The organism is Streptomyces sp. NBC_00385 (genome assembly GCF_035917155.1).
Classification (GTDB): domain Bacteria; phylum Actinomycetota; class Actinomycetes; order Streptomycetales; family Streptomycetaceae; genus Streptomyces; species Streptomyces poriferorum.
Genome location: NZ_CP107951.1, coordinates 2,093,788 through 2,323,370, shown reverse-complemented (window position 1 = coordinate 2,323,370; position 229,583 = coordinate 2,093,788). Strand labels below are relative to the sequence as shown.

Below are 229,583 nucleotides of genomic sequence, written 5' to 3'. Positions count from 1 at the left end.
GCAACCTCGCCGTGCGTGACCTGGACGACGAACCAATCGTCATCGTGGGCATGGCGTGCCGCTACCCGGGCGGAGTGGCCTCCCCCGACGACCTGTGGGATCTGGTCGCCGACGGCCGTGACGCGGTTTCCGGGTTCCCGCTCGACCGCGGCTGGGACATCGAAGGCGTGTACGACCCCGAGCCGGGAGTGCCGGGCAAGACCTATGCCAACGAGGGCGGCTTCCTCTATGAGGCCGGTGACTTCGATCCGGCGTTCTTCGGTATCAGTCCGAACGAGGCCCTGATCATGGACCCGCAGCAGCGGCTGCTGCTGGAGGCGTCCTGGGAGGTCTTCGAACGTGCGGCCATTGATCCCCGGTCCCTGAAGGGGACCAGGACGGGAGTCTTCGCCGGCCTGATGTACCACGACTACGGCCAGGGAACGGAGGCCGCCGCGACCACGGGAGGCAGCCTGGTATCAGGTCGGATCTCCTACACGCTGGGGCTCGAAGGGCCTTCCCTGACGGTCGATACGGCGTGCTCGTCGTCGCTGGTGGCCTTGCACCTGGCGGTCCAGGCGCTGCGTTCGGGTGAGTGCTCGATGGCGCTTGCGGGCGGTGTGGCTGTCATGTCCACCCCGGACATGTTCGTGGAGTTCAGCCGGCAGCGGGGGTTGGCGAAGGACGGCCGGTGCAAGTCGTTCGCGGGGGCTGCGGATGGTGCGGCGTGGTCGGAGGGTGTCGGTGTTCTGCTGGTCGAGCGGTTGTCGGACGCCCAGCGGCTGGGGCACGAGGTGCTGGCCGTGGTGCGGGGCAGTGCGGTGAATCAGGACGGTGCGAGTAATGGGATGACGGCTCCGAACGGTCCGTCGCAGCAGCGGGTGATTCGTGCGGCGCTGGAGAGTGCCGGCCTGTCGTACTCCGATGTGGATCTGGTGGAGGCGCATGGGACGGGGACCCGGCTGGGTGATCCGATCGAGGCGCAGGCGTTGTTGGCGACGTATGGGCAGGGTCGCCCGGAGGGTGATCCGTTGTGGTTGGGCTCGTTGAAGTCGAATCTGGGGCATGCGCAGGCGGCTGCGGGTGTGGGTGGGGTGATCAAGGCGGTGCAGGCGATTCGGCATGGTGTGTTGCCGAGGACGTTGCATGTGGATGTGCCGACGCCGCAGGTGGATTGGTCGGCGGGTGCGGTGGAGTTGTTGACGGAGTCGCGGGTGTGGCCGGTGCGGGATCGTCCGCGTCGGGTGGGTGTGTCGTCGTTCGGGCTGAGTGGGACGAATGCGCATGTGATTGTGGAGCAGGCTCCGGTGGTGGAGGAGCCGGAGGTGGACTCCACGGTTGAGTTGCCGGTGGTGCCGGTGGTGTTGTCGGCGCGGAGTGAGGTGGGGTTGTCGGCGCAGGCGGGGAAGCTGCTGGAGCGGCTGGAGGTCCCCTCTTCGCTCGTGGACGTGGGTTTTTCGTCGGTGGTGTCGCGTGCGGTGCTGGAGCATCGTGCGGTGGTGGCCGCGTCGGATCGTGAGGAGTTGGTGCGGGGTCTGACTGCGCTGGCCGGTGGTGGGGTTGCGGCGTCGGTGGTGCGGGGTTCGGTGCGGCCGGTGGGCAAGGTGGCGTTCTTGTTCACGGGGCAGGGCGCGCAGCGGTTGGGGATGGGCCGGGAGTTGTATGAGGCGTTTCCGGTGTTTGCCGAAGCGTTTGATGCGGTCGTGGGGGAGTTGGATGTCCGGTTGGGGCGTTCGTTGCGTGAGGTGGTGTGGGGTGAGGACGCGGATCTGCTGAACGGGACGATGTTCGCTCAGGCCGGCCTGTTCGCGGTGGAGACTTCCCTGTTCCGGCTGGTGGAGTCGTGGGGGGTGCGTCCGGATTTCCTGGTGGGTCATTCGGTGGGTGAGATCGCGGCCGCGCATGTGTCGGGTGTGCTGTCGTTGGCGGATGCGGCTGAGTTGGTGGTGGCGCGTGGTCGGTTGATGCAGGCGTTGCCGGCGGGCGGGTCGATGGTGGCGGTGGAGGCAACGGAGGCTGAAGTGCTTCCGTTGCTGAATGACGAGGTAGCTGTGGCTGCTGTGAACGGGCCGCGCTCCGTCGTCGTTTCGGGTGCGGAGGCGGCGGTTCGCGAGCTTGTAGCGACGTTCGAAGGTCAGGACCGCAGGACGAGCACGCTGCGGGTGTCGCACGCCTTCCACTCGCCTTTGATGGAGCCGATGTTGGCAGAGTTCGGGGCGGTGGTAGCCGGACTGTCGTTCGGTACTCCGTCGATTCCTGTGGTGTCGAATGTGACGGGTGAGGTGTCGCAGGAGGTCGGGACGCCGTCGTACTGGGTGCGGCATGTGCGTGAGGCGGTGCGGTTCGCGGACGCAGTCCGCTTCCTGGAGGGCGAGGGAGTCACCTCCTACGTCGAGATCGGTCCGGATGGTGTGCTGAGTGGGATGGCGCAGCAGACGGCGGAGTCGGGTGTTTTTGTTCCGTTGGTGCGTAAGGGCCGCTCCGAGGTGGGGTCGGCTGTGTTGGCGTTGGGGCAGCTGCATGTGGCGGGTGTGCCGGTGGACTGGGCCGGGTTGTTCGAGGGCTCGGGTGCCCGTCGCGTCGATCTGCCGACGTATGCGTTTCAGCGTGAGCGGTTTTGGTTGGAGTGTGCGGGTGGTGGGGATGCGGGCGGCCTGGGGCAGGTCGTGGTGGATCATCCGGTGCTGGGCGCGGCGGTGTCGTTGCCGGATTCGGGTGGTGTGGTGTTGACGGGGCGGTTGTCGGTGGAGGGGATGGGGTGGTTGGCAGATCATGTGGTGTTGGGGTCGTTGTTGTTGCCGGGGGCGGCGTTTGTGGAGTTGGTGGTGCGGGCTGGGGATGAAGTGGGTTGTGGGGTGGTGGAGGAGTTGACGTTGCGGGCGCCGTTGGTTGTTCCGGAGCGGGGTGGGGTGGCGTTGCAGGTGGTGGTGGGTGGTCCGGATGAGGTGGGTTCTCGTTCGGTGCGGGTGCATTCGCGTCGGGAGAGTGCGGGTGCGGAGTGGGTGTTGCACGCGGATGGTGTGGTGGGTGGTGGTGCGGGTGAGTCCGTGCCGGCGTTCGACCTCACCGAATGGCCCCCGCCCGGAGCGACCCGGGTGGAGGTGGCTGACATGTACGACGTCCTGGACGAGCGTGGCTACGGCTACGGCCCCGTCTTCCAAGGGCTCAAGGCGGCCTGGACGGTTGGAGAGGACATCTTCGCCGAGGTCGAACTCGACGAGTCCGTACACGCGGATGCCAAGCGGTTCGGGCTGCACCCGGCGCTTCTCGACTCCACCATGCATGCCCTCGGCCTGCAGGCCGCCGATCTCGAATCAGGCGCGGCAGGGGACGGCCGCCCCGCACTCCCCTTCTTCTGGGAGGGCGTTCGTCTGTTCGCCTCGGGCTCGACCGCGTTGCGCGTACGTCTCACAGGATCCGGCGTCGACACCGTTTCCCTGGCCATGGCCGACGCAGCCGGAGAACCGGTGCTTTCCGTCGATGGGCTGACGCTCCGTCCGGTGTCGGTGGAGCAGTTGGCGGGGTCGGGTGTGGGTGGTGGGTTGCATGAGGTGGTGTGGCGGCCGTTGGTGTCGGCTGGGGGTGTTGCTGGTGGTGGTGGTGTGTCGGTGCCGAGGGTGTTTGAGGTGCCGGTGTCGGTGGGTGTGGATCCGGTGGTGGGTGTGCGGTCGGTGTTGGGTGGGGTGTTGGGGGCGGTTCAGGGGTGGTTGGAGGCTGATGAGGCTGGTCCGTTGGTGGTGGTGACGCGTGGTGCGGTTTGTGTGGGTGGGGATGTGGGGGTGGATGTGTGTCAGGCGCCGGTGTGGGGGTTGGTGCGGGCGGCTGAGGCGGAGAATCCGGGTCGGTTCGTGTTGGTGGATGTGGATCCGGTGGGTGGTTCGTTCGCTGATGTTGCGGGTGTGGTGTTGGGGTCGGGTGAGCCGGAGGTTGCGGTGCGTGGGGGCGGGGTTCTGGTTCCGCGTCTGGTCGAAGTGGCTGCTGCGGAGGCCGTTCCGGACACGGTGGTGGATGGGGCGGTGTTGGTGACGGGTGGTACCGGGGGTTTGGGTGGTTTGGTGGCCCGGCATCTGGTGGAGGTGCGTGGGGTGCGGCGTCTGGTGCTGGCGGGGCGTCGGGGGATGGAGGCCCCCGGTGTCGATGAACTGTGTGGCGTTCTGCGTGGGTTGGGTGCTGAGGTGTCGGTGGTGGCGTGTGACATGTCGGACCGGTCCGCGGTGGTGGGTCTGGTGGAGGGTGTGGGTGCTGGTCTGGTGGGTGTGGTGCATGCGGCGGGTGCGGGTGACAACGGTCTGGTGGGGTCGATGGATGGGGCCCGGTTGGATCGGGTGTTGGGTGCGAAGGCGGATGGTGCCTGGTATTTGCATGAGGTGACGCGTGGGCGTGAGTTGGCGTTCTTCGTGATGTTCTCGTCGGCGGGTGGTTCGGTGCTGGCGGCGGGTCAGGCGAACTATGCGGCGGCGAATGTGTTCCTGGACGCGTTGGCGGTGCATCGCCGGGCGGAGGGACTGCCGGCCACCTCCCTCGCGTACGGGCTGTGGGCGGGTGCGGGGATGGGGGAGTGGTTGGGTGAGGCGGATCTGGAGCGGATGAGGCGGCAGGGGTTGCCGGCGTTGGAGGCGGAGCAGGGTCTGGCGTTGTTCGATGCGGGTCTGGCGTCGGGGCGGGCTGCTCTGGTCCCGTTGCCGATCGACGTCACCGCACTGCGCGCCCGTACCGACACGATCCCCGCACTCCTCCGCGACCTCGTCCCCACCACCAGGCGGCGCAGTACGGTCTCCAGGACCGACGCGACGGCTCTGCGGCAGCGATTCGCGCAGGCGGATCAGGCCGGACAGGAGGCCCTCCTCAGGACGCTCGTCATGGAGCGGGCGGCCGCGCTCCTCGGTTACAGCAGCATGGACGCCCTCGACGCGGAACGGGACTTCCTGGAGGCAGGGTTCGACTCGCTGAGCGCGATGGAACTCCGTAACGCCCTGATGAAGGACACCGGACTGAAGCTGCCCCCCATGGTGGTCTTCGACAGCAAGAGCCCGGCAGGGCTCGCACGGCTGCTGCGCACGGAGCTTCTGGCGGCAGGCTCCCTCGCGCCCGGCGACACCGACGAAGTGCGGGCATCGGCGGGGTCACCCGAGGGGCTCGGCGGAACGGGGAGCGCGACCGTCACCGGTGGGGCCGAGGCCCCTTCGGCCGGCAGGCCGCCCGAGACGCTCCGCGACCTGTTCCATGCCGCAGTCGTCTCCGGCCGCGCGGACAAGGGGTTCGCGCTCCTCCAGGCGGCCGCCGACGTGCGGCCGGGCTTCGGCTCGGTGAGCGAGATCGACCGGCTCCCCGCCGCAGTCCGTCTCGCGGATGCCTCCGAGGGACCGCATCTCATCTGCCTCAGCACGCCCATGGCCACCGGCGGTGTCCACCAGCACGCGCGGCTTGTCTCCCACTTCGGAGGCAGGCGCAAGATATCCGCACTGCCTGTCCCGGGATTCCTCGCAGGCGAGAGCCTGCCCACGTCCTCCGACGCGGCCGTACAGGCACTCGCCCGGAGTGTGCTGGACACGGCCGACGGGAATCCGTTCGTGCTGCTCGGCTACTCGTCCGGAGGCACCCTCGCCTACGCAACGGCCGGACACCTGGAACGGGAACACGGGGTGCGCCCGGCAGGCGTCATCCTGCTGGACACGTTCAAGGTCCACGACGGCGGCAGCGACGGCGTCCCCCTCGACGGCCTCGCACTCGGCATGTTCGACAAGGAAGCGGTCTTCGGCCGGTTCGACAGCAGCAGGCTCTCCGCGATGGGCCGCTGGGTGGAACTGGTCCCGCAACTCCCGCTCACCCCGGTCGAGGCTCCGGTGCTCTTCGTCCAGTGCACCCAGTCCTTCGTCCCGGACGGGGACGACGCGTCCCCCGACCTGCTCAGCGGCCGCGCCGAGCCCTGGGAGGCCGCCCACACCCTGCGGACCGTCCGCGCCAACCACTTCACCCTCGTCGAGGACCGCGCCGAGCAGACCGCGCAGGTCATCGACGAATGGCTGGCATCGCACGGAACGGCGGCCGGTGGCGGAGCTACCGGATGACCGAATCGGCGCAAGACGGACCGGACCCATCGAATCGAAGCGAGGCGAAGTGACGTGACCGTGGCACCCAGTTCCAAGGGAACCCTGCCGTTCGGCGAGTACGAGACGTGGTACCGGGTGACGGGCGACCTTCGCTCCGACCGGCCCACGCTCGTCGTCGTGCACGGAGGACCGGGATCCACCCACGACTATCTGCAGAACCTCTCCGACCTGGCCGACGACGGCTGGTCCGTCGTGCACTACGACCAGATCGGCAACGGCGGTTCGACCCATCTGCCGGACCGGGGACCGGACTTCTGGACGGTGGACCTGTTCGCCGCCGAACTCGACAACCTCCTCACGGGTCTCGGCATCGCCGACAACTACGTACTGTTCGGCCAGTCCTGGGGCGGCATGCTCATCACGCACCATGCCGCGGCGCGTCCGGCCGGTCTGCGCGGTCTGGTCATCGCCAACTCGCCGGCCTCCTATCCGCTCTGGCTCCAGGAGGCCAAGGTCCTACGGGACCAGCTGCCGCCCGGTGTCAATGACACGTTGCTCAGGCACGAGGCCGCCGGAACCACCGAGTCGGACGAGTACCACGCGGCCATGCGCACGTTCTACGAGCGCCACGTGTGCCGCCTCAAGCCCTGGCCCCGCGACTACCTGGCCTCGTTCTACGAGGTGTACAACGACCCCACCGTCTACTACGCGATGAACGGCCCCAGCGAGTTCCATGTGAACGGCACGCTGCGCGACTGGTCGGTCATCGACATCTGTCCCGACGTCGACGTGCCCACCCTGCTGGTCTCCGGCCGTCACGACGAAGCCACCCCCGCGACGGTCCAGCCGTTCCAGGACCTCATTCCGGGAGCGCGCTGGGAGGTGTTCGAGGAGTCCAGCCACCTGCCGCACCTCGAGGAACCCGAGCACTTCCGCCAGGTCATGCGGACCTTCCTCGACGAGGTGGACCCGCCGACGGGACAGCCGGGGCCCTCCGCCCTGTCCGGCCGGCCATAGGCCGCATAGAGTACGGACCGCAGTGGTGCCGCTGTGGCGAACACCCCGGATGTCGCCTGGAGGGCAACAACATCTGGGACGCTGGTGGTCAGGTAGTCGCAAGGCGTGTCCGGAGTGGGTGTACGGGGTCCGGGCGGCCTGCCGCGACAGGGGTGTCCCGGACAGGGGTCCGGGACTCGTTGAGAGGGTGTTTCCCATGGTCATTGGTCGCGTGGTGCGTTTCGACAGCGCGAAGGGTTACGGGTTCATCGCCCCCGACCATGGGGGCGAGGATGTCTTCCTGCACGTGAACGACCTCCGCATGGCCGAGGAGGCTCTGCGGCCCGGCCTGATGGTCGAGTTCGAGATCGAGCAGGGCGACCGGGGCCTGAAGGCGTCCTCGGTGCGCCTGGCCGCGGGCAGCGGCATCGCGGCCGCGCCGGTTCCGGCGTCCGTCTTCACGCAGCGCTCCGAACCCCTGGGCAGGCAGGCCGCGGACGGCGACGACGTGCTGTGCGACGTGCTCAACGCGGAGGAGTACGTACGGGACGTCACCGAAGTGCTGCTGGAATCAGCCCCCGGGCTCACCGCCGCGCATATTCTCCAGGTACGCCAGGGGATGCTGCAGTTCGCCAAGAACCACGGCTGGATCGAGGGCTGAACGGGTAGGCGCACGCCGCGGCCCGGGACGACGGTCCCGGGCCCCTTCGCGCTGCTGTCCGGCTGTGACGAACCGCACCGGCCCCGGCCCGTCCGGGCCGGTGTTAGCGCCGGTTAACCTGCCTTCCATGACCGTAACCCTCGAAGTAAGCGGCGGCGTCGGCACGATCCGGCTGGACCGTCCTCCGATGAACGCCCTGGATGTCGCCACCCAGGACCGGCTGCGCGAGCTCGCCGAAGAGGCGTCCCGGCGCGACGACGTGCGTGCCGTGGTGCTCTACGGCGGTGAGAAGGTGTTCGCGGCCGGCGCGGACATCAAGGAGATGCAGGCGATGGACCACCCTGCGATGGTCGTACGGTCCAAGGCGCTGCAGGACTCCTTCACCGCGGTGGCCCGGATCCCCAAGCCCGTCGTCGCCGCCGTCACCGGCTACGCGCTGGGCGGTGGCTGCGAACTGGCCCTCTGCGCGGACTTCCGGATCGCCGGCGACAACGCCAAGCTGGGGCAGCCGGAGATCATGCTCGGGCTCATCCCGGGCGCGGGCGGTACCCAGCGCCTGGCCCGGCTGGTGGGTCCCGCCAAGGCCAAGGACCTGATCTTCACCGGCCGCCATGTGAAGGCGGAGGAGGCCCTGACCATGGGGCTGGTGGACCGGGTGGTCCCCGCAGCCGAGGTGTACGAGCAGGCGCACGCCTGGGCCGCCAGGCTGGCGAAGGGCCCGGCGCTCGCGCTGCGCGCCGCCAAGGAGGCTGTCGACGCGGGACTGGAGACGGACATCGATACCGGCCTCACGATCGAGCGGACCTGGTTCGCCGGCCTCTTCGCCACCGAGGACCGGGAGCGCGGAATGCGCAGCTTTGTGGACGAGGGTCCGGGCAAGGCCAAATTCCTCTGACCGAACGCCAGTTGGGAACGCCAGGGCATGCGTTCATCCGTGTGGGCGGATTAGCTGAGCCTTAAGGCAACCTTAAGGCTCAGCCTCCCTTCGGTCCTGGCAAACCCGTTCGGACGAGGTATCCGTGCAGGTCAACGTGGGTGTCCGGGAGTGCGTTCTGCCCGTGGCATATGCCTGGAGCCCTCTGCGGAATGTCTGATTCCGGGCCGGGGATTCCCAGGGAACGGCCACGGAGTGCCCGCTGTGCAGCCATGATGGTGTCCATGGCGGGCCTGGAGGGTGTGGAGCAGCCGCGACAGCGCAGCAGCGCGACAGCGGCACGGAGGATGCCGGCCGTCGAGGACGAACAGGCGTTCAAAGCGCTGGAGTTGTTCGGAAATCCGACGGAGGACGAAGTCCGGCTGCCCTCCCGCCCGGAGTCCGCGGCTACGGCCCGCAGGCTCACCTCCTGTGTGGTGCTGCGCCAGTGGGCGCTTTCCCCGCAGACCGCCGAGCATGCCGTTCTGCTGGTGTCCGAGCTCGTCGGGAACGCCGTGCGGCACACCGGCGCCAGGGTTTTCGGGTTACGGATGATGCGCCGGCGCGGCTGGATCAGGATCGAGGTGCGTGACCCCTCGCGCGGTCTGCCGTGTCTGATGCCCGTGCAGGAGATGGACATCAGCGGGCGCGGGCTCTTCCTGGTCGACAAGCTCTCCGACCGGTGGGGCGTCGACCTGCTGCCGCGGGGCAAGACCACCTGGTTCGAGATGCGCATCTCCGACCGCTGACGCACAGGAGCCCCCGGTCGGCCGGGGTGCGGCGCTGCGGGGGCTTCTGTGTGGGGACCGTGAAATGGGGGGTGTGTTCACGGCCGCTGATGACGACCTGGCCCGGGTCAATGGAGGGGTCGTGTCCCCGACTATGGCAGACGGGCGACATCATGGCCAAAGTCGCAATCGCTGACGCAATGGGTAAAAGTTGGGCATTTCATCGGTGAATCGTAGGTGTGCTGAGTCACTTGCCTGGTAATCAGTGCGCGCGTGGTGGATCTGGCGGGTGATTCATTGATCTTCCGAGTGTGGTCGTGGGCATCCGTGTGACCTTCGGCGGCCTGAGTGGGTCATTTGTTATTTTCCTGACACCGCAGACTTAATGTTCTGCGCATGAACGCCCCCGACCGGCCGGTGCACCGCCGCGGCGCCCTGCGCGCCGGAGCCGGCGCCGCCCTCGCGGCCGCCCTTGCCACCGGCTGTGCGGACCGGGACTCCGCCGGTCCACCGGCTCCGGCCTCCGCCCGCCCGGAACCGGAGCAGCGGGCCGCCACCACCGGCGCACACGCCCCCGCGCCCACCCCGCACCGCATCCCCGGGCAGCCCGTACAGATCGACCACGGCCCCCGCGACCGAGCCCGTGTCGCCCTCACCTTCCACGGCCAGGGTGATCCCGCCGTCGCCCGCACCGTGCTCGGCGCGGCCGAACGCGCCGGGGCGAGGGTCACCGTCCTCGCCGTGGGCAGCTGGCTGGACGAGCACCCCGAGATGGCCCGCCGGATCCTCGACGGCGGCCACGACCTCGGCAACCACACCCAGCGCCACATCGACATCTCCTCGATGGACGAGACGCGGGCGTACGCCGAGATCACCGACTGCGCCCAGCGGCTGCGCCGGCTCACCGGCTCCATCGGCACCTGGTTCCGTCCCTCGCGCACCCGCTACGCCACCCCGCTCGTCCAGCGGCTCGCCGTCCGGGCCGGATACCCGCACGTCCTCTCGTACGACGTGGACTCGCTCGACTTCACCTCGCCCGGCGCCGCGGCCGTCACCCGCAAGGTGGCCGGGGAGATCCGCAACGGATCGGTGGTGAGCATGCACTTCGGCTATGCGGACACGGTCGCCGCGCTGCCCCTCCTCCTCACCGAACTCGACCGCCGCCGACTGCGTGCGGTGACGACCACGGAGCTGCTGACCTGATGTCCCACTCCACCTCACGCACCGCGGCGCTGTGCGGCGGCCTCCTGCTCGCCGTCCTCACCGGCTGCGGCACCGCCCCCGCGGACAAGGGGGCGTCCGACGCCCCCACCGAGGCCGCCGCCCCGCCCGCCAGGGCGAAGCGCGTCACCCCGCCCGCCCCGCCGGGACTGCCCGGGATGCCGCCGGTGCTCGACGCCCGGAACGTGTACGCGGCCGACGCCCCGGGAAAGCTGTCGCCGGTCGTCAAGGACTTCCCGTCCCGCGTGTACGTGCCCAACACCAACTCCGACACCGTGTCGGTCATCGACCCCGCCACGTACAAGGTCATCGAGACGATCCCGGTCGGCCGCCAGCCGCAGCACGTCGTCCCGTCCTGGGACCTCAAGACGCTCTGGGTCAACAACGACGTCGGGGACAGCCTCACCGCGATCGACCCGGCGACCGGGAAGGCGGGGAAGACGGTCGGCGTCTCCGACCCGTACAACCTCTACTTCACGCCGAACGGCACGTACGCCGTCGTGATGGCCTCGATGGACCGCGAACTGGTCTTCCGCGACGCGCACACCATGAAGACGGCCAAGACCGTCCCGGTGAGCTGCGCGGGTGTCAACCACGCCGACTTCTCCGCCGACGGCCGGTACTTCATCGTCTCCTGCGAGTTCTCCGGCGAACTCCTCAAGGTCGACACGGCGAAGATGAAGGTCGTGGGACAGCAGAAGCTGCCGTTCAAGGGCGCGATGCCGCAGGACGTCAAACTCTCTCCCGACGGCAGCACCTTCTACATCGCGGACATGACGGCCAACGGCATGTGGGTGCTGGACGGGGAGAAGTTCACCACGCCCGAGCTGCTGCCCACCGGCAAGGGCTGCCACGGGCTCTACGTCAGCCGCGACGCGAAGGAGATGTACATCTCCAACCGCGGAGAGGGCTCGGTCTCCGTGTTCGACTTCGCACAGAAGAAGCTGGCCAAGAAGTGGCACCTGCCGAACGGCGGCAGCCCGGACATGGGCGGGGTCTCGGCGGACGGCAAGGTGCTGTGGCTGTCCGGGCGTTACGACGCCGAGGTGTACGCGATCGACACCGCCACCGGCAAGCAGCTGGCCCGCATCCCGGTGGGCAGCGGGCCGCACGGCCTCGCCGTCTACCCGCAGCCGGGCCGCTACTCGCTCGGCCACACCGGCGTCTTCCGCTGAGGCCCTCCGGCCCGTCTCTCCCGGCGGCCGGTGACTCAGCCCGCGACCAGCAGCGCCTCCGACCCCACCGGCCGGTAGCCCGCCGCCTGGAACGTCCGCACACTGCGGGCGTTCCCCGGCGACTGCTGCGCCCACACCACCGCGTCCGGCACCAGCTGCCGGGCCGCGCGTGCCAGCCGTTCGCCGAGCCGCCGCCCGCGCGCCTCCCCGGCCACCTCGACCGCCGTCTCCCAGCGCCCCGCGACCCCGCGGCCGAGGATCAGCACACCGCCCTCGGTCCCCCAGACCCGCACCTCGTCGCGGAACTTCATCGCCCGGGCGACCCGGGGGTGCTCCGGGTCGCGGATCTCCCGCAGCTCCAGGTCCGGGGCGCCCGGCAGCGCGGGTGCGACCGTGAGGAGATCGATCGTGTTCATGTGCCGGCCGGTCCGGGCCATCAGGGCTCCCAGGAACCACGGATTCATCGTCGCGGCGAGCGCGTCGCCCGGGGTGGCGGCGAGCGTCTCGCGCACCCACGCCGGGTCCTCGTCGGTGAAGACCACCGAGTGCGCGGTGCAGGCCAGCACCCCGGCATCCCGTGTGTTCGGCTGCCGCACCACGGTCGTGGACCCGTCCGGCGGCGGGAACCGTCCGTGCGCCGCGGCGTCCAGGATCCGTGCCAGTGCCTCGCTCATCGCGCCGTGTACTCCCCGCTCGGGCCACCGGCCACCGGAGGGTGGGCGGCCCACCCATGGTCGCCGACCGGCCGCCGCCCGGGCCGGCTGTCGCGCCCGTTAATCTGACCTCCGTCAGACAGTCATACGAAGGGGCGGAAAAGTGGCGGACATCGAGTCGGCGCGCAAGGCATTCGAGCGGTACGACCTGAACGGCGACGGGCTGATCTCGGCGGTCGAGTACAAGAGCGTCATGGCTCAGCTGGGTGACCCCTACGTCACCGAGACGGTCGCCCAGGCCGTGATCAACTCGCACGACGCGAACGGGGACGGGCTCCTCACGTTCGACGAGTTCTGGGCCGCGCAGAGCTGACGTCCGGAGGACCCCCGGCCGACAGGCCGGGGGCCGCGGAGCGGCACTCCGGGGCGCGCTCAGGGAACGGCCGGTGCCCCGGCCCCCGCCGTGCGGAAGACCTCGTCCGGGGTCGCCACCGGGCCGAACACATCGTGCAGTCGGCCGGCCCGCAGCAGGCGCAGGATCCGCGGACAGGCGCAGACGAGCCAGAACCGCCCCTCGCGGTCCAGCGCACGCCGGCGGGCGCGGCACAGCAGCGACAGCCCCGAGCAGTCGAGGAAGCTCACCTCCGACAGGTCGACCACCAGCCGGGGTGAGCCGTCCGCCGTCGCGTCGTCCAGGGCCGGTGCGATGAGCGCGGCGGTCGCGATGTCGATCTCGTCGCGCAGCGCCACCACCGTGCATCCGTCCCGGCGGTACACCCGGCCGCACGGCTCGGGCAGCAGGGCCGGCACGGGGGTTGCCGTGGGGGCCGGCGTCTCGGTCATCTGATGCCTCTCCTCGCAGCGCCGGGCCCCGAGGACGTACCCGGGGCCCGCGTGACAGTCGGTGGGGGACGGTCGGTGAGGTGACAGTCGGTGAACCTAACCCGAAGGTCCGCCAGGTGGCGACGCAGAAACGTTCGCGCATTCCCCAATGCCTCCTTCCGGGTGAACTTCTGCGCTTCCCATGCGTGGAGGCGGGTGAATTGTGTGGTTTTCAGTCAGGGGTAGAGGAGTGGGCGTGTTCGCGTCCTGCGCGCCTACGCCTGCCCGGCGCACAGGAACCGCCTCCGCGCCGCGCACGACCCTCCGCCACGCCGTCGTCGGTGCCGAGGGTTCCGCCGGTGCGCGGTGGCCGGTTCCGGCGGCGCGGCTTTCCGGCCGCCGCGCGGCAGCCGGAAAGCCGCGTACGGCATCGACGGCAATTGGCCAGAACTCGCCGTCGTGAACGCGTACGTACGGGGCCCGCGTCCCGTCAGGCGGCGAAGTTCCGGGACAGGGAGGCCTGTTCGTCGATCTCCATGAGATCGGGGCGGGTGTAGCGCTCCGCCCGTGCGTGGTAGTCGAAGTCGCCCCGGACGAGACCCCGGTAGTCCCGGACACAGCGCTCCAGGGCGACGCGGGCCAGCCCCTCGATTCCCGCCGCCTCCATCTCCTCGACCAGTTCCTTCTCCGCCCGCTGGACCCGGTCGGCAATGCGGGACAGCAGAATCCCGGCCTCGTCGACGGCCTCCTGGAGCGTGCCGCCGCGATCCCGCTGGATCAGGCGGACCGTGTTGTGCTCGTATCCGAGCAGGTCCTCCTTCTCGAAGGAGCAGATGTCGTTGCAGAGCCCCGAATGGTCGGCCACCGCATTGCGCAGTGCGATATAGGCGGGAAGGCTCCGGGCGGATTCCGGCAGGTCGATTCCCGCCGTTATCTCGTGCAGATCGAGAAAGGGCTGCATGGCCACCGAATCCCGACGGTGTCTGACGAAGTCGGCCGTGCTCGGGACGTGCCCGGCGGCCCGGTCGACCGCCTCCGCGTAGTACGTCCACAGCCAGGCGGCCGTGTCGCGGCGGAACTGCCGGACCCAGTGCACCGGCCTGTCCGTACAGGTGCGGACCAGCAGTTCGTCCAGGGCGTGTTCCATGGGGCCGACCGGTGCCCGTGCGCCGTCGAGCACGTCCACGAGGCGGGCGATCGCGCGGGCGCAGACCTGCGGGTCGCGGCCGGCCGGGCCGTCGTCGAACTCGTCGTCGACGAGGAAGGCCCAGAACAGCCACTGGCAGAAGAGGTCGAGGTGTTTCTGCGACGCCTCGGGAAATATCAGGGATATCCAGAGTTCGGGGCGGGTCCGGATCATCTTCTTGCGGGCCACCGGTGACAGGACGAGATCACTGGCCTCCGCCCATTCCCAGGCGGCTTGTCTGGTCTGCTCGACTCCCGGATGGCATCCCGCGCTCTCGAACGGCATGTGGAATTCTGGAAGCGCCAACTTGCTCATGGTGCACCTCGTCTGAACGGTACGAACAGGGAAGGGGGATGCGCGAAAAGGCCGCGCACGCACGGGCCGGAGCGGCAGACGTTGACCGCGAGGTTGTCGATCGGCGCTTCGACAAACCGTGTCATCGGGGGGTACCTGTCCGCACCGGCGTCGGAATCGGGCGGTACGGCCGTGAGCCGGCTGCGACGGCGATCACCGCAGGAGCTGATCAGGGCCGGCGGGGCGGACGGTCACGACGGGTCACCCATGGCGCTCTTCGTGCGCCATGGCCGGGCCGGACGGCCGGATCCCGCCGAGGAGGCGTCACGGGAGGGGCGGCTGTCATCGCTGTCCTCTTTCCTCCGCAGGGCCGGGCCGTCGAAGCGGGCTCCACGGGGCCCGGGGCAGCGCGCACCGCCTGACGTGCACGGCGATCGCGTCACCACTCGTCACGACCAGTGAACTCCCAGTCCGCGGAGGAGGGAAGTCGCACGTGACTGAAAATGTGTGCTCACCATGAACGCCTGCTCAGTTATGGGCAGTTGGTGCACTCCTGGGTTGGTGGGTGGCAGGGGGGTGAGGTGAGGGGTGTGGCCGATTCGCCTCCGGGTTGGGGCGGTTCGGCCCGCAGCACGGCCCGGTACCCGGTGACGGCATCGGCCAGCGAGGGGCCGGTGCCGAGGGGAGCGCCCCCGGGACCCGCGCTCCGGCCACCGCGGCAGGATGCCGACAGTGGCCCCGTCCCGCCACCTTGATGTATTGGGAAGCGACTTCCGCTCCCCTAGGGTCTCCTCCCACCTGGTTCCCTTCCGGAAGGTGGGTTTCGCATGTCTCGTCGCTCGATAGTCATCGCGTCCGCGTTACTGGCAGTGTCCGGCCTGGCGATAGCGCCACCTCCGACCTGGGCGTCAGGGAGCCCGCCTTCCCCGGCGCCGAAGACGGTGGGACAGGCGACGACGGAGTCGGTCACCCTGATCACCGGCGACCAGGTGACGCTGAGCGGAGTGGGCGGCCAGAAGGTCGTCCAGGTGACCGACCCCCAGGGCGGGGCGCCGGGTTTCCGTACCCATCAGCTCGGCGACGATCTCTACGTCGTGCCCGACACCGCAGCTCCGCTGATCGCCGAGGACAGAGTCGACGAACAGCTCTTCAACGTGACCAAGCTGATCGCCGATCGCTACGACGACGCCCACAGCTCGTCGATCCCCCTGATCGTGAGCTACCCCGACAGCGCCGCGGCCGCCTCGGCGCCCGCCCCCCTCGGTGCCCGTGTGAGCGACCGGCTGCCCCGCCTCCGCATGACGGCGATGCGGGCCACGAAGTCGGCGGCGCCGGCCTTCTGGGAAGACGTACAGCGCCGACAGCGGAGCCGCTCCGCCGCCCCTGCCAAGATCTGGCTCGATGCGAAGGTCTCCTCCACCGACACCGCCGCCCTCCAGCAGGTCCGCGCAGCCGAGGCGTGGGCGGCCGGCTACACCGGCAAGGGGGTGAAGGTCGCGGTCCTGGACACCGGCATCGACGCCGGGCACCCCGATGTGGCCGCGTCGATCGTGGCGAGCAAGGACTTCACCGGCAACGGCAGCACCGCCGATGGTCACGGACACGGCACCCATGCCGCGTCCTCCGTCATCGGCAACGGCTCCGCTTCCCAGGGCAAGTACCGGGAAGGAGTGGCGCCGGACGCTTCCTTGTACGTCGGCAAGGTCCTGACCGACAGCGGCTCCGGCCCGACCTCCGTGGTTCTGGCGGGGATGCAGTGGGCGGTGGAGAACGGCGTCGAGGTGGTCAGCATGAGCCTGGGCGCGCCGGTGAAACTCTGCAACGACCCGATGGCGGCCGCCGTCGATCAGCTGTCCGCCTCGTCCGACACCCTCTTCGTGATCGCCGCCGGAAACACCGGCCCCGGCCCCGGGACCGTGTCCTCGCCCGGCTGCGCTGTCTCCGCCCTCACCGTCGCGGCCGACGACAGCAATCTGAAGACAGCCTCGTTCTCCGCGCGAGGCCCCGTGGACGACGGCGCCGGACATCACTACCTGAAGCCCGACATGGCCGCACCCGGCGTCGGCGTCATCGGCGCCCGCGCGGCCGGAACTTCGCTGGGCGCTCCCGTCGACGAGAACTACACCACGCTGTCGGGCACCTCGATGGCCACACCCCACGTGGCCGGAGCCGCCGCCGTCCTCGCGCAGCGCCACCCTGACTGGACCAGCACGCAGCTGAAGCAGGGGCTGATGTCGAGCGTGCGCCCGGACGCCCTGAACCCACCGCTTGCGGAGGGCACGGGGTTCCTGGATGTAGCGCGCGCGGTGTCCGCCACCGTCACCGGACCGGGCTACGTCGACGGGGACAACCTGCCCTGGCCGCACGGCCCCGACCAGATCAGCGAGCGCGAGGTCACTTGGAAGAACACCGGTGACTCCGCCATCACCCTGAACCTGGAGACGACCGCCTTCGACGGGAACGGCCGGCCTGCACCGGAGGGGGTGGCGTCCTTGAGTACCGGGAGCGTGACCGTCCCGGCAGGCGGGAGCGCCTCTGCCACCTTGCGCATGTCCGTCCCAGGTGCCCTTCCGGACGGCGGATACGGCCAGTTCACCGGCCGGATCACCGCCTCGGCCACCGACGGCGGGCAGTACGCGGTGACCAGCTTCGGCTTCTATGCCGAGCCCAACACGGTCACGGTCACGTTCGAGGGCATCACCCGGGGCGATGGAAAGGCCGGGACCCTCAGCTACGCCAACCTGATCTCGCGCGACACCAGGACGGCGACCCGGGTGTACTTCCGCAACGGTGCGGCCACCGCCACGATCCCCGCCGGAACCTACGATCTCGACGCCGGGATCTACGGTTATGACCCGGGCATCGATGAACAGGACCTCTACCACACGGTGAAGTCGATCGGCTTCCTCTTCCGTCCCGGGCTGCAGTTCACCGAGGACACGACCGAGATCCTCGACGCACGGACGGCGCACCGGGTGAAGCTCTCCGCTTCCCGGCCGCTGGAGAGCCACACCACGAGCGTGCGTTACCAGCGGAACGTCGGTGGCGTCGTCTTCGCCGCCAGTGTGATCTACGGAGCCAACGTGACGGACGTCGCCGTCACGGACGTACCGGCCGGCCAATGGCCCGATGCCCGCGTCGACTTCGTCACCCGCGCCTACGCCCCGCTGCTGAAGATCGCCACCACCCGGGGTCACACGCTGGAGGCGATGTACGCCAAGTACAGCCCCGTCACGACCGACGGCATCGCCTACCTTCCCCAGGGCGGGTCGGCCCGCGTGGTTGACGTCGGCGCCGGCACCGCCGCGGAACTCGCCGCGGCCGACGTGGCCGACCGGTTCGTCCTGGTCGATCTCGGAAGCAAGGACTCCGAGTCGACGATCCGCCTCGAGCAGGTGACGAAGGACGCGGTCGAGCGAGGCGCCCGGGGCGTCGTCGTCGCCCACGGCTTCGCCGGGCGATGGTCTCCCTTCGCGAAGGACGACATCCCGGTCATCGCTGTCACCACCGATGACTACGCGGCCCTCAAGCAGGAACTGGCGGACGGGACCACCAGGCTGAAGTGGAGCGGAACGCCGAACAGCCCGTACGTCTACAACGTCCACATACCCTGGACCGACGGGATTCCGGCGGACCAGACCCACGCTCTCGACGAGGCCGGCCTCGCCCAGGTCGAGGAGACCTGGTCCAGCCAGGCCCGTCGGCAGCAGTACGGTGACGGCCTCGCCGTGGCGTACACCCCTGGCGCCCAGCCCGTCACCGTCAGCATCGTCCAGCCGGTCCTCGCGCCGACGAAGCGCACCGCGTACTACACCACCGGCGAGGACAGCTGGGTGCACTGGGGCACGAGCAACACGGCGGCCGGTGCCGATCAGATGGCCGGCCGCCCCACACGCTACGAGAAGCCGGTCCGTCACACGGAACACTGGTACGGCGGCCCTCTCCACCCCCAGCCGGTGACGAACATCGTGAACGGCGAGACCACACCGCTTGCCTCGCGAAACGGTGACGCCATCTCCACCGTGGTCCCCTCGACGGGGGACAGCGACGGCCATGTCTCCTTCCAGGCCATGACCGACCAGTTCGCCCTGAAGCTGACCCGCGACGGCGAAGCGGTCGGACCGACGGCCAGCGGCGGGATCGCCTCCTGGCCGGTGCCGTCCGGGTCCGGCCGCTACGAGCTTTCCTTGGACCAGAAGCGCCGTACCGACCTGCCCATCTTCCGCACCTGGGCCCTCTCGACGTCGATCAGCACACGCTGGTCGTTCGACTCCGGTTCCGTCGACAAGGAGACGTCCCTGCCCCTGCTCGTACCGGCGTACGGCATGGCCCTGAACCCGTACAACCAAGCCCCGGCGTCCAGGAGCTACCGCGTGGAGCTGGACGCCCCGGGCCAGCCCGGCTACGAAGGCCGCGCGGATACGCTGACCGCCCAGGTGTCCTACGACGGAGGTGCTTCGTGGCGAGATGTCCGAACGGTCCGCCGCGGTGGCTCCTGGGTGGCGTTGGTGGACAACCGCCCTGCGAGCGGCGGCTTCGTCTCCCTGCGTGTCAAGGCGGCCAACTCGGACGGGGCGGACGTCGAACAGACGCTCATCTCCGCCTACGCGGTGCGGTGAGGCCTCAGATTCGTCGCGTGTAGACGAGTTGGGCTCCGAGCTGGAACCGGTTCGCGACGCTGTTGCGCGTCATCAGCTGCGTGATCCGCCGCTGTACGGTCCGCTCGGAGCAGCCCAGCGCCCGGCCGATCGCGGGATCGGTCAGGCCGCTGGCGAGGAGGCGTACGAGATCCTCCTCCCAGTCCGGCACGCCGTGCGTGACGTGCTTTTCCTCGAAGGTCAGGGGCAGCGCCCGGTCCCAGGTCATCTCGAAGAGCTCCAGAAGCCCGTCGAGCAGGGCGGAGGGGGCGATCAGGACGGCCGAGTCAAGAGTTCCGGCGCTGCCCTGCAGGGGCACCATCGCGAGTCGTCGGTCGACGACCACCAGCTTCATCGGGAGGCGGTCGCTGATCCGGGCCCTCTCACCGCCGGCTATGGCCGCACGAGCCAGGTTCTGGCGCACTTCGTCGCTCAGGGCCTCCTGCGTGTAGACCGTCCGGTAGACGACTCCGCGGCCCATCGCGTCCAGTTGGGCGGGGTTGCCCGAGGGAGGCGCCACGTAGGGGGGCCGGTCGAAGATCAGGACTTCCTCTGTGGCGTTGACCTGCAGTTGCTCGAAGGCGGCCCAGCCGGCGTCGGACTCGCCCACGGTCTGGATGAGGTCCTCATGCCGGCGATTGCGCCTGCGCCACCGGTGTATCAGACCGTCGGAGGCATGCCGGGTGCGGTCGAGTTGCGACTCCCAGCGTCGCAGGGCGGGCAGGAGGGCGGAGTCGGGGGGAACGGGAAGGATCTCGTCCGAGGAGCCGGGACCGGTTTCGACGAGCCCCAGTTCCCGCAGCCGGTCGACCGCCGCTCGGACCTCGGCCAGGGACTGGCCGGTGGTCCGTGACACCTGTTCCGTGGTCGGGGGGTGGGTGAACAGCAGGCACTCGTACACCGACCAGTCGGCGGCATCGATGAACACGCGACTCCCTTGTTCGGTACGGCTCGCCGGGGCAAGGGGTCAGGTTAGCCAAGGTGGTCTCCGGCCTGAACATACCGCGACGACAGTTCACCGTCAGTGGTCTTGTGGGGATTGGTCAGTGCCGAGCACCTGGTCCGGCCAGGGCACGGCTCAGGACGGCCCGCGCACCCCTCACGGGTGCGCGGGCCGCCTTTGCGCGCCGGTCAGTTGTAGCCGAAGCCCGCCGGGAGCGGAGACGGCCGGAACAGGCGGGCGGGGACGGCGTCCGCCAGTGCCCGGTAGCCCGCGGGGTTCAGGTGGAGATGGTCGCCGACGTCCAGCGAGGGGCGCAGCGCACGGGGGTTGTGGGGATCGCGAGCGGCCCGGTCGAAGTCGATGACCGCGTCGAAGCGGCCGCCGGTACGGATCCAGGTGTTGACCGCCTGCCGGGCTCCCTCGCGGTATCCGTCCGCGTCGTCGTAGCCGGTGTTGCCGCCGAAGGGCGTCAGCGTCGCCCCGTATACCCGGATCCCCAGGGCGTGGGCCCGGGTGATGATCTGGTCGTACGCCGCGATGACGTCGTCCGCCGCCTGCTTCTGGGCGGCGGGGGTGGCGGGCGCCGTCCCGAGGTCGTTGACGCCCTCGAAGACGATCAGCCGGTCGACGCCGCTCTGGGACAGTACGTCGCGGTCCAGCCGGGCCAGTCCGTTCGGGCCCAGGCCGTCGTTGAGCAGGCGGTTCCCGCCGGCTGCCTGATTGACGACCGAGGTCCGCACCGGGCCCGCGCCGGCCGCCAGCCGCTGCTGGAGCACGTCCGGCCAGCGGTCGTTCCCGTTGGTGGTGGAACCCCGGCCGTCGGTCAGCGAGTCGCCGAGCACGGCCGTCGCGGAGGTGTCGCTCCTGGACCAGACCTCGACGCCGCTGAGGAGGTACCAGTGGTCGGTGGTGGTGGCCCCGGGCAGATCCGGATCCTGGACGTGGTCCCCGGACCGGAGGTAGGAGGTCGTACGGGAACCGGGGTGCGAGGTGAGGGCGGTGGACGCCTGACCGGTGGCCAGATAGACCGTGGCCGTCAGATTGGAGCCGGGCTCCAGCCGGAAGTCCAGCGGATCGGAGACGGCCTGCGCTCCGGCCGGGACGGCCACCGAGGAGGAGCCCCCGAAGGTCACCCTGCGCGTGGTTCCCTCCCGGACGGCGCCGGTGCCCGCCCGGCCGTCCAGCGGCAGTGCCACGGACACCTTGGTGAGGGGCAGCACGGCGCCGCCGAACGCGTTGGAGAACCGCAGCCGGATGTGGTCACCGCCCGCCGAGACGTGGACGGTCTGCCGCAGCGTCGTGTCCGTCAGGACGGCGTCGTCCTGGGTGAACGGCGCCGGCGGCATGTTGGACGGCTCCGTCAGCTGCGGCATCGACGTCCACGCGGCCACCCAGTGCGCGTTCCGCTCCCGGGGCCCGGGCGCGCGGTCCGCGCCCGCGCGCTCGCCGGCCCCGAGCGCCGGCGAGATGGCGGTCAGGGAGGCGAAGAGCGCTCCCGCGGTGATCAGGCTGATCAGTGACGATCTTCGGTTCATGGATGTGTTCCCTCTGTGCGGTGGGGAAACGGGAGTGCGGCGGGGAAGCGGGATGAAGCGCAAAGCGTCCACGTACGCGGACGGCATCCCCATCCATGCGCCCGCCGGATCACGCGGCAGGCTAGTCCTTCCGATAATTGCGGTCAATCATTCGAAATATTTCGATGATCGTGGCCCCTCCTCGGCCGGTCGCACAGAGCGGAGCCGCCCGCCCCCCTCCGCCCCCTACCGCGGTAGCACCCGCACATTGGCCCCCGGGTATGACGCCCGACGCCCGTCCGTTCCCGCACGCTCCATCCCGTCAGCACGAGCATCGCGAAGGGCAGAGCATGAGGCTACGCAGCGGCAAGCAGCAGCGGACGGACGAACGCCCGGACGCCCCGGGCACTCCAGGTCTCGCCGTCGAACTGCGCGATGTCCGGCGGCAGTACGGCCGCGGCGCCGGTGCCGTGCACGCGCTGGCGGGCGTCGACCTCGCCCTCCCGCGCGGCACGTTCACCGCGGTCATGGGCCCGTCCGGGTCCGGCAAGTCCACGTTCCTGCAGTGCGCCGCGGGACTGGACCGGCCGTCGGCGGGCTCCGTGCGCCTCGGCGGCACGGAGATCACCGGCATGGGCGAGAACGAGCTCACCGAGTTGCGCCGCAGCCGCCTGGGCTTCGTCTTCCAGGCCTTCAACCTGCTGCCCTCGCTCACAGTTGAGCAGAACGTGCTGCTGCCCATGCGCCTGGCCGGTCGGCGCCAGGACCGCCGCAGAGCAGCCGCGATGCTCACCCAGGTCGGGCTCGCCGACAAGGCCAAGCGCCGCCCCGGCGAGCTCTCCGGCGGCCAGCAGCAGCGCGTGGCCATCGCCCGCGCCCTGGTCACCGCCCCGGACGTGGTCTTCGCCGACGAGCCCACCGGGGCCCTCGACACCGGCACGGCCGCCGAGGTCCTCGGCCTGCTCCGGCACGCGGTGGACACCCTCGGCGCCACCGTCGTCATGGTCACCCACGACCCGACCGCGGCCGCCTGGGCCGACCGTGTGCTGTTCCTCGCCGACGGCGCCTTCGCCGACCGTCTCGACCGGGGTACGCCGGACCGGATCGCGGCCCGGATGGCGGCGCTCACCGCCCGTACCTCCCGCACGGGCACGACGGCGGGGGCCGCGGCATGAGGATCGTCCCCAACGGGCTCGCCCGGGCAGCCGTCCGCTTCAAGCCCGCCTCGTTCGCCGGGACCTTCGTCGCGCTGATGATGTCCGCGCTGATCGTCACGGCCTGCGGCATCCTCCTGGAGACCGGCCTGCGCGCTTCGGTCCCCGCGGAGCGGTACGCGCAGGCGCCGGTCGTCGCGGCGGCCGACCAGTACGAGTACGTCGTGACGGGCAGCGGCGAGGACCGCGAGGAGGAAGCGGTCCCGCTGCCGGACACCGCACGGGTCGACGCCGCACTGGCCGACAGGGCCGCCGCGGCGCCGGGCGTCGCCGCGGCCGTCGCGGACCACACCTTCCCGGTACGGGCCGGGGACAGCTCGCTCACCGCGCACGGCTGGGGCGCGCACGCCTTCACCGGCACCGCGCTCACCTCCGGGACCGCACCCCGGACCGGCGAGGTCGTCCTCGACACCGCCGCCGCCCGCGCCGCGAAGGCCGCCGTCGGCGACACCGTCGCACTGCGGACCGCCGCCGGGCGGCAGGACTTCCGCGTCGCAGGCCTCGCCGAGGCCGGACCCGGGGACACCGCCCGGAACACCGGCACCGCGGGCGCCCTTGCCTGGTTCGCCGACGCGCAGGCCCCCACGCTCGCCGGCCACCCCGGCAAGGCGGACGCCATCGCCGTACTGGCGCGGCACGGCACCGATGCCGACACGCTCGCCGGCTCCGTGAACAAGGCCCTGGCCGGATCCGGCGCCCAGGTGCACGTCGGCGACGACCGCGGCGCGATCGAGGACCCGGGCCTCGGCTACGCCAAGGACACGCTCTTCGGGATCGGCGCCTCCTTCGGTGGCATCGCCACCATCGTCGCCGTCTTCACCGCCGCCGGAACCGTGACCCTGTCCGTGTCCCAGCGCGCCCGTGAGTTCGCGTTGCTGCGCGCCATCGGCGCCACCCCGCGCCAGATCCGCCGCGCGGTCGCCTCCGAAGCACTGCTCGTCGCGCCGCTCGCCGGGATCATCGGCTGCCTGCCCGGCATCGCGCTCGCCCACTGGTGGTTCGGGCAACTGCAGGACCGCGGCGCGATCCCGCAGGCCGTGCAGGTACACGTGTCCGGGCTCCCGGTCCTCGCCGCCGTCGCCACCGGACTGCTCACCGCGCTCGGCGCGGGCTGGGCGGCCGGCCGCAGGCCCGCGAAGATCAAGCCGGGGCAGGCGCTGTCCGAAGCGTCCGTGGAACGGCTGCGGCCCGGTGCGGTCAGGACCGTGCTGGGTCTCGGCGCCCTCGTGGGAGGAGCGATTCTCACCGGCGTCTCCGCCAACTCCACGGGGGACGACGCGGCCGGGGCCGCCCTCGGCGTCGTCATGCTCTTCATGCTCTCCGTCGGGCTGCTCGGCCCACTGGTGGCGCGCGTGTGCGCGGGCCTCTTCGGCCTCCCGCTGCGCGGCGCCGGCCCGGCCGCCGGACTCGCGGCCGCCAACTCCCGTACCAACGCCCGCCGGCTCGCCTCCGCGATCACCCCGATCGTGCTGGCCACGGCCTTCTCCTCGACCCTCGTCTTCATGCACACGAGCGAGAACCACGCCGCCGACAAGCAGTTGCGGGCGGGCATCACCGCGGACCACGTGGTCACGGACCCCGCCGGGCTCCCGGTCGACGCGGTGGCCCTGGCCGCCCGCGCGCCGGGCGTGGACACGGCCGTCGGCCTGCTGAGCACCCAGGTGCTGGTGCCGGTCGGCTCCGGGGAGTTCAAGGCGCTGCAGGGCGCGGCCGTCCAGGGCGTCACCGGTTCCGGCGCCGAGCTCGCGAAGGTGCAGGACCTGGACGTACGAGCAGGCAGCCTCGACCGGCTCGGCAAGGACCGCATCGCCATCGACAGGACCCTGGCGGACTCGGCGGACGCCGGTGTCGGCGACCGGCTCCCGCTCTACCTCCCGGACGGCACGAAGGCCGCCCCCGAGATCGTCGCGGTCTACGGCCGCGGTCTCGGCCTGGCCACGGTGACCATGGACCGGCCGTCCCTCGCCGGGCACGTCACCTCGGGATTCGACAGCACTTTGCTGGTACGCGGCGGCTCGGCGAAGTCACTCACCGGCCTGGGCACGGTCACCGACGCCTCCGGCTACGCCACCGAGCAGAGCCTCGACGCGAAGCTGGGCGCCTGGTCCAACTACATGATGGCCGCGGTCCTCGGCGGCTTCGCCGCCGTCGCCGCCGTCAACACGCTCGTGATGACGGTCCTGGACCGCCGCCGCGAGCTGGGCACCCTGCGCCTCATCGGCTCCACCCGGCGCCAGGTGCTGCAGATGCTCCGCTGGGAGAGCCTGCTGGTCTCCACGGTGGGCGTGGCCCTCGGCACGGCGATCGCCGCGGCCACACTGATCCCGATGATGCACGGCATGACCGGCGAGGCGCCCTACGTACCGCCCCTGCTGTACGGATCCTTCGCGGCCGCCGCCGGCGGCCTGACCCTGCTCGCGGTGACGCTGCCCGCGCGGGCGGCACTCCGCCGCTGGTCGTAGTCCACGCACACGGGGCGGGAGCCGGCGCGATGCCCGGCTCCCGCCCCGAATGCGTGTCCTCGGGCCAACCCGTCTCTTCCGCCCGTCGCCGGTCATCGTCGGCCGTGGCCGGGATGGCGTTGCCGATGCCGAAACCCCTTCAACCAGGAAGTCGCCAAGGCCGCCCCGGCCGGCGCCGGTGTGGTGAAGGCGTCCAACACCGTCTGCCGCCAGGTCCTGGAGAAGGACCGGTCCGACGTCTTCATCGCGGTGGCGACGCGCGGGCCAAGGCGCGTGTGGAAGCGTTCGTCGAGAGTCTCGGGCTGCGCCCGCCGGATGTCGGCGGACTGGGAATGGCGCACTGGCTCGAAGGCGCGGGCGTGGTCGCGGTGGGCCTCGCCAACCACGGGGTGGGGAACGTGAACTTCGCCCTCGGCGTCACCGGACTTCCCGCCTGAGCGAACGCCGGGGTAGGCCCCGACCCGCGCTGAACGATGAAAACGCGCTGGTCGGGGCCCATCTGCCTAGCACTCGATGATGTTCACCGCGAGCCCGCCGCGCGCGGTCTCCTTGTACTTGACGGACATGTCCGCACCCTGTCGCACTATGCCTTTGACCTGCATGTTCGGGGGTAGATGAGCTGCCCTGCATGCCAGCAGGGACTTCTCAGGGACTTTCGACCGGGAGGGGTCCCGCAGCCAGGCGTCCATCGCGGCGATCCCTCGCTGCCCCGCACCGGGCATGAAGTGAGCGTAGTGGTCGAGGGTGACCTTCGGTGTCGAGTGCCCGAGCCACTTGGACAGGCTGACGACCGACTCGCCGGCCTCCAGCTGCACGCTCGCGTAGGTGTGGCGGAGGACGTGGAACATGTCCTCGCGTGGGGCGGCGTAGAGCAGGACCCGGCGAACCCGGTTGCCGTCGTGCCGTACCTTCTCGCCCACGGGCTTGATCAGCCCGGCGGCGGCGAGCGCACGCTTCCAGCTGCGGTCGTTCCAGGTGCGGTAGTAGATGCGGTTGCCGTGCGACGAGGTGAGGATCAGTTCGACCGTGATCGGCTTCCGCTGGCGCTCCTCGAGCGCGGTGGTCGGGGCCTCCGGGTTCCGCCAGGGCAACGTGCAGGAAGTCGACGGGAATCGGCGGAAGTGAGCTCGGGCCCGGAGGGCGAGGTTCGCCGGCAGGGGGACCTCGCGGGTCTTGCGCCCCTTGGGGAGCGAGAAGTAGGGGCGGCCTTTGATGTCCCACCTGAGCTGGCGGCGGATGTGGACGACTCCAGCCGCGAAGTCGAAGTCCTCTTCGGCGAGACCGAACGCTTCGCCTTGGCGCAGCCCGAGGCCGATGCCGAGATCGACCGCGATCTGGTAGCGGTCCTGCAACTCCGCGCGGACAGCGTCGACGACCTCACGTGACCACGCCTTGGCCTTGCTGTCGATCGCTCGTGGGGGCTTGACGCTGTTCTTCATCTTCATCGGGTTGCGCAGCAGACGCTGGTCGTCGACGGCGCTGCCGAGGATCGAGGACAGGTGTCCCCAGATCACCTCTGCCGTCGACTCTTCGACCCTCGTGAGCAGTGTTGCCTTGAAGGTCCGTAGAGCGGACGCGTCGATCTCACGCAGGGCGTAGTCGCCCACCAACGGGATGATGTGGTTCCAGATGCGGCTGCGCATCGGGTCCGCCGTCGAGGGTTCGTCGGAGCGGCCCGCCCACCAGTACTCGGCGATGTAGTCGGCGAGAAGTATCTCGCCCTTGCGGGGATCGACGAACTCACCACGGCTGGAGTCCGTCTTGGCGATGGCGAGCCATTGCTTCGCGTCCTCGCTGGTGTGGAACGACCGGTCGTGGATGCCGGGAATCCCCTTCACTCGGTAGCGCTTCCCGGTGCCGTAGATCGCGGTCCGCTCCCGCTTCCCGGTCAGCTTGTCGGGGCGCTTCTTCAGCCATCGGTCTTCTATGTAACCCGCCATGACGGGGCCCTCCAGTGGTGCGTGATCATGAGCTGGTCGGTGCTAACGCGATCTGCGGCACGATCCAATCCCCATCCGGAGAACTTCTTCACGGGGGAGACCGGACGCGTAAGCCACCGCGCTACTTCACGGCCTTTGAGCGCCGTTGCGGCTTCCGGTTCAGCGGGTCAAGGGCGTGGTTGGAGCGGGAGTCCGCTCGCTCCTGATCGCAGACCCACTTGTCGAGCGCCGTGATCCGATACATCACGCGCCGTCCCATGCGGAAGCTGGGAGGCCCCTGTCGGCGGTGTCGCCAGACGTACAAGGTGTTGGGGGAGATACCGAGATACTCGGCGGCCCTGGGGAGGGTCAAGAAGGCGGCCTGGGATGCTGCGCGCGGCTCCGGCATGGGTCGACTCCTGTCGTGTGGGGTGATGACAGGACGAGATTCCAGGGAAAGGCCGAGTTGGACGAACCGGGTTCTTGCGATAAAGAGGGCGTCGCTGAAATGGATCTTGTGATGCCGAAGCAGCTCACGGTGGTTGTCCGCTGCGCTAAGGCCGAGGCATGGGTCTGTTAACGAGAGTGGGACTGCCCACCCGTCGGACAGCCCGGTTCATGAAGCGCGAGTTCGCGGTCAAACTGTGGGTCGGCGCATAACTGACCTGGAACGGAGACGCCGTGACGGACCTCCCCACAGACGGCCAGCCCATCGAAGCCGTACCGACGGAGTACAGCGGCACCACTTTCCGTTCTCGGCTCGAAGCCGACTGGGCCTGCACCCTCGACACCCAAAGCATCCTCTGGCAGTACGAGCCTGAGCGAATCACCCTGCCGTCAGGGGCGTACTACCTGCCGGACTTCTGGCTGCCCGAGATCGGGACATGGCTTGAGGTCAAGGGACCATCCACGCCCCGTAAGGAAAAGGCCGTCGAGCTGGGCAAGGCGCGCGCCTGCCCCTGCGACGGCCCCTGCTCCTGTGCGTGGCCCGGGGGCGAGATGGTCCTCCTTGGCTGGGTCGCGGAACGCACCCATGGCGACATCAACGCGGCTCGCAGCCGTTCGGGCTATGCCAGTTGGGCCGCCGCTCACGGGCCCAGCGCGTACTTCGTGTTGTGCCCTTGGTGCGGGCTCAGACAGTGGATCACTCTGCGCCGTCCGTGGAAGTGCCGTGCCTGTTGCCGCAGTCTGGAAAGCGAGGAGCTCTACCAGCCCCACGACCGTGTGCTGCCTTTCGGGAGCGGCTCGGTGTGGTCGCCTGCGGACATGGCGGCCATCCGCGGGGAGATCGCCGAACAGATAGCTGAGGCATAGACCGCCGACTCGGAGCGCTCTCGCAGGGCGGCCCCGTAAGAAGAGTGAGGGCGCATAATGCTCGCCCATTCGCGGGTGAAGGTCCACTCTCGGCCGGCACCGATTGGGCGCCGTGCGGCTGGCGGCAATTCGACGGCTCTCCAGGGCGGTCGGCCTGGGGTGGTCTTCCACGGACTACCACCCGCTGGCCTGTGCCGAACACATGGATAGGGTCGCGGTACCCGAGCTGGAGAGGTAGCCGCATGGACCACGAGATCGTGATCGCGCAGACGACCAGTGACAACGAGGAGCAGGCGAAGACCCTCGCCAGGGGCGCTGTCGAGAGCAAACTGGCGGCGGGCGTTCACATCGATGCGCCCATCACCGCCTTCTACTGGTGGCAGGGGAAGGTCGAGGCGGCTCAGGAGTGGCGGATCTCCTACATGACGTCGTCGGATCGCCTCCCCGCGCTAGAGGCATGGCTGCACGAGAGGCACCCTTACGACGTCCCCCAGTGGGTCACGCTGCCTGTGACCGGAGGGTCGGAGGCGTACTTGTCCTGGGTCCTCGACGAGACGCGTCCGCAGTAGAGGTCACCACCGCGGCGCTCGCCCTCACCGAGCCTGTGTGCTTGGACGCTTCACAGCGTCGCGAACGTCAGCAGGTGGCTGGCCAGATCATGCTCGGTGTCGGGGAGCTCGGCAGCGATGACCTGCGCCCGCTGACGGCCCATGGTGTTGGGCTTCGACTCCGCCGCTGCAGCGAACTGGTGCGCGACGTAGGCCCCGCGGTCTACGTCGCCGCCGCGCAGAAGTGCCGACGCTAGGTCCCCGAGGACAACTACACCGGACTCGGGTAGTTCACCGCCGAGGCGCTCGACTGCGGAGTCGGCCGTGGCCGTCAGCTCCTGACGTTTGAGTTCGCCGTAGACCGAGAGGGTTAAGGAGTCCATCCGGTACGGCGTCACGAAGCGGACCCACGCTTGCTCGCTCGTATGGTCGGCGAAGTCATAGGCGAACCTGGCCTGGTCCAGCGCGCGAAGAGCGGCAGCGTCATCGCCCGACTGAGCGGCCTCCTCCGCGTACCGGCCCAGAGCCCATGCTGCGGCGGTTGCATTGCCACGTCCGCGCACGTCCTGAGCTGCCTGCGAAAGCATCTCCAGCGCCTTAGCAGGGCTGGGGGCACCGTAGCTCGCGTAGCCCAGAGCCAGGGCACGCAGAGGGGGGTGCCCAGCCTTCTTCGCGCACTCCGAGGTCACTCCGTAGTAGGAGGTGGCCTTGTCGTGCTCGCCCAGGTCCCAGGCGACCCATCCGGCAAGAGCGGCTGTCTCTCCCGCCGCGATGGTCAGCGCTCGCTCGTGGGTTCCGGCGCGGGGAAGGGCTGCGGTGATCGCGTCCAAGTGCGCCTCGACCCGAGACTGCAGGCTGAGCGCGCTCTCGTTCAGTTCGTCCACATGCAACCGGGCCGCATGATCAATAAGCACCCCCGCTGACTCGGGGTCGATCTTGGAACCCTTGCTGAGTGCATAGGCCAGCCGGCCCCACGGCTCGGCAGCCGCAGCCGCACCGATGACCGCGCCTCCCAGCAGCGTTCGGCGTTTCACGTCGTCCAGGTCCTCTGCCTCGCCCTTGTTCTTCTCTCGCCGCCTGGCGCGGGCGGCTTTCGCCTCGCGCAGCAGCGGCTCCAGCGGGACGCCACAGGCCAAAGCGATGTTCCCCAGGGTGTGGTCCGTCGGAACGTTGGCACCGTTCTCGTACCGGTTCACCTCTCGGCGGGTCATCGTTGCCCGGCCGGAAGCGGCATTGATCGCACCGGCCTGCTCGTCCTGCGTCCGATTCGCGTTACGTCGCAGGTGACGGAGCAGCTCGGCAAATGGATCCACCGCCATGAGTCTGACCCCTATCCGTGGGAGAAGGCCAATACTCCCCTCAACTCCCCTCTGATTTTCCCCCTTGACAAAGATTTCCCCCTCCGGTTTCCCCTGTTCCGGATCGCGCAGTCACGGTGCGATGTGCGCATGACCACGCACCGGACAACAACGCCACCCCGACCTGGGGGCGACGACGGTGGCGCCCACGTCGTCGGCGCCGCGACTGCTCGGTGCCCGCTGGCTTCTCACGTCTTCGAGATGGCCATGGAGCCGATGGATGAGCACGTCGCTCAAGCACGACGAACCACGGCCACCGTTCTGAAGCGGTGGTCGTTGCCAGAGGCGCCGGCAGAGGACGCCCGGCTCGTCGTCTCGGAGTTGGTATCCAACGCGATCATCCACGGCTCCGGGGACGTCCGACTGCAACTACGACACGACGACCACGAGCTTCAAATCAGAGTCACCGACGACAGCACCGCACCAGCGAGGCGACGACGTGCAAGCGCCCTCGGCCTCGGTGGTCGAGGGCTGCACCTCGTCGCTTGCCTGTCACTGCGGTGGGGCGTCGCGGACGGTGGCCGAACTACGTACGCGGTCATCCCCACTCTCACGGAGGCACCCCCATGTCGCCGCACAACGCAGTCAAGCACGGAGCCGACGTGTTGAGCCTCGTTGCCGTTGATCGGAGGCGAGAGAAGCACACGGGCGGTGGGGCGCCGGCTGCTGGCCATGACCACCCGAGATGGGCTCGCACCTCTCCCCGAGCGAAGCGCCAGTCCCGAGCTGGTCAACTCCGAGGCTTACGGGAGCACTTCTACCGACAGGTCGTCGACGCGCGGGCCGATCAGCCGCTGCGCGTGCTGGCGTACAGCTTGGTACCGAGTCCGAGGGCCCGACCTGACGAGGACTGGGGGACGCTGCAGGCTGAGGCCGACCAGCTCGGTTACGCGATCGCCGCCCGGCTCCACGATGTGGCGGTCCCGGTGACCACGACGTACTTCCCGGCATCCAGCGCGAGCCAGGGCGTCTACACGCCGCCTTGGGATCGACCTGGCTGGCTGGAAGCCGAGCGGCAGCTCCGAGAGGGCTTGGCCGACGGCGTGATCGTCCTCGACCGGCACCACATCAGCTCCGATGACGACGAGTACCACGCCGTAATCAAACATCTGGGCGAGCACTGCCAGGCGTTTCTCCACCTCGTGATCTCCGAGGAGCCCGTCGCGCCGACTTGAAGGCGTCCACTGCTCTGGATGGACAGGAAGGGCTGGGGCTGGCGGCAGATCAGCGCCCAGATCGCCCTGATCGCCGCCGTGAGCGTCGCGCTCGCCTTCACCTTCAAATACCCCTGACCGAGGGCTGACCATGACTTTCGAGGGACACACCGATCGTGCGCCGCGCCTCCTGCCGCACCGCGAGCAGGGCGAAGCGCTCCTCGCCATCCGGGCGGCTGCCCCGTCGGCGCCCAGCGAAGAGGGCATCGATCTCTTCGCCGTGCCCGCCGGTGAGGTTCAGGGGCGTGGCTTCAACCTCTCGCGCTTTCACCGGCTCTCGCGCCTGCCGGCCGCGCCGAACGGATCGGTCTCGCCTTCGACTGACGACCCGCCGGAAGCGGCCTGACTGGCCCGGCCCGGTACCCCGAGTTGGAACTCGAACCGGCCTCGGCCCTCTGAGGCGCAACAGCCACCCCTGACGAGAGGATGATCATGACCGTTCCCACTCACGAATCGCTACCGGCTCCGGCCGCGCCGAGCGACCACAGGTCGCGCGCTCTTCTCCTCGACCTCGACGGCGTCCTGCTCGACACGCGTCCGGTGATGCGGAAGGCGTGGCAGAGGGTCCAGGAGATCCATGACGTCGCGCTCCCCTTCCGTGACTACGAGCGTCACCTGGGCAGGGAGTTCGGCGACATCATGCAGCGGCTGTGTGTGGCCGATGCCGAGGCGGTCCGCCGGACGTACGAGGCTGAGTCCGTGGCCACCGCGCACCTCGCGGAGGAGTTCGCCGGCATCGTCGAGACGCTCCACGCCTTCGTGGCCGCCGACTGGCGGCTGGGCGTCGTGACGTCCAAGCACGTCGACCGGGCGGCCCCGCTCCTCGCGCGCCTCGGGTGTCCCTTCGCGACCATCCGCACGCCCGCCGGCGCGGGCCGGACGAAGCCGGCCCCGGACCCACTCCTCTTGGCGCTGGTCGACCTGGGAGTCGACCCAGCCGCCGCCGTCTACGTGGGTGACATGGCGGTCGACCAGGAGTCGGCCGCGCGCGCCGGCGTCCCCTATGTACACGCTGCATGGGGCTATGGGCAGCCGACGGCTCCCGACCCCGAGACGGCCGCGTCGCCCAAGGAACTGCTGAGCCTCCTCCCCGCCAAGCAGCTCGTCGAGGGGAGCACGGTGTGAGTCCCCGCACGACTGGTGGCCTCGGCCTGGTCCGCTCCTCCAACGCCGGGAAGCCGACGTGGGCGCTCGTCGGAACCGGCGCCCTCGCGCACGCGCGAACCGACCACATCCACACCACGGACCTGGAAGCGACGACCGTCGACAAGCAGGTACTGCGCGCCGGCGTCGCAGACGTCATGGCCGCCCTCGACCACTACAGCGCCAAACTGGCCTCCACCCCGGGCGGAGCCGACTGGCTCCACGTCCAGCACGTCCCCGTGCGACGCTTCGTCGCTGAGATCGTGCGCAAGCTCCTGGCCCTGAACTCCTGGGCACCGTTCGCCTCGGCCCCAGGGCCCCTGGCCCTGGCCCCGTACGAAGGACTTGTGGGACTGCGTTCGAGCAGCTCGCGTGAGTACCTGGCCTACACCGTGACGTGGTCCGGCGTCGCGTACGTGCTCGGTGCTGCGGCACCGCACAACCCGACCCGCTCCGCCCAGCTCCGCAACCGCGCCCGGACGAGTACGGCGAACACGGAGCCGAGTCCGCTCCCCTCGGATCTCGGACGGCAGGACGTTCTGGCGCTGTCGTGGACCTCCCGCCACGCGGCCACGCTGACCCCGGTTCTCGCCGAACTGGCGCGCGGCGGGCAAAGGAGTCTCCTGCTCGATCTCGCCACCGATGACACCGAGCGGTGCAGCGCGGGATCGGTCACGGGTATCGAGCTGCGCTCGGCTCCGAGCGACCTCTTCACCCTCTCCGGCACTGCCGAGGGCCTCGACCGTCCCGACGACGAGCACGCCGTCGAGGTGGGAGGCCACGGCGTCCAACTTGCCCGGCTCGTACGGCTCTTGTCCGTGCTCTTGGAGACCAGCGGGGGCTGCACCCAGCCCTCGTGGCGGACGGTGGTGCGGGCGGAGAGCTGGCTCGACGACATCCTGTCGACGACCCGGCCGCACACCGTCCTGCTGAGCAACGACACCAGCCCCCTGGGCGTGCTGGCCGCGCACGCCGCCGAGCGGCACGGGGCGAACTCGGTTCACGTCCAGCACGGGGCCTGGACGGCGGAATCGGTCGCCTGGCCAGCCCTGCACAGCCGCCACATCATCGTCATGGGTGAGCGGGACCTCGCCCTGGGCCGAGGGTGGGCGCGCCACCCCGAGGCCGAGGTGAACGTCCTCGGGCAGCCCCGCTTCGACGTCCTCGCCGGCCTGAGCCGTCAGGCTCAGCGCCGATACCTGGAGAAGCTGCTCGCTTCGGGGGGCCGCCGCGCGCCCGCCCGGATCGCGGTGTGGGCCTGCCAGCCCTTCAACCCCGATCACCTCAACTCCCACGCGGACCTCCTCCTGGACGGGCTCGCCGAGGCGGACGGCGACTGGGGGCTCGTCATCGCTCCACACCCGGCGCAGGGAGCCGACGCCTTCAACGCTCTGGTGAAGCGGGCCGGCGGGACGCCCGTCGCGGTGGCCGATCCCCGGGTCGGAGCACGAGGCTGCCTCGTCGGCGCTGACGCAGTAGCGAGCGCGTACTCGACGTGCGGGATCGAAGCCGCACTGTTCGGCATCCCGGTGTTCGAAATCGGCCTGCCGGGCGAACGCACGCTGGGCCTGGCCGGTCACGGACTGGCGACCCGGTGCGAGGCCACTGGTGACGTCGCCCAAGCGCTCTCCGGCGTGCGCGGGGGCCCGGCGCCGATCCCGCGGGCGGCCCTGGACGCGGTCTGCCGGTGGCGCGGCGACAGCGCTGCTCGGATCGCCCGGCTCATCACCGACCGCGCCCCCTCCAGCCCGAGGGCCGACGACTCCACCCACCACCACCCGGGCGCCGCTGCGTCGCCCAGGACGAAGGAGCATCCGTCCGATGACATCCCTCACGGCCGACAGCATCGCCGAGCTGTTCTCCGGCGCCGTCACACTGGCCAAATCCGGCGCGAAGATCAGCCCCCGGGGCATGGCCACCCACGAAGTCCGCGACGTGCACCTGCTGCTCACCCAGCCGCGTGCCCGCCTGCTCTACGCCCCGCCCGCCCGCATCGTGAATCCGGCCTTCGCCGTCGCCGAAACGGTCTGGCACCTGTCCGGATCCGACGCCTCGTGGATCTTCGACTACAACAAACGGCTGCGGCAGTTCGCCGACGACGGCGTCCTCCTGGGGGCGTACGGGCCCAGGATGCGGAGCTGGGGCGGCAAGGTCGACCAGCTGGCCCGCGTCGTCGAGATTCTCCAGGCCGACCCCGACTCCCGGCGCGCCCTGATCCAGCTCTACGACCCAGCCCAGGACGCCGCCGGGCACAAGGACGTTCCCTGCACCCTCGGATTCCGATTCCACCTGCGCGCCGGCCGCCTGCACATGGCGACCATGATGCGCGGCCAGGACGTGTGGATCGGCATGCCGTACGACGTGTTCTTCTACACCGTGTTGCACGAGCTGGTCGCCGGATGGCTCGACGTGGAACTCGGCGAGTTCCACCTGCACATCGGCTCGCTCCACATCTACGACGAGCACATCGAGCAGGCCGACGCGCTGACCTCGCTTTCGGCGAGCGAGGTCATGCCCGACCTGCGAACGCCGTGGAAGGGCTTCGGCGGCCTGCTCGACCAGGTCGAGGCCCGCGACGTGACCGGCCATCCTGGCTGGGACGCGATGGCCGAGACGCTGCGCAGTTACCGGCTGTGGAAGGACGGCAAGCGCGAGCAGGCGTGGCGGGCGGCCGACACGATCGACGGGCCCCTCGGCCAGGCTCTCACCGCCTGGTACGGAGAGCTGGAGCGGCGCTCGGCCAAGCGCGCCGTGACGGCCGGGGCAAGGTGACCGCCGCCATGAAGCGCATCCCCTTCGTCATCCTCGGTCTGTGCTCGTACACCCACGACTCCTCGGCCGCGCTTCTCGTGGACGGTGAACTCGTCGGCTTCGTCGAGGAGGAACGCCTCTCCGAGCAGAAGCACACCAAGCTCTACCCGTCCCGCGCCGCGGGATGGCTCTTCGACCAAGCCAAGCTGAGCGCCACCGACGTGGACGCCGTCGCCTACAACTTCCAGCCCGCCCGCTACCTCGCCGAGTCGCCCGCCGCCCTGCGCATGGCGCTCTCGCCGACCACGCGCGACCGGAGCCTGGCCCGCGCCCACGGGTTCGCCAAGGTCGCTCTGCGGACCCGGCGGCGGCTGCGCGTCCTCGGCAGCCAGTTCCCCTCGGCCCGCGTCACACCGGTCCTGCACCACCGAGCCCACCAGCTCACGGCCTTCTCCTCCTCCGGCTGGGAGGAAGCCGCCGTACTCGTGGTCGACAGCCTGGGCGAGCGGCAGACCACCACCATCGCCCACGGCCACGGCGTTCAGCGCCCCCGCGTCCAAACCCTGGAAGCGATCAACGACCCGTCCTCCCTCGGCTACGTGTACGGAGCCGTTACCGAGCACCTGGGCTGGCGGCGGGGCGACGAGGAGGGCACCGTCATGGCGCTGGCCGCCCTCGGTGACCCCGCCCGGTTCCGCCACCTGTTCACTACGGCCGTCCGCACGACGGCCACGGGCTTCCGTATCCACCCCGGCTACTTCCCGACGCGCACCCTCACCTCGGGATACCCGAGGACATCCAGGCGGTTCGTCGCCGAGACCTGCCCCGAGCGGCACCCGAGCGAACCGCTCACCGACGTCCACCGAGACCTGGCGGCTGCCCTCCAGGAGCGGACCGAGCAGGTGATGGTCCACCTCGCCCGCCGCGCCCGTGTGCTCACCGGCTCCCGGCGCCTGTGCATGGGTGGCGGCGTCGCCACGAACTGCGTGAGCATCGGGAAGATCATCGAGGCTGGCATCTTCGACGAGGTGTTCGTCCCGCCGGCACCGGGGGACGCCGGAACCGCGATCGGGGCCGCCCTCGCCGTGCACGTCGACGCGCGCACGCCTCGCCCGCTCGCCGGCATCGCCCGCCGCTGTTACCTCGGCCCCTCCTACGAGGACCAGCCCCTCGACCTGACCCCCTGGCCCGGCCTCCACCAGAAGACCCTCGGCATCGAGACCGCCGAATTCCTCGCCGACCAGCTCGCCCACGGCGTGATCGCCGGACTCTTCCAGGGAGGGGTCGAAGCCGGGCCGCGCGCCCTGGGCAACCGCTCGATCCTCGCCTCCCCACTGGAGACCGGCGTCGTCGAGCGGCTGAACGCCACCGTGAAGTTCCGCGAACCGTTCCGGCCCTTCGCCCCCATGGTCCCGGCCGAGCGCGCCGCCGAGTTCTTTACCCTCGGCCAGCCGGCGCCCTACATGTCCATGGCCTCCGGGGTGACAGACCTGACGCGCGAGCGGGTGCCGGCCATCGTGCACGCCAACGGCACCTCCCGCCTGCAGACCGTCACCCGGTCACAGAACCCGTTCATGCACGCGGTGCTGACCGCCTTCGGCCGCCGGACCGGCGTACCCGTGCTGATCAACACCTCCCTCAACGTCAAGGGCAAGCCGATCTGCGGGACACCCGAGATGGCCCTGGACTGCCTGGCCAACTCCGGGCTCGACGCCCTGCTCCTCGAAGGGCGGTGGATCACCAAATGAAGATCGGTTACAGCTTCTGGGGCTTCCTCGGCAACGGCGTCACCGACACCCCCGACGGAGGCCGCAGCCACCGCCGCCCCTTCATCGACGCCCTCGTTGCCCGCGGTCACGAGATCGTTTTTCTCCAGGCCGACCGCGATCGCCTTGAAGCCGGTGACGACCTCGGCGGCGCGTACACCTTCGACGACGGCCTGCCGGGCATCGACGCCCTGTTCCTGGAGTGGCGCTGGGCCATCCCCGGCCGCAACACCACCGTGTGCGGCAGTGAGGGGCACACCTGCGACCTCCACCGGCAGGCCCAGCTCATCAACCACTACACGGCCCGGTCCCAGACACCCACCGTCATCTGGGACAAGGACCGCACCCTGCGGGCCGAGAGCGTGTGGCGCCGTACGGCTCACACCCGCGTCTGCGAGGCCGCGCTCGCGCCGACCCCCGGCGCGCACTCGCTGCTCTTCCCCGTGGCCGAGGACCTCCTCGCCCAGGCCGACCCCCTCACCCTGGCGGCGCGGCCTCGGGATCTCGCGCTCGGCTACGTGGGCAACCAGTACGACCGCGACGAGCCCTTCGACCGCTTCTTCGCCCCGGCCGCCGCCCGCGTCGAGCACCTGGTCGCCGGGAAGTGGACGAAGACCAGCCGCTGGCCGCACGTCCGATTCGCGGGCCGGATCCCGTTCGAGGCCGCCGCCGGCGTCTACGGTCGGTCCCTGGTCACGGTGCTCATGCTGCCCGAGCGGTACGCCGCCGTCGGGCAGATGACCCAGCGCATCTTCGAGGCCGTGCTCGCCGGCTGCCTGCCGCTGGCCCCGGCGGACATCCGCTTCGCCGACCGGTTCGTCCCGAAGGAGCTGGTCGTGCGCTCCGGCAGCGACGTGCTCGAACGCCTCTCCTATCTGCGCGAGATCGCCGGCACCGAGCAGCACGCCGCCCTGATCGCCGCGTGCGTGGACCGCCTGCGCCTGTTCGGCCTGTGCAAGCAGGTCAACACCCTGGAGTCCGTCCTGCACGGCCTCCTCCAGTCCACCGCGACCGAGCGGGGAGCTGCCTGATGCAGACCGCTCGATCGACCACGGCACACGGATCTTCCGGGCGCGTCCCGGAGGATGGGTCCGCCGGACACCCGAACCTCTCTACGCTGGAGCACCATGAAAAAGGTCGCCATCGTCGGCTGCGGAGGCAGCGGCAAATCCCACGTGGCCCGCGAACTGGGCACGATCCTCGACGCCCCGGTGACGCACCTGGACGCCGCGTTCTACGACGACGAGTGGAACGCGTTGCCCCTGGACAAGTTCACCGACGTGCAGCGCGAGCTGGTCGGGCAGCCGCGGTGGGTGATCGACGGCAACTACAACTCGACGCTGCAGGTACGGCTCGAAGCCTGCGACACGGTGGTCCTGATGGACGTGTCGACCGTGGCGGCGCTGTACGGGATCTTCTCCCGGCAGATCCGGCACGGGGCCGGGCACAAGGGCAACGGGGTGCACAACCGCATCCACTGGGGCGTGATCAAGTACGTCGCCACGTACCGGCGCAAGATGCGGCCCCGCGTGATGGCGAAGATCGAGGAGTTCGGCTCCGGCGCCGATGTGGTGCTGCTGGCCAACCGGCGTCAGACGCGCCGCTGGCTGCGGAAGGTCGCCGCCGAGCAGTCCTGACCGGTCCGCGCCCCCTGTCAGGGGGTGCGGCATGAACGAGCCCAACCCGTTCCTGGACCCCGCCCGGCAGTCGGAGTTGTACGGACACGCCTCGCGGCTGGCCGGGCGGACCAGCGCCCTGATGCGCGCCAAGACCGCCGGACATCCGGTGCCCGAGACGATCATCAGCCTGGTGCAGACCCACCATGCCCGGCCTGACCGGCTCGGCGTGGTGCTCGACATCGGATGCGGTCGCGGCACGAGCAGCCTCGTCATCGCCGAGCAGCTCCGGCCCGAGCGCGTCGTGGGCCTGGACGCCGCCCCTTCCTTGCTCGCCAATGCGCGCGAGCGCGCCAAGGACCTGCCCGACAGCACGGTGGAGTTCGTCGAAGGCGACTTCCACGACCTCCCTCTGCCCGACGGGTCGAGCGATGTCGTCGTCGCGGCGTTCTGCCTATACCACTCGCCGCGCCCCGAGGACGTCGTCGGGCAGATCGCCAGGGTTCTCGCCCCCGGTGGTGTGGCTGTGCTCGTCACCAAGGGCCTCGACAGCTACCGGGAGATGGACCAGCTGGTCGCCTCCGCCGGTCTTGATCCGCGTGCCGCCCAGCACGAGAGCCTCTACACCGTAGCCCACAGCGGCAACCTCGCCGTGGTGGCCGCCTCCTCGCTCGACGTGATCGCCGTCCTGGACGAGGAGCACGTCTTCACCTTCGACGGCCACGACCACACGTCGCAGTACCTGGCCACCAATCCCAAGTACGACCTGGTGCCCGGCTTGTACGGCAACCCCGGGGCCTTGGCGGCGACCCTGCACGAGTTCCTTCCCGACCAGCCGCTGACCACCCGGTCCCGGATCACCTTCGTCGTCGCTCAGCCGAAGGAAGGAGGTGAGCCGGCATGAGCCCCGCCTCGTTCACCAAGCGCTACGCGGAACCGGAGCGCGCGGCGGGGGCGGTGCGCCACTACCGGTGGATCACCGCGCACGCCAAACCGCTGCGGCAGCCGGCCCTCCACACCGCCGGACCGCAGTCCCTGACGTTCGAACGGATCGAGGGCCGCTCCGTACGCCCCGATGACCTCCCGCGCGTGGCGGAACTGCTGGGCCACGCCCACGGTGCCGCCTGGGCCAGCGACCTGCACTCAGCGTCGCTGGACACCCCGCACCACTTCCAGGACGGCACGCAGTTCGACGACTACCTAGGTCCCCGGAAGGTCGCCCTACGGCGACGCCACGAGCAGGGCTACCTGCCGAACAAGACGGCACTGCACGCGATGCTCGGCCTGCTGGAAGCGACCACCGAGGGACCGTGCGCCTTCTACAAGGACAGCAACCCGCGGAATTTCATCGTCACCAGCACGCAGGACATCGTCGCCGTCGACACCGACGACCTGTCCCTCGCCCCGATGGGCTACGACCTCGCCAAGCTCGTTGCGACGCTCCACCTGACCTACGGGCCGCTCACGGACCAAGCCGTCACCACCGCCCTGCTCGCCTACAACGCGGCAGCCCGACGCCACGACGCCCGGCTGGGCACCACGGACCGAGGTCAGCTCGACAGCTTCCTCGGCCTGCACGCCGTGTTCACCGCCCCATACGTCGGCCGCAACGGCTACCACTACAGCCTGCCCCTCCGTTTCAGCCACCGAGGAGCCTCATGATCACCACTGAACTCGTCTTCGTCCGTCACGGCCAGGCCCAGTGCAACGCCGACGGCCTCGTCGGGGGCCCGCGCACCTGCACCGGCCTGACCAACCTCGGGTACGCCCAAGCCGAACAGGCCGCACGCCGCCTGGCCACCGAGCACCTGAAGAAGCCCTTCGACGTCGTCTACACCGGCCCGCGGATCCGCCTCGTCCAGACCGGCGAGATCATCGCCCAGACGCTCCAGATCCCCGTGCACCACGACGACCGACTCGACGGCCCGGTCCACGGCGACGCCGACGGCCGGCATTGGGACGCGGTCAAGACGGCCGCCGACGGCGGGCCGCACGCCCACCCCGACACGCCCTGGGCCAACGGCTCCGACACCTGGAACGGGTTCCTGGAGCGCGCCAGCAGGAACCTGAGCCAGCTCATCAAGGAGAACCGAGGCAAGCGCGTCGTCTTCGCCGCCCACGGGGAGACGGTGATCACCGCCCACACCCTGCTGCTCGGCATCCCGATCGGCTCGCCCGCCGGATTCACCCACAACCACGCCTCCATCACCCGCTGGCAGCACCACCGCAACCGCCTGGGCCAGACCCGCTGGATGCTCGACCGGCACAACGACACCGAGCACCTCAGTCTCCTCACGCCGGAGCCGACCCCGTGATCGCGACCTCGGACGACCCCCGGATACAACTGGCGCACCACCTCCTCGGCGCAGTCGACATCGCAGCGGACCCCGCGCTCCCGCCCCGCGTCGTACGCCTGGTCGCCGGCGACGGGCGTCAGTTCATCGCGAAGCAGCACGCGGAGCGAGACCGCTACGCCGGAGAACTCCACGCCTACGCGGCGTGGGGCAGCCACCTGACCGGCCATGCGCCGGAGTTGGTCGGCCGGGATGACGCCACCCGCACCCTGCTGCTCACCGCACTCGCAGGCGACCGCGCTGACACCTTCGCTCCGGGCTCGCCCGAGGAGGAGCTGGCCCACCACGAGGCCGGGCACGTGTTGGGCAAGCTGCACCGGGCCACGGCCATGCCCCAGGGCGGTGCCGTCGGCTCCTCGCTCGCCGAGCGGTTCCAGCGGTGGATCGACCGGGCCATCCACGCCGACCTGCTCGACGCGGCCGAGGAGAACCTGCTGAAGCACCACGCGGTGATCCTGGGCGCCAGCCACATGGACAGCGCGATCTGCCACCTCGACTACCAGCCGCGCAACTGGCTGCTCGGCGACACCTTCGGCATCTACGACTTCGAGCACATGCGACGCGACGCCCGGGTCCGCGACTTCGCCCGGCTCGAATTCCGACGCTGGCAGGCCGCACCCCACCTCCGCACCGCCTTCTTCGACGGATACGGACGCTCGCCCAACGACACCGAACGCCGCCTCCTGGAGTCCTTCGGCGCCATCGAGGCGACCACATCCCTGGTCAAGGGCCACCAGGAGAACGACGCCGCCCTCAGCGCGCACGGCAGAACCGTCCTGTCCCGGCTCACCTGACCAGCCCCTTAGACGACACCTTTCTGGAGATCCCGTGCCACAGCACGAGCAGCCCCCGACCAACGCTTCCCCCCGACGGGCCGTGGTGACCGGCTCCGCCGGATTCATCGGCTCCCACCTCGCACACGCCCTCGTCCACGCCGGAACCACCGTGATCGGCGTGGACCGCCGAGACCCCTCCACCGACCCAACGGCCGCCGCCAACCTCGCCCCGCTGCGAGGACGCCCGGGATACCACCACGTCACGGCCGACCTCCTCCACTGCGCCATCGACCCCCTTCTGATCGACGCCGACGCGGTCTTCCACCTCGCCGGCATCCCCGGCGTGCGGCCCTCCTGGGGACCGCAGTTCGGCGACTACCTTGCGTCCAACGTGCTGGCCACCCACCGGGTCCTCGAAGCCTCCACCCGGATCGGCGTCCCCCGACTGGTCGTCGCCTCCTCCTCCAGCGTCTACGGTCCGACCGACGGCGACGCGAGCCTCGAGACCGACCGCCCCAATCCCGCCTCCCCGTACGCCGTGACCAAGCTGGCCGAGGAGCAGCTCTGCCTCGCCTACGCCGAGCGCTCCGGCGGCCCCGGCGTCGTCGCCCTGCGGTACTTCACCGTCTACGGCCCCCGGCAGCGCGCAGACATGTTCACCCACCGCGCTCTGTACGCCGCCCTGACTGGACAGCCCCTGCGCTTGTACGGAGACGGCCACCAGCGCCGCGACTTCACCTACATCGACGACGTGGTCGCCGCCACGATCGCCGCCGGCGTCGTCCCGAACGCTCACGGCCCCATTAACGTCGGCGGCGGCTCGAACGCATCGCTGCTGGACGTGGTCAACATCGCCAACAGCTTCACCGGTCGCGAGATCCAGTTCCACCAGGACCACGTGCGCAACGGGGACGTCCTGTTCACGCGTGCCGACCCCAGCCGTGCGGGAGAGGTCCTCGGCTGGCAGCCGCGCGTCGACCTCCACGGCGGACTGCGCGCCCACATGCAGGCTCTGGCTGCCCCGGTTCCGGACTACAGCCGGGCTGCGTAGCCCTACGCCTCGGAACCCGAGAGGAGTGCCCATGGAAACCCCCGAGCGAGCACGGCTGGACGCCTTCTTTAGGAGGATCACGGCACAGTTCCCCGCCGGGCAGGCGATCACGACGCTGGTCATTACCCACCTGCTCCCGGAACGACCGGCGTTCTTGCACGCCATGACCGCGGTGTCCACGATCGGCGCCGTCCTCCCCAAGCCCCGGTCGATTCACCGGCCGACCCTCGACATCGTCCGCCGCACCCTGCCGGTCCACGATCTGACCCGGGAGCGGTTCACCGACGAGACCCAGGCCCTGCACTACCTGGAGGACACGGCCGGTGGCCAGGACGTCGTCCTGGTCGACATCGGCGGGTACTTCGCGGCCAGCCTCGACACCCTCGTGAACAAGTTCTCTGGGCGCATCCTCGGCGTCGTCGAGGACACTGAGAACGGACACCAGCGGTACGCGGCTCTCGGCTCGCTGCCGTGCCCGGTCGTGTCCGTGGCCCGCTCACCGCTCAAGGACTGCGAGGACCACCTCGTCGGCCGGTCCATCGTGTTCTCCACCGACGCCCTCGTCCGCGCCCGCGGGGACATCCTGACGAGCCGCAGCGCCTGCGTCATCGGGTTCGGCAAGATCGGCCGCTCGATTGCGCAGACGCTGCGCGCCCAGGACCTGCGCGTCACCGTGTACGACAACGACGCGGTCAAGCGGGTACAGGCGCACGCCCTCGGGTTCCGCACCAGCTCGTCCACCACCGAGGCCGTCCACGACGCGGAACTTGTCCTCTGCGCCACTGGCAATCTCGCCCTCCGTCACGAGGATTTCGCCGCCTTGCGCAACGGCGCCTACCTCGGATCGGTGACCTCTTCCGAGGACGAGCTCGAACTCAGCAGCCTTGATGACGTCTACGAACGTCAGCTCGTCGGAACGCAGTTGACCCGATACGAGGTCACTGGCCACTACTTCTACGTTCTCGCCGATGGGGGTGCCGTCAACTTCGTGCACGGCGCCACCGTCGGCACCTACATCCACCTTGTCCAGGCCGAGATACTCGCCGCCACCGCCGCACTCAGCCACGCGCGACTCCAGCCCGGACTGCACGAGGTGCCGGCGGCCGACCGCGACACCATCGCCAGAATCTGGCTCCGCCACTTCGAAAGGTGACCTCGTTGCCACCCTCCACCGAACACGTCCGCGCCGTCACGGAGGCGTACCTCGCCCGCCACCCGGACGAACGCGACTCCCTGGCGCTGCTGTTCGCCGCGCTCGCCGGCGCGGACGCTCCCACCAGCCGCAAGACCTTCCCCGCCCACGTGACCTGCAGCGTCATCCTCATCAACGGTGAACGGCACGTGCTGCACATCGCGCACAAGGCGTCCGGGAAACTGCTGGCGCCCGGCGGGCACAACGAATCGGCCGACCAGCACTTGCGCGACGCCGCCCTGCGCGAACTGCACGAGGAGGCCGGCATCCCGCCCAGCGCCGTCGTCCCGCTCGCCGGCTACGAGGACGTTCCTCTCGACATCGACGTGCACGCGATCGACGCGAACCCGTCGAAGAACGAGCCGGCCCACCACCACGTGGACTTCCGCTGGGCCTTCCACTTCGGTGCGGAACATGCGGTGACACTTCAGGAGGAGGAGGTCGACGGCTACCAGTGGCGGCCGTTCGCGACCGCCGCCTCACCCACCGTCCGCGCCAAGCTCGCCCAGCTCACCTGAAGCCCCTACTCGTACCCGCCGACCAGGAGGATGACGTGGCCGCCACCACAGCCCAACCGACCGGCGTACATCCGCGCCGGCACATCGCCGTCATACCCTGCCGCTGGGGTGCTTCTCGCTTCCCCGGCAAACCACTGGCCCTCCTCGGCGACAAGCCGCTGCTCTGGCACGTCCACCAGCGCTGCCTGGAGGCCAAACGCCTCGCCGGGGCCGTCGTCGCGACGGACGACGAGCGTATCGAAGCGGCGTGCCGCGAACTGGGCATCGACTGCGTCCGCACCAGGGAGCATCTCACCGGCACCGACCGCGTCGCGGAGGTCGCCGAACGCCTGTCGGCTGAGGGGTACATCAACGTCCAGGGCGATGAGCCGTTCATCTCACCGACTGCCATCGACGACGTCTCCGAGGCCCTGGAGTACACGCCGCCGAGCACCTTGGCAGTGAACGCCTACACCGAACTGGTCGACGTCGGCGCCGTCCTGGACCACAACGTCGTCAAGGTCGTTGTCACGGCCCGCAGCGAGGCCCTGATGTTCTCGCGCCAGCCCATCCCCTATCCCAAAGGCGACCGCCCGAAGTACCTGCGCCAACTGGGCCTCTACGGCTTCACCGGCCCGGCTCTCCAACGCTTCCGTCAGCTCCAGCAGGGGCCTCTGGAGCGTGCCGAAGGAGTGGAGATGCTGCGCTTGGTCGAACACGGTCACGCCGTACAGATGGTCCCTGTCCTGGACGACGGTGTAGCGGTGGACACTCCGGAGGATCTAACGCGAGCCGAGACCTTCCTCGATCAGTACGACGGAGCGGTCCGGACGCGTGGGACCGTACGACGTTCTGCACGGTGGGACGGAATCACCTCATCCGCGACTCGTGCCCGATCTTCGGAACGCCCCCGCTCTCACTCCTAGCGAACAGCAGCTCTGAGGCCTGCCTGATCGCCCCCAGGGGCGGGTCGCTCGCTAAGGGCCGGGGAGTGAGGTTCTCCGCGGGCGGCGCCCCGAACACACGGCTCGGCACCAACCTCCGTGTCTGCCCGATGTCCCACGAGCGCGGTGGACGGCTCCACTTCGGCCAATCCCGCCGACGCTGGGAGGTCAGCGCCGGATAGCGCGCACTCGGACCCCGCCGCTGTCACCGAAAGGCGAAACACCCCCGTGAATACCCCCGTGCTCCGCGACGCGCGCTGCGACGGCGAACTGCGCCGGTACAAACTCCTGTGCTCGCGGCTGCCGGTATGGGTTGTACGCCGCGAGCGAGCCGACTCGCCCCCGGTCACGCTGCTGTGCGGCCATCACCTTCACCAAGGACTGACCGACTTGGTCCGCGACACCGGCTCGGGCCCCTACGTGGTGGTCCGCCTTGACCCGCAGTAGCCCCTCGGTTCCGAGCCATGTGTCAAAGCTGCCGGTCCCGTGTCGTAGGAAACGGGACCGGCAGTTGGCGGGGCGCCGTGTCCGTAAACCTTGGGCGGGTCGAACAGACGGCGGTTGATGCCACGCGCGGGAAAGGGACGACAAGGCGACCGACGCCGATGTTCACCGAGACCGCTGCTGGTCAAGTCGTCCGCCACGAGTGTCAGTTCGCTTCACCAATCTTCAGACCATTGCACCCTGACTATTAGTCATGCAACGGGTGGTCGCACTACGCGATAGGGCGTACGGGCATTGAGAATGTTCCAAACTCCCCGATGGTGCGAATGATCAACTTCCTCAGAGGGGCAACATCTACCCCACCCAGAAAATCAGTTCTCCGTCACTCAAGGCGCGATGGGGAGGAGTAACACCCGCCAGTCGCTCAAGATCGGCTGCGTCCTCCTGTTCATGTCATTGAAGCCCGCGGGTACGCCACGAGAGTGACGTAACTCGAAATGGAGGAGAGTGCGACGAAATGCGCAAAAGCCGCATCGGGGTGATGGTGATCAATCCCGTGCGTGACGCGCTGGACGTCAACGACAGCAAATGCGCCCTGCGTCACACGCTATTTATTTGTGCCCATGATTACGGCATGGTTGCCCTATGAATGCAGTTGCATCGGCTGAGCCCACGCTTTCGATAGTCGCCCAGCGCCTTCTGTGCCAGCCCTCGGAGGAGGACTTCCGGACGGCGCCCGTACGCCTAGGCCGCCACGGGGCCTCCTCGACGTCGGCGAGTGATGAGTCGAAGCAGGTGCTGGCCGAGCTTTTCGAGGGCCTCGGCCTGCCATCGCAGTACGGCGGGGGAGGCGATGGCCCCGACGTTCGATGGCGCACAGAGTCACACACGGTGATTCTGGATGCGCGACGAAATGGCCGGCTGCGACTGTCGGTGCGCCGAACGGCGGCACACGAAGACTCTGAGTCCGAGAGATTCCTGAGATGCGCTGCCTCTGGACCGCAGGCCGGAGAAGGTGAGCTTCCGTACCTCTGGCGATACCAGCGAATCGGACCCTTTCAGCTCGCGCCACCTACCCCTGTCGCGAAGGACTGGGTGCAGCTGCAGAGCGCCCTGGAGGCACTCCTGCGCGCCTGGAGCCAGCACCTTGAAATGCTGGTCGGGGACAACGACGCCGGCTTCACCATCGATCACGGTGACGGTCAACTCACCCTCATGGTCAGCCCTAGAGACGATGTCGCGGTGTTCGCGGACAGACGAGACGGAACGGACAGGGATGCCGATCACCTGGCCGTCATGACCGCGCGAGGGTGGCACTCGTTCATTCCGGTGCTCTCGTGGTGGGAGGCCGCATTCGACCGTACTCCAGCGGGTGCCACTGCTGCCGCAGGACTCGTCGTCAAGGAACTCAGGGCCCGCGGGGTGCGTACTCCTGGTGACCTCCGTCTGATCCGAGCGACCCTTGGTTCCGAGGGCGGCCGCTTGGACATACCCGGTGCCGGCATTGCCGTCGGCGCGTCTGACTAACCCTGGGTTGCCGGGCAAAGTCTCCATGAGACGACTCTCGGCGAGAATGCCCAGCCCTTAGGGTCCATGGCGTACGCGGCTTTCCCGCGCGTCAAAACAGACGAAGCGGGATCTGGGTGACCCCCGTGAGTGACCCGCCTGGAAGTTCGCATTTCTTCACGTGAGCGGTGCTGGCGATCCGGCTTGCCCCTGTTGGTGTGCTGAAACTTCTTAGGTTTGAGACCGACGTGAGTGTCGGCTGAATGCGAGTGCTGAACATGAGGTTGCGAGGAGAAATGCGCGGGCTGCTGAAGCAGTGCGACCTGAAGCTTGCGGGTCTGTCGCTGCCTGATCCGTTCAGTATTCCTGCGCTGGTGGCGTCGATGGAGGAATCCCGAGGCCGCAGCATTGAGCTGGTGCCGGTAGACGATCAAGGAGACTTGCGAACGGCGTGCGGGTTGCGCGTGAAGGGGGATGCCGTCACGTACGTGCTCTACCGTCCGAGACCCACCCCGCATCAGACCGAGCACGTAATTCTTCACGAGCTGGCTCACGAATGGCTGGATCACGGCGCGGGCCTGACTCCCGTCTCGACGCCTTATGAAATGGCCGAGTCGTACCGGCAGAGCAGTGGCACCGAAAGTGCTGCGCGCCAGGCTGTACACGCACGGTCCCGGTACGACAGCGTCGAAGAGCGCGAGGCGGAGCTCTCGGCATATCTGATCAAGCACCGTGTGAAGGCGTCTGTCGCCGGCGCGGACTCGATAAGCCTGCTGGAGTCGAGCCTGTCGCGTCCGCTCGGTCCGCAGCGGCGCCGTACGCTCCGGGGCCGGTGAGCGCAGGTCATGCTGGATGTTCTGCTCTGGGCCGTACCCATTGTGATGACCGCGACCGCTTTGTGGAGGCTCCCCTCCCTGTGGAACGGCGCTGCGCTACAGAGGGCGCTGTGGATGTGCTGCGCCGGTTTCGCCGCTGCGCTCTGGTGCCGGGTTCCACCGGTGAAGTTTGCACTGGACCACTCGCCGGTTACTGATCTGTCGGCTCTGCTGAAGTACCTGATGTCCCTCGCTGCGATCTTGGCAGGGCTGAAGTACATCATCGGGGTCTACGAGGGGCCGTCGGGCAGAGGGGCATCGCCCAGGCACGTGACAGTGAGCATCTGGGTGAGCCGCATCGCTCATGGCTTCGCGTTCGCATGGCTGGCGATCTTGATCGTTCTGTTCTTCACGGCGGTGGACCGGTCGGAGCCGAGTACTGACTTCGCCGCGGACCATGCGGGGCAGTGGGGTGCCGAGCTCTTCCTGACGATTGCGTACGTCTATCTCGGTGCTGCCGCGGGCGTGGCCTGCTTCCAATGGGCGAGGGCGAGCCGGCGGGCCGAGTACCGGTCGCTGCGTATCGGCCTGGCCCTCATGTCGGCCGCGATGATGATCTACACGGTCTACCCGGCACTGCGCATCATCACGGTGTGGGCCCCCACCAGGGCGAACGCCGTCACGATGCGCGCGATCGCTGATTCCGTCACGCTCACGGTTGCCCTTCTCTGGGCTGTGGGCGCTGCCATACCTTCAACTATCGTGCTCGCTGAGCGGTGGACGGCGTGGCGGACCTATCAGAAGCTCTACCCGCTGTGGTCGGAACTCATCCTGCAGTACCCGCATCTCGCGTTCCAACCGGCTGGCTCTCGGCTCAGCGAGACCTTCCGCGTCTGGGCCCCCCTGGACATCCGCCTGGACCGGCGAACCCAGGAGATTGCTGATGCGGTGGAGCAACTACGTCACCACGCCACACCCCGACTCCTGCCGTGCGCCCAGTACCTGGCCGAGATCCACGAGGACCCCGAACCTGCCGCTGAGGCGTACTGGATCAGAGCCGCTCTGGAAAGCGCAAAAGCTGGCAGGCGCGCCTCTTCACCTGTGCGGGCGCTTCCGAACAAGCCGTTGACGAACAGCCGCGCGGAGGCGTACTGGCTGGCTCTGGTCGTTGATGTGTACGTCCGTGTCGCCCCGGAGGTCGTAGATACGCTCCATGAGCGTGCGGGCCAGCCCGGGCTCGCACAGAAGAATTTGGACAGCCGCTCGGCACCGGTGCAGGCAACCGCAACATAGACCAGCGGCGTGACGCCATTTCGCATCAGGGCTGGCCGGGCGTGCGGGCCACCAGTTCGTTGAGTACGGCGAGCATCTGTGACGACACTCCTCCGTCGCCACCACGCGCCGCCAAGGCGATGTCGTGGTGGGCCGCAAGGTATTGAAGGTCGGACAGAACGCGGATCTCGACGCCCGCTCTGTCTTGCAGAGCGAGTTGGGGAACGTCGAAGAATGCCGCAATTCCGGTGAGGGCTACCTCCGCGCTTCCCTCGGCGAAGACGTCCGCCGCAGACGCCCCGGCCAGGAGGGCTTCGACCTGCGCTGCCGTGAGCCGGGTGCCCGCCTTCGCGTTGACCGCTTCCGCGAGCATCTCAGGTGCCGGAACGCTGTCGAAGGCCTTGCGCACCAGACCGTTCAGCTTCTCGGCAAGACTCGGCGGCCTCCGCGGTGCTGCCGCAGGCGCGGCCACGCCGAAGCTCTGATCCTCGGCGGCCCCGAGAGCCTCCGGATCCACGCCGTACAAGCGGGACAGTGGCGCGATCACATCAGGATCCAGCCGCCGACGCCCGCCCTCAGCATCACCGAGGGCGAATCTACTGAGGCCCTTGACCTCCTCGGCGGCAGCGCTCTGCGTGTATCCCGCGTCGCTCCGCAGATCGACGAGGTCACATGGGCCTTCGCGAGGAAACAGCGTGTCGACGTCCACGCCCAGAATGGCGGCGATACCCACCATTTTCTCCGCCGGCGGGAAACGCTCCCCCTTCTCCCACCTGGCCACGGCCACGTGAGCCGAAAGCCCCAAGCCTTGGGCCACCTGTTTCTGCGTCAGGTCGGCGCGCCGGCGGGCGGCTCGCAGCTCTGCACCGTCGAAGCGGCGTGGTGGCAAGGTGGCCTCCCAAAGTCGCTGGTCAGCAGGGGTGGATGGTGATCGATTGCCTCTTGCCTCTCGAAGGTACATCACGTAACTTCTGGAGGGGAAGTCCGGAGGTAGCACCTCCGCATGTCCACACTATTTCTCCATGAGCGGCCGTCCAGCGCGCAGCGCATCAAGCCCAGGGGGCCGCCGCACGACGGATTGCAGCGTTGTAGAACCAAGCATGGACTTGTGGCGCCTGGTCTACGTATGTTCGGCGTCGCACGCCATCGACTCAGGGAAACGGGGGTGGGACAAGAAGTCCGAGGCGGGTACAAACCCACAAGGTCTGCTGAGCAGACACACAAACGAGAACGGCGCCCGGGAGCTACGAACTCCCAAGCGCCGGGCCGGCACCCCGAGGGGGCCGATTCACATCTCGCGGGCGGCGGGGCTTTTGCACGAGAACCGCCGCACCGCGCTCCTACGAACAACGGAGTATTGCATGCTCGCCACGCCGAGCGGTAGGTCCGCCTGCCCGCACGCAGAACGCCAGCACCGCCTCGCCGTCCAGCTCACCTACATGATCCCGGGCGCAGCCACCATCCGCGTCAGTCTCAACGACCCGACACAGAGGTGGCCTCACCCGCACACCATCGTCAAGGACGAGGCCGGGAGGACGATAGAGCTGGGCCGTGCCACCGCCACAGTGGCGGCCCGCTGGATCCTTCGGGCCTGGCCGGAGGCGGACTGGACCCATCCGTACACCTTCGACCTGGCCGAGGCGACCCTCACCCGCAGCGACATGGTCGCCGCTGCCCGGGGCCGCTGACATGGCACGGATTCGCACCATCAAGCCGGAGAGCTTCATCTCCGAGTCGCTCGCCGAAGTGAGCGTCGAAGCCGAGCGGACCTTCTTCGGCCTGCTCACCCAGGCCGACGACCACGGTCGCCACCGCGACAACGCCGCGATCGTTGCAGGGCTGCTCTGGCCCCTGCGCGCCGAGCACACCTCGGTCCATGTCGAAGACGACCTCCACCAACTCGCCACCGCCGGCCTTGTCTGCCGGTACACCGGCTGCGACGGCCGCCGCTACCTCCACATCGTCACCTGGTCCGAGCACCAGAAGATCGACAAGCCCAGCCAGTCGCGTCTGCCCTCCTGCCCGCAGCACCAAGCCGAAGCCCGGTGCGCCCCTTGCAAGGGCATCTGCAGCAAGAACATCGAGAAGCCGTCGACTCCCACCCGTGGGCTCGCCGAGCCTTCCCCGAGCCTCCCCCGAACCCTCGATCTGCCGCCACAGCCCGCCGCGATGCTGTCCGGCCGCGAGACCGAGGCCCCTGCCGCTGCGCAGGAAGGCCCTGAGCGCCCGGACGGCCCACCCGGCCACGGATACGGGGAAACAGCAGGTCAGCCCCCATTCTCCGAGGACTCTCCGAGCCCTCCCCGAAACCTCGGAGAGGGCTCGGCGCCTGGATCTAGGATCTTGGATCCTGGATCTTCTATCCCTACGGGGCGCACAGCGCCCGCAGCCGGCATCTCGGTGAACCAGCTCATCGGCGAGTACCTCGCGGCCTGCGACGAGCGTCCGCCCAGCGACGTGATCGGCCACCTCGGCCGGATCACCAAGAAGCTCCTCGGCGAGGGCATCAGCCCCGAGCACATCCGGGCCGGGCTGCAGAACTTCGCGGCCAACCCCAAGCACCCGAGCGTGCTGACCAGCATGGTCAACGAGGCCATGAACGCCCGCTCCGGCGGTTTGGCGCGGCCGGGAATCCGGCCTAACGTGCCCGCCCACCAGGCGTGGACCAACCCGGCCAACCCTGCTGCCGCCTACGCCGAGGAGCTGTGATGCGCACCCATAACCGCGAACCGCAGACCCTGGGCGAAGGCACCCTGGACCGGATGGCGCGGATCCTCGCCGCTCGCAACATCGACCGGGCCGACGTCGCCGCACTGCCCGACGAGCCCGAGCCGCTCTCCCTGCTGGACGCCCTCTCGGCCGGGATGCCCCCGCGCTACCGGGCTGCCGTCGCCGACCACCCCCAGGTCCTGGCCTGGATCCGGGAGGTCACCGAGGCGGCCGTCGCCCCCAGCCCGGGAGCGCGGCGGCAGGTCACCACCGGCCCCAGCCTCCTGATGGCCGGGGTCGTCGGCGCGGGCAAGACACACCAGGCGTATGGCGCGGTCCGGGATCTGGTCCAGGGCGGGATCGGTGTGCGCTGGCGCGCCACTACTGCTGCCGACCTGTACGCCGAACTCCGCCCCCGACAGGGCGTCGACAGCGAACGGGACCTGGCAGTCATCAGCCGCTGCCCGCTGCTGATCATCGACGACCTCGGCGCGGCCCGGGCCACGGAGTGGACCGAGGAAATCACGTACCGGCTGATCAACCGCCGGTACAACCACATGCTCCCGACCCTGATCACCACCAACCTGCGCATCAGCGATCTCCGGGCGTACCTGGGAGACCGTGTTGCCTCCCGACTGGCGCAGATGACCACCCGGGTCGAGTTCGAACCGGTCGATCGCAGACGCTCCCGCGCCGCCGCCTGACCTGCCACAGGCCGCCGTGCCCGGGCGCGCCCCAGAGCGCCGGCCATTGACCTCCCGACCCAGCACACCTCTCCGCCGACGCCCCTGCGCGCGGAGAGCGATCGGAGCAACCAGCATGACCACCACGACGATCAGCCCTGCCCGCCACCGCCTCCTCGGCGACCAGACCTGGCAGGCAGACGCCGTCTGCCAGAGCACCGAGTACAACCCGGTGGACCCCGAACTCTTCTTCCCCGAGCCCGACGAGATCGGCAAGATCAGCGCAGCCAAGTCGCTGTGCGCCCAGTGCCCGGTCCGCCGCACCTGCCTGGACGCCGCCCTGGAAGGCGGCGACTCCGACGGCACCCGAGGCGGACTGACAGAGCAGGAACGCAAGCCGCTGCACGAGAAGCTCGCCCACCGCCTCGACTACAGCCGCATCAACGCCACCATCGCCGGGCGCGACGTGCACCTCACTCAAGCCGAGCGCCGCGCGGTTGTCCACGCCGCCTACCGCCACGGCCTGACCGAGGAGCGCCTGGCCTGGCTCCTCAAGATCACCGACGAACATGCGCAGAAGCTGTACCGGGAGACCCGACAAGCGCTCGTACACCGCGAACTGGAGCCGGCCACGAAGCCCACTCCGCCCCCCGAGACCGACGGCGAGCGCCAGGGCCGCGACGACTTCGGGACGGCGGCGTGAGTACCGCGAGCGCGCCGACGACCGCGCACATCACCGGCTGGGACCGCATGGTCGTCATCGCCCTGGGCAGCGCGGGCTGCGCCCTGTCGTACGACGCCCTCCGGCAGATGGCCGTCGCCATCCACATCCGCGGCTTTCTGACCTATCTCTTCCCCCTGGTGATCGACGGGTTCATCGCCTACGGCATACGGGCACTCCTGGTCCTGCGCGACGCACCCCTGCGCGCCCGGCTCTACGTCTGGACACTCTTCGGCACAGCCACCGCCGCCAGCATCTGGGCCAACGCCTTGCACGCGGTGCGGCTCAACGAGGAAGCGGTCGCCGGCACGGGGCTCCGGCTGGGGGACACGGTGGTCGCGGTGCTGTCGACCATCGCCCCGCTCGCGCTGGCCGGAGCGGTCCACCTCTACATCCTCATCGCCCGGCGCCCGGCCAGGGGAAGTGACCGGGAGGACGTCGGTCAGGCCGGTCACCTCGGTCAGACTGACCGGACCGAGGGCATCGCAGTCACCCGGACTGACCGGGTCAGGCAGTGGCAACCGCAGGCCGATCAGGTCAGCGCCGGGCAGCCGGTCACTTCCCTGACCGACCGGCCGCGACCGACCCTGAACAAGCCGGCCCCGAGTCCTGGTTCACTGACCGGGGACAGCGTCCCGGCGGACAGCAGCCCGGTCGCCGGTGACCGCGAACAGCCGCACGAGGCCCCTGACCTGGTCGGACAGCCGGACACCGCGCCACCGGTCACTGACCGCGCGGTCGGCACCGAGCCGGCCACCGGTAGCCAGGACAGCCACGAGCCGGACACCGACCGGTCAGTCAATTTGCCGCAGGTCACTGAACGGGACACCCGGGCAGCCAGTGACCGGCGGAGTGACCCGGACACCGAGGAGCTGCTGAAGATTGCCCGGTCAGCGGTCAGGGCCGAGGACAAGCTGACCCGCAAGGTGGTCGCCCAGGCGATCCGAGGCCAGCAGATACCGCTGTCCAGCGACACCCTGACCGCCCTGATGGCCCAGCTCCGCGCCCAGCACGGACAGCCGGTCACCTCAGGCCGGAAATGAACAGGACAGCACGAGGCGGGTGACCGAGCCGGACCCCACGGCCGGTCACCCGCCCCCGGACACGCGCCCCACACCCTTCCGGAGCGAAGCGGAGAGCAAGCCATGCGTACCCACCCGGCCACACCCACCGAGGTCAACTCCTGGCTGACCGTCCTGCACGAGCGCGGCCACCTGCACCGGGCCCAATCCGGCCTCGACAACACCTGGACCGTGCAACGAACCCGGGAAAGTCGCCCCTGGACCCTCCACCACCCGGTCCTGGCCATGGACTGGATCGAGGAACTCGTCCGCGAGTTGCGACAGGAAAACCCGGAGACGATTCGGTGACGGCCAACGATCCGGTGGTTACCACCGCCGGACAGCAGCGTGCCCCCACGACGGCACCTGGCGGAGCAAGCTATCGCGTACGACGGTCCTACGACCCGTCGTACGCACTTGCCACCGCCCAGGAGGGCGGGGGAAGCCCGGCTGGTCCCCGAGCGAGGGCGCACGAGGACCAGCCGGGCAACCGGCACCAGGGGGCGCCGGCCACCAGGGGAGAAGCCGACCACAACGACCACCGCGAGCAGCCGAGCACGAGCACGCCCGCATTCCCCGGCCGCAAGCCGCGCCGGCGCCACCGCAACCCGACCGAGCGCACCCGCAAGACCACCACACGCCTCTCTGACGCCGAGAACGCCGAGATCACCGCCGCCGCCACCCAGCGCGGCGTCACGGTCGCCCGCTTCTTGGCCACCGCCGGCCTGAGCGCCGCCCGTGGGCACGCTGCCGTGCACAGCAACGACCAGCTCGACGCCGCCATCGACGAACTCGCCGCTCTACGCACCGCGCTGGCCCGGATTGGCAACAACATCAACCAGATCGCCTTCGTCCTCAACAGTGGTGGCCACCCGCGCGTCGGTGAACTCGAACGCGCGCTGGGCGCGCTGACCGTACTTCTCGCCCGCGTCGATGACGCGGCGAACGAACTGGTGACCAGGAGGCTGTGATGGTGCCCGACATCGGGCGCGGCTCCCGCACCCACGGACTCCTCGTCTACCTGTACGGCCCCGGACGGCGCGAGGAGCACACCGACGCGCACCTCGTCGGCTCCTGGGACGGCTTCGCCCCCGACCCCGGCCGCGACACCGGCCTCGACCCCGACCCGAAGGTCACCCTCGCCCGACTCACCGCTGCCCTCGACCTCCGGGTCAAGCAGGCCGGCGACCGCGCACCCGCCCAGCACGTCTGGCACTGCTCGGTCCGCACTGCCCCCGGCGACCGGCGATTCTCCGACGAGGAGTGGAACTCCATCGCCCAGCGCATCGTCCGCGCCGCCGGCATCGCCCCCGCGGGCGATCCCGACGGCTGCCGGTGGATCGCCGTCCGCCACGCGGACGACCACATCCACATAGTCGCCACCCTGGTCCGAGGGGACCTGCGCAACCCTCGCCTGAACTACGACTTCAACAAGGCTCAGGCCGAATGCCGGAACATCGAGAAAGAGATGGGGCTGCGCCGCCTGAACGCCGGCGACGGCACCGCAGCGAAGAACCCCACCAGCGCCGAGAAGTTCAAGGCCGAACGCACAGGTCGCCCCGAGACCCCCCGCGAATCGCTCCGCGACGCCGTCCGCCAAGCCCTCGCCGGAGCGGACGACGAAAAGGAGTTCTTCACCCGGCTTCGTGAGGCGGGCCTGCGCGTGAAAGTGCGTCACGCCCCGTCCGGTGACGCGCTCGGCTACAACGTTGCCCTGCCCGGCGACCGCAACCGCCATGGCGAACCGGTCTGGTACCCCGGTTCCAAGCTGGCCCCCGACCTTTCCCTTCCGAAGATCCGTCTCCGGCTGGCCGACGGCACTGCTGATCAGAACGTGGCTTCGACCGCCGGGCGGGCGGACTGGTCTCTTCCTGCCCGAGAGCGACGCGGGGCCACAGCCAGCGTTGAGCGTGCCGCTGTAGTCCTCGATGGCGAAGGCAGTGACGGGGAAGCCGCCGCCCAGCTCGTCGGCGTCGGAGAACTCCTGGACGCGGTCGCCCAGACCTCCCCGGCCGCCACCCGCGCCGAGCTGGCTGCCGCCGCCCGCGCTTTCGAACGGGCGACCCGCAGCCACGTCCGCGCGGAGCGTGCCGACACCCTGGCACTCCGTTCCGCGGCCCGGGGCATCATCCAGGCCGGCAGTGCCCTCGGCCGCGGCGAGGACGGCGGCACCACCGCCATGCTCCTCTCCACCTTGGTCCTGGTCACGCTCGCCGCCGCCCGCTGGCACTCCGCCCGCGGACATGCCCAGCAGGCCCACGCCTCCCGACAGACCGCCGAGCACCTGCGAACCGCCTACCGCCAGGCCGCTGCGACACCCATGCAGGCACTGCAAGACCAAGGTCGCGCCCTACCAGAATCCGAACGCCGCACCCACCAGGCCACCATTCGCGCAGCACTGCCCGAAGCCCCGATGCGATCAAACAGCTCGTCCACGAAGACCGACGCTCTGACCGCCACCCTTGCTCAGGCGGAGCAAGCAGGCCACGACCCCAAGACACTTCTCCAGCAAGCCATCGACATGCGCGAACTCGACACAGCCGACGACATCAACGACGTGCTCGTCTGGCGACTGCGCCGCCTCGCCCAGCTTCCCGCTCACCCGACGGAAGCCACGCGCCACCCGCAGGCCGACACCAGCCAGCCGAACGCCTCGATCAATGGCAACTGCAACCGAATGGCACCTGCGGCGTCAGCTCGCCGCCAGCCCGACCCACGCAACCGCCCGCCGCGCCGCTGACGAAGGCCGACGGGCCAGCCCGCCGACCTTCGAGAAAGCCCTGGACAGACACTTCCACCTGCTGTTACGGATGGAAACAGACCACCCTGATCGGGAGATGACGCTCGTGCTCAGACCCACCGACCGCCCCGCAGAACCGAACACCGTACTGCCCGTCCTCCCCGCCGGCACCGATCCCTTGCTGCAGCACGAGTACGAGGCGCAGCCGCCCAGCGGTCCCGGTGTGACGCGCTGCCTCAGCCACCCGCGTGAACTGGCACTCCGCGGAATCCCGGTGATGTGCACAGCCTGCCGTGCCCGGCGCGACTGGCTACTCATCAACCACGGCCGCAACGTCTGGGTCTGCTGCCGCTGCAGCAACCAATGGCTCGAACCCGAGATCAGCCGCGCCGACTTCGACGCCCTGATCGCCATCCCGGACGGAACGACCTACCCCACCCTCGGGCACGGCCTCACCGCGCTCGGCTTCGACGGTGCCTTCGCCGGCACCTACCTGGACTAAGGGCTGTAGGCGCGGGGGACCGGGGGCAGCGCCCCCGGGAACGATCACCGCGTGACTGGTATGGCACGCGATCAAGGTTCGGCGACACGGGACATTACGACCTGGTCCGCGATAGAGGGCCGGGGGCAGGACGGGCTTCTGGTGCGAACTGACAGCATGAGCTCATGGACGATGCAGTGGACCTCGGCGAGTTCGTTGTGCGCCGCGCGAGTGAGTCAGAGTGGGCCGCGCTGGTCGGGATCGACGCGGTCGCGGTCGAAGGTGACTTCGGGCGACAGGCGAGCATCCGAAAGTGGTGCCAGCAGGGCCAGGTGGTCGTAGCGGAGGACGAGTCTGGCCTGCTTGGCTACTGCGTGGTTGAGTACACGTTCTTCGAACAGGGCTTCGTCACCATGCTGATGGTGGCCCCATCGGCCCGCAGCAGAGGCGTTGGTCATCGGTTGCTGGACGCCGTGGCTGCCTCGTGCACGACCCCGAAGCTCTTCACCTCGACCAACGTCTCCAACCAGCCGATGCAGCGGCTGCTCCAACGCGCCGGTTGGAGCCCGGTCGGCCTTCTCCACGGCCTCGATGAGGGCGACCCCGAACTGTTCTACCTCTGCCGACCGTAGACGGGGCGGATGCACCCCGTTACCCGTGACCTGAAGCGGACCGCACGAGTTCATCGGATGTGTCGTCTCAATGGGCCCGTGCGGCCTTGTCGCATCCTGTCTTCTGCGGCATCTCCCGTGCGCATCTCGGCGGTTTGATTAAGGAGTTGGCAGGCCCGTGGCTTGCCCGGTGTGAGTCTGCACTGCGTGAGCGGCGTGGTACCGAGCGACAGAGGGACGCTGGTGCCGGACCGAAGCACGACCTGGTCTTCACCGACCGCGTGCTGGTCACGCTGGTGCATCTGCGCACCGGGCTCCCGCACGGCGCGCTGGCCGAGCTGCACGGCACAGCCCGCTCCACGGTCTCCCGGGCCATCGGCGAGATCCGCCCGCTGCTGGCAGCACGTGGCTTCGCCGTCCCCGACCGCCCCGGCGTCAGGCTGCGCACCCTGGCGGATGTGTTCGCCTAGCCGAGGCTGAGGGGATCCGTCTGCGGATCGACGGCGCCGAGACCCCAGGTTCGCCGCCCGAAGGCTAGCCAGCCCGGACGACGGGCCTTCGTGTCCGGCAAGAAGAAGCAGAACACCATCAAGACCACCACTGTCAGTGATGGTCAGGGCGTCTGCTGTGGTCGGGCGCGGATCGGCCCGGTCACATGCACGACCAGACCGCCGTGCGCACCGAGGGCATCGCGGAGCAGTTCCGGCTCTACCCGGAGGTAGAGGCCGAGGTCGACGAGGGCTACCGGGGCCTGGCCAACGCATTCCCCGACCAGGTCAGCGCCCCGCCGAAGAAGCCGAAGGACGACGCGCCGCTCGGCGAGCACTACGCATGGCAGGAAATGCGCCGACGGCAGTCCTCGGCCCGGATCTGCGTCGAGCACACCGTCGAGCACACCAACGCCGAACTGCGGCAGTGGCGCCCGCTCCAGCGCTACACCACCCGACGCGGGGACTACGCCGAAACCCACTGCGCGATCGCCTCGCTGGTAGCGGACCGCTCCGCTCACCGGCCAACCCGCCGCGAGCTGAGCACCGCACTGGTACTCGCCCGGCGAGACGCCTTCTAATTAACTACCAGCCAACCCGCCAGGCCAACACGTCGGGCCTCAATCGTGGACCACGCCGTTAGCGCCACCAATGCGTGCTGATTGACGACGTCGGTGACAAATAATTCGAACGTACGCTCTAATGTGGAGATGGATGCCCCCATCTTCCCCACCGACCTGATCCAGGCCCAGCACGAACTCCACGCCACGTACGACGCCCTCGCAGCACCCAGCCAGCACGGCAACACCGCACTGCGCCGCCGACTGCTCCTTCTGTCCGCCCGCATCTGGTGGCACCCTTTCTGGAACACCCGACCGGCCGGCAGGACGGCGGACCGGAGCGAGCTGCGCCGTCAGGCCCGCGGTGACCGTCGCGCAACGAGGGCGGCATGAGTGTCGACGTCCCGACCGATCGGCAGGTCCAGATTCTGCGGGTGATCAGGAACTGGATCGCGGATCACGGCGAGGGGCCCTCGATCCGTCAGATCGGAGAGCGAGTCGGCCTGTCCAGCAGCAGCTCGGTCGCCTACCAACTCGGGCGCCTGGAAACCCTGGGACTGATCAGTCGCACGGGGCGGCGCTGGCGCTCCTGCCGGCTTGGCACCTGAACTACCGTCACCGCGGTCTCGTCCGATCCGCCAGCAACTGAGGTGGGGCTGAGACCGGCAGCATCGGCAGGAGCCGCGGTACGCGTCGGCCAGGTGGAGCCCCTCGGCGTCGCGAGCCGGTCAGCCGCGGTTTCCGTTCTTCGGCAGTCCTCCTCGGAAGTCGCAGCCGGGGCACTCGTCCTCACCCTGGATGTGCCCCTCGTACCAGCCGTGGACGGCGGCGTGGAGAATCGCGTCCTCCACCGAGGCTTCGCCGTTGCGGACTGATTCGATGGCGTTGCCGACGACCACTCGGAGCGCAGCATGGTCATGCGAAGGGAATGGAGGGGAGGGCATAGGCGAGTCGGTCATGCCGTGAGCCTAGGGGCGTCCCGGAGAGTCATTCAGTGGAATCGACGTTCGAAGGAAGCTCACTGGAACCAACCGGGCCCCAACGCTGAAGCCTGGGTGGGCGGCGACCTCGGGGTATCCCTGGAGTCGTCGGCCGTCGTGTTCCCCCTGTTCGCCGGTGATGAGCGTAGGCAACGCGCGCCTGGGCGTACGGCAAGGCCGCCCCTGCCTGATCGGCGCGGGGCGGCCTTCTGCGGTTAGGTCAGACCTGGGCGAGTTGGTTCGAGAGGTCGAGGGCGGCGGTCGCGACCGCGAGGGCGGCGCACAGCCCCAACACCTCGTGGAGGGTCGGGCGGACTATGCGCGGCCAGGCGTCCGGGGCGGCAGGCCAGGATGCGAGATGTACCTCGCCGGTGGCCAGGCCTAGGTGGGCGGTGACGTCCCACCCTGCGAGCGGGGCTGGCTCCCAGCGAAGGCGGACGCGGCCGAGGGGGAGCGTCGTTTCGGCGGTGAGCCACGTGATGTCGAGCGGTCCGTCGGGCTGGGTGGAGACGCGCTGGACCAGCGCCCCGCGTGTGCCGCTCGGCATGGGGTGTATGGCCAGGCTTTGCAGGGGAAGGAACTGCGAAGGTCGGGAGTGCGGCGAGATTGAGAGCCTCCGGAGCTGTGTTGCTGGGGGTCAGGCCCAGGCGAGGGCGTCGCTGACGGTCGCCGGAAGATAGCCTTCCTGGCCGTCGTCGGCGATGAACGCTTGGCCGTCTCGGACGATGACCTCCGCCCCGAGGTAGTGGGTGAAGGGGAAGTCCGGGTTCATGGCCAGGCGGATTGGCAGGCTGGGGTCCAGGTCCTGGAGTTGCCGGAGCAGGTGGCCGACGGTCAGATTGCTGGGCACGGGATCCTCCGAGAACGGGGCAGAACGGCATGGCGCCGGTGAGTGGACGTCAGGAGGCTGCGGGACGGGGCAGGTCGCGAGGGGTACTTAGTCCTTGGTGTGGGTGGCGAGGTGTCGCCTGCGGCTCTCGTTGACGTAAACCTTGATGGACTGCTTCATGCTCCAGCCGCCGCAGGAGCAGATGGCCTGTGTGTACGCGCGACCGGGGCAGTCCGGGTGGAGCGGCTTCGCGGAGCTGGTGTGCTTGTGGTCTGCCGGGCAGAGAGTGTCGTCGGCGTGGTGGTTGGTGAGCGGGGCGCGGAAAGTCATGGTGGGAACCCTTCTGAGGGCGGGTGGCAAAGGGAGGTCGCGCTCGGCAGGGGCCGGCTGTACGCGGTCAGGCGTGGGCGACGAGGGCTGCGATGAATCCGGCGACGGTGTCTGAAGGGGTGTGGATGCCGAACTCCTGCACCCACGGCTCGTCTTCGGTGGGCTGCACTCGGACCTGCCAGACGATGCCGCGCTTCCACGCGGCGGGGTCCTCGGGGAGCCAGCCGATGCGGACGCGGCCGTCCGGGCTTGTCGCGTGGAAGTTGGCCTCCGGGGTGTCGACGATGGCCCAGCCGAGGGCGTCAAGGAGGTCGAGCGCCGGGCCGGCACAGTAGTCGGAGTAGAGCCAGCGACGGTCTTCCACGACGGGGCGGACCTTGGCGGGCAGGAGGGTCGGGGAGGTGTTCACGGTTGAACGATCCCTTCGTTGACCTGCGGTTTTCCCAACACCCGTACGTTGGCATGCAGTGTCCCGAAGTACGTAGTCCTTTCCCGGGAAGCGGCGTCTGCCGTGGGCGAACTCGCGGCCGTCGGCGCGGGATGCTGACTCCGGGAATGGATCGGTGAATGCGGTTGTCGTACCTGGGTCGCGGCAACGGGCCGCACGGAACCGATGGGGGAGCAGGGATGGCGGAGCCGAACAGACACTGGGATGACGCAGGGCTGGAGCGCAAGATCCGCGCGGCCGGGCGAGCGTGGACGGTCGGCGACATCGCGATGGTCGCCGACGGGCAGTGGGGTGTCGGTGCGCAGTCCGACGGACCATGGGACGAGGACACGCTCGTCGAGAACCGGATCGCGGATGGGCGTCGTGTCGAGTTGACCGTGGAGGAGCTGGCCCACGCGGTGGGCGCCCGTATCGAGGATGCCCACAACGACGAGAACAGCGCCTGACCGCTCAGAGATTCGGTCGCGCAGCGGGCGCCGGTCGCCCGGACGCGGGCGCACGAACAGCCGGGCCGGGCACCTGGTCCAAGGGGTGCAGCGCGTGGGCGGTGCGGGCGACAGCGGCCTGGACCAGTGAGGGTGCCGGCGTCCGGTCTTTGGGCGTGGCGGCTTTGCCGGGGTCGATTTTCGGACTGGCCGGCGTGAAGGCTCGCCGCGGAGCCGAGGATCCGCTCCAGGTCGTAGAACCCTGGCGTGTGGCCGGTCCGGGTCAAGCCATGTAGACGGTCTCGGTGTACGGCCGTCGAGGTGTCGGTCAGGACGAGAGCCGAGCGGATGCGCATGGCTACGCGGAGAAGCGGGTCCTCGCAGGGGCTTTGAGCCGCTACCGGTTCGAGATCCGCCACGGGCCGGCCCCACGCCTTCTCGATCATGGACGTGGCCTTGGCAAGTGCGGTGGTAATGGACATGAGGGCACTTCCCCTATTCGGGGACAGAAGCGGTGTCCTGAAGGGCGGGGTCGGTCTCAGTGACCGTGACGTGGCGACGGCGAGCTGGCCCGGGGCACGGCTGGAGTCGTGGGGTTGCCCGACCTGCTCGGCTGCACGCGGGCACCGCGACAAGAACGGGATGCGGTCGGGTCTCACAGCCGCCGCCACCGCCATCACCGGTCCCGGACGGGGGTCGACTGAGCAGTCACCGCTGCTGGCACCCGCGGCTGCGGCTGTGGCGCATGGCTGAACAGGGCGTTCGGCGAGGCGGGGCTCCGGCGTAGGGCCGCAGCTGTCCGAGCACCGTCCGCCCCCAGAGGGACGACGGGGTGGGTGCGGGCGACCGCTGCGACGGGGGGCGGCGGCGACGAGGTCCGACGCCCGGCGACCGGCTCGCTCCAGTGCTCGACGCTTGCGTAGACGGCTCCCAGTGCCTGACCGGCATCGGTCAGCACGTAGGGGTCGCCGTGTCGCGAGCCGGCGCGGGCGACCAGTCCGTCGGCCTGGAGGCGGAGAAGCCGATGCCGCGTGAAGCCGCTGTCCAGGCCGGCCTCCTCGGCGATGCGGGTGAACCGCATCGGGCCGCCGGCATCGAGGGCCTGGACCACGGCGGTCGAGTGCCGAAGATGAAGCCGGCGCAGGGCGTCTTCGACGCGTTCGGCTTCGGCCATTGGGCCAAGCGACAGGTGGGCACGGGACCAGTCCGACACGGTGCCGTACACCGGGGCCAGCGACTGGCCGAGCGTGCTGAGCCGGTACGGGGCCCCGCGACGGTGGTCATCGCGGGTGACCAGTCCGTCGGCGTGCATCGTAGTCAGCCGCTTGCCGACGAACTGCTCGCTGACGAAAGGGAGCCGGGCGGCGACATCGCGCACCCGCATCGGACCGCTCTGCTGGCCCAGGGTCATCGCCGACCAGGCGGTCCACTTCGGCCCTATCAAGGCAAGCGCGTCCTCGATGCGCTGAGCATCGACGGAGGCGATGGAGAAAGAGGGGCGTTGTGCGGGGATGGACATGGGGGCGTCCTCTCTCGGAGGGAATCAGCGGGAACGGGAGGGCTTGTCGATCGCCGTGTCGACGGGCCCGGCGGCCGGGTCGGCGGTGGTTCCGTGCGCAGGGGCGTTGCTGCGACTTAGGGCAGCGGACACGCGCGGCCTCGCCGCACGCGCGGCCTGAAGGGCTGATTTCCCCTGTTGCGTCAGCGAGAGAGGCTGGCCGGGCCAGTGCATGCCCACACTGGTGTCCTGGTCGAGCAGCCCATCGGCGACCATTCGCCGCACGGTTTCGGGCCAGACCTCCGGATCGGGGCGCTGACCCTGTCCGTCGGAGAGATAGGTGTCGCCGGAGACCGCGCTCTGGTGGAAGCGCAGTCCGCCGGCCTCGACAGCTTCGAGTGTGACGAGCGGGCGATCACCGGAGATGGCCCAGTCATCGTGGCGGGCAGGTTCCTGTTCCATGCCTCGGTCCTGCGTCGCCGTCTTCGGGGCACGGGCCGTGCTCTGGTCGTGGGTGAGACGACGGAAGGTGGCTATCGACCGGGTCAGCTGTTCGTGAGCGGCTGCGCGGGAGGCGGCGAGCACTTCGACTCGCGGGGCGACGGATTCCAGGACGCCGTATCGGTTGGCCGGGACGATCTCGCCCCGACAGATTGGCTCCAGCAGTTCGACAGCGGACCGCGCGGCTCGCACGAGTTGGCCCTGCAGGCTGTCGAGGTTGCGGGCATCCTCGGCGATCATCTGGCCGACCAGGTCACGGGCGTCACCGGGCGCATGGTTCTCGGTCAGCAGCCAGGGGTCATCGACTCCGAGCTTCTCGGCGACGAGGTGAGCGCCCGGCCGTTCAGCCGGGTCATAGGGGTTCACTCGGCGGCTCCCATCCGGATGAGCAGGGAACGGACGAGAGTAGGCAGGCTGTCAGGGCCTTCACTGATCCACACGCCGTCGCTCGCCTCACCCAGGACGTATTCGGCGTCCTCCATGAGGCTGCTGGAGATTTCCATGCAGGCGTCGGTGATCCGGCATGCTGCGAGCAGGGACTCGGAGAGGACCTCGACGTATTCGTCTGGTGTGAGGCCGGCGGCCTCGGCCGCGGTGCGGATCGCCGCGAACTCCAGCGCGCTGAAGCCGAAGTCAAAGGCGCTGGGATCCATGGCGTGGGGCGGGGCGAGCGCTGGATCCGGGGCCTGGGCGGGGATGCCGACACGTGTGCAGATCTGGTCGACGGAGACGGTCAGTTCAGTAAGCGACTCGGTGAGCCAACCCAGTGCGGAGGAGTAGGAGGCGAGGGTGAAAAGGCCCGCCGGTGTTGCGGGGAGCGGTTCGCCGGCCATGAAGCCTTCGAGTCGATCGTTGAGCCCGGCAGCCACCCGAGGTCCGGCCGCGAGCGCTCCGAGCACTGGGTGCAAGTAGGAACGGGCGACGGCCGTTGGGTACTCGGCGGTGAGGATCCCGGAGACACTCTGTGCGGCGTCAGTCAGAAGTGCCGCCAGTTTGGCGCGGGCGAACGGAGTGTGGTCGGCAGTCATCGCTGGGGAGCCCTTCGGGACGCGACGGGTGTGGGTGGGGCTGCTGCGGGGTGTGTTGCCGGTACAGCGGCCGGCTGGGCGACTGCTCGGGGGGAGCGGGCACGGGCGGCCTGCACGCGGGCCTCGGTGGCCGAGGGGGCTTCGGCGTCCTGCTGGGGACTGGTGCGCAGGTGTGCCGAGCGGTAGACCGCGTAGTCCTTGCGGCTGCCGGCGGCGACGAGGTAGATCTCGCGCTTGTGGGTCGAGGTCGGCGGTGCCGGGCGGAACTGGATGACCATCCGGTAGGAAACGGACGGATCGACGTAGACCTTGTGGTAGCCGGCGAGGCGGCCCTTCAGCGGCAGGCAGTCATCGCTGCCGTGGACCAGGTTCTGCAGTTCCAGCAGTGCCAAGTCCCGCATTTCAGAGGGCAGTTCTCGAAGGTCTCCGATGGCGTCGGGGTGTGCGGCGAAGGCGAAGCGGGCGCGGCTCATATCGACCGCCCAGAGTTGGGTCGCCAGCCCGTCGTTGCCGGCGATGTGCCGTGCGGATCGATGCCGGTCCTCGGCAACGCGTAGGCGCCGGCCGACCGTGTGAGGGCGGCGGCGGTCCGCAGTGCGACCTCACCGCGGTAGTCGGGCGGTGCCGGCAACGGGCCGCTGCGCTCATCCAGCCACATTCGAGCGGCATGCTCGTCGGCGAAAGCACCCTCGCGCAGGGTGTACGTGTGAGCAGCGAGGTCACCCTCGTCGAGGAAGACACGAATCGGTGCCTTGGGGGCGATGCCGTCGCGGGTCAACGTCCATGTTTCGCACGGGTCAGAGTCCGAGGTGTAGGTGTCGAGGACCTCGTATCGCGCCCCCGATGCGCGGATCTTCTGTTCGACGACTTGCGTCATGAGATCGTCGGCGGGCTGCATGAAGTCTTCGCCGATCTGGGAGATCGGCTCAGGCGGACACCCACGCTCGATCAGCCAGTTCTGAGCGAAGGAAGCGGTGGCGTGCCAGCCCGACTCGTAGGTGTAGGTCCCCTGGTTGAAGTCCCGTGCGATCTTGATCGCGCATATCTGCGGTTCACCGGGAACGCCCCAGGTGGCTGAGCTGTCGATGGCGACGACGTAGGTCTCTGCGTCGAGGGTGCCGTGCTCCGCCAGAACGACCAGGTCACCGGGCCAGAAGTGGGCCTTTGCGTCTCCGCTGTTCGCATCGACAGGCGTGAGATCGGCAAGACCCAAGTCGAAGAGATCCGAATCGAATTCGTCGTTCATGCCGCCAGCCCCATCTGCACGGGTGCAGGAGTGGCCAGCACGCGGTGGTTGGGCCGGACTGGACTGGTCGTGCAGGCGCCGAAGGGCCCGTCGGGAGCGCGGAGATGAACCAGGGTGTGGTCCAGGTGGTCGCGGTGCCACGTGGAAGGACCGGACAGGCCGGCCTCGGCGTCGGTGAACTGCTGCCACGCGAGCCAGAGGGCGTGCAGCCGGGCGACCGCTTCCGGGTGTTCGTGCCACTGCGCGCACCAGGGGCGGCTGCTGCTGACTTCTCGTCCGTACACCGGGAGGAAGAGGTGGTTCACCCAGGTGGTGAGGGCGGCCAGTTCGACGGTGTAGGCCTCGTCGTCCAGAGCGAGGATGAACACGGAGGTGGGTACATCGCTCCAAGCGGGGTCGGCTGTCTCTGCGGCCGGCTTGTCGTTACCCGGCCGAGGCTCGGCTGAGGCGGGAGTGGGCTCGGAGCCCAGTCGGTCGAGAATGACGCCGTGCTGCCTGACCTCGGACATGGTCTTGGCGAGGGTGCTGGCGAGGTCGTCGAGGTCCCCGTCGGGGACGCGGAACGGTTCCGGTTCGGGGGTGGTCGTGCTGGTGTCGGACATGGGGGCGTGCTCCATCTGTGAGACGGCGACATGGGGAAGAGGATCCGGAGGAACCGCGGTTTGGTCCGGCCGGAATGACCCGGTAGTGGGGCGCTACGCCGCCGCGCAGTGAGGGCAGCGGGGGAAGGGAGGTGCCAACAACTGCAATGCTCGGCTGGCCTGTTGGGGTACGACTCCGTTGCCGAGTGCGGTGAGTTGTGCTGGCCGGCCGAGTCCTGGCGTTGCCGTGACCCAGCCTGGGTCCAGGCCTTGCATCCACTCCACGAACTCGGGCCGGAGCCGGCCTGCCGCATCGGTGGGTGGCGGCGCGGGGCGGGTGAGCATCTCCCATCGGGTGATGGCGGCTGCGTATGCTCCCCATCGCTGGTCGGCTCCCCGGGTTCCGGAGCCGCTTCCGTCCAGAGCGGCAGAGCCACAGCCGGCAGAGGCGGGCGCCACTCCGTGCCCAGTCGGCGTTCCGGGGTGTCCGTACGGCCGGCCTGCGATGTGGGCAGCAGCGATGCAGCCGCACTGGGCAGGGTCATGTCCCCGTTGCCGTACCGCTGGTTCGGTGAGCCCTTGCTCCCGTCCGACGCCTTCGGAGTCGGCAGCAGCCACTCGACCTCGTCGGCCAGGTTCGGGCCGTGGCCCCCGCTCTTGCGCTTCGTCGGATGCTGGGAGCCGCCGTTCTTCCCGATGTTGCTCGTCGGCGTCTTGAGCAGGGTGTCCGGCGGGCCAGGCGGCGAGGAAGGTTCGCTCGCGGCGGTGCGGTGCCCCGATGTCGGAGGCGCGAAGCACGAGCCATTTCGCGTCGTACCCGAGGTCGGCCAGGGATCCGAGTACGGCACCGAGTGCCCGCAGAGGAGGCTGACCTGCGGTGTCTCCCAGACACCACGGGCAGAATTCCACGTCGCCAGGGGAACCGGCGGGTGAGGTGAGGAGGCCGCGCACATTCTCGATCACGACCAGGCAGGGGCGGAGGGCCTGGACCGCACGGGCGACGTGCAGCCACAGCCCGGAGCGGGTGTGGGAGTTGAGTCCGGCTCGTCGGCCGGCGACCGAGACGTCTTTGACAGGGGAAGCCCGCCGTGAGGACGCACACCCGGGGGACTGCGGACCAGTCGACGGCTGTGATGTCGCCGAGGTTCGGCATCGCGGGCCAGTGCCGGGACAGGATGCGTGAGGCATCGGGATTGACCTCTGCGTGCCAGGCCAGGGTGCCGCCGAGGGCCGACTGCACGCCCAGGTCGAGGCCGCCGTACCCCGAGCAGAGCGAACCGATCAGCGGGCGGGCGAGCGCGGTGTGCATGCCGCCGGCCTCGCGCGATCCGGCCCGGGGAAACTGCCGGCGGGACGGCGCCGCGCGCAAGGCACGGACGTCCGGGCGGGGGGTGTTGTTCACGGTGACTTCCAGAAGGAGAGCGGGGGAGGACAGGGAGTAGTCAGTTGTGGCCGCGCGCCGGTGACCGCCGGGTGCCAGGGGCGGGCGCCGGGTCAGAGCGAGTCCGGCTCGGTGAGACTGGATTCGGCGCGCTGCGGGCGAGGGCGGCATGCGCTCGTGAGAGGGGTGGAGGTTCTGGGGTACGAACCGGCGGCGTAGCTGGGCGCCGGCCGGTTGTGCTCTGCCAGCGGGTCCGTACCTCGTCGAGCGGGCCGAGTGCGTGCAGGGCGTGGTTGATGAGCTGACCGGGGGAGAGCGCCTCGTCCTCCGCCAAGACCCGCACGTCGCGCGCAGCTGTAGCCGCGGTGCGGATCACGGATGAGGCCAGGACCTGTTCGCCGAGCCATTCGGCGCTGCCTGCACTCACGTCGTCGCAGATGGCGCTGAGGTGTTCTGCCGTGAGGGTGCCGTCGGCCAGAAGTCCACGGCGCTGGGCTTCCCAGAGCAGGGTGATGCGGTCGACGGGTTCTCCTCGGTGGTGCAACGCTCCGAGGCAGCGGTAGAGGTGTCCGTGGATAGGGTCGGTGAAGTCGACCGGCCGCAGCCAGCCCACTACCTCCTCCATGGCCGTCGGCCGGTCAGCCAGGATGGCCAGGAGGAACCGCTCGTCCTCCCCCGCTTGATCGTCGGCCCGTACCGGCGACGGGTCGGCAGGGGCGTGGGCCGGGGGGACCGAGCGCGGTTCGGTCCCCCAGCGCTGGGCGAGTTCGCTGAGTACGCCGGACAGAACGTCCGCTTGAATCACAGATCCGTCGACCCGTCCCCGGCGGGCATCGGCACGGGCCGCTTGATGCAGGCGGATCGCGTGCCGGGTGATGGTGCGGTGGATGGCGCCCTCCAGCACCATGCGTCCGTACACCGGGGCGTGCGCGACGCGCGGGCAGGCGGAGACCAGAGAGTGCGCATGCACCGCGGTCAGTCCCCGGACATGGAGGCCGGCCTCGTTGACCGCGTCGGTCACCCAAGACAGCGGGACGGCTCCCTCGGCGGCCAGCGCCGGATGACCGTCGCCTCGGAGCTTGCGCAACGCGGCGAACAGCGCCTGGTGGACCGGCCGGTCGAAGTGCTCAGGGGCGAGCCAGTCAAGGTGCGAGAGCTGGCCCGGGTCGAGCAGGACCGCGCCGAGTACCGCCTGCTCCGCACTCAGGAGCGGGTTCATCGCCGTTCCCCTGATGCGGGGGATTCGCTCTGCCGTGTATGCAGTTCCGCGACCGCTTGATCGGCAGCGGTCACCGCTGTGGAGAAGTCGTTCAGCGCGCTGGTGAAGTCGGGGTCGGTGGCGAGCATCGAGCCGGCCCTGCTGACCAGCCACCACCGGCCGTCGTGCCGGACGACCGGGGAGAGCATGAGCCGCCTGGCCCGCGCCGGAGGGAAGGCGGGGTTCGGTGAGGACACGAAGGGACTCCTGATCAAGTGGGGGAGGGTCAGACCGCGAGGGTGTGATCGCTCTGGGCCGGGGTTCCGGAGCGGCAGGACCAGGGCGAGCAGCCGTCCGGCTCGCCGTTCTCCAGCTCGGCGTCCGCGAGCGCGTCGAAGATGTCGCCCTGGCGGCCGGACCACTCGTGGGCAGTGACCCGGTCGATCGGCGCATGGTCCAGGGGGCGGCGGCTGCGGTGGAGGTATGCCTGACCGAGCAGGGGTTTGCCCTCGGCGGTGGCGCGCGCGTTACCCGATCGGATGGCGGCGTCGAAGGCGACGACGTCCTGCCACTCGTGTGGGGACCCGTCCCGCAGAGCCCTCCACTGGGCGTTGCCGTGGTACGGACATCCCAGGCACGCACTCTTCGGCGTCTGACCGAACCCGCGTGAGCGCAGGAGCCGCAGGCAGTCGGACCGGGAGAACCCGTTCTCGATCAGCGGGTGGCGGTTCTTCATGTAGGCGACGTCCGCGTCCTTGGCCCGGTGGAACTCGTCCACCGAGATGCCGATCCACTGCTCGACGTGGACTCCGGCGGGGATGCGCTGCGGATAGGGATACCCGAGCAGCTCGCGGACCTTCTCCTTGATCGGCCGGACCTTGTACTGACCCGTGCACTGCCGCCGTGACATCCCATCGCCGCCATCGGCGTTGAGGATGTGCAAAGGCATCGACGCGAAGCGCTTTCCATGGTCGAGCGCATCGGACCGGATGTTCCCGGAGGAGACCCGCAGGATCGGGATGCCGACCGGTTCCGCAATCTCCCGCTCGATCCGGACGAGGTGCTCGTAGACGCTGCGGGGCTCCCATCCCGTGTCCGCGAAGATCGCCACATCCAGGCCGGGCAGGTGACCCTCGGCGGCCATGAGCAGAAGGCAGGTCGACTGGACGCCAGCTCCGAGCGAAAGCACCTTGAGCGCGGGGGCGTTCATGTCGACAGCTCGAAGTCGTCGGGGTCCGTGGCCTTCGCCAGAGCGCGCTCGGTGATGGCTTTCGTCGCACGGGCCGAGGCCGGGCCGACCACCCTCGCGGATGGTTCCTTGTACCAGGGCTTGAGGTCGAGCATCGCGACCCGGATGCCGGTGGCCAGGAGCAACGCCTTGCCCTTGGGCAGGGCGCGGATGGCGTCAGGCGGAAGGATGCGTTCGGTGCGCATGCTCACCGAGATGGACTTACCGCTCTCGCTGGTGGAGACCGAGGTGGTCTGGACGTCGTGGTCACCGACCTGACGGCTGAGGCGGTCGGCGAAGTCCGCGTCATCGATCCCACTACCGATGATCTTGATGGTGGCTGCGGACCACAGGGCGTCCATGCCGGCCTCGCCCCAGCACCGCTGGCCCTGGCGGTAGGACTGCAGGATCGTCATCGGGATGACGCCGCGGCTGCCCAAGTGGCTGTAGAGATCGGGGAGATCGCTGATCTTGCAGACGTTGGCGGCTTCGTCGAGGACGCACAGGGCGGGCGGGTCGAGCCGTCCGCCGGAGCGCTCGGCGACCACTACGGCTGCGCGCATCACGGCGTCGGCAGCAGCGGCGATGATCGCGGAGGCGCTGCCTCCGCCGTCCTTGCTGAGGAGGTACAAGGTGTCGCAGGAGGTGGCGAAGGCGAAGGGCTTGAACTCGTCAACGCTCTTGCTGGGGGTGACCCACGCCGCGACCTCGGGGTCGAGCAGGCAGCTCGCATACTGCCGCGCCGTCTCGTAGATCCCGTCCCGGGTCTCGGTTGCACCGGAGACGGTGCCCTGAAGCTGGGCGGCGACCGCATCGTGGCCGGCATCGGTGAGCAAGTCGACCGGCGTCCGGTCGGCGGGGGAGGCGAGCCACGCCAAGACGTCGGTGATCGGCCGGCGCTGACTGGCGGCAGCGAGGAACAGCGCACCCAACGTGTTCGACGCGGCGGTGGACCAGAAGTCGGAACCGTTCGAGTCGTCCACGCTGGCGGCGACGAAGTGCCCGGCCAGGCGTTTGGCTCCGGCCAGGTCGCGGGCGTCGGCCAGGATGTCCCACCACATCTCGCGCGGATGGTGCGCGATTTGCTGAGGATCCAGGGTCCAGATCGTGCCGACCTCGGCTCGGGCGTCCACCGTGGCGGTGAACGCGTCGTTCGCCGCCTTGTTGCTGGTGAGCAGCACCGGGCCGGGTGCCGCGAGGATCGCCGGGATCGCCAGTCCGGAGGTCTTCCCGCTGCGCGGCGCCATGATCGCGACGAGGACGTCCTCCCAGGACGCGCGGACATCGGCTCGCCCCGGGGACAGGGTGCCGAGCAGGATGCCGCGGTCAGCCGGAGCGACCTCTTTTACTCTCCCGGCCGCTCAGGGACGGCCGCAGGCTCTTCGCCTTCACGGTGATCTCCTTGTTCAGCAGCGGCGCCAGGTCGGTCTTGCGGGCGAGTCCGGTCTTGGAGCCGGAGCGCCAGCGCGTCCACAGGACTATGCCGGTGGTGATCAGGGCCAGGGTGAGCAGGCCGGGAACGATGCGGGCGCCGAGCAACAGGGCGGTCGTGCTCAGGGCCGGCCACAGCATGTCGGGGTGCAGCAGAGCATCGGTGGTGCGGAACGGGGCCCATGGGCCTTTGCCGACAGCGGCGTTGGTGAGGTTGCCGGTCAGCCAGGCCAGGGAGCCGAAGGCCAGGGCGGCGCCGAGGACGCCGAACAGGAGGTAGAGGAGCGCGTCGGTTCCGGTGGTGGTCGACGGCGCGCTGGTGCGCGGAGAGGGCACGGTGGTTCCTTGGGTGTGCGAGCGGGCGGGGCGGGGCGCGCTCGGTTCTCGTGCAGCTCACGGGCCTACTCCTGGGGGATTCAGCGGAACGTTTCAGCGCGGACCGGTGCCGGCTGCCGGCGTACACGACGGCAGATTCACGGCGCGACCGACAGCGTCAGGTCGTCGGAAAGAGCAGCGAGTCGGTGCCGGGCCGTGTCGGGGCTGTCGGCGGTGACGATGAGGAAGCCGATACGGCTGGTGTCGAGGTCGCCCGCCGGCGGCAGTACGACCCGCTCTCCGACCTCCCGGAGCCAGGTCACCTGGTACAGCCACGGGTGCTCCGGACCAGGGACCATCGCCAGGCTCCGCGCCAAGAGGACACCGCTGGCCGGGGGATAGACGATCTTGATCGCGGCGGTGGTGTGTGCCGTCGGCGTCAGGTCGGGAATCTGCCCGCAGGCGACATCAGCAGCGATCCGGGGCAGGTCCAGGCCGGTGGCGAGGCGGACGAGCGTGCCGATCAGGTCGCCGCCGATCCGCGAGTTGACCTCGATGATCCGCGGACCGGACGTGGTGAGGCGCATCTCCACGTGCTGGACACCATCGGTGACTCCCAGCGCCCGGACAGCCTGGATGGCTACGGGAGCGACCTCGGGAAGGAGCGGGTCACCGGCATCGACGGTATGGCCGACTTCCTCGAAGTACGGAGCGAAGTCGACCTCCTTGCGAGTGACGGCGAGCGCCGTGGTGACCCCGTGCTGGGTGACGCACTCCACCGAGATCTCCGGGCCCGACAGGTATTCCTCGACCAGTACGCCGCTGCCCTCCGGACCTTGCTTACCGGCTCCAGCAGCGGCGAACTGCCAGGCCCCGGGCAGCTCCTCGGGCGCATCGACGCGGACCACACCGATGCTGGCCGCGTGAGAGGAAGGCTTGAGAACGACCGGGAACCCGGTGCGAAGCGCGGCGACGGATGCCTCGGCCAGGGTGTCGACACGGGTGGACGTGGCCGAGGGCACGTTGCGTTCGGTGAACAGACGGCGGCTGGTCGCCTTGTCCCGGCAGGCGGTCATCGCCGACGTGGTGTTGCCGGGTAGGCAGAGGCGAGCGGCGAGTTCGGCGGCCGGCACGAGTGTGTACTCGTCCCAGGTGACGACACCGAGGATGGGGTGGCGGGCGGCCAAGGCCAGGCCGGCAGCGACCACGGCGTCCGGGTCGTGGGTGTCGGCGACCTCGTGGTCGACCACCAGGTGCTGCTGCCAGGAAGGCGGCTTGGTGTCGATGACGGCGATCGGGTACGCGGCGGCAGCCTGTTCGACGCAGTAGCTGCGATAGACGGGATCGGATCCGCCGACGACGATCAGCAGCGGGCGAGTGGATCGGAACATGGGAAAGACCTCCATGGGGCGTGGGCGGGAAGAGCGGAGAAGCGAACTGGGCGTGCGCGGTCGGGCAACGGCCCGTCAGCGCGCAGTCGCTGGCTGGGGGACCTGCTGGTGAGGTTCAGGACCCTGTGGACGGTCTGGTTCGCAGGCGGTCCGGTGCCGTCGCAGACCGGCGAAGCAAGCAGTCAGCGCTAGGCCCTGGAGAGCGGCGCAGGCCAGCAGGAGGTGTGAAATCCCGGCGGTGGGGACGATCGCGATCAGGGCTCCGGCCAGCGGGAGCGGCAGCAGCACCAGGATGATCGTCACCGCCAGAGTCGAGCCGAACGCCTGGACCGGGATGAGCCGGGACCGCAGCGTGCGCAGCACGACGGTCATCGCACCTTCGCCGGCCATGACCAACGCCACTGCCGCGGTGTATGCCCCGAAGTTCGGGGCCAGGGCAGTCGCCAGGCATGCCGCGGTTGAGACAGCGGCTGCCCCGGCGCCGACTGACCAGATGCCGAAGCGGTCGATCACACGACGGCTGGCCCACACAGCAACCAGCGAAGCAACGGCTGCCGCGCTCCAGACCGAGCCCACGGCGGCGGTGGAGTAGTGGAAGTGGTGGATGACCGTGATCGGGGCGGCGGCCTGCAGGACGCCAGTGGCCAGGTTGGAAGCGATGAGACCACCGACCAGCCAGACAAGTGCCGGTGTCCGGCGCAGGGTTGCCCACCCGGTCAGAAGACTGCTGGGCGCAGGGCGATGGTCCGTGGCCTCTGCAACGCCGGATGCGGTCGAGGCAGCGGTCAAGGCCAGCAACGCGACCACGCTCAGTAGCACGGTGGTGCCGCCCAGGAGCAGCAGGCCCCCCAGAAGCGGACCGACGAGCATCGCGCCCTGGTCGATCCCGGTCTGTGCGGCCTGCACGCGGTGGGCCGTGGTACCCGCCAGGCGGCACGACGCGGCGCCCAGAGTCTCCACCGCGACGAAGGAGACCTCCGCAACCAGCCCGGACACAGCGCCGAAAGCCAGGACAACAGCCGTGGGCACTGTTCCTGCACTGGGCAGGACGAACAACACCACCCCGGCCAGAACGACCACGGCGGTACGGGTCAGGTTGGACATCCGGAACACACGCCCGGCGCCCCACCGGTCAACCAGTGACCCGGCGAAGGCGAAGGCAGCCAGACGAGGCGCCCATTCGAGGAGAAACGCAAGACCGGTCAAGGCGGTGGAGCCCGTGGTGACCAGGACCAGCAGCGGTATGGCGTAGGTAGCCGTCGCACTGGCCAGAGCGTCGGCGGCCCGCATGACGTAGGTGCGCGACAGCCCGACGATCCGGGGAGGCGAAGGGATCATCACGGTCACCGCGTCCGGGGGGCGGGGGCCTGCGACGGAGGTGTGATCGCGCCGGCGTTCACTGCCCCGGTGCTGAGAGTCGAGGAGTCCTTGGCCCTGGCCGCTGCGGGCGACGTGGTCAGCGCGGCGCTCTGATGGTCGGGGACTGCCGCGGACTGTGTCTGCGTCTCGGCCTGTTCCTGGGAAGCGACGCCTACCTGGAGCAGCGCGGCTCCGGAGTCGACGAGTTCGGACTGGGCGTCCCTGACGTACTCGGAGGCGTAGTCGAACCGGCGGGCGAGGTCGTATGCCTCGCTGTCGAGGTCCTGGATCTGCTCACCCGTCACCTCCAGCGCTTCCCGGACGCGTTCCAGGGCACCGTGCTCGGGGTGAAGGAGGTGTTCGACGGCCGTCCGAAGCTCTTCACCGTTCACGACAGACCTGATCTGATCGGTGAGCCGGAGGATTTCCGCTCCGGCTGTGTAGGGCCCGAGCGGATAGGCCTGGGCTGTCTCTCGCGTGGTGTCGAGGGAGGGGTCCAGGTCGACGCCGAATCCGGCGGCGCGCAGCAGCTGGGCCGCGTAGGTAGCGGTGGCGGGGCGCAGAGCGCGCGGGACTGCGGTGGGAAGGCGATGGCGTCGGCCGTACCAGTCCTCGATCTGCTGGAAGCCAGCGTGCTTGAGAAGTGTGGCGGCATGGTCGTTGGTATCGCCCTTCGCCGACACGCTGCCGCTGGGCTCGGCGGTGATGATGATGGAGGGTGCAGGCACGTGGGTCTCCTGGGCGGGGGATTCCGGGTGGACAGAGGTGGACAGGTGGCCTAGCTCGGCCGCGATGCGGTGGCACTCGGTCTGCAGGTGAAAGGCGTCGCGGTAGGCGTTGTGGAGGATGCCGTCCTCACGAGCGAGGGTCGCCACGACGTGCACCTGCCGGGGCTGATCGCGCAGGGCGATCCACCGGCAGGCGTCCGGATCCCCGTCGGGGGCGACGCCGGTGACGGCCACCAGGCGGCGGGCGACCGCGGCCCACTGCGCGTCGGTGAGATCCGGCCGTTGCGGGTCGGAACGCACTGAGCAGAACCACGTCGGCCGTGCGGGTGCGCGGGACCCGAGACGTTCGACCGGAGCGTCGAGGGCCTGGGCCAGATAGGGCAGTGAGCCAGACTCGGCGAGAAGCTCGATGGGGGCTCCACGCCCGTCACCCGCGATCAGCCTGGGGCTGATGTGACCACCGCGCTCGGCCAGCTCGTACAGGGACGAGAACAGGCCAGCGGTGCTGCTAGCGCGCTGCAGGTGGGCAATCACGTCTTCAACCTCGAACGGGGAAAGGTGAATGGGCGCCCGGAGGTTCGGGCTGTCAGGGAGAGAGGATCCGCAGGATCCGCGATTTGGCGCGGCTGGAGATCGCTGGTAGACGTCACCGCTCACTCAGTCGGCATTGAGCCAGCACTGCTGCTTCGGCGGGGAGGGATGTCTGGCGGAACCTTCAGGCAGGTACAGCAGTTCGGTGTGCGCGTTGGCAGCCGCGCTCCGGGGCGGAAGGGTGACCTGTGGGGGTGTCGACGAGTTACTCATCCCTGTGCTCGAATACCACCATGGCGACACCGGGCCACGCCCCGAAACCGTGTGGGGCAATCTGCGCTTCGACTTCTCGACGGTCTCGGTAGAACTGGCGCCCAGTCCCTGACGCCCCGCGCTGGCCGCGATGGCGCGGACGTTGTCTTCGGTCCGAGGCCGAGGCCCCGCCAAGACCAGCGCAGATCGAGGCGGGGCATCGAACGGTCAGAAGCGCGGGTTATCCGTTGGCCGCTCGGCCGCGGTAACGGCCTTCAGGAGCTCGGCGAGTTCGTCGGTTCAGACGAGCGCTGGTCGATCCACCACCCCGCGCGAGTGATGGTGCGGGCGGACTCCTCTATCTCCCCCCATGCCGTGTCGCTGGTCCCGCCTTCAAGGACCAGATCGGTGCAGCCGGCGGCCAGAACCTGGTGGCGACAGCGCACACCCCAGGCAACTGCTCGTTCTGTCGCTTCCGCCTTCTGCGTCGTCTCAGCGTGTCCTGCGGATGGCGTCTGTGGCCGCGGCGGCGATAGCGACGGGAGCGCTGGAGGGCTGGGGAAGGTGCAGCAAGGTGGTCCCCGGCAAGTGGCGGGACTCCGCGGTGAGGGTGAGCTGGAGTACGGCGCAGCCGGCGGTCGTGAGCTGCTTGACGCGGGTGACGGCTTGAGCGGTTTCGTCGCTGCCGTACTGGGCGTCGGTGACGATCACGAGGAGGCGGCCGGCGCCGGGGCGGCTGAGTTCGAGGCCGTGGTCGAGTGCGTCGATGGCGTCGCCGAGGTTGTGGTGGCCGCCGCTGGCATCGAAGGTCGTCACGCGCTCTGGTGCTCGGTGGGTGGGTCGGGTCAATGCGGTCAGGTGCCTGTCGTAGGCGATGGTGGCGGTGAGGGAGTCGGGGTCGGTCAGGGCTGCTGCGCGTGCCACGATCCAGGCAGCGGACGCGACGGGCGCGCAGGCGGCACGCATGGAGCCGGAGACGTCGACGGCGATACCCACACGCAGCGGTGGGGTGGGGGAGTTCCGGCGGCGGGTGTGGGTGAACGGTTCCGCGGTGGGGACCGACCCGGCCGCGCGCTGAGCGTCGCGGGCGAGGGCCGCGCGCATGTTGAGGCGGCCGGGCGGGGTGGGGCTGGTGGTCCGCTCCTCGGTCCGCTCGCGGTAGGCGGCAGCACGCAGGGCGCGGCTCAGGCGCGCGGCGGCACTCTGCTCGGCGGCGGTGGGCCTGCGGGTGCCGGTGACCGGGTTGCCGTAGGGCGCCGGTGTGCCGTCGGGGGTGACGGTGGTGCCACGGGCGTTGAAGACCGACTTGGCGGTGGCCGCAGCTTTGCGCCGCTGACCGGCCCGCTGGGCGCGGTCCTGAGCCTGCGCCTTGGACTGCGTAGCCATGGCGTTGGTCGCTGCGGCCTGTGCCGCGAGGTCTGCGGCGTCAGTGGCTGCCGTGCTGTCCATGACGACCCCCACGGCGCCGGACAGAAGATCGGTGAGGTTCTCCGGCACGGGCAGGGCGGGGGCCGCGGCGTCCAGAGCGTGGCACCACTTCTGAGCGTGCGCGAGCATGGTCGTGGCGTCGTGGTCGGCGCACTGATGGGCTGCGGCCCAGATGCGGGTGAGGGTGGCCAGCAGGTCTGCGCCCAGCACCCTTTCGCACAGATCGGCGACGGCCCGGGTCTCCCCGGCATCCAGGATGCCGACGTCACGGCGGCCGAGGACCAGGGCCGCCACGCCGGCGGCCTGCTCGATGCCCTGGAGGGTGGGGTGGGCCATGTCGGGCATGACCAGGGTTCGGGCACTGGTGCGCAGGTACGTGCGGTCCGTAGGCCGTGTGATCAGGTGTGCGCCTTCGACACGGCTCTCCTCCAGCAGGAGCGCGGCCTCGATGACGCGGGGATTCGCTCCGGCAGGCTGTGTCCAGACGGAGTGGGCGGCGTGCGCGGCCTCGTGGACGAACACGCCCCAGGCGGCGGGATACCGCTCCTCGTCGCCCACGATCCGCGGATGGATCTCGTGGGGCTGGAGCGGGGCGAACAGGCCGGCGTCGAACTCGACCTCGCCCAGAGCAGGGAAATAGGCGGCCGGTGCGCCGCTGCGCGTGCCGGGGCGGCAGGTGACAAGGAGATCCTGGCGGCCGGAGAGGGCGACCAGCCGGTCGCCCAGCTCGGCTCCCACGCGCAGCCACGCGGCCGGGGAGGAACGGGGTTGCGCGGGCGGGGCGCCGTCGTCGTCCCAGCGCGCGAGGTCGGCGTCGTCGTCCCGGGTGGTGGCGGGGGACTGGACGTGGTGGTGGGCGCTCATCGCGAGCGGCCCCGGTGCGCGGAGCCGGTGCTGCCCGGGGGCTGCCGGGCAGCTGAGGCGGGGAGCTGCTTGCCGAGGGTGAGGGGCGCGATCTTCTTGACGCCGACAGCCTTGATGACGGCGTCGGCGACGATGTCGCGATCCTCCACAGGAGCGATGCCGACCAGGTTCGCCAGCGCGGCATTGGTGCCGAGGACTGCCTCGGTCTTCTGGTAGCTCAGCAGCTCTCGCAATTGGGGGGCCCAGCCCAACTCGCCGAGTTCGACCTGGCGGGCGAGGTTCCGGGCGACCCGGACCACCCGGGCATCGATCCTCAAGGCGAGGGCGAGGTCGTAGTCCGTGCCGATCTGGATTTGCACGCTGAACCGGGACGACAGCGCCTCCGTCAACACCGCTCCGTGGACGCCGGGATTGTGGCCCGCCACCACGTAGAAGCCCGGCTCGGCCTTGATGGTCTCGCCCTTGTGGGCCTTGACCTGGATCTGCCTGCGCCCGTCCATCGCGGGATACAGCGCCGCCAGGACCTTCGGTGAGATCAAGGTGGCATCGTCGATCAGCAGGGCGCGGCCCTCGGTCATCGCGGTGACCAGCGGACCGTACTGGAAGACGTAGGCTCCCGCGTCGTCCTGCGTGTACTCGCCGATCAAGTCGCCGACCGTGGTGTCGCCGTCACCGGCGACGGTGAGCAGGTCCGGGAACGCCGCCTCGACCAGACTCGTCTTGCCGGTGCCCGGAGGGCCGTAGAGCAACACCGGCACGTCGGCGTCCCGCAAGCGATTCAACGCCTCGACGTCGGGCAGATCGGCCAGCTCCCGGGGGTGGTAGACCTGGCCCCCCGCGCGGCGGATCGGGCCGGTCTGCTTCGGCGTGGCTGCTGCGGGAACGGTCGTGCGGGCCGTGGCCGCCTGGGCGCGGGGAGAGTGGGTGCCCGGTGGGCTGATCACAGCGGTCTGCGCGGCTGCGGCGGATTTCGCGTTCGCGTGGAACTTCGGTTGTCCGGTTCCTCCTTGGTCGGCCTCGCCGCGCCGCACCAGGGTGAGGGCGGCGTTGCGGACGGCGCCGTGGGAGTGGCCCAGCTGCCTGGCCATGTCCCCGATGGTGAGCATGTCCGCCGGCCGGTCGGCCAGCAGTCGGGCCACCTTGGCCCGTAGCTCGCCGCCCTTGGTGCGCGCTGGACTGGTAGGCGTTCCGGGTGTGGTCAAAACGAGGCCCCTTCAACAGGTGCGGGTGCGGGCGGGGTTGGCGATGCACTGGAGAGGCTGGCCGCTCTCGGAGCGGATCACGGACTGTGCCGACATCGGCGACCGGGCCAACCAGGGCGTACCGGCGGCGCTCACCGGCCGACCGAGGGCTCGGTCCAGGTGCACGGGATGGCCGGCGACGAGCAGCTCGCTGGCTGCCGAGCAGGCCCGTGCGTCCGCTCCGTACCGAGTTCCGTCGCTCGGCAGGCGCAGCCTGGCGTCTCTTCGAAGCCGGCCTGGAGCAGGATCCGCCGGGCGGCGGTGTTGTAGCCGGTGGTGGTGATCTCGCCGGTGATGGTGTGCCGGATCGTCATGAACGGCTCTGCTGGTGCTTCGGGCAAGGCGGATCTCCTATCGGTGGTGGCGGGAAAGCGGTGGGGTGTTGGGCGAAGGCGAGGCGAGCCCGGAACTTCCATCACATCAACGGTGCGTGGCTGGACCACGAACGATGCGCAATGACAGCCGACATGCTCCAGGGCGGGCCTCACCGCCCCGCAGCTACCTGACTCGCCTTTCCGCACGTTCTGATAGCCGGGTGTACCAACAGGTACGCGCTGTCGTCCGCGACGGCGGCGACGACGCCGAGGTCGGGGTGGATGCCGAAGGCCACGTCGGGTTCGGGCTGCGGCATGCGAGGTGTCCTGTCTTGGGGCGGATCATCGGGGGCGGGAGAAGGCGATGCGGGGGTCGACTGGCCGGACCGCTGCGGGCGTGGCGTCCTGGCGCTGGACCGGCGCCTTGCCGGGGAGGCCGGTGCGGGCCGGGCTGGCGGCGAGGGCTGCGGAGCTCATTGGGTACTTGGCTGTGGTGCTGCCCTGATTGCGCTCGCGGTGCGAGGCCCTCGCGGGCGCAGGACGGCGGCGCGTTGCCACGTCCTGGGCGAGGCAGGGCTCCACCGCGACCTGCAGATCGGATCGGTGTATCGACACTGTGGCGCTGGCGACCCTTTCCAGCGCCACGCTGCGGTCGGAGGCGACGGGCAGCGTGTAGATGTTCAGGTCCGGGTTCAGCCGCCAGCCGTGGTCTTCCAGGATGATCCGGCCGTCAGGCGAAGAGGAGTGGTCGCTGGTCGCCGCGACGATGCCGAGCTGAGGGTGCTCGGCGAACGCGACGTCGGGATCGGTGTGAGGGCGCTCACGGGCGGGAGCCGTATTGCTGGCGAGCGAGGGGTCGAACGCGGCATCCACGTCTATCTGGTAGCCGGCCCTGCGCAAGAGTGCGACAGCCCGTGTGGCGCGGCCCTGCCCGTCCTGTAGCTGGTTGGCCAGCGTGTACAGCGTCGGTTGGTCCGGGACAGGGTGGAAGTCGAGCACCTTCAGCATCCATGTGCTGGCGTCGAGTTGCTTGGGGCTCGTAGCGACGATGCCGTAGTCGGGGTGGCGGCCGACGGCGATGTCGGGGAGCGAGTCGTAGTGGGTGGGCATGGCAGATCCATCCGGTGGAGGCTCGGGGGCCGGGGCGGTCGAGGGCCGGGACGGTTCTGTTGCGGCGGGTCATGGAGGACTCCGAGACGGGAAGCGGTCAGCGACCGGGGTACGGACGAGGGGCGAGCGGGTGGCAGCGCGTGGTGCACGGCCGGCGCGGCTGGTTGCGGTGTGGGCGTCGACAACTGGGCTGTCGGAGAGCGGGCACGAGCGGCCCTCGCTCGGGGCGTGCTACAGCCCGCCCGTGGCATCACGTCGATCTGATCAAGGCGGCGAGTCGATCGCGGCGAGCAGACGTGAAACTCTGCCGCCGTGATGCGCATGCGGGCCGTCCGGCTCCGAGTCGTAGATCGCTTCGTGGACTGCGGAGTCGTCAGGATGCCCGCGGGTCACCAACCAGCTCTCCGGCTGCCCGGGTGGGTGCTCGGTCGACGGCCCCTGCGGTGGCGAGATGATCAGCGAACCACCGTCGGGGATCCCGACATGGACGATGTACTCGCTGAGGCCGTACTCGACGGTGCACCCGAGACCACGCTGCCGAAGGGGAGTGGTGACGTGTCCGTACCCGTGTTCCCGATCCGCGGCGCCAGCTGTGGACTGTGCAGGAGAGTTGCTGCTGTCCGCGGTGAGGGGCGAGCCCTCCGTTCGCAGGGACATCAGGGACTGGTCGGGGTGCATGGGCCCTTCCTTGGCCGGGTGCCCCAGCAGCCGATGACGTGCATCGCAGACCGTGGGACGGTAGAGGTTGTGGTGTTCCGCGAGGATCCGGGTATCGGCCGGTTTGGTGCCGCCGGGACTCGGTGCTAGGGGAGTCAGCGGGAACGTCGCGGGGGCGGCGGATGGGACGCGGGCGGCGCAGTAGGCGACGCAGTGGGAGTTCCGTGCTTGCCTGGTGTGGATCGGGCGAGGGCGACCTGGGCACGTGCGGCCTGCGGAGGCCGGTCTGCGTTGTTCCGGTTTGCCAGGTAGTCGCTGGCCCGAGCGAGCGCAGGGCCTTGGTCGGACAACGCGGCGGCAAATTGCCAGCCTTCGGAGTTGCGGATCTTCTCCGCCTGGCCGGCGTACAGCTCTCGCGAACCGGGTTGTGAGGCGTCCATGAGCGCCAGTACCTGATCCCATTCGTCCCGGATCTGGGCTGCTCGCTCCAGGCTGGTGTCGATGCCGCGCAGCCGCCCGAGGTCCTCACTAATCGGCCCGTTTACATAGTCGGACCCGCAGGCGGCGGCGCGGACGCCGGCCAGTACCTCGGGACCGTGGTCGAGGAAGACCTCGACGTGCTTCCACGCTTCGGCGTCCCGCTTCACCTTGCTCTCCGGGTAATTCTCCCCGTCGATAGACCATTTGCAGGCCCCATCAGAGGAGTTGGAGGCTGCGTTCCAGGAGTCGGAGGCCTGTTTGATGCCGTCGGCAGCGGCGGCCAGCACCGGGATGTGCTGCTGCCACGTCTTGTGGCTGATGGTGGGGGCAGCAGGGGCTTCGGCGGCGGAATCCATGCGCGGTCCTTGTGTCTGGCTGGCTGCCTTTGCCACGGAGGCGGCAGCGGGCTGGGTCGTCGCCGGACGGTGGGCGATGAAGGTCCAGGTTCGGGTGGCTGACAGGGTCTCCGGCAGCAGCCCTGCGGTCCGATCACGGTCGACGTGTCCTTCGCGAGGTGAAGCTTGGCTACGAGGACATGCGGGCGTCGGTGTCGAACAGTTCGCGCTCGGCCGGGTGCAGGATGTGCTGGGTGATGAAGCTTCGGCCTGCGACCTTCCACAAGCCCCGGCCCTTGGTCAGGGCGGACACGGCCTGGGTCTCGACGCCGGTCAGGCCGAGCAGCGAGGCGGCAGCAGCGAGCTGATCCGGCTCCTGTCGGTAGATGATGCGGGTGGAGCAGTCGGCCAGCAGGCCCTCGGCCAGCACCCGGCCGCGCGAGCCGGCGTCGCCCGCGCTGAGCAGGTCGCTCAGGCGGTGGATGATCATGAGGTTCGCGATACCGAGGCCGCGCGAGAGCTTCCACTGCGACTGCATGCGCTCCAGCAGGCCGACGTGCCGCATCACACGCCATGCCTCGTCGTAGATGACCCAGCGCCTGCCGCCGTCCGGGTCGGCGAGCGCGGACTCCATCCACGCTGAGGCGCAGGTCATGGCCAGCACCAAGGCGGTGTCGTCACCCGATCCGCCGAGGCGGGAGAGGTCGATGGACAGCATGGGCGTGGTCGGGTCGAAGGCCGCGGTCGAGGGGGCGTCGAACATGCCGCTCAGGTCGCCGTGCACCAGGCGGCGCAGTGCGTGGGCGAGGTCCTGTGCGGCCGGCCCCATGTGTCCGGCCTGGTCGCCGAAGGCTAGGTCGAGACGCTCGGGCGAGCCGAGGGCGTGCGCGATCTCGCCGAGCAGCGGCACCGTGCCCCTGGCGTCGGCTTCGGAGACGACCAGGTCGAGAGCGAGGTCGAGGGCGGTGTGCTCCATCGGCAGGAGATCGCGCTTCAGCACCGTGCGCGCCAGGCCCGCGAGGAGAAGGAGGCGGCGCTTGCGGACCTCGGTCGACCAGTCGCCCTCGCTCACCGAAGCGGGCCGGGCCGGGGCATCCAGCGGGTTCAGCCGGCCCGGAAGCCCCGGCCCGAGTGCGATGCTGTAGCCGCCGAGGGCCTGCGAGACGGCCGTCCACTCGCCCTTGGGATCGCAGGGGACGTAAACCCGGTAGCCGTGGGCAATCGCCCTGGTGGCGATGGACTTGGCCAGCGCGGATTTGCCCATGCCGATGATCCCGGCCAGGACGGCGTTCGGGTTCGTGAAGCCCTCGATCCGTCCGCTGCTGTACAGCGAGAACGGGTCGTAGCAGAACGCCGCCTCCGCGTGCACGTCCCTTCCGATGAAGATCCCTTCGGCGCCCAGGCCGCCCTCCGCGAGAAACGGATAGGCGCCGCTGACGGTGGCTGTGGTCATGCGGTGGGCGGGGAGGCGGAGCTTGCCTCCCCGAGCGGAGGACGAGCCGGGGCGTCCGGACGGCTGGTAGGTCGGACGCAGCTCCGGGTCGAGGTGCTCCTCGGCGTGGTCCTTCGGCGGTGCTCCGGCGAGGCGTGCCTGGCGGCGGGCCTCGGCGAACCCTGCACGGGCGGCACGCTGATCAGCGCGTGATGCCTTACGGGGGACGAACAGGTGAGAGGCGCTGGCGCGGGTGCGGGGCATGAACGTTTCTCCAGACGGAAGAAGGGTCAGCGGCGGACGAGACCCGTGAAAGGGGTGTGCAGGTCGGCCGGGGTGGTGCGGCGGCGCACCAGGTGCGCGGTGAGCTGGTGGCGCTGGCAGATCGTCAGCTCCGGGGCCCCCTCGGGCAGGCCCGCCTGGCACAACTCGCGTTCGGGCACCTCGCCGGAGTCCGGCCGTGATGCCGCGTGATAGGCGGCGTGGACGTGGTCGGCGGCCTGCCAGATCCGGGTGCGGGTGGCGCGGAGCTGGTCGCCTTCGACCGGAACGAGCTGGCCGGTGCGGGCGGCGTGGGCATCGAACAGGCCGTGCAGCGAGACGAGATGAGCGTGCAGGCTGTCCAGCTCGGCGCGGGTGGTGACGAGGGGACCGCCCGGAATGTTGAGCGCGCGGTGGAAGTCGAGCGCGGCGGTGGCGAAGGGCACGAAGTCCTGCGTGGACGGGCTGGCGGTGCGGGACATGGGGGTGCTCTTTCGGGGGAAGAAGGGCCGGCATCAGACGGCGAGGGCGAGCGGCATGGCGGCGACGGTGAACGCTTCGGCCTGCTGCCAGGTGAGCGGCCGGAGGTCGAGCTGGGCGCCGACGGCCGCGGTCTCCACGACGGCGCAGGCGGAGCGGAGTTCGTCCTCCGAATCGGCCGAGACAGTCAGCAATCCGGTCAAGGCGACATCTGCATGGCCCGCGATGAGCTGACGCTCCCGGGACTTGATGTCCTGGTACTCGATCGAGTCCGCCTCGGAGTCGACCTGGCCCCGCCGGGCTCGCTCGGCGGCATCCGCGATCACGCTGGACTTCTTGCGCTGGACGTCTCGCAGGGCGGCGTCCAGCCCCTTCGGCTCGTATGACAGTGACAGCGTGCGCCGGACGCCGGCGGTGAACAGGAGCTGGTGCAGGAAGCCCGCCGACGTTTCGGTGCGGGGCCAGTTCTCCACCCAGTACGTGGCGTGGACGGCCGAGTCAGTCATGATGTGGTCCGACTTCTCGACGACCACGACCGGGCCGGCAGCTGCGGGCTCAGCCTCGGGATGCCCCGCATCGGACCAACGGTCGAGCGAGGCAAGGGCCTTGGGGTCGTACGCGGTGCGCACGACGGCGGCGATCTCGCGGGCGGTGAGCCAGCCGGTGGGGTTGAGACCGGCGGTTCGCGCGGCCTGATCGAAGGTCGAGGTCAGCTGCGTCAGGATGCTGAAGGACCCGGTGAGGCCGCCACCGGCCTGGTTGATCAGTCGCCGTGCAGCCTTGGCGTCCAGGGACACCGCGACGTACGCCTCGTGCGGCGCCGCGGCCGGCCCGGCGCTCTGGATCAGCTCGCTGTAGATCGCACCCGCTACGGGGGCATGGGGTCGGCCGTGCTCCTCCCAGTACCGGCGCAGTGCGTCACCGGAGTCCGGCACGGTGCGCTCGATCACCTGGATCCGGGCGACCTGGCCTGTGCGTGCGAGGGCGGCCAGTGCGCGTCCCCAGCCGTTGACGTTGGCGTTCTGGGTGCCCGGGTCGAGCAGTGCGTAGGCGCGGGAGGATACCTTGACGACGGCGGTCAGGGAGCCGGTGTGGGGGTTGTGGACCGCCCCGTATCGGCGGTCGGGAGCGGTGACCACGCGCAGGCTCGCCGCTGTTCCCGGAAGGTGGAGCAGCCCGTCGTAGACCGGGCGGCGGGAAGGCCGGGTGAGCCAGATCAACTGGCCCCGCATGCGGCGCAGGGCGTACCGGGTGGCGATCGGAGCCCAGTCGGCCAGGGCGCGGCCTCGGTAGCGGACGAAGACGAGCAGGGCGATGGCGGCCCAGACCGGAATGAGTTCGAGGGCGCCGACCACGCCGCGGGTGACAATCACGGCGAGCAGGAACAGGCCGGTGAGGCTGACGACGATCAGTTGCGAGGCGGTCAGGCCGAGCAGGATGCCGCGCCGCGAGCGGTGCGGAAATTTGACGCTGGCCGTGGTGGCTTCGGCCTGGGGCTTGTCGGACATGGGGTTCCAGACGGTGGAAGCGGGCGAGGGCGGGGCGCGCGCCGTTCTTCTGGAGGTCATGGCAGGGCTCCGTTTCTGGTGATCGCTGGTGCGGGGGGCGGGCTGCGGCTGTAGCCCGCCCCCGGATGTGATGGGTCAGGAACCCGGCGGCGGCTGGCTGGGATACACCCAGTTCGTCGGCGTCGGCGAGCCGGTTGCCGACGGCCCCGTGGAGGACGGCGGCGTTGCGGCAGGGGCCGCCGGCGGCGCGGCGCCTGCCCGGGTCATGCTCCTGCCCGCAGTCGAAGGGGCAGCGAACTGGCCGCCTACGGAGTCTCCTTCGGGGCCTCCCGATGCGCCCTCGCTGGGTCGGGTGATGAGTGGCGGGATGCCGGGGCGCTGGATCAGGGCCTTGCCCTTGTCGCCGGTGGCGTTCGGGTCTTCGCCGTACCGGAAGGCGGTCCGGGGCTTGGGCGGTCCGCCGTCGATGCCTTCCTTGCTGAGGTTGCTGCCGACGGGATCGATCCCAGAGGCGACACCGTCGCTGCCCGCGCCGGGGACCTGGCTGGGACCCTGTGGTGCGGGGGAGCCTGTGCCGACTCGCATGGCGAGGGTGCCCGCGGTCTTCGCGGCTCCTGCGGCGACCGCCATGCCGGCCACGCTGGTGCGGTGCAGGTCGTCATGGCCGCCCCCGTCGCTGGCCCAGTGGACGAACTTGTAGGTTGCGTACGGGCAGAGCAGCACCAGGACCATCACGACGATGCCGGACATCGCGTCGGACAGCGCGGCCATTCCGCCGTGCGCATCCGACTTGCCCATAGCCGAGACACCGATCAGGAACACCACGGTCATCAACAGCTTCGAGACGACCAGCGTGGCGGTGGCCTCGATCCAGCCGCGCCGCCACCGTTTGGCGACCTCCCACCCGCCGCCGGCGCCGGCGAACACGGCGAGGGCGACCATGATCAGGACACCCACCTTGCGCGCGACCATCACGCCCCAGTACATGAACGCGCCGATGGCGCATCCCACGGCGACCAGGGCTGGGACACCCCAGCCCATGCCGTACATCACCCCCAGTTCGGTGACCTTGACCACGCGCCGGACGGCGTCGTCGATGGAGCTGTTGGCCGCCTTGAACAGGCCGTCGGACAGGGCATCGACGACCGTGATGGCGACGGAGGTGAAGGCGACGGCGCAGAAGCTGAACAGGACGCCGGTCATGGTGCCGATCGCGGCCTGGGCGAGGGCGCGTTCGTCACGGCGCCAGGCCGCGGACATCAATTGGATGCAGAACGTGCCGACGGTCAACGCGAGCCCGATGGGCAGCAGAAGCTCGTAGTTGTCCCTGAACCATCCGGCGTTCAGGTCGATGGCGGTGGTTCCGTTGACCGCCTTGGCGGCGAGATCCGCAGCAGCGGAGGCGAGTTCGCCCATCGACTTCGCGATCCACGCGCCGATGCCGTCGGTGACCGTCCCGGCCGGGTTGGTCGCGAACTCGATCGAGCCGCAGACCTTGTCCATCAGCGGAATGTCGCAGACTCCCATGGTGGCACCTCCTTTCAGGGTTCGGGGTCAGGGAGCGACGGACGGCATGACGCCGGCCAGCGCGCAGGGGCGGGAGGGGCGGCACTGGACCGCGAGGGTGATGACGCGGTTCTCCGCACCGCCGGCGCGCGAGCCCTTCCAGACGATCGACTGCTTGCCGGAGACGGTCACGGCGTAGACGTACGCCTGCGTGATCGTTCCGGGATCCTCCTGAAGAGCCCGCGAGAACGCTTCGGGGAAGTGCCCCTCGTTCACCGTGGCGGTGGCGAACTGGCCGTTGGCGGCCATTCCTTTCCACAGCACGGGCGAGGGGACGACCGCGTCGACCGACTCGGGGTCGGCGTACTTGTGCTCTGGCGTCAGCCATCCGTGCAGGGCCGTGAGCAGCTCGGCCTGGGAGTACGCGCGGGCGTCGTAGGACCACAGTGCTGCTGCTGCCGCCTTCCCGAACACGATCGGATTGTGGGTGCTCGGCGGGACCGCGAGAGCATGCGGGGCGGGACCCGAATCGGGCGACCCGGACGCGGATACGGACGGAGACGACGAAGGCGTCGAACTCGGGTGCGCCGCAGGGACGTCGGAGGTCACCTTGTCCTCGCGGGTGAGGTAGGCGGCCAGGCCGGCCAGGACGACGAGCGCCATCAGGACGGCGGCACCGAGCAGGGCCCGGCGGCGCACACGAGATGCGCCGCCGGGGTTCAAGGAGCGGTCAGGCATCAGTGGACCTGCGTTCCCAGGGCGCTGAAGAACGCGACCACGCCGTTCGCGGCGCCTAGCAGGAGGGCCGCGCCGGCGCTGACCATGACGCCCTTCTTGCCGTTGGCCTCGGCCTGGTGGCCGCCGGTGTGGTTGCCCCAGGCCCATACGCCCGCGCTGGCGGCGAGTGCGCCGACGGCGGCAATGATTCCGAACAGGTTGAGGGAACCCATCACCTTCCTGAGAACGGAGAGGCCGGGCAGCCCTCCGTCGCTCGGCGTAATGCCGGGGTCGAAGGCAAGCTGGATGACTGCGTCAGCGAGAAACATATAGAGCACCAGTTCGATTAAGTGCGCGCGAGAGCCCGCGAGGGCGAAGCGGCAGTACGGGAGAGAAAGAGGGGGAGGGGGAGCTGTAGGTTCCGATCTGACTTGTCAGTCGGCGGCAGGCTGACCTGCGTTTTCGTGCGGGTGTCTCGGGTTCTTGGCAGCGGTTTTGTCTCGCTGTTTTGTCACTTTCTTCAGCGTGTAGCGCTGCGTTTCGTGGGTTGCCGCTTGGGCGCCTTCGGGGGTGAGGGCGTAGTAGGTGCGGCGGCGGCCGGGGCCGCGTCCCGGAGTTGCTCGGCGGAGCCAGCTGTCGTCGTCTTCAGGGCGGCTGGTCAGCCATCCGGCTCGTCGAAGGCGCCGGAGCTGGTCTGAGATGGATCCTTGCGCCATGCCGGTTCGAGCATGGATCTGGGCTCCGTAGACCTCCTCGTCGGCATGGTGGAGGAGGTCCTCCAGCAGCGTGACGGTTTCCTGGCGGATGCGGAGGCGTTGGACGGCGATGCCGTCGAAGGGCTTCAGATGGCCGTGCTTGCGCGGGCGGCGGGCGGCAGCCTCCGCTCCGGCGATCGTTTCGGCGTCGGGCGGGCAGAGTATCTGGGCGGGGAGAAGAGCATCGTTCATCAGTTTCTGGACGTCGGGTCGCTGGATGTGCTGGAGCAGTGACTTGCCGCGTGTGGTGGGTCGTTGGGATGTGGTGTGGACGGAGCGGTGAATGAGGGTGTGGCCGATATCGGCCTCCAGGCGTTGGAACTGTGTGGTCAGGGCCGTCTGCTCGGCGCCGAGGTAGGCGCCGGCGGTTTTGAGGTTCGGGAAGGCCATGGCGATGTGGAAGCGGTGCAACCGGAGCCAGCCGTGCAGGGTGCCCTCGACAGCGGCGCAGATGTCGCGGGGGATGGCTGCGTCGAGTTGGGCGATCATGACGGTCCGGCTGTGAACGCCTTGCGGTCGCAGAGGGATGTCGAGTTGCTTGAGTCGGCGTCGAATCGTCTCGTATTCGATTCCGATCTGCTGGGCGATGTTGCCGGTGGAACGGCGCTGGGTGAGGTACTGCTCGCGCAGCCAGGTCTCGTCGATCGGCAGGGGGCGGCGGGAGCGATAGATGGTCAGCCCGACGGCTTCGGCCTGTTCGACCACGATGTGCCGGGGCAGGTCGATCTCCTGTGCGATCTGGGCGAGGGTCTTCTCCTGTTCGTTGTATTCGCGGTCAAAGAATTCGGGCGTGAGGATGGCGCGGGCTTGTTCGCGCAGTTGCCAGGAGACCAGCGGCGAGGCTCGGCCGGTCCATTGCCGCGGTTCGGGGCCGACACGTTCGAGCGCGAAGCGGACGTGGGCGAGAGTGGTGCCCAGGTGCCGGGCCGCTTCGCCGAGGGTGCGTTGTTCGGTGAAGACGATGCGCTTGAGGGCGTCGATGTCGATGTCGATCAGCGGCCGGCCGGGCAGCATCAGTCCAGCCGCACAGTCTTCGGGCGGTTCCCAGGTGAGGGGCTCGGCGATGTTCAGTTTTTCGAGGACAGCGCGGGCGTGGCCGTGAAGGGCTTGGCGTTGGGCGAGGGTGAGGGTGGGCAGGAAGACGAAGTATCGGCCGCGGTCGGCGGCTGACTTCCAGGCCAGGGGATGGGCTGGGTCAGCGAGGTCGGAGCCGGTCAGCAGATTGTGCAGGTAGCGCTGTGCCTGGACGAAGCGGGGTGTCTGGGAGGTGCTGGTGGGCGATTCGCCGGGCTGTGTACCGGTGTCGAAGCACAGCTGTTTCCATGTGTCGTAGGTGATGGGCTCATCGGGGATGAGAGCGCGGCGCTGTTGGTAGTCGATAGCGCTGCCGTGGTCATCGAGGTGATCGGCCAGGCGGCAGAGCGCGGTGAGCACGTCAGGGTGCTGGTCGATACTCCGCCGCAGGACCACTCCCATGGTGTTCGAGAGGTGAGGGTGGAGCCGGTCGGTGATTTCGCGTGTGCTCCGCCGGGGTTCTCCGGGCAGGAGTAGCAGTGCCGAGGCCATGGCCCGGAAGTAGTCCTCGTCCGTGCCTTCGCGCGGCATGAGCCGAACCGTCCAGCTGGGCCAAAGCAGTTGGGGAAGGTGCCGGATGCGGTCGGTCGAGAAGACGGAGTCGGTTGGCGGATAGCCGGCTCGGGGTGTGACTGACCGCAGACGCAGCCGGTCCATCGGTCGCATGTCCGGGTCCGCAGCCTGCAGGAACCGCCGATGGGCGGGTGCTGACAGCTGTCGCCAGGGGTGGAAGTCCATGCCTGGTGGCGTGGGAGATCCGGTGCTGTCGTGCCGCTGGCGCAACCCGCGGATGGCGGCAATGGACTCTTTGTCTGAGCCAGCCAGGATCGGCTGGGCGATGTGGACGAGGATGCCGCGGACGGGTGCGGACAGAGGCTGAAGGCGTGTCTTTCGTGTCGGGGGCGGCTGGTGGTCCCAGGCATCGACCACCATGGCACCAAGGCCGTGGAGGTCTTCGGCGCTGACCGCGCGCAGCAGCCAGGCGGTGCAGGTGTCGAGGTCGGCGAAGATCGTGTGAACCTCGGCGGGCTCCTTCTCGGCGAGCAGGCTCTCGATCCAGCGCTGAGCCGCCAGCAGCGGATGCCCGGCGGGCAGGTCGAGGGCGGGCGCGGTTCCCAGTCCGGTGCCGCAGACGGAACGGTCGGCGCCGGTGTGAAGGCAGCTGCCGGGCGGACGACGGTGGGTGGCGGGCGGCAGGAGCCGCCTCGGTGCGGTGCCGCATCGGGGGCAGACATCGTGCAGCAGCACCTGGTGTGTGGTGCAGGCGAAGCCCCAGGGCAGCCACCAGCGCAGCAGCCAGCGGCCGTTGTTCTCGTCCAGGCATTGCGGGCAGAACCGGCAGCGGGGCTGACGCTGAGGTCCCAGCGGGAAGCCGGGGTCCAGTACCGCCTGATCGAGGCGGCCGTCGGGCAGGCCGGTGACGTGCTCCAGCTGCCGAAGGAGATGCGGCTCCAGGTTGCTGACCAACAGACGCGTGGTCGGGGCCTGCGGCAACTGCAGGATATCCAGCATGGCGCGGAGGCGAAGGTGGTTGCGGCGGGCGAGGGCTTCCAGCCAGCTGTCCAGGCTCTCTCCGGGCAGCGGAGCGACGCGCAGGGGCAACACACGGGTCGGGATCATGACGCGACCTCCGTGCTTGCGGACAGGTGGCCGTGGGCGATGGCCGCGGCGAGCTGTTTGCGGGCCTGCTCGGATGCCTCGTCCAGGCGGACGTCGTCCAGCAGGTCGCAGGTGAGGGCCTCGTCTCCGGTGCGGATAGCGCGATAGCAGCCCCGCATCAGCAGCGTGAAGTACGAACCGATGTGCCCGCTGGTGCGTTCGAAGAGATAGTCGGCCAGCAAAACGAGCATGCCGGGTCGGTGTTCAGCCAGGACCAACTGGCGTTCGGTGGCCTTGATCAGGCTCCGCCAGTGCCGGCGGCCCTGATCGGTGTCGAGACGGAAGGCATCGACGCCCAGGCGGGTCCAGCGGCGGGCGGTCTGGGCCAGGACAACGTTCTTGCCGGTCAGCCCGTCGGCGAAGAAGCGCCGTTCAGCCAGCCCGACGCCGACATAGATGAAGGTCACCGGCAGTTCGTTGGCGAGCCACTTGAGGTGGTTGGAGACGGCGAGGCCGTCACGGCGGTCCAGGTCGATGAAGTGGACGTCGTCGATGATGCCCAGCTGGGTCTCGCAGGACAGCACACAGTCCAGGGCGTGACTGGCCAGCGTGGCGGCGTTCGCCCGGTCGGTGGCGGGGTGCCCGTAGAACTCGCAGATCATCCGATTGAGAGTTCGCAGCGTGGTGTTGGAGGTCAGGCCGACACGGAAGACGGAGATCCGCTGGTGCCCGGCATCGGTCTGTTCGCCCAGGCGGCGCATCTGCTGGCGGTCGAAGTCGCGGCCGTAGAGGTTGGCGGTGGTGGTCTTGCCCAGGCCGGGCAGGGCGTCGATGACGGCGGCGGAGCGGATGCGGTCACCGTCCTGGCGGTTGCTGGCCACGATCTGATCGAGCTCGTCGTGGATGGCGGCCAGCTGTGGGGTGGCGACGATGCCGAAGTTGGCGTGCCAGTCGTGCCGGGCGTCGTTGTAGTCGTCGGCGGCCTGTGTGCCGAGCGCGGCCAGCTGGGAACGGGTGAGGGCATCGGGGCGCTGGCGCGGCGGTGCGTCGACGTAGCGGCGCCAGCCTTCCTTGCGGGAGAGACTGAACTGCTGGGGCTGCCTCATTCGATCACCTCGAAGGCATCGGCGTAGAAGTCGTCGGCTTCGGGGGCGTCGAAGATCTCGTCTTCCTCGTCACAGTCACCGGCCGGTGGGTCGGGAACTACTCGTAGGTCAGGGGCGGTCAGAGCGTCTCGCTGTTCCGGGAGGGCGGGCAGGGCCAGGGCTGTGCGTTCGGCCGACAGCCGCACCGCCATGCGACGCTCGCGGCGGTCGGTGACCATGCCCGTATCCCAGCGGGCCAGCAGATCTGACAGAGCCTGGGCGGCATCAATGTGGCGGCCCTGCCGGGCAGCCAGCCGCCGGGCGTAGGTAGCGGCCTCGGCGCTGAACGCCATGTTCAGAGCTGCGGCGTGTTCCCACTCCAGCGCGTGCCACTGGTCGTCGGCCGGGTCCTGGAAGTAGACGAACCGTACGTCGTCGGGGTTGACGCGGATCGGCCACCGCCCGGCGAAGGCGCCTCCGTAGGGGCTCGGTGCGTTGCGGTAACCGTCGAGGGCCTCGCCGTTGTAACGCAGCCCGTCGACCTCGACGCCGTAGTGCTGGACCGTGCGCGGCTTGACCGCCAGAAACTCGAACGCCAGCTCCGCCGAGGGCAGCATCCGCAGCCGTCCGGCCCGCTGGAGACCCACCCGCAACATCTCAACGGGGGAAAGTTCCAGATGCGGCCACTGCGGGACGACGAGTCCGTCGTGCTGCCGGCGGTGGTAGACCTCGGCAATCCACTCGCGTACCACTTCCTCGACCTCGTGCAGGTAGAAGAACGCCTGGTCCTCGATGCCCTCGCCGCGGCTGTGGACGTCGGGGCCCTTGTAGGCCGGAAGGTGCTGGACCAGGCCCTCACGCAGAGTGCGGAAGAACCGTTCGACGGTCGGCTTGTCGGTGGGCTTCTTCGGCTGGGCCGGCTGGATGGACATCCCCAACCGCGTGCAGACACTGATCACATGGGCCGACATGAATGCCTTCCCATGGTCGATGACCAGCGTCTCCGGCGGACAGAGCCCGCCACCTGGTCGTACCTCCTCGGCGAACACCACTTCGTCCGGAACCCCGTGGTAGGGCGCCAGCTCGGACCGTGCGGCGTTCTCCAGCGGCGGGCAGACTGCCTCGAACAGCACCCCGGCGACATCCACTGCCTTCGTCGAGCAAGCCGTCACCCGCAGGCCGACGATGCAGCGCGAGAACAGGTCCTGGGCGACGGTCAACTGGACCGGAACCCACCGGCACGTCACCGACTCCATCGCGTAGATGTCCAGGTCCTGCGTGTCCAGGACCACGTACTCGCCCGGCCGCGTCGCCCGCAACCGCCCATAGGTACCCTGCGGACGGCCAGCGATCGAACGGCGGGCCTTCGCGCTGCCCGAAACCGCGTTCGTCCCCTTCGTCAGTTCCGCCAGGCGCCGGTAAGCCGTGCTCCGCGGCGGAGCCGGGACCACGTCGGCCCCATAGTCGCCCTCCAGACGTTCCTTGGCCCGGTCCAGCACTGCCGAACGACTGGGCGTGGAGGCATCGACCAGCTCTGCCAGCACTGCGCGAACTGCCATCTCCCAGCGCGGGTCGACTCGGGATCCGCGGCCCTTGAGAGCTCGGGCGTCAACCAGACCAGCCTCCCCACTCTCGCGGTAGGCCGCCAACCAGCGATCGACCGTCCGCGGCGTCACCCTCAGTTCAGCAGCCTTCGCGGCCGACCGCTGTTGCAACGTTGTTGTCCCCGGCGCGAAGCCGGGGCGGGGCTCACCGGCAAGCGCGCTGCCCGCATGGCCTGCCCGGTAGCCGCTCAACACCTCGCGGACATGCTCGGCGCGTTCGCGCAGATCCTTGCGCTGCTGTGGGGTGAGAGCCGCCATCAGCAGCCCGGCGTCTTCGGCGCCGGCGCCGCGTTCCTCTTCCAGCGCACGGGCTTGGGAGGCCAACCGCCCCAGTGCCAGAGCGCTGAAGTCACCGGTCCGTTCATTGCGCAGCGTCACCTGCAGGCCGTCGAGTTCCATCACCTCGACGACGTCACCGCAGTAGAGCAGCCGGACGCCCGGATAGACCGTGATCGCCTTGTTGTTCATGCTGTCACCGTGACTTTCGTTCCGCTGCTGAGCGGGTGATGCAGGTCTGCGGTCAGGCCCCCGGACCACAACAGGTGCAGCACCACCGGCCGGATGACCTCGACCGGCTGCTGCTGTGCCATGGCTACCTCGATCGCGCCGATGGTCGACTGGCGACGTGCCGCGGCCAGCACGTCGGAGGCCAGATGAGACTCCAGCAGGTGCGGGCGCCTGTAGGCGGCCAGGAACCGTACGTTCTCCACGAACGCAGGCTCGTCACCGGACCACGTCTCGTAGGCCCAGCCACGGCGCGAACACAGCTGGTGTGTCCAGTCGAACTGCGCGATCACCTTGGAATCCTTCATGCGTGAGGGGGCTTTGACATCCACGACGGTCACCAGACCGTCAGCGTGGAGGAGGAGCAGGTCAGGCACGTGCCGACGGATCCGGATCCCGTCCGGACCGGTCAGTTGGAAGGGCTGAGAGGCCATCGCCACCACAGTCCCGTCAAAGTCGGCCAGCAGAATGCGGGCCAGCTCCAAGCGGCTCTCGTAGGCAATCAACCGGCCGACGGTGGAGGCGAAGTACCAGCCTGAGTAGTGACGTTGGCCCTTGTGCCAGCGGAAGTCCCGTACCGGCTGCCCGGCCAGTACTTGGCTGATGTCAACCTGGTCCAAGACCGTATCGACCAGGTCTCCGTCGGCCTGCCGGTACCGGACTTGGGACGTCTCATCTTCTGTCGTGGTCTCCCGGCGGGAACGGCGTACCACATTGACCCCCTGTGTCCGTGTAAGCAGCACAAGGAGACTGTCTGTGGGCAGGGGCTTTCTGCCGGGTAAGCCTCGTAAACCAAGCGAAAGGCTGATGCTCGGCCTGAGGGAGTATCTAGTGCAGCATGATCCGCCGCTACATCATCTGGCGGAACATGCACGCAGCCGATATTCCCTTGCGCACCATCGTCACGCGGGTCAACGTTGCCTGACACCTCACGAAGGAAGAGAAGATGACCACGCAGACCCAAGACGTCGACCACGAACTCATCGAGGCCGCAGCCCACATCGCACGTACACGCTGCCGCGGCGACAACCACACCATGGCGGCCGCAGCCCGCGCCCAGGACGGCCGGATCGTCACCGCAGTGAACGTCTACCACTTCACGGGCGGCCCCTGCGCCGAGCCGGTTCTCCTCGGCGCGGCAGCCGCCCAGGGCGCCTACGAGCTGAACACGATCGTCTCCGTGGGCGACCGCGACCGAGGAGTCGTCCCCCCGTGCGGACGGTGCCGTCAGATCCTTCTCGACTACTTCCCGGCCCTGCAAGTCATCGTCGGCGCAGGCAAGCGGCTCCGGACCGTCTCCATCACCGATCTGCTTCCCGAAAGCTACATCTGGGCCGACCACCAGCTCGAAACGGAAGAAACCGAACCACTCAGCACGAGCTGACACCGCCGGACATTAACCGGGCGAACGTTGTCTGATGCGGCACTAGCTTGGGCGGCCGCGTAACAACCTGAGAGGCGCGACTTACGACAAGTCGATGACAGAACACTGGGATTACGACATCTCTAATGGGAACCTACAGGAGCGCCGGTCAGATGACTCGGCGGGCCGCGAGAATCTGTGGCTTCCACGACGCGAGGGTCGTGATGCGGACCACGTCGCCGGTGTGCGGGGCATGGACGATCAGGCCCTGGCCGATGGCCATGCCGACGTGCTCGGGAACCTTGGCCGTTCCGACGGTGAAGATGAGGTCGCCCGGCCGCAGCGCGCCGACCGACACCGCCTTGCCCCCCTTGACCTGCTCGTACGTTGTCCGCGCCAGGGTGACCCCGGCAGCCTTGTACGCCTGCTGCATCAGGGAGGAGCAGTCGCACCGGCCCATCGGGTCCATGCCGTGGGAGGCGGTGCAGCTCCCGCCCCACTGATACGGCGTGTCGAGCTGGCCGAGCGCCCAGCGGATCGCCGCCTGGACCTTCTCCGGAACATCTGCCGGGACTATGTACCCGGCCGGCACTGCACCGGGCGGGATGACACCGAAATCAGTCCCGTCCCTGTCGGCCGAGCACCCATCCGCGGCCTCCGGAGCAGTGTCGGCGGCGCCGGCCGAGCCGGACGGCGAGGGGCTCGGTGAGGCGTCACCCGACTTCGATGGAAGGGGCTCGATGGCCTGCTGCAGCGCGGTGGCCAGGGGCTCCCACTTGGCGTAGGCATCCGGAAGACCGGAGCGCTGTACGGCCTGGGCGGCCTGGGTGATGGACAGGGACTGCCAGCCCGACACCTTCTTCAGTCCCTCGTAGAACTTGGTCGAGGAGTGCACCGGGTCGAGAATCTCGCTTGCGGTGCCCCAGCCCTGCGACGGCCGCTGCTGGAACAGCCCCAAACTGTCGCGGTCGCCGTAGTTCAGGTTCCGCAGGCCGCTCTCCTGCAGGGCCGTCGCTAGGGCGACGATCTGCCCCCGGGCCGGGATGCTCATCGCGACGCCGGTGGCCTGGATTGTCTTGGCATTGGGCACCTGCTCGGCCGGATCATCCAGTCCCGGCACGGAGACCGAACCCTTGTCTTCGCCGTCCAGGATGTCCTTCACCTGAGTGGCAACGGCTGCGGCATCCACAGATGGTGCACCGTCGGTCGAGCAGGAGGCCGAAGCGGTCCCGGCACCGATGGCGAGAATCGGAACAGCCAATAGCAAGGGAGCGCAGGCGGCAAGTCCGACGACGGCTCCGGTGGTCGCCTTCATCGACGCCGCCGCTCACCGAAGCGGCGGTGCCGGCCGGGCGGCGGTGTTGGGCTGGGACGTGGGGGTGTCAGGGCATGTTGCATCGCAGCGACTCCTCGGGTGTTTGTAGGAGGCGCGGTGCTGACTTCTCGTGCAAAGCCGTCGGCACCGCGCCGTGAATTCGCCTATCAGGGCGGGCCCGGTCAGGGGAATTGGTAACTCCCAGACGTCGGTCTTGGGTTAAGCGCGGCAGCCAGCCGCGCTTGTAATCTCAGGCGGTACACCGGATCTCCTCACGGCTTATCGGACGGGGGGCTAACGGGCCCACCGTGCTGCCCATTCGGACGAGACAACACGGATAAGCACAGCTCAGCGGGGTGGAGCGCTGCTCCGTCCCGGTGGCATGGCGAGACAGTAGACCGGGATTCCGGCCGCACCTAACGGCTCTCGGACCCGCCCTCGGACGAAGGGACGGCTCGTTAGGTGCGGCCGGAATTCGCGACTAACCTCCGGCGCAACCCCGCTCGAAACGATCGCTGTTGAGCGACGTCCGGAGGGGGTCCAGTCCCGCTGTGCCCTGAAAGAGGCCCCGCACATGAGCTACACGCTGCACCGAGGCGATGCCCTCACCGTGCTCAAGACCCTCCCGGACGAGAGCGTCAACGCCGTCATCACCGACCCGCCGTACAACTCTGGCGGGCGTACCAGTTCGGACCGCACCGGTCGCACTGCGCGAGCCAAGTACGTCACCAGCAACAGTGCACACGACCTGCAGAACTTCCCCGGAGAGAACCGCGACCAGAGGAGTTATCGGAGCTGGCTGACCGAACTCCTCACCGAGGCGTACCGGGCCTCGACCGAGCACGCGGTCGCCATGGTCTTCACCGACTGGCGCCAGGAACCGACCACCTCGGACGCCCTGCAGATGGCCGGGTGGACCTGGAGCGGCACCATCCCGTGGATCAAGCCGTCCAGCCGGCCCCGCAAGGGCGGGCCGAAGCAGGACTCGGAGTTCATCATCTGGGGCGTCAAGGGATCCCTCGACAACACCCGCGACCTCTACCTGCCGGGTCATTACATCGCCTCCCAGCCCCGCAAGGGCCGGGTCCACATCACCCAGAAGCCGGTCGAGGTCATGCAGCAGCTCGTCCAGGTCTGCCCCGAGGGCGGCACCGTGCTCGACCCGTTCACCGGCAGCGGCTCCACGGGGGTTGCGGCCCTGCGCGAGGGGCGCCGCTTCGTGGGTGTCGAGCTGTCCGCGCACTACGCCGACGTCGCCGAGGAGCGGCTGCTCGCCGAACTGACAAAGGACGACTTCGAGCTGGCCGGACCGGAGGCATGAGTATGAAAGCGGAGAGCCCGGGGCCTGTTGTGACGACGCATCACGGTTGGCAAATCAGCACGCTTGTTGGCAAACGACGCCGTCGAAGCTCTGTGGTTACTCTGCGGAGCGAACAGTTGTGATCAACTGCTGCGGGGACGCTGCGTGAGCTGGTGATGTGGTGCGGTGAATCCACAGCCGGATGGCCAGGTCCGTTCCGACGGGTGTGTCCTGGACGAGCTGATGTCGCCGTACGGCAGTCTGAGTGAGGCCCGTACACGGCTGGTGATGCGGGACAACTGGGCGAGTCGCTGGACGGCCGCCTGGCAGATCAACGGGTCGGAGGTCGTCTGGCCGGTCCGGGATCTGGGTTCAGTGCCGGTGCTGTCTTCGACGCCGGTGCGCGGTTTCACGTGGAGGACGAAGCAGCAGCATCGTCCCGGGCTGGAGTTCCTGGTCTCGACAGGGCGGAAGCACGGCTTCGAATCGCTGGAGGAGAGGGCGGCCCTGCTGGCCCTGGACTTCATGACGGTGATCGAGGTGCTCCCGCAGCCCTTCGCCCTCACCTTCGAGCACGTCGACGGCCATGCCGGGCACATTCCCGACTTCCTGGCCGTGATGGGCGACGGCGGGCACTGGCTGCTGGATATCCGGCCCGCTGGACTGGTCGGCGAGCTGGACGCGGTGAAGTTTGCCGCGTCCCAGGAGGCGGCGGCCGCCTACGGCTGGCACTACTCGGTGATCACCGGCTGGCGCTCGCACGTCCTCTCGGGTCTGGACGCGCTGTCGGCTCAACGGCGGCCGATGACGGACCAGCTGGGCTGCCAGCCGGTTCTTCTTGAGGCTGCCGCCGAGGGGCCGGTCACTTTCGGGGAACTGGTACAGGCGACACGGGTTCCGGCGGTGGGTCGGACGCACGCGGTTCATCTGCTCTGGTGCTCTGGCACCGCCGGCTCGGCTTCGACAGACGCCGATGGCCCAGAAGGTGTCGCGGCTGATCGACCGCCGGCTCAGCGCCAACACCCGCAAGAAGGGGGACCCGACGCTGGCCGGCGTCATGGTCAGCGGCTGGGGCCAGCACGGGAAGACCGCCACCGTCTGCCGGGTCGTCGCCGCGTTCGAAGATCAGGCCGCTCTCCCGGGAAGACAGCAATCCGCAGAGGTCTCGCAGCCCACCTCGTCCAGGCCGTCACGGGCATGTCGTTGGACGACGCAGGAACCTATCTCGGCGTCCCCCCGCCTTGGATGGCAGCCTGGGGAAGATTCCGCCCCCTGGAGGAGCGCTTGCACGGTTGCCGAGCCGACTGTCCATGCTGTTCCAACGTCTCACCGATCACGTCGCTGACCAGCCGGCTGTGGACTACGCCGCCCGACGGAAACGCTTCGCGAACTGGACTCTCCCCGAGTCGGACCTGCAGAGGATCGTCGAGAACTACCCCAGCAGACGCCGACTCCTCGCCCGCGGCTCCCAGAGAGGCGCTCGGATACGCGTCGCGTCGGCTTCTCCGCCCTGGTCTGGTCCCGGCTCACTGGCAGTGAGTGGCGTCTGGCACCTGACCTGCAACCACTGCCCGTCGAGGGAGTCGCCATTGTCGACGCTGGAGTCATCCACCAACTCCAGGGGCGCAATCCGGACCACCAACCCTTCTACACGTATCTCCACGACCTTCTGCCGGACTACGCCAGCACGATCCTCGAAGGGGAGGATCACCACTGATCAGGCGGGGTCAATGACTGCGGGGCCGTCGTCCGGGTCGGCGGCGTACTGCGTCGGTGCCTGTCCATGGCGCGATGAGCGCGGCGGCCACGGAGACGGCGGCCAGGAGCAAGAAGAGAGGGCCGTAGCCGCCAAGGGGAACGGCCAGGGCGGCACCGGCGAACGGTGCGAGGGCTGCCGCTGTATGGGCGGGAGCAGCCAGGAGCCCGGAGAGCCGGCCGTAGTGGGCGGTGCCCCAGCGGTCGGTGATGGCGGTGGCCTGGAGCAGGGTGAGGTTGCCGCGGACCATGCCAGCCATGACCGACACGGCGATGAGCAGGGCGTACGGGCCGGGCGCGGCAGCGAAGGCGGCTGTGGCCAGAGCACCGAGCGCGACCAGAATCGTGGTGCGGGCCGTAGCGGCGGTGCGGCGGGCGAGGGCTGCGTACAGGGTGCGGCCGAGAGTTTGGCCAGCGCCGCCGATACCGAGGGCCCAGGCGGCCTGGCTGGTGGTGTACCCGCGTTCGAGGAGAAGTGGGACGAGGGCGACGACGACGGCGTACATCGTGAAGGCCGACAGGGTGAAGGCGGCGGCAAGCAGCAGGAACGGTCGGCTCCGACTGACATCGACAGCTTCTGCGGCTGTGTGGGCAGGGCTCGTTGGAGCCTCGGGCCAGGGTGCGCGCAGGGCCAGGGCGTGGGCCGGGATGGTGACGAGGGCGAGGATGATGGCGAGCACGAGGTAGGTGTGGCGCCAGGACAGATGGTCGGCGAGGGCCGCGGTCAGGGGCGCGAAGACGGTGGAGGCGAGCCCGCCAGCGAGGGTGACGATCGTCAGGGCGCGGACGTGGTCAGGGGCCCACCAGTGTGTGAGGGCGGCGAACGCCGGCTGGTAGAAGGTGGCTGCCATCGCGAGCCCGGCGAGTGCCCAACCGGCGAAGAAGACCGGAACGTTGGGGGCCGCGGCCACGATCAGGAGACTGACGACGCCGAGCACGGATCCGGTGGTCATGACAGTGCGCGGCCCGCTCCGGTCGAGGATGCGGCCGACGCGGATCCCGGCGAGGGCGGAGACGACGAGGCCCAACGAGAACGCGGCGGTGGTCGCCCCGGCCGGCCAGCCGGTCGCGGCGGTGATCTGGGGGTTGAGGACGGGGAAGGCGTAGTAGACGATGCCCCAGCTCACGATCTGCGTGGCGCAGAGGGCGGGCAGGGCGGCGCGGGGCCGCGACCGGTCCCCTGTTCCGGTCGCGACCCCGCGCGCAGGGGTGCCCAGGTCGGTCACGAGCCGCAGCAGCCGCCCGCCGGTGCCTCCTCAGCAGCGGCCCCGACCGCGGTGGGGGCGCCGAGCTGGACGAGTTGCGGTGCGGGAGCGCAGCAGCCGCCGCCGTCGGCTTCCTGGGCGCTGGGGGCGTCGAACAGGCCGGCGCCGCCGCAGACTCCGGTCTCGGGCAGGGTGAGTTCTACGCGGTCGGCGGAGGCGAGGTCGCCGGCGATCGCGGCGGCCACCGAGCGGACCTGCTCGTAGCCGGTCATCGCCAGGAAGGTCGGGGCGCGGCCGTAGGACTTCATGCCGACCAGGTAGACCCCCTGCTCGGGGTGGGACAGCTCGCGGTGGCCGTGGGGGTAGACGGTGCCGCAGGAGTGCTGGTTGGGGTCGATCAGCGGAGCGAGGGCGACGGGTGCCTGGAGGCGCTCGTCGAGGCCCAGGCGCAGCTCGTTCAGGAAGGACAGGTCGGGGCGGAAGCCGGTCAGCACGATCAGCTCGTCGACCGCGTCCAGGCGGCGTCCGTCCTCGCCGACCAGGACCAGACGGCCGTCGGTGTCGCGCTCGACCGCTTCGGTGCGGAATCCGGTGACGGCGTCCGCGTGACCGGCATCGACGGCGGCCTTCGCTGCCAGGCCCAGAGCGCCGCGCGCGGGGAGCTGGTCGGCTTCGCCGCCGCCGAAGGTGGAGCCGGAGATGCCCCGGCGCAGGATCCATACGCCCTTCGTCCCAGCGCCGTCCTGGGCTTTGGCGAGGTCGGCGAGGTAGGCGAGGGCGGTGAAGGCGGAGGCGCCGGAGCCGATGACGGCAGTGCGCTTGCCCGCGTACCGGGCGCGGACGGCGGGGTCCTTCAGGTCCGGGACACGGTAGGTGATCCGGCCCGCGGCGGCCCTCTCGCCGAGCGCGGGCAGTCCGCTGCCGCCGGACGGGGACGGGGTGGCCCAGGTGCCGGAGGCGTCGATGACGGAGCGCGCGAAGACCCGCTCCTCACGGCCGTCGGCGTGGGCGAGGTGCACGACGAACGGCTGCTGCTCACGGTCGGCGTCGACGATGCGGTCCCGGCCGGTGCGCGAGACGCCGGTGACCGTCGCACCGAGGCGGACGCGGTCGCCGAGGACGTCGGCGAGCGGCTGCAGGTACTGCTCGGCCCAGTCGCCGCCGGAGGGGTAGGTGTCCGGGTCGGGCCGTGTCCAGCCGGTGGGAGCGAGGAGCTTCTCGGCGGCCGGGTCGACTACCTCGCCCCAGGTGGAGAAAAGGCGCACGTGCGCCCACTCGCGCACCGCTGCGCCGGCCTTCTGGCCTGCTTCCAGGACCAGGGGTTCGATGCCCTGGTCGAGCAGGTGGGCGGCGGCGGCCAGGCCGGCGGGTCCGGCTCCGATCACGACGACGGGCAGCTCGGTGGTGGCGGGCGCGTTCACGGCGACTCCTTGCGTGGTTCGACATCTGTCGATGGCTTGCGTGGCCCAGCATGGCACCTGTATTGATGAGCGTCAACATAGACATTCATCGAATCCAGGGGGGATTGTTCATGGAGCACATCGATGTCGCCGTGATCGGCGGCGGCCAGTCCGGACTCGCCACCGCCCATGCGCTGCTGCGCCGCGGGCTGCGGCCCGTGGTGCTGGAGGCATCCGACCGTACGGCCGGGTCGTGGCCGCACTACTACGACAGCCTCACGCTGTTCTCGCCCGCCCGGTACAGCTCTCTGCCCGGAATGCCGTTCCCCGGCGCCGACCGTGACCGATACCCGCACCGGGACGAGGTCGTCGCCTACCTCACCGCCTACGCAGACCGCCTGAACGCCGACATCCGCACCGGCCGGCGGGTCATCTCCGTACGACGCGACGGATCCGCATTCGACGTGGTCCTCGAAGGCGGTGGCAGGCTCGGGGCGCGGGCCGTCGTCGCGGCTTCCGGCACCTTTGGCCGGCCGCACCGGCCGGAGTTGCCGGGGCTGGCGGAGTTCACTTGCCAGGTGCTGCACGCCGCCGATTACCGCAGCCCGGCCCCTTTCGCCGGCGGTCGGCTGGTGGTGGTCGGGGCCGGTAACTCCGCCGTGCAGATCGCCGCCGAACTCGCCGGAGCCGCCAGTGTCACGCTCGCCACCCGCGGCCCGGTGAAGTTCGCAGCCCAGCGCGTCCTTGGCCGCGACCTGCACTTCTGGACGGCGCGCACCGGCCTGGACACCGCACCCCTCGGCCGGCTCCTGCCGCATCCGCCGGCGCAGCCGGTCCTCGACGACGGCCGCTACCGCGCCGCCCTGGCCGCCGGGCGACCTGATCGGCGACCGCTGTTCGCTGGCGCCGACGGGAACAAGCTCATCTGGCCGGACGGAGAGCCGGAGGAGGTCGACGCGATCGTGCTCGCCACCGGCTACCGCCCCGACCTGCCCTACCTCGCCTCCCTGGATGGCGCCCTGGATGCCGACGGGAGCCCCCGGCACCGCGAGGGCCTCTCCACCAGCGTGCCGGGGCTGGCGTTCGTCGGGCTGGAGTGGCAGCGCAGCCTCTCGTCGAACTCACTGCGCGGGGTGGGCCGGGACGCGGAACGGATCGCCCGGCGCCTGGCCGCCCACCTCGCGCGCCGGTGACGAGCTTCCACACGCTGGTTCGACGTGTGTCAACATAGACGTATGTCGAATGCGAAGGTGCTGCCCCTGCTCGAACCCGCCGATGGTCAGGGCGTGGCGCCGTGCTGCCCGCCGCTGACCGAGCGCCCCATGAGTGCCGCGGAGGCCGAGACCGCCGCGCGGATGTTCAAGGCCCTCGGCGACCCGGTGCGCCTGCGGCTGTTCTCCGCCGTGGCCTCGCACGAGGGCGGGGAGGCGTGCGTGTGCGACATCTCCGACGTCGGCGTCTCCCAGCCCACCGTGTCCCACCACCTGAAGAAGCTGAAGGAGGCCGGGCTGCTCACCTCGGAGCGGCGCGGCACCTGGGTGTACTACCGCGTCGAGCCGTCCGTGCTCGCCGCGATGGGCAAGCTGCTGGCCATGCCGGCCGCGGCCTGACGACAGGACGGAATGAGGGGGGAAGCGGTGAGCGGGGCGTTGAGTGCGGTGGTAGTGCCACTGGCGGCGGAGCATGCCGAGCAGGTGCTGGCGATCTACCAGGCGGGGATCGAGGAAGGGAACGCGACCTTCGAGACCGTCGCCCCGACGTGGGAGGCGTTCGACGCGGCGAAGATGCCCGAGCACCGCTTCTCCGCTCTCGATGAGAGGGGGAAGGTGCTGGGGTGGGTCGCGGCAAGCCGCGTCTCCGACCGGTGCGCGTACGCCGGTGTGGTCGAGCACTCCGTCTACGTCCACCCCGAGGCGCGCGGGCGGGGCGTGGCCTCCGCGCTGCTCAAGGGGTTGATCAACTCCACCGAGGCAGCCGGGATCTGGACGGTCCAGTCGGGCATCTTCCCCGAGAACGCTGCCAGCCTCGCCGTGCACCGGCGGGCCGGCTTCCGTGTGCTGGGCACGCGTGAGCGCATCGGCAAGCAGCACGACCGTTGGCGCGACGTCGTTCTCGTCGAGCGACGCAGCCTGCTCATCGACTGACCGGACGACCTCGCGGGCTCAGTTGTGGCGCGCGAGCTTGACCGAGGAGATGAGCAGGATCACCGCCAGGGCGGGAACGAGCACCAGGTCGGAGAAGACGCCGACCAGCAGTACCCCCAGCAGCGCGCCGGCGATCGAGCCCGCGGCCATCACGGCGGCGAAGCGGAGGTTGGCGCCCAGGACCGCGAAGCTGCCGTCACGGCTGTAGCGGGCGAAGGCAACCAGCATGGTCGGCAGCGATACCAGCAGGGACAGGCTTCCCGCCGTCTTGATGTCAAGGCCGAAGAGCAGCACGATCGTCGGGATCAGCAGCTCGCCCCCGGCCACACCCATAATCGCGGCGCCCACTCCGATGCCGAAGCCGGCCACCACTCCGCAGGGCACCTGCGCCCGCAGCGGCAGCGGCAGCGTCCCCACGGTGGCGAGGTGGGTGGCCAGCAGAGCGGCGGCCATGAGCACCATCAGGGCCGCCAGTACCTTGTACAGGGTGGAGCTGCGCATCCGTACCGCCCAGCTCGCCCCGGCCCATGCGCCCAGCAGGCTCCCGGCCAGCAGATTGGCCGCGACGGGCCAGTGACCGGCGAGCTCGGAGGCGGGCAACGCCGAGAGCCGGGCGGGCAGCGCCACCACGACCACGACCAGGCTCATTGCCTTGTTCAGGATGACCGCGGACAGCGCCGCGAACCCGAACAGGCTGATTAGCAGGGGGAGGCGGAACTCCGCACCGCCCAGGCCGATCATCCCGCCGAGAACGCCGATGCCCGCCCCTGCGGCGAACACCACGGGCGCGGAGCGTGCCCGGCTCCCGGAGCGCAGAGGGTCAGCGGCCAACGGTGAGGTCATGGAGGGCAGTCTGCAACGATCACGCTGTCTCGCGACACTGGGGGAAGCCACCGAAACCGCTGGGCCGCCCTGTCACTTGCGCCCGCACAGCGCCCCGATCTCGCGGGCGGCGTCCCGCGCGGGACGCCCCACCCCGACCAGCGTGGCCGACGCCGGGCCGGTCCAGTCGCCGTATCCGAGCAGGTGCAGCCGAGCCTCGACCCGAGCGCGGGTACCGGAGGTGGGGATGTGCCCGCGCGGGCCGCGCAGATTCAGCGGGGCGAGGTGGGACAGCGCAGGGCGGAAGCCGGTGGACCAGATCACCGCATCCGCGCCGCTCTGACTGCCGTCCTCCCACCGGACGCCGTCGGCGGTGAGCTGGGAGAACATCGGCTTCACTGCCAGGAGTCCGGCACCCCGGGCTGTGCGGACGGGCGGCACGACGACGATGTCGCCGAGCGAAGCCACTCCGCCGGTGTCGCTGCGGCCGGAGTCGAGCGCGCGTCGGCGGGCAGTGGCCACGTCGAACAGGGCGCGGCCGTCGATGTCGTCGGCCAGGAACTGCGGCGGACGCTGGGTCACCCACCTCACCTCGACGCGGCCGTCCAGGGCGAGGTCGGCGGCGATCTGGGCGCCAGAGTTCCCACCGCCGACCACGACGACCCGCTGCCCGGCGAAGTCGGACGGGGAACGGTAGTTCACCGTGTGCAGCTGCCGACCGGTGAAGGTGCTGCGGCCGGGGATCGCGGGGAGGAAGGGGCGCGACCAGGTGCCGGTCGCGCTGATGACCGCCCGGGCCCGCCAGGTGCCGGTGTCCGCCTGACCAGGAGCCTGTCGTCGTCACGGCGTACGGCGTCCACGCGTGTGTTGTGCTGGACGGGCAGGTCGTAGCGCTTCTCGTAGTCGGCGAGGTAGTCCACCACGTGCCCGGCGTCCGGGTAGGTCTCGCCCGCCTGGGCTGGCATGAGCCGCCCAGGCAGCGAGGAGTGCTCCGCCGGGGAGAACAGGTGCAGGGAGTCCCACATGTGCCGCCAAGACCCGCCCGGCGCCGGATCGGCGTCCAGGATCACGAAGTCGAGGCCCTGGCGGCGCAGGTGGTAGCCGGCGGCGAGCCCGGCCTGGCCGCCGCCGACCACCACCACGTCGGCCCGGTTCGTCACGGGGCCGTCGTCACCGCGTCGGCGGCGAACTTCCTGCGCCAGGCGAGTGCGACGTAGACGAGGCCGATCAGGACGGGGACTTCGATGAGCGGTCCGACGACTCCGGACAGGGCCTGGCCGGAGGTGACGCCGAAGGTCGCGATGGCGACGGCGATGGCCAGCTCGAAGTTGTTGCCCGCCGCGGTGAACGCGAGCGTGGTGGTGCGGTCGTAGGCCAGGCCGAGGCCCTTGCCCAGGAGGAAGGTCCCGAAGAACATGATCGCGAAGTAGACCAGCAGCGGCAGCGCGATCCGCACGACGTCCAGCGGCTGCGAGGTGATGGTTTTTCCCTGGAGGGCGAACAGGATGACGATCGTGAACAGCAGCCCGTAGAGCGCCCACGGGCCGATCCTCGGAAGGAACTTCGCCTCGTACTTCTCGCGGCCCATCTTCTGCTCGCCGATGCGGCGGGTGAGGAAGCCGGCGAGCAGAGGGATGCCGAGGAAAATGACGACGTTCAGTGCGATGTGCCAGACGGACACGTCCAGGCCCTGGCCGTTGCCGAGGTTCATCCAGCGCGGCAGCAGGTCGAGGTAGAACCAGCCCAGCAGGCCGAACGCGAACACCTGGAACACCGAGTTCAGCGCGACGAGGACGGCGGCGGCCTCCCGGTCGCCGCAGGCGAGGTCGTTCCAGATGATGACCATGGCGATACACCGGGCGAGACCGACAATGATCAGGCCGGTGCGGTACTCGGGCAGGTCCGGCAGGAAGATCCACGCCAGGGCGAACATGACTGCGGGCCCGACGATCCAATTGATGACCAACGAGGAAACCATCAACTTCTTGTCGCCGGTCACGGTGTCGAGCTTGTCGTAGCGGACCTTCGCGAGGACCGGGTACATCATGACGAGCAGGCCGAGCGCGATCGGCAGGGAGATGCCGCCGATCTCGATCTTCGCGAGCGCGTCGTTCATCCCCGGGATCAGGCGGCCCAGGCCCAGGCCGACAGCCATGGCGAGCAGGATCCACACCGCGAGGTAGCGGTCGAGGGTGGAGAGCTTCTTGACGATCGAGTCGTCCCCACCGCCAGCCGGAGCGAGAGCGGTGGCGGGCTTTGCGGAGGTCACGGGCAGGCCCTCTTGTTCTCGGAAGCAGTACGGGCGGAGTCGGCCAGCGCGGCGAACTGCTCGGACAGCCCGGCCAGGACCTCGGGCTTGAGCTTGTAGTAGGTGAAGCGGCCGCAGGGCTCGGTCTCCACGATCCCGGCCTCGCGCAGCACCTTCATGTGGTTCGACAGGTTGGTCTGCTTGGCTCCGGTCTCCTCGACCAGGTGCGTCGTACAGAGCGTCTCGCGCGCCAGCAGGGTCACGATCTGAAGGCGGAGCGGATCGCCCAGCACCCGGATCACATCAGGATCGACTGAAGTCAGCATGCACTGATACTCTCACATCACCACTCGCTGACACCAGCGGGAGCTGAAGTCATTGGCGGCTGGGTTCCGCCATGCGACGAGAGAGAACGATCACCATGGCTGACAAGCCGTCCGTCCTGTTCGTCTGCGTCCACAACGCCGGCCGCTCCCAAATGGCCGCCGCGTGGCTGACCCACCTGGCGGGGGACCGCGTCGAGGTCCGCTCCGCCGGCTCCAACCCCGGCGACCAGGTCAACCCGGCCGCCGTCGAGGCCATGGCCGAGGTCGGCATCGACATCTCCAAGGAGACGCCGAAGATCCTCACCGTCGACGCGGTCCGCGAGTCGGACGTCTGCATCACCATGGGCTGCGGCGACACCTGCCCGGTCTTCCCCGGCAAGCGCTACCTCGACTGGAAGCTGGAGGACCCGGCCGGCCAGGGCGTCGAGGCCGTGCGCCCGATCCGCGACGAGATCAAGACCCTGATCGAGGGCCTGATCGCCGAGATCGCCCCCGCCAAGCCGGAGGCGACGGCGTGAGCGACATACGCGAGGTCGTCATCATCGGCTCCGGCCCCGCCGGATACACCGCCGCCCTCTACACCGCCCGCGCCCAGCTCAAGCCCCTGCTGTTCGGCAGCTCCATCTTCGTCGGCGGCTCGCTCACGACCACGACCGAGGTGGAGAACTTCCCCGGCTTTCCCGAGGGCGTCGACGGCCCGGTCCTGATGGAGAACATGCGGGCCCAGGCGGAGAAGTTCGGCGCCGAGATGATCGACGACGATGTCGTGTCCGTCGATCTAACCGGCGACGTCAAGCTCCTCACCGACTCCGCAGGCACCACTCACCGCGCCAGGACGGTGATCGTCGCGACCGGATCCGGCTACCGCAAGCTCGGCCTGCCCGAGGAGGACGAGCTGTCCGGCCGCGGCGTCTCGTGGTGTGCGACCTGCGACGGATTCTTCTTCCGTGACCGCGACATCGTCGTGGTCGGCGGCGGCGACACCGCCATGGAGGAAGCCACCTTCCTCACCCGCTTCGCCCGCTCCGTCACCGTCGCCCACCGACGCTCCACCCTGCGCGCCTCGAAGGTCATGCAGGACCGGGCGTTCGCCGACGACAAGATCTCCTTCGCGTTCGACAGCGAGATCGCCGAGATCAAGGAGACGAACGGCATGCTCGCCGGAGTCGTCCTGCGCGACGTCTTCACTGGTGCCACCCGCGACCTGGACGTGACAGGGCTGTTCATCGCCATCGGCCACGACCCGCGCACCGAGCTGTTCACCGGCCAGCTCGACCTCGACGGCGAGGGCTACATCAGCGTCGCCTCCCCGTCGACGCGTACCAGCCTGCCCGGCGTGTTCGCCGCCGGTGACGTCGTCGACCACGCTTACCGTCAGGCCATCACCGCCGCCAGCACCGGTGCGGCCGCGGCCCTGGACGCCGAGCGCTACCTCGCCGCCCGCAACACCACCCACATCGAGCAGGAGCCGGCCGCGGCCCCTGCCTGACCGACTGAGCCGCGGCGCGGGCCCGCCTGGAACCATGCTGGCGGGCCCGCGCCGTGGGGGCATCGGCCGCAAAGGAGCGATGCCGTCCTCCTCGCGCGCCGGGCCCTGGGCGCGGTGGGGCGAACGCTTGACCTTCGAGTCGGGTTGAAGGTTTACCTTCGGTGGCGTGACGACCTACCGCATCTCGCAGCTGGCCGAACGCTCCGGCGTACCGGCCACAACGCTGCGCTTCTACGAGGACGCCGGTCTGCTGCCCGCCGACCGCACACCGTCCGGGTACCGGGTCTACGGCGAGGATGCGGTGGAGCGCCTGGCCTTCATCTCCTCCGCCAAGATGCTGGGCCTGGCGCTGGAGGAGATCCGCGAGCTGCTGGATGTCCGGGAGGAAGGGGTGTGCGCGTCCGTACGGGCGCGGATGCTGCCCCTGGTCGCCGACCGGATCACCCAGACCGACGGCCGCATCGCCGAGCTGCGCGCGTTTTCCGCACACCTGGCCGGTGTCCACGCTGATCTGTCCGGCCCGGCGCCCGCAGGGGCGTGCGGTCCGGACTGCGGCTGCACCACATCCAGCACCACGGCGGCCGGGCCCGTGCCCATCACTCTGTCGCCGACCCGCAGCGAGCAGGCCACGGAGTCCTGGCGGGAGGCACCGGTGGCCTGCACGCTGGGCGGCGCCGAGCTGGGGATGCGCACCCAGCAGTGGCAGCGGCTGGTCGACAAGGCAGAGGGACGCGAGGAGATCGACGACGGGATCCGCCTGTCCTTCCCCGTCGGCGCCGACCTCGCCGGCGAGGTCGCGGCCCTTGCCGCGGCCGAGCAGGGCTGCTGCGCGTTCTTCGACTTCCGTCTGCACCTGACCCCGACCGCGCTCCAGCTGGAGGTGCGGGCACCCGAGTCCGCCGCCGGAATGCTGGCCGACCTTTTCGGAGTGCCCGCATGACCACCCCGCCCTCTGCTTCTCGCCCGTCCCGGCCGTGGGGTGCCGTTGGCGCCGGCTCGGCCGCGATCGCCGCCTGCGCGGTGTGCTGCGCAGGCCCGCTCCTGGCCATCCTCGGCGGCATCGGCGTCACCTCCGCCATCGGAGCCCTGTGGGTGCCCGCACTCACGGTGCTGGCCATCACTGCCGGGCTGGGCGTTCTGATCGTGGGGCGGCGCCGCCGGACAGCAGCCTGCCGGTCCGCTCCGGCACGAACCGACCTCGGCATGCCAGCCCTCCGCCCGAGCCCGGACAGCGGCAAGACCCCTCACTGACCAGGAATCGCGGTCAGACCGCGCGCAGTGGCCTGTGAGGATGGAACGCACGACCGCTACGAGGCGGCCGGCACAGCACGAAGGAGCAGTTCGGATGTCGCAGCAGGGACCGCAGGGCCTGGTCGATCGGATGGAACACCACCAGGTCGCGATCTACCTGGCGGCACTCGCCGCCGGGGGACTGCTCGGCTGGGCGGCCCCCGGCCTCGGGCCGGGGCTGGAGCACTCGATCAACCCGGTGCTCGGGGCGCTGCTGTTCGTCACCTTCCTCCAGGTCCCTGCCGCCGAACTGGTCCGCTCCCTGCGCGACGGACGGTTCCTGTCCGCCGCGGTGCTCGTGAACTTCGTGGCGGTGCCGCTGGTCGTCGCCGCGATGTTCACGTTCCTGCCCGACGACCAGGCGGTTCGCCTCGGTGTGCTGCTTGTTCTGCTGTGCCCGTGTGTGGACTACGTCATTGTCTTCTCCGGGCTGGCCGGCGGCTCCAGCCGACGCCTGCTGGCCGCCACCCCGTTCCTCCTGGTCGCGCAGATGCTGTTGCTGCCGGGCTTCCTCTACCTGTTCATGGGCTCGGAGCTCGCCGACATCGTCGAGGTCGGACCGTTCGTCGAGGCGTTCGTCGTCCTGATCGTCATCCCGCTCGCCTTCGCATGGGCCCTGCAGGCGTGGGCCGGACGCCGCCCGGCCGGGCAGAAGGTCTCCGACGGCGCGACCACCACGATGGTGCCGCTGATGGCTGCCACGCTGCTGGTCGTGGTCGCCTCCCAGGTTCCCAAGCTCGGCGACAACCTGACCGACGTCGCCGCCGTCGTCCCGTTCTATGCGGCGTTTCTCGTGGTGATGGCGTTCGCCGGGAAGGCCGTGGCGCGCCTCTTCCGGCTGGACGCCTCCGCCGGGCGGGCGATCGTCTTCACCGGGGCGACCCGCAACTCCCTCGTCGTCCTGCCCCTCGCCCTGGCTCTGCCCGACGACCTGGCCATCACCCCGGTCGTCGTGGTCACCCAGACCCTGGTCGAGGTCCTCGGCATGGTCGTCTACGTCCGACTCGTCCCGCGTCTGATGCCCGGCCGGGAGCGGCCCGCGAACGAGCCGGTTGCCCCCTGACCGTCCTCAGCGCGGCTACGCAAGCCGATCACATCCTGTGACCACGGCTTGCCAACTAACCTGCCGCGTCTTTGCCAACTACACAGCAGCACATCCATCTACTCAGCGACGTCCCGCACCGCACTTTGCCAACAAGGCTGCGTTGTCACAGATGCGCCAGCCGCCCTTCTGTTTGCGTCAAGCCGCCTCGAACGCCCGTCGGATCAGCGGCGCTGCCTTCTCCAGGTCGGCCGCGGAGGCGAGCCGTACCTCCAAGTCGCCCGTTCCGAGGTGCCCGATGCCGCGCATGTCCCGGGTGAAGCCCTCCTCCAGCTCCACCGTGTCCGGGTCAAGTCTGAGATAGACCAGGATCGCCTCGTGCTTCGGACGGAAGATCACCGATGCCACGTTCACCAGCCGCCGGTAGGCGATGTAGTGCCGCAGCAGCGCCACCTCGACCTCGCCCCACGCCGCGAGTGCGTCGTCCACCTCCGCGTACAGGTCCCGCAGGCACTCCGGGACGAGGCTGGCACCCGCCGGCGAAGAAGCCACCGGGGCCGCCGCCGCGATGTCGACCGCCGTCTCCCGCTCCCGACTTCGCCGGGACGAAGCGGCGCTCGGGAAAGCCGGAGAGGAGTCGACGAGCAGCAAGCTCAGCAGACCGCCCTCGAAGATCCGGTAGCGCACCAGGTCGATCCGCTCGGGCAGCCGCTGCACGGCCACACGGTCGTGGTGGGAGAAGCTCGCCGCGATGCAGACCATCCGCGGACGACGCCAGTCGATCGACTCGGCGGCCTCCGTGCCCAGCACCTTCCGCACGAGCGCTTCGAACTCGTGGTGCGCTGACTCCAGCCAGGACAGGTATGAGACGGCCTGTGACAGCACCCCGCTGTCAGAGCCCTTCTTGAACTCGATCACTACCGGGCTGCCGTTCTCGTCCAGCCCGAGCGTGTCGATTCTGCCCCGGTGCCATGGACCGGTCGGGTACTCCGACGCCAGGAAGCGGATGCCGAGCATCGCTACCCGGCCAGCCTCGACCCGCCGCTGGAGTTCGACCTCCAGCGCCACCGTTGAACCGGGCACCCCGACGTCCCGCCCGCCCGCGTCTCGCCGAAACAACATCAGCTCGGCCACTAGCGTCCCCCTCCTGTGCTTGCTGTACGAGAGCAATCGAAACGGGATACATATTCCAGAACGGGGGTCTGCCAAACGAGCGGTGTATCTCGGGTTGTTGAGGGTTACTGGCGGGCTGCGGAGAGGCGGCCGTCGGGCACAGCGACGGCCAGGCCGCAGTCGCGCAGGCACGCCAGCCCCCAAAAGTACATCTTGTGCTGAATTCAGAGTTTCGTGAACTGGCGGTGTGGCCGGGCGGGTAGGGACTGTCAGCCCTTGCCCTCGGTGCTGCCGTTGCTGCGCGGTGTGTTGAGCCCGAGATGGGCGACGGCCGGGTCGGTCTCCCACCAGGGGCGCATCATGCGACGTTGCGGCGCCACGGCCACTGGGTGCCGCGACGCCGGGCGGTGATCACGGCTGCGGTGTAGGCGGCGGTGAGGGCAATGCCCGCCGCCAGCAGCGCCGCATCGAGGTGCCGGTCGGTGAGCATGCGGGAGACGGTCAGTTCCGGCGGTCCGTGGTAGGCGGTTGGGCGGGTCAACCGGGACAGGTCCTTCTGTGGTCGCGGTCGCCGACCGGTGTTGGGCGGCTGGCGGGCGGTCAGTGCGAGTGAGGTCCTGGCCGGTGCACGGGGCCGTGGGTGTCCTCGTGTTCGGGGCCGGGCTGCGTCGGTGGTTCGCCGATCTGCAGCAAGGGGCCCGTGTCCCGGTCGTCTTCGCCGACGTGGTCGACCTGGAGGGTGGCATGGGTGATGTTGTAGTTCCCGGCGAGCTGCTTTTGCAGGGTGCGGCGCACAGCGTGGCAGTCGCCGCCGGGAACGACCAGGACGTGGGCGGACAGGGCGGGCTGGCCGGAGGTGATCTGCCAGATGTGCAGGTCGTGGACTTCGACGACCTGCTCGAGGCGGGCCATGGCATCACCGACCGTATCGGGGTCGACGCCTGCGGGTGCGGCTTCGAGGAAGATGCGCCCGGAGGCGCGGATCAGGCCGATGCCGGCCTTGAACATGAGGGCGACGACGACCAGGGTGGCGATCGCGTCCGCACGGGCGAAGCCCGTGGTCAGCACGATGGCGCCGGAGATCGCGGTGCCGATGAAGGCGTACAGGTCGTTGAGGATGTGCTGGAAGGCGCCCTCGACGTTCAGTGAGGTTCGGTTGGCCCTGGAGATGCACCAGGCGGCAGCAACGTTGACCACGATCCCGGCCAGTGCGGTGACGAGGACCAGACCGCCCTCCACTGCTGGCGGGTCGATGAGACGCCGCACGCCCTCGTAGCCGAGCCAGGCTCCCAGCAGCACCAGGGTGAGGCCGTTGGCCTGGGCGGAGAGGATCTCGGTGCGCTTGAAGCCGTAGGTATAGGGGCCGCGGGCCGGGCGGGCGGCCAGCCGCATCGCGATGAGCGCTAGGGCGATGGAGGCCGCGTCGGTCAGCATGTGTGCCGCGTCGGAGATGAGTGCCAGGGACTGGGCCAGGATGCCGACGACGACTTCGGCGGCCATGAATCCGGTGATCAGCGTCAGGGCGATGCCGAGCCAGCGGCGGTCCGCGTCGGCGGCCACGCCGTGCGAGTGGCCGCCGTGACCCCCGGCCCCGTGGTCGTGCGTGTGCTCGTCACTCATCGCCGTCGTCCTCCCGTCGCGCCCGCCCGGCACGGATGCTGCGGGCAGCGAAGCACACCTGTGACCATGGAGCCAAAGGCTGCATCGGTGACCGTTGTCAACACCAATAGTGACCACTGTGACCTGCGCTTTTACGGTTTCATGGCTGTGGGGCGGGCGGGCGGCATGCCCTTGGAGCCCAGGCCGAGGGTGGACGGATATGCCGGTGAGCGACGGCCTGCGAAGGGCCGCAACGATGGGAAGGCGCCGCGCCATGCGGCCAGCAGGGCGGGGCCGGGCGGCCGGTTCGCGCGTGTGGCGGCTTTCGCCTGCACCTCCGCGGCCCTGGTCGCCGCCACTCATCACGCCGCCTCAGGCCAGCCGGTGCCAGCCTCACGCGCCAGGACATCGATGGCCTGCCAGGAGCTGTCGAGCCAGCTCGATGCCCTGTACGAGGCCGACTGCGACGGGGCCCTCCCCGAGCAGATCGGCACCCGGAACAAGGTGCAGCCCGAGCCGGAGGTTGCGCTAAGGCTCCAGCAGACTCGGGTCGTCGATCGCGGCGACGGGTAAGGCGGGGACGGACGAGATGGGCGCCGACACCGTCAACCGGGAGCTGTCCATCGCGCGCCAGGTAATCGGCTGGTGGCAGCACCAGGGCTGGATGAAGGCGCTCCGACGATCGACATCGAGCGGCGTGCGGCACCGCCCGACCGCACCAGGGCCCTGGCGGAGGATCAGATCGCCACCCTGTGGAACCTGGACGTCGTCCTCCGGGAGAACACGCAGTGAAAGATGCTCTACGAGTGCGCGCACGCGCCGATGAGTGCTGTGGCAGTCCGGCACCGCCCAGTTTCCGCCCCGACTCATCGCTCGCCGCACCCGCGACCCGCCGTTCCTCACAGACCGCAAGGCCCCAGCCGGAGCACCGAGGCCCAACGCACATCCTTCTACCGGGTGACACATGGCATCCGATCGCGTGGCGCGGCTCGTGCCTGCCGTCGGCAGAGGTGACGATGCCGGGAGAGCTATGCGTAGAGGGCGGAGGAGAGCGATGCCGACGACCTCCCGCCCCCGCGCCCGGTCGGGGCTGACGCGTGTCGCGTTCATGGTCCTCGCTCTGGCCGCTCTCGCCCTGCTGCACGCCCTGCTCACCCCGGCCGGCACCCACCTGGCCGCAGAAGACCCGGGATGTTCGCACGACCGTCGCGGCTTTACGGCCGACCGCTGCCCGCCGGCCGTCGCCATGGCGCCGCCAGGCGGGCAGCAGCATCCCGAACACGACCCGGCCGCCCGGGTCTGCGAGAGTGCCGCGGCCAAGCGGCCGACGCATCCCGCGCCCCAACCGGCGATCTCCCTCGTCGCGCCAGCGCTGTCGCCGCTCGACGCGTTCGGCCCCACACGCTCCTTGGGGCTCGGCCCGATCCAGGATGGCGGAGTTCCGGCCGTTTCGCGGCAGATCCTGCGCTGCTGACCGGGCCGGGCCGCCCCGCGCACCGCTGGGGTCTGCCCCGAAGCCCGGTCACCCCCACCCACATGCAGCAGGAGAACCATGCCCAGCGACGCCTACGCCGTCATCGCCGCCCTGGTCCGCGCAACTGCACTCCGTACTGACTACGACGCCCGCGAGTACCGGCCCACCGAAGAGCCCGTCACATCGGCCCACGAGCAGCAGGCCGCGCGGGAGGAGACCCGCTGCGAACGGTGCGCACCCAGGGCCTGAGGGGCAGGTACCACCGGTTCGTGGCCGGTGCGCGCCAGGGCGGCGACGGGCAGTTCACCCACCGCCTTTGCCACGCGCAGGCGGGGATCGTCTGGTCGCAAGAGGGTGGCCGGTTTCGGTCGGCTCCTGCCACCCACCGTCCGCTCGTAACGCGCTGTTTACATCCGACTTGGAACTGTTACCGACAGCGGATCGTCGGACTGATCGACGGCTTTGCGAGGCGTCGCGCCGGAAGAGAGGGCAAGGAGTGTCAGGGAGCAGGTATGCGGTGCGCGCTGTCGCGGCCCTGCTGACCGCTGTCCTGGCGGTGCTGTTCTTCTCCCATGCCGCTGCCGCGGCGCCTGCACATGAACGTGTGTCGCAGGGTTCCGGGCCTGTGGCCGTTTACGAAGCGCACCTGTGCGACGCCGCCTTCCGGCCAGAGGAGGCTGCCGGGCACTGGGCGCGAGTCCGTGAGAACAGCCCCCCGGCAGGTCATTCCGGGCCGACTAGTCCCAGGGCCGGCTGTGCGTCGGCGGCGCCGTACGACTGCGGGCCCTTCCGGCAGGTGCCGTACGAGCCGGTCGGACAGCCACCACCCGTTTCACCTGCCCTGTTGCAGGTCTTCCGCTGCTGACAGTCAGGCCCCATTCCACGCTCCGCTCGTGCTGGAGTCGTGTCCGCTCCTGGCGTGCCGCTGAATCTCAAGCGCCTGTGAGACGTGCCCGCGTGCCCGCAGGTGAATCGTCACCCGCGAAGGCCGGCATGTCCGCCACTGACCGTCCGAGTCCGGTCAGGCCGTCCGGGGTGTGAGGAACGGGACCCGCCTCACGAGCAGACCTTCTCCTGCGAACCCTGCAAGGCGGTGCGGCGTCCTCTTCGCCCACCCGCGCCGGGCGGCTTCACGCTGCCCGCCGCTTCCCTCCAGGGCCCGCAGCCCCCAATCCATCACATCGACGCCCCCTGCCGGGGCGCAGGAGGTACCTGACATGCGAACCCTGATCGACCACGCTCGTTCCTTCCGCCATCAGGCCGCCGGGGAACTCGGCCGGCTGGCCGTCGGCCAGCAGCCGCAGGCCCTGTTCATCGCCTGCTCCGACTCACGCGTCGTTCCCTCCCTGATCACCGGCGCCGGGCCGGGCGAGCTGTTCGAGATGCGCACCGCGGGCCATATCGTTCCCCCCTACCGCCTGGAGGGCCCGTCCGGTGAGGCGGCCACCATCGAGTACGCCGTCGAGGTCCTCCAGGTTGCCGACATCGTGGTGTGCGGCCACTCCCACTGCGGCGCGGTTGGTGCTCTAGTACGCGGCGACGACCTCACGGCCGTCCCCGCCGTGAAGGGCTGGCTGGCGCACGCGGCCTCCTCGTCCCTGCAGGACGGCAGCACGGGTGGGGAGCCTGCCGCGGATCTCGCGGGCCCGGTGCAGCGCCATGTCCTGAAGCAGTTGGAGCGGCTGCGCGGCTATCCGGGCATCGCCCGCCGACTGACCGAGGGGCAGCTGCGGCTGCACGGCTGGTTCTACGAAATCCACACCGGGCTGGTGTGCGAGCACCGGCCGCAGGACGACGCATTCCTGCCGCTGTGACCCCGCGCGCGATCCGACCTCTGGCCCCCACACTTGCCAAGGACCCCCGTGAATCCGGACATCCTGCGGCGTGACGTCGCCGCCTCCCTCGTCGTCTTCCTCGTCGCCCTCCCGTTGTGCGTGGGCGTCGCCGTCGCCTCTGGCGTACCAGCCGAACTCGGCCTGGTCACCGGTATCGTCGGCGGCCTGCTCACCGGCCTGCTGCCGGGGAGCAGCCTCCAGGTCAGCGGCCCTGCCGCGGGTCTTACCGTCCTCGTCTACGAAGCGGTCCAGACCTACGGCCTGCCCGCCCTCGGCGTGATTGTCCTAGCAGCGGGCCTGCTCCAGCTGGTGCTGGGCGCCCTGAAGTGCGGGCGCTGGTTCCGCGCCATCTCCATCGCTGTGGTGGAGGGCATGCTCGCCGGAATCGGCCTGATCATCATCGCCGGTCAGCTGTACGCCATGGCAGGCGTGGCAGCACCCGCATCGGGCACCGGCAAGATCGCCGGTCTTCCCGGCTTGGCCGGTGACGTCTCTACCTCCACCACGATGTGGACCTCCTTCGCGATCGGGGCGGGCACCGTGGCGGTGATGCTGCTGTGGCAGCGCCTGCCCGCGAGAGTGCGGGTGGTGCCCGGCGCGCTGGTGGCGGTGTCCCTGGCCACCGGCGCGACCTGGCTGCTGGACCTGTCGGTGAAGACGGTCGAGGTCCGCGGCTTGCTCGACTCCATCCAGCCGCCCGGAACCGAAGTGCTCGGAAGGCTTGGCATTGGCGTACTCGGCACCGTGATCGCCTTCACCCTCATCGCCTCCGCCGAGTCGCTGTTCAGCGCGGCCGCGGTGGACCGTCTGCACGACGGCCCGCGCACCGACTACGACAAGGAACTGATGGCTCAGGGCGCGGGCAACATCGTCTGCGGAGTGCTCGGCGCCCTGCCAATGACCGCGGTCATCGTCCGGAGCGCCACCAACGTCCAGGCCGGCGCCAAGACCAAGGCGTCCCGGGTCCTACACGGGCTGTGGCTGCTGCTGTTCGCCGCCCTGCTGCCGGCCGTCCTCGCGCTCATCCCCATCGCCGCGCTCGCCGGCATCCTTGTGCACGCCGGCGTCAAACTCCTGCCCGCCAAGCAGTTCCCCGCCCTGTGGCGCGGCCACCGTGGAGAGGCCCTGATCCTCGCGGCGACCGCCTTGGCCATCGTCACCATCAACATGTTCGAGGGTGTCCTTATTGGCCTGATCCTGGCCGTGGTCAAGGCTGCCTGGCAGACCTCGCACATCAAGCTGGAGGTGATAGACCAAGGAGCCGGCTCGGTCCAGGCATATCTGTCGGGCAACGCGACCTTCCTGCGCCTGCCGAAAATACTGGACGAGCTGGGAGCACTGCCCAAGGACCGGCCCGTCGAGCTGGACCTGTCTGGGCTGCACCACCTTGACCACGCCTGCCACGCTGCCCTGATCACCTGGGCCGAACGGCACAATGCCGAAGGCTCCCAGTCGGTACGGATGTCCCCGGCCCTGACATGACACGCCCGGCCCCGGCCTCCTGCGCAACCGGTGGCGCCGCCGCACCCCATCCCAAGTGCGGCGGCGCCACCGGCGAAGCCCGGGGGCAAGCCCTGGCGGCGGAGCCGGTACTGTGCAATGGCGTACAGCGCGAGTCCGCGCCCGCCCTTTTGCCTGCTACGTCTGAACGACGGGCCTCTCGGAAAGCCACGACGTCATGCCACGTACCGGTCCGACGCCACCTGCCTCCCCGGCTATGGGGGCGCTGCGCGGGTTGCGGGCGGGCGCGCTGGCGGTGTTGTGCGTGCTGCTGCCACTGGCTGGCCATGCCCTGTCGCAGGGCCACGCGCCGCGGTGGACGATCGTGGCTGGTGTGGCCGGAGTCATCATTCCCGGATCGGTGTTTCTGACGCGGCACCGGTTGTCGGATACCCAGCTTCTGGGTGTGCTGGCCGGGGCTCAGTTGGCGTACCACATCGCTTACTCCCTGCCCGGCGCCTGCGCGGCCATGACTGACCCTGTCGGGTTGCCTGGCCTGGTCGAGCACGCTCCCGTCGTCGGCACCCCGCCCGAAGTCCTGTTGGCCGGGCATCTGGTCAGCCTGGTGATCGCGGCGCGGCTGTTGGGTGTCACCGAGCAGATCCTTTGGCAGAGCAGGCCGCTTCTGAGAGCTGTGCAGCGCCTGCTGCTGTTCGTGTGGCCGCATCTGCGATTCGCACATGATCCATTGTCGGAGTTGCGCCCCGATAGGAACGTCTCTCTGCCCGCGTCGGCGGTCCCGGCTCGCTGGCATGCGGGCAGAGCGCCACCGCATGCCCGGCGTGGCGTATCTGCGCCCGCCGCCTTCGCACTGACCGGGCCGACGCCCTTCGGTGGTCCCTGCATGCCCTGACGGGCGCAGTCGCGGGTGCCGCCAGGGCCGGCACCTCTTGCCCGGCCCTGCCGGGAACCACAGGAAGCCCCCTCCTATGCATGCCATGAACTGGCGTGCCGCCCGCGCGGCGGCACGCACTCTCGTCGTACCTCTGGCCGGTGGCCTGCTGTGGGCAGCCGCCCCGACGGCAGCTGCCCACACGGACCTCCTGTCGAGCAACCCGGCCGACGCCGTTTCCCTGGGGCGCATGCCGGACAGTATCCGGCTGACATTCAGCGATGAGATGAGCCAGCTTTACGCCAAAGTTGCTCTGACCTCCCCGGACGGGACCCAGGGGGGCGCAGGGCGGCCAGAGGTAGTGGGGAAGACCGTCACGCTCGCCGTGCAGCCCGGCCTTCCCCCAGGGCGGTACACGGTGGGTTACCGCGTCGTCTCCGCCGATGGGCACCCGGTCGCCGGTTCCTACCGCTTCAGCGTGAGGGAACAGGCAGCAACCCCCCTTGCGTCAGCCGCTCCTGCGCCGTCGTCTCCCAGCAGCAGCAGCAGCAGCAGCAGCAGCAGCAGCCCGGCAGCCCGTTCGAGCGATGTCTCGCGGAGGGCCAGCACAGCATCGTCCTCCGGGCTTCTGCCCGCTCTTGCCGTAGCCGGCGTGCTCGTCGTCGGAGTTGGCGGGGTCGCCCTGTACCGCAGGAGGTCAGGCCATGGCGGTTGAGTTCAAGCACGCGGTACGCCCGCCTCTCCTAATCATGTCGGCGCTCGGCGGCGCGATGGCCGTGACGGTGCTCGCTCTGCGGGGCGCGGGGTCGGCGGCCGAGCAGGTACCAGGAATCGCGGGCGCCGGGGAACTGACCGCGTGGGCACTGCCCGTCGCCAGGATCGTGACGGACGCCGCAGCGGTGGGAACTGTCGGCGCGCTGCTGATGGTGACGGCGCTGCTGCCCGGTGGCCGGCGGCTCACCGACGCGCAGCTGCGCTATATGACGTGGGCCGCGGTCACCGCCGCGGTGTGGGCGGCGGCATCCGCTGCCCTGCTGATATTGACCTTGTCCGATCTCTTCGCACAGCCAGTCGTTGAGATCCTTCGCCCCTCGGTGCTGGCCGACTTCGTCGTCACCGATACCCAGGGGCGCTCGTATGCCGCGATGACGGCCGCCGGGATGGTCTTGGCGACCGTATGCCTGGGCATCAGTACCGCTCGGTGGGGGCGGGCCGCGCTGGTGCTGGCGTTGGCCGGGCTGCTGCCACCCGCCTTCACCGGTCACTCCTCCGGTGCGGGCAATCATGACGCCGCGGTCACGAGTCTGGCCTTGCACCTGGTGGGTGTGGCGATGTGGGTCGGCGGCCTGATCTTTCTTCTCGTCGCCGCCCTGAAACGGGAGGATGCCGCCGCAATGGCGGCCCGCCGCTTCAGTCCACTGGCGGGCGCGGCGTTCCTCGCGGTTGCCGCCTCCGGCCTCGTCAACGCGGCCGTCCGCCTGCCATCCGTCACGGACCTGTTCAGCAGTCGGTACGGGCAGATGGTGCTCCTCAAGGCCGGCGCCCTGATCGTTCTCGGCGGCGTGGGATGGTGGCACCGCCGCCGCACTCTTGCCCGACTGCTTGAGGGTTCGCGGCGGCCGTTTCTGCGGCTGGCGTGCGGAGAACTTCTGGTCATGGCAGCCGCGATGGGACTGGCGGTGGCGCTCGCCCGCACGCCCCCGCCCCGCACGGGCGCCACCTCTCTCACGCCCGCCGAAGAGTTGCTGGGCTTTGCGATGCCGCCGCCTCTCGGTGACTTCCCTTGGACGCCGCTGTTTACGCAGTGGCACTTCGATCCGTTGTTCGCCTTCGGCACGGCCGGCGCAGCCCTGCTGTATCTGGCCGGGGTACGCAAGATGCGCGCCCGTGGTGACGTATGGCCCGTCGGGCGCACGATCGCGTGGATGCTCGGACTGGCGATCACAGTGCTGGCCACCATGAGCGGCCTGGCCGTGTACGGCAAGGTGCTCTTCAGCGTGCACATGGGCCAGCACATGGTCCTCGCGATGACCGTGCCGATCCTCCTGGTCCTGGGCGCACCTGCCACGCTTGCCCTGCGGACGCTACCCAGCGTCCCGAAGGGCGGCCCGGACGGTCTCCGCGAGTTGCTTCTGAAGCTTCTCCACAGCCGCTACGTCAAGGTCATCTCACACCCGGTGGTTGCGAGCGTCTTCTTCATCGCCAGCGCCTTCGCCGTCTACTACACCTCGCTCTTCGAAACGCTGATGCGGAGCCACCTCGGCCACACTTTGATGCTGGTGCACTTCCTCGCGGTGGGGCTGCTCTTCTTCTGGGTGATCATCGGAGTGGACCCCGGGCCCCGCCGCCCACCTCATCTGGGCCGGCTGTTCGCCCTGATGCTGACCATGCCCTTCCACTCCTGGTTCAGCATCTCCCTCATGAGTTCCACCGAGCTCATCGGCGACGGATGGTGGGCGGATCTGGGCCGGACCTGGGGCGCCACGTTGGCAAAGGACCAGTACAACGCGGGGTCCATTGCCTGGGCCACCGGTGACATTCCCGTACTCATTACCACGATCATCCTCGCCGCTCAGTGGGTCCGCTCCGATGCTCGCGAGGCACGCCGGATCGACCGCCAGATCGAACGCGGCGACGCCAACAACCCTTTGGCCGCTTACAACGCGTACCTGGCCGGCCTGCGCGCACGTGACCGCATTTCGGGTTCAACGGCGCCACCCGCTGCCCAACAGCAGCCCCCGCCCAGCGAATGAAACCGTCCGAATCCTCACGAGGAACTATGAAAAAGCACCTGTACGTCGGGGTAGTAATCCTGGCCGCGCTCGCCGCCGCCTTCGGCTCCGTTCTCGCCTTCTCACCTGACGGCCCGAGATCCGCCTCCTTCAACGCCGAACCTGCAGCGGAGGCTCAGCCCGTTCGCACATCCAGCCACCGCCTTACCCAGCCCAAGAACAGCGAACTCACAGTGGTCGAGTTCCTTGACTTTGAATGCGAGGGATGTGGGGCAATGCACCCGGTCGTCGAGCGGCTCCGCGAGGAGTACAAGGACCGGGTCACCTTCGTCGCCCGCTACTTCCCGATGCCGGGTCACCGCAACAGCCAACCGGCTGCCCAGACAGCCGAAGCGGCAGCCCAGCAAGGCCAGTTCGAAGCGATGTACGGCAAGCTCTTCGCGACGCAGAAGGAGTGGGGGGAGGCGCAGGAGTCCAAGGCTGCAGTCTTCCGTGGTTATGCGAAGGAGCTCGGCCTCGATCTGAAGAGGTACGACGCCGCAGTCAAGGATCCGAAGACCGCTGAGCGCGTCCTGGTCGATCAGGCTGACGGCCTCAGCCTGGGAGTGCAGGGCACGCCCACCTTCATCGTCGACGGGGTCCGGGTTGCCACGCCCGGCTCGTACGAGGCATTCAAGGCCCTGATCGATGAACGGCTCGCCCAGTGAGTCGGCCCGAAGACCGGTCGATGATGGCGTACTTCGTCGAGCAGACGCGCAGCTATGCGGCACGTGCCGCGGCGCACGGCGTCGACCTGGACCAGTTCGCGGGCGGGCAGGCTCCGCAGGTGCTTTTCATCTCCTGCTCGGACGCGCGACTCGCGCCTGCTTGGCTCACCGGCAGCCGGCCGGGCGAACTCCTCGAACTGCGCACCCACGGCGGGACGGTCTCCCGCTACCAGCCTGAAAACCCCTTGCCGGACGCTGTGACGATCGAGTTCGCCGTGGAACGCCTCAACGTGGCCGACATCATCGTGTGCGGACACTCTCAGTGCGAAGTCGTCAGGGCTGATGTTTTCCCAGGAACGAACAGTCACCCCGGGAGCGAAGATCCGTCGGCCGGGGCAGTGACGACCGACGTGCAAGTGCCGCAGGACATTACGACCGGTGACGTCACCGCCGCGGGACACTTGCACGTCATTCGGCAACTGGACGTGCTCAGCGACTATCCCTGCATCGCGCTCCGTATGGCCGACAACAGCCTGCGCCTGCATGCCTGGTTCCACGAAGTCGAAACGGGCGCCACCCTCCAACACCGGCCGACCGCGAACGCGTTCCTCCCGCTGTGAACCAATCCCACGAAGACCACTTCATGAAGGTGCGCACATGACAGCCACGGCACAGCCCACATACGACGAACGCCTGACAGCGCCGCGCTCTTGGTGGTTCATCGCCCTGCTCGCCGGGGTCGCACTGGGCCTGATCGTCCTGCCGTACGGACCGCTGCCCATGATGGGCGGCCTCGTCGTCGGTACCGCGATCGCCTGCACATGGGTCAGCGGGCAGGGCTCCTCGCGTATCCGTGTCATCAATGGCCTGCTCATCGCAGACGACGCCAAAATCCCGGTGCAGGCACTGGGCGCTCCGGAAATCCTGGAGGGAGAGGAATCGCGTGCCTGGCGGACGTACAAGGCCGACATGCGGGCCCACATGTTGATGCGCAGCTACATCACCACGGCGGTGCGTGCCGAGGTGGTCGACCCCGACGATCCCACCCCCTACGTGTACCTCTCGACGCGCAGTCCCCAGCGGTTGGTCGAGGCCCTTGCCGCCGCGCAGGCGGCCTGAACCCGTCATGAAGACCGTAATTGCGCAACTCTCTCCGAAGGAGGGGTGACTCGTGCTGATCGCTTCCGCAACGGATTCCGCTGTGCTGAGCGGCTCGTTGCTGCTGGCCCTGCCGCTCGCTGCCCTGGCGGGCGCGATCTCGTTCTTCTCGCCCTGTGTACTGCCCCTGGTGCCCGGATATCTGTCCTATGTGACCGGGATCAGCGGCGCGGACCTGGAAGCGGCACGCCGTGGCCGCATCGTGGGCGGAACGCTGCTGTTTCTGGCGGGATTCACTGCCGTGTTCGTCTCCTGCGGCGCTGCATTCGGCTACGTGGGCAACACATTGCTGGCGTACCAGGACCCACTGATCCGGATCCTCGGGGCGCTGACCATCGTGATAGGTCTGTCTTTCATGGGCGTGTTGCCCGGGATGAACCGGGAATGGCGCATTCACCGGCGCCCGGCAGCCGGTTGGGCCGGTGCTCCGATGCTGGGAGTGCTCTTTGGCCTGGGCTGGACTCCGTGCATCGGCCCCACGCTGGCCGCTGTGCAGGCGCTTGCCCTCAGCGAGGCCAGTGCGGGTCGGGGAGCTGTCCTCACTGTCGCTTACTGCGCGGGGCTGGGCCTGCCCTTCCTCGCTGCAGGGCTGGCTTTTCGGAAGGCGCTCGGAGTCTTCGACTGGGTGAAAGCCCACTACACATGGGTGATGCGCGCAGGCGGCGTCATGATGATTGCCACCGGCGTGCTGATGGTCACCGGTGTTTGGGGTTACCTGGTCGGCCAGATGCAGTACTGGGCGGCGGGCTTCACCGTTGGCATCTGAACCGGTGCGCCGGCCCCGTCGCCTGAGCGTCCCAACCTGGATGCCACGAGGCGCGTCAGGACGCATTGCCCCGCCCATGGAAATCGCTAGGATCTGCGCACGATGACGAGACAGTGGACCAGCGCCCCGTGGGCCGTCGGCCTTCGCCTGCGCTACGTGATGAGCTGGGCGGTCAGCCTGGCCATCGCTCTGATCGCTCTCGTGGCGTGTGCTCAACTGGAGTCCCGCGCAAACTCTATGGCCCCGTTTGCGGTGACGTCCGTCGCGGCGCTTGCCCCGTCTCCTCTGCTTCCTGACGGGTGCGCAGATCACCAGCCTGGTGGTCCAGAGCACTGCGCGAGTGCCCTGCAGCACATGGGCAAGGCATTGGCGCCTGCCCCGGACATGGGCGAACCCTGGGCGAAGAGCAGCAGTATCGCGGCACCGTCACTGTCGGCCCCCGATCTGGTTTCACCGCCGTGCACCCCCTCGCCCGTTGTTGATCTTCATGTGCTGCAGGTGCAGCGGACTTAGGCCGGATCGTCCCTTTCCGCAGAACACATCGGGCGCCTTGAACCACGCCGGTGAACGAAGTGACGACCAATCGCCATCCGCTACGCATCCGCCGCCACTCCGGCGGCACAAGGGACATCCCATGGGCACTGCCAAAGCAAAATCAGCGGCCACCGCTCGACGGGCCAAGCTGGACGAACTTCGACGCGTCGAGCGGGCACGTGAACGCCGCAACAAGATAATCACCGTCGTCATCTGCGCGGTGATCTTCGTGGTTCTGGCCGGAGGGGCGGGCTATCTGCTGTTCACGATCGAGGGCGAGGAGAAGAAGCAGGAGACAGCCCGCACCTCACCCATCAAGGGGGAGAAGACGTGGAAGAAGCTCACGCAGAACCACGTGGCCAAGCCCGTCACGTATCCCATGACACCGGCTGCCGGGGGTGACCACGCCCAGGCGTGGATGAACTGCAATGGGGACGTTTACGCCAAGGAAGTGCGCCAGGAGAACGCCGTTCACGCTCTGGAGCACGGCGCGGTCTGGGTCACCTACAACGACAAGACCCCGGCGTCCGATGTTGCGACGCTGAAGCAGAAGGTGTCCCAAACCCCGTACACGCTGATGAGCCCGCACTCCAAGCAGACAGGTCCGATCACCTTGACGGCCTGGGGCAAGCAGCTGTCTGTGGACAGTGCCTCCGACCCGCGCATCGCCACCTTCTTCGACAAGTACGTGCAGGGTGAGCAGACCCCGGAGCCGGGTGCCGCGTGCACGAACGGTCTGACGGCGTGAGTCCTCGCCGCCCGGTACCGCGCTGGTTCGTCGTGTCGGCCCTGCTGCTGGGCCTCTGTGGTGCTGCCGGGGCGATCGCTGTCGCGATCCCGGGCCGGACGCAGGCAGCCCAGCCGGTTCCGGCAGGCGAGTCAGCTGACGCCGGTTTCGCTCGCGACATGGCGGTGCACCACCAGCAGGCCGTCGAGATGTCGTTCCTCGTACGCGACAACACCCGCAACGAGGAGTTGCGGCGGCTCGCCTTCGACGTCATCAACACGCAGGCCAATCAACGGGGCATGATGCTGGGCTGGCTCGACATGTGGGGTGCCTCCAAGGTCTCCAGCGATGGTCCGATGCGCTGGATGAAGGGCCACTCTGTGCCGGGCGGTGCGGGGATGCCGGGAATGGCCACCCGTGCCCAGCTGGAGCGGCTCAGGTCGGCCAGAGGCAAGGCGGCCGAAGTCCTCTACCTGCAGTTGATGATCCCGCACCACCAGGGCGGCGTCGTCATGGCCAGAGCCGCAGCTCAACAGGTCAAGAGCAGCCCGGTTCGGGGCCTCGCCGCGGGCATCGTCCGCGCCCAGAAGTCCGAGATCAGCCTGATGCGGGACATGCTCGCCCAACGTAGCGCCTCTCGGTCTCCCACGGCTTCGCCTTCGCCCCACCACTGACGGCAGTTACGGCCAGGCCCGGTCCGGCATCGATACGCCGCACCGGGCCTGGGTTGTGACCACGGGCTCGAGCCTCAGGCATCCTGGCGCCGGCCGACTCCCGGAAGGAAGCGACCCGTGCGAGCCGAATAGAGGCCGTATGCCTGACCGTGCACGCCGGAAAGGTAGGGCTCCTCGACGACGCGGACCTGCAGCTCAATCGCGAACAGCAAAAGCCCCAGGGCGATTACAGCGATCACGTTGGGCACCATCAGCGCCAGGCCGACGGCCGTGGCGGTCATGGCGGTGAAGACGGGGTTGCGTACGTGAGTGAACAGGCCAGTGGTGACCAGGTCCGTGCGTTCTGCGGCGTCCACGCCCACGCGCCACGAGGCACCCATATTGGTCTGCGCCATCAGGGTGGCCCCGATGCCTGCCAGGGCGATCACCAGTCCCGCCCACCGCACCGCAGGCATCTCATCCCCGGAGAGTGCGGGCAGGCCGAACAGGGCGGCGACAGGAGCTGCGGCCCCACCGAGCAGCGCGAGAACGAAGAGCACCCCTGCCCACCAGGGTGGTGAGCCGGGCCTGCCGGAGATGCCGCGGAAGCCGGTATCTCCGGTACGGCGTTGCTGCATAGCACCGCGTACCCCGAAGGCGGTCATCGTCCACGCCACGTACAGAGTCAGTGCCGTTAAAGCCCAGCCGTTCATCTCCGGCCCTCGCTTCCCTCCGTGGTGCAGCAGGCGCATTCCGGGGCGCAGCCGCAGGCATCGCCTCCGTCTTCCGCACCTGTGATCGAAAGGGTCGTGGCGGGCGCCGCGCAGCAGCCCTTGCCCTGCCAGGCGTCGCGGCCTTCCTTGAGGGCGACGGCTGCGATGACCAGGGCGGCGATCGGATCCGCCCAGGTCCAGCCGAGCGTGGCGTTGACTATGAGCCCAGCTAGGAGCACGGCAGACAGGTAGGTGCACAGCAGCGTCTGCTTGGAGTCCGCGACCGCCGAGGCTGAACCCAGCTCGCGCCCGGCCCGGCGCTGGGCCGCCGACAGGAACGGCATGACCGCAAGGGACAGTGCCGCGAGCGCAATGCCGGGGATGGACCGATCGGCCTCACCGGTGCCGCCCAGGACACGTATCGCGTCGACTCCCACGTATGCGGCAAGAGCGAAGAAGGACACGGCGATGATCCGCAGGGTGGTCTTCTCGCGCGCCTGACGTACAGCGTGATCGCGGGCGGAGAACTGCCAGGCCACCGCACTGGCGGAGGAGACCTCGATGACCGAATCCAGCCCGAACCCGACCAGCGCGGTAGAGGAGGCGACGGCGCCCGCGGTGATCGCCACCACGGCCTCGATGACGTTGTAGGCAATCGTCGCGGCGAGCAGGAACCGGATGCGGCGGGCGAGAGCTTCACGGCGATCCGGGGACGGGCTCAGGGATATGACGGCCATCAGCAGCAGTCCTTCTCGTCTGCTTCGGCACAGGTACGGTCTGCTGCGACGGCCACGACGGCCGCGCGCAGATCGTCCAGGGCGTGCCCAAGACGCGGGTCGGCGAGCTCGTAGCGGGTACGCCGGCCCACCGGCACGGCGACCACTAGACCGCAGTCGCGCAAGCAGGCCAGATGGTTGGAGAGGCGCGTACGGGAGATTCCCAGGGCCTCGGCCAGATCTGACGGATGAGCCGGAGTCTCTCTCAGGGCGAGGAGGAGCCGGCAGCGGATCGGATCGGCCAGCGCGCGGCCGAAGCGGGCAAGGACGTCGATGTCGGAGGCAAGCGTCAACACCGCGTGAACGATACACGTTCCCCTGAATTCAGGGAACGATGTACTGACACATGGGTAGGCGGCGAGCATCTCGGTCCGGGTAGGGCGAGGAGTCTCGGCGCAACCAGGACAGGCGGTGAGGGTCACTTCGTCGCTGCCGGTGGACCCCGCGACGGGCTGGCCGCCGGGAACCGACAGTCACGCTCCCATGTGTGAAAGTGGCTGGATCACCCTCACTCGTACGGGGGGACGCGTGACTTCCCAGGGCTGCACACAGGGTAGCGTCATGATCACTGTGCGAGATCGAATGTGGTGGGTGCGCGAGGACCGCGGCAGCATCGTGGTCGCCTTGGTGGTGGCTGCGCTGGCCGTGCTGCTTCTCGGTGTCTGTGACAGCGGGGGCCACCATCGCCTGGTCGGGGTCAAGGTAGACGAGCAGGCGCTCCCCGTCGCGTCGGCTGCACCGTACGAGCCGCACGCACCAGAGATCCTCCCGGCTCTCACCCCGGCTTCCTCCGTCGGTTGCCAGGGCGGTGATCGTGACCACTGCTCTCCCGTGGCCGAGCAGCATGTCGCGACCCAGGCGGAGGATCGTCGCTTCCTCCAGGAGCTACCGGGGACCGCCGCCGGGAAGTGGGCAGCCGCAGCCCCGGTCTGGTGCAGCGGTATCCAGGAACGCGAGTTTCCTGTCACGGCGGGGCGTGATGTGTTGAACCGGTTGTGCGTGTCCCGAAGGTGACGAGGTCAGGCCGTGTACGAGCGGCAGTTTCTGCCGCTGTCCGGCCTACTGCCTGATTCAGCCCCCTCTCCCCTCGTGGGGCCGAGGCCGCACGTCGAGTTGTAGACGGCTATGCGCCGCCATCGTGCCCCAACGCACGAAAGACACCCTCACATGACTGGACTTTCCCTGCCCGAAAACCTGAAGGCTTCCCCACCCAGCGTCCTGGAGGCTGTCGGCGGCACTCCCGTGCTGTGGGTGGACGAGCCGTTCGCCACCTCACCCGGAGGCTTCTGGGCCAAGCTCGAAGGATTCAACCCCGGCGGTATCAAGGATCGCGCAGCCCTGCATATGGTCGCCCGGGCCCGCGAACGCGGAGACCTCCGCCCCGGATCCCCGATTGTGGAATCCACCTCCGGCACCCTGGGGCTCGGCCTGGCGTTGGCCGGTGTCCTGCACGGCCATCCGGTGCATCTGGTGACCGACCCCGGCATGGAGCCGATCATGGAGCGGATGCTCACCGCCCACGGTGCCACCCTCTACATCGTCGACCAGCCTCACCCCGAAGGCGGCTGGCAGGAGGCGCGCCGTCAGAAGGTGGCCGAACTCCTTGCTGCCTTGCCGGGGGCTTGGTCGCCCGACCAGTACAACAACCCCGACAACGTGGCCGCCTACGCGGGGCTGGCCACCGAACTCGCCGACCAGTTGGAACACATCGACATCCTCGTCTGTGCAGTCGGCACCGGAGGGCACTCGGCCGGCATCGCCCGGGGTCTGCGTCGACGGATGCCCCAGCTGCGGCTGGTCGGGGTCGACACCATCGGATCGACCATCTTCGGCCAGCCCGCACGGACCCGCCTGATGCGGGGGTTGGGCTCCTCGATCTATCCCCGCAACGTCGACTACACGGCCTTCAGTGAAGTCCACTGGGTCGCCCCGGGCGAAGCCGTCTGGTCGGCCAGGTGCCTGGCCGCACGCCAGTTCGCTACCGGCGGCTGGAGTGTGGGAGCGGTCGCCCTGGTCGCCGGCTGGGTGGCCCGCACCCAGCCGGCAGGCACCCGCATTGCCGCCGTGTTCCCCGACGGGCCGCACCGCTACTTCGACACCGTCTTCAACGACGACTACTGCCGCGCCCACGATCTCCTCAACACCCCACCGACCACCGGGCCCGACACCATCGACGCCGCCGGATTGCGTGAGGTAACCCGGTGGACACGCTGCACCACCGTCACCGACCCCACGAAACCCCCGACCTCGATCAACGCCGGAGCCCACCAGTGAAGACGACGTGGCGTCAGGCCCGCTCCTTCGACCCCACCGTGCAGCTGCTGCTGATCAACCAGCTCAGCATCAACCTCGGCTTCTACATGCTCATGCCCTACCTGGCGGCCCACCTCTCTGGCACCCTGGCTCTGGCAGCCTGGGCCGTCGGCCTCATCATGGGTATGCGTAACCTCTCCCAACAGGGCATGTTTCTCATCGGCGGGGCCTTGGCCGACCGGCTTGGCTACCGGCCGCTGATCATCGCCGGATGCGCACTTCGCACCGTCGGCTTCACCGCCCTCGCCTTCGCCGACACCCTTCCCGCACTCTTGGCCGCCTCCGCCGCTACCGGGCTGGCAGGCGCACTGTTCAACCCGGCCGTCCGCGCCTACCTGGCGGCCGAATCCGGCGAACGACGTGTCGAGGCGTTCGCCCTGTTCAACGTCTTCTACCAGGCCGGGATTCTGCTCGGGCCGCTGATCGGGCTGGCGCTGACCGCAGTGGCGTTCCCTGTCACCTGCCTGGTGGCTGCCGTCCTGTTCGCGGCCCTGACTCTGTTGCAGATGCGCCGACTGCCGGCCCGGACCGGCGCAACCGCAGGCGAGGGGACAACCCTGCGCGAGCAGGCGGCCGTAGTCATGCGCAACCGGCCGTTCTGGCTGTTCTCCGCAGCCATGACCGGTTCCTACGTCCTGTCTTTCCAGATCTATCTGGCCCTGCCCCTGGAGACCAAGCGCCTGGTCGGTGACGGCACAACAGGGACTGCAGCCACCAGTGCACTGTTCGTCATTTCTGGGTTGGTTGCGCTCGGTGGACAGATGCGCATTACCGCCTGGTGCAAAAAATCTCTGACGCCCCAGCACTGCCTGGTGGCCGGGCTCGCACTGATGGCGATCGCGTTCCTGCCCCCGATGCTCACCTCCGGCCAGCACCTCACCTCAGCCGGATGGCGCACCGCGGTCATCATGCTGCCGCTGCTCGCCTGCGCGGCCCTGCTCGCCGCAGCGACCGCGGTGCTGTACCCGTTCGAGATGGATACCATCGTGGCCCTGTCCGGCGGACGCTGGGTCGCCACCCACTACGGCCTCTACAACACCGTCTGCGGTATCGGCATCACGTTGGGGAACCTCGCCACTGGCGCGGTCTTGGACGCCGCCCGCGATGCCGGCCTCGCCGCCCTGCCCTGGGTCGTCCTGGCCTTGGTCGGCGCGTGCTGCGCAGCCGCTGTCGCAGCACTCGCACGCAGCGGCAACCTCACCACCACCCCAGTCCCAGTGCAGGTCTGACATGAGCGTGCTGGTGCGCAGCCCAGTTGCTTCTGCGCACCAGCACGCTGGGTGCCTACGCCCGGCTGCGGTTGCGGCGCGTCCACCACACAGTTGCCCCGGCGACCGCGACCAGCGCGGCCGCGATCAGCCCAACCAACAGGCCGGTATTACTGCCAGAGCTCTTCTTGCTTTCAGGCTGTGCGGAAGGCGATGACTCGGTCGCCGGAGTGGACGCTGCCGGTGACGGCGTGCTGGCACTCGGCGTCGGCGAAGGACTTGGCGCAATCGCTTTGGCTCCCGGGGCCGCCGCCTTCAGTTCCAGGACCGGGGCGGGGTTCTCCACCTTCTGACCGTTGCTGGGCACCTCGATCCAACGGGAGACCTTGCCGTCGCTGTACGTCTCAATGGTCTTGAACGCCAGCGACTTCGCGTCGGGCAGCTGCCGAACCGTGATGCTGTGCTCGGCGTCCGTCCCCGCAGTCAGTGCTGTGCCGCCCACGGTGTACCCGTCGTCTGTGGTGCTGAGCGCCCAGCCCTTGGGGGCCTCCTTCAGCGACACAGCGTCCGGAGCGATGCCTGCGGGCAGCACGACCCGCAGCTCCTTGATTCCCGCAGCGTCCGACTCCGCCTCCGAGGTAAACGTAAGCGTGACGTTCTCCGCCAGAGCGCGGGCGTCAGAAGCGCTGACTTCGGCGTGGGCAGCGGCAGTACCCGCCCCCGCCGCAAGGACAGCAGCGGTGACTGTCGCCGCAATCCCTATCCGGCAAAGGCTGCGGCAGGTACGTGATGTGTTCGCCATGAATGAAACTCTTCTCGTGCAGGTGGGGCCGGCCGTCGGTGAGCAGCCCGCTATGGATTGGCAGCGTCTACAGCCGCACCCATGGCGGGCCCCTGCGGACCACGGCGTGACACAGGACCACCTGCAATGCAGACTTCCCCGGTCTGGCCGGCAAGGGGCATTGCGCGGGCAGGGCAGCCGCTGTGCGCAGTGGCTGCGGCCCCAAAGGCCCCAGTGCGGCAGCAAGGGCAGCGATCGCGGTCCGTGTCCATCTGCTGGCAGTCTGTGGAAGCTTGCTCAGAGCCTGATCCGCGCGATACATCAGCACCGCCACCGCTACAGCAGCCAGCCAATGCACCGACGTCATCACGAACGGACTGTGATGAGCCGAGTATCCGGAGCCTGACATGGTGTGCATTTCGTGCTGCCTGCCCATGACAGGGGCTGAACTGGCCAATGCCGCGTGCAGCAACGCCTGGGCGCAACCGGTTGCCGCAGCCACCAGCCACCACGAGCGAGGCGTACCTGCCGACATTGCGGATACGGCGAACACGGCAGCCGCTGCGGCGAGCAGTTTCAACCAGGGGACAGCACTCTCGGCGACCAGGTGATGTCCCACGACCGCGAGGACGCTGCTGATCGCCGTGAACACAGCAGCCCGGATCCACCGACCCCCTCGCCACATGCTCGAAGTCTTCTTCTGGTTCGTCGTTTCTCTGAGCCTGTCCATGCCGCGCCCATCATCCCCGGAAACCTCGCTTGCGGTCTCCGCCCCCTGAGAAGTGCCGCACTCGAGTGCGCTCATTCGACCGACCGGTGGCCGCGTCGCCGTCCTTCGGTCGGTGGCGGCCCGGCTTCCCTGTCTGCGCAGTACGGCACTCGCTGCAGTTGAAACTAAGTAACTAAGTAACTTAGTCTCCGAGTGCCCTTCGTTGACCGGTCGCCCGCTCGGGGTGACGGCGAAGGCGCTGCCGCACCGTGTCTCCCGAAACGGACCGCAGGGCAACAGAACGTCCCGCGGCCCGCGACCCAGGAAGTAGGAGTCAGACTCCGTGGCGTCCCACCGTCGTCCCAAGCAGGCCAGTCACGCGTATACGACCGCGCTCACCGCGACTGCGGCTGCCGCCGTTGCCTTCTCGGCGCAGACTGCATCAGCCGATCCGCTGCCCGACCCGTCCAAGAAGGGCGTACAGGCGCAAATTGACCGCCTGTATGAAGAGGCCACGCAGGCAACAGAGAAGTACAACGGGGCTAAAGAAAGGGCCGAGCAGCTGGACAAGCAGGTCAAAGACCTGCAAAGCGCCGCAGCCCGCAAACAGAGTGGCCTCAACACACTCCGGAATCAACTGGGTGCAATTGCTTCCGCTCAGTACCGCAGTGGCGGGCTCGACCCGTCCGTGCAACTGCTGCTGTCGTCGGACCCTGATGAGTTCCTCGAAGGGGCGGCAGCGCTGGACCGTCTCGGCGCGCATCAACTCTCCGCATGGCAACGCTACGCGAAGCAACAGCGCGAGTTGCAGCAGCAACGCACGCAAGCCATGGCAAAGGTCAAGGATCTGGGCAGTACCCGTACGGAGCTGGGTGTAAAGAAGAAGGAAATCCAGGGCAAGTTGGCGAAGGCGCGGCAGCTGCTCAACAGCTTGACAGCCAAAGAGCGTGCAAAGATCGCCGAGGACGAAGAGCGAGCGAACCGGTCGAGCGAGCGCACGGAGTTGGGCAACGAGGCCAGTGGCTCGCAGCGCGCCGCTTCGGCGTTCAGCGCCGCCCAGAGCCGAGTCGGCCTGCCGTACGTGTGGGGCGCCACGGGCCCCTCTTCCTTCGACTGCAGCGGTTTGACTTCATGGGCCTTCCAGCAGGCGGGCGTCTCTATCCCGCGGACTTCGCAGGCTCAGGCCGGGGTCGGTACAAGGATCAACTCATTGAGTGCGTTGAAGCCTGGCGATCTGATCATCATGCGGACCGACCTGAGCCACGTCGGCTTCTATGCCGGCAACGGACAAATTCTGCACTCTCCCAAACCGGGCGCCCAGGTGCGCTACGAGTCCATCGCGCGGAGCGGCATGCCGTTCATGTGGGGCGTACGCATCTGACGATCGGGTCGGCGCGGACAGCAGGATTGACGCAGCCGGGCTACAGAGGCAGAAGCGCGAAGGTGGTGCTCAGGGCGAGGCTCGGAGGGCAAGCGACGAGCACGGGAAGTAGCGGCACCACCATCGCGGCCGTCGCGATGCAGCAAAGCATGGCCAGGTTTGCGCTCGGGACTGGAATGAGAATGCGCTGGAGTCTGACCGCGACGCCATGACCTCCGACCCCTAGCGCACCGTCCGGGACGCTGGCGGTGGCCATCTCGTACATGGCGGTAGCCAGCACGATACGTCCTGTCCTGCGAAGCGCCCGGTCGTCGGCAATCATCTCCAGCAGGAGCGGAATTTGCTCCCGCATCACAGAGGCGAGCGGGAGCCCGCGAAAGACGGCGGCGAAGGCTTGGGAAGCCGCTAGGAGCAAGTGGTGCCGGCCGGCGATGTGCGCCCGCTCATGCTCAAGAACCGCGCCGAGTTGCTTGCTGGAGAGGAGCTCGACAGCGCCCCTGCTGACGACGATCCTGGGTCGGTATCCGGGAAGGCAGTAAGCCGTCGGTGCGGCGTGCTCCAGCACAGTGGCTCCCAATACCGCCGACCGGCGACCTACCAGGTCCAGCACTCTTCTGTGCCGCTTGCGGATAGCCCGAGCGCGCCGTACGCAGATGGTGAAGGTGACCACCAGAGCGGCACCCACAGCTCCCGCCCCTACGTAGCCCGCGTAGTTGGCCCTGGTTGAGCTCGGCGCATCAATGCCCAGCGCGACTCGGCATGTGTAGATGATGCCGTGAAGGTGCGTATGGGGACTTGCCAGATGGAGGGCACCCAGCGCAAGGCAAAGCGAGAACGAGCAGGCGAGCGTCAGCCAGACGGTCACGGCCAGAGCCGGAGCCCTGTGCGGCCAGCTGCTGCGCGCCATGATGCGCGGAGCAAGCGTCCCGACCGCTGCGGCGTAACCCAACAGGGCAGGCGCTGCGTTCACGGGGTGAGGTCGTGTCCGGCGGCGCGAAGGGCATCGCGCAGAGCGGATACCTCGTCATCGGACATGCCGCGGACGAAGTGAGCCAAGGCCACCGACCGGTCCTCACTGGCACCCAGAGCATCTTCCATCAGTGCAGCCGAGTACGCCTCCCTGCTACGCACCGGCGTGTAGAGCCAAGCGCGCCCCTGCTTCTCGCGCGTGAGCCAACCCTTGTTGTAGAGGATTGTGGTGACCGTCATCACGGTGGTGTAAGCGGCGGGGCGTCGCGCGTTGATCGAATCAACCACCTCTCGGACCGTGGCGGGTCTGCCCCATGTCCAGAGGCAGTCCATGATCTCGGCTTCGAGATCTCCCAGCCGCCGCATACTCAAGCCTTTCCTGCTGCCACAGTCTCACCGTCCCGCAATACTAGGACGCTGTCCTAACCTTCCTGCGTGCCACGGCCAGTCCCCACCCCCAACACCAGTCATCCTGAGCCTGCAGTGTCCAGACTCGGGCAGGGGACCGCACCCGCGACGACATCCACCAGCACGGAGGCGGCTTCGCCTTGCGCCGGCGTGCGAGGAGCATTCGTCGGCGCATGCTTTGCAGGCGGTGGCCCAAGCGGTGAGCAGGGCGCGGGCGGAGTTCCCCCCCCGTTATGTTTTTCGCGGTCCTGCAATGGGGCCGCTGGCCTCCGGGCCCGGTATGACTGTGTCCCCTCTGTCGAACAGATGACCTGGGGGGTGGTGTCGCCGGGTCCGTGGGGTGCCGTCGGAGACGCTGATGAGAGACCCGGCCACCGCCCGGTCCGGCGCAATGCCGGGCAGTACGCGGGCGGCAGGTCTGCATAACGTGGATGCGCGAGCACGGTGCCATTGCCGAGGCCGGCAGGAGCAACCACCTGGGAAGGGTGCGATGTTAGACACCGATGGCGTGGGCGTCTTCCTCGGGATGGACGTCGGCAAGTCCGCCCATCATGGCCACGGCCTGACTCCGGCGGGCAAGAAGATCTTCGACAAGCCGATGCCCAACAGCGAACCGAAACTGCGGGCCGCCTTCGACAAGCTCAAGGCCAAGTTCGGCACCGTGCTGGTGATCGTCGACCAGCCCGCATCGATCGGGGCTCTGCCGCTGACCGTCGCCCGGGACGCGGGCTGCGAGGTCGCCTACCTGCCCGGACTTGCCATGCGGCGGATCGCCGATCTGTATCCGGGCGAGGCGAAAACGGATGCGAAGGACGCGGCGGTGATTGCGGACGCGGCCCGGACGATGCCGCACATCCTGCGTTCGCTGGAGCTGACCGACGAGATCACCGCCGAGCTCACGGTGCTGACCGGCTTCGACCAGGACCTCGCCGCCGAGGCCACCCGCACCAGCAACCGGATACGCGGCCTGCTCACCCAGTTCCACCCCAGCCTCGAGCGCGTGCTCGGCCCGCGGCTGGATCACCCCGCCGTCACCTGGCTCCTTGAGCGCCACGGATCCCCGGCCGCTTTGAGGAAAGCCGGCCGCCGCCGGCTCGTCGAGCTGATCCGGCCCAAGGCTCCGCGGATGGCACAGAGGCTGATCGATGACGTCTTCGACGCCCTCGACGAGCAGACCGTCATCGTTCCCGGCACGGGCACCCTCGACATCGTGATCCCGTCCCTGGCCGCCTCGCTCGCAGCCGTCCACGACCAACGCAAGGCACTCGAAGCCCAGATCAGCACCCTGCTGGAGGCCCACCCTCTTCACCAGGTCCTGACCTCGATGCCGGGCGTCGGCGTCAGGACCGCCGCCGTCCTGCTGGTCACCGTCGGCGACGGCACCGGCTTTCCAAGTGCCGCCCACCTCGCCGCCTACGCCGGCCTCGCTCCCACGACGAAATCGTCGGGAACCTCGATCCACGGCGAACACGCACCACGCGGCGGAAACCGGCAGCTCAAACGCGCGATGTTCCTCTCCGCCTTCGCCTGCATGAACGCCGACCCGGCATCACGCGCCTACTACGACCGGCAAAGAGCCCGCGGTAAAACGCACACCCAGGCACTCCTGCGACTCGCCCGCCAACGCATCAGCGTGCTTTTCGCCATGCTCCGAGACGGCACCTTCTACGAATCCAGAACCCCCACCATCACCCTCGCCGCCTGACCACCCCAACCACACGCAAACCAGGCACCACGTCCTTGACGAAGGACATAGAGACACCCCCCCCCGCGAGCCGGACAGCGGGTGCTTGCGCTGGCGGGGCGAGGTCCTGCCTGAGCAAGGCTCTCGTCTCGAGCGGGGTGACGTACCCGTAGTCGAGGGTGCAGACGGAGGCGGCTGCGGTTGTACTCGACCTCGACATAGCGGAAAACGTCGGCCCGGGCAGCCTCGCGGGTCTCCCACACGTTTGTCCCGATCTCCGCTTTCTGTATGGCGAACCAGCGCCCTTGAAGTTCTAATGCTTCATGGGTCCGTATTGCCACCCGTGCTTTTCGGCTTTATCGCGAAGAACGCTGGCGCGCCTCTGTTGGAGTTTCTTCGAATCAATCAGTTTGTAATCGACGTACGCATGGGCAGGTGGGCGGGTTTCTCCGTCATCGATTTGGGCATCGTCAATGACTCTTAGGCCCGCTTCGTTAACTTCGCCTACCTCTACACAGAAAACGCCGACCGACGCGTAACCCAGCGTCCCGGTGTGATGGTGGTGCGCTGCTTCAGGGGTGACCAATGAAGACCTTGTCACCGATACTTCACCGGTATCCTTAGGTGTGGGTCGAAAGAGTTGGCTACTGACCCGGCCGTCATGGACCCAGCTAGGATTCACTTGGCGCCAAAGTTTCTCGTCCTGGGTCGATATTTCAAGCTCGCCGGGCCGAAGATTTGGGCCGTCAGTCGCCATACTGGGTGATCCCCCCGGTCACGAATTCTGTGATGCTTTCTAGGTTCCGCCAGTGGAACGTCTTAGTGCTGTCGGTGTCGTCTTCCTTCGAAAAGGCATATACGTCCACCTTTTCTTCTGGGAGAATTACTAGCGTGACCTCGCCTCGGGTGAAAGGCCACTCTAGCTGGACCCCACCCTCCTCGGTCGGATAAATGTATGGGCGCTCGACCTGTGCATCAAGGAGTTCAAGAAGAATGGATTCGACTTGGCGCAGTAGCTTTCTGCTCACTTCCTTGCCGATGCCATCGAGCCAGCCATTTTCGAGAGTCTGCAATGTCAGGAGACGTTCTGACCACTCAGGCGGCAGAACCGGTTCGATCGACAGAATGTCCTGAATCTCGATATAGTCGCCATCTAGTGACTGAATTGCTACGGCGTTAACGGCGACAGTGGGGGCCATTGTTGATCGATCTAGGTATTGCTTAAGGTCCACGACGATGTCGTCGGAGGAGAAGCGCCCCAGTACCTGTTTCCCGCTAGATAGGCGGAAGTCGAATGTGCCCTTTTCTGCGTTTACTCCGATGACCTGCCCTGCGATGAGCGTTTCAATCTCGAATCGCTCAAGGCGCGCCTTCTCGTGAATCAATCGGCGGACTGATTGCGAGTAGATCACTTCGGATGGGCTGCCACTGTCGAAGACGATTGATTCGTCATCCTGCAAGCTGCGTCCGAAGCGTGAGAATTCGCGAAGTGCGTGCGGCGGGAAGGTCCGCGGAATGCCGGATCCGGACTGGATGGAGCGCAAAGTGTCTTGAATTAGGATTCGTGCCTCGTCGAAGATGCCTGAGTCCTCATCGAAGAGGGTGTCAGTCTCATTGGTGGCACGCTCAAGAATGGGCACCACGCTTCCGGCCTGGATGTCCGAAAGGCGGAGAGAGAAAGAGGACGCGAAACCCCTAGGAACCCTCTGTCGCGTGGCGTGTCGCTGCTTGTACAACCCGCGTGCCACGTCGACCACGAGACGCTCATACCTGGCGAACTCTGCCAAGACCTCAACGGGCAAACCCTGTTGTTCGTAGCGGCCACCTCGAAGGCGCCAAGATCCAAAAGTGCGACGATCCGTCCCCATGTCCCCCACCCTACTGAGACGGCACCTTCCCCATGACGTCCACACTTGAGTAGAGCAATTTTCCTCCCTATTGGCTCCAGAAGCAATCGGGTTGGAGCTCTCTGCCTGTAGCGATTGGGACACGGCGGTTAGAGGCCGAGACCAGCAGCACCGTGGTCTCGGTACCTGCTCCGTCCGGGAGCGTCCGCCACCGTCCGCATGGGTGCGAGTAGGCGCCTGTTCAGCCGTTGGGTGCGAGGGGCGGACGGTGGCGGATGCTCGCGGAGCGACACCGGACAACTCGTCATGCGTAGGTTTCGCTACCTGGCATGTAACCACTACCTGAGTCGGCCGTAAGAGCGCCAGATCAGCCTGGAAGTTGGTCTGCCGCAACGGCGATCAGCCAAGTCCTACGGGGACATCCCAGGGACTTTTCAGGGACTTTCACGTCTGTCCCAGGGGGTTTCCAGGGACTTTCCACCCCGTAGGCAGGGAAGGCCCTGACAGCGCTGAAAGAAGCAAACGCGCTGGTCAGGGCCTATCCGACTAGCACTCGATGATGTTCACCGCGAGCCCGCCGCGGGCGGTCTCCTTGTACTTGACGCTCATGTCGGCACCCGTCTCCTTCATGGTCTTGATGACCTTGTCGAGGGAGACCTTGTGGCTGCCGTCGCCGCGCAGCGCCATCTTCGCCGCGGTGACGGCCTTCACGGCCGCCATGCCGTTGCGTTCGATGCACGGGATCTGGACGAGGCCGCCGACCGGGTCGCAGGTCAGACCGAGATTGTGCTCCATGCCGATCTCCGCGGCGTTCTCGACCTGTTCCGGGGTGCCGCCCAGGACCTCGGCGAGGGCGCCCGCGGCCATCGAGCAGGCGGAGCCGACCTCGCCCTGGCAGCCGACCTCGGCGCCGGAGATGGAGGCGTTCTCCTTGAACAGCATGCCGATGGCGCCGGCCGCCAGGAGGAAGCGGACGATGCTGTCGTCCTTCTCCGCCTCGGTGGCGCCGCCTGCCGCGAAGTTCATGTAGTAGTGCAGTACCGCCGGGATGATGCCGGCCGCGCCGTTCGTCGGAGCGGTGACCACGCGGCCGCCCGCGGCGTTCTCCTCGTTGACCGCCATCGCGTAGAGGGTGATCCACTCCATCGCGTGGGTCTGCGGATCGCCCTCGGCGCGCAGCTGGCGGGCGGTGTTCGCGGCGCGGCGGCGGACCTTGAGGCCGCCGGGCAGGATGCCCTCGCGGGACATGCCGCGGGAGACGCACGCCTGCATGGCGCGCCAGATGTCGAGCAGCCCGGAGCGGATCTCGTCCTCGGTGCGCCAGGCGCGCTCGTTCTCCAGCATCAGGGAGGAGATCGACAGACCGGTGTCCCGCGCGAGCCGCAACAGCTCGTCGCCGGTACGGAAGGGGTGCCTGAGTGCCGTGTCGTCGGGGACGATCCGGTCCTCGCCCACCGCGTCCTCGTCCACGACGAAGCCGCCGCCGACCGAGTAGTACGTCTTCTCCAGGAGCGGGGCGCCCTCGTGGTCGTACGCGAAGACGGTCATGCCGTTGGCGTGGTACGGCAGCCTCTTGCGGCGGTGCAGGACCAGCTGCTTGTCGGCGTCGAAGGCGATCTCGTGCATGCCGAGGAGGTTGATCCGCCCGGTGGCGCGGATCGCCTCGACCCGGTCGTCGGCCGTCTCGACGTCGACGGTACGGGGGGACTCGCCCTCCAGGCCGAGCAGCACGGCCTTGGGGGTGCCGTGGCCGTGGCCGGTGGCGCCGAGCGAGCCGAAGAGTTCGGCGCGTATCGAGGCGGTGTGGGCCAGCAGGCCCTCGTTCTTCAGCCGGCGCGCGAACATACGGGCCGCGCGCATGGGGCCGACCGTATGGGAGCTGGACGGGCCGATGCCGATCGAGAACAGGTCGAAGACCGAGATGGCCACGGGGTGACTCCTAAGGGTTGGTAGACGCCGTTGTCTGCCGGGTGGTGCGGTACGGGCGGGGGTGGGCCCGAAGAGCGGGACAAGGAAGCGCGGGCAAGGGATGGGGCACCGCGCTCACTGTTCAGTGTGCGCGGTGCCCCGCCCCCATGTGCAAATGAGCCGGTCCGGCTACTTCACACCGGGGTACAGCGGGAACTTGTCGGCGAGCGCGACGACGCGGGCCTTCAGGTCGTCCGCGTCAGCCTCCCCAAGGGGAGAGGGCGCCTTCAGCGCCGACGCGATGATCTCGGCGACCTCGGTGAAGTCCGCCGTCTGGAAACCGCGGGTGGCGAGCGCCGGCGTGCCGATCCGCAGACCCGAGGTGACCATGGGCGGCCGCGGGTCGTTGGGGATGGCGTTGCGGTTGACCGTGATGCCCAGCTCGTGGAGCCGGTCCTCGGCCTGCTGGCCGTCCAGCTCGGAGTTGCGCAGGTCGACGAGGACCAGGTGCACGTCGGTGCCGCCGGACAGGACGGAGACGCCGACCTCGGTGACGTCCGGCTGCACCAGGCGCTCGGCCAGGATGCGGGCGCCGTCCAGGGTGCGCTGCTGGCGCTCCTTGAACTCCTCGGTCGCCGCGACCTTGAACGAGACCGCCTTGGCCGCGATCACGTGCTCCAGCGGACCGCCCTGCTGACCCGGGAAGACCGCCGAGTTGATCTTCTTGGCGAGCTCCTGGGTGGAGAGGATCACGCCACCGCGCGGACCGCCGAGGGTCTTGTGCGTGGTGGTGGTGACGACGTGGGCGTGCGGCACCGGGTTGGGGTGCAGGCCCGCGGCGACGAGACCGGCGAAGTGCGCCATGTCGACCATCAGGTACGCGCCGACCTCGTCCGCGATGCGGCGGAAGGCGGCGAAGTCCAGCTGGCGCGGGTAGGCGGACCAGCCGGCCACGATCAGCTTCGGCTTGGACTCCTTGGCGAGGCGCTCGACCTCGGCCATGTCCACGACGCCCGTGTCGTCGACGTGGTACGGGACCACGTTGTAGAGCTTGCCGGAGAAGTTGATCTTCATGCCGTGGGTCAGGTGACCGCCGTGGGCCAGGTTCAGGCCCATGATCGTGTCGCCCGGCTTCAGCAGCGCGAACATGGCGGCGGCGTTGGCCTGCGCGCCGGAGTGCGGCTGCACGTTCGCGGCCTCGGCGCCGAAGAGCGCCTTGATGCGGTCGATCGCGATCTGCTCGACCACGTCGACGTGCTCACAGCCGCCGTAGTAGCGGCGGCCGGGGTAGCCCTCGGCGTACTTGTTGGTCAGGACGGAGCCCTGGGCCTCCATGACCGCGACCGGAGCGAAGTTCTCCGAGGCGATCATCTCGAGGGTGGACTGCTGACGGTGGAGCTCGGCGTCGACAGCGGCGGCGACGTCCGGGTCCAGCTCGTGGAGGGAGGAGTTCAGAAGCGACATCAGGTGGTCCCTTGGGGTCTCAGTTGCCGGAGAACGCGGTGTACTCGTCCGCGGAGAGCAGATCTGCGGGCTCATCCGTGACGCGTACCTTGAACAGCCAGCCGCCTTCGAACGGAGCGGAGTTCACCAGGGACGGGTCGTCCACGACGTCCTGGTTCGCGGCCGTGACCTCGCCGGTCACCGGCGAGTACAGGTCGCTGACCGACTTGGTCGACTCCAGCTCGCCGCAGGTCTCGCCCGCGGTCACCGTGTCACCGACCTCGGGGAGCTGGGCGTAGACGACGTCACCGAGCGCGTTGGCCGCGTACTCCGTGATGCCGATCGTGGCCACACCGTCCTCGACGGCCGACAGCCACTCGTGCTCCTTGCTGTACCGCAGCTGCTGGGGGTTGCTCATGACCTGAATTCTCCTGTACGCGGGGGAGTGCTGATGAACGGTGGTCTTACGGTGTGAGACAGGACTGCGTCACGTACGCGGTGCCTGTCGCGCCCCGTGGTTCTACTTCTGGCGCTTGTAGAACGGCAGCGCCACGACCTCGTACGGCTCGTGGCTGCCCCGGATGTCCACGCCGACGCCCTCGGTGCCGGGCGTGGCGTGCGCGGCGTCGACGTACGCCATGGCGATCGGCTTGCCGAGCGTGGGGGAGGGCGCGCCCGAGGTGACCTCGCCGATGACCCGGCCGTCCGCGACGACCGAGAACCCGGCGCGCGGCACCCGGCGGCCCTCGGCCACCAGGCCGACGAGCTTGCGGGGCGGGGCGGTCTCGGCGCGCTCCGCGGCGGTCTCCAGCGCCTTGCGGCCGACGAAGTCGCCCTCCTTCTCGAACTTCACGACCCGGCCGAGACCGGCGTCGAACGGCGTCAGCGCCGTGGTCAGCTCGTGTCCGTACAGCGGCATGCCGGCCTCCAGGCGCAGCGTGTCGCGGCAGGAGAGCCCGCACGGGATCAGGCCACGCGAGGCACCGGCCTCGGTGAGGGCCGTCCACAGCTGCTCGGCGTGCCCGGGCGCGACGAACAGCTCGAAGCCGTCCTCACCGGTGTAGCCGGTACGGGCGATGAGCGCGGGAACCCCGGCGACCGTGCCCGGTAGCCCGGCGTAGTACTTCAGGCCGTCCAGGTCGGCGTCGGTGACGGCGGCCAGGATGGCGGGGGACTCGGGGCCCTGGACGGCGAGCAGCGCGTACGCGTCGCGGTCGTCGCGGACCTCGGCGTCGAAGCCCTCGGCGCGCGCGGTCAGGGCGTCCAGCACGATCTGGGCGTTGCCCGCGTTGGCGACCACCATGTACTCGGTCTCGCCCAGCCGGTAGACGATCAGGTCGTCCAGGATGCCGCCGTCCTCGGCGCAGATCATCGTGTAGCGGGCGCGGCCCACGGAGACGGTGCCGATGTTGCCGACGAGCGCGAAGTTCAGCAGCGCGACGGCCTCGGGGCCGGTGACGGTGATCTCGCCCATGTGGGAGAGGTCGAAGAGCCCGGCCTTCGTGCGGACGGCGTTGTGCTCGTCGCGCTCACTGGCGTACCGCAGGGGCATGTCCCAGCCCGCGAAGTCGGTCATGGTGGCCCCCAGCGAACGGTGCAGGGCATCGAGGGCTGTGAGGCGGGGGGCGGTGCTCATGGATAAAGGCTCCCAGGGCATGACGACGAGGACGATCCCTCCCCATCTGTCATCGGAACCTGAGAGGTTCGCCGAGAGACCCCGCAGGGGTTCGGCTTGCACCTTGGGTGGAGCCGCTGAGCGACTCGCTTTTCAGATCTGCCTCATCCACGCGGTACGGGGCCTGAGAGATTCAAGGGAGGATCTTGCTCCTTCGGCGCCCGGCACGGGGCCGGGACTCTCCCGCGCGGATTCGAGCGGCCTTTATGCAGTTGACGGGGTCATCATCGCACGCATTGCGGGAGAGTGGGGGGCCGGTACCGATGCCGGTCTCCTGCGGGATCCGGCGGGTCGGACGGTTGTGCCGCATTACCTTTTCTTTACACTTCTTGGGCAGGTGTGGGTCAGCCGACAGGGGGAGGGCGATGACGTTGCAGCGGTACGCGACGACCGCGGGGGTCGCGCACGGCGCACTGCCCGCACAGCCGGGGGTACCGGCCAGGGAGATCGTGGGCCCGCACGCGCCCGTCGTACGGGATCTGCGGCAGCGGGACGGGCGCAGCCCGCGCGGCCTGCACTTCGCGGCCGGCGACGTGGTGGTGGTCTCCGGGCTGCCCGGCAGCGGCAAGTCGACGCTCATTGACCGGGCCGTCTCGGAGCACGCCATCGACTCCCAGAACACCAGGGACCGCTGGGCGGCCCGGCTGCCCCGCTTACTTCCGTACGCCCTCTACCGCCCGCTCGTCCGCGTCGCCCACTACTGGGGGCTGTGGCGGGTGCTGCGCTCCGGCGCCTCCGTCGTCGTCCACGACTGCGGCACCCAGGCCTGGGTGCGCGGCTGGCTGGCCCGTGACGCCAGGCGCCGCGGCCGCACCCTGCACCTCGTCCTCCTCGACGTCACCCCGCGGACGGCGAGGGAAGGGCAGCGCGAGCGCGGACGCGGAGTGTCCGGGTACGCGTTCGCGCGGCACCGCAAGGCCGTGGGGCGGCTGCTGCGGGACACCGAGTCGGGTCTGCTGCCGCTCGGCTGCGCCTCGGCGGTGCTGCTGGACCGGGAAGCGGCGGGCCTGCTGACGCGGATCACATTCGCAGACGCACAGAGTGAGGCCTGAAAACGACCTGTCCGATGGCTGGACAGCCTGTGTGCGACTGGCGGGTACCGGGGGCCGCGGCGTTAACCTCTTGCTGCACGACATGGGGTGAGAGAGGGAACCAGTGGACATTCCGGCACCGGCCGGGCCCCATCCGCAGGGCGGATGGCCGGCCAACGAGCTCGAAGAAGTACTGAGCGCCTCGCTCGGCAGCCCGGAGGCGGGCGGCCGACTGGTGGAGGTGCTCGGCCGCAGCCACCTCTGGGTGCCCCTGCCCAACGGTGGCTCGCCGGACGCCACCGACCTGGATCTGCCGACGCTGGACGTCGAGGGCGCCCCGTACGTCCCCGTGTTCAGCTCCGAACACCAGTTCCTCACCTGCGTCGGCGCGCACATGTCGTTCACCGTGGCCCCCGCGCGCGAGTTCGCCCGGGGCCTGCCCCCGCAGCTCGGCATCGCGGTGAACCCGGGCGGTGCGGTCGGCATGCCGCTGCCGCCGCCCGCCGTCGCCGAGCTCTGCCGGGCCGGGCGCACCGTGCTGGACGGGCCCGCCAGTGGCGGCCGGGTCCGGCTGTACGAACCGGACTGGCAGCAGGAGCCCGTCGACTTCCTCTCCGCCGCGGCCGGTGAGTTCGAGGAGAGCGGCGTCGTGCTCAGCGCCCGCCGCGCCCTGGCCAGCATCGAGGGCGGCGACCCCGTCCTCTTCGTCGGCATCGAGTTCTCCACCTGGGACGGTGCCGGACGCAACGCCCCCATGGACGCCCTGGGGCGGGCCCTGGGGCGCGTCGAGGTGCCGTGGCCGGTCAACCTGGTGCTGCTCGACGTCGCTCAGGACCCGGTCGCCGACTGGATGCGGGCGCGGGTGCGGCCCTTCTACCAGCGCGCCGCCGAGTAGCGGTACGGCACGGGGACCGGCGGCGCGGGACGACGGCCCGGTCCCGCGGAGTCAAGTCGGTGTCAGGGCCGACGCATAAGCTGGTTTGATGGCTGGTGCCTCGGCACCGAGCCGTCCCCGAGAGCCCGGGAGCGGCAGCCGAGACGTTGGATCGAAGAGGGGCGGGACCCAGGGTGAGTGCGGCAGGCAGCGCGGCGGCCGGGCAGGTCGAGCACATGCTGCGCCAAGTGACGCCCGGGCGCTACGACGCGTACGAGGCGCTCCTCCAGGCACTGGCGGCCGACCGGATCTGGATGCTGCTCTGGCACGGCCGGGCAGGCTCGCCCGACGCCCAGTACGGGAACATGGAGATCGACGGCCTCGGCTACGCCCCCTGTGTCACCTCGGCCCAGGAGCTCTCCGCCAGCGGCTGGAACCGCGACCACGAGGTCGTCGGCGGCCGGGACATCGCCCGTGCGCTGTTCCCCGACCGCTGGGGCATCTGGCTGAATCCGCACGCCCCGGGCGGCGGAGTCGGCATCCCCTGGCTGGACCTGCGCCGGATCGCCACCGGCCTGGACCGGATGCCGGCCGGGCCGCTGCGGATCAGCGAACCCGCCATCGAGATCCCGCAGTTCTACGCGCAGCTCACGCAGCACGCCCACCGCACCCCCGCGATCCGCTCGCTGCGCCGCGCCTGGGTGCAGCCCGCGCTCGGCGTCCCGTACCTCGCCATCGGTCTCGATCTGTACGACACGAGCGGCCCGTCCGTCGACACCGTGCGGGCGATGATGCAGCAGTCCATCGGCACGGTCCCGGAGGGGCTCCCGGTGTCCACCGTCGCGATGGCCGACGAGTACGACCCGGTCGCGATGTGGCTGCGCGTCAACTCCCGTCCGTTCTACGACCGCGAGCCGCACGCCCCGGCCGGCCGGGGCGCGGTCGTCGCTCCCGGTTACGGATACCCGCAGGCGCCCGGCCCCGCCCCGCGCGCCTACTAGGCCCCGTTCAGGCCGGTCCCAGGACCGGACAAACGGCCCCTGGCTGGACAAGGTGCCCGCAGCGGTCGCCCAAATCGCCACTCAATAGAGCCTGTTGGGCGTCATGTCCGTTCTGGTGGATTAGCGGCCGAGTAGTCCGCTCACTCGATCAAGCTGTCCGGATAACGGAAGATCACTCAACGCATCACGGTTGAGCAAACATTCCCCGTCAGGGCTGGCGGGTGATCGCAAAAGGGCTGAAGACTCCACGGAGCAGGTGCTCCATGCCCTTCGCGCCCCACTCACGAGCAGGGCCCGTACGGCCGCGCACCGTCGCACGATTCAGGTTATGAAGAAGCCGCTACAGCGGCGGTCATGGGCCGGCCACCGCCGGCCGAGAGGGGTCTCCAGCGCAATGACGGCACCTATCGAGACCACCAGGGCGGATGCACAGCCCGAAGCGGTGCTGGAAGGCGCAGGCCGTAAGGAGATCGAAGGCCGCTCGCTCGGCCGTATCGCCTGGACCCGCTTCAAGCGGGACAAGGCGGCCATGGCCGGTGGCATCGTTGTCGTGCTGCTGATCCTCGCCGCCGTGCTGTCCAAGCCGCTCCAGTCGCTCCTGGGGCTCGACCCCAACGCGTTCAACCAGAGCCTGGTCGACCCCGTGATGCTGGCGCCCAAGGGCGACTTCGGCGGGATGAGCCTGGACCACCCGCTCGGTGTCGAGCCGCAGACCGGCCGCGACATCCTCGCGCGCATCCTCGAAGGCTCCTGGGTCTCCCTCGTCGTCGCCGTCGGCTCCACGCTGCTGTCCGTCGTCATCGGTGTCGTCATGGGTGTCGTGGCGGGGTTCTACGGCGGCTGGGTGGACAGCGTCATCAGCCGGCTGATGGACACCTTCCTCGCCTTCCCGCTGCTGCTCTTCGCGATCTCCATCTCCGCCTCCCTCCAGGGCAACGCCTTCGGGATGGAAGGGCTCACGCTGCGGATCGCGGTCCTGATCTTCGTGATCGGCTTCTTCAGCTGGCCCTACATCGGCCGCATCGTCCGCGCGCAGACCCTGTCGCTCCGGGAGCGCGAGTTCGTCGAGGCGGCCAGGTCGCTGGGCGCCCGCGGACCGTTCATCCTCTTCCGCGAGCTGCTGCCCAACCTGATCGCGCCGATCCTCGTGTACGCGACGCTGCTGATCCCCACGAACATCCTCTTCGAGGCGTCCCTGTCCTTCCTCGGCGTGGGTATCGCGCCGCCGCAGGCTTCCTGGGGCGGCATGCTCACCCAGGCGGTCGACCTCTACGAGGTGGACCCGATGTTCATGGTCATCCCCGGTATGGCGATCTTCATCACCGTGCTGGCCTTCAATCTGCTGGGGGACGGGCTGCGTGACGCACTCGACCCTCGTGGCAAGTAATCGCGGCAATGCCGCACTGGACTAGCGAGGGGGCTTTCCTCACCATGCAGAACAGAAAGACAGCAGCCGCCATAGCGGTGGCCGTAGCGGTGTCGCTCGGCGCCTCGGCGTGCAGCAGCGACTCGGACAGCGGCGGCAAGGGCGGTGGCGGCGGCAGCGCCAAGGCGGACGCCGGCCTGTCGAGCATCGTCAACGCGAGCGACAAGAAGGGGGGGACGGTCACGTACGAGCACTCCAGTGGCCCGGACTCCCTGGACCCCGGTAACACGTACTACGGCTGGGTGCAGAACTTCGCCCGCCTGTACGCGCGTTCGCTGGTGACCTTCAAGCCGGCCGCCGGCAAGGACAGCCTGCAGGTCGTTCCCGACCTGGCCACCGGCCTCGGCAAGGCCAGCGCGGACGCCAAGACCTGGACGTACACGCTCCGCAAGGGCGTGAAGTTCGAGGACGGCACCGAGATCACCTCGAAGGACGTCAAGTACGCCATCGAGCGCTCCAACTTCGCGCCGGAGGCCCTGTCCAACGGCCCGACGTACTTCAAGGCCTACCTCGATGGCGGCGACAAGTACAAGGGTCCGTACAAGGACAAGTCCGCCGAGGGCCTCAAGTCCATCGAGACCCCGGACGACCAGACGATCGTCTTCCACCTCAGCAAGCCGTTCGCCGACATGGACTACCTCGCCGCCTTCTCGCAGACGGCGCCGATCCAGCAGAAGGCCGACACGGGCGCCAGCTACGTGCAGAAGATGGTCTCCTCGGGCCCCTACAAGTTCTCGGCCTACGACGAGAGCAAGGGCGCGACGCTCGTCCGCAACCCGGAGTGGGACGCCAAGACGGACCCGATCCGCAAGGCGCTGCCGGACAAGATCGAGCTGAAGTTCAATGTCAACCCCACCACGGTTGACGACCACCTGCTCAACGACGTCACCACCGCGGACATCGCGGGCACGGGTCTGCAGTCCAAGACCCAGCCCAAGGTCCTGGTGAAGGCGTCGGAGAAGGCGAAGACGGACAACCCGTACGCCGGCGCCCTGCAGTACCTGGCGCTGAACGTCAACGTCAAGCCGTTCGACAACGTCGAGTGCCGCAAGGCCGTCCAGTACGCCGTCGACAAGCAGAGCATGGTCGACTCGATCGGCGGCTCGGTCAAGGGCGACCCGGCCAGCACGGTCATCCCCCCGACCGTCGCCGGTTACAAGAAGTTCGACCTGTACCCGAGCGAGGGCAGCAAGGGCGACGCGACCAAGGCCAAGGAGCACCTGGCCAAGTGCGGTCACCCGGACGGCTTCAAGACCACGCTGACGGCGCGTTCCGACCGTCCTGACGAGGTCACCGCCGCCACGCAGCTCCAGGGCAGCCTGAAGGCGATCGGTATCACCGCCGAGATCAAGCAGTTCCCGGCGGACAAGTACTTCACCGACTTCGCGGGTGTCCCGAACTGGGTCCACAAGAACAACGCGGGCATGATGATGATGGCCTGGGGTGCCGACTGGCCGACCGGCTTCGGCTTCCTCGACCAGATCGTGAACGGTACGGCCATCAAGCCGTCCGGTGGCACGAACCTGATGGAGCTCAACGACAAGGGGATCAACGAGCTCCTCGTCAAGGGCATCGGCACCGTCGACACCGCGGCGCGCAACGCGACGTGGGGCGAGGTCGACCAGAAGGTCCTGGAGAACGCCTCGGTCGTTCCGCTCTTCTACCGCAAGAACCTGCTGTACCGCCCGGACTCCGCGGCGAACGTGACCGTCACCGACGCGTACCTCGGCATGTACGACTACGTGCTCATGACGTCCACCAAGTAACACCTGTTCATCAAAAGCATCCCCTGAAAGGCAGGTGAAGGCGCCGGGCCGGCGGGCGTGACCCGTCCGCCCGCCCGGCGCCGCACGGCTGTGGCTGCGTACATCATCCGACGCGTATTCGCCGCGGTGTTGCTGCTGCTGGTGGTCAGCGCAGTCACGTTCGCGATCTTCTTCCTGGTGCCCCGCCTCGGCGGGCAGACCCTCGACTCCATGGCCGCCCAGTACGTCGGCAAGAGCCCCGACCCCGACGTCATCGCAGCGGTCAAGAAGAACCTGGGGCTCGACCAGCCCCTGTATCTCCAGTACTGGCACTTCATCAAGGGCATCGTCGTCGGCGCCGAGTACCAGTTCGGCCCCGACCCCGTCACCTGTAACGCGCCCTGCTTCGGGTACTCGTTCAAGACGCACACCGAGATCTGGCCGCAGCTCGTCGACCGCATCCCGGTCACGCTCTCGCTGGCCGTCGGTGCCGCCGTCATCTGGGTGGTGTCGGGTGTCGCGATCGGTGTCGTCTCCGCACTGAAGCGCGGTTCGTTCTTCGACCGCCTCTCCATGGGCGTCGCCCTCGCCGGTGTCTCCCTGCCGATGTTCTTCACCGGCCTGGTGGTCCTGGCGCTCTTCGGCAACGGGGAGTACGTACCGTTCACCGACGACCCGGTCGCCTGGGCGGGCAGTCTGGTCCTGCCCTGGTGCACACTCGCCCTGCTCTACTCCGCGCTCTACGCCCGGCTCACCCGGGCCGGGATGCTGGAGACGATGGGCGAGGACTACATCAGAACCGCGCGGGCCAAGGGCCTCAAGGAACGCAAGGTGGTCGTCAAACACGGGCTGCGCTCCGCGCTCACCCCGCTGGTCACGATCTTCGGTATGGACTTCGCGCTGCTGCTGGGCGGTGCGGTCATCACCGAACGGGTCTTCTCCTTCCAGGGCCTGGGCGCCTTCGCCATCCAGGGCGTGACCACCGCCGACCTTCCCAAGGTGATGGGCGTGACCCTGGTCGCCGCCTTCTTCATCGTTCTCTGCAACCTGCTGGTGGACCTCGTGTACGCCGCGATCGACCCCCGGGTGAGGCTCTCATGAGCGGCGCAACCAAGAAGGACTCCCAGGCAACGGACGCCGTACCGGCTCAGCGGTCCGGCGACGACCACGCGTTCCTCTCCGTACGCAACCTCAGCGTCCACTTCGACACCGACGACGGCCTGGTCAAGTCCGTCGACGGCGTCAGCTTCGACCTGGAGGCCGGCCAGACCCTCGGCATCGTCGGGGAGTCCGGCTCCGGCAAGTCCGTGACCTCACTGGGGATCATGGGCCTGCACACCTCGGAGCGCGCCCGGATCGGCGGCGAGATCTGGCTCGACGGCGAGGAGCTCATCGGTTCGGGCCCCGAGCGTGTACGGAAGCTGCGCGGCCAGAAGATGGCCATGATCTTCCAGGACCCGCTCTCCGCCCTGCACCCGTACTACAGCATCGGCGCGCAGATCGTGGAGGCCCACCGGGTCCACAACAAGGTCGACAAGAAGACCGCGAAGAAGCGCGCGATCGAGATGCTCGACCGCGTCGGCATCCCCGAGCCGCACCGCCGGTACGAGGACTACCCGCACCAGTTCTCCGGCGGTATGCGCCAGCGCGCGATGATCGCGATGGCCCTGGTCAACAACCCGCAGCTGCTCATCGCCGACGAGCCGACGACCGCCCTCGACGTCACCGTCCAGGCGCAGATCCTCGACCTCATCCGCGACCTGCAGAAGGAGTTCGGCTCGGCGGTCGTCATGATCACCCACGACCTCGGTGTGGTCGCCGAGATCGCGGACAGCCTGCTCGTGATGTACGCGGGACGGTGCATCGAGCGCGGCACCGCCGAGAAGGTGTTCTACGAGCCCCAGCACCCGTACACCTGGGGTCTGCTCGGCTCGATGCCCCGGATCGACCGTGAGCAGACCGAGCGGCTCATCCCGGTCAAGGGATCGCCGCCCAGTCTCATCAACGTCCCGTCGGGCTGCGCCTTCCACCCGCGCTGCCCGTACGCCGACGTGCCGCCCGACAACATCACCCGTACCGAGCGTCCGGAGCTGCAGCAGGTCAGCGACGGGCACTACTCCGCGTGCCATATGTCGCGCGAGCAGCGCGAACGGATCTGGACCGAAGAGATTGCGCCGAAGCTGTGACTGAGCTGAACAAGAAGACTCCCGCGCCCGCCGCGGCCGGGTCGGACGGGTCCGGTCCCGAGCCGCTCCTCAAGGTCGACGGCCTGGTCAAGCACTTCCCGATCACCAAGGGCGTGCTGAAGCGCAAGGTCGGCGCGGTCCAGGCCGTGGACGGGCTGTCCTTCGACGTGCGCCCCGGGGAGACCCTGGGCGTCGTCGGTGAGTCGGGCTGCGGCAAGTCGACCATGGGCCGGCTGGTGACCCGGCTCCTGGAGCCGACGGGTGGCCGGGTCGAGTTCCAGGGCCGCGACATCACCCACATGTCCGCGGGGAAGCTCCGGCCGATGCGCCGCGACATCCAGATGATCTTCCAGGACCCGTACGGCTCGCTGAACCCGCGCCACACGGTCGGCGGCATCGTCGGCACCCCCTTCCGGCTCCAGGGCGTCAAGCCCCAGGGCGGCGTGAAGGCGGAGGTCCAGCGGCTCCTGGAGCTGGTCGGGCTCAACCCCGAGCACTACAACCGCTACCCGCACGAGTTCTCCGGCGGCCAGCGCCAGCGCATCGGCATCGCCCGGGCGCTCGCGCTGAAGCCGAAGCTGGTCGTCGCGGACGAGCCGGTCTCGGCGCTGGACGTGTCGATCCAGGCGCAGGTGGTGAACCTGCTGGACGACCTCCAGGACGAGCTCGGGCTCACGTACATGATCATCGCGCACGACCTCTCGGTGATCCGTCACGTCTCGGACCGGATCGCGGTCATGTACCTGGGCAAGATCGTCGAGCTCGCGGACCGCAAGTCGCTGTACGAAGCGCCGATGCACCCGTACACGAAGGCGCTGATGTCCGCGGTGCCCGTGCCGGATCCGCGTCGGCGCGGTGCCAAGAGCGACCGGATCCTGCTCAAGGGCGATGTGCCGTCTCCGATCTCGCCGCCGACCGGCTGCCGGTTCCACACCCGGTGCTGGAAGGCCACGAAGATCTGCGGGACGACCGAGCCGCCGCTGCTCCAGCTGAAGACCGGACACCAGGTGGCCTGCCACCACCCGGAGAACGGTGAGGACTTGGCACCCGGGGACGCTCCGCTCGTCGCGGACGTCATCACGGTGAAGCCGGCCGCCACGACGGCCCCGGTCGCGGAGGCGGACGGCGCGGGCGCGGTGGCCGAGGAGGCCGCGGACCCCGGGACGCCCGCGGAGGCCTCCGCGCCGGAGGAGCCCGCCGAGACCGCCCCCGACGGGGACGGCGACGGCGAGCCCGGCGACAAGGGTTCCGCCGCGACACCCTCGGAAGCCTCCGAGGACAGCCCCAAGGAGTAGGACCGGCACAATTGCCCGGTGCTCAACGAACTGTTCACGCCCTCCGTCCAGCATGCGCTCGACATCGTCGGAATCTTCGTCTTCGCGATCTCCGGCGCTCTGCTCGCCGTACGCAAGAACTTCGATGTCTTCGGCATCGCGGTGCTCGCCGAGGTGACCGCGCTGGGCGGGGGGCTGTTCCGTGACGTGATCATCGGCGCGGTGCCGCCCGCCGCCTTCACGGACCTCGGGTACTTCACCACCCCGTTGCTCGCCGCAGGCCTGGTGTTCTTCCTGCACCCGCAGGTCGAACGGATCCAGGTCGGCGTCAACGTCTTCGACGCGGCCGGCCTCGGGCTCTTCTGCGTCACGGGGACGGTGAAGGCCTACGACTACGGCCTCGGACTGACCGCCTCTGCGGCGCTGGGCCTGACCACCGCGGTCGGCGGCGGTGTGCTGCGCGACGTGCTGGCCAACGAGGTGCCGTCGCTGCTGCGCTGGGACCGCGATCTGTACGCGGTGCCCGCCATCGTCGGAGCGGCCATGATCGTGCTCTGCATCCGCTTCGACGCGCTGAACGCCTTCACCAGCGGCTGCGCGGTGGTCACCGCGTTCGCTCTGCGGATCCTGGCGCTGCGCTACCGCTGGCGGGCCCCGCGCGCCTACAACCGGCGCTCGGCGACGCCGGACGAGGGATAGGGCGTGCCGTGAGGATCCCACGGGCTGAAGAAAAAGCTACCGCTCAGTAATGAGATCGATGTACGGTGCTCGCATGGCACAGGCAGCAACGCAGGCGGCACCGACCGCCCAGGCATCCATCGGGGACAGCGAGTTCGACCGCGACACCGCCGTCACCCCCCGCGAGGAAGGCGTCTACGACGCCGAGCTCTCCGCGGGCTGGACGATCATCCACGCCGTGAACGGCGGCTATCTGCTGGCCATGCTCGGCCGCGCCCTCGGTGAGGCCCTGCCGCACGCGGATCCCTTCTCGGTCTCGGCGCACTACCTCACCGCGTCCGTCCCCGGGCCTGCCGTGATCCGCACCCAGACCGTCCGCGGCGGGCGGACCCTCTCCACCGGCCAGGCCTCCCTCTTCCAGTACGCCGAGGACGGCACCGAGGTCGAGCGCATCCGGGTCATCGCCACCTACGGCGACCTGGACGCCCTGACCGACGACATCAGCACCTCGGCCGAGCCTCCGGCCATCCCGCCCCGCGAGCACTGCCTGGGTCCGTCGGACGGCCCCGCCCCGATCCCCGGCAGCTCCGCCATCACCGAGCGCCTCGACATCAAGCTCGACCCGGCGACCATCGGCTGGGCCATCGGGCAGCCGTCCGGCAAGGGCGAGATGCGCGGCTGGTTCGGGCTGGCGGACGGCCGCGACGCCGACGCGCTCTCGCTGCTGCTGACCGTGGACGCGCTGCCGCCGACCTCGTTCGAGCTCGGGCTCAAGGGCTGGACCCCGACCATCGAACTCACCACCCACATCCGCTGCCGCCCCGCCCCGGGCCCCCTGCGCGTCTCCATCACCACCCGCAACCTGGCGGGCGGCTTCCTGGAGGAGGACGCGGAGGTCTGGGACAGCGCGGACCGCCTGGTCGCCCAGTCCCGCCAGCTGGCCCGCGCACCGCGCAGCTGACACGTCGGGCCTCTCGTCCGGAATCGCCGGCCGGCCCGGGGGATGCTGGTCCGGTGAAATCCGACCGGCTGCTCTCGATCCTGCTGCTGCTCCAGACCCGCCGTCTGGTGCCCGCCACCGAGCTGGCCGAGCGCCTCGACGTCTCCGTGCGCACCATCTACCGGGACGTCGAGGCGCTCTCCGCGTCCGGGGTGCCCGTCTACGCCGAACGGGGCCGCCACGGGGGCATCGCCCTGCTGCCGGGGTTCCGCACCGACGTCACCGGGCTGACCGCTGACGAGTCGCGCGCCCTGTTCGTCCTGGCCGCGGACGGCGTCCACGCCGCGCTGGGCCTCGACGAGGCGATCGGCTCCGCCCTGCGCAAGGTGATGGCGGCGCTGCCCGCCCCGCACCGGCCCGCCGCCGAGCTGACCAGCCGCCGGATCCTCGTCGACCCGGTGCGCTGGACGGTCGGCCGGCGCGCCGCCGTCGACATCGGTGACCTGCACGACGCCGTGTTCGCCGACCGGCGGCTGCGGCTGCGCTACCGGCACAGCGGTACGCGGACCGCCCGCACCTACACCGTCGACCCGTACGGCCTGGTGGTGAAGGCGGGCGTCTGGTACCTGGTGGCCGACCGTGAAGGGGAGCCCCGGCTCTTCCGTGCCGACCGGGTACGGGAGGCCGTCCTCACCGAGGACGCGGTGGTCCGCAGGCCCGGCGTGGAGCTGGCGCAGGTCTGGGAGGAACTGCGCCGGCAGGTCGAGGAGCGGCAGGGTGAGGTGACCCTGCGGGTGCGGGTGCACCGTTCCCGGCTCGACCTCTTCCTGCGGCTGAACGCGGGCGTGCTCACCCGGGAGCCGATGCCCGAGGACGGGGGTGAGTGGGTGCGGGCCGAGCTCGCCGTGGAGTCGGTGGAGTGGGCGCGCTCCCTGCTCTCCTTCGGCCCGAACGTCGAGGTGCTGGCCCCGCCGGAGGCCCGCGCGGTCATGGCCGCGCACGCGGCCGCGGTCATGGCCCTGTACGGGGAGCCGGGGGCGTCCGCAGGAAGCGGGTGAGCGCGGCGGTCAGTTCCGCCGGTGCGTCCTCCTGCACGAGATGCCCGGCCCCTTCGATGATCCGCAGTTCGCCGCCGGGGACGAGCGCGGCCAGTTCATGGCCGCGTGCGACCGGGATCCAGGTGTCATCGGCGCCCCAGCAGATCAGCACCGGCACATCGATCTCCCCGTACCGGTGCTGGATCTCGTCGGTGAACCGCTGGTCGTTCTGGCTGATCTGCCGGTAGAAGGCGGGCTGCCCCGCCTCGGTGCACCAGGGCGCGACGAGCCGGTCCAGCACGGACGGAGACAGCCCGGGGCTGCTGGCGGAGCTCACGTACTCCCGCACGAGTGCCCGGTGCAGTGCGGGCGTCAACTGCTCGAAGACGTCCGGGTGTCCGCCGAGCAGCCGGTACGTGGGCGAGCCCCAGGGGGCCAGCGCCACCGGGTCGACCAGGGCCAGGCGGCGGTAGCGGGCGCCGTGCAGCAGATGGGCGCGCAGGGCTACGCAGCCGCCGAAGTCATGGGCTGCCACGGCCGGTTCGGCCAGCTGCCAGTGGTCGAGGAGCTCGGTGAGGACCCGGGCCTGGGAGCCGAGCGACACGTCCTGGCCCTCGAACTGCGCGGAGCCCCCGTACCCGGGCAGGTCCCAGACGAAGACCCGGTGCTCCTGGGCCAGCGCCCGGGCCACGCCTCGCCAGACGTACGAGGAGAAGGGCGTGCCGTGCACCAGCACGACGGGCTGTGCCCCGGCCGGGCCCAGGACGGCCCAGCGGACCTCCCCGGCGGAGCTGTGGAACGTACGGTCCAGGACCCATGTCTCATCGTTCATGCACCACAGCGTAGGAGCTCTGCTCCTTCAGGCTCCGGCGCTCGGTTCGGCCCCGTCCAGCCAGTGCAGGCGGCCGAGCGTGACCAGCCGCAGCCGGCGCCGGGCGACGTGGGCGACCTCCTCGTCCCCGTCCGGGCCGGTGTCCAGCATGGCCGAGGCGGTGATCACCATGTGGTCGACGTAGAGACCGCCCAGCATCAGCAGATCCTCCTCGCTCCAGCCCCGTGACCCGGGCTCGTCCGCGAGCGCCGCCGCCACCTCCTGCGCGAACCGCCGGAGCTGGGCCGCTATGGCCTCGCGGACCGGGCCGACGCCGCCGTGCTGCTCACGGGCGATGAAGCGGAAGTGGGCGGGCTGCTGCCGGACATGGCGGGTGATCAGCTCGACACCGCGGTCCAGCCGGACCTCGCTGTCGCCGGTCTCGGCAAGGATCGCGCCGATCATTCCGTGCAGGCTGCCCAGGGTCTGTTCGACCAGGGCCACCCCGAGCGCGGCGATGCCGTCGAAGTGCCGGTAGAAGGCCGTGGGCGTGACACCCGCGGCCCGCGTCACCTCGCGCAGGCCCAGGCTGCTCAGGCTCTGGTGCTCCAGCAGTCCGAGGGCCGCGTCCAGGAGCGCTTGCCTGGTCTTCAGCTTCTGGGTCTGGCGGATGCCGGCGGTGTGACTCATGCCATTCAGTAAACAACTGTTCTCCGGAGCGGGGAAGAGGAGTGCGGGTCTAGACTGACAAGTCAGTGCACAGTCGTACTCTCAATCATGGAAAGGCTGACCATGATCGTCCTTGTCGCCGCCCTGCTCCTGCTGGGGATCGTGCTGGGAGCAGTGGTCCAGATTCCGCTTCCGCTCTCCCTGGCGCTCGCCGCCCTGATCGGCTGCTGGCTCCTGGTCTTCGCCGTGCGTGAACGGGCGGGTGCACGCCGCCGCTCGCGCACGTGACCGGGTCGAACGCTGTCCGCCCAGGCGCATCCAGATCCGACAGATCCGAAGGAGTCCGCACGATGACACCCACCGCACTCACCCGCCGCTCCGGAGCCGACGCGACACTCACCCGCCGCTCCGGAGCCGCCGCGACACTCACCCGCCGCTCCGGAGCCGCCGCGACACTCACCCGCCGCTCCGGAGCCGCCGCGACCGGAACACCGGAGCCGGCCCGGCCCGCCGGCCACGGCACCACCCCGCCCGCATCGCCGCGGAGCTCCACCCGCGACGCGAACGGCCTCGCCGTCGCCTCGTTCGTGCTCGGCCTCGTCGGCCTGCTGGTGATGAACATCCTGCTCGGGCCGGCCGCCATCGTCATGGCGCTCGTCGCGCTGGCCCGCTCCACCGCCCGCCGCGGCCGCGCCCTGCTCGGGCTCGCGCTCGGCATCGCCGACCTGGTGGTCCTGGCCTTCCTCGTCACCGGAAACGGTGTCGTCGCCTGGAACTTCGGCGGCTGACAGGGCGCGGACCGCACCCCCCTCGCCCCACCGGATCGGGCTCCGGAACGGGGTGGCCGGGACGCCGCTCCCGGGGTGCGCGGGCACCGGGACCCCATGCGCCCGCCGTACGCCCCGCCGCGGGCTCGTAGAATCGAGCCCACCATGGCTTACCTCGACCACGCCGCGACCACGCCGATGCTGCCGGAGGCGATTGCGGCGATGACCGCGCAGCTCGCCGTCACCGGCAACGCGTCCTCACTCCACGCCGCCGGGCGCCGGGCCCGCCGTACCGTCGAGGAGTCCAGAGAGACCCTCGCCGACGCCCTCGGCGCACGCCCCAGCGAGGTGGTCCTCACCTCCGGCGGGACGGAGTCGGACAACCTCGCGGTGAAGGGCCTGTACTGGGCCCGCCGCGACGCCGACCCCCGCCGCACCAGGGTCCTGGCCAGCCCCGTCGAGCACCACGCGGTGCTGGACGCGGTCGACTGGCTCGCCGAGCACGAGGGCGCGACCGTCGAGTACCTCCCCGTCGACCGCTACGGACGCGTCCACCCCGACACGCTGCGCGAGGCGCTGGACCGTAACCCCGACGACGTCGCGATGATCACCGTGATGTGGGCGAACAACGAGATCGGCACCGTCATGCCGGTACGCGAACTGGCCGCGGTGGCGCGCGAGTTCGACGTCCCCATGCATGCCGACGCGGTACAGGCCTTCGGGCAGCTCGAAGTCGACTTCGCCCGCTCCGGGCTGGCCGCGATGACCGTGAGCGCGCACAAGGTCGGCGGCCCGTTCGGCGTCGGCGCGCTGCTGCTCGGCCGCGAGTACACCCCCGTACCCGTGCTGCACGGCGGCGGGCAGGAGCGCCATGTGCGCTCCGGCACCCTGGACGTGCCCGGCATCGCCGCGTTCGCCGTCGCGGGACGGCTGGCCGCCGACGGGCGCGAGGACTTCGCCCGGGAGATCGGCGGGCTCCGCGACGAACTCGCCGAGGCTGTCCTGGCCCAGGTCCCCGACGCCGTCCTCGGAGGCGACCCGGCGCCCGGCGGCCGGCTCCCGGCCAACGCGCACTTCACCTTCCCCGGCTGCGAGGGCGACTCCCTTCTCCTGCTCCTGGACGCCCAGGGCATCGAATGCTCCACCGGCTCCGCCTGCACGGCCGGGATCGCCCAGCCCAGCCACGTCCTGCTGGCCACCGGCACCGATCCGGACCTGGCCCGCGGCACCCTGCGCTTCTCGCTGGGCCACACCTCGACCAAGCAGGACGTCGAGGACGTGGCACGTGCGATCGGCCCGGCGGTGGAGCGCGCGAGGACGGCGGGGCTCAGCTGACGGCCTCCGGGGGACGTGCCGCTCCGCCTCAGACTCTCGCCGCGCGGACCAGTTTCATGTACCGGTCCCAGTCCCAGTGCTTCCCCGGGTCCGTGTGGTCGGTCCCCGGCACCTCCACATGGCCGATGATGTGCTCGCGGTCCACCGGGATGTCGTACCGCGCGCATATCGCCGCGGTGAGCCGGGCCGACGCCCCGTACATCGCCGCGGTGAAGCCCTGTGGGCGGTCCACGAAGCCCTCGTGCTCGATGCCCACGCTGTGCTCGTTGCAGGAGCGGTTACCGGCGTGGAACGCCACGTCCAGCTCGCGGATCATCTGCGTCACATGACCGTCCTTGCGCACCACGTAGTGCGCAGCCGCTCCGTGTGACGGGTCCTGGAAGACCCGGACCGCGCTGGTGAAGCTGCCCTGGGTGATGTGGATGACCACCCGGTCGATGTCGTAGTCGTCGGGTCGGTCCGCCCGCCGCCAGTTCTCCTCGGAGGCGGCCGTCCACGTGGCCCGTGCGTAGTCCACCTCGCCCGCCTTGCGCGGCTTCTCCACCCCGGGCAGCCGCCACCAGGCCCTCTTGAGCCGGTCCCGCGCCAGCGCCGCCGTACCCGCCGCCGTGACGACACCGCCGATCAGCACCGCGCGCCGGCTGATGCCGCTGCCGGTTCCCGATCCCGCGGGGCCCTTGGCGCCCGCCGTCCCCTTGGTCCCCATGTGATCGACAACGCTTATCCGCGAGCTTTCGGTTCCCGGGGACCCGTACCCTGGTGGAGCTATGACTCAGACTTCCCAGCGCCCCCTCCGTGTGCTCGCCGCCATGTCGGGCGGTGTCGACTCCGCCGTGGCGGCGGCCCGCGCCGCCGAGGCGGGCCACGACGTGACCGGCGTGCACCTCGCGCTCTCGGCCAACCCGCAGTCCTTCCGGACCGGAGCCCGAGGCTGTTGCACGATCGAGGACTCCCGTGACGCCCGCCGTGCCGCGGACGTCATCGGCATCCCCTTCTACGTCTGGGACCTCGCGGAACGCTTCCGCGAGGACGTCGTGGAGGACTTCGTCGCCGAGTACGAGGCGGGGCGCACCCCCAACCCCTGCCTGCGCTGCAACGAGAAGATCAAGTTCGCGGCCCTGCTCGACAAGGCCCTGGCGCTCGGCTTCGACGCGGTCTGCACCGGCCACTACGCGACCGTCGTCCTCGCCGACGACGGCAGCCGTGAGCTGCACCGTGCCTCCGACATGGCCAAGGACCAGAGCTACGTCCTCGGCGTCCTCGACGAGCGCCAGCTCGCCCACGCGATGTTCCCGCTCGGCGACACCCTCACCACCAAGGACGAGATCCGCGCCGAGGCCGAGCGCCGGGGCCTCGCGGTCGCCAAGAAGCCCGACAGCCACGACATCTGCTTCATCGCCGACGGCGACACCCAGGGCTTCCTGGCGGACCGCCTCGGCGGCAAGGCGGAGGGCGACATCCTCGACGAGTCCGGTACGAAGCTCGGCACCCACGAAGGCGCCTTCGGCTTCACCATCGGCCAGCGCAAGGGCCTGCGCATCGGCCACCCGGCCGCCGACGGCAAGCCGCGCTACGTCCTGGACATCTCCCCGGTGAACAACACGGTGACGGTCGGCCCCGTCGAGGCCCTCGACGTGACCGCCCTCACCGCGATCAGGCCCCGTTGGTGCGGCACCCCGCCGTCAGGGCCCGGCACGTACACCGCCCAGCTCCGCGCCCACGGCGGCGAGACCGAGGTGAGCGCCGAGCTGGTGGACGGGACGCTCAGCGTCGCCTTCACCGAGCCGGTACGGGGCGTGGCCCCCGGCCAGGCGATCGTGCTGTACGACGGGACGCGCGTGGTCGGGTCGGCGACGATCGCGACGACGGTACGGCGGGAGACTGCGGCGGCCGCTTCCGACTGAGTGCCCCTACCCGGTCCGTGGCGCACCGTAGGAGAACCGGTGCCCGGCGAAGTCGGCGACATGGACGTACCCGATGCGCCGGTAGAGGGCGTTGCTGGTGGGGTTGTCCGGGTCCGTGAACAGGACGACGTCCGTCGCGCCCGCGGCCAGGGCCGCCCTGCTCGCCTCGGCCGTCACGGCTCCCGCGTAGCCGTGGCCGCGGAGGCGGGCCGGGGTGTAGACGGGGTCCACACGGACCATGCCGCCGACGAGCGAGGTCGCGGCCGCCATCGAGACGGGGGTGCCGTCCGGGGTCTCCCAGAACGTGAAGTGCCGGTCGCCGAAACGCGAGTCGTCCCAGGCCCCGGCGTCGATCAGGTCGATGGAGGGCTGTTCCCCGACATCGACACAGAACTCACGGCACCAGCGCACGACCTGCTCGCGGTCCCCGGCGCCCACGACGCGGCCCCGGCCCTCCGGCGGCGGCAGCGGCGGGGGAGTGAGCGTGCCGAGACGGTAGAGATGCGTGCGCCAGAAGGGCCGGGACGCCGCCCCCGTGTGCCGCTGCCACGACACGGCGAAAGCGCCTGCGGTGTCGTGGTCCGCGATGACGTGGGCGGGGGAGACGCCGAGGCCCGCCAGATGGGCGGCGAGGGCGTCCGTCCGCTCGGGTGACAGGGGCGTGAGACCCAGGCGGCCACGCGGGGTGAGGTAGAGGATCGCGACGACGCTGCCCGATGACTCCAGCCGGCCGAACACGGTGGCTGCGGCGTCGTGGCCGGCGGCCCTTCGGGTCCGCAGCTTCTCTATGTCCGTCAGGGGCGTGTTGTGCAGGGCGGGGTGCGAGCGCAGGAAGTCTCCGGCCCGGGCGAGGAAGTCGTCAACGTCTTGGGTGAGGTGCCAGCCGTCCGGGAGCATGCTCCATGATCTCGGACGGCCCGCACCGTATGCACCCCCCGGTGCCCCGCGCGGCAACGCCCGACCCCTGTACGGGCGTGGCCGCGCGGGGTGCTCGGCCCCCGGCCCGCCCGTGTGTACTCAGGACGCCTGGCGCACGTACACGTCCCGCGTGAAGAACTCCGCCAGCACCGGGGCGACCGCCTGCGGTGCCAGTTCCCGCATCTGCCCGGTCAGGGTGCGGTGCCGGCCCCGGGGCAGGGCGTCGGCCAGCAGCCGGGTCGACGCCCTCGCGGTGGCCGGGCTGAACCCGCCGCAGACCACCAGGGTCCGCGCCGTCACCGAGGCGAACCGCTCGGCCGGAACCGCGCCGTCGCCCAGCACCGCGTCGTCGTAGGCGAGTGTGTGTGCCACGGACTCCAGGGTCCGCCACAGCGGCGCCCGCCGCATCCTGGCGATCGTGTCGGCCGCGACCCCCGTCACGGTCAGGAACAGCTCCACCGCCCCGCCCCGGTCGCCGGCGGACAACAGCCGGTGCAGCCGGGCCGTGCAGCCGGCCTTGAAGAGGAGGCCTTCGGCGCCCGGGGTGTACGGCGGCTCGTACACCGCGAGCCCGGCAGCAGGGAGCCCGGCCGCCAGCGCCTCCAGGGCCAGCGCGCCGCCGGCCCCGACGCCGAACACCGAGGGCCGTCCGCCCACCGCCTCCGCGAGCACCGCCAGATCCTCGATCTCGCGCTCCACCGCGTAGGGCGACCCGTCCCCGCTGGCGCCCCGGCCACGCCGGTCGTACGTGACGACCTCGAAACGCGGCGCGAGGAGCCGGGCCAGCGGGGCCTCGGTCTCCGCGGTGCGCAGCGCCCCGCCCACCAGGATCAACGGCGGTCCTTCGCCCCGGCGCCGGTAGGCGATCAGGGTGCCGTCGCGGGAGAGAGTCTTGTCCATGTGGAGGTGGACTGCGGGGCGTGCGGAAACTCATCGTTCTCCGCGGAAACTTTCTGAACTTTCTCTTCTCCGCAGCTCGGAAGGGGTGTTGACGCTGTCTCGGCTGTCAGGCGGTGACCGCCTCGGTGTCGTAGAAACAGAAGTGGTCCTTGATCGCGGCCACTTCGGACTTCGGCTCCGGGTACGCCCAGACGAGATCGGCCGCCCCGGGCAGCGACCAGTAGGAGGCGTCCCCCTTGAACGGACAGTGGGTCCGGGTGTCCGACGCCGTCAGCAGTTCGGTACGGACGTCCTCGGGCGGCAGGTAGTAACGGACCGGGCAGCCCGTCTCGCGCAGCACGAGCGGGTGCCGGCTCTCGGCGAGCAGCACTCCGTCCCGGACCACGCGCACATGCTCGGTGCCTGGCTCGACGGTGATGCGGTGTCCTCGGGTGGCAGTCATGTGGTGTTCAGCCCCGTGCGGCGCGGGTTTCTTCCCCGGATGCGGCGCTGTCCGTGCCGGCCTCTAACGTGGCAGTCATGAAGATCTGCGTTTTCCTCTCCGCCGCCGACCTCGACGACCGCTACACCGTGCCCGCCCGTGAGTTCGCCGAGCTGATCGGCCGCGGCGGGCACACCCTGGTCTGGGGCGGCTCGGAGAGCGGGCTGATGAAGGTCGTCGCGGACGGCGTGCAGGAGGCGGGCGGGAAGCTCGTCGGGGTGTCGGTGGACTTCCTCGCCGCGAAGGCGCGGACGAACGCCGACGAGATGGTGATCGCCCGGGACCTCGCCGAGCGCAAGGCGCTGCTCCTGGAGAAGTCCGACGCGGTCGTGATCATGGTGGGCGGCACCGGCACGCTCGACGAGGCCACCGAGATCCTGGAGCTCAAGAAGCACGGCAAGACCACCAAGCCCGTCGTGCTGCTCAACACGGCGGGGTTCTACGACGGTCTGCGCCAGCAGTTCCAGCGCATGGAGGACGAGGGCTTCCTCCCGCTCCCGCTGACCGACCTGGTGTTCTTCGCGAAGGACGGGATCGGCGCCCTGGCCTACCTGGAGGAGTGGGCCGGCCTGCAGTGACGTGCGGGCGGTGAGACACCGGGTGCGACGATGGGCGTATGTCCACTCACCTCATCACCGGTGCCGGTTCCGGCATCGGCGCAGCCGTCGCCCGCCGTCTCACGGAGCGCGGCGACGAGCTCGTCCTGCTGGCCCGTGACGCGGGCCGCGCCAAGGAACTGGCCGCGCTCCACCCCGGCGCCCGCACGCTCGTCGGCGACCTGTCCAACCCCGACCGGCTCTCCTGGGCCTTCGGCCAGCAGCCGATGCCGGAGCGGCTCGACTCGCTGCTGCACATCGCGGGCGTCGTCGAACTCGGCCGCGTCGGCGAGCTCACCCCCAAGGCCTGGCACTTCCAGCTCAACGCCAACCTGATCGCCCCGGCCGAACTGACCCGCCTCCTGCTGCCCCAGCTGCGGGTCGCCCAGGGCCATGTCCTCTTCGTCAACTCCGGAGCCGGGCTCTCCGCGAGCCCCGAGTGGAGCGCGTACGCCGCCAGCAAGCACGGACTGAAGGCCCTCGCCGACTCGCTGCGTCACGAGGAGCACGAGAACGGCGTACGGGTGACGTCCGTGTACCCGGGACGTACGGCCAGCCCCATGCAGGCCAAGGTCCACCAGCAGGAGGGCAAGGAGTACGACGCCTCGCGCTGGATCGACCCCGAGTCCGTCGCCACCACGATCCTGATGGCGCTCGACCTGCCCCGCGACGCCGAGGTCAACGACCTCACGGTGCGCCCCGGCCGCTGACGGCCCGCGTGGGGATCGGCCGCTGACGGCCGGGGCCGCGAACCGCCGTAGGCTTCCCGCGTGAGCGAGAAGAGCAAGTTCAGCGGGTGCCCGGCCACCGGAATCGGTTCGATGCCCGGAGGCGACGCACGGGAGGCGGCGAAGACCGTCACCGGCTCCTTCGGGGACGGCCAGGGCGTGCCGTATCTGGCGGAACTGCCCGCGCGCGGCCCCGGCGCGGACATGATCGGGCGGACCATCGGTCTGCTCGTCGAGATGTACGGACACGTCGAGCCCAGCGGCTGGCGCATCAGCGACCGGCCGGGGCGCGACACCCGCCGGGCCCGCTCCTGGCTCGGTGAGGACCTCGACGCCCTGGAGGAGTTCACCCAGGGGTACGAGGGCCCGCTCAAGGTGCAGGCCGTCGGGCCGTGGACGCTGGCCGCCGCACTGGAACGCCGCAGCGGCGAGGCCGTCCTCGGCGACCCCGGCGCCTGCCGCGACCTGGCCGGTTCGCTCGCGGAGGGGCTGCGCGACCACCTCGCCGAGGTGCGGCGCCGGATGCCCGGTGCGCGCGTGATCCTCCAGCTCGACGAACCGTCGCTGACCGGAGTCCTGCTCGGGCGGATCCGGACGGCGAGCGGCTACCGCACCTACCGGGCCGTGGACCGCCAGGTCGTGGAGGACACCCTGCGCGACGTGCTCGCAGTGGCCCGCGACGCCGCCACGGTCGTGCACACCTGCGCGCCCGATGTTCCGTTCGCCCTGCTGCGCCGGGCCGGGACCCACGGAATCTCGTTCGACTTCTCCCTGCTCACCGAACGTGAGGAGGAGGCGATCGGGGAAGCGGTCGAGGGCGGGACCCAGCTGTTCCTCGGGGTGGTGCCGGGCACCGACCCGGCCTCGGGCGGATTGTCGGACCCGGGCGGTAGCGTCATGGGTGTCAGGACGCTGTGGCGCAGGCTGGGGCTGAATCCGGGGACTCTGACCGAGTCCGTGGCGATCACTCCCTCGTGCGGCCTCGCGGGCGCCTCGCCCGCGTACGCCCGTGCCGCGCTCGCCCACTGCGCCCGGGCCGCGAAATCGCTCGCAGACAACCCTGAGTAACGGGGTACTGGGTAACGGGAGGACGGGACGATGGCCGGCGAACAGCAGACGTCACTGCCAGGCGAACAGGAGACGGCGGTGCCGGCCCAGGCACGGGAGCGGCACGCGCTCCTCGCCGAGCAGCTCGAGGAGCACCGCTTCCGCTACTACGTGAACGACCAGCCGGTCGTCAGCGACGCGGAGTTCGACCGGCTGATGCGTGAGCTGGAGGCACTGGAGGACGAGCACCCGCAGCTGCGCACACCCGACTCGCCGACCCAGAAGGTCGCGGGGCCGTACCGGACGGAATTCACCTCCGTCGCGCACCGCGAGCGGATGCTGTCCCTGGACAACGCCTTCGACGACGAGGAGCTGGCCGCCTGGGGCGAGCGGATCGCGCGGGACGTGGGCGCCACCGGCTACCACTTCCTGTGCGAGCTCAAGATCGACGGTCTCGCGGTCAACCTCACCTACGAGCACGGGCTGCTGACCCGGGCCACGACCCGCGGCGACGGCCGCACCGGCGAGGACATCACGCCCAACGTCCGCACCATCGCGGAGATCCCGCACCGGCTGAAGGGCGACCGGATCCCGGAGCTCGTCGAGATCCGCGGCGAGGTCTTCTTCCCCATGGAGGGATTCGAGGAGCTGAACGCCCGGCTGGTCGAGGCCGACGACAAGCCCTTCGCCAACCCGCGCAACGCGGCGGCCGGTTCGCTGCGCCAGAAGGACCCCAAGGTCACCGCCACCCGGCCGCTGCACATGGTGGTCCACGGCATCGGCGCCCGCGAGGGCTTCGACATCGACCGCCTCTCGCACGCCTACGAGCTGCTCCACGAGTGGGGTCTGCCCACCGCCAAGTACAACAAGGTGGTGGACTCCCTCGCCGGGGTGCGGGAGTTCATCGCGTACTTCGGCGAGCACCGGCACTCCGTGGAGCACGAGATCGACGGAGTCGTCGTCAAACTCGACGAGATCCCGCTCCAGGGCCGCCTCGGCTCCACCTCCCGAGCCCCGCGCTGGGCGATCGCCTGGAAGTACGCGCCGGAGGAGGTCAACACCAAACTCGTCAACATCCGCGTCGGCGTCGGCCGCACCGGCCGCGTCACCCCGTACGCCCAGGTCGAGCCGGTCGAGGTGGCGGGCTCCGAGGTCGAGTTCGCGACCCTGCACAACCAGAACGTGGTGCGCGCGAAGGGCGTCCTGATCGGCGACACCGTCGTGCTCCGCAAGGCGGGCGACGTGATCCCGGAGATCCTCGGCCCGGTCGTCGACCTCCGGGACGGCACCGAGCAGGCCTTCGTCATGCCCACGCACTGCCCCGAGTGCGGGACGGAGCTGCGGCCGATGAAGGAGGCCGACATCGACGTCCGCTGCCCCAACGCCCGCTCCTGCCCGGCGCAGCTGCGGGAGCGGGTCGCCTATCTGGCAGGCCGCAAGTGCCTGGACATCGACCACTTCGGATACGTCGCCGCAGCGGCCCTGACCCAGCCTCTGGAGCCCGCAGACCCGCCACTGCGCGACGAGGGCGACCTCTTCGGGCTGACCGTCGAGCAGCTGCTGCCCATCCGCGCGTACGTCCTCGACATGGACAGCGGGCTGCCCAAGCGGGACCCGAAGACCGGCGAGGAGAAGATCGCGACGGTCTTCGCCAACCAGCAGGGCGAACCGAAGAAGAACGCCGTCGCCATGCTGGACGCCATCGCCGCGGCGAAGGAGGCCCCGCTGGCCCGGATCCTCACCGGGCTCTCCATCCGCCATGTCGGCCCGGTCGCCGCCCAGGAGCTGGCCCGTCAGTTCCGTTCGATCGACCGGATCGAGGAGGCCACCGAGCAGGAACTGTCGGACGCCGACGGGGTCGGGCCGATCATCGCCGCCTCGGTCAAGCGGTGGTTCGCCGAGGACTGGCACCGCGAGATCCTGCGCAAGTGGCGGGAGGCCGGGGTTCGGATGGAGGACGAGGGAGCCGGTGAGGAGGAGGGTCCGAGGCCGCTCGAAGGACTCACCGTCGTCGTGACCGGCACCCTCACCGGGCACACCAGGGACGGGGCGAAGGACGCCCTGCAGAGCCGCGGGGCGAAGGTCACCGGCTCCGTCTCGAAGAAGACCTCCTTCGTCGTCGTCGGAGACAACCCCGGATCGAAGTACGACAAGGCGATGCAGCTGAAAGTGCCCGTGCTGGACGAGGACGGCTTCGCCGTGCTGCTCGACCAGGGACCCGAAGCGGCGCGCGAGGCCGCGGTTCCGGCCGAGGAGCAGTAGGGGAGTCGGCGGCGCCGGAGGGTGAAGAGGGGGTGACACACCGTCGGATTCACCCGATCGGCGCATAGCAGATGCTGACGGGTGGTCGGTTCGCATTCGGGCAAGAGCGGCAGACCGCTGCCCGTGGAGCCCTTCGGCGGCCTACTGTTGGGAGACGCGCCTGCGGTACCCGGTCACCGCATGGGACGGGGCGCGGTGGCACGGAACGGAACCATCGGGTGACATCGGCATCGCCGGCTGTGAGAGGGACGGAATGAAACCGACCGAGAACGCCGCACCGGTGTCGCGGCTGCAAGGTTTCACCGGCCTCACGCCCAAAGTGGGTGCCGTCGTCGTGGCCCTCGCCACGGTGCAGCTGGCGACCGGTTTCTACCGGACCGTGAGCAGCGGACACGCCCTCTTCCCGGACGGGAGGGCCGGCTGGTCGCTCGCCGTCCTCACCGGGATCGTCGTCGGTCATCTGGTCGCGCTCGGCCGTGACCGCTGGTGGGGCGGCACGGGCTCCGGAGCCGCCCTCACCCTCGCCGTGCTGCTCCTCTACGGCTGGGTGCCCGCGGGCCTGGTCAGTCTGGTCGTGGTCGTACTCGTCGGCGTGGCCCGCAGGCACCGCTGGTGGCAGGGGCTGCTGCACGGGGCGGTGGACATCCTGGGCGTGGGCGCCGCGGCCCTGGTCCTGGCGGCGTTCGGCGAGGTGCAGAGCGTCGAGTCGCCCTGGCAGCCACTCGACTGGGGTATCGACGCCGTCCCGGAGGTCCTGCTGGCGGCCTCCACGTATCTGCTCGTCACCCGGGTCCTGCTGTGGTACGCCCGGTCCCCGCAGGGCGGCGGACTGCCGACGGTGGCCCGCACCGCGCTGCTGCGGCAGGGTCTCGTCGCCGTCGCGCTCCTCGGCATCGCGCCGCTGATCTGCGTCGTCGCGATGGCGATGCCCGTTCTGCTGCCCCTCTTCGCGGTCCCGTTGATCGCGCTGGACTCCACGCTGTGGATCGCCCGGGCCAGGGCGGAGGAGCAGCTGCGGGACCCGCTGACCGGGCTGCCGAACCGGCAGTGGCTGCTGGAGCGGACCTGGACGGCGCTGGAGGAGGCCGAGAGCCTCGGCAGCCGGGTCGGTCTCGTCCTGATCGACCTCGACCGCTTCCGCGCGGTCAACGACACGCTCGGCCACCTCGCCGGGGACCGGCTGCTGCTGCAGATAGCGGACCGGCTGCGCCTTGCCCTGCCGAAGGGGGCGGAGGCGGCCCGGCTCGGCGGTGACGAGTTCGCCGTGCTCCTGCCGACCGCGGACTCCACCACCAGCACCCAGCGCGTCGCCCGCCATCTGGTCGCCGAGCTCTCCTCGCCGCTGGACCTCGACGGACTCACGCTGGTGCTGGAGGCCAGCGCGGGAGTCGCCGTCTACCCCGACCACGCGCTGGACGCGGAGGGTCTGCTCCGGCGGGCGGACGTGGCGATGTACCAGGCCAAGCGCGACCGGACGGGCGTGGAGGTGTACGAGTCGAAGCGCGACAGCAACACCCCGGACCGGCTCGGCCTCCTCGGTGACCTGCGGCGCGCGCTGGACGCGGGCGAGGTGGAGCTGCACTACCAGCCGAAGGTCCGCTTCGACGGCCAGGTGGCCGGTCTGGAGGCACTGGTCCGCTGGGTGCATCCGGAGCGGGGCAGAGTGCCCCCGGACGAGTTCATCGCCATAGCGGAGTCGTCCGGGCTGATGCCGCACCTCACGGAGTACGTCCTGGAGACGGCGCTGGCCCAGGTCGCCCGGTGGCGGGCGCAGGGCCTGTTCGTCCCGGTCGCGGTCAACGTGTCCCCGCGCGACGTGCACACCCCGGGGTTCGCGGGCGGGGTCGCGGCCCGGCTGGCCCGGCACGGCGTCCCGGCCGGCGCCCTGCAGCTGGAGATAACGGAACACGTGCTGCTGGAGGACCCGCAGCGGGCCGCGGACACCCTCGCGGGGCTGACCGGGCACGGCGTCAAGATGTCGCTGGACGACTTCGGTACGGGGTACTCCTCGCTGGTTCACCTGCGCAGGCTGCCGGTCAGCGAGCTCAAGATCGACCGGTCGTTCGTGGCCCGGCTCGCCATCGACCACGAGGACGCGGAGATCGTCCGCTGCACGATCGACCTGGCCCACTCACTCGGCCTGGTGGTCGTCGCCGAGGGCGTCGAGGACGACGAGACGTGGGAGCGGCTGCGGGACCTGGGCTGCGACGCGGTGCAGGGGTGGCTGGTGGCGGCCGCGATGCCGCCCCAGGAGACGACCGCGTGGCTGCGGGCGCGCGGCGAGCACGGATGGCGGCGGCCGGCGGAACTGGCGGCGGCGGCCGCTGCAGCCGCCGCGGCCGCGAGCGTGGCCGCCGCGACGGCACCGGCCGAGCTGGAGCAGCGGCCGTCCGGGCGGGCGGTCAAGTCGCGGCCGGCGACGACGTAGGGCGGGGCGCCGGCTGCGGTGAGCTGACCGGTGGCGCCCGGTGGCCGCTTTGTCCTCAATCGCCGGACGGGCTCGACGGGCGCCGGCGGTCGCTTTGCGCTCAGGCACCGGGCGGGTCTGCCCCGGGTGGCCTTAGCAGGCCCGGGCGACCCCATAGGATTGGGGCCGGTGGCACATTTCCACCTGCCGCGCGACGCCTGGCACGCACGCTCGCCGCGTTGCCGAAACGCCCACGTGGCACCGCCACGAGGGCGCTCCGGCGCCTTGCGATCGCACGCACCGGACACCGCGCGGCCCGTACTTCGGACGGACGGTGGAAATGTGCCACCGAACCGGCCAAACCACACACCAACCCCTGAGGATCGCTGCATGCCTGGCATCACGCGCGAGGAGGTCGCCCACCTCGCCCGGCTGGCACGTCTGGAGCTGAAGGGCGAAGAGCTCGATCACTTCGCCGGTCAGCTCGACGACATCATCGGCGCGGTCGCCCGCGTCTCCGAGGTCGCCGACCAAGACGTACCGCCGACCTCCCACCCGCTGCCGCTGACCAACGTCATGCGGGCGGACGAGGTCCGTCCGTCGCTCACCCCCGCGCAGGCGCTCTCCGGCGCCCCGGCCCAGGAGCAGCAGCGTTTCAAGGTGCCGCAGATCCTGGGGGAGGACTAAAAGTCATGACGGACATCAGCACCATCATCAAGCTCACCGCCGCCGAGATCGCCGCGAAGATCGCCTCGGGCGAGCTCACGGCCGTCGAGGTCACCGAGGCCCACCTGGCCCGGATCGAAGCCGTCGACGAGAAGGTCCACGCCTTCCTGCACATCGACCGCGAGGGCGCGCTCGCGCAGGCCCGCGCCGTCGACGCCAAGAAGGCGGCCGGTGAGAAGCTGGGCCCGCTGGCCGGCGTCCCGCTCGCGCTGAAGGACATCTTCACCACCGAGGACATGCCGACCACCGTCGGTTCGAAGATCCTCGAAGGCTGGGTCCCGCCGTACGACGCGACCGTCACCAAGCGGCTGAAGGCTGCCGACGTCGTCATCCTCGGCAAGACCAACATGGACGAGTTCGCCATGGGGTCCTCCACCGAGAACAGCGCCTACGGCCCGACCGGCAACCCGTGGGACCTCACCCGCATCCCGGGCGGTTCCGGAGGCGGCTCCTCGGCGGCCCTCGCGTCGTTCGAGGCCCCGCTCGCCATCGGCACGGACACCGGCGGCTCCATCCGCCAGCCCGCCGCCGTCACCGGCACCGTCGGCGTCAAGCCCACCTACGGCGGCGTCTCCCGCTACGGCATGGTGGCCTTCTCGTCCTCCCTGGACCAGGGCGGGCCCTGCGCCCGCACGGTCCTGGACGCGGCCCTGCTGCACGAGGCCATCGCCGGACACGACCCGCTCGACTCGACGTCCATCGACGCCCCGGTCCCGCCGGTCGTCGAGGCCGCGCGCAACGGCTCCGTACAGGGCATGCGCGTCGGTGTCGTGAAGCAGTTCTCCGGCGAGGGCTACCAGGCCGGTGTCGTCCAGCGCTTCAACGAGTCGGTCGAGCTGCTGAAGTCGCTCGGCGCGACGATCGTCGAGCTGGACTGCCCGTCCTTCGACCTCGGCCTTTCGGCGTACTACCTCATCGCGCCGTCCGAGTGCTCCTCGAACCTCGCCCGCTTCGACGCCATGCGCTACGGCCTGCGGGTCGGCGACGACGGCACGAAGTCCGCCGAGGACGTCACCGCGCTCACCCGCGAGGCCGGCTTCGGCGACGAGGTCAAGCGCCGCATCATCCTCGGTACGTACGCACTGAGCTCCGGCTACTACGACGCGTACTACGGCTCGGCGCAGAAGGTCCGCACGCTGATCACGCGGGACTTCGAGAAGGCCTTCGAGCAGGTGGACGTCATCGTCTCGCCGACGACGCCCACCACCGCCTTCCCGATCGGCGAGCGCGCCGACGACCCGATGGCGATGTACCTCGCGGATCTGTGCACCATTCCGACCAACCTGGCCGGCAACGCCGCCATGTCGCTGCCCTGCGGCCTGGCGCCGGAGGACGGTCTCCCGGTCGGGCTGCAGATCATCGCCCCCGCCATGAAGGACGACCGGCTGTACAAGGTCGGAGCCGCCGTCGAGGCCGCATTCGTGGAAAAGTGGGGACACCCGCTGCTTGAGGAGGCTCCGTCGCTATGAGCGCAATGGCTAAGAAGGCCAAGAACTTCAAGAAGTCCAAGACCGGCGCGTACGTATCCATGGGTACGACCGCCTTCGGCGCGCTCAGCGTGTTCAAGCAGGTCAAGATGGCCCGCCAGGACAACGACACACTGCGGCTGATCGACGCCGCCGTGTCCGCCGCCGCGATCGTGACCGGACTCGCCATCCTTTACCGCGAGCTCAAGCGTCTCGGCGACGACGACGTCCTGCTGGGCTGAGAGGGAAAGTTTCAGTGACTGTCATTGACCTGGAGTCGTACGAGGACGCCCTCGCGACGTACGACCCCGTCATGGGCCTCGAAGTCCATGTCGAGCTCGGCACCAAGACCAAGATGTTCTGCGGCTGCTCCACCGAGCTCAAGCAGGACGCCAACTCGCAGACCTGCCCGGTCTGCCTCGGGCTGCCCGGCGCGCTGCCGGTCGTGAACGAGATCGGCGTCGAGTCCGCCATCAAGATCGGTCTCGCGCTGAACTGCGAGATCGCCGAGTGGTGCCGCTTCGCCCGGAAGAACTACTTCTATCCGGACATGCCGAAGAACTTCCAGACCTCGCAGTACGACGAGCCGATCGCCTTCGACGGCTATCTGGACGTCCAGCTGGAGGACGGGGAGATCTTCCGGGTGCAGATCGAGCGCGCCCACATGGAGGAGGACACCGGCAAGTCGACGCACGTCGGCGGTGCCACCGGCCGCATCCACGGTGCGTCCCACTCCCTGCTCGACTACAACCGCGCGGGCATTCCGCTCATCGAGATCGTCACCAAGCCGATCGAGGGAGCGGGCGCCCGGGCCCCCGAGGTCGCCAAGGCGTACGTCGCCGAGCTCCGCGAGCTCATCAAGGCGCTCGGCGTCTCGGAGGCCCGCATGGAGATGGGCCAGATGCGCTGCGACGTGAACCTGTCGCTGCGCCCGCACGGCCGCGAGGCGTTCGGTACCCGCTCCGAGACGAAGAACGTGAACTCGCTGCGTTCCGTCGAGCGCGCCGCCCGCTTCGAGATCCAGCGCCACGCCGCGGTGCTGAACTCGGGCGGCACGATCGTGCAGGAGACCCGGCACTTCCACGAGGAGGACGGCTCCACCACGGCCGGCCGCATCAAGGACAACGCCGAGGACTACCGCTACTTCCCCGAGCCCGACCTGGTGCCGGTCGCCCCGGCCCGGGAGTGGGTCGAGGAGCTCCGCAAGGGCCTTCCCGAGCTGCCGCGGCTGCGCCGCGCCCGGCTCAAGGAGGAGTGGGGTGTCTCCGAGCACGACATGCAGTCCATCCTCAACGCCGGCGCGGTCGACCTGATCGTCGCCACGACCGAGGTGGGCGCCCCCGCCGACCAGGCCCGCAAGTGGTGGATGGGCGAGCTCGCCCGTAACGCCAACGAGACCGGCCGCGCCCTCGACGAGCTGGGTGTCACCCCGGCTCAGGTCGCCCGGGTCGCCGAGCTCGTCGCCTCCGGCGATCTCAACGACAAGCTGGCCCGGCAGGTCCTGGAGGGTGTCCTCGCGGGCGAGGGCGACCCGGACACCGTCGTCGAGAAGCGCGGCCTGAAGGTCGTCTCCGACGAGGGCGCGCTGTCCACGGCCGTGGACGAGGCCATCGCGGGCAACGCCGCCATCGCGGACAAGATCCGCGGCGGCAAGGTCGCGGCCGCCGGTGCGCTCGTCGGCGCCGTCATGAAGGCCACCCGTGGCCAGGCGGACGCGGCGCGCGTACGCGAGCTGATCCTGGAGAAGCTCGGCGTCGAGGGCTGAGCCCTTTCCGTACGTGAGTGAAGGGGCGGTGCTCCGGTTCCGGCCGGGTGCACCGCCCTTTCGGCTCAGCGCTTGAGCAGCGGGGCGCCCAGGGACGTGGTCGCGCCGTTCTCGTCGGTGCGGATCCGCAGCCGCAGCCCGTTCTCCACCTTCAACGACAGCTTCTGGGGCTTGCCCGGTTCCAGCGTGCCGACCCACAGCGTCTTGCTGTCGACCTTGACGGTCAGCCGTCCCGCCTCGTGGTTCGAGTCGTCATCGATACCCGCGGTCGGAACGAACGTCGTCCACGCCCGGTCTTCGGGTCCATGACCTTCACGAAGGCGGTCTCGGGGGCCCGGGCGAGCTCGATTTCCGCGCGGTGGAGGACAGCCTCGCCGCCCCGGCCGATGGAATGGAGCGGACGGTATCGGCCCGGAGTCGCAGCCGGACCGATGTGGTGCGTCGCGCTGTTCGAACTATCCCCTCAGGGCCGGTAATTGACGCGTCATGGCCAGCCGGGGCCGTGCTTTCCCGGCCAACGGAGGCAGGGGCCGGCGGCCTGTCCGGCGCTGCCCTCCCGTCGGCGGTACCGCCCGTGCGCCTCCGCCGTACGGCGGTGCTCATGTCGCTCATATGTGGACCTGAACCCTGTGAGTAAGGCCACGAAACGGACAAACGATCACAGTTGGCTGCCAGAGTGACGGTTCTCAAGGTCATGCGTTCTCACGCGGGCGGTTCTGCCGAACCTCCGGGGAGACCACGAACCCGCAGGGAGTACGTCCCTTGGCTGCCATCGCCCGCTGGTGCGTCACGCACCGCCTCCTCGCCGTACTCATCTGGCTGCTCGCCCTCGGCGGCACGGCGGCCGCAGCGGGGTTCGCGGGTTCCGCCTACTCCAACGACTACGAGGCCCCGGGCACCGAGTCAGGACGCGCGGCCGAGCTGCTCAAGGACGGCTTCACGGATCTCGGCGGTGACACCGACACCATCGTCTGGCACACCGACGGCTCCACCGTGCGGGCCGCCGACGTCACCCAGAAGATGACCGCCACCCTGCACGCCGTCGAACGGCTGCCCGGCGTCGGCGCCGTCACCGGGCCGTACACGGACACCGGATCCGGGCAGATCAGTGCCGACGGACACACCGCCTACGCCACCGTCACCTTCGACCGGCAGGCGGACGACGTACCGGCCGGGCAGGCCAGGGCCGTCGTCGACACCGCGAAGGCCGCCGCGGGCGAACGCCTCCAGGTCGAGCTGGGCGGCTCGGCCATAGCCCTCACCGAGGCACCGGGAGCCCACCTCAGCGAGGCCGTCGGGGTCGTCGTCGCCGCTGTCGTGCTCTTCCTCGCCTTCGGCTCGCTCGCCGCGAGCATGCTGCCCATCGCCACCGCCCTCGTCTCGGTCGGCACGGCGTACGCGGGCATCGCGCTCCTCGGACACGTGATGACCGTCGCCGACTTCGCCCCCATGCTGGGCATGCTCATCGGCCTCGGCGTCGGGATCGACTACGCGCTCTTCATCGTCACCCGGCACCGCCGAGGGCTGCGGCGCGGCATGTCCGTGCCCGAGGCGGCGCAGAACGCGGTCGCGACGACCGGGCGGGCCGTCGTCTTCGCCGGAGCCACCGTCTGCATCGCGCTCCTCGGAATGCTGATCCTGCGGCTGAGCTTCCTCAACGGCGTCGCCATCGCCGCCTCGCTCACCGTCGTCCTGACCGTGGTCGCCTCCGTGACCCTGCTGCCCGCTCTGCTGTCCCTCATCGGCATGCGGGCGCTGAACCGGCGCGAGCGCCGGCGGCTGGCCGAGCACGGCCCGCAGCCGGAGCCGGCCACCGGCTTCGCCGCCCGCTGGTCCGCCTTCGTGGAGCGGCACCCCAGACTGCTCGGCGCCCTCGCCGCCGTCGTGATGCTGGTCCTCGCGCTCCCGACCTTCTCGCTCCACCTGGGCAGCTCCGACCAGGGCAACAACGCGCGGTCCTCGACCACCCGGCAGGCGTACGACCTGCTCGCCGACGGCTTCGGCCCCGGGGTCAACGGCCCGCTGACCGTCGCCGCGCATCTGGACGGTGCCGACGACCGGCTCGCGATGGACACCCTTCCCGCGACGCTGCGTACCACGGAGGGGGTGGCCTGGGCCTATCCGGTGACGTACAACTCCAGCGGCGACACCGCGTACGTCACCGTCGTCCCGGACTCGGAACCGCAGTCCCGGCGGACCAGCGAGCTCGTCGAGCGGCTGCGGACGGCCGTCCTGCCGAAGGCGTCCGAGAACACCTCGCTCCAGACCCATGTGGGCGGCGTGACGGCCAGCTACGACGACTTCGCGCAGATCATCATCGGCAAGCTCCCGCTCTTCATCGGCGTCGTCGTGGGACTCGGCTGTCTGCTCCTGCTGATCGCCTTCAGGTCGGTCGGCATCCCGCTGAAGGCCGCGGCGATGAACGTGGCGGCGGTGGCCTCCTCGTTCGGTGTCGTCGTCGCGATCTTCCAGTGGGGCTGGGGGAGCGAGCTGCTGGGGCTGGGCAGCGCGGGGCCGATCGAGCCGTTCCTGCCGGTGATCATGGTGTCCGTGCTCTTCGGCCTCTCCATGGACTACCAGGTCTTCCTGGTCGGCCGGATGTACGAGGAATGGCTGGAGACCGGTGACAACCGGCGGGCGGTCAGGGTCGGCCTGGCCGAGACCAGCCGGGTGATCAACTCGGCCGCCGTGATCATGATCTCGGTCTTTCTCGCCTTCGTGCTCAGCGGCGACCGGGTCATCGCGATGTTCGGCATCGCGCTCGCCGCGGCCGTGGCGCTGGACGCCTTCGTCCTGCGGACGCTGCTGGTCCCCGCCCTCATGCACCTGCTGGGTGGAGCGAACTGGTGGCTGCCCGGCTGGCTGGACCGGCGGCTCCCGCGCATCAGCATCGAACCGCCCGACTGCGGAACCCCGCGAGCGAAGATCCCGGCGGCGTACGCGAGCGAGTCCGGGAGCGACGAGGTCACAGTGGCCGCACAGCGCGTGCACTGACCGGTACGGCGTCTGAGCCGCGGCCCGACGAGAACGGGCCGTTAAGAGGGTTCTCATCTGCTCCGCCTAGCGTGCGGCAGATGAACTCCACGACCCCCACGACCCCCACGACTCCCACCGACCCCGTCGCCGAGGGCGACGGCGAGGCGAACACCGCCGACAGGACGACCGCCGGAAAGGGCGGCGCGAAGACCGCCGGGAACACCACGGAGAAGGCCGCCACCGACGCCGCCGCGACCGAGGGAACGACGACGCGGCTCGACAAGGCGGGCCCGGAGTCCGGTGCCGACGCGGAGCAGGACATCGACCAGGAACGTCACGACGAGCTCGACGACGACCTCGACCTCGACCAGGACGACGACGAGTCGCACAAGGAGTCCTCAGGCCTCGGCACCGCCGCGGCGGCCGTCGTCTCCGTCGGGCTCGGCATCGTCTCCCTCAGCGGCGCCTGGAGCGGCCGGGTCGCCGCCGAGCGCGAGACGCTGATCGGGCAGTTCAAGACCTCGTCCGGCGCCACGGCCTCCCAGCAGATCTCCGAGATCTACGGTGACGCGTGGCACGCCACCGCACTGGTCAACGGCCTCTTCGGCCTGCTCGCACTGCTCGTCGGCGTCTACGTCCTGGTCCGCCCGGCGTTCGGTGCCCCGTCCGCACACCCGCAGCCGGGCTGGATCCGCGCGGTCGCCAAGGGAGGAATCGCCCTCGGTGTGCTGGGCGTCCTGATCGCCGTGTGCATGTACTTCGACCTCATCGTCGCCCTGCCGACGGCGCCGGCCACCGCGGGCTAAGGGCTGTCCCGGTACGCCGCCGCGCGGCGCGGTCTAAGGCATGGGTGAGCACCCCGGGCGGGCCCGTGCGGTGGCGTAAGCCCCTCCCTAAGGCCCCCGGCCGCCACAGATGCGGAACTCGCCCGATGCGGCACCACCCCCTGGGGGACGACAGTGGTGGCACGGCAGAAGCACTGCCGCCACCGAGGCCCAACGGGCCCGTACCCAGGGGGAATCACATGTACGAGCTGGAACTCCACAAGATCAGGGCAGCCGAACTCGTCCGCCGCGCCGCCGACGAGCGGCTCGTCCGGGAGGCCCGCCGCGCCCGTAAGGCGGCGGCCCGCGGTTCCGTGCGCCGGGAACGCGAGAGGACGGTGAGTGCGGGCACGGACCGGGAGCGGTTCGCGCACGCCGCGTAAGGGCCGGCGACCGTGACGGTCCGGCTTCCCGGCTCCGCGCTGTCGGACCCGTGTGCGATGCTCGGCGACGTGGAGACCAGGTCAGTCAGTCCCGTGTTCGTCGGCCGCACAGGTGAACTCACCGCGCTCACCGACGCACTCGCCCGTGCCACCGCCGCCGGCACCGCCCCGTCCGGCGGTGGCGGCGGCGAGCCGCAGGCGCTCCTCATCGGCGGCGAGGCGGGCGTCGGCAAGACCCGTCTGGTCGAGGAGTTCCTCGCGGTGGCGGTCCGCCGCGGGGCCGTCGTCGCGGTCGGCGGCTGCGTCGAGATCGGAGCCGACGGTCTGCCGTACGCCCCGTTCTCCACCGCCCTGCGCGCCCTGAACCGCATCCTGCCCGAGGAGATGGCCGAGGCCTGCGCGGGCCAGGAGGGCGAACTGGCCCGGCTCCTTCCGGAACTCGGCGAAGCCGGCCGGGAGGCGGCCGACGAACACGGCACCGCCCGCCTCTTCGAGCTCACCGCCAGGCTGCTGGAGCGCATCTCCGCGGACCGCACCGTCGTGCTCGTCCTGGAGGACCTGCACTGGGCCGACTCCTCCACCAGGCATCTGCTCGCCTATCTCTTCCGTACGCTGCGCAGCGGCCGCCTCGTCGTGATCGGCACGTACCGCGCCGACGACATCCACCGCCGCCACCCACTGCGCCCCCTGCTGGCCGAACTGGACCGGCTGCGCACCGTGCGCCGCATCGAACTCGCCCGGTTCAGCCGGGCCGAGGTCCGCCGCCAGCTCACCGGTATCCTCGCGGGCTCCCCCGAACCCGCCCTGGTGGACGAGATATTCGAGCGTTCCGACGGAAACGCGTTCTTCGTCGAGGAACTCGCCTGCAGCATGGAGTGCGGTGACGGGGCCGCCGGGCTGCCCGGCTCCCTGCGCGACCTCCTCCTCGTCCGTGTCGAGGCCCTGTCCGACGACGCGCAGAGGATCGCCCGCATCGTCGCCGAAGGCGGCTCGGCGGTCGAGTACGAACTGCTGGCCGCCGTCGCCGGCCTCGCCGAGGACGAGCTCATCGAGGCCCTCCGCGGAGCCGTCGGCGCCAATCTGCTGCTCACCACCCCGGAGGGCAACGGCTACCGCTTCCGGCACTCCCTGGTCCGCGAAGCCGTCAGCGACGACCTCCTCCCCGGCGAACGCTCCCGGCTCAACCGCCGCTACGCCCAGGCGCTGGAGGCCGACCCCGCCCTGGTCCGCGACGGCGAGCGAGCCACGCGCCTGGCCAGCTACTGGTACGGGGCGCACGATCCGGCCAAGGCCCTGCCCGCCGTACTGAAGGCCTCGGTCGAGGCCCGCCGCCGTAACGCCTACGCCGAGCAACTGCGGCTGCTGGAACGGGCGATGGAGCTGTGGGACGACGTCCCCGACGCGATACGCGACACGCTGCGGCCCATCGACTACGCCGAGGTCTACCCGGCCTGCGGCAGTAGCGACGGTTCCGCCCCGCTGAGCCATCTCGACCTTTTGGCCGAAGCCACCGTCGCCGCCCGCTTCGGCGGGGAGCGCGAACGCTCGCTCGCCCTCTGCAAGAAGGCCCTGCGGATCCTGGAGAGCGAGGACGACGCCCTGCGCGCCGCCTGGTTCTGGGTCCAGCGCTCCCGCCTGGTCCAGGACCTCACCCGGGGCGACGGCTGGGACGAACTGGCCACGGCGGAGGAGCTCGTCCGCGGCCTGCCCCCGTCGGCCGTGCACGCGGACGTCCTGACGACCGTGGCCGGCTGGGGCGCCCTGCACCGGCCCGGCGCCGAGACCCTCGCGGCAGCCGACCGGGCCGTGGAGTACGCCCGGCTGGTCGGCGACGAGTCCATCGAGCTGCACGCACGCCTGACCCGCGCCTGGCTGAACGCCGACGCGGGGGCCGTCGACGAGGGCATCGCCGAGCTGTACGCCGTCCGTGACCGGGCCGAAGAGCTGTGCCTCGTCGGCGTCATGGGCCGGGCGGCGATCAACCTCCCCTCCACCCTCGAAGCCATGGGCCGGTCGCTGGAGGCGGTGACCGCGGCCGACCACGGCATCGAGGTCTGCCACAGCCACGGTGTCGCGGACATGGAGGCCTGGGCCCGCACCAACCAGGCGATGTCGCTGTTCTCCCTCGGCCGCTGGGACGAGGCCCTGGCCACCACCGAGGCCGCCTCCCGCACGGCACTGTCCCGGAAGTCCCTGGGCCTCGTCGCCGCACGGCGCACCGAAGTGGCCCTGGCGCGCGGGGACCTTGCCGAAGCCGAACAGCAACTGGCGCTGGCCAATAGGTGCTTCGGCTCCAGTGATCCGCAGCCGCAGCACCTCATCAACGGCGTCCGCCACACCGTCACCATCGCCGTGCAACAGGGGAGGCTGCCCGAGGCGCGGGCTGCCTTCGAGGCCCAGGCGGAGCAGGGTTTCCCGCCCGGCACCCAGCGGTACGCCTTCCCGCTGCTGCACGTCGTCGCGGCGGCGGAGGCCGATGCCCGGGGCCTGCCCGCCACGGAACCGGACCGGCCGGGCATCCTCGCGCTCGTCCGCAGCCACCTGAAGCGACTGCCGGCACTCGTCCCCGTATGGGCCGCCCACGGTGCGCTGATCGACGCCGAACTGGCCCGGGCCGAAGGCCTCGACACCCCGGACCACTGGTCCCGCGCCGCCGAGGCCTTCGCCCCCCTGCACCGTCCGTACGAACTGGCGCAGATCCGCCATCGCTGGGCGGAGGCACTCCTCATCGCCTCCGGCGACCGGACCGCGGCCACCGCCGTGCTGCGCGACGCCCACAGCACCGCCCGACGGCTCGGGGCACGCCCGCTGACCGAGTCCATCGAACTGCTGGCGGGCCGCGCCCGCATCACCCTCACCGGTCCCGGCCCGGCCGCCTCTCCCGGTTCGGGCGAGGAGATTCCGTTGGCCGTCACCGTCCCCGACCACGGTGACGAGCAAGGCGGCCAGGACCGCTCGGAGGAACAGCTCAGGGCCGCTGCGGCGGCCGCCGTGCAGTCCTTCGGGCTGACCCCGCGCGAGCAGGAGGTGCACCGGCTCGTGGCCGCCGGCCACACCAACCGCAGAATCGCCGAGGAGCTCTACATCTCACCCAAGACCGCGAGCGTGCACGTCTCCAACATCCTCGCCAAGCTCGGCGTCACGGGCCGCGGCGAGGCGGCCGCACTCGCCCACCGCCTGAGGCTGTACCGGATGCCGCACTAGAGCGGCGGTCCGGCCGGCCCGGACGAGCCGTGCCGGATCAGGCCCCGTCGCCCCCGTCACCGTCACCGCCCGCACCGGCCCCGTCGCTGCCGGATCCGCCGGCCTCGTCCGGCTCGTCGCCGTCCCCGTCCGGCTCCCCGGGGTCCCCGTCGCCGTCCTCGTCACGGCGGCGGACCACGACCTTGCCCGAGGTCAGGTCGATGGGGCCGCGCGCGGGGTCGCCGACGCCGAGATCCACCCGGGTCAGCTCCAGCCGCTTCTGCTCCTCGGCGGTGTGCTTGCGACCGGGTGCGAAGAGTTCCTCGAAGAAGTTGAACACGGGCCGCGCACCCTTCCGCCAACTGTGGCCGCCAGAACCTCTCGGTCGAAAAGTCCTACCGCACCTCGACCACCAGGATCTTGTCGTCCCCCGGCTTCGGGGTGCCACGTGAGTCCGTCTCGCTCGTCACGAGCCAGAGCTTGTTGCCGCCCGCCGCGAGCACGGTGCGCAGACGGCCGTACTTTCCCTCCAGGAACGACTGGGGTGCCGCCAGAGGTTCCTTGTCCGCCGTACCGGACAGCGGGATCCGCCAGAGCCGCTCACCCCGCAGACCGGCCATCCAGATCGAGCCCTTGACGAAGGCGATGCCGCTCGGGGACGCCTCCGACGTCTTCCACTGTGCCACGGGATCAAGGAAACCGGCCTCGCCCGCCTTGCCCTCGGCCTCCGGCCAGCCGTAGTTCCCGCCCGGCACGATCCGGTTCAGCTCGTCCCAGGTGTCCTGGCCGAACTCGGCCGCCCACAGCTGCTTGTGCCCGTCCCAGGCCAGCCCCTGCACATTGCGGTGACCGTACGAATACACCACGGAGTCGGCCTGCGGATTGCCGTGCAGCGGCTCACCGTCCGGAGTCATCCGCAGGATCTTGCCGGCCAGCGACTCCTTCTCCTGCGCCCGGCCGTCGTCGCCCGTCTCGCCCGTGCCCGCGTACAGCATGCGGTCCGGGCCGAAGGCGATCCGGCCGCCGTTGTGGATGGCGCCCTTCGGGATGCCCCGCAGAATCGTGTCGGGGGCGCCCAGCAGCTGACCGGGCGTCGTACCGTCCTCGTCGTAGAGCATGCGGGCGATGCGGTTGTCCGACGCCGTGGTGAAGTACGCGTACACCAGGTGGTCCGTGCCGTAGTCGGGGGAGACGGCGAGGCCCAGCAGCCCGCCCTCGCCGGCCGGTGCCACCCCCGGCACGGTGCCCAGCAGCGTCTTCTTGCCGGTCTTCGCGTCGACCCGGGTGATCGTCCCCTTGTCGCGCGAGCCCACCAGCAGATCGCCGTCCGGCAGCTTCGCGAGACCCCACGGCGATTCCAGACCCTCCGTGAGGGTCGACACCACCTTGACCGAGCCCTTCTCGGGCGGCAGGCCGGCCGCGGGACGCGAGGCCGACGGCGACGTGGACGGCGAGGGCGCCCGGCTGGACGGGGCCGCGGGGGAGCCGGCCGGTGAACTCGCGCCCCGGCCCGCCGTGCTCTCGGCACCCTCCTGCGAGGAGCACCCCGCGGTGAGCATCAGGGCGCCGGCCGCCAGCACGGCCACCGCGCCCCGCCGCGCACCCCGGCCATTCCCGCGGGGCGTCGCGCGACGCCCCACCGGTTCCCGCACAGATCCGAACCTCGCACCGCGCACAGCACCGACCCCTTCGACGACCGCCTGTCACCTGTTCTTACACCGCGGCCGCGCCCAGGGTTCCCGAACCCCGGGTACTTTCTCGCTCGGCGATCAAACTTCACACGCAGATGCGGTGTGCGGGTGCTCAGTCCCACGACTCCCGTGCGGCCGGAAGTCGGTCGATCTCGTCGAGGTCCCGGTCCGTCAGCGTCAGTCCGGCCGCCCCCGCGTTCTCGACGGCCCACCGCTCCTGCTTGGTCCCCGGCACGGGCACGATCTGCGGACCCTGCCGCAGCACCCAGGCCAGCGCCACCTGCGCCGGTGTCGCCCCGTGCCGCTCCGCGATCCGCCGCAGCCCCACGACCACCGGCTGGTTCGCGGCCATCATCTCGGCGGTGAACCGCGGATGCCTGGCGCGCAGGTCCTCCGGCTCGAAACCCTGCCCCGGAGTGAGCGTGCCCGTCAGATAGCCGCTGCCCAGCGGCATCGCGGCCAGCACCCCGACCCCGCGCGCCGCACACCACGGCACCAACGCCTCCAGCGCCTGCGGGGACCACACGGAGAGCTCCGCCTGCACCGCGCTCACGGGAAAGACCTGCTGGACCCGCTCCAGCTGCCGGATCGTCTCGTCGTGCGTCCGCGCTCCCCGCCGTCGAGCGGCCCTGGCACCGACCGCGGACAGCCCGAGCGCCCGGACCTTGCCCGCGTTCACGAGCTCCGCCATCGCGCCCCAGGTCTCCTCGACGGGCACCTCGGGGTCGGCCCGGTGGAGCTGGTACAGATCGATCACATCCGTCTGCAGCCGCCGCAGCGAGGCGTCACAGGCCCGCCGCACGTAGCCGGGACGGCCGTTGGCCACGATGTGCTGATCACCCACCAGCAGACCGCACTTGGTGGAGAGGAAGGCCCGCTCACGGCGCCCCTTCAACGCCCGGCCCACCAGCAGCTCATTGGTGAACGGCCCGTACATGTCGGCGGTGTCGAGCAGGTCGACACCCGCGTCGAGCGCCGCGTGCACCGCGCGCAGCGCCTCGTCACCACGCTGCCGCGAGGCGCTGTACGCCCAGCTCATCGGCATACAGCCGAGACCGACGGCGCCCACGGCGAGCGCCGCCGCACCGAGACTTCTGCGCTCCAACTCCCCGAACCCTCCCTCGCACCGCACCCCCAAACTAACCTCTGCGCCCCGCCGGGCTTCGCATAGCCTCCTGACCATGACTTCCACCACGCAATCCGCCCCTGTCCCCGACGTATGGCTGCCCTTCCGGGCCGACGAGATCGAGGGACTCCCCGAGGGCCTCAACTACCGCTTCTGGGACGGCGGACAGGACTTCCCCGCCGACCCCGCACACTGCGCCTTCTACGTCGTCCCCTACATGAAGGGACCGACGGTCGCGGTCCGCCCGCTCGACGGCATGAGCGGCGTCCAGGTCGTGCAGACGCTCTCCGCGGGCATCGACCATGTCGAGCCGGGCCTCGGGCTGTTGCCCGCGGGCGTACGGCTGTGCAACGCCAAGGGGGTCCACGAGGCGTCCACCGCCGAGCTGACCCTCGCGCTGATCCTCGCCTCGCTGCGCGGGTTCCCCGGATTCGTGCGCGGCCAGGACAAGGAGGAGTGGCGGTCCGGCTTCTACCCCGCCCTCGCCGACAAGTCCGTGCTGATCGTCGGCTACGGATCGATCGGCTCCGCCATCGAGGACCGGCTCGCGCCCTTCGAATGCGCGCGGGTGGCGCGCGTCGCGCGCTCCGCACGGACAACCGCACGCGGCCCCGTACACACACTCGACGACCTGCCCGCGCTGTTGCCCGAGGCCGATGTCGTCATCCTGTCCACCCCGCTGAACCCCTCCACACAGGGGCTGGTCGGCGCGGACTTCCTCGCCGCGATGCCGGACGGGGCGCTGCTCGTGAACGTGGCCCGCGGCGGTGTCGTCGACACCAAGGCCCTGTTGTCCGAACTCGAGTCCGGCCGGCTGCGCGCCGCCCTCGATGTCACGGACCCGGAACCGCTCCCTTCCGGCCATCCCCTCTGGCATGCTCCGAACGTCCTCATCACCCCGCATGTGGGCGGCAGCACCTCGGCGTTCCTGCCGCGCGCCAAGCGACTGCTGGCCGGGCAGCTCAGCCGTTTCGCCGCGGGGGAGCCGGTGCACAACGTCGTGCGTACGACCGGCTGAACACGCTACGGGCTCGTTCCGTACCCCTGTGTGCCGACAACTCCGCAGGTCGTTACGGAGAGTAGAGGAACTATGTCCCTGCGTGACGAGTCTGGTGTATCGTCCCGAAAGGGGGGCTGCGCCGTGGCAGGGGCGGCGCAGGGCAGGAAGCCACACGCGAGGGGGGCGAGGGCGATGTGCGGCCGATGGGCGAACGATCCGACACGGCAGGGCGGCCGACGGCTGCCGGCGGTGCGTCCGGCGCGCCGGCGCCGCGGTCGTCCGGCGACATCGGGGGCACCCCGGTGAGCGCGCCGGCGAGCGCCCGCGCGGCGTTCCTGGCCCGCCGGCCCGCCGTCGGGCGGGCGCCCGCGATCATCCCGCGGCTCCTCATCGGACTCGTCTGCGCCGGATACGGGGTCGGTGCGGCCGTCGGCTGGGGATCGGCGCGACTGGCCCTGTTCATGGGGGACTTCGGCCTGAGCGCGGCCGCCCTGATCGCCGCCGTCTCCTGTTTCCTGTTCGCGCGCTCGGCGGACAACAGGTTCCGGCCTGCCTGGCTGCTGTTCTCGCTCTCCTCCCTGATGGCCGCGGCGGGCAACGCGGTCTGGGGCTGGTACGAGTGCGTGCGCGAGGTCGAGGTGCCCAGCCCCTCGCTGGCCGACCTCTTCTTCCTGTGCTTCGCGCCGCCCGCCATCGTGGGGTTGCTGGTCCTCGCCAAACGCCCCGTCACCCGGGCCGGCTGGGTCTGTCTGGTTCTCGACTCCTGGCTGATCGGCGGATCGCTGCTCACGCTCTCCTGGAGCCTCGCGCTCGCCCACACCGCGCACCTGGCGGACGTGGAGGGCGCCAGCGTGGCCCGCGCGGCTCTCTCGCTCGCCTACCCGCTGCTCGACATCGTGCTGGTCTCCATGGTGCTCGCCCTGCACTTCCGGCGCTCCAGCGTCAACCGTGCCGCGGTGAACACCGCCATCGCCGCCCTGGCCCTCACGGTTCTGTGCGACGCGCTGTTCACCTCGCCGCTGCTGCGCCAGACCTACCAGTCCGGCCAGTTGCTCGACGCCGGCTGGTTCGCCGGTTCGCTGCTCCTCGCGTACGCCCCGTGGGGAGTCGCCCGCGACGACGAGGACGCCGCCGACCGGCCCGTGTCCCGTACCACCAGCCGCCCCATCTCCGGTTCATTGGCCGCGCTCACGCCTTATCTGGCAGCCGCCGTCTGCACGCTGGGCATTCTCTACAACGTCATCGAGGGCCGCCGGGTGGACCGTGTCGTGGTCTTCACCGGGTGCGCGGTGGTGCTCGCACTGGTCGTGCGGCAGGGCATCATGCTCGTCGACAACATCGCCCTCACCCAGGAACTGGCCCAGAAGGAGAACCACTTCCGCTCCCTGGTGCAGGGCTCCAGCGACGTCATCATGATCGCCGCACCGACCGGCATACTCCGCTACGTCAGCCCCGCCGCCGCCGGTGTCTACGGGCGCGAGGCGGACGACCTCGTCGGCGCAGAGCTCTCCTCGATCATCCATCCCGAGGACCTCGGCCGGGTGGTCCACGAAGTGCGGAAGTTCCTCGCCGCCCCGCCCGGCGAGGAACCCACCACCCGCATCGAGTGCCGCTTCCGCTCCGGCACGGGCGAATGGCTGAACGTCGAGTCCACCGTCAACCGCCACCAGGGCGGCCTGATCCTCAACAGCCGCGACGTGACCGAACGGGTCCGCCTGCAGGCCCAGTTACAGCACAACGCGGAGCACGACCCGCTCACCGACCTGCCCAACCGCGCGCTGTTCACCGACCGGGTCCGTCGGGCCCTCGGTGGCCGGCGCGCGGGCGACGCGGGAACCGCCGTGCTCTTCATCGACCTGGACGGCTTCAAGGCGGCCAACGACCGGCTCGGCCACCAGGCGGGCGACGAGCTCCTGATCCAGGCCGCCCGCCGCCTCCAGGAATCCGTCCGGTCGGGGGACACCGCCGCGCGCCTCGGCGGGGACGAGTTCGCCGCCCTCATCGTCGGCGACGGTGGACGCGACCAGACGGCCCGTGAGTACCAGGTCCACGAGATCGCCGACCGGCTGCGCCTCACGCTCTCCCAGCCCTACCGCATCGGTGCCGGCGAGGTCCGCGTCACCGCGTCCATCGGCGTCGCCTTCGCCGAGCCCGGCATCACCCCCAACGACCTCATGCGCAACGCCGACCTGGCCATGTACCGGGCCAAGGCGGGCGGCAAGGACCGCGTGGAGCTGTACGCCCCGCAGATGCAGGCCGAGGTGGTGCGCCGTTCCGAGCTGGCGGCACGGCTGCGCACCGCCCTGCGGGACGGCGAGTTCGCGCTGCTGCACCAGCCCGTGGTCCATCTGGCCAGCGGCACCGTCGCCGCCGTCGCCGCCCAGGCCCGCTGGCGCTCCGCCCAGGGCATCCTCTTCACGCCCGCCGAGTTCCTCCGCGTCGCCGAGGACAGCGACCGCACCGCGGAACTGGGCCGCTGGCTCCTCGAGGAGGCCGTCGAGCAGGCCGCCGACCGGTCCAGGGCCGGCCACCAGGTCTCCGTCGCCGTCCGGCTCTCCGCCCGACGTCTGCTCGACAAGGGCATGCCGTTCGGCTCCGTCGAGGCGCTGCTGACGCGGTACGGGCTGCCGTCCGGGGCCCTGATGATCGAGGTCGCCGACAGCGACCCCCGGGTCTCCTTCGACGAACTGGAACAGCGCCTGGTCGCCCTCCGGCGTCTCGGCGTACGCATCGCGCTGGACGGCTTCGGCAGCGGCTACGCCGCGATCAACGCGCTGCGCCGGCTCCCCATCGACGTACTGAAACTGGACCGCGGCCTGGTGGAGGGTGTCGTCGAGTCCGCCCGGCTGCACAAGATCACCAGCGGGCTGCTGCGGATCGCCTGTGACCTCGGCATGCAGTCCGTGGCCGACGGTGTCGACGTTCCCGAGCAGGTTCTCGCCCTGCGCGCCATGGGCTGTACGCACGGCCAGGGAATGGCCTTCTCCGGGCCGCTGGACGAGTACCGGCTGCGCCGCGCCCTGGTCCGCGGCGAGTTCCCGGTGCCCGGCAGCCCGGCCGTTCAGCCGGTCCTCGCGGGAGGCTCCGTCCCCCTCCTGACCGGCTCACATGCTGAGACGCCCGTCCCACCCACTTGACACGCCGAGTGCGTCGGAGAGAGGGTCAATGCCATGCGCACCCGAATTCTCGTACTTGAAAAGCGCGTCGGCTGAAGCAGAGTTCCTCGATGACACTCTGCAGACCGCACCGACGCGCTCCCCTCGCTTGCCTCACGGCACGAGGGGTTTTTTGTTGCACCGGCACCACGCAAACCATCGCAAAACACTCGCAAAAACCCTCAGCTTCGAGAAGAGAATGCCGATGACCGAGCAGGCCACCGGGGCCCACCATCCCCAGCCGCGGGCCCGTAACGGCGGATCGTCGTCCGCCACCGTTGAGCACGTCACGGGCGCGCAGTCCCTCATCCGTTCTCTCGAGGAAGTCGGGGCCGACACCGTATTCGGCCTCCCTGGCGGTTGCATCCTGCCGGCGTACGACCCGCTGATGGACTCCACCCGGGTCCGCCACATCCTGGTCCGCCACGAGCAGGGCGCGGGTCACGCGGCCACCGGTTACGCGCAGGCCACCGGCAAGGTCGGCGTCTGCATGGTCACCTCCGGACCGGGCGCCACCAACCTGGTCACCCCCATCGCCGACGCGGCCATGGACTCCGTGCCCATGGTCGCCATCACCGGCCAGGTGGCCTCCGGCGCCATCGGTACGGACGCCTTCCAGGAAGCCGACATCTGCGGCATCACGATGCCGATCACCAAGCACAACTTCCTGGTCACCCGCGCCGAGGACATCGCGCACACGATCGCTGAGGCCTTCCACATCGCCTCCACCGGCCGTCCGGGCCCGGTCCTCGTCGACATCGCCAAGGACGCCCTCCAGTCGAAGACCACCTTCAGCTGGCCGCCGGTCATGGACCTGCCGGGCTACCGCCCGGTGACCAAGCCGCACGCCAAGCAGATCCGTGAGGCCGCCAAGCTCATCACCCAGGCCAAGCGCCCGGTGCTGTACGTGGGCGGCGGCGTCATGAAGTCCGGGGCCACCGCCGAACTCAAGGTGCTGGCCGAGCTCACCGGAGCGCCCGTCACCACCACACTGATGGCGCTCGGCTCCTTCCCCGACAGCCACCCGCTGCACGTGGGTATGCCCGGTATGCACGGTTCGGTCACCGCCGTCACCGCGCTGCAGAAGGCCGACCTGATCGTCGCCCTCGGCGCCCGGTTCGACGACCGGGTCACCGGCAAGCTGGACAGCTTCGCCCCGTACGCCAAGATCGTCCACGCCGACATCGACCCGGCGGAGATCGGCAAGAACCGCGCGGCCGACGTCCCGATCGTCGGTGACGCCCGCGAGGTCATCGCCGACCTCGTCCAGGCGGTCCAGGCCGAGCACACCGAGGGCCACACCGGCGACTACGCCGCATGGTGGAAGGACCTCAACCGCTGGCGCGAGACCTACCCGGTCGGCTACGACCTGCCGGAGGACGGCAGCCTCTCTCCGCAGCAGGTCATCCAGCGGATCGGTGAACTCGCACCCGAGGGCACGGTCTTCGCGGCGGGCGTCGGCCAGCACCAGATGTGGGCGTCGCACTTCATCCAGTACGAGCAGCCCGCCACCTGGCTGAACTCCGGCGGCGCCGGAACGATGGGCTACGCGGTCCCGGCCGCGATGGGCGCCAAGGCCGGCATGCCCGACCGTACGGTCTGGGCGATCGACGGCGACGGCTGCTTCCAGATGACCAACCAGGAACTCACCACCTGCGCGCTCAACAACATCCCGATCAAGGTCGCCATCATCAACAACGGCGCCCTCGGGATGGTCCGCCAGTGGCAGACCCTGTTCTACAACCAGCGGTACTCCAACACCGTGCTGCACTCCGGCGCCGACACCGACGGCAACGCGGCCAAGGGCACCCGGGTGCCCGACTTCGTCAAGCTGTCCGAGGCCATGGGCTGCTACGCGATCCGCTGTGAGGACCCGGCCGACCTGGACAAGGCCATCGCCGAGGCCAACTCGATCAACGACCGCCCGGTGGTCATCGACTTCATCGTCCACGAGGACGCCATGGTGTGGCCGATGGTCGCCGCCGGCACCTCGAACGACGAGGTCATGGCAGCCCGCGGCGTCCGCCCCGACTTCGGCGACAACGAAGACGACTGAGAGACAGAGAGAGACCGACTTCCATGTCCACCAAGCACACGCTCTCCGTCCTGGTCGAGAACAAGCCCGGTGTCCTCGCCCGGATCACCGCCCTGTTCTCCCGCCGCGGCTTCAACATCGACTCGCTCGCGGTCGGTACCACCGAACACCCCGACATCTCACGCATCACCATCGTCGTGAACGTCGAGGACCTGCCCCTGGAGCAGGTGACCAAGCAGCTCAACAAGCTGGTCAACGTCCTGAAGATCGTCGAACTCGAGCCGGCCGCTGCGATCCAGCGTGAGCTCGTCCTGGTGAAGGTCCGCGCCGACAGCGAGACCCGCTCCCAGATCGTCGAGATCGTCCAGCTGTTCCGCGCCAAGACCGTGGACGTCTCCCCGGAGGCCGTCACGATCGAGGCCACCGGCGGCGCCGACAAGCTGGAGGCGATGCTCAAGATGCTGGAGCAGTACGGCATCAAGGAGCTCGTCCAGTCCGGCACCATCGCCATAGGGCGCGGCGCGCGCTCGATCACCGACCGGTCACTGCGCGCCCTCGACCGCACGGCGTAAATCATTCCGGGTCACGCCGCGCCGCTCGTATGGCGAGACCCGAAAACGTAACTGACGCACCCCGCCGTACGGTGGGACGCAACACCTGCACACCAAGGAGAAGACCCAGTGGCCGAGCTGTTCTACGACGCCGATGCCGACCTGTCCATCATCCAGGGCCGCAAGGTCGCGGTCCTTGGTTACGGTAGCCAGGGCCACGCCCACGCGCTGTCGCTGCGCGACTCGGGTGTCGACGTCCGTGTCGGTCTGCACGAGGGCTCCAAGTCCAAGGCCAAGGCCGAGGAGCAGGGTCTGCGTGTGGTGACCCCGTCCGAGGCCGCCGCCGAGGCCGACGTCATCATGATCCTGGTTCCGGACCCGATCCAGGCCCAGGTCTACGAGGAGTCCGTCAAGGACAACCTCAAGGACGGCGACGCGCTGTTCTTCGGCCACGGCCTGAACATCCGCTTCGGCTTCATCAAGCCGCCGGCCGGCGTCGACGTCTGCATGGTCGCCCCCAAGGGCCCGGGCCACCTGGTCCGCCGCCAGTACGAGGAGGGTCGCGGCGTTCCCTGCATCGTGGCCGTCGAGCAGGACGCCACGGGCAAGGGCCTGGAGCTCGCCCTCTCGTACGCCAAGGGCATCGGCGGCACCCGCGCCGGCGTCATCAAGACGACCTTCACCGAGGAGACCGAGACCGACCTGTTCGGTGAGCAGGCCGTCCTCTGCGGTGGCACCGCCGCCCTGGTCAAGGCCGGTTTCGAGACCCTGACCGAGGCCGGCTACCAGCCGGAGATCGCGTACTTCGAGTGCCTCCACGAGCTGAAGCTCATCGTGGACCTCATGTACGAGGGCGGCCTGGAGAAGATGCGCTGGTCCATCTCGGAGACCGCCGAGTGGGGCGACTACGTCACCGGCCCGCGCATCATCACGGACGCCACCAAGGCCGAGATGAAGAAGGTCCTCACCGAGATCCAGGACGGCACCTTCGCCAACGCCTGGATGGCCGAGTACCACAACGGTCTGCCCAAGTACAACGAGTACAAGAAGGCCGACAGCGACCACCTGCTGGAGACCACCGGCCGTGAGCTCCGCAAGCTCATGAGCTGGGTCAACGACGACGACAAGTAGTACCGATACCTGAGGGGCGGGTCCCGGACCCGCCCCTCAGGCATCCGCCCTGTTTCACCCGCTGGAAGAGGCGGCGTCGTACGTGTGTACAAGTCGTCCAGCCTCTTGTGGGTGATCCTTCCAACGGGGCGCAGTATGCGTCCTCGCGCATGACTACACTTCTCCACACATACACGCGTCAGGCCCACAGTGTCGTGCGTCTTCCACGCGGCAAGCCCCTCCACCGCCTGCGGCCGTCGGGACGGCCGTCCGCACTGGATCTGTGAGGACTCACGTGAGCTCGAAACCTGTCGTACTCATCGCTGAAGAGCTGTCGCCCGCCACGGTGGACGCCCTGGGACCGGACTTCGAGATCCGGCACTGCAACGGCGCGGACCGCGCCGAGCTCCTCCCCGCGATCGCCGATGTCGACGCCATCCTGGTGCGCTCCGCCACCAAGGTCGACGCCGAGGCCATCGCCGCCGCGAAGAAGCTGAAGGTCGTCGCCCGCGCGGGCGTCGGTCTGGACAACGTCGACGTCTCCTCGGCCACCAAGGCCGGCGTGATGGTCGTGAACGCACCGACCTCCAACATCGTCACCGCCGCCGAGCTCGCCTGCGGTCTGCTGGTCGCCACGGCGCGCAACATCCCCCAGGCCAACACCGCGCTCAAGAACGGCGAGTGGAAGCGCTCCAAGTACACCGGCGTCGAGCTGAGCGAGAAGACCCTCGGTGTCGTCGGCCTCGGCCGCATCGGTGTCCTGGTCGCCCAGCGCATGTCGGCCTTCGGCATGAAGATCGTCGCGTACGACCCCTACGTCCAGCCCGCGCGTGCCGCGCAGATGGGCGTCAAGCTCCTCTCACTGGACGAGCTGCTGGAGGTCTCCGACTTCATCACCGTGCACCTCCCCAAGACCCCGGAGACGCTCGGCCTGATCGGTGACGAGGCGCTGCACAAGGTGAAGCCCTCGGTGCGCATCGTCAACGCCGCGCGCGGCGGCATCGTCGACGAGGAGGCGCTCGCCTCCGCCCTCAAGGAGGGCCGCGTCGCCGGCGCCGGTCTCGACGTGTACACCAAGGAGCCCTGCACGGACTCCCCGCTGTTCCAGTTCGACCAGGTCGTCTGCACCCCGCACCTCGGCGCGTCCACGGACGAGGCCCAGGAGAAGGCCGGTATCGCGGTCGCCAAGTCGGTGCGCCTCGCCCTCGCCGGTGAGCTCGTGCCGGACGCGGTCAACGTCCAGGGCGGCGTCATCGCCGAGGACGTCCGTCCCGGCCTGCCGCTCGCCGAGAAGCTCGGCCGGATCTTCACCGCGCTCGCGGGCGAGGTCGCGGCCCGCCTCGACGTCGAGGTGTACGGCGAGATCACCCAGCACGACGTGAAGGTGCTGGAGCTCTCCGCGCTCAAGGGTGTCTTCGAGGACGTCGTCGACGAGACCGTGTCGTACGTCAACGCCCCGCTGTTCGCGCAGGAGCGCGGTGTCGAGGTCCGCCTCACCACCAGCTCCGAGTCGCCCGACCACCGCAACGTGGTCACGGTCCGCGGCACGCTGGCCGACGGTCAGGAGGTCGCGGTGTCCGGCACGCTGGCCGGTCCCAAGCACCTCCAGAAGATCGTCGCGATCGGCGAGCACGACGTGGACCTGGCGCTGGCCGACCACATGGTCGTGCTGCGGTACCAGGACCGTCCCGGCGTCGTCGGCGCGGTCGGCAAGATCCTCGGCGAGGCCGGGCTGAACATCGCGGGCATGCAGGTGTCCCGGGCCGACGTGGGCGGCGAGGCGCTGGTCGTCCTCACCGTCGACGACGACGTCCCGGCGTCGGTGCTGACCGAGATCTCGGCCGAGATCGGCGCGGCCTCGGCCCGTTCGGTGAACCTGACCGACTGAGTCCTTCCCGCAGTCTCCGTACCCGGCATCTAGACGTGCGTCTTACACGTTCGTCTGCATGCCGGGTACGCTGCTGTCATGGGACATCGTGAGGATCTGCTCGAAGGCGCGAAGCGCTGCCTGCTGGAGAAGGGGTACGCCCGGACGACGGCACGCGACATCGTGGCCGCCTCCGGTACGAACCTGGCGTCCATCGGCTACCACTACGGCTCCAAGGAGGCTCTGCTCAACCTCGCCTTCATCAAGGTGACGGAGGAGTGGGGCGATGTGCTGACCGATGAACCCGAGAGGGCCGGCGACGGCGACGACGGCCCCCGGGCCCCACTCGACCAGTTCCGCGAAACCTGGGAGCGGGTGATCGGCAGCTACGAGCAGACCCGGTCGGTCTGGCAGCTCCAGATGGAGGTCATCTCCAGGATCGACACCGACCCCGAACTGCAGAAGGCCCTGGCCGGCCCGCAGCGCGAGGGCCGGAACGGGCTCGCGGAGAACATGCTGGGTATCGACCCGGAGACCGAACCTGAGAAGGCGCGGGTGGCCGGACTGTTCTGTCAGGCGCTGCTCGCCGGGGTCATGGTCCAGTGGATGATGGACCGCGACTCGGCGCCGTCGGCGCAGGATCTGACGGACGGACTGATCGCGGTGCTGGCGGGCCGGGAGCGCGCCACGGCCCAGGAGGATTCCCCGTAGAGCTCTCGTCCGGATCGTTCCGGGCGTGGCTGAGCCGGGCTCAGAGCCGGGCGGCCTTCAACGCCATGTGCAGCAGCAGCCGGTCCTCGCCGTCGTTCAGATCCAGGCCGGTGAGCTGCTGGACCCGGGAGAGGCGGTAGTACAGCGTCTGCCGGTGGATGCCCAGTTCGGCCGCGGTCCGGGAGGCCTGTCCCGCGCAGTCGAGGAACACCTCGGCGGTACGCGCGAGGTCCCGGTGCGGCGGGGCGAGCAGTGGGCGGACCGTGTGGTCCGCCACGGCGTCCGTGGTGAGCGCGGTCAGTAGGCGGTACGGGCCGATGGCCGACCACTCGGCGACCGGGCCGAACCGTTTCTCCGCCGCTGCCGCCCGGGCCGCGGCCGATGCCTCGTGCCAGGCGTCCGCCAGCTCCGCCAGGCCGCGGCGAGGGACCGCGATCCCCGCGGTGGCGTCGGCCCCCGCCGTGGTGCGCAGCCGGTCGGCGGCGGTGAGGGCCGGGTCCAGGACGTCGTGCGACCGCAGCCGGACCAACGCGGCCAGGGCCGGGCCTCCCGCACCGCCCGGGGAAGGCGCGCCGGACAGGGCCGCGGCCGACGGCACCGTACGCACCGACGGCGGGTCGTCCGGCCACGGGGTCACGCACACCACGGTGTGCAGCCCCTCCGCGTCCGGCCCGAGCGCCTCGGCGAGCGCGGCCACCGCCATGTCGCGCTGCCAGCCGCGCCCCGCCGTGAGGACAGCCCCGAACTCCCGGGACAGATCGGTGCCCGCCCGCGCCTCGTCGGAGAGCAGCGCACCGATCCGGGCCGCCACGTCCATCGCCGCGTCGAGCTGCTGGTCGGTCGGCCCGGGGTCGGCGTCCAGCAGCCATACGTAACCGAGCACGACACCCCGATGGCGTACGGGAAGGCAGATCCGGCCCCGGTAGACACCGGCCTCCGGGGCGGCCGGGATGCGGACGGGGCCGGTGGCGCGGGTGATGCCGAAGTTCTCGAACCAGGCGCGGACCGCCGGGGTCGAGCGGCGGGTCAGGATCGAGCGGGTACGGACCGGGTCCATCGCCGTGTCGTCGTCGCTGTCGTGGGCCCCGAAGGCGACCAGTCCGAAATCCCGGTTCTCCAGCGTCGCGGGGACGCCGAGCAGCGCGGAGATCTCGTCGACCAGCTCCTGGTAATCGCCCTTCACCCGGCCATTCTCGCACCCCTTCAGACATATGTCTGAGATCCAGGGCACGGATGCGTGACAGCTGTCGATGGCACAGGATCGGAGGGATCCTTAGATTTCACGGTGGTTCTCCGTGCTGTACCGCTTCTGTTCCCTATCGGGCACTTGCGGCGGTTCGGCCTTCGTTCGTACTTTCCGTGGAGGTGCCCCGTGCTGGGTCCCGTGATTCTCGCCGCGTCACGCAGCGACAAGATGCGCCGTTTCATCTCGGCAGCGCCGGGCACGAAGCAGGTCGTCGACCGGTTCATCGCCGGTGAGACGGTCGCGCAGGTCGTCCCGATCATCGAGGACGCCGCCGACAAGGGCCTCGAAGTCACGCTCGACGTGGTCGGCGAGGACATCACCACCCCCGAGCAGGCCGCCGCCGCGCGCGACGCCTACCTGGAGCTCATCGGCCGCCTGGAGAAGCTCGGCCTGGGCACGAAGGCGGAGATGTCCGTCAAGCTCTCCATGTTCGGCCAGGCGCTGGACGGGGGCCATGAGCTGGCCCTCGCCAACGTCCGCCCGGTCGTCGAGGCCGCCGCCGCGATCGGCACCACGGTCACCCTGGACGCCGAGGACCACACCACCCTCGACTCGATGTTCGCCATCCACGAGGAGCTGCGGAAGGACTTCCCGCAGACCGGGTGCGTCATCCAGGCCTACCTCTTCCGTACCGAGGACGACGCCCGCCGGCTGGCCGCCGCAGGCAGCCGCGTGCGCATCGTCAAGGGCGCCTACAAGGAGCCCGCCTCGGTCGCGTACCAGGACAAGGCCGAGATCGACAAGGCGTACGTCCGCATCCTCAGGACGCTGATGGAGGGCGAGGGCTACCCGATGATCGGGTCCCACGACCCCCGCCTGATCGCCATCGCCCAGGAACTGGGCCGCAAGGCCGGGCGCAAGCTCGACGAGTACGAGTTCCAGATGCTGTACGGCATCCGCAGCGACGAGCACATCCGGCTCGCGGCCGAGGGCCACCGCATGCGTGTCTACACCGCGTACGGCACCGACTGGTACGGCTACTTCATGCGCCGCCTCGCGGAGAAGCCGGCCAACCTGCTGTTCTTCGGCCGCTCCATCCTCACCAAGGGCTGAGCCCCCCACCCCCTCTCTTACTGAAGGAGCACGGACACCATGGACGCTGTCACCCAGGTCCCCGCGCCGGTCAACGAGCCGGTCCACTCCTACGCCCCGGGCTCCCCCGAGCGCGCCCGGCTGGAGGCGAAGCTCAAGGAGCTCAGCCAGAACCCGATCGACCTGCCGATGACCATCGGCGGCGAGAAGCGGATGGGTGGCGGCGAGCGCTTCGACGTCGTCCAGCCCCACAACCACAAGGCCGTCATCGGCACCTTCGCCGGCGCCACCGAGCAGGACGCGCAGGACGCGATCGACGCCGCGCTCGCCGCCGCCCCGGCCTGGCGCGCGATGGCCTTCGACGACCGCGCCGCCATCATCCTGCGCGCCGCCGAGCTGCTCTCCGGCCCCTGGCGCGAGACGCTGGCCGCCTCCACGATGCTGGGCCAGGGCAAGACCGCCCAGCAGGCCGAGATCGACTGCCCCTGTGAGCTCGTCGACTTCTGGCGCTTCAACGTGCACTACGCGCGCCAGATCCTGGCCGAGCAGCCCCCGGCGAACTCCGCCGGCGTGTGGAACCGCATGGACCACCGCCCGCTGGAGGGCTTCGTCTACGCGATCACGCCGTTCAACTTCTCGGCCATCGCGGCCAACCTGCCCACCGCCCCGGCCCTCATGGGCAACGTGGTGGTCTGGAAGCCGTCCCCGACGCAGACCCACGCCGCCGTGCTGCTGATGCAGCTCCTGGAGGAGGCCGGTCTGCCCAAGGGCGTCATCAACCTGGTGACCGGCGACGGCATCGCCGTCTCCGAGGTGGCCCTGAACCACCGTGACCTGGCCGGTATCCACTTCACCGGCTCGACCCCCACCTTCCAGCACCTGTGGAAGACGGTCGGCAACAACATCGCCAACTACCGCACCTACCCGCGGCTCGTCGGCGAGACCGGCGGCAAGGACTTCGTCGTAGCCCACCCGTCGGCCGACCACGCCGTCCTGAAGACCGCGCTGACCCGCGGCTCCTTCGAGTACCAGGGCCAGAAGTGCTCGGCGTCCTCGCGCGCCTACGTCCCGGCCTCCATCTGGAACTCCGGTTTCAAGGAGAAGTTCGCGGCCGAGGTCGACTCCATCACCATGGGCGACGTCACCGACCTGTCGCACTTCATGGGCGCCGTCATCGACGACCGCTCGTTCGCGAAGAACAAGGCCGCCATCGACCGCGCCGCGGCCGACCCGGCGTGCACGATCATCGCGGGCGGCACGTACGACGACTCGGTGGGCTACTTCGTCCGCCCGACCGTCATCGAGTGCAGCGACCCCTCGAACGAGGTCTTCACGACCGAGTACTTCGGCCCGATCCTCGCGGTCCACGTCTACGAGGACGACAAGTTCGACGAGATGCTGGAGCAGATGGAGTCGGTCTCCGACTACGCCCTGACCGGTGCCGTCATCGCGAACGACCGCGCCGCGGCCGCGTACACGATGGAGAAGCTGCGGTACGCCGCGGGCAACTTCTACATCAACGACAAGTCGACCGGCGCCGTCGTCGGCCAGCAGCCCTTCGGCGGCGGCCGTGCCTCGGGTACGAACGACAAGGCGGGCGCCCCGCAGAACCTCCAGCGCTGGACCCTGACCCGGGCCATCAAGGAGACGCTGGTCCCGCCGACCGAGTACACCTACCCCCACCAGGGCTGACATACCTGCGGGGCGCCGCCCTCCCGGCGCCCCGCCACGCACTCCGCCTCCCGACCGGTTCCCCTGCCGGCCGGGAGGCGGTTTCCATTTCCCCCGCTTCCGGTTCAGCCCCACCCGTGCACGATCAGCGACAGCCCCGCCGCGAACCCGCCGCCCAGCAGCGCCAGGTAGCGGCCGTACTGGCGGCGGTGGCGGCGCAGCAGGAGGCCGAAGCCCGCGAAGGCGAGGCCCACCGTCAGGGTGCGGGAGCCCCGGGCCGCCGCCGACGCGGCGAGCCAGTCGAGCGCGGGCACGTCGGCGCGGCCCGCCTCGGCGCCGTACACCTTGAACGGGATGCCGTTCCACGGCTGGTGACGCACCGCGGACGCGCCCTCGACCGCCAGCTCGTGCCGGACCTCGGCGCGCATCCGGTCCGTCGTCAGGGGGGCGGGCACGTGGACGCCCGCCGAAGCCAGGTGCAGTGCCAGCAGGCCGCCCGCCAGGCTGCCGGCCAGCGCGCCCAGGGACATCCTCAGGGCCGCGCGCGGCACCGCCACGCACACCGCGCCCAGCAGCAGCTCCGGCATCAGCGGCCAGCTCAGCGCCTCCGCGAACGCCCAGCAGAACGCCAGCGGCACACCCCAGCGCGAAGTGACGACCGCTGCGATCCGCCGTCGCGTCGCTGAGTCCTTCAACGGTTCGGCGACCGTACGCGCGTGCAGCGCCACCACCGCGTCGCGAGCCTCCTCCGGGGACACGGCCGACGGCAGCGGCTCACCGATGGTCACCCGGACCAGCGCCGAACGCAGCCGCCCGTGCTTGGGCAGCAGCCGGTCCGTGCCCGCGATCCCTACCGGAACCACCGGGACCCCCGCCTCCTCGGCCAGGACCAGCGCGCCCCGGTGGAAGGAGCCCAGTGCGCCGTCCTGGGCCCGGGTGCCCTCGGGGAACAGCACGACCGCGCGGCCCGCCCGCAGCTCACCGGCCATCGTGAGCAGGTCCTCCATACCGCCGCCGCCCCGCCGCACGGGGAAGCCGGACGCCAGCCTGCGGCAGATCCGCCGCCGCCAGGGGGAGGCGAACCAGTAGTCGGCCGCCGCCCCGATCGCCGGGCTGTGCCGGGCGTCGAGCGCCGCGAGGAGGGCCGCGGTGTCCGCGTGCGAGGAGTGGTTGGCGACCACCACACAGCCGCCGCGCGGCAGCCGGCCACGCCGTTCGACCCCGCCGGTGAGGCTGAGCACGCCCCACCACAGTCCGCGCCGGAGTGCGGCGCCGAGACGGGAGCGGCGCGGGAGCACGGCTCGGGCCGGGATGTTCAGGAGCGTACTCATCGCGTCATCACCGTCGCCAGGAGAAGGGCCACCAGCAGGGAGTCGATCCGGTCGAGCAGGCCGCCGAAGCCGGGCAGCCAGCTGCCCGCGTCCTTGACCCCCGACTCGCGCTTGACCATGGACTCGATCAGATCGCCGAGCACACAGCCGCCGATCACCGCCGCCCACAGGGGGAGACTGAACTCGCCGAGCACGAGCAGGAGTCCGGCCGTCGCGACGGCCGCGCCCAGCACGCCCGCCCAGGTCTTGTTGGGGGAGAGCGGCGACAGCGGCCGGGCGAGCGGGCCGCGCCGGCCCAGCGCCGTACCGCCGCACCAGGCGCCGACATCGCCCAGCGCCACCGCGAGGCCGACCGCCACGGCCGTCTCGCCGAGCGTCACCAGACCGGTGAGCGCGACGGGGATCCACAGCAGCCCGAACGCGGTCCTGGCGGTGCGGGTGAAGCCCGAGCGGTCGTCCCCGGCCAGGACGGACGGCAGCGCCGCCGCGACCAGCAGGAGCGCCGCCATCCGCAGGTCCAGGAGGTCCGGAGCCAGCCAGGCCAGCGCCGGGAGGACGACCGCGGCGGCCGCCAGCACCACATGGTCGCCGCGCTTCAGCCCCGCCATCCGGACGAACTCGCTCGCCGCGATCACCCCGAGCCCCGCGGCCAGCGCGTACGTACCGCCGCCGCCCAGGAAGTACGCCCCCAGGAAGACGGGCGCGACCAGCGCCCAGGTCCGCCAGCGCCTGCGGAGTTCGGCCCGCATCCGCACCTTCGAGGGAAGGACCGCGACCGCGACCCCGCCCGCCCCCAGCACACCCGCGACCAGCGGCACCGCCCGGGCGGCCGCCTCCTCGGCGATCAGTACGGCGCTCATGCCAGTTCCTTCCACAGCCCGGCCAGCCGGAGCGCCGCCGTGAGCAGCGAGCCGACGGCGATCACGATCAGCACCGGTACGGTCCAGCCGCTCGCCGCGGCGACCACGACCAGCAGGCAGCGCTCGGTCTTGCCGACCGGCCCGCCGTTGCGCCGGGGAGCCCCGGCCGCCGCTCCGGCCAGCGACACCCAGGACGGCAGCGTCGCCGCGAGCGCGGCGACGGCCACCAGCCACAGCGGGGCGAGCGCCAGGAAACCCGCCAGGACGACCAGGTCCGCGACACGGTCGCCGAGCTCGTTGAGCACCGCGCCGCGCCGGGTCGTGCGGCCCGTGTCCCGAGCCAGTGCCCCGTCCAGGTTGGCGAAGGCGAGCCGGGCCGCGAGCAGTACGGCGACCGGAAGCGCGGCGATTCCGGTGGGCAGCCAGGCGAGCGCGGCTGCGCCGCCGGCCGCGGCGACGACGCCGGCGGCGGTGAGGGTGTCGGGCGACACCTCACGGCGGACCAGCGAGGCGCGGAGACCGGAGAGCCGGTCCGCGTACCAGGGCTTGAGAGCGTAGAGGCCGTTCATGGGACCAACTCTTGTCCGCCGCACAGTCTTTCGACACGGTCCGGGTACTCACCTGCCGGCTGAGTACCTGGTGGGGGTGGTGCCTGGGAGGCTGGGGAGCATGACCGACCCGACCCTGCACACCGCGCACACCTGCCGGCTGGCCCCGGCCGCCCTCGACGAGATCCACGCCTTCCTGGACACGGCGTTCGCGGGCGCGTTCAGCGAGGACGACTGGGACCACACGCTCGGCGGCATCCACGTCCGCGTGCGCGATGCGAGCGGGCTGCTCGCGCACGGCAGCGTCGTGCAGCGGCGGGTGGTCCACGCGGGCCGCTCCCGCCGGGTCGGTTACGTCGAGGGCGTCGCCGTCCGCGCCGGCCGGCGGCGGGAGGGGCTCGGCGGGCAGGTCATGGCCGCGCTGGAAGAGGTCGTCGACGGGGCGTACGCCTTCGGGGCCCTGTCCGCGTCGGCCGCCGGAGCCGCCCTGTACGCCGGACGCGGCTGGACGGTGTGGCCGGGGCGGATCGCGGTGCAGGGGCCGCAGGGGGTGGAGCGGCTGGCGGAGGAGGAGGGCAGCACGTACGTCCGGGGGGTCGGAGGTGCCGCGGTTCCGTCGGGCGGGGCGCCCGCCGCCGAGGTGCTGGTCTTCGACTGGCGGGACGGGGACGTGCTGTGAGGTTCCGCGTCCTCAGCGGCCGGACGGGCTCTCCGCGCCGGTACGGATCGGCATCTTGCCGGTGTTCTCGCCGCGCAGCATTCCCAGGAAGCCGTCCACGGTCCGCTCGAAGCCGTCGACGACCGTCACGTCGGGGGTGATCCGGCCGCTCCGCGGATGCGGGACGAGGAGAGCCGCCAACTCGCCCTGCGCGTCCGCGTGGTTGCGGACCCGTACGCCTTCGAGGCGCAGGCTCTTCCCCACCACGTCGAAGAGGTTGCGCGGGGCGGCGGGCGGCCGGGTGACGGAGTGGTACTGGGCGATGGCGTCGACCCAGGTGATCCGGCCGTGGTCGCGGAGCGCCGAGATCGCGGCCTCCAGATGGTCGCCGCCCACGTGGTCGACGGCGGCGTCGATGCCGTCCGGGGCGGCCTTCGCCAGGAGTTCGCCGACGGGCCCGTCGTGGTAGTCGAAGGCCGCGTCGAAACCGAGTTCACCGGTCAGCCGGGCGACCTTGGCGGCCGAGCCCGCGCTGCCGACGATCCGTCCGGCGCAGGCGGCCGTCTCCCACGCGATCCGGACCAGCGACGGCAGGATCGGGGCGGTCCTCTTCGACCGCGGCCGGAAGGGCGCCCGGCCCACCGCCGCGGGTGCGAGCACCGTCGCGCACGCCCGGCGCGTGCTGCGGGCTGCTGGAGGTCAGGGGCTCCGAGGCGCGAGCGGCGACGGCCGGACCCGGGGGAGAAGGAGTGCCGGCCGGGCCCGCTGCGGATCGCGGCCTTCCGCGGCGCCGCGCTGCGTCTGCTGCCGCCCGCCCTGGAACGGCTCCGGGACCGCTGCCCGGGGATCGAGCCGAGGGTGCGGGTGGTCCGGGAAGTGGGACGGGGGACCGCCGTGAGGTTTCGCCGGGAAAATCCAGTCCTGGGCGGCCCACCACGCCGGGTGTCCGAGGTGCAGCTCTCCGCCCAGTCGAGCAGCGGGAGCGTCCGCGGCGCCGGATGCCCGGCCGGGTGCACCAGGGCCTACGCCTCTTCCCGCAGCACTCCCCCGACCAGTTCCTTCGGTACGGGGGAACTCCCGCCGATCGTCGCGATCCCCAGATCCGCACGGCCGTCCAGGCACGGTGGAGGCCGAGGACGACGGAGCGGTGCTCTCGATGGTGGCCCGTGGTCCGGGCATGGCGATCATGCCCGAACTGTCCCTGGAAGGAGCACCGGACACCGTGGCGATCACCGCTCTCGGGCCGGAGCGGCCGACGCGTTCAGTGGGCCACGTCACCACCCCTGAGCTGGGACGATCGCTCGCCGTCCGGGCCCTCATCGGGGAGCTGAGAGTGAGCGGGGGGTGAGGCGGCGTAAACCTCCGTCTCAGATAGTAGGAAGTCCGAGTAATTGTGGAGACAGACCGGCACGGCTGCCTTAGCTTTGTAGAAGCCGAACGTCTCGCTAGATCAAGCGACTGGCGGTCGTGAGCGCGCGCCCCGAAGCAGGCAACCCCTGCGGCGCCTGCTCCCCGCCCCTTCCGGCACCTCGAAATCCCTGATCTCGACATCACGTTCACGATTTTTCGATCTCGAAATCCTCGCGATCTCAAGGAGTCGATCCACCATGGCCGAGACCACTGTCCGCCGCCGCGTCCGTCACACCCACCGCCCGACCGAGTCGGAGCGGCAGAATGCCGCCGCCGCCCTGCAGCGCGCGCTGGACCGCAGGGACAACGGCGGCTCCACCGGTCACTGAACCGGAGCCGTTCTCCAGCCGGCGGCACTCAGCCGCGACCGGTCCCGGAACTGCCGGCCTGTCAGCCGCGGCTGATCTCGAAGTGGTCGATGCGCTCGCCCGACTCGGCGAGCGCGGTGACCTTCATCCGTGCGTCGCGCCCGGTCTCCACCTCCACCGCGAGGAACGAGAAGCCGGTGTAACGCACCCGCGACCACTCCACGGTCTCGACGGCCTTTCCGCCGCCCTTGGCCACGTGGTACGTGTCCACGCTGTCCCGGTCCGCGACATGGCCCTCATAGCTGTCGGGCACGGGGAAGTCGTACAGCGCCTTGCCCGCGCCGCCCGCGGTGACGTACACGATGCCGTCCCGCGTCGGGTCGGTGCGTTCGCCGATCGGGACCTTGCGCTGGACCGCGTTCTTCAGGATCGCGTCGGTGCGCTCGTAGACGTGGTTGTGCCCGTTGATGACCAGGTCCACCTGGTGCTTCTCGAAGAGCGGCACCCAGGCCTCGCGCACCCCTCCGTCCGAGGCGTGCGCGTTCGTCGTGGAGAAGGCGCAGTGGTGGAAGAAGACCACCAGGAAGTCGATGTCGTGGCGGGCCCGCAGTTCGCCCAGCCGCCGGTCCAGCCAGCGGGACTGCTTGCCGGCGCTGATGCCGAAGTTGGCGGGGATCTCGTACGAGACGTCGTTGGCGTCGAGCGCGATCACGCCCACGTTGCCGTGCACGAAGGAGTACGCGCCGGGCTGGTTCACCGGGTCCGGGCCGTTGTCCGGCAGGGTCCAGCGGGCGTTCTGCCCGCCGTAGCCGTCCGGCGAGTACCAGGCCTCCATGTCGTGGTTGCCGGTCGTCACCATCCACGGCACGGTCTTCGAGACCGTCTCGGTCTGGGCCAGGAACTGGTCCCAGGTGCGCGCGTCGTACGTGTCGCTCGTCTGGCCGGAGCCCGACGGGTCGGCGTAGCAGATGTCGCCCGCGTGCAGGTGGAAGGCCGGGTTCTGGCCCAGGATGAGCTGGTCGTTGCCGAGCGCGTGGTAGCTGACGCCCTGGTCGCCGAAGGCGGTGAAGGTGAACTTCGCTGCGTGCGAGGGCGCCGTGGTGAAGGTGCCGAGCGTGCCCAGGTTGCGGGGGTCGGCCGGGTCGAAGCCGTCGTGGCCGACGCCGTAGTAGTACGTCGTGCCGGGCTTGAGCCGCTCCAGGGCCGCGTGTACGTAGAACTGCTCGGCGGCCGCGATCCTGCCGTCATTCAGCAGCGGCGTGGTGAGGTGGCGCACCTCGGCGTCGATCTTCCGGCTCAGCGCCCACGGCTTGAGGCCGATCCGGATGTACGGGCGGCGCACCGCGAACGGGACCTGCCAGGAGACCGTCATCCGCGTCTTCGGGTATGCGCCGTAGGCCAGGTGCCGGCCGAACGGTGCGACCAGCGAACCGTCCACCCGGGTGGAGCTGTGCGAGGTGATCACCGACGGTGCCGCGTACGCGGGGGAGGAGGCGAGTGAGGTGCCGAGGCCCGCGCCGGCCACGGCCGCGGTCGCCACACCCGTACGCAGCACACCGCGTCGCGTCAGCCGGGTGCGGAGGTAGTCGTGCTGCTCGGCCATGCTCATGCGGTCGGCGAGCTTCTCGGGGATGCCGAAGCGGGGGATGTCCATGGGCGCCAACCTCCACCCGCCCGCTGACGGCATTCCGTCGAGTAGGTGAACGGTACACGTACAGCTGCCCATGTGTCCGTATAGTGGACGTGACATGTCATGGGGTGGGACGCGCAGTATCGTGCCGGACATGGCACCCAGCATCAATCTCGCAGTGATCCCTGGTGACGGCATCGGCCAGGAGGTCGTGGCCCAGGGACTCAAGGTCCTCAACGCTGTTCTCCCGCAGGATGTGAAGCTGGAGACCAAGCAGTACGACCTCGGCGCCCAGCGCTGGCACCGCACCGGTGAAACCCTCCCGGACGCGGAGCTGGAGGCCCTCAAGGGCCACGACGCCATCCTGCTCGGTGCGATCGGCGACCCGTCCGTGCCCTCCGGCGTGCTGGAGCGCGGGCTGCTGCTGAAGCTGCGCTTCGCCTTCGACCACTACATCAACCTGCGGCCGTCGAAGCTGTTCCCGAACACCGACACCCCGCTGGCCGGCCGTCCGGACATCGACTTCGTCGTCGTCCGCGAGGGCACCGAGGGCCCGTACACCGGCAATGGCGGTTCGCTGCGCACCGGTACGGAGCACGAGGTCGCCACCGAGGTCAGCCTCAACACCGCCTTCGGTGTCGAGCGCGTCGTCCGTGACGCCTTCGAGCGCGCAGCCGCCCGGCCGCGCAAGAAGCTGACGCTGGTCCACAAGAACAACGTCCTCGTCTACGCGGGCCACCTGTGGAAGAACACCTTCGACAAGGTGGCGGCCGAGTACCCCCAGGTCACCACCGACTACCTGCACGTCGACGCCGCGACGATCTTCTTCGTCACCCAGCCGGAGCGCTTCGACGTCATCGTCACCGACAACCTCTTCGGTGACATCCTCACCGACCTCGCCGCGGCCGTCTCCGGCGGTATCGGCCTGGCCGCCTCCGGCAACATCAACCCGACGGGTGCCTTCCCGTCGATGTTCGAGCCGGTTCACGGTTCTGCCCCCGACATCGCGGGCCAGGGCAAGGCCGACCCGACCGCCACGATCCTCTCCGTCGCCCTCCTGCTGCGCCACCTCGGCTACGAGGCCCAGGCCGTGCGCATCGAGGAAGCCGTCTCCGCCGACCTCGCGGAGCGCGACGGGACCACCCGCACGACCGACGAGATCGGCGACGCGCTCGCGGTACGCGTAGCGGGCTGATCCGACGACTCCTTTACGAAGCCGCCGGGTCGCACACGCACCCGGCGGCTTCTCCTGTGCGGCCCCGGGTGTCACCATCGAACCCTGGACCGCATTCACGTCATTTCGTGCACGGCCTCCCGCGAGAGATAATCGAACGGGACCGTGGCCTGCCGCGAAGCTCGGACGTCCTAGCACCTGTCCGGCAGGAGCTGGCGTGGGCGTGGTCCTACACACACAAACCGGTGAAGGACACGCACTCATGACGACGCCCACGATCGAGCTCAAGCCCTCCTCGAACCCGCTGTCCGACGCGGAGCGCGAGGCGATCCTGGTCAAGCCCGGATTCGGCCGCTACTTCACCGACCACATGGTGACGATCAAGTGGACCGAAGGCCGCGGCTGGCACGACGCCCAGCTCGTCCCGTACGCGCCGCTGTCGATCGACCCCGCCAACATGACGCTGCACTACGGCCAGGAGATCTTCGAGGGGCTCAAGGCCTACCGCCAGCCCGACGGTACGGTCGCCACCTTCCGCCCCGAGGCCAACGCGGAGCGCTTCCAGCGCTCCGCGAACCGGCTGGCCATGCCGGAGCTGCCCGTCGAGACGTTCGTCGCGGCCTGCGACGCGCTCGTCCGGCAGGACGCGGCCTGGGTTCCGGAGCACGGCGGCGAGGAGTCGCTGTACCTGCGGCCCTTCATGATCGCGACGGAGGTCGGGCTCGGGGTCCGCCCGTCCAACGAGTACCTCTTCCTGGTCATCGCCTCGCCGGCCGGCGCGTACTTCCCCGGCGGGGTGAAGCCCGTCTCCATCTGGCTCTCCGAGGACCGCGTGCGCGCCGTCCCCGGCGGCATGGGCGACGCCAAGACCGGCGGCAACTACGCCGCGTCCCTCCTGGCCCAGGCCGAGGCCGCCGCCAAGGGCTGCGACCAGGTCGCCTACCTCGACGCCGTCGAGCACAAGTGGGTCGAGGAGCTCGGCGGTATGAACCTGTACTTCGTGTACGGGAACAAGATCGTCACCCCCGCCCTGACCGGCTCCCTGCTCGCGGGCATCACGCGTGACTCGCTGCTCAAGCTCGCCGGGGACCTCGGCTACGAGCCCGAGGAGAGCCGCGTCTCCATCGACCAGTGGCGCGACGACACCGCGAACGGCACCCTCACCGAGGTCTTCGCCTGCGGCACCGCCGCCGTCATCACGCCCGTCGGCGTCGTGAAGAGCGCGGGCGGCGAGTGGACCCAGGGCGACGGCACGCCGGGCCCGGTCACCCTGCGGCTGCGCGAGCGCCTGCTGGACATCCAGCGCGGCACAGCCGAGGACGCCCACGGCTGGATGCACCCGCTCGGCTAGTCACACAGCCTCGGCTAAGGGCTGTCCCGCAATTCCTGGCGGGCGCACGACGACAGCTACGGCACCTCGCCGCGTTGTCGAAACACCCGAATACATCCAGTATGCGGGCGCCTCTCCGCCTTGCGATGCACCGCATCTGACGCCGCGCGCTGATCCACCAGGAATTGCGGGACAGCCCTTAGTCACACAGCGCCGCAAACAGAAGGGCCGCGTCCGCCGGGCGCGGTCCTTTTTTGCGCGTCATCTTTAGAGCGTCACTCAAACTTGACTGCGGAAAGGGGTTCCTCTCTTTTTGCTGCGTGGTTAGAGTGCTGCTCAAACACCGCTCGACCATGAGGTGCCCCGCCATGCGACTGACCCCGACCGAGCGCGACCGGCTGCTGCTGTTCGGCGCCGCCGAGCTGGCCCGCGCCCGCCGGGCCCGCGGTCTGAAGCTGAACGTCCCCGAGGCCACCGCCCTGATCGCGGACACCGTCTGCGAGGCCGCCCGCGACGGACGCCGGCTCGCCGAGGCGATCGAGGCCGCCCGCAGCGTACTGGGCCCGGACGACGTGCTGCCCGGGGTCGCCGACGTCGTCACCGAAGTCCATGTGGAGGCCGTCTTCGACGACGGATCGCGGCTCGCCGTGGTCTCCCGGCCCCTGGGTGAGGGCCTCGGGGACGAGGCGCCCGGAGCCGTGGTCCCCGGACCCGCCACGCCGGAACCGGAGCCCGCGGTGCGGCTGACCGTCCGCAACACCGCGACCGTCCCGGTCTCCGTGACCTCGCACTTCCACTTCTTCGAGGCCAACCCGCGGCTCGAATTCGACCGGGCGCAGGCGTACGGGATGCGGCTCTGCGTGCCCGCGGGCTCCTCCGTCCGCTTCGGGCCCGGTGAATCGGCGGAGGCGGGCCTGGTGCCCATCGGCGGCGACCGCGTCGCGATCGGGTTCGCCGGACTGGTCGACGGACCGCTCGACGCGCCCGGCGCGCGCGAGGAGGCGCTGCGGCGCGCGGCAGCCTGCGGATACCTGGGGGCGGCGCGATGAGCATCGACCCGTACGAGTACGCCGCCGTACACGGCCCGCGCGCCGGTGACCGGGTCAGGCTCGGCGACTCCGGGCTGACCGTCCGGGTCGAGTCGGACGCCCAGAAGCCGGGCGACGAGTTCCTCGCCGGATTCGGCAAGACCGCCCGCGACGGCCTCCACCTCAAGGCCGCCGCCGTCCGGGAGACCTGCGACGTGGTGATCAGCAACGTGCTGGTCATCGACGCCGTGCTGGGCATCCGGAAGGTGTCGGTCGGTATCCGCGAGGGCCGGATCTCCGCGATCGGCAGGGCCGGGAACCCGGACACCCTCGACGGGGTGGACGTCGTCGTCGGCACGGGCACGTCCATCGTGTCCGGCGAGGGCATGATCGCCACGGCCGGCGCCGTCGACACCCATGTCCACCTGCTCTCGCCGCGCATCATGGAGGCCTCGCTCGCCTCCGGCGTGACCACGGTCATCGGCCAGGAGTTCGGTCCGGTCTGGGGCGTCGGCGTCAACTCGCCGTGGGCCCTGCGCCACGCCTTCAACGCCTTCGACGCCTGGCCGGTCAACATCGGCTTCCTGGGCCGCGGTTCCTCCTCCCACGAGGCGCCGCTCGTCGAGGCGCTCGCCGAGGGCGGGGCCTGCGGCTTCAAGGTCCACGAGGACATGGGCGCCCACACCCGCGCCCTGGACACCGCGCTGCGCGTCGCCGAGGAGTACGACGTCCAGGTGGCCCTGCACAGTGACGGGCTGAACGAGTGCCTGTCCGTCGAGGACACCCTGCGCGTCCTGGAGGGGCGCACCATCCACGCCTTCCACATCGAGGGCTGCGGCGGCGGCCACGTCCCGAACGTCCTCAAGATGGCCGGGGTGCCGAACGTCATCGGCTCCTCCACCAACCCCACGCTCCCCTTCGGCCGGGACGCGGTCGCCGAGCACTACGGGATGATCGTCTCCGTCCACGACCTGAAGACGGACCTGCCGGGCGACGCCGCCATGGCCCGGGACCGGATCAGGGCCGGCACGATGGGTGCCGAGGACGTGCTGCACGACCTCGGGGCCATCGGGATCACCTCGTCCGACGCGCAGGGCATGGGACGGGCCGGTGAGACCGTCCGCCGCACCTTCGCCATGGCCGGGAAGATGAAGGCCGAACTCGGCCCGATGGACGGCGACGGGCCGGGCGACGACAACGCCCGGGTGCTGCGCTACATGGCCAAGCTCACCATCAACCCGGCCATCGCCCACGGCCTCGCGCACGAGATCGGCTCCATCGAGACCGGGAAGCTCGCCGACATCGTGCTGTGGCGGCCCGAGTTCTTCGGCGCGAAGCCGCAGCTCGTCCTGAAGTCGGGCTTCCCCGCCTACGGCGTCACCGGCGACCCCAACGCCGCTACCGACACCTGTGAACCCCTCGTCCTGGGACCGCAGTTCGGCGCCTACGGGGCGACCGCAGCCGATCTCTCCGTCGCCTTCGTCTCGCAGGCCGCCACCCAGCTGGGCGCGGACGCCATGCCGACCCGCAGACGACGTGTCGGCGTCCGGGGCACACGCGGAATCGGCCCCGCCGACCTGCGCCTCAACTCCCGTACCGGCACGGTCGACGTGGACGGACACAGCGGTCTCGTCACCCTGGACGGTGACCCGCTCAGCTCCGGACCCGCCGACTCGGTCTCCCTCAACCGGCTCTACTTCCTGTAAGGACCCGCGCTCCCGTGACCTTCCGCATGCCGCCCGAATGGGCCCCGCACGAACGCACCTGGATGGCCTGGCCCGGCCCCAACCCCACCTTCGCCTCCGACGCCGAACTCGACGAGGCCCGCAGCGCCTGGGCCGCCGTCGCCCACGCCGTCCGCCGCTTCGAACCCGTGACGATGGTCGTCGGCCCCGGCCAGGAGGACGGTGCCCGCGCCCTGCTCGGCCCGGACATCGAGCTCGCGGTGCGCCCGCTCGACGATGCCTGGATGCGTGACATCGGCCCCACCTTCGTCACCGACGGAAACGAACTGGCAGCCGTCGACTGGACGTTCAACGGCTGGGGCGCCCAGGGCTGGGCCCGCTGGGAGCGCGACCGGCACATCGCCCGTTCCGTCGCCGAGCTCGCCGGCGTCCCCGTGCACGGCTCACCGCTCGTCAACGAGGGCGGCGCGGTCCACGTCGACGGCGAGGGCACCGTCCTGCTCACGGAGACCGTCCAGCTCGGCAAGGAACGCAACCCCGGCTGGAGCCGCGCGGACGTCGAGGCCGAGGTCCACGCGCGCCTCGGCACCCGGAAGGCGATCTGGCTGCCCCGCGGCCTGTCCGGCGACTACGGCACGTACGGCACGCTCGGCCATGTCGACATCGTCGCCGCGTTCGCCCGCCCCGGCACCGTCGTCGCCCACGTCCAGCCGGACCCGGCCCACCCCGACCACGAGATCACCCGGGAGACCGTCCGCATCCTGCGCGCCGCCACCGACGCGAAGGGACGTCCGCTGGAGGTCGTGGAGGTCCTGGCGCCCACCGTGCTTCGGGCCGGCGGGGAGTGGGTCGACTACTCCTACATCAACCACTACCTCTGCAACGGCGGCGTCGTCCTGTGCGCCTTCGGCGACCCGCGCGACGAGCTCGCGGCCGGGATCTTCCGCCGCCTCTTCCCCACCCGTACGGTGACACTCGTCGACGCCCGCGCGATCTTCGCCGGGGGCGGCGGCATCCACTGCATCACCCAGCAACAGCCCAAGGTCTGAACCGTGCCCACCACCCCGCGCAGCCGCAACACCGCCCCGCCCCGCGAGGACGTGCTCGCCGCAGTCATGGCCACCGTCGCCGCTCGCGGCCTCGACGGCCTCACGATGGCAGGGCTCGGCCGCGAGGTCGGCATGAGCAGCGGCCACCTCCTCTACTACTTCCGCACCAAGGACGAGCTGCTGCTCCAGACGCTGGAATGGAGCGAGAACCGGCTCGGGGCCGAGCGGCGCAGCCTGCTGTCCCGGCCCGGCACGGTCCGTGAACGTCTCGACGCGTACATCGCCCTCTACCTCCCCGCCGGCCACCGCGACCCGCACTGGACGCTCTGGCTGGAGGTCTGGAACCGCTCGCGCGACGCCGACGACACCGCCCGCGCCCGGCAGGCCGCGATCGAGGGTGCCTGGCACCGCGACCTGGTGGCGCTTCTCGCCGAGGGCGGCTCGCGCGGCGAGTTCCGCCGGGTCGACGCCGAGCGCTACGCGACCCGGCTGCGCGCTCTGCTGGACGGCTTCAGCGTCCATGTGGCGGTCGGTCTTCCCGGCACCGGGCGGGACCAAGTGCTGGAGCGTGTGGGGGAGTTCATCGAGGAGTCGCTGACCGTGGCCGGCTGACGTCACCCACGCGTGAACGCAACGTACGTAAGTACGCGCGATCGTTGCGCCCTGCACCCTTGTTGGACTTCCCGCAGTTCGGGCACGGTGGCCAACCATGGGACGAGAGCAGTGGAAGAAAATCTGGGTCGGCTCGGCCGGCAACATGGTCGAGTGGTTCGACTGGTTCGTGTACGCGACCTTCGCGGTGTACTTCGCGGACTCGTTCTTCCCCGAAGGCAACGAGACCGCCAACCTCATGAACACCATGGGCATCTTCGCCGTCGGCTTCTTCATGCGGCCGGTCGGCGGCTGGTTGCTCGGCAGGATCGGTGACCGCAGGGGCCGCAAGGCCGCGCTGACCCTGACCGTCATCCTGATGTCGGCCTCCGCGGTGCTGATCGCGATCGCGCCGACCTACGACGTCGCCGGTTACGGCGGCGTCGCCGTGCTGATGGTGGCCCGGCTGCTCCAGGGACTGTCCGTCGGCGGCGAGTACGCGGCCAGCGCCACCTACCTCACCGAGGCCTCCGCACCCGAGAAGCGCGGCTTCGCCTCCAGCTTCCAGTACGTGTCCATGACCGCCGGACAGCTCGTCGGCCTCGGCCTCCAGATCCTCCTGCAGCGCAACATGTCCGAGGCCGCCCTGCACAGCTGGGGCTGGCGCATCCCGTTCGTCGTCGGCGCGCTCGGCGCGGGCATCGTCTTCTACCTGCGCCGCTCCATGCTGGAGACCGAGGTGTACGCGGAGTCCGGCGCCGCCGAGCAGCAGGACCGCGGCACGCTGAAGGTGCTGTGGCAGCACCGGCGCGAGGCCTTCCTCGTGATGGCGCTCACCATGGGCGGCACCGTCGCCTACTACACCTACACGACCTACCTCACGAAGTTCCTCTCCAAGAGCGCCGGCATGGAGAAGTCCACCGCCTCGCTCGTCAGCTTCTGCGCCCTGTTCGTGTTCATGTGCATCCAGCCGCTGGCCGGGATGCTCTCCGACCGGATCGGCCGCCGGCCGCTGCTCATCACGTTCGCGATCGGCTCGACCTTCCTGACCGTGCCGATCATGACGATGCTCAAGCACGCGGACACCTTCTGGCCCGCGCTCGGCCTCGCGCTCCTCGCGCTGCTCGTGATCACCGGCTACACCTCCATCAACGCCTGTGTGAAGGCCGAGCTCTTCCCGACCGGCATCCGCGCCCTGGGCGTCGGTCTCTCGTACGCCGTCGCCAACGCCCTCTTCGGCGGCACCGCCGAATACGTGGCGCTGTGGTTCAAGAACGCCGGCGCCGAGTCCGGCTTCTACTGGTACGTGGCGGGCTGCGCCGCGGTCTCGCTCGTCGTCTACCTGACCATGCGGGAGACCCGTGACATCGATCTGAACCGGGTCGCCGCCGTGCGGGCCGGGGAGAAGGCGTCGCCCGCCGGGGCGACGAGCGTCACGCCCGCATCCTGAGACGGGCCGGGCACGGAGGCGGTCCTGTGTCAGACTGCTTCCGTGTCCTCGTTCGTCATGATTATTGGCAACAGGCGCGCCGGTCCGCAGTGATCGTCCCGTACCACCATGTACGGCACGGCCACCGTGCCCCAGACCCGCGCGCAGACCTCTCGCACCCGCGAGGGGTTTTTTGTTTTCCGGCCCTCACCACCGGCCGGGACGAGGCACGCGGGATGATGGGGGCAAGTGGAGTCAGATCGTCCGGATCCACTCATCCGACAGGAGTCAGACCAGCATGACCACCAAGGCCAAGCCCACCGACGACAGTTTCCATGTCTTCGACACCACGCTGCGCGACGGTGCCCAGCGTGAAGGCATCAACCTGACGGTCGCGGACAAGCTGACCATCGCCCGGCACCTGGACGATTTCGGCGTCGGTTTCATCGAGGGCGGCTGGCCGGGTGCCAACCCCCGCGACACCGAGTTCTTCGCCCGCGCCCGCCAGGAGATCGAGTTCAGGAACGCCGAGCTGGTCGCCTTCGGCGCGACCCGCAGGGCCGGCGGCAAGGCCGCGGAGGACCCGCAGGTCAAGGCGTTGCTGGAGTCGGGCGCCCCGGTGATCACGCTGGTCGCCAAGTCGCACGACCGCCATGTGGAGCTCGCTCTGCGCACCACGCTGGAGGAGAACCTGGAGATGGTGCGCGACACCGTCTCCCACCTGGTCGCCCAGGGACGCAGGGTCTTCGTCGACTGCGAGCACTTCTTCGACGGCTACCGCGCCAACGCCGAGTACGCCAAGGCCGTCGTCCGGGCCGCGTCCGAGGCCGGCGCCGATGTCGTCATCCTCTGCGACACCAACGGCGGGATGCTCCCGGCCCAGATCCAGGCCGTCGTCGCCACCGTCCTGGCCGACACCGGCGCCCGCCTCGGCATCCACGCCCAGGACGACACCGGCTGCGCCGTCGCCAACACCCTGGCCGCCGTCGACGCGGGTGCCACGCACGTGCAGTGCACCGCCAACGGCTACGGCGAGCGGGTCGGCAACGCCAACCTCTTCCCCGTCGTCGCCGCGCTGGAGCTCAAGTACGGCAAGAAGGTCCTGCCCGAGGGCGCGCTCGCCGACATGACCCGCGTCTCGCACGCCATCGCCGAGGTCGTCAACCTCACGCCCTCCACCCACCAGCCCTACGTCGGCGTCTCGGCCTTCGCGCACAAGGCCGGGCTGCACGCCTCCGCGATCAAGGTCGACCCGGACCTGTACCAGCACATCGACCCCGCGCTGGTCGGCAACACCATGCGGATGCTCGTCTCCGACATGGCGGGCCGCGCCTCCATCGAGCTCAAGAGCGTGGAGCTCGGCATCGACCTCGGCGGCGACCGCGAACTCATCGGCCGCGTCGTCGAGCGGGTCAAGGAGCGTGAGCTCCGGGGCTACACCTACGAGGCGGCCGACGCCTCCTTCGAGCTGCTGCTGCGCGCCGAGGCCGAGGGCCGGGTACGCCGCTACTTCCGCATCGAGTCCTGGCGCGCGATCGTCGAGGACCGCCCCGACGGCACCCACGCCAACGAGGCGACCGTGAAGCTCTGGGCCAAGGGCGAGCGCATCGTCGCGACCGCCGAGGGCAACGGGCCGGTCAACGCGCTCGACCGGGCACTGCGCGTCGCCCTGGAGCGGATCTACCCGCAGCTCGCCAAGCTGGAGCTGATGGACTACAAGGTCCGCATCCTGGAGGGCCGTACCGGCACCGACTCCACCACCCGCGTCCTGATCACCACCGGCGACGGCACCGCCGACTGGTCGACCGTGGGCGTCGCCGAGAACATCATCGCGGCGTCCTGGCAGGCCCTGGAGGACGCGTACACCTTCGGGCTGCTGCGCGCAGGCGTCGAGCCGACGGAGTAGGGCGGGCGCACGGCGGCCGCGGACCGGGCCCGGTCCGCGGCCGCCGTGCACGCGTCCGCTACCCGAGGCGCCACTTCTGGTTGGCCGCCCCCGTGCACGTCCAGATCTGGGTACGGGCCCCGTTCGCCGTCGACTGCTCGGTCACGTCCAGGCACTTGTCCGCGGCGGTGTTGACGACGTCGCCCGTTGAAGCGTTGTACGTCCAGCGCTGCGCCGCGGAACCGTTGCAGGTGTACAGCTGGACCTTCGCCCCGTTCGCCGTCGAGCCCGAGGTCACGTCCAGGCAGGCCCCGAGCGTACGGATCGAGCCGTCGCCCTGGACGGTCCAGCGCTGGTTGGCCGCGCCCGTGCAGTCCCAGAGCTGGACGGGCGTGCCGTCGGCGCCGGTGTTGCCCGTGGCGTCGAGGCACTTGCCGCCCGGGCCGGACAGGGCACCCGACGAGGAGCTCGCACCGGACGGGGTCCCCGACCAGGTGAAGGTCGCCGATGTGCGGGCGGGCAGCGAGTAAGTGAACCTGCTTCCGCCCCAGTTGACCGTCACCTGCTGGGCCGAGCCGCCGCCGTTGTACGCGATCAGCGCCTTCGAGCCGTCCGGGTTGCGCCAGGCGACATTGGGCACGGTCGAACTGGCGGTGGAGGAGATCCGGGAGGCGCCCGGGCGGACGAACTTGGTCAGGTGGCCCATCGTGTAGTACTCGACTGTGTAGTCGACCTGTCCGCTTCTGCTGTCCCCGTTGTGCACGGTGATCAGCCCGTCGCAGGTACCGCAGCCGCCGTTGTGCGGACCGCGGTTCTGGTCCACCGCCAGCGACCACTTGGTCACCGACTTCGCCCAGTTGCGGGTGTAATCGATGATGTTCATCATGTCTTCGCGCTGCTGGTCGGCGATCCAGGTGCCGCCCGAGTGCTCCGTCTGGAACGCGTCCATCGACGGGTACTGGTTGTGCACCGTCGTCTGCTTGGCGATGTCACCGCCGTACCCGTGCCAGGCCACCCCGCCGAAGTTCGGGTGGTTGCGCACCGCCGCGTCGTCCACGGTGGCCGCCGCGTACGCGTCGTAGGTGTCCCAGTTCCAGTCGTGCGCGAGCACCTTGGTGGCCAGACCCGCCGATGCCAGCTTGGGCAGCAGCTCGCTCTTGGTGAAGTAGGCCAGGCCGGAGCCGTTCCAGCTCATCGAGGGATAGCCGCCGCAGCACGTCGGCTCGTTCTGCGCGGTGACGTAGTCGACCGGCACGCCCTGGTCCCGGTAGGCCTGGAGGTACTTCACGAAGTAGTCGGCGTACGCGCCGTAGTTCTCCGCCTTCAGCCAGCCGCCGTTGAGCTGCCCGTTGTCCTTCATCCACGCCGGAGCGGTCCACGGCGACGCCACCGTGGTCAGTGCCGGGTTGAGCTGCCTGGCCTGTTTCGTCAGCGGCAGCACGTCCTCCAGATCGTGTGCGATCGAGAAGTTGGCGAGCGACGGGTCACTCTGCCCGGCGGGCATGTCGTCGTACGTGTAGCCGTACCGCGCCAGGTCCGAGCCGCCCATGGGATTGCGTACGAACGAGAGCCCGATGCCCTCCGTGGGGGAGAACAGCTTCTTCATCGTGGCGTCGCGGGTCGCCTGGCTCAGCGCCCCGCTGCTCTTCATCAGGTACGCCGCGGTGTCGGTGAACGAGGCGCCGCCGCCGGTGAAGGTCTGGTACCGGGTGTTCTCGTCGACGGTGATGTTCGTACCGCCGCCCCCGTTCCCGGCCCCGAACGCGACCGGGGTCTGGGGTTCGAGGCCCCGGGTGACATGCCGGCCGCCTGCGTCGTCCGTGGTGGTCAGGGCGATGTTCACCGTCTCGCCCGCGGCCTGCGCGGTACCGGACGAGAGCCCCGTGAGGCCGGCGGTCGCGAGCACTGCGGCGAGCAGCGCCCTGGCCGCCCTTCCTGAACGGATCATGGCTGATGCCTTCCTCGGCGGGAGCGTGGGGGACGTGCCGTCGGACGAGACGGGAGTGAACTGCTCTTACGTGCCCACGTCAAGAGTTTGCGCGTTCAGGACTTGAACGCAAGCGCCTTCCAGGCCACCTCTGAGATGGGTCCGGACCAATCTCGACGTGAAGTATTGACGGTCGTGTTCCGGCGGGGTTAACTCACGCCACCAACGCCGGTACCGGTTCCGGAACCGGTTGCGGTACCGGTTCCGTTGCCGGTCCGGCTGCTCTGTCCTGCTGTGTCCTGGAGGTCCCCGATGCGTGTCACCATCGCTGATGTCGCCCGCGAGGCCGGCGTCAGCAAGACGACCGTGTCCCGGGTCATCAACACCAAGGGCGAAGTGGACGGTTCGACGGCCGCCCGCGTTCGTGAAGTGATCGCACAGCTCGGCTACGTACCCAGTTCGGGCGCCGTCGGTCTGGCCCGCGGCAGCAGCCGCACGGTCGGCATGCTGGTGCCCTCGCTGACCTGGCCGTGGATGGGCGAGGTGCTTCAAGGTGTCGTCGACACCGTCGAGGCCGCCGACTACGGTCTGTTGCTCTTCACCTGCAACCGCGGGGCCGAGTCCGTGGAGCGCTTCACCAGCCAGGTGTCGGCGCGCGCCTTCGACGGACTGGTCGTGGTCGAACCCGAGAACACCCTCGACCACCTCACCGCACTGCACCGCGCCGGCCTGCCGATCGTGCTGATCGACGATCGCGGCCACCACCCCGAGTTCCCCTCCGTCGTGACCACCAACCACGAAGGAGGCGCGTCGGCCGCCCGTCATCTGCGGGATGCCGGCCGCACCAGGCCCGTCGTCATCACGGGCCCCCAGGACTTCGGCTGCGTACGCGACCGGCTGGAGGGATTCGTCTCCGTCCTGCCCACCGATCTCGTCGTCCGCGGAGACTTCACCGAGCGCTGCGGCCGGCTGGCCGTGGAGGAACTCCTGGCCTCCGGCACGGAGTTCGACTCGGTCTTCGCGCACAACGACATCACCGCGGCAGGCGTGCTGCGGGCCCTGCGCGCCGCGGGGCGGACCGTGCCCGGTGATATCGCGGTGGTCGGATTCGACGACATCCCGATGGCCGAACACACCGAACCGCCCCTGACCACCGTGCGCCAGCCCACCCGGCAGATGGGTGAGACGGCCGCACGGATGCTGCTCTCCCACCTCGGCGGCACACCCGTACCCGACGCACCGCTCGTGCTGCCCACCGAACTGGTCGTGCGCCACTCGGCGCCCTAGCGAAGCGGGGCCCGGCCCCGCGCGCACCCGCAGAACCCGCACCGCACCCGCACCGCCCGTACCCGGCGCGCCGAGCGCTGCCCGTTTCCGGTCTCCCAGACCCGCCAGTCCCTCCTGGAGTCGCCATGTCCGCACGCCGTCACCACACGCTCAGAGCGGTCGCGCTCGCCACCGCGGTGGTCGCGCTCGCCGCCGGATGCTCGTCAGCCAACTCGAACCGCGACAAGAGCGGCAGCGGCGCCACGGGCGTCCTGAACATAGGCAAGCCGGACGGGCCGCAGACGAACAACAGCAACCCGTTCCTGGCCACCTCGGCGGGCGCCACCCTCGGCTACCGCTTCATGATCTACGAGCCGCTGGCGATGGTGAGCCAGATCCGGCCCACCGCCAAGGCCGACCCGTGGCTGGCGACGGACTGGAAGTGGGAGCTCAACTTCACCAAGGTCACCTTCACCCTGAACGACAAGGCCAAGTGGGCCGACGGCAAGCCGCTGACCGCCGAGGACGTGGCGTTCACCTTCAACCTGCTGAAGAAGCACCCGGCGCTCAACGCCGACGGCATCGCGTGGGGCGGGGTCGAGGTCCAGGGCAAGAAGGTCGTCCTGACCTTCGACGACTCGCAGTACGTCAACCAGAACAAGATCATCCAGCAGTACATCGTGCCCAAGCACATCTGGGAAGGCGTCAAGAACCCGGAGACCTGGCCCAACCGCACGCCCGTCGGCTCGGGTCCGTACAAGCTGAAGACGTTCACCCCGCAGACCACCACGCTGACCGCCACGCCCACCTACTGGAAGGGCACGACGAAGGTCAAGGAGCTGCGCTACAGCACCTACAACGACAACAGCGCCGCCACCACCGCGCTGGCCAGCGGCAAGCTGGAGTGGTCGTTCGTCTTCATGCCGAACTACAAGCAGCTGTTCATCTCCAAGGACCCCAAGAACCACAAGCTGTGGTTCCCCTCCGGTCTCGGCATCCACGGCCTGTGGTTCAACACCACCCGCAAGCCGTTCGACAACCCGGCGCTGCGCAAGGCCATGGCGATGGTCGTCGACCGCAGCGCGATCTACACCCAGGCCGAGGCGACGCTCTACCCGGAGATCACCAACCCGACCGGTATCCCGCTGCCCGCCGGTGAGTCCTTCATCGCGCCCGAGTACAAGAGCGCGACCACGAAGCCGGATGTCGAGGGCGCCAAGAAGGTCCTGGAGGAGGCCGGCTTCACGCTCAGCGGCGGTGTGCTGAAGGACCCGAGCGGCAAGGCCGTGAAGCTCACCTTCACCGACCCGGCCGGCTGGAACGACTACATCACCGGCCTCGCGATCATCAAGGACAACATCAAGAAGATCGGCATCGACGCCAAGGTCAAGACGCAGACGGCCGACGCCTGGACCGCCGACGTGGCCAACGGCAACTTCGACGCCACCCTGCACTGGACCAACAGCGGCGCGACCCCGTACGACATGTACCAGAACATCATGGACGGCGCCCTGCTCCAGCCCATCGGCAAGCCTTCCCAGCAAGGCAACTTCGGCCGCTTCAAGAGCACCGAGGCGACCGAGGCGCTGAAGGACTTCGCCAACGCGACCACCGACTCCGCCCGGACCGCCGCGATGAACGCCCTGCAGAAGATCATGGTCGAGCAGGCGCCCATGATTCCCACCGCGGCCGCGCCCATCGGGGCCGAGTACTCCACCAAGAACTGGGTGGGCTGGCCCACCGAGGCCGACCCGTACGCCGACCCGCAGCACACCCAGCGCTCCGCGCTGGAAGTCGTGCTGAAGCTCAAGCCGTCCAAGTAGGACAGGGATCCAGGAACCGGCCATGTCTGAACAGACAGAGAACAACCACGTCGTGCTCGAAGCACGCGGAGTCACCAAACACTTCGCCGTACGGCGCACCAGCCGCGATCTCGTCGCGGGCAGGCGCCGTACCGTCCACGCCGTCGACGACGTCTCGCTGCAACTGCGGCGCGGCACCGTCACGGCACTGGTGGGGGAGTCGGGCTCCGGGAAGTCGACCGTCGCCAGGCTGCTCGCCCAGCTGTATCCGCTCACCGGGGGCGAGATCCACCTGGGCGGCCAGTCGGTGAAGGCCGGACGTGGCCGGTCCTTCCGCAGTTACGTACGCCGGGTCCAGCTCATCTTCCAGGACCCGTTCGCCTCGCTGAACCCGGTGCACACCGTGCGCTACCACCTCACCCGCGCCCTGAAGATCCACGGCCGGGCGGGCAGCGGCGAGGAGGAACTGGAACAGAACCTGACCGCTCTGCTGAACCGTGTCCAGCTGACTCCTCCTCATCAGTACCTGGACAAGTTCCCGCACGAGCTGTCGGGAGGTCAGCGCCAGCGCGTGGCCATCGCCCGCGCGCTCGGCGCCGACCCCCAGGTCCTCCTCGCCGACGAGCCCGTCTCGATGCTGGACGTATCGATCCGGCTCGGGGTGCTCAACCTGCTCAAGGACCTCAAGGACCGCATGCACCTCGCGATCCTCTACATCACCCACGACATCGCGTCGGCCCGCTACTTCGCGGACTCCACGCTCGTCATGTACGCGGGCCGGATCGTCGAGGGCGGCGACAGCGAGACCGTCACCCAGCGCCCCGCCCACCCCTACACCCAACTGCTGATCGCCTCGGCACCCGACCCGGACCGGGTCGTCGACGAGGAGGAGCAGGAGGAGACCGGCAGCGGCGAGCCCCCCTCGCTCATCGATCCGCCGGCCGGCTGCCGGTTCCACCCCCGCTGCCCCAAGGCGATGGAGCGCTGCCGCACCGAACTGCCACCGCGCTTCGACCTGGCGGACGGCCAGTGGGCCGCCTGCTGGCTGTACGACGGGACCGCCGGCCACACGACCACCGACGACCACGAGAAGAAGGAGGCTGCGAAGTGAAGTTCCTGCTCCAACGGCTCGCCTTCTACCTGGTCACCGCGTGGGCCGCGATCACCATCAACTTCCTCATCCCGCGGATGATGCCCGGCGACCCGGTGCAGTCCCTCATGGCACGCTTCCAGGGCCAGCTGGACACCAGCGCCATCGCCTCGCTCCAGGCCCTCTTCGGCCTCGACAAGAACCAGTCCATCTGGCAGCAGTACACCGACTACTGGGGCCACCTGCTCGACGGCGACCTCGGGCTGTCCTTCACCTTCTTCCCGACCCCGGTGAGCGAGGTCATCGCCCAGTCGCTGCCGTGGACGCTCGCGCTCGTCGGCATCACCACGCTGATCAGCTTCGTGCTCGGCACCGGGATCGGGGTCTTCACCGGCTGGCGGCGCGGTTCCTGGATGGACAGCCTGCTGCCCGTCACCACCTTCATCTCCGCCATCCCGTACTTCTGGCTCGGCCTCATCGCCATCTCGCTGTTCGCCGTGAAGTGGCCGCTCTTCCCGGCCGCCGGCGGATACGACAACGCGCTCGTGCCCGCCTTCGACTGGCCGTTCATCTCCAGCGCCCTCTACCACGGCGCCCTGCCGGGCCTCACGATCGTGCTCAGCGCGGTGGCCGGCTGGATCCTCGGCATGCGCAACATGATGGTGACGGTGTCGAGCGAGGACTACGTCATGGTCGCCCAGGCCAAGGGCCTCTCCGAGCGCCGGGTGATGTTCGGGTACGCCGCCCGCAACGCGATCCTTCCCAACATCTCCGGCTTCGCCCTCTCGCTCGGCTTCATCGTCGGCGGCACGCTCCTGGTGGAGATGGTCTTCTCCTACCCGGGCATCGGCTACCAGCTCTTCCAGGGCGTGGGAGCCAAGGACTACCCCCTCATGCAGGGCGTCTTCCTCATCATCACGCTCTCCGTCCTCGCGGCGAACCTCCTCGCCGACGTGCTCTACATGGTCCTCGACCCCCGTACCCGAAGGGAGGCGTAGGGCTCATGGCCGTCACCGCCACAGAGGTCGCCGTCCTCGACGCGACCGAGACCCCGGCACCCAGCAAGCGCAGGTTCCGCTTCCTGCGCGGCCGCAAGACCGTCGTCGGACTCTGCATCCTGCTCTTCTTCGTGCTGATCGCCGTCATCGGCCCGTGGATCGCCCCGTACGACCCCGACACGATGAGCAACGAACTGCTCCAGCCGCCCTCCGGGGCCCACTGGTTCGGCACCACGCAGACCGGTCAGGACGTGCTCTCGCAGATCCTCGTCGGCACCCGAGGCGTCCTCGTCGTCGGCTTCATCGCCGGCATCATCGCCACGATCCTCTCCGTGCTGATCGGAGTCAGCGCCGGCTTCCTCGGCGGCACCGCCGACGAAGTGCTCTCGCTGCTCTCCAACGTCTTCCTCGTCATCCCCGGACTGCCGCTGATCATCATCATCGCCAGCTTCGTCTCCGACACGGGCGACCTGCTGATCGCCGCCGTCATCGCCCTCACCTCCTGGGCCTGGGGCGCCCGCGTGCTCCGCGCCCAGACGCTCTCGCTGCGCCGTCGCGACTACGTCGAAGCGGCCCGCGCCACCGGTGAGTCGACCTGGCGGATCATCTTCTTCGAGGTCATGCCGAACCTGACCGCCGTCATCGCCTCCGGCTTCGTCGGCACCGTCATCTTCGCGATCCTCTCCGAGATCACCCTCGCCTTCATCGGCGTCGCCGACATCTCCAACTGGAACTGGGGGACCGTCCTGTTCTGGGCCCAGTCCAACCAGGCCCTCGCCCAGGGCGCCTGGTGGTGGTTCGTCCCGGCCGGGCTCTGCATCGCGCTGCTCGGCATGTCGCTCGCCCTCATCAACTTCGGCATCGACGAGTTCGTCAACCCGCGCCTGCGCACCGAGACCGGCGGCTCCCGCAAGGTCCGCATGCGCGTCGGCTTCACGCCCGTGGCCCGTACCGGCACGTCCAAGAAGGAGCCCCGCCCATGAGCGAGCCCGTCCTCACCATCAGCGGCCTCAACGTGGACTACGGGACCGGCACCGACGCCGTACACGCGCTGCGTGACATCGACCTCACCCTGCACCGCGGCGAAGTCCTCGGCCTCGCCGGCGAGTCGGGCTCCGGCAAGTCCACCCTGGCCTACGCCGTCACCCGGCTGCTCTCCCCGCCCGGCGTGATCACCGGCGGCGAGGTCCACTACCACCAGCGCGACGGCCGGGCACTCGACCTGCTGACCCTGTCGGCGCCCGAACTGCGCGCCTTCCGCTGGCAGGAGCTGTCGATCGTCTTCCAGGGCGCGATGAACTCCCTCAACCCGGTGCACACGGTCCACAGCCAGCTCACCGACGTACTCCAGGCACACCGCCCGGAGATGAAGAAGGGCGAACGGACCGCACGGGCCGAGGAGCTCCTGCGTCTCGTCGGCATCTCCGCCGACCGGCTCGGCGCCTACCCGCACCAGCTCTCCGGCGGCATGCGCCAGCGCGTGATGATCGCGATGGCCCTCGCCCTGGAACCCGAGATCGTCATCATGGACGAGCCCACGACGGCGCTCGACGTCGTCATGCAGCGCCAGATCCTGCGCCAGCTCGTCAAGCTCCGCGAGGAACTCGGCTTCTCCGTCGTCTTCATCACGCACGACATCTCCCTCCTCATCGAGTTCTCCGACCGGATCGCGATCATGTACGGCGGCCGGATCGTCGAGGAGGCCGGCGCGGCCGACATCTACCGCGACCCCCGCCACCCGTACAGCGACGGACTGCTGCACTCCTTCCCCGCACTGCACGGCCCCCGCCGCGAACTCAGCGGCATCCCGGGCTCGCCCCCGCACCTGTCCGCGATGCCGGCCGGCTGCGCCTTCCACCCCCGCTGCGCCAGGAAGGTCGAGGCCTGCGACACCCACGTCCCGGTGCTCGCGGCGCCGGACGGGGACGGCTCCCGCGCGGTGGCCTGCTGGCTCCACAAGGAAGCCCCGGCCCCGGCGGCCGCCCGCCCGTAGCGCCGTACGCCCCGCACACCACAGGAGAACCATGAACCTCGTCACCCCTCAGGCCTACGCCCGCGAGATCGCCGCCCAGGCCGTACCCGGTCTGCCCGCCGACTTCCGCTGGGGCGTCGCCACAGCCGCCTACCAGATCGAGGGAGCGGCGGCCGAGGACGGCAGAACGCCGTCGATCTGGGACACGTACTGCGGGGTGCCGGGCATGGTCGTCCGCGGCGAGAACGGTGACGTGGCCTGCGACCACTACCACCGGATGCCCGAGGACGTGCAGCTGATCGCCGACCTGGGTGTCG

The 229,583-nt window shown here is 69.7% G+C and carries 213 protein-coding genes, 8 pseudogenes and 1 riboswitch (2 of these 222 only partly in view); of the genes and pseudogenes, 136 read left to right on the top strand and 85 right to left on the bottom strand.

The features are described from left to right. The 7 genes from OG959_RS10175 to OG959_RS10145 form a co-directional block, all read left to right on the top strand. Nucleotides 1–6,047: the 3' portion of a type I polyketide synthase gene (locus OG959_RS10175; protein ID WP_442805558.1), read on the top strand. Its footprint begins 5,149 nt before the window's first position; 6,047 of the gene's 11,196 nt are visible here — the last part of the coding sequence; its start codon lies off the left edge, out of view; the stop codon is at nt 6,045–6,047. 54 nt (nt 6,048–6,101) lie between these two features. Then, nucleotides 6,102–7,046, top strand: coding sequence for a proline iminopeptidase-family hydrolase (locus OG959_RS10170; RefSeq protein WP_326657837.1), 945 nt, complete (start codon nt 6,102–6,104; stop codon nt 7,044–7,046). 196 nt (nt 7,047–7,242) lie between these two features. Then, nucleotides 7,243–7,686, top strand: coding sequence for a cold-shock protein (locus OG959_RS10165; protein WP_326657836.1), 444 nt, complete (start codon nt 7,243–7,245; stop codon nt 7,684–7,686). Between the two features lie 127 nt (nt 7,687–7,813). Continuing rightward, entirely contained in the window at nt 7,814–8,581 is a 768-nt protein-coding gene (locus OG959_RS10160; protein ID WP_326657835.1) for an enoyl-CoA hydratase/isomerase family protein, read from the top strand. A 251-nt stretch (nt 8,582–8,832) separates the two neighbouring features. Next, entirely contained in the window at nt 8,833–9,348 is a 516-nt protein-coding gene (locus OG959_RS10155) for an ATP-binding protein (protein ID WP_326657834.1), read from the top strand. Nucleotides 9,349–9,723: 375 nt separating this feature from the next. Beyond that, nucleotides 9,724–10,530, top strand: coding sequence for a polysaccharide deacetylase family protein (locus OG959_RS10150; protein ID WP_326657833.1), 807 nt, complete (start codon nt 9,724–9,726; stop codon nt 10,528–10,530). Beyond that, a complete protein-coding gene (locus OG959_RS10145; protein WP_326657832.1) occupies nt 10,530–11,723 on the top strand; it encodes a YVTN family beta-propeller repeat protein in 1,194 nt (397 codons plus the stop codon). The genes OG959_RS10150 and OG959_RS10145 overlap by 1 nt, the downstream gene beginning before the upstream one ends. 35 nt (nt 11,724–11,758) lie before the next feature. On the opposite strand, the gene OG959_RS10140 is transcribed toward OG959_RS10145, so the two are convergent. Further along, nucleotides 11,759–12,397, bottom strand: coding sequence for a GNAT family N-acetyltransferase (locus tag OG959_RS10140; protein WP_326657831.1), 639 nt, complete (start codon nt 12,395–12,397; stop codon nt 11,759–11,761). A gap of 142 nt (nt 12,398–12,539) precedes the next feature. Here OG959_RS10140 and OG959_RS10135 point away from each other — a divergent pair, with 142 nt between their 5' ends. Then, entirely contained in the window at nt 12,540–12,749 is a 210-nt protein-coding gene (locus OG959_RS10135) for an EF-hand domain-containing protein (RefSeq protein WP_326657830.1), read from the top strand. A 59-nt stretch (nt 12,750–12,808) separates the two neighbouring features. On the opposite strand, the gene OG959_RS10130 is transcribed toward OG959_RS10135, so the two are convergent. Both OG959_RS10130 and OG959_RS10125 read right to left on the bottom strand, forming a co-directional pair. Beyond that, nucleotides 12,809–13,219 (bottom strand): STAS domain-containing protein, encoded by a 411-nt coding sequence (locus tag OG959_RS10130; protein WP_326657829.1) that lies wholly within the window; start codon nt 13,217–13,219, stop codon nt 12,809–12,811. Between the two features lie 469 nt (nt 13,220–13,688). Then, nucleotides 13,689–14,699: a terpene synthase family protein gene (locus OG959_RS10125; protein ID WP_442805557.1), complete on the bottom strand. Its 1,011-nt coding sequence runs from the start codon at nt 14,697–14,699 to the stop codon at nt 13,689–13,691. Between the two features lie 806 nt (nt 14,700–15,505). On the opposite strand from OG959_RS10125, the gene OG959_RS10120 reads away from it, so the two are divergent. Next, nucleotides 15,506–19,297, top strand: coding sequence for a S8 family serine peptidase (locus OG959_RS10120; RefSeq protein WP_326657828.1), 3,792 nt, complete (start codon nt 15,506–15,508; stop codon nt 19,295–19,297). 4 nt (nt 19,298–19,301) lie between these two features. Here OG959_RS10120 and OG959_RS10115 read toward each other — a convergent pair whose 3' ends face one another. Then, nucleotides 19,302–20,243, bottom strand: a complete 942-nt coding sequence (locus OG959_RS10115) for a helix-turn-helix transcriptional regulator (RefSeq protein WP_326657827.1) — start codon at nt 20,241–20,243, stop codon at nt 19,302–19,304. Between the two features lie 203 nt (nt 20,244–20,446). Next, nucleotides 20,447–21,793: an SGNH/GDSL hydrolase family protein gene (locus OG959_RS10110; protein WP_326657826.1), complete on the bottom strand. Its 1,347-nt coding sequence runs from the start codon at nt 21,791–21,793 to the stop codon at nt 20,447–20,449. A 329-nt stretch (nt 21,794–22,122) separates the two neighbouring features. Between OG959_RS10110 and OG959_RS10105 the strand changes: the two genes are divergently transcribed. The 3 genes and pseudogenes from OG959_RS10105 to OG959_RS10095 form a co-directional block, all read left to right on the top strand. Beyond that, nucleotides 22,123–22,947 (top strand): ABC transporter ATP-binding protein, encoded by an 825-nt coding sequence (locus tag OG959_RS10105; protein WP_326657825.1) that lies wholly within the window; start codon nt 22,123–22,125, stop codon nt 22,945–22,947. Further along, a complete protein-coding gene (locus OG959_RS10100) occupies nt 22,944–25,448 on the top strand; it encodes an ABC transporter permease (RefSeq protein WP_326657824.1) in 2,505 nt (834 codons plus the stop codon). Before OG959_RS10105 ends, OG959_RS10100 begins: the two co-directional genes overlap by 4 nt. 144 nt (nt 25,449–25,592) lie before the next feature. Further along, a pseudogene (locus tag OG959_RS10095) lies at nt 25,593–25,885 on the top strand (NADP oxidoreductase); the annotation flags it as partial. A 66-nt stretch (nt 25,886–25,951) separates the two neighbouring features. Here OG959_RS10095 and OG959_RS10090 read toward each other — a convergent pair. Both OG959_RS10090 and OG959_RS10085 read right to left on the bottom strand, forming a co-directional pair. Further along, a complete protein-coding gene (locus tag OG959_RS10090; RefSeq protein ID WP_326657823.1) occupies nt 25,952–27,388 on the bottom strand; it encodes a tyrosine-type recombinase/integrase in 1,437 nt (478 codons plus the stop codon). A gap of 121 nt (nt 27,389–27,509) precedes the next feature. Continuing rightward, a complete protein-coding gene (locus tag OG959_RS10085; protein WP_326657821.1) occupies nt 27,510–27,776 on the bottom strand; it encodes a helix-turn-helix transcriptional regulator in 267 nt (88 codons plus the stop codon). Nucleotides 27,777–28,048: 272 nt separating this feature from the next. Here OG959_RS10085 and OG959_RS10080 point away from each other — a divergent pair, with 272 nt between their 5' ends. Further along, the gene (locus OG959_RS10080) at nt 28,049–28,681 is read left to right on the top strand and encodes a hypothetical protein (RefSeq protein WP_148020828.1); all 633 of its coding nucleotides are present in this window, start codon (nt 28,049–28,051) and stop codon (nt 28,679–28,681) included. A gap of 242 nt (nt 28,682–28,923) precedes the next feature. After that, the gene (cutA, locus tag OG959_RS10075; protein WP_148020829.1) at nt 28,924–29,250 is read left to right on the top strand and encodes a divalent-cation tolerance protein CutA; all 327 of its coding nucleotides are present in this window, start codon (nt 28,924–28,926) and stop codon (nt 29,248–29,250) included. Between the two features lie 50 nt (nt 29,251–29,300). Here cutA and OG959_RS10070 read toward each other — a convergent pair whose 3' ends face one another. After that, nucleotides 29,301–30,548 (bottom strand): helix-turn-helix domain-containing protein, encoded by a 1,248-nt coding sequence (locus OG959_RS10070; protein ID WP_326657820.1) that lies wholly within the window; start codon nt 30,546–30,548, stop codon nt 29,301–29,303. 129 nt (nt 30,549–30,677) lie between these two features. Between OG959_RS10070 and OG959_RS10065 the strand changes: the two genes are divergently transcribed. The 21 genes from OG959_RS10065 (at nt 30,678) to OG959_RS09965 (ending at nt 49,949) form a co-directional block, all read left to right on the top strand. Further along, complete coding sequence (locus tag OG959_RS10065; RefSeq protein WP_326657819.1) at nt 30,678–31,196, top strand: ATP-binding protein; 519 nt, start codon at nt 30,678–30,680, stop codon at nt 31,194–31,196. Beyond that, the gene (locus OG959_RS10060; RefSeq protein ID WP_326657818.1) at nt 31,154–31,762 is read left to right on the top strand and encodes a hypothetical protein; all 609 of its coding nucleotides are present in this window, start codon (nt 31,154–31,156) and stop codon (nt 31,760–31,762) included. The genes OG959_RS10065 and OG959_RS10060 overlap by 43 nt, the downstream gene beginning before the upstream one ends. A gap of 130 nt (nt 31,763–31,892) precedes the next feature. Further along, nucleotides 31,893–32,147 carry a hypothetical protein gene (locus OG959_RS10055; RefSeq protein ID WP_148020833.1) on the top strand — a complete coding sequence of 85 codons (255 nt, stop codon included), beginning with the start codon at nt 31,893–31,895 and terminating at the stop codon, nt 32,145–32,147. Between the two features lie 86 nt (nt 32,148–32,233). Further along, a complete protein-coding gene (locus OG959_RS10050) occupies nt 32,234–32,926 on the top strand; it encodes an HAD family hydrolase (RefSeq protein WP_326657817.1) in 693 nt (230 codons plus the stop codon). A gap of 1,839 nt (nt 32,927–34,765) precedes the next feature. Beyond that, complete coding sequence (locus OG959_RS10045; protein WP_148020836.1) at nt 34,766–35,716, top strand: thymidylate synthase; 951 nt, start codon at nt 34,766–34,768, stop codon at nt 35,714–35,716. Between the two features lie 8 nt (nt 35,717–35,724). Next, nucleotides 35,725–37,443 carry a carbamoyltransferase family protein gene (locus OG959_RS10040; RefSeq protein ID WP_148020837.1) on the top strand — a complete coding sequence of 573 codons (1,719 nt, stop codon included), beginning with the start codon at nt 35,725–35,727 and terminating at the stop codon, nt 37,441–37,443. Beyond that, complete coding sequence (locus tag OG959_RS10035) at nt 37,440–38,492, top strand: glycosyltransferase family protein (protein WP_326657815.1); 1,053 nt, start codon at nt 37,440–37,442, stop codon at nt 38,490–38,492. The genes OG959_RS10040 and OG959_RS10035 overlap by 4 nt, the downstream gene beginning before the upstream one ends. Before the next feature lie 96 nt (nt 38,493–38,588). Next, nucleotides 38,589–39,098 (top strand): topology modulation protein, encoded by a 510-nt coding sequence (locus OG959_RS10030; RefSeq protein WP_148020839.1) that lies wholly within the window; start codon nt 38,589–38,591, stop codon nt 39,096–39,098. A 31-nt stretch (nt 39,099–39,129) separates the two neighbouring features. After that, nucleotides 39,130–39,981: a class I SAM-dependent methyltransferase gene (locus OG959_RS10025; protein WP_148020840.1), complete on the top strand. Its 852-nt coding sequence runs from the start codon at nt 39,130–39,132 to the stop codon at nt 39,979–39,981. Next, nucleotides 39,978–40,739 carry a phosphotransferase gene (locus tag OG959_RS10020; RefSeq protein WP_326657814.1) on the top strand — a complete coding sequence of 254 codons (762 nt, stop codon included), beginning with the start codon at nt 39,978–39,980 and terminating at the stop codon, nt 40,737–40,739. Before OG959_RS10025 ends, OG959_RS10020 begins: the two co-directional genes overlap by 4 nt. Next, nucleotides 40,736–41,392: a histidine phosphatase family protein gene (locus OG959_RS10015; protein WP_148020842.1), complete on the top strand. Its 657-nt coding sequence runs from the start codon at nt 40,736–40,738 to the stop codon at nt 41,390–41,392. The genes OG959_RS10020 and OG959_RS10015 overlap by 4 nt, the downstream gene beginning before the upstream one ends. After that, entirely contained in the window at nt 41,389–42,225 is an 837-nt protein-coding gene (locus OG959_RS10010; protein ID WP_148020843.1) for an aminoglycoside phosphotransferase, read from the top strand. Before OG959_RS10015 ends, OG959_RS10010 begins: the two co-directional genes overlap by 4 nt. A gap of 34 nt (nt 42,226–42,259) precedes the next feature. Next, entirely contained in the window at nt 42,260–43,258 is a 999-nt protein-coding gene (locus OG959_RS10005; protein WP_261991713.1) for an NAD-dependent epimerase/dehydratase family protein, read from the top strand. Nucleotides 43,259–43,289: 31 nt separating this feature from the next. Then, entirely contained in the window at nt 43,290–44,411 is a 1,122-nt protein-coding gene (locus tag OG959_RS10000) for an adenosylhomocysteinase (protein WP_148020844.1), read from the top strand. Continuing rightward, nucleotides 44,408–44,968: an NUDIX hydrolase gene (locus OG959_RS09995; RefSeq protein WP_148020845.1), complete on the top strand. Its 561-nt coding sequence runs from the start codon at nt 44,408–44,410 to the stop codon at nt 44,966–44,968. The genes OG959_RS10000 and OG959_RS09995 overlap by 4 nt, the downstream gene beginning before the upstream one ends. 35 nt (nt 44,969–45,003) lie before the next feature. Further along, the gene (locus OG959_RS09990; protein WP_326657813.1) at nt 45,004–45,873 is read left to right on the top strand and encodes a 3-deoxy-manno-octulosonate cytidylyltransferase; all 870 of its coding nucleotides are present in this window, start codon (nt 45,004–45,006) and stop codon (nt 45,871–45,873) included. A 246-nt stretch (nt 45,874–46,119) separates the two neighbouring features. Beyond that, nucleotides 46,120–46,338: a hypothetical protein gene (locus OG959_RS09985; protein WP_326657812.1), complete on the top strand. Its 219-nt coding sequence runs from the start codon at nt 46,120–46,122 to the stop codon at nt 46,336–46,338. 514 nt (nt 46,339–46,852) lie between these two features. Continuing rightward, entirely contained in the window at nt 46,853–46,984 is a 132-nt protein-coding gene (locus OG959_RS09980; RefSeq protein ID WP_285570230.1) for a hypothetical protein, read from the top strand. 446 nt (nt 46,985–47,430) lie between these two features. After that, nucleotides 47,431–47,862, top strand: coding sequence for a hypothetical protein (locus OG959_RS09975; protein ID WP_326657811.1), 432 nt, complete (start codon nt 47,431–47,433; stop codon nt 47,860–47,862). A 275-nt stretch (nt 47,863–48,137) separates the two neighbouring features. Then, nucleotides 48,138–48,677 (top strand): hypothetical protein, encoded by a 540-nt coding sequence (locus OG959_RS09970; RefSeq protein ID WP_326657810.1) that lies wholly within the window; start codon nt 48,138–48,140, stop codon nt 48,675–48,677. Nucleotides 48,678–48,686: 9 nt separating this feature from the next. Further along, nucleotides 48,687–49,949: an MAB_1171c family putative transporter gene (locus OG959_RS09965; protein ID WP_148020849.1), complete on the top strand. Its 1,263-nt coding sequence runs from the start codon at nt 48,687–48,689 to the stop codon at nt 49,947–49,949. A gap of 25 nt (nt 49,950–49,974) precedes the next feature. On the opposite strand, the gene OG959_RS09960 is transcribed toward OG959_RS09965, so the two are convergent. After that, entirely contained in the window at nt 49,975–50,817 is an 843-nt protein-coding gene (locus tag OG959_RS09960) for a helix-turn-helix transcriptional regulator (protein ID WP_326657809.1), read from the bottom strand. A 472-nt stretch (nt 50,818–51,289) separates the two neighbouring features. Between OG959_RS09960 and OG959_RS09955 the strand changes: the two genes are divergently transcribed. The 14 genes from OG959_RS09955 to OG959_RS09890 all read left to right on the top strand — a co-directional run bounded on the left by OG959_RS09955 (nt 51,290) and on the right by OG959_RS09890 (nt 60,590). Then, nucleotides 51,290–51,616, top strand: coding sequence for a transcriptional regulator (locus tag OG959_RS09955; protein ID WP_326657808.1), 327 nt, complete (start codon nt 51,290–51,292; stop codon nt 51,614–51,616). A 1-nt stretch (nt 51,617) separates the two neighbouring features. Continuing rightward, entirely contained in the window at nt 51,618–52,637 is a 1,020-nt protein-coding gene (locus tag OG959_RS09950) for a hypothetical protein (RefSeq protein WP_326657807.1), read from the top strand. Continuing rightward, nucleotides 52,637–53,341, top strand: coding sequence for an ATP-binding protein (locus OG959_RS09945; RefSeq protein ID WP_326657806.1), 705 nt, complete (start codon nt 52,637–52,639; stop codon nt 53,339–53,341). Before OG959_RS09950 ends, OG959_RS09945 begins: the two co-directional genes overlap by 1 nt. 115 nt (nt 53,342–53,456) lie before the next feature. Then, nucleotides 53,457–54,023 carry a WhiB family transcriptional regulator gene (locus OG959_RS09940; protein ID WP_326657805.1) on the top strand — a complete coding sequence of 189 codons (567 nt, stop codon included), beginning with the start codon at nt 53,457–53,459 and terminating at the stop codon, nt 54,021–54,023. After that, a complete protein-coding gene (locus OG959_RS09935) occupies nt 54,020–55,084 on the top strand; it encodes a DUF2637 domain-containing protein (protein WP_326657804.1) in 1,065 nt (354 codons plus the stop codon). The genes OG959_RS09940 and OG959_RS09935 overlap by 4 nt, the downstream gene beginning before the upstream one ends. 102 nt (nt 55,085–55,186) lie before the next feature. Beyond that, nucleotides 55,187–55,411: a hypothetical protein gene (locus OG959_RS09930; RefSeq protein ID WP_148020856.1), complete on the top strand. Its 225-nt coding sequence runs from the start codon at nt 55,187–55,189 to the stop codon at nt 55,409–55,411. Next, complete coding sequence (locus OG959_RS09925; RefSeq protein ID WP_148020857.1) at nt 55,408–56,073, top strand: plasmid mobilization protein; 666 nt, start codon at nt 55,408–55,410, stop codon at nt 56,071–56,073. Before OG959_RS09930 ends, OG959_RS09925 begins: the two co-directional genes overlap by 4 nt. Next, a complete protein-coding gene (locus tag OG959_RS09920; protein ID WP_148020858.1) occupies nt 56,073–57,842 on the top strand; it encodes a relaxase/mobilization nuclease domain-containing protein in 1,770 nt (589 codons plus the stop codon). The genes OG959_RS09925 and OG959_RS09920 overlap by 1 nt, the downstream gene beginning before the upstream one ends. Nucleotides 57,843–57,939: 97 nt before the next feature. Beyond that, nucleotides 57,940–58,344: a hypothetical protein gene (locus tag OG959_RS09915; protein ID WP_326657803.1), complete on the top strand. Its 405-nt coding sequence runs from the start codon at nt 57,940–57,942 to the stop codon at nt 58,342–58,344. A gap of 164 nt (nt 58,345–58,508) precedes the next feature. Then, a complete protein-coding gene (locus OG959_RS09910; RefSeq protein WP_148020860.1) occupies nt 58,509–58,955 on the top strand; it encodes a GNAT family N-acetyltransferase in 447 nt (148 codons plus the stop codon). Between the two features lie 260 nt (nt 58,956–59,215). Beyond that, nucleotides 59,216–59,404 carry a transposase family protein gene (locus tag OG959_RS09905; RefSeq protein WP_326657802.1) on the top strand — a complete coding sequence of 63 codons (189 nt, stop codon included), beginning with the start codon at nt 59,216–59,218 and terminating at the stop codon, nt 59,402–59,404. A gap of 185 nt (nt 59,405–59,589) precedes the next feature. Further along, the gene (locus tag OG959_RS09900) at nt 59,590–60,003 is read left to right on the top strand and encodes a transposase (RefSeq protein WP_326657801.1); all 414 of its coding nucleotides are present in this window, start codon (nt 59,590–59,592) and stop codon (nt 60,001–60,003) included. Between the two features lie 129 nt (nt 60,004–60,132). After that, nucleotides 60,133–60,375 (top strand): hypothetical protein, encoded by a 243-nt coding sequence (locus tag OG959_RS09895; RefSeq protein WP_148020861.1) that lies wholly within the window; start codon nt 60,133–60,135, stop codon nt 60,373–60,375. Further along, on the top strand, nt 60,372–60,590 hold the full coding sequence (locus tag OG959_RS09890; protein ID WP_148020862.1) for a winged helix DNA-binding protein: 219 nt from the start codon (nt 60,372–60,374) through the stop codon (nt 60,588–60,590). Before OG959_RS09895 ends, OG959_RS09890 begins: the two co-directional genes overlap by 4 nt. Nucleotides 60,591–60,710: 120 nt before the next feature. On the opposite strand, the gene OG959_RS09885 is transcribed toward OG959_RS09890, so the two are convergent. From OG959_RS09885 to OG959_RS09865, 5 genes are all read right to left on the bottom strand, one after another. After that, nucleotides 60,711–60,881, bottom strand: a complete 171-nt coding sequence (locus OG959_RS09885; protein ID WP_326657800.1) for a hypothetical protein — start codon at nt 60,879–60,881, stop codon at nt 60,711–60,713. A gap of 301 nt (nt 60,882–61,182) precedes the next feature. Next, nucleotides 61,183–61,509 carry an esterase gene (locus OG959_RS09880; protein WP_148020864.1) on the bottom strand — a complete coding sequence of 109 codons (327 nt, stop codon included), beginning with the start codon at nt 61,507–61,509 and terminating at the stop codon, nt 61,183–61,185. 90 nt (nt 61,510–61,599) lie between these two features. Beyond that, complete coding sequence (locus tag OG959_RS09875) at nt 61,600–61,812, bottom strand: hypothetical protein (RefSeq protein ID WP_148020865.1); 213 nt, start codon at nt 61,810–61,812, stop codon at nt 61,600–61,602. Between the two features lie 87 nt (nt 61,813–61,899). Then, on the bottom strand, nt 61,900–62,121 hold the full coding sequence (locus tag OG959_RS09870; protein WP_148020866.1) for a hypothetical protein: 222 nt from the start codon (nt 62,119–62,121) through the stop codon (nt 61,900–61,902). Between the two features lie 67 nt (nt 62,122–62,188). Further along, nucleotides 62,189–62,530, bottom strand: coding sequence for a DUF317 domain-containing protein (locus OG959_RS09865; RefSeq protein WP_148020867.1), 342 nt, complete (start codon nt 62,528–62,530; stop codon nt 62,189–62,191). 218 nt (nt 62,531–62,748) lie between these two features. Here OG959_RS09865 and OG959_RS09860 point away from each other — a divergent pair, with 218 nt between their 5' ends. After that, nucleotides 62,749–63,015, top strand: coding sequence for a hypothetical protein (locus OG959_RS09860; protein ID WP_148020868.1), 267 nt, complete (start codon nt 62,749–62,751; stop codon nt 63,013–63,015). 655 nt (nt 63,016–63,670) lie between these two features. Here the strand turns inward: OG959_RS09860 and OG959_RS09855 are convergent. From OG959_RS09855 to OG959_RS09705, 32 genes and pseudogenes are all read right to left on the bottom strand, one after another. Then, nucleotides 63,671–64,513 carry a winged helix-turn-helix transcriptional regulator gene (locus OG959_RS09855; RefSeq protein WP_148020869.1) on the bottom strand — a complete coding sequence of 281 codons (843 nt, stop codon included), beginning with the start codon at nt 64,511–64,513 and terminating at the stop codon, nt 63,671–63,673. A gap of 24 nt (nt 64,514–64,537) precedes the next feature. Continuing rightward, the gene (locus tag OG959_RS09850) at nt 64,538–65,359 is read right to left on the bottom strand and encodes a hypothetical protein (protein ID WP_148020870.1); all 822 of its coding nucleotides are present in this window, start codon (nt 65,357–65,359) and stop codon (nt 64,538–64,540) included. Further along, on the bottom strand, nt 65,356–66,021 hold the full coding sequence (locus tag OG959_RS09845; protein ID WP_326657798.1) for a hypothetical protein: 666 nt from the start codon (nt 66,019–66,021) through the stop codon (nt 65,356–65,358). Before OG959_RS09845 ends, OG959_RS09850 begins: the two co-directional genes overlap by 4 nt. Beyond that, on the bottom strand, nt 66,018–66,494 hold the full coding sequence (locus OG959_RS09840; RefSeq protein WP_148020872.1) for a hypothetical protein: 477 nt from the start codon (nt 66,492–66,494) through the stop codon (nt 66,018–66,020). The genes OG959_RS09845 and OG959_RS09840 overlap by 4 nt, the downstream gene beginning before the upstream one ends. Beyond that, nucleotides 66,491–67,267 carry a glycosyl hydrolase gene (locus OG959_RS09835; protein ID WP_326657797.1) on the bottom strand — a complete coding sequence of 259 codons (777 nt, stop codon included), beginning with the start codon at nt 67,265–67,267 and terminating at the stop codon, nt 66,491–66,493. The genes OG959_RS09840 and OG959_RS09835 overlap by 4 nt, the downstream gene beginning before the upstream one ends. After that, nucleotides 67,264–67,869, bottom strand: coding sequence for a DUF4913 domain-containing protein (locus tag OG959_RS09830; protein WP_326657795.1), 606 nt, complete (start codon nt 67,867–67,869; stop codon nt 67,264–67,266). Before OG959_RS09830 ends, OG959_RS09835 begins: the two co-directional genes overlap by 4 nt. Before the next feature lie 93 nt (nt 67,870–67,962). After that, nucleotides 67,963–69,036, bottom strand: a complete 1,074-nt coding sequence (locus tag OG959_RS38670) for a DNA cytosine methyltransferase (RefSeq protein WP_442805556.1) — start codon at nt 69,034–69,036, stop codon at nt 67,963–67,965. Next, nucleotides 68,987–69,157: pseudogene (locus OG959_RS38665) on the bottom strand (DNA cytosine methyltransferase); the annotation flags it as partial. The pseudogene OG959_RS38665 and the gene OG959_RS38670, both read right to left, overlap by 50 nt. A gap of 133 nt (nt 69,158–69,290) precedes the next feature. Further along, on the bottom strand, nt 69,291–70,448 hold the full coding sequence (locus tag OG959_RS09820; protein ID WP_326657793.1) for a DnaB-like helicase N-terminal domain-containing protein: 1,158 nt from the start codon (nt 70,446–70,448) through the stop codon (nt 69,291–69,293). Continuing rightward, entirely contained in the window at nt 70,445–70,684 is a 240-nt protein-coding gene (locus OG959_RS09815; protein WP_326657792.1) for a hypothetical protein, read from the bottom strand. The genes OG959_RS09820 and OG959_RS09815 overlap by 4 nt, the downstream gene beginning before the upstream one ends. 29 nt (nt 70,685–70,713) lie before the next feature. Further along, nucleotides 70,714–71,637, bottom strand: a complete 924-nt coding sequence (locus OG959_RS09810; protein WP_326657791.1) for a hypothetical protein — start codon at nt 71,635–71,637, stop codon at nt 70,714–70,716. Continuing rightward, a pseudogene (locus OG959_RS09805) lies at nt 71,634–73,422 on the bottom strand (type IV secretory system conjugative DNA transfer family protein). Before OG959_RS09805 ends, OG959_RS09810 begins: the two are co-directional and overlap by 4 nt. A 137-nt stretch (nt 73,423–73,559) precedes the next feature. Then, nucleotides 73,560–74,792: an ATP-grasp domain-containing protein gene (locus OG959_RS09800; RefSeq protein ID WP_326657790.1), complete on the bottom strand. Its 1,233-nt coding sequence runs from the start codon at nt 74,790–74,792 to the stop codon at nt 73,560–73,562. 75 nt (nt 74,793–74,867) lie between these two features. Continuing rightward, complete coding sequence (locus tag OG959_RS09795; RefSeq protein WP_326666309.1) at nt 74,868–76,130, bottom strand: MFS transporter; 1,263 nt, start codon at nt 76,128–76,130, stop codon at nt 74,868–74,870. Nucleotides 76,131–76,135: 5 nt separating this feature from the next. Beyond that, the gene (locus OG959_RS09790) at nt 76,136–77,413 is read right to left on the bottom strand and encodes a hypothetical protein (RefSeq protein ID WP_326657789.1); all 1,278 of its coding nucleotides are present in this window, start codon (nt 77,411–77,413) and stop codon (nt 76,136–76,138) included. 741 nt (nt 77,414–78,154) lie between these two features. Then, the gene (locus OG959_RS09785) at nt 78,155–79,954 is read right to left on the bottom strand and encodes a hypothetical protein (RefSeq protein WP_326657788.1); all 1,800 of its coding nucleotides are present in this window, start codon (nt 79,952–79,954) and stop codon (nt 78,155–78,157) included. After that, nucleotides 79,951–81,093: an AAA family ATPase gene (locus OG959_RS09780; RefSeq protein WP_326666307.1), complete on the bottom strand. Its 1,143-nt coding sequence runs from the start codon at nt 81,091–81,093 to the stop codon at nt 79,951–79,953. The genes OG959_RS09785 and OG959_RS09780 overlap by 4 nt, the downstream gene beginning before the upstream one ends. A 194-nt stretch (nt 81,094–81,287) precedes the next feature. Beyond that, nucleotides 81,288–81,509: a hypothetical protein gene (locus OG959_RS09775; protein WP_148022197.1), complete on the bottom strand. Its 222-nt coding sequence runs from the start codon at nt 81,507–81,509 to the stop codon at nt 81,288–81,290. Between the two features lie 170 nt (nt 81,510–81,679). After that, a complete protein-coding gene (locus tag OG959_RS09770; protein ID WP_326657787.1) occupies nt 81,680–81,826 on the bottom strand; it encodes a hypothetical protein in 147 nt (48 codons plus the stop codon). A gap of 25 nt (nt 81,827–81,851) precedes the next feature. Continuing rightward, nucleotides 81,852–82,619, bottom strand: coding sequence for a hypothetical protein (locus OG959_RS09765; RefSeq protein WP_326657786.1), 768 nt, complete (start codon nt 82,617–82,619; stop codon nt 81,852–81,854). Between the two features lie 264 nt (nt 82,620–82,883). Beyond that, the gene (locus OG959_RS09760) at nt 82,884–83,297 is read right to left on the bottom strand and encodes a hypothetical protein (RefSeq protein ID WP_326657785.1); all 414 of its coding nucleotides are present in this window, start codon (nt 83,295–83,297) and stop codon (nt 82,884–82,886) included. Nucleotides 83,298–83,431: 134 nt separating this feature from the next. Continuing rightward, nucleotides 83,432–84,112 carry a hypothetical protein gene (locus tag OG959_RS09755; RefSeq protein WP_326657784.1) on the bottom strand — a complete coding sequence of 227 codons (681 nt, stop codon included), beginning with the start codon at nt 84,110–84,112 and terminating at the stop codon, nt 83,432–83,434. Nucleotides 84,113–84,281: 169 nt separating this feature from the next. Further along, nucleotides 84,282–85,787: an ATP-binding protein gene (locus tag OG959_RS09750; protein WP_326657783.1), complete on the bottom strand. Its 1,506-nt coding sequence runs from the start codon at nt 85,785–85,787 to the stop codon at nt 84,282–84,284. A gap of 26 nt (nt 85,788–85,813) precedes the next feature. Continuing rightward, nucleotides 85,814–86,266, bottom strand: a complete 453-nt coding sequence (locus tag OG959_RS09745; protein WP_148020884.1) for a DUF6238 family protein — start codon at nt 86,264–86,266, stop codon at nt 85,814–85,816. Nucleotides 86,267–86,299: 33 nt separating this feature from the next. Then, a complete protein-coding gene (locus OG959_RS09740) occupies nt 86,300–87,772 on the bottom strand; it encodes an SCO6880 family protein (RefSeq protein ID WP_326666304.1) in 1,473 nt (490 codons plus the stop codon). A gap of 135 nt (nt 87,773–87,907) precedes the next feature. Next, nucleotides 87,908–89,299 (bottom strand): SCO6881 family protein, encoded by a 1,392-nt coding sequence (locus OG959_RS09735; RefSeq protein ID WP_326657782.1) that lies wholly within the window; start codon nt 89,297–89,299, stop codon nt 87,908–87,910. Between the two features lie 27 nt (nt 89,300–89,326). Beyond that, a complete protein-coding gene (locus OG959_RS09730) occupies nt 89,327–90,016 on the bottom strand; it encodes a hypothetical protein (protein ID WP_326657781.1) in 690 nt (229 codons plus the stop codon). Continuing rightward, a complete protein-coding gene (locus OG959_RS09725) occupies nt 90,016–90,324 on the bottom strand; it encodes a DUF6112 family protein (protein ID WP_148020887.1) in 309 nt (102 codons plus the stop codon). The genes OG959_RS09730 and OG959_RS09725 overlap by 1 nt, the downstream gene beginning before the upstream one ends. Nucleotides 90,325–90,429: 105 nt before the next feature. Next, nucleotides 90,430–93,444, bottom strand: coding sequence for a TniQ family protein (locus OG959_RS09720; protein WP_326657780.1), 3,015 nt, complete (start codon nt 93,442–93,444; stop codon nt 90,430–90,432). Beyond that, on the bottom strand, nt 93,441–94,529 hold the full coding sequence (locus OG959_RS09715; RefSeq protein ID WP_326657779.1) for an ATP-binding protein: 1,089 nt from the start codon (nt 94,527–94,529) through the stop codon (nt 93,441–93,443). The genes OG959_RS09720 and OG959_RS09715 overlap by 4 nt, the downstream gene beginning before the upstream one ends. Continuing rightward, nucleotides 94,526–96,580, bottom strand: coding sequence for a helix-turn-helix domain-containing protein (locus OG959_RS09710; RefSeq protein WP_326657778.1), 2,055 nt, complete (start codon nt 96,578–96,580; stop codon nt 94,526–94,528). The genes OG959_RS09715 and OG959_RS09710 overlap by 4 nt, the downstream gene beginning before the upstream one ends. Further along, on the bottom strand, nt 96,577–97,236 hold the full coding sequence (locus OG959_RS09705) for a TnsA-like heteromeric transposase endonuclease subunit (RefSeq protein WP_326657777.1): 660 nt from the start codon (nt 97,234–97,236) through the stop codon (nt 96,577–96,579). The genes OG959_RS09710 and OG959_RS09705 overlap by 4 nt, the downstream gene beginning before the upstream one ends. Before the next feature lie 326 nt (nt 97,237–97,562). Between OG959_RS09705 and OG959_RS09700 the strand changes: the two genes are divergently transcribed. Next, complete coding sequence (locus OG959_RS09700) at nt 97,563–98,000, top strand: cytidine deaminase (protein ID WP_326657776.1); 438 nt, start codon at nt 97,563–97,565, stop codon at nt 97,998–98,000. A 148-nt stretch (nt 98,001–98,148) separates the two neighbouring features. Here OG959_RS09700 and OG959_RS09695 read toward each other — a convergent pair whose 3' ends face one another. Further along, the gene (locus tag OG959_RS09695; RefSeq protein WP_326657775.1) at nt 98,149–99,294 is read right to left on the bottom strand and encodes a C40 family peptidase; all 1,146 of its coding nucleotides are present in this window, start codon (nt 99,292–99,294) and stop codon (nt 98,149–98,151) included. A gap of 574 nt (nt 99,295–99,868) precedes the next feature. Here OG959_RS09695 and OG959_RS09690 point away from each other — a divergent pair. Together OG959_RS09690 and OG959_RS09685 are read left to right on the top strand one after the other, a co-directional pair. After that, the gene (locus tag OG959_RS09690) at nt 99,869–100,615 is read left to right on the top strand and encodes a DNA-methyltransferase (protein ID WP_148020889.1); all 747 of its coding nucleotides are present in this window, start codon (nt 99,869–99,871) and stop codon (nt 100,613–100,615) included. A 165-nt stretch (nt 100,616–100,780) separates the two neighbouring features. Then, nucleotides 100,781–102,133 (top strand): hypothetical protein, encoded by a 1,353-nt coding sequence (locus OG959_RS09685; protein WP_326657774.1) that lies wholly within the window; start codon nt 100,781–100,783, stop codon nt 102,131–102,133. A gap of 188 nt (nt 102,134–102,321) precedes the next feature. Here OG959_RS09685 and OG959_RS09680 read toward each other — a convergent pair whose 3' ends face one another. Further along, complete coding sequence (locus OG959_RS09680; protein ID WP_326657773.1) at nt 102,322–103,575, bottom strand: MFS transporter; 1,254 nt, start codon at nt 103,573–103,575, stop codon at nt 102,322–102,324. After that, nucleotides 103,572–104,975 (bottom strand): NAD(P)-binding domain-containing protein, encoded by a 1,404-nt coding sequence (locus OG959_RS09675; RefSeq protein WP_326657771.1) that lies wholly within the window; start codon nt 104,973–104,975, stop codon nt 103,572–103,574. The genes OG959_RS09680 and OG959_RS09675 overlap by 4 nt, the downstream gene beginning before the upstream one ends. Nucleotides 104,976–105,085: 110 nt before the next feature. On the opposite strand from OG959_RS09675, the gene OG959_RS09670 reads away from it, so the two are divergent. The 3 genes from OG959_RS09670 to OG959_RS09660 are packed head-to-tail and all read left to right on the top strand — an operon-like array spanning nt 105,086 to nt 107,098. Continuing rightward, entirely contained in the window at nt 105,086–106,147 is a 1,062-nt protein-coding gene (locus OG959_RS09670) for a flavin-containing monooxygenase (RefSeq protein WP_326657770.1), read from the top strand. A 42-nt stretch (nt 106,148–106,189) separates the two neighbouring features. Next, a complete protein-coding gene (locus OG959_RS09665; protein WP_148020893.1) occupies nt 106,190–106,564 on the top strand; it encodes an ArsR/SmtB family transcription factor in 375 nt (124 codons plus the stop codon). Between the two features lie 12 nt (nt 106,565–106,576). Beyond that, nucleotides 106,577–107,098, top strand: coding sequence for a GNAT family N-acetyltransferase (locus tag OG959_RS09660; protein WP_326657769.1), 522 nt, complete (start codon nt 106,577–106,579; stop codon nt 107,096–107,098). An 18-nt stretch (nt 107,099–107,116) separates the two neighbouring features. Here OG959_RS09660 and OG959_RS09655 read toward each other — a convergent pair whose 3' ends face one another. The 4 genes and pseudogenes from OG959_RS09655 to OG959_RS09640 all read right to left on the bottom strand — a co-directional run bounded on the left by OG959_RS09655 (nt 107,117) and on the right by OG959_RS09640 (nt 110,494). Continuing rightward, nucleotides 107,117–107,941, bottom strand: a complete 825-nt coding sequence (locus OG959_RS09655) for a sulfite exporter TauE/SafE family protein (protein WP_326657768.1) — start codon at nt 107,939–107,941, stop codon at nt 107,117–107,119. A gap of 72 nt (nt 107,942–108,013) precedes the next feature. After that, a pseudogene (locus OG959_RS09650) lies at nt 108,014–109,080 on the bottom strand (ArsO family NAD(P)H-dependent flavin-containing monooxygenase). Continuing rightward, the gene (arsB, locus tag OG959_RS09645; protein ID WP_326657767.1) at nt 109,077–110,189 is read right to left on the bottom strand and encodes an ACR3 family arsenite efflux transporter; all 1,113 of its coding nucleotides are present in this window, start codon (nt 110,187–110,189) and stop codon (nt 109,077–109,079) included. Before arsB ends, OG959_RS09650 begins: the two are co-directional and overlap by 4 nt. Next, nucleotides 110,186–110,494, bottom strand: coding sequence for an ArsR/SmtB family transcription factor (locus OG959_RS09640; protein WP_026328687.1), 309 nt, complete (start codon nt 110,492–110,494; stop codon nt 110,186–110,188). The genes arsB and OG959_RS09640 overlap by 4 nt, the downstream gene beginning before the upstream one ends. A 95-nt stretch (nt 110,495–110,589) precedes the next feature. On the opposite strand from OG959_RS09640, the gene OG959_RS09635 reads away from it, so the two are divergent. The 5 genes from OG959_RS09635 to OG959_RS09615 all read left to right on the top strand — a co-directional run bounded on the left by OG959_RS09635 (nt 110,590) and on the right by OG959_RS09615 (nt 114,336). Beyond that, the gene (locus tag OG959_RS09635; RefSeq protein WP_148020898.1) at nt 110,590–111,012 is read left to right on the top strand and encodes an arsenate reductase ArsC; all 423 of its coding nucleotides are present in this window, start codon (nt 110,590–110,592) and stop codon (nt 111,010–111,012) included. Then, the gene (gene trxB / locus OG959_RS09630; protein ID WP_326657766.1) at nt 111,009–111,983 is read left to right on the top strand and encodes a thioredoxin-disulfide reductase; all 975 of its coding nucleotides are present in this window, start codon (nt 111,009–111,011) and stop codon (nt 111,981–111,983) included. The genes OG959_RS09635 and trxB overlap by 4 nt, the downstream gene beginning before the upstream one ends. A gap of 166 nt (nt 111,984–112,149) precedes the next feature. Continuing rightward, nucleotides 112,150–112,923, top strand: a complete 774-nt coding sequence (locus tag OG959_RS09625; RefSeq protein WP_148020900.1) for a heavy metal-responsive transcriptional regulator — start codon at nt 112,150–112,152, stop codon at nt 112,921–112,923. Then, nucleotides 112,920–113,234, top strand: coding sequence for a hypothetical protein (locus tag OG959_RS09620; protein ID WP_261991721.1), 315 nt, complete (start codon nt 112,920–112,922; stop codon nt 113,232–113,234). Before OG959_RS09625 ends, OG959_RS09620 begins: the two co-directional genes overlap by 4 nt. A 94-nt stretch (nt 113,235–113,328) precedes the next feature. Then, nucleotides 113,329–114,336 carry an arsenic resistance protein gene (locus tag OG959_RS09615; RefSeq protein WP_148020901.1) on the top strand — a complete coding sequence of 336 codons (1,008 nt, stop codon included), beginning with the start codon at nt 113,329–113,331 and terminating at the stop codon, nt 114,334–114,336. A 177-nt stretch (nt 114,337–114,513) separates the two neighbouring features. Here OG959_RS09615 and OG959_RS09610 read toward each other — a convergent pair whose 3' ends face one another. From OG959_RS09610 to OG959_RS09600, 3 genes are all read right to left on the bottom strand, one after another. Continuing rightward, on the bottom strand, nt 114,514–115,449 hold the full coding sequence (locus tag OG959_RS09610) for a DUF5655 domain-containing protein (protein ID WP_326657765.1): 936 nt from the start codon (nt 115,447–115,449) through the stop codon (nt 114,514–114,516). Between the two features lie 337 nt (nt 115,450–115,786). Beyond that, nucleotides 115,787–115,969 (bottom strand): hypothetical protein, encoded by a 183-nt coding sequence (locus tag OG959_RS09605; RefSeq protein ID WP_148020903.1) that lies wholly within the window; start codon nt 115,967–115,969, stop codon nt 115,787–115,789. Between the two features lie 59 nt (nt 115,970–116,028). After that, a complete protein-coding gene (locus OG959_RS09600; protein ID WP_326657764.1) occupies nt 116,029–117,048 on the bottom strand; it encodes a cation diffusion facilitator family transporter in 1,020 nt (339 codons plus the stop codon). A gap of 363 nt (nt 117,049–117,411) precedes the next feature. On the opposite strand from OG959_RS09600, the gene OG959_RS09595 reads away from it, so the two are divergent. The 8 genes and pseudogenes from OG959_RS09595 to OG959_RS38660 form a co-directional block, all read left to right on the top strand. Then, a complete protein-coding gene (locus OG959_RS09595) occupies nt 117,412–117,600 on the top strand; it encodes a hypothetical protein (protein ID WP_148020905.1) in 189 nt (62 codons plus the stop codon). A 72-nt stretch (nt 117,601–117,672) separates the two neighbouring features. After that, nucleotides 117,673–117,819, top strand: coding sequence for a hypothetical protein (locus tag OG959_RS09590; RefSeq protein WP_261991722.1), 147 nt, complete (start codon nt 117,673–117,675; stop codon nt 117,817–117,819). Nucleotides 117,820–118,081: 262 nt separating this feature from the next. Beyond that, complete coding sequence (locus tag OG959_RS09585; RefSeq protein WP_148020906.1) at nt 118,082–118,501, top strand: hypothetical protein; 420 nt, start codon at nt 118,082–118,084, stop codon at nt 118,499–118,501. 78 nt (nt 118,502–118,579) lie between these two features. Continuing rightward, the gene (locus tag OG959_RS09580; protein WP_187285309.1) at nt 118,580–118,750 is read left to right on the top strand and encodes a hypothetical protein; all 171 of its coding nucleotides are present in this window, start codon (nt 118,580–118,582) and stop codon (nt 118,748–118,750) included. Between the two features lie 968 nt (nt 118,751–119,718). After that, nucleotides 119,719–120,315 (top strand): carbonic anhydrase, encoded by a 597-nt coding sequence (locus OG959_RS09575; protein WP_148020907.1) that lies wholly within the window; start codon nt 119,719–119,721, stop codon nt 120,313–120,315. A gap of 48 nt (nt 120,316–120,363) precedes the next feature. Then, nucleotides 120,364–121,818, top strand: a complete 1,455-nt coding sequence (locus tag OG959_RS09570; RefSeq protein WP_261991723.1) for a SulP family inorganic anion transporter — start codon at nt 120,364–120,366, stop codon at nt 121,816–121,818. A gap of 283 nt (nt 121,819–122,101) precedes the next feature. Further along, the gene (locus OG959_RS09565) at nt 122,102–122,689 is read left to right on the top strand and encodes a hypothetical protein (RefSeq protein WP_261991724.1); all 588 of its coding nucleotides are present in this window, start codon (nt 122,102–122,104) and stop codon (nt 122,687–122,689) included. Nucleotides 122,690–122,765: 76 nt separating this feature from the next. Beyond that, nucleotides 122,766–123,089: pseudogene (locus tag OG959_RS38660) on the top strand (copper resistance CopC family protein); the annotation flags it as partial. Between the two features lie 44 nt (nt 123,090–123,133). On the opposite strand, the gene OG959_RS09560 reads toward OG959_RS38660, so the two are convergent. After that, nucleotides 123,134–123,277, bottom strand: coding sequence for a hypothetical protein (locus OG959_RS09560; RefSeq protein ID WP_326657763.1), 144 nt, complete (start codon nt 123,275–123,277; stop codon nt 123,134–123,136). Between the two features lie 95 nt (nt 123,278–123,372). On the opposite strand from OG959_RS09560, the gene OG959_RS09555 reads away from it, so the two are divergent. The 7 genes from OG959_RS09555 (at nt 123,373) to OG959_RS09525 (ending at nt 129,966) form a co-directional block, all read left to right on the top strand. Next, nucleotides 123,373–125,421, top strand: a complete 2,049-nt coding sequence (locus tag OG959_RS09555; protein WP_326657762.1) for a cytochrome c oxidase assembly protein — start codon at nt 123,373–123,375, stop codon at nt 125,419–125,421. 26 nt (nt 125,422–125,447) lie between these two features. Beyond that, nucleotides 125,448–126,107: a DsbA family protein gene (locus tag OG959_RS09550; protein ID WP_148020912.1), complete on the top strand. Its 660-nt coding sequence runs from the start codon at nt 125,448–125,450 to the stop codon at nt 126,105–126,107. Nucleotides 126,108–126,127: 20 nt separating this feature from the next. Further along, nucleotides 126,128–126,727 (top strand): carbonic anhydrase, encoded by a 600-nt coding sequence (locus tag OG959_RS09545; protein WP_148020913.1) that lies wholly within the window; start codon nt 126,128–126,130, stop codon nt 126,725–126,727. Nucleotides 126,728–126,764: 37 nt separating this feature from the next. Further along, a complete protein-coding gene (locus OG959_RS09540) occupies nt 126,765–127,226 on the top strand; it encodes a DUF3093 domain-containing protein (RefSeq protein WP_148020914.1) in 462 nt (153 codons plus the stop codon). A gap of 52 nt (nt 127,227–127,278) precedes the next feature. After that, a complete protein-coding gene (locus tag OG959_RS09535) occupies nt 127,279–128,031 on the top strand; it encodes a cytochrome c biogenesis CcdA family protein (RefSeq protein WP_326657761.1) in 753 nt (250 codons plus the stop codon). 634 nt (nt 128,032–128,665) lie between these two features. Next, a complete protein-coding gene (locus OG959_RS09530; protein ID WP_148020916.1) occupies nt 128,666–129,313 on the top strand; it encodes a DUF3105 domain-containing protein in 648 nt (215 codons plus the stop codon). Beyond that, entirely contained in the window at nt 129,310–129,966 is a 657-nt protein-coding gene (locus OG959_RS09525; protein ID WP_148020917.1) for a DUF305 domain-containing protein, read from the top strand. The genes OG959_RS09530 and OG959_RS09525 overlap by 4 nt, the downstream gene beginning before the upstream one ends. A 74-nt stretch (nt 129,967–130,040) precedes the next feature. Here OG959_RS09525 and OG959_RS09520 read toward each other — a convergent pair whose 3' ends face one another. The 3 genes from OG959_RS09520 to OG959_RS09510 are packed head-to-tail and all read right to left on the bottom strand — an operon-like array spanning nt 130,041 to nt 131,730. After that, the gene (locus OG959_RS09520) at nt 130,041–130,658 is read right to left on the bottom strand and encodes a methyltransferase family protein (protein ID WP_148020918.1); all 618 of its coding nucleotides are present in this window, start codon (nt 130,656–130,658) and stop codon (nt 130,041–130,043) included. Beyond that, entirely contained in the window at nt 130,655–131,395 is a 741-nt protein-coding gene (locus OG959_RS09515; protein WP_148020919.1) for a cation transporter, read from the bottom strand. The genes OG959_RS09520 and OG959_RS09515 overlap by 4 nt, the downstream gene beginning before the upstream one ends. Beyond that, nucleotides 131,395–131,730, bottom strand: a complete 336-nt coding sequence (locus OG959_RS09510) for an ArsR/SmtB family transcription factor (protein ID WP_148020920.1) — start codon at nt 131,728–131,730, stop codon at nt 131,395–131,397. Before OG959_RS09510 ends, OG959_RS09515 begins: the two co-directional genes overlap by 1 nt. 265 nt (nt 131,731–131,995) lie before the next feature. On the opposite strand from OG959_RS09510, the gene OG959_RS09505 reads away from it, so the two are divergent. The 3 genes from OG959_RS09505 to OG959_RS09495 all read left to right on the top strand — a co-directional run bounded on the left by OG959_RS09505 (nt 131,996) and on the right by OG959_RS09495 (nt 134,976). Further along, a complete protein-coding gene (locus OG959_RS09505) occupies nt 131,996–132,448 on the top strand; it encodes a hypothetical protein (RefSeq protein ID WP_326657760.1) in 453 nt (150 codons plus the stop codon). 153 nt (nt 132,449–132,601) lie between these two features. Further along, the gene (locus tag OG959_RS09500; RefSeq protein WP_315986324.1) at nt 132,602–133,708 is read left to right on the top strand and encodes a PLP-dependent cysteine synthase family protein; all 1,107 of its coding nucleotides are present in this window, start codon (nt 132,602–132,604) and stop codon (nt 133,706–133,708) included. After that, nucleotides 133,705–134,976: an MFS transporter gene (locus OG959_RS09495; protein ID WP_148020923.1), complete on the top strand. Its 1,272-nt coding sequence runs from the start codon at nt 133,705–133,707 to the stop codon at nt 134,974–134,976. The genes OG959_RS09500 and OG959_RS09495 overlap by 4 nt, the downstream gene beginning before the upstream one ends. Nucleotides 134,977–135,031: 55 nt before the next feature. Here OG959_RS09495 and OG959_RS09490 read toward each other — a convergent pair whose 3' ends face one another. Next, the gene (locus OG959_RS09490; RefSeq protein WP_326657759.1) at nt 135,032–135,757 is read right to left on the bottom strand and encodes a DUF1775 domain-containing protein; all 726 of its coding nucleotides are present in this window, start codon (nt 135,755–135,757) and stop codon (nt 135,032–135,034) included. A 1,031-nt stretch (nt 135,758–136,788) separates the two neighbouring features. On the opposite strand from OG959_RS09490, the gene OG959_RS09485 reads away from it, so the two are divergent. Continuing rightward, a complete protein-coding gene (locus tag OG959_RS09485; RefSeq protein WP_148020925.1) occupies nt 136,789–137,826 on the top strand; it encodes a C40 family peptidase in 1,038 nt (345 codons plus the stop codon). A 40-nt stretch (nt 137,827–137,866) separates the two neighbouring features. Here OG959_RS09485 and OG959_RS09480 read toward each other — a convergent pair whose 3' ends face one another. Together OG959_RS09480 and OG959_RS09475 are read right to left on the bottom strand one after the other, a co-directional pair. Next, entirely contained in the window at nt 137,867–138,796 is a 930-nt protein-coding gene (locus OG959_RS09480; protein ID WP_442805554.1) for a M56 family metallopeptidase, read from the bottom strand. Further along, the gene (locus tag OG959_RS09475; RefSeq protein ID WP_148020927.1) at nt 138,793–139,161 is read right to left on the bottom strand and encodes a BlaI/MecI/CopY family transcriptional regulator; all 369 of its coding nucleotides are present in this window, start codon (nt 139,159–139,161) and stop codon (nt 138,793–138,795) included. Before OG959_RS09475 ends, OG959_RS09480 begins: the two co-directional genes overlap by 4 nt. Before the next feature lie 532 nt (nt 139,162–139,693). Between OG959_RS09475 and OG959_RS09470 the strand changes: the two genes are divergently transcribed. Then, entirely contained in the window at nt 139,694–140,908 is a 1,215-nt protein-coding gene (locus tag OG959_RS09470) for an IS110 family transposase (RefSeq protein ID WP_326657757.1), read from the top strand. A gap of 725 nt (nt 140,909–141,633) precedes the next feature. On the opposite strand, the gene OG959_RS09465 is transcribed toward OG959_RS09470, so the two are convergent. The 5 genes from OG959_RS09465 to gcvT form a co-directional block, all read right to left on the bottom strand. Beyond that, the gene (locus OG959_RS09465) at nt 141,634–142,527 is read right to left on the bottom strand and encodes a hypothetical protein (protein ID WP_148020928.1); all 894 of its coding nucleotides are present in this window, start codon (nt 142,525–142,527) and stop codon (nt 141,634–141,636) included. Nucleotides 142,528–143,280: 753 nt separating this feature from the next. Next, nucleotides 143,281–144,663, bottom strand: a complete 1,383-nt coding sequence (locus tag OG959_RS09460; protein WP_148020929.1) for an L-serine ammonia-lyase — start codon at nt 144,661–144,663, stop codon at nt 143,281–143,283. 168 nt (nt 144,664–144,831) lie between these two features. Continuing rightward, the gene (gene glyA / locus OG959_RS09455) at nt 144,832–146,106 is read right to left on the bottom strand and encodes a serine hydroxymethyltransferase (RefSeq protein ID WP_326657756.1); all 1,275 of its coding nucleotides are present in this window, start codon (nt 146,104–146,106) and stop codon (nt 144,832–144,834) included. Between the two features lie 19 nt (nt 146,107–146,125). Further along, nucleotides 146,126–146,503, bottom strand: a complete 378-nt coding sequence (gene gcvH, locus OG959_RS09450) for a glycine cleavage system protein GcvH (RefSeq protein ID WP_148020931.1) — start codon at nt 146,501–146,503, stop codon at nt 146,126–146,128. A 102-nt stretch (nt 146,504–146,605) separates the two neighbouring features. Further along, complete coding sequence (gene gcvT / locus OG959_RS09445; RefSeq protein WP_326657755.1) at nt 146,606–147,721, bottom strand: glycine cleavage system aminomethyltransferase GcvT; 1,116 nt, start codon at nt 147,719–147,721, stop codon at nt 146,606–146,608. Between the two features lie 142 nt (nt 147,722–147,863). Beyond that, nucleotides 147,864–147,956, bottom strand: a riboswitch (glycine riboswitch). Between the two features lie 169 nt (nt 147,957–148,125). Between gcvT and OG959_RS09440 the strand changes: the two genes are divergently transcribed. The 11 genes from OG959_RS09440 (at nt 148,126) to OG959_RS09390 (ending at nt 159,973) form a co-directional block, all read left to right on the top strand. Next, the gene (locus OG959_RS09440; protein WP_326657754.1) at nt 148,126–148,812 is read left to right on the top strand and encodes an AAA family ATPase; all 687 of its coding nucleotides are present in this window, start codon (nt 148,126–148,128) and stop codon (nt 148,810–148,812) included. 103 nt (nt 148,813–148,915) lie between these two features. Further along, on the top strand, nt 148,916–149,686 hold the full coding sequence (locus OG959_RS09435; RefSeq protein WP_326657753.1) for an enhanced serine sensitivity protein SseB: 771 nt from the start codon (nt 148,916–148,918) through the stop codon (nt 149,684–149,686). A 173-nt stretch (nt 149,687–149,859) separates the two neighbouring features. Next, nucleotides 149,860–150,666 (top strand): enhanced serine sensitivity protein SseB C-terminal domain-containing protein, encoded by an 807-nt coding sequence (locus OG959_RS09430; protein ID WP_326657752.1) that lies wholly within the window; start codon nt 149,860–149,862, stop codon nt 150,664–150,666. A 394-nt stretch (nt 150,667–151,060) separates the two neighbouring features. Next, nucleotides 151,061–152,053 (top strand): ABC transporter permease, encoded by a 993-nt coding sequence (locus tag OG959_RS09425; protein WP_326657751.1) that lies wholly within the window; start codon nt 151,061–151,063, stop codon nt 152,051–152,053. A 44-nt stretch (nt 152,054–152,097) separates the two neighbouring features. Then, nucleotides 152,098–153,858, top strand: coding sequence for an ABC transporter substrate-binding protein (locus tag OG959_RS09420; RefSeq protein ID WP_326657750.1), 1,761 nt, complete (start codon nt 152,098–152,100; stop codon nt 153,856–153,858). A 90-nt stretch (nt 153,859–153,948) separates the two neighbouring features. After that, the gene (locus OG959_RS09415; RefSeq protein WP_326666302.1) at nt 153,949–154,938 is read left to right on the top strand and encodes an ABC transporter permease; all 990 of its coding nucleotides are present in this window, start codon (nt 153,949–153,951) and stop codon (nt 154,936–154,938) included. Continuing rightward, complete coding sequence (locus tag OG959_RS09410) at nt 154,935–156,023, top strand: ABC transporter ATP-binding protein (RefSeq protein WP_326657749.1); 1,089 nt, start codon at nt 154,935–154,937, stop codon at nt 156,021–156,023. The genes OG959_RS09415 and OG959_RS09410 overlap by 4 nt, the downstream gene beginning before the upstream one ends. Continuing rightward, nucleotides 156,020–157,318 carry an ABC transporter ATP-binding protein gene (locus tag OG959_RS09405; RefSeq protein WP_326657748.1) on the top strand — a complete coding sequence of 433 codons (1,299 nt, stop codon included), beginning with the start codon at nt 156,020–156,022 and terminating at the stop codon, nt 157,316–157,318. Before OG959_RS09410 ends, OG959_RS09405 begins: the two co-directional genes overlap by 4 nt. An 18-nt stretch (nt 157,319–157,336) precedes the next feature. Beyond that, the gene (locus tag OG959_RS09400) at nt 157,337–157,996 is read left to right on the top strand and encodes a trimeric intracellular cation channel family protein (RefSeq protein ID WP_326657747.1); all 660 of its coding nucleotides are present in this window, start codon (nt 157,337–157,339) and stop codon (nt 157,994–157,996) included. Between the two features lie 73 nt (nt 157,997–158,069). After that, complete coding sequence (locus OG959_RS09395) at nt 158,070–158,936, top strand: thioesterase family protein (protein WP_326657746.1); 867 nt, start codon at nt 158,070–158,072, stop codon at nt 158,934–158,936. 53 nt (nt 158,937–158,989) lie between these two features. Next, a complete protein-coding gene (locus OG959_RS09390) occupies nt 158,990–159,973 on the top strand; it encodes a helix-turn-helix transcriptional regulator (RefSeq protein WP_326657745.1) in 984 nt (327 codons plus the stop codon). Here OG959_RS09390 and OG959_RS09385 read toward each other — a convergent pair. Next, the gene (locus OG959_RS09385) at nt 159,927–160,784 is read right to left on the bottom strand and encodes an alpha/beta fold hydrolase (protein ID WP_326657743.1); all 858 of its coding nucleotides are present in this window, start codon (nt 160,782–160,784) and stop codon (nt 159,927–159,929) included. The two genes, OG959_RS09390 and OG959_RS09385, sit on opposite strands and share 47 nt — an antisense overlap. Before the next feature lie 27 nt (nt 160,785–160,811). Continuing rightward, nucleotides 160,812–161,453, bottom strand: coding sequence for a TetR family transcriptional regulator (locus tag OG959_RS09380; protein ID WP_326657742.1), 642 nt, complete (start codon nt 161,451–161,453; stop codon nt 160,812–160,814). A gap of 87 nt (nt 161,454–161,540) precedes the next feature. On the opposite strand from OG959_RS09380, the gene OG959_RS09375 reads away from it, so the two are divergent. The 3 genes from OG959_RS09375 to OG959_RS09365 all read left to right on the top strand — a co-directional run bounded on the left by OG959_RS09375 (nt 161,541) and on the right by OG959_RS09365 (nt 163,534). Beyond that, a complete protein-coding gene (locus tag OG959_RS09375; protein ID WP_326666853.1) occupies nt 161,541–161,720 on the top strand; it encodes a hypothetical protein in 180 nt (59 codons plus the stop codon). Between the two features lie 62 nt (nt 161,721–161,782). Next, the gene (locus OG959_RS09370) at nt 161,783–162,220 is read left to right on the top strand and encodes a DUF4190 domain-containing protein (protein WP_326657741.1); all 438 of its coding nucleotides are present in this window, start codon (nt 161,783–161,785) and stop codon (nt 162,218–162,220) included. A 144-nt stretch (nt 162,221–162,364) separates the two neighbouring features. After that, nucleotides 162,365–163,534, top strand: coding sequence for a cysteine desulfurase family protein (locus OG959_RS09365; protein ID WP_326657740.1), 1,170 nt, complete (start codon nt 162,365–162,367; stop codon nt 163,532–163,534). Nucleotides 163,535–163,562: 28 nt separating this feature from the next. Here the strand turns inward: OG959_RS09365 and OG959_RS09360 are convergent, their stop codons facing one another. Further along, the gene (locus tag OG959_RS09360; RefSeq protein WP_326657739.1) at nt 163,563–164,240 is read right to left on the bottom strand and encodes an N-acetylmuramoyl-L-alanine amidase; all 678 of its coding nucleotides are present in this window, start codon (nt 164,238–164,240) and stop codon (nt 163,563–163,565) included. 61 nt (nt 164,241–164,301) lie between these two features. On the opposite strand from OG959_RS09360, the gene mnmA reads away from it, so the two are divergent. Beyond that, nucleotides 164,302–165,438 carry a tRNA 2-thiouridine(34) synthase MnmA gene (mnmA, locus tag OG959_RS09355; protein WP_326657738.1) on the top strand — a complete coding sequence of 379 codons (1,137 nt, stop codon included), beginning with the start codon at nt 164,302–164,304 and terminating at the stop codon, nt 165,436–165,438. A gap of 6 nt (nt 165,439–165,444) precedes the next feature. Here mnmA and OG959_RS09350 read toward each other — a convergent pair whose 3' ends face one another. The 3 genes from OG959_RS09350 to OG959_RS09340 all read right to left on the bottom strand — a co-directional run bounded on the left by OG959_RS09350 (nt 165,445) and on the right by OG959_RS09340 (nt 167,698). Then, nucleotides 165,445–166,335 carry a GNAT family N-acetyltransferase gene (locus OG959_RS09350; protein ID WP_326657737.1) on the bottom strand — a complete coding sequence of 297 codons (891 nt, stop codon included), beginning with the start codon at nt 166,333–166,335 and terminating at the stop codon, nt 165,445–165,447. A 120-nt stretch (nt 166,336–166,455) separates the two neighbouring features. Continuing rightward, complete coding sequence (locus OG959_RS09345) at nt 166,456–167,256, bottom strand: alpha/beta fold hydrolase (RefSeq protein ID WP_326657736.1); 801 nt, start codon at nt 167,254–167,256, stop codon at nt 166,456–166,458. Between the two features lie 106 nt (nt 167,257–167,362). Next, entirely contained in the window at nt 167,363–167,698 is a 336-nt protein-coding gene (locus OG959_RS09340; protein ID WP_326657735.1) for a DUF427 domain-containing protein, read from the bottom strand. A 77-nt stretch (nt 167,699–167,775) separates the two neighbouring features. On the opposite strand from OG959_RS09340, the gene OG959_RS09335 reads away from it, so the two are divergent. The 13 genes from OG959_RS09335 to OG959_RS09275 all read left to right on the top strand — a co-directional run bounded on the left by OG959_RS09335 (nt 167,776) and on the right by OG959_RS09275 (nt 186,121). Further along, entirely contained in the window at nt 167,776–168,315 is a 540-nt protein-coding gene (locus OG959_RS09335; protein ID WP_326657734.1) for a TIGR00730 family Rossman fold protein, read from the top strand. Nucleotides 168,316–168,353: 38 nt separating this feature from the next. Further along, nucleotides 168,354–169,043, top strand: a complete 690-nt coding sequence (locus tag OG959_RS09330; protein ID WP_326657733.1) for an SDR family oxidoreductase — start codon at nt 168,354–168,356, stop codon at nt 169,041–169,043. 60 nt (nt 169,044–169,103) lie between these two features. Then, nucleotides 169,104–170,129: a methionine synthase gene (locus OG959_RS09325; protein WP_326657732.1), complete on the top strand. Its 1,026-nt coding sequence runs from the start codon at nt 169,104–169,106 to the stop codon at nt 170,127–170,129. 30 nt (nt 170,130–170,159) lie between these two features. Further along, the gene (ligA, locus tag OG959_RS09320) at nt 170,160–172,370 is read left to right on the top strand and encodes an NAD-dependent DNA ligase LigA (protein WP_326657731.1); all 2,211 of its coding nucleotides are present in this window, start codon (nt 170,160–170,162) and stop codon (nt 172,368–172,370) included. Between the two features lie 253 nt (nt 172,371–172,623). Continuing rightward, a complete protein-coding gene (locus OG959_RS09315; protein ID WP_326657730.1) occupies nt 172,624–174,798 on the top strand; it encodes a putative bifunctional diguanylate cyclase/phosphodiesterase in 2,175 nt (724 codons plus the stop codon). Nucleotides 174,799–175,167: 369 nt separating this feature from the next. Further along, nucleotides 175,168–175,464, top strand: a complete 297-nt coding sequence (gatC, locus tag OG959_RS09310; protein WP_003966094.1) for an Asp-tRNA(Asn)/Glu-tRNA(Gln) amidotransferase subunit GatC — start codon at nt 175,168–175,170, stop codon at nt 175,462–175,464. A gap of 5 nt (nt 175,465–175,469) precedes the next feature. Beyond that, on the top strand, nt 175,470–176,972 hold the full coding sequence (gene gatA, locus OG959_RS09305) for an Asp-tRNA(Asn)/Glu-tRNA(Gln) amidotransferase subunit GatA (protein ID WP_326657729.1): 1,503 nt from the start codon (nt 175,470–175,472) through the stop codon (nt 176,970–176,972). Beyond that, entirely contained in the window at nt 176,969–177,211 is a 243-nt protein-coding gene (locus OG959_RS09300) for a hypothetical protein (RefSeq protein ID WP_148020961.1), read from the top strand. The genes gatA and OG959_RS09300 overlap by 4 nt, the downstream gene beginning before the upstream one ends. 14 nt (nt 177,212–177,225) lie before the next feature. After that, nucleotides 177,226–178,734: an Asp-tRNA(Asn)/Glu-tRNA(Gln) amidotransferase subunit GatB gene (gene gatB, locus OG959_RS09295; RefSeq protein WP_326657728.1), complete on the top strand. Its 1,509-nt coding sequence runs from the start codon at nt 177,226–177,228 to the stop codon at nt 178,732–178,734. Between the two features lie 762 nt (nt 178,735–179,496). Further along, the gene (locus OG959_RS09290) at nt 179,497–181,728 is read left to right on the top strand and encodes an MMPL family transporter (protein WP_326657727.1); all 2,232 of its coding nucleotides are present in this window, start codon (nt 179,497–179,499) and stop codon (nt 181,726–181,728) included. An 80-nt stretch (nt 181,729–181,808) separates the two neighbouring features. After that, complete coding sequence (locus tag OG959_RS09285) at nt 181,809–182,516, top strand: hypothetical protein (RefSeq protein ID WP_326657726.1); 708 nt, start codon at nt 181,809–181,811, stop codon at nt 182,514–182,516. Nucleotides 182,517–182,734: 218 nt separating this feature from the next. Beyond that, nucleotides 182,735–182,917 (top strand): hypothetical protein, encoded by a 183-nt coding sequence (locus tag OG959_RS09280; protein WP_326657725.1) that lies wholly within the window; start codon nt 182,735–182,737, stop codon nt 182,915–182,917. A gap of 57 nt (nt 182,918–182,974) precedes the next feature. Continuing rightward, nucleotides 182,975–186,121, top strand: coding sequence for a helix-turn-helix transcriptional regulator (locus OG959_RS09275; protein WP_326666300.1), 3,147 nt, complete (start codon nt 182,975–182,977; stop codon nt 186,119–186,121). Nucleotides 186,122–186,158: 37 nt separating this feature from the next. Here OG959_RS09275 and OG959_RS09270 read toward each other — a convergent pair whose 3' ends face one another. From OG959_RS09270 to OG959_RS09260, 3 genes are all read right to left on the bottom strand, one after another. Then, complete coding sequence (locus tag OG959_RS09270) at nt 186,159–186,440, bottom strand: DUF6191 domain-containing protein (RefSeq protein WP_326657724.1); 282 nt, start codon at nt 186,438–186,440, stop codon at nt 186,159–186,161. 55 nt (nt 186,441–186,495) lie between these two features. Then, entirely contained in the window at nt 186,496–187,686 is a 1,191-nt protein-coding gene (locus OG959_RS09265) for a PQQ-dependent sugar dehydrogenase (protein ID WP_326657723.1), read from the bottom strand. A 217-nt stretch (nt 187,687–187,903) separates the two neighbouring features. Beyond that, nucleotides 187,904–188,860 (bottom strand): aldo/keto reductase, encoded by a 957-nt coding sequence (locus OG959_RS09260; RefSeq protein WP_326666298.1) that lies wholly within the window; start codon nt 188,858–188,860, stop codon nt 187,904–187,906. Nucleotides 188,861–188,972: 112 nt separating this feature from the next. On the opposite strand from OG959_RS09260, the gene OG959_RS09255 reads away from it, so the two are divergent. The 7 genes from OG959_RS09255 to OG959_RS09225 all read left to right on the top strand — a co-directional run bounded on the left by OG959_RS09255 (nt 188,973) and on the right by OG959_RS09225 (nt 199,346). Then, entirely contained in the window at nt 188,973–189,935 is a 963-nt protein-coding gene (locus OG959_RS09255) for a 2-hydroxyacid dehydrogenase (protein ID WP_326657722.1), read from the top strand. Nucleotides 189,936–190,219: 284 nt separating this feature from the next. Continuing rightward, the gene (locus OG959_RS09250) at nt 190,220–193,054 is read left to right on the top strand and encodes a putative bifunctional diguanylate cyclase/phosphodiesterase (protein WP_442805733.1); all 2,835 of its coding nucleotides are present in this window, start codon (nt 190,220–190,222) and stop codon (nt 193,052–193,054) included. 217 nt (nt 193,055–193,271) lie between these two features. After that, nucleotides 193,272–195,128, top strand: a complete 1,857-nt coding sequence (locus OG959_RS09245) for an acetolactate synthase large subunit (protein ID WP_326657720.1) — start codon at nt 193,272–193,274, stop codon at nt 195,126–195,128. A gap of 23 nt (nt 195,129–195,151) precedes the next feature. Then, nucleotides 195,152–195,679, top strand: coding sequence for an acetolactate synthase small subunit (ilvN, locus tag OG959_RS09240; RefSeq protein WP_148020972.1), 528 nt, complete (start codon nt 195,152–195,154; stop codon nt 195,677–195,679). A 108-nt stretch (nt 195,680–195,787) separates the two neighbouring features. Continuing rightward, on the top strand, nt 195,788–196,789 hold the full coding sequence (gene ilvC / locus OG959_RS09235) for a ketol-acid reductoisomerase (protein WP_326657719.1): 1,002 nt from the start codon (nt 195,788–195,790) through the stop codon (nt 196,787–196,789). Between the two features lie 274 nt (nt 196,790–197,063). After that, the gene (gene serA / locus OG959_RS09230) at nt 197,064–198,656 is read left to right on the top strand and encodes a phosphoglycerate dehydrogenase (RefSeq protein ID WP_148020974.1); all 1,593 of its coding nucleotides are present in this window, start codon (nt 197,064–197,066) and stop codon (nt 198,654–198,656) included. 78 nt (nt 198,657–198,734) lie between these two features. Beyond that, complete coding sequence (locus OG959_RS09225; RefSeq protein WP_326657718.1) at nt 198,735–199,346, top strand: TetR/AcrR family transcriptional regulator; 612 nt, start codon at nt 198,735–198,737, stop codon at nt 199,344–199,346. Nucleotides 199,347–199,386: 40 nt separating this feature from the next. Here OG959_RS09225 and OG959_RS09220 read toward each other — a convergent pair whose 3' ends face one another. Next, nucleotides 199,387–200,529 carry a PucR family transcriptional regulator gene (locus OG959_RS09220; protein ID WP_326657717.1) on the bottom strand — a complete coding sequence of 381 codons (1,143 nt, stop codon included), beginning with the start codon at nt 200,527–200,529 and terminating at the stop codon, nt 199,387–199,389. 189 nt (nt 200,530–200,718) lie between these two features. Here OG959_RS09220 and OG959_RS09215 point away from each other — a divergent pair, with 189 nt between their 5' ends. Both OG959_RS09215 and pruA read left to right on the top strand, forming a co-directional pair. Beyond that, the gene (locus OG959_RS09215) at nt 200,719–201,645 is read left to right on the top strand and encodes a proline dehydrogenase family protein (RefSeq protein ID WP_326657716.1); all 927 of its coding nucleotides are present in this window, start codon (nt 200,719–200,721) and stop codon (nt 201,643–201,645) included. Between the two features lie 39 nt (nt 201,646–201,684). Next, on the top strand, nt 201,685–203,316 hold the full coding sequence (pruA, locus tag OG959_RS09210; RefSeq protein WP_326657715.1) for an L-glutamate gamma-semialdehyde dehydrogenase: 1,632 nt from the start codon (nt 201,685–201,687) through the stop codon (nt 203,314–203,316). Nucleotides 203,317–203,420: 104 nt separating this feature from the next. On the opposite strand, the gene OG959_RS09205 is transcribed toward pruA, so the two are convergent. Genes OG959_RS09205 through OG959_RS09195 form a run of 3 tightly spaced genes read right to left on the bottom strand, consistent with a single transcriptional unit; the run spans nt 203,421 to nt 206,055 of the window. Continuing rightward, complete coding sequence (locus tag OG959_RS09205) at nt 203,421–204,626, bottom strand: lysophospholipid acyltransferase family protein (RefSeq protein WP_326657714.1); 1,206 nt, start codon at nt 204,624–204,626, stop codon at nt 203,421–203,423. Then, a complete protein-coding gene (locus tag OG959_RS09200; RefSeq protein ID WP_326657713.1) occupies nt 204,623–205,486 on the bottom strand; it encodes a phosphatidate cytidylyltransferase in 864 nt (287 codons plus the stop codon). The genes OG959_RS09205 and OG959_RS09200 overlap by 4 nt, the downstream gene beginning before the upstream one ends. Continuing rightward, entirely contained in the window at nt 205,483–206,055 is a 573-nt protein-coding gene (locus OG959_RS09195) for a CDP-alcohol phosphatidyltransferase family protein (RefSeq protein ID WP_326657712.1), read from the bottom strand. Before OG959_RS09195 ends, OG959_RS09200 begins: the two co-directional genes overlap by 4 nt. A gap of 100 nt (nt 206,056–206,155) precedes the next feature. On the opposite strand from OG959_RS09195, the gene OG959_RS09190 reads away from it, so the two are divergent. Continuing rightward, a complete protein-coding gene (locus tag OG959_RS09190; protein WP_326657711.1) occupies nt 206,156–206,713 on the top strand; it encodes a GNAT family N-acetyltransferase in 558 nt (185 codons plus the stop codon). A gap of 12 nt (nt 206,714–206,725) precedes the next feature. On the opposite strand, the pseudogene OG959_RS09185 reads toward OG959_RS09190, so the two are convergent. After that, a pseudogene (locus tag OG959_RS09185) lies at nt 206,726–207,244 on the bottom strand (zinc-binding dehydrogenase); the annotation flags it as partial. A gap of 360 nt (nt 207,245–207,604) precedes the next feature. After that, a pseudogene (locus tag OG959_RS09180) lies at nt 207,605–207,810 on the bottom strand (LysR family transcriptional regulator); the annotation flags it as partial. Here OG959_RS09180 and OG959_RS09175 point away from each other — a divergent pair. Then, nucleotides 207,810–208,040 (top strand): annotated as a pseudogene (locus OG959_RS09175) (LysR substrate-binding domain-containing protein); the annotation flags it as partial. The pseudogenes OG959_RS09180 and OG959_RS09175 sit on opposite strands and share 1 nt — an antisense overlap. Nucleotides 208,041–208,299: 259 nt before the next feature. Then, nucleotides 208,300–208,431: a hypothetical protein gene (locus tag OG959_RS09170; protein ID WP_261991728.1), complete on the top strand. Its 132-nt coding sequence runs from the start codon at nt 208,300–208,302 to the stop codon at nt 208,429–208,431. 61 nt (nt 208,432–208,492) lie between these two features. On the opposite strand, the gene OG959_RS09165 is transcribed toward OG959_RS09170, so the two are convergent. Beyond that, entirely contained in the window at nt 208,493–210,064 is a 1,572-nt protein-coding gene (locus tag OG959_RS09165; RefSeq protein WP_326657709.1) for a purple acid phosphatase family protein, read from the bottom strand. 130 nt (nt 210,065–210,194) lie between these two features. On the opposite strand from OG959_RS09165, the gene OG959_RS09160 reads away from it, so the two are divergent. The 8 genes from OG959_RS09160 to cimA all read left to right on the top strand — a co-directional run bounded on the left by OG959_RS09160 (nt 210,195) and on the right by cimA (nt 220,232). After that, nucleotides 210,195–211,235: a 3-isopropylmalate dehydrogenase gene (locus OG959_RS09160; protein ID WP_326657708.1), complete on the top strand. Its 1,041-nt coding sequence runs from the start codon at nt 210,195–210,197 to the stop codon at nt 211,233–211,235. A gap of 241 nt (nt 211,236–211,476) precedes the next feature. Then, nucleotides 211,477–212,565 (top strand): branched-chain amino acid aminotransferase, encoded by a 1,089-nt coding sequence (locus tag OG959_RS09155; RefSeq protein WP_326657707.1) that lies wholly within the window; start codon nt 211,477–211,479, stop codon nt 212,563–212,565. A gap of 347 nt (nt 212,566–212,912) precedes the next feature. Beyond that, nucleotides 212,913–213,593 (top strand): urease subunit gamma, encoded by a 681-nt coding sequence (gene ureA, locus OG959_RS09150; RefSeq protein ID WP_326657706.1) that lies wholly within the window; start codon nt 212,913–212,915, stop codon nt 213,591–213,593. Continuing rightward, nucleotides 213,590–215,278 carry an urease subunit alpha gene (locus OG959_RS09145; protein WP_326657705.1) on the top strand — a complete coding sequence of 563 codons (1,689 nt, stop codon included), beginning with the start codon at nt 213,590–213,592 and terminating at the stop codon, nt 215,276–215,278. Before ureA ends, OG959_RS09145 begins: the two co-directional genes overlap by 4 nt. Before the next feature lie 26 nt (nt 215,279–215,304). Further along, complete coding sequence (locus OG959_RS09140; protein ID WP_326666297.1) at nt 215,305–216,306, top strand: agmatine deiminase family protein; 1,002 nt, start codon at nt 215,305–215,307, stop codon at nt 216,304–216,306. Nucleotides 216,307–216,309: 3 nt separating this feature from the next. Continuing rightward, nucleotides 216,310–216,918 carry a TetR/AcrR family transcriptional regulator gene (locus OG959_RS09135; RefSeq protein ID WP_326657704.1) on the top strand — a complete coding sequence of 203 codons (609 nt, stop codon included), beginning with the start codon at nt 216,310–216,312 and terminating at the stop codon, nt 216,916–216,918. 97 nt (nt 216,919–217,015) lie between these two features. Continuing rightward, nucleotides 217,016–218,347: an MFS transporter gene (locus OG959_RS09130; RefSeq protein WP_326657703.1), complete on the top strand. Its 1,332-nt coding sequence runs from the start codon at nt 217,016–217,018 to the stop codon at nt 218,345–218,347. 277 nt (nt 218,348–218,624) lie between these two features. Further along, the gene (gene cimA / locus OG959_RS09125) at nt 218,625–220,232 is read left to right on the top strand and encodes a citramalate synthase (RefSeq protein ID WP_326657702.1); all 1,608 of its coding nucleotides are present in this window, start codon (nt 218,625–218,627) and stop codon (nt 220,230–220,232) included. Between the two features lie 58 nt (nt 220,233–220,290). Here the strand turns inward: cimA and OG959_RS09120 are convergent, their stop codons facing one another. Then, nucleotides 220,291–222,159 carry a lectin gene (locus tag OG959_RS09120; RefSeq protein WP_326657701.1) on the bottom strand — a complete coding sequence of 623 codons (1,869 nt, stop codon included), beginning with the start codon at nt 222,157–222,159 and terminating at the stop codon, nt 220,291–220,293. 291 nt (nt 222,160–222,450) lie between these two features. Between OG959_RS09120 and OG959_RS09115 the strand changes: the two genes are divergently transcribed. From OG959_RS09115 to OG959_RS09085, 7 genes are all read left to right on the top strand, one after another. Beyond that, nucleotides 222,451–223,425, top strand: a complete 975-nt coding sequence (locus OG959_RS09115) for a LacI family DNA-binding transcriptional regulator (protein WP_326657700.1) — start codon at nt 222,451–222,453, stop codon at nt 223,423–223,425. A 125-nt stretch (nt 223,426–223,550) separates the two neighbouring features. Beyond that, nucleotides 223,551–225,227, top strand: a complete 1,677-nt coding sequence (locus OG959_RS09110) for an ABC transporter substrate-binding protein (RefSeq protein WP_326657699.1) — start codon at nt 223,551–223,553, stop codon at nt 225,225–225,227. A 22-nt stretch (nt 225,228–225,249) separates the two neighbouring features. Continuing rightward, the gene (locus OG959_RS09105; protein WP_326657698.1) at nt 225,250–226,317 is read left to right on the top strand and encodes an ABC transporter ATP-binding protein; all 1,068 of its coding nucleotides are present in this window, start codon (nt 225,250–225,252) and stop codon (nt 226,315–226,317) included. Then, nucleotides 226,314–227,294 carry an ABC transporter permease gene (locus OG959_RS09100; RefSeq protein ID WP_326657697.1) on the top strand — a complete coding sequence of 327 codons (981 nt, stop codon included), beginning with the start codon at nt 226,314–226,316 and terminating at the stop codon, nt 227,292–227,294. The genes OG959_RS09105 and OG959_RS09100 overlap by 4 nt, the downstream gene beginning before the upstream one ends. 5 nt (nt 227,295–227,299) lie before the next feature. Further along, complete coding sequence (locus OG959_RS09095; RefSeq protein WP_326657696.1) at nt 227,300–228,277, top strand: ABC transporter permease; 978 nt, start codon at nt 227,300–227,302, stop codon at nt 228,275–228,277. After that, the gene (locus OG959_RS09090; RefSeq protein WP_326657695.1) at nt 228,274–229,287 is read left to right on the top strand and encodes an ABC transporter ATP-binding protein; all 1,014 of its coding nucleotides are present in this window, start codon (nt 228,274–228,276) and stop codon (nt 229,285–229,287) included. Before OG959_RS09095 ends, OG959_RS09090 begins: the two co-directional genes overlap by 4 nt. Before the next feature lie 31 nt (nt 229,288–229,318). Continuing rightward, nucleotides 229,319–229,583, top strand: the 5' end (the start) of a protein-coding gene (locus tag OG959_RS09085) for a GH1 family beta-glucosidase (RefSeq protein ID WP_326657694.1). 1,154 nt of this gene lie beyond the right edge of the window; only the first 265 of its 1,419 coding nucleotides appear in the window; the start codon lies at nt 229,319–229,321; its stop codon lies off the right edge, out of view.

Coding starts and splice junctions, on each gene's coding strand:
- OG959_RS10165 (WP_326657836.1), top strand. CDS start 7,243: ATGGTCATTGGTCGCGTGGTGCGTTTCGACAGCGCGAAGGGTTACGGG.
- OG959_RS10160 (WP_326657835.1), top strand. CDS start 7,814: ATGACCGTAACCCTCGAAGTAAGCGGCGGCGTCGGCACGATCCGGCTG.
- OG959_RS10155 (WP_326657834.1), top strand. CDS start 8,833: ATGATGGTGTCCATGGCGGGCCTGGAGGGTGTGGAGCAGCCGCGACAG.
- OG959_RS10150 (WP_326657833.1), top strand. CDS start 9,724: ATGAACGCCCCCGACCGGCCGGTGCACCGCCGCGGCGCCCTGCGCGCC.
- OG959_RS10145 (WP_326657832.1), top strand. CDS start 10,530: ATGTCCCACTCCACCTCACGCACCGCGGCGCTGTGCGGCGGCCTCCTG.
- OG959_RS10140 (WP_326657831.1), bottom strand. CDS start 12,397: ATGAGCGAGGCACTGGCACGGATCCTGGACGCCGCGGCGCACGGACGG.
- OG959_RS10130 (WP_326657829.1), bottom strand. CDS start 13,219: ATGACCGAGACGCCGGCCCCCACGGCAACCCCCGTGCCGGCCCTGCTG.
- OG959_RS10125 (WP_442805557.1), bottom strand. CDS start 14,699: ATGAGCAAGTTGGCGCTTCCAGAATTCCACATGCCGTTCGAGAGCGCG.
- OG959_RS10120 (WP_326657828.1), top strand. CDS start 15,506: ATGTCTCGTCGCTCGATAGTCATCGCGTCCGCGTTACTGGCAGTGTCC.
- OG959_RS10110 (WP_326657826.1), bottom strand. CDS start 21,793: ATGAACCGAAGATCGTCACTGATCAGCCTGATCACCGCGGGAGCGCTC.
- OG959_RS10105 (WP_326657825.1), top strand. CDS start 22,123: ATGAGGCTACGCAGCGGCAAGCAGCAGCGGACGGACGAACGCCCGGAC.
- OG959_RS10100 (WP_326657824.1), top strand. CDS start 22,944: ATGAGGATCGTCCCCAACGGGCTCGCCCGGGCAGCCGTCCGCTTCAAG.
- OG959_RS10090 (WP_326657823.1), bottom strand. CDS start 27,388: ATGGCGGGTTACATAGAAGACCGATGGCTGAAGAAGCGCCCCGACAAG.
- OG959_RS10085 (WP_326657821.1), bottom strand. CDS start 27,776: ATGCCGGAGCCGCGCGCAGCATCCCAGGCCGCCTTCTTGACCCTCCCC.
- cutA (WP_148020829.1), top strand. CDS start 28,924: ATGGACCACGAGATCGTGATCGCGCAGACGACCAGTGACAACGAGGAG.
- OG959_RS10070 (WP_326657820.1), bottom strand. CDS start 30,548: ATGGCGGTGGATCCATTTGCCGAGCTGCTCCGTCACCTGCGACGTAAC.
- OG959_RS10065 (WP_326657819.1), top strand. CDS start 30,678: ATGACCACGCACCGGACAACAACGCCACCCCGACCTGGGGGCGACGAC.
- OG959_RS10060 (WP_326657818.1), top strand. CDS start 31,154: ATGTCGCCGCACAACGCAGTCAAGCACGGAGCCGACGTGTTGAGCCTC.
- OG959_RS10055 (WP_148020833.1), top strand. CDS start 31,893: ATGACTTTCGAGGGACACACCGATCGTGCGCCGCGCCTCCTGCCGCAC.
- OG959_RS10050 (WP_326657817.1), top strand. CDS start 32,234: ATGACCGTTCCCACTCACGAATCGCTACCGGCTCCGGCCGCGCCGAGC.
- OG959_RS10045 (WP_148020836.1), top strand. CDS start 34,766: ATGACATCCCTCACGGCCGACAGCATCGCCGAGCTGTTCTCCGGCGCC.
- OG959_RS10040 (WP_148020837.1), top strand. CDS start 35,725: ATGAAGCGCATCCCCTTCGTCATCCTCGGTCTGTGCTCGTACACCCAC.
- OG959_RS10035 (WP_326657815.1), top strand. CDS start 37,440: ATGAAGATCGGTTACAGCTTCTGGGGCTTCCTCGGCAACGGCGTCACC.
- OG959_RS10030 (WP_148020839.1), top strand. CDS start 38,589: ATGAAAAAGGTCGCCATCGTCGGCTGCGGAGGCAGCGGCAAATCCCAC.
- OG959_RS10025 (WP_148020840.1), top strand. CDS start 39,130: ATGAACGAGCCCAACCCGTTCCTGGACCCCGCCCGGCAGTCGGAGTTG.
- OG959_RS10020 (WP_326657814.1), top strand. CDS start 39,978: ATGAGCCCCGCCTCGTTCACCAAGCGCTACGCGGAACCGGAGCGCGCG.
- OG959_RS10015 (WP_148020842.1), top strand. CDS start 40,736: ATGATCACCACTGAACTCGTCTTCGTCCGTCACGGCCAGGCCCAGTGC.
- OG959_RS10000 (WP_148020844.1), top strand. CDS start 43,290: ATGGAAACCCCCGAGCGAGCACGGCTGGACGCCTTCTTTAGGAGGATC.
- OG959_RS09980 (WP_285570230.1), top strand. CDS start 46,853: ATGCGCAAAAGCCGCATCGGGGTGATGGTGATCAATCCCGTGCGTGAC.
- OG959_RS09970 (WP_326657810.1), top strand. CDS start 48,138: ATGCGCGGGCTGCTGAAGCAGTGCGACCTGAAGCTTGCGGGTCTGTCG.
- OG959_RS09965 (WP_148020849.1), top strand. CDS start 48,687: ATGCTGGATGTTCTGCTCTGGGCCGTACCCATTGTGATGACCGCGACC.
- OG959_RS09955 (WP_326657808.1), top strand. CDS start 51,290: ATGCTCGCCACGCCGAGCGGTAGGTCCGCCTGCCCGCACGCAGAACGC.
- OG959_RS09950 (WP_326657807.1), top strand. CDS start 51,618: ATGGCACGGATTCGCACCATCAAGCCGGAGAGCTTCATCTCCGAGTCG.
- OG959_RS09945 (WP_326657806.1), top strand. CDS start 52,637: ATGCGCACCCATAACCGCGAACCGCAGACCCTGGGCGAAGGCACCCTG.
- OG959_RS09940 (WP_326657805.1), top strand. CDS start 53,457: ATGACCACCACGACGATCAGCCCTGCCCGCCACCGCCTCCTCGGCGAC.
- OG959_RS09930 (WP_148020856.1), top strand. CDS start 55,187: ATGCGTACCCACCCGGCCACACCCACCGAGGTCAACTCCTGGCTGACC.
- OG959_RS09920 (WP_148020858.1), top strand. CDS start 56,073: ATGGTGCCCGACATCGGGCGCGGCTCCCGCACCCACGGACTCCTCGTC.
- OG959_RS09915 (WP_326657803.1), top strand. CDS start 57,940: ATGACGCTCGTGCTCAGACCCACCGACCGCCCCGCAGAACCGAACACC.
- OG959_RS09910 (WP_148020860.1), top strand. CDS start 58,509: ATGGACGATGCAGTGGACCTCGGCGAGTTCGTTGTGCGCCGCGCGAGT.
- OG959_RS09900 (WP_326657801.1), top strand. CDS start 59,590: ATGCACGACCAGACCGCCGTGCGCACCGAGGGCATCGCGGAGCAGTTC.
- OG959_RS09895 (WP_148020861.1), top strand. CDS start 60,133: ATGGATGCCCCCATCTTCCCCACCGACCTGATCCAGGCCCAGCACGAA.
- OG959_RS09890 (WP_148020862.1), top strand. CDS start 60,372: ATGAGTGTCGACGTCCCGACCGATCGGCAGGTCCAGATTCTGCGGGTG.
- OG959_RS09880 (WP_148020864.1), bottom strand. CDS start 61,509: ATGCCGAGCGGCACACGCGGGGCGCTGGTCCAGCGCGTCTCCACCCAG.
- OG959_RS09870 (WP_148020866.1), bottom strand. CDS start 62,121: ATGACTTTCCGCGCCCCGCTCACCAACCACCACGCCGACGACACTCTC.
- OG959_RS09860 (WP_148020868.1), top strand. CDS start 62,749: ATGGCGGAGCCGAACAGACACTGGGATGACGCAGGGCTGGAGCGCAAG.
- OG959_RS09855 (WP_148020869.1), bottom strand. CDS start 64,513: ATGTCCATCCCCGCACAACGCCCCTCTTTCTCCATCGCCTCCGTCGAT.
- OG959_RS09845 (WP_326657798.1), bottom strand. CDS start 66,021: ATGACTGCCGACCACACTCCGTTCGCCCGCGCCAAACTGGCGGCACTT.
- OG959_RS09840 (WP_148020872.1), bottom strand. CDS start 66,494: ATGAGCCGCGCCCGCTTCGCCTTCGCCGCACACCCCGACGCCATCGGA.
- OG959_RS09835 (WP_326657797.1), bottom strand. CDS start 67,267: ATGAACGACGAATTCGATTCGGATCTCTTCGACTTGGGTCTTGCCGAT.
- OG959_RS09830 (WP_326657795.1), bottom strand. CDS start 67,869: ATGTCCGACACCAGCACGACCACCCCCGAACCGGAACCGTTCCGCGTC.
- OG959_RS38670 (WP_442805556.1), bottom strand. CDS start 69,036: ATGCCTCACGCATCCTGTCCCGGCACTGGCCCGCGATGCCGAACCTCG.
- OG959_RS09820 (WP_326657793.1), bottom strand. CDS start 70,448: ATGAACCCGCTCCTGAGTGCGGAGCAGGCGGTACTCGGCGCGGTCCTG.
- OG959_RS09810 (WP_326657791.1), bottom strand. CDS start 71,637: ATGAACGCCCCCGCGCTCAAGGTGCTTTCGCTCGGAGCTGGCGTCCAG.
- OG959_RS09800 (WP_326657790.1), bottom strand. CDS start 74,792: ATGTTCCGATCCACTCGCCCGCTGCTGATCGTCGTCGGCGGATCCGAT.
- OG959_RS09795 (WP_326666309.1), bottom strand. CDS start 76,130: ATGATCCCTTCGCCTCCCCGGATCGTCGGGCTGTCGCGCACCTACGTC.
- OG959_RS09785 (WP_326657788.1), bottom strand. CDS start 79,954: ATGAGCGCCCACCACCACGTCCAGTCCCCCGCCACCACCCGGGACGAC.
- OG959_RS09775 (WP_148022197.1), bottom strand. CDS start 81,509: ATGACGATCCGGCACACCATCACCGGCGAGATCACCACCACCGGCTAC.
- OG959_RS09770 (WP_326657787.1), bottom strand. CDS start 81,826: ATGCCGCAGCCCGAACCCGACGTGGCCTTCGGCATCCACCCCGACCTC.
- OG959_RS09765 (WP_326657786.1), bottom strand. CDS start 82,619: ATGCCCACCCACTACGACTCGCTCCCCGACATCGCCGTCGGCCGCCAC.
- OG959_RS09760 (WP_326657785.1), bottom strand. CDS start 83,297: ATGCACCCCGACCAGTCCCTGATGTCCCTGCGAACGGAGGGCTCGCCC.
- OG959_RS09755 (WP_326657784.1), bottom strand. CDS start 84,112: ATGGATTCCGCCGCCGAAGCCCCTGCTGCCCCCACCATCAGCCACAAG.
- OG959_RS09750 (WP_326657783.1), bottom strand. CDS start 85,787: ATGCCCCGCACCCGCGCCAGCGCCTCTCACCTGTTCGTCCCCCGTAAG.
- OG959_RS09745 (WP_148020884.1), bottom strand. CDS start 86,266: ATGTCCCGCACCGCCAGCCCGTCCACGCAGGACTTCGTGCCCTTCGCC.
- OG959_RS09740 (WP_326666304.1), bottom strand. CDS start 87,772: ATGTCCGACAAGCCCCAGGCCGAAGCCACCACGGCCAGCGTCAAATTT.
- OG959_RS09735 (WP_326657782.1), bottom strand. CDS start 89,299: ATGGGAGTCTGCGACATTCCGCTGATGGACAAGGTCTGCGGCTCGATC.
- OG959_RS09730 (WP_326657781.1), bottom strand. CDS start 90,016: ATGCCTGACCGCTCCTTGAACCCCGGCGGCGCATCTCGTGTGCGCCGC.
- OG959_RS09725 (WP_148020887.1), bottom strand. CDS start 90,324: ATGTTTCTCGCTGACGCAGTCATCCAGCTTGCCTTCGACCCCGGCATT.
- OG959_RS09720 (WP_326657780.1), bottom strand. CDS start 93,444: ATGATCCCGACCCGTGTGTTGCCCCTGCGCGTCGCTCCGCTGCCCGGA.
- OG959_RS09715 (WP_326657779.1), bottom strand. CDS start 94,529: ATGAGGCAGCCCCAGCAGTTCAGTCTCTCCCGCAAGGAAGGCTGGCGC.
- OG959_RS09710 (WP_326657778.1), bottom strand. CDS start 96,580: ATGAACAACAAGGCGATCACGGTCTATCCGGGCGTCCGGCTGCTCTAC.
- OG959_RS09700 (WP_326657776.1), top strand. CDS start 97,563: ATGACCACGCAGACCCAAGACGTCGACCACGAACTCATCGAGGCCGCA.
- OG959_RS09695 (WP_326657775.1), bottom strand. CDS start 99,294: ATGAAGGCGACCACCGGAGCCGTCGTCGGACTTGCCGCCTGCGCTCCC.
- OG959_RS09690 (WP_148020889.1), top strand. CDS start 99,869: ATGAGCTACACGCTGCACCGAGGCGATGCCCTCACCGTGCTCAAGACC.
- OG959_RS09670 (WP_326657770.1), top strand. CDS start 105,086: ATGGAGCACATCGATGTCGCCGTGATCGGCGGCGGCCAGTCCGGACTC.
- OG959_RS09665 (WP_148020893.1), top strand. CDS start 106,190: ATGTCGAATGCGAAGGTGCTGCCCCTGCTCGAACCCGCCGATGGTCAG.
- OG959_RS09660 (WP_326657769.1), top strand. CDS start 106,577: ATGAGGGGGGAAGCGGTGAGCGGGGCGTTGAGTGCGGTGGTAGTGCCA.
- OG959_RS09655 (WP_326657768.1), bottom strand. CDS start 107,941: ATGACCTCACCGTTGGCCGCTGACCCTCTGCGCTCCGGGAGCCGGGCA.
- OG959_RS09640 (WP_026328687.1), bottom strand. CDS start 110,494: ATGCTGACTTCAGTCGATCCTGATGTGATCCGGGTGCTGGGCGATCCG.
- OG959_RS09635 (WP_148020898.1), top strand. CDS start 110,590: ATGGCTGACAAGCCGTCCGTCCTGTTCGTCTGCGTCCACAACGCCGGC.
- OG959_RS09620 (WP_261991721.1), top strand. CDS start 112,920: ATGACCACCCCGCCCTCTGCTTCTCGCCCGTCCCGGCCGTGGGGTGCC.
- OG959_RS09615 (WP_148020901.1), top strand. CDS start 113,329: ATGTCGCAGCAGGGACCGCAGGGCCTGGTCGATCGGATGGAACACCAC.
- OG959_RS09600 (WP_326657764.1), bottom strand. CDS start 117,048: ATGAGTGACGAGCACACGCACGACCACGGGGCCGGGGGTCACGGCGGC.
- OG959_RS09585 (WP_148020906.1), top strand. CDS start 118,082: ATGCCGACGACCTCCCGCCCCCGCGCCCGGTCGGGGCTGACGCGTGTC.
- OG959_RS09580 (WP_187285309.1), top strand. CDS start 118,580: ATGCCCAGCGACGCCTACGCCGTCATCGCCGCCCTGGTCCGCGCAACT.
- OG959_RS09575 (WP_148020907.1), top strand. CDS start 119,719: ATGCGAACCCTGATCGACCACGCTCGTTCCTTCCGCCATCAGGCCGCC.
- OG959_RS09555 (WP_326657762.1), top strand. CDS start 123,373: ATGGCGGTTGAGTTCAAGCACGCGGTACGCCCGCCTCTCCTAATCATG.
- OG959_RS09550 (WP_148020912.1), top strand. CDS start 125,448: ATGAAAAAGCACCTGTACGTCGGGGTAGTAATCCTGGCCGCGCTCGCC.
- OG959_RS09545 (WP_148020913.1), top strand. CDS start 126,128: ATGATGGCGTACTTCGTCGAGCAGACGCGCAGCTATGCGGCACGTGCC.
- OG959_RS09540 (WP_148020914.1), top strand. CDS start 126,765: ATGACAGCCACGGCACAGCCCACATACGACGAACGCCTGACAGCGCCG.
- OG959_RS09530 (WP_148020916.1), top strand. CDS start 128,666: ATGGGCACTGCCAAAGCAAAATCAGCGGCCACCGCTCGACGGGCCAAG.
- OG959_RS09520 (WP_148020918.1), bottom strand. CDS start 130,658: ATGAACGGCTGGGCTTTAACGGCACTGACTCTGTACGTGGCGTGGACG.
- OG959_RS09515 (WP_148020919.1), bottom strand. CDS start 131,395: ATGGCCGTCATATCCCTGAGCCCGTCCCCGGATCGCCGTGAAGCTCTC.
- OG959_RS09505 (WP_326657760.1), top strand. CDS start 131,996: ATGATCACTGTGCGAGATCGAATGTGGTGGGTGCGCGAGGACCGCGGC.
- OG959_RS09500 (WP_315986324.1), top strand. CDS start 132,602: ATGACTGGACTTTCCCTGCCCGAAAACCTGAAGGCTTCCCCACCCAGC.
- OG959_RS09490 (WP_326657759.1), bottom strand. CDS start 135,757: ATGGCGAACACATCACGTACCTGCCGCAGCCTTTGCCGGATAGGGATT.
- OG959_RS09475 (WP_148020927.1), bottom strand. CDS start 139,161: ATGCGGCGGCTGGGAGATCTCGAAGCCGAGATCATGGACTGCCTCTGG.
- OG959_RS09470 (WP_326657757.1), top strand. CDS start 139,694: ATGTTAGACACCGATGGCGTGGGCGTCTTCCTCGGGATGGACGTCGGC.
- glyA (WP_326657756.1), bottom strand. CDS start 146,106: ATGTCGCTTCTGAACTCCTCCCTCCACGAGCTGGACCCGGACGTCGCC.
- gcvH (WP_148020931.1), bottom strand. CDS start 146,503: ATGAGCAACCCCCAGCAGCTGCGGTACAGCAAGGAGCACGAGTGGCTG.
- gcvT (WP_326657755.1), bottom strand. CDS start 147,721: ATGAGCACCGCCCCCCGCCTCACAGCCCTCGATGCCCTGCACCGTTCG.
- OG959_RS09440 (WP_326657754.1), top strand. CDS start 148,126: ATGACGTTGCAGCGGTACGCGACGACCGCGGGGGTCGCGCACGGCGCA.
- OG959_RS09425 (WP_326657751.1), top strand. CDS start 151,061: ATGACGGCACCTATCGAGACCACCAGGGCGGATGCACAGCCCGAAGCG.
- OG959_RS09420 (WP_326657750.1), top strand. CDS start 152,098: ATGCAGAACAGAAAGACAGCAGCCGCCATAGCGGTGGCCGTAGCGGTG.
- OG959_RS09410 (WP_326657749.1), top strand. CDS start 154,935: ATGAGCGGCGCAACCAAGAAGGACTCCCAGGCAACGGACGCCGTACCG.
- OG959_RS09395 (WP_326657746.1), top strand. CDS start 158,070: ATGGCACAGGCAGCAACGCAGGCGGCACCGACCGCCCAGGCATCCATC.
- OG959_RS09385 (WP_326657743.1), bottom strand. CDS start 160,784: ATGAACGATGAGACATGGGTCCTGGACCGTACGTTCCACAGCTCCGCC.
- OG959_RS09380 (WP_326657742.1), bottom strand. CDS start 161,453: ATGAGTCACACCGCCGGCATCCGCCAGACCCAGAAGCTGAAGACCAGG.
- OG959_RS09375 (WP_326666853.1), top strand. CDS start 161,541: ATGGAAAGGCTGACCATGATCGTCCTTGTCGCCGCCCTGCTCCTGCTG.
- OG959_RS09370 (WP_326657741.1), top strand. CDS start 161,783: ATGACACCCACCGCACTCACCCGCCGCTCCGGAGCCGACGCGACACTC.
- OG959_RS09365 (WP_326657740.1), top strand. CDS start 162,365: ATGGCTTACCTCGACCACGCCGCGACCACGCCGATGCTGCCGGAGGCG.
- OG959_RS09360 (WP_326657739.1), bottom strand. CDS start 164,240: ATGGGGACCAAGGGGACGGCGGGCGCCAAGGGCCCCGCGGGATCGGGA.
- mnmA (WP_326657738.1), top strand. CDS start 164,302: ATGACTCAGACTTCCCAGCGCCCCCTCCGTGTGCTCGCCGCCATGTCG.
- OG959_RS09350 (WP_326657737.1), bottom strand. CDS start 166,335: ATGCTCCCGGACGGCTGGCACCTCACCCAAGACGTTGACGACTTCCTC.
- OG959_RS09345 (WP_326657736.1), bottom strand. CDS start 167,256: ATGGACAAGACTCTCTCCCGCGACGGCACCCTGATCGCCTACCGGCGC.
- OG959_RS09340 (WP_326657735.1), bottom strand. CDS start 167,698: ATGACTGCCACCCGAGGACACCGCATCACCGTCGAGCCAGGCACCGAG.
- OG959_RS09335 (WP_326657734.1), top strand. CDS start 167,776: ATGAAGATCTGCGTTTTCCTCTCCGCCGCCGACCTCGACGACCGCTAC.
- OG959_RS09330 (WP_326657733.1), top strand. CDS start 168,354: ATGTCCACTCACCTCATCACCGGTGCCGGTTCCGGCATCGGCGCAGCC.
- ligA (WP_326657731.1), top strand. CDS start 170,160: ATGGCCGGCGAACAGCAGACGTCACTGCCAGGCGAACAGGAGACGGCG.
- OG959_RS09315 (WP_326657730.1), top strand. CDS start 172,624: ATGAAACCGACCGAGAACGCCGCACCGGTGTCGCGGCTGCAAGGTTTC.
- gatC (WP_003966094.1), top strand. CDS start 175,168: ATGCCTGGCATCACGCGCGAGGAGGTCGCCCACCTCGCCCGGCTGGCA.
- gatA (WP_326657729.1), top strand. CDS start 175,470: ATGACGGACATCAGCACCATCATCAAGCTCACCGCCGCCGAGATCGCC.
- OG959_RS09300 (WP_148020961.1), top strand. CDS start 176,969: ATGAGCGCAATGGCTAAGAAGGCCAAGAACTTCAAGAAGTCCAAGACC.
- OG959_RS09285 (WP_326657726.1), top strand. CDS start 181,809: ATGAACTCCACGACCCCCACGACCCCCACGACTCCCACCGACCCCGTC.
- OG959_RS09280 (WP_326657725.1), top strand. CDS start 182,735: ATGTACGAGCTGGAACTCCACAAGATCAGGGCAGCCGAACTCGTCCGC.
- OG959_RS09275 (WP_326666300.1), top strand. CDS start 182,975: ATGCTCGGCGACGTGGAGACCAGGTCAGTCAGTCCCGTGTTCGTCGGC.
- OG959_RS09255 (WP_326657722.1), top strand. CDS start 188,973: ATGACTTCCACCACGCAATCCGCCCCTGTCCCCGACGTATGGCTGCCC.
- OG959_RS09245 (WP_326657720.1), top strand. CDS start 193,272: ATGCCGATGACCGAGCAGGCCACCGGGGCCCACCATCCCCAGCCGCGG.
- ilvN (WP_148020972.1), top strand. CDS start 195,152: ATGTCCACCAAGCACACGCTCTCCGTCCTGGTCGAGAACAAGCCCGGT.
- OG959_RS09225 (WP_326657718.1), top strand. CDS start 198,735: ATGGGACATCGTGAGGATCTGCTCGAAGGCGCGAAGCGCTGCCTGCTG.
- pruA (WP_326657715.1), top strand. CDS start 201,685: ATGGACGCTGTCACCCAGGTCCCCGCGCCGGTCAACGAGCCGGTCCAC.
- OG959_RS09205 (WP_326657714.1), bottom strand. CDS start 204,626: ATGAGTACGCTCCTGAACATCCCGGCCCGAGCCGTGCTCCCGCGCCGC.
- OG959_RS09200 (WP_326657713.1), bottom strand. CDS start 205,486: ATGAGCGCCGTACTGATCGCCGAGGAGGCGGCCGCCCGGGCGGTGCCG.
- OG959_RS09195 (WP_326657712.1), bottom strand. CDS start 206,055: ATGAACGGCCTCTACGCTCTCAAGCCCTGGTACGCGGACCGGCTCTCC.
- OG959_RS09190 (WP_326657711.1), top strand. CDS start 206,156: ATGACCGACCCGACCCTGCACACCGCGCACACCTGCCGGCTGGCCCCG.
- OG959_RS09170 (WP_261991728.1), top strand. CDS start 208,300: ATGGCCGAGACCACTGTCCGCCGCCGCGTCCGTCACACCCACCGCCCG.
- OG959_RS09165 (WP_326657709.1), bottom strand. CDS start 210,064: ATGGACATCCCCCGCTTCGGCATCCCCGAGAAGCTCGCCGACCGCATG.
- OG959_RS09160 (WP_326657708.1), top strand. CDS start 210,195: ATGGCACCCAGCATCAATCTCGCAGTGATCCCTGGTGACGGCATCGGC.
- OG959_RS09155 (WP_326657707.1), top strand. CDS start 211,477: ATGACGACGCCCACGATCGAGCTCAAGCCCTCCTCGAACCCGCTGTCC.
- ureA (WP_326657706.1), top strand. CDS start 212,913: ATGCGACTGACCCCGACCGAGCGCGACCGGCTGCTGCTGTTCGGCGCC.
- OG959_RS09145 (WP_326657705.1), top strand. CDS start 213,590: ATGAGCATCGACCCGTACGAGTACGCCGCCGTACACGGCCCGCGCGCC.
- OG959_RS09140 (WP_326666297.1), top strand. CDS start 215,305: ATGCCGCCCGAATGGGCCCCGCACGAACGCACCTGGATGGCCTGGCCC.
- OG959_RS09130 (WP_326657703.1), top strand. CDS start 217,016: ATGGGACGAGAGCAGTGGAAGAAAATCTGGGTCGGCTCGGCCGGCAAC.
- cimA (WP_326657702.1), top strand. CDS start 218,625: ATGACCACCAAGGCCAAGCCCACCGACGACAGTTTCCATGTCTTCGAC.
- OG959_RS09120 (WP_326657701.1), bottom strand. CDS start 222,159: ATGATCCGTTCAGGAAGGGCGGCCAGGGCGCTGCTCGCCGCAGTGCTC.
- OG959_RS09115 (WP_326657700.1), top strand. CDS start 222,451: ATGCGTGTCACCATCGCTGATGTCGCCCGCGAGGCCGGCGTCAGCAAG.
- OG959_RS09110 (WP_326657699.1), top strand. CDS start 223,551: ATGTCCGCACGCCGTCACCACACGCTCAGAGCGGTCGCGCTCGCCACC.
- OG959_RS09105 (WP_326657698.1), top strand. CDS start 225,250: ATGTCTGAACAGACAGAGAACAACCACGTCGTGCTCGAAGCACGCGGA.
- OG959_RS09095 (WP_326657696.1), top strand. CDS start 227,300: ATGGCCGTCACCGCCACAGAGGTCGCCGTCCTCGACGCGACCGAGACC.
- OG959_RS09090 (WP_326657695.1), top strand. CDS start 228,274: ATGAGCGAGCCCGTCCTCACCATCAGCGGCCTCAACGTGGACTACGGG.